At 58.2% G+C, this 201,930-nt stretch carries 221 protein-coding genes and 2 riboswitches (1 of these 223 only partly in view); of the genes, 111 read left to right on the forward strand and 110 right to left on the reverse strand.

The annotated features are described in order from the left end of the window. Nucleotides 1-1,122 carry the 3' portion of a nicotinate phosphoribosyltransferase gene (gene pncB / locus L0664_RS11245; RefSeq protein ID WP_235225943.1) on the forward strand. The gene continues 171 nt to the left of window position 1, outside the view, so the window shows 1,122 of its 1,293 coding nt (coding positions 172-1,293); the start codon falls outside the window, past its left edge; it ends in the stop codon at nucleotides 1,120-1,122. A gap of 139 nt (nucleotides 1,123-1,261) precedes the next feature. Further along, a complete protein-coding gene (locus L0664_RS11250; protein ID WP_235225944.1) occupies nucleotides 1,262-2,404 on the forward strand; it encodes a DUF2793 domain-containing protein in 1,143 nt (380 codons plus the stop codon). Nucleotides 2,405-2,422: 18 nt separating this feature from the next. Here L0664_RS11250 and arfB read toward each other — a convergent pair whose 3' ends face one another. The 5 genes from arfB to L0664_RS11275 form a co-directional block, all read right to left on the reverse strand. Beyond that, nucleotides 2,423-2,842 (reverse strand): alternative ribosome rescue aminoacyl-tRNA hydrolase ArfB, encoded by a 420-nt coding sequence (arfB, locus tag L0664_RS11255; RefSeq protein WP_235225945.1) that lies wholly within the window; start codon nucleotides 2,840-2,842, stop codon nucleotides 2,423-2,425. Nucleotides 2,843-3,122: 280 nt separating this feature from the next. Then, nucleotides 3,123-3,758 (reverse strand): queuosine precursor transporter, encoded by a 636-nt coding sequence (locus L0664_RS11260; protein ID WP_235225946.1) that lies wholly within the window; start codon nucleotides 3,756-3,758, stop codon nucleotides 3,123-3,125. A 103-nt stretch (nucleotides 3,759-3,861) separates the two neighbouring features. Then, entirely contained in the window at nucleotides 3,862-4,803 is a 942-nt protein-coding gene (gene mepA, locus L0664_RS11265; protein ID WP_235225947.1) for a penicillin-insensitive murein endopeptidase, read from the reverse strand. After that, nucleotides 4,791-6,170, reverse strand: a complete 1,380-nt coding sequence (locus L0664_RS11270; protein WP_235225948.1) for an MFS transporter — start codon at nucleotides 6,168-6,170, stop codon at nucleotides 4,791-4,793. Before L0664_RS11270 ends, mepA begins: the two co-directional genes overlap by 13 nt. Nucleotides 6,171-6,229: 59 nt before the next feature. Next, complete coding sequence (locus L0664_RS11275; RefSeq protein ID WP_235225949.1) at nucleotides 6,230-6,772, reverse strand: acyl-CoA thioesterase; 543 nt, start codon at nucleotides 6,770-6,772, stop codon at nucleotides 6,230-6,232. 112 nt (nucleotides 6,773-6,884) lie between these two features. On the opposite strand from L0664_RS11275, the gene L0664_RS11280 reads away from it, so the two are divergent. The 3 genes from L0664_RS11280 (at nucleotide 6,885) to yaaA (ending at nucleotide 10,205) form a co-directional block, all read left to right on the forward strand. Beyond that, nucleotides 6,885-7,172, forward strand: coding sequence for a YggT family protein (locus L0664_RS11280; RefSeq protein ID WP_235225950.1), 288 nt, complete (start codon nucleotides 6,885-6,887; stop codon nucleotides 7,170-7,172). Between the two features lie 70 nt (nucleotides 7,173-7,242). Then, nucleotides 7,243-9,276, forward strand: coding sequence for a DNA helicase RecQ (recQ, locus tag L0664_RS11285; RefSeq protein ID WP_235225951.1), 2,034 nt, complete (start codon nucleotides 7,243-7,245; stop codon nucleotides 9,274-9,276). 155 nt (nucleotides 9,277-9,431) lie between these two features. Beyond that, the gene (yaaA, locus tag L0664_RS11290) at nucleotides 9,432-10,205 is read left to right on the forward strand and encodes a peroxide stress protein YaaA (protein WP_235225952.1); all 774 of its coding nucleotides are present in this window, start codon (nucleotides 9,432-9,434) and stop codon (nucleotides 10,203-10,205) included. Here the strand turns inward: yaaA and L0664_RS11295 are convergent. Beyond that, nucleotides 10,202-11,377: an acetyl-CoA C-acyltransferase family protein gene (locus L0664_RS11295; RefSeq protein WP_235225953.1), complete on the reverse strand. Its 1,176-nt coding sequence runs from the start codon at nucleotides 11,375-11,377 to the stop codon at nucleotides 10,202-10,204. The genes yaaA and L0664_RS11295 overlap by 4 nt on opposite strands. 166 nt (nucleotides 11,378-11,543) lie before the next feature. On the opposite strand from L0664_RS11295, the gene L0664_RS11300 reads away from it, so the two are divergent. The 4 genes from L0664_RS11300 (at nucleotide 11,544) to selD (ending at nucleotide 17,790) form a co-directional block, all read left to right on the forward strand. Further along, nucleotides 11,544-12,200, forward strand: coding sequence for an ABC transporter ATP-binding protein (locus tag L0664_RS11300; RefSeq protein ID WP_235225954.1), 657 nt, complete (start codon nucleotides 11,544-11,546; stop codon nucleotides 12,198-12,200). Next, nucleotides 12,197-14,581 carry an ABC transporter permease gene (locus tag L0664_RS11305; RefSeq protein ID WP_235225955.1) on the forward strand — a complete coding sequence of 795 codons (2,385 nt, stop codon included), beginning with the start codon at nucleotides 12,197-12,199 and terminating at the stop codon, nucleotides 14,579-14,581. The genes L0664_RS11300 and L0664_RS11305 overlap by 4 nt, the downstream gene beginning before the upstream one ends. Next, nucleotides 14,571-15,605, forward strand: a complete 1,035-nt coding sequence (locus tag L0664_RS11310; protein WP_235225956.1) for a lipocalin-like domain-containing protein — start codon at nucleotides 14,571-14,573, stop codon at nucleotides 15,603-15,605. Before L0664_RS11305 ends, L0664_RS11310 begins: the two co-directional genes overlap by 11 nt. Nucleotides 15,606-15,666: 61 nt before the next feature. After that, nucleotides 15,667-17,790: a selenide, water dikinase SelD gene (selD, locus tag L0664_RS11315; RefSeq protein ID WP_235225957.1), complete on the forward strand. Its 2,124-nt coding sequence runs from the start codon at nucleotides 15,667-15,669 to the stop codon at nucleotides 17,788-17,790. Here the strand turns inward: selD and mnmH are convergent. Next, nucleotides 17,783-18,835 carry a tRNA 2-selenouridine(34) synthase MnmH gene (mnmH, locus tag L0664_RS11320; protein ID WP_235225958.1) on the reverse strand — a complete coding sequence of 351 codons (1,053 nt, stop codon included), beginning with the start codon at nucleotides 18,833-18,835 and terminating at the stop codon, nucleotides 17,783-17,785. The genes selD and mnmH overlap by 8 nt on opposite strands. A 75-nt stretch (nucleotides 18,836-18,910) precedes the next feature. Between mnmH and L0664_RS11325 the strand changes: the two genes are divergently transcribed. Then, a complete protein-coding gene (locus tag L0664_RS11325) occupies nucleotides 18,911-19,393 on the forward strand; it encodes a GNAT family N-acetyltransferase (RefSeq protein WP_235225959.1) in 483 nt (160 codons plus the stop codon). Here L0664_RS11325 and L0664_RS11330 read toward each other — a convergent pair. The 3 genes from L0664_RS11330 to L0664_RS11340 form a co-directional block, all read right to left on the reverse strand. Next, entirely contained in the window at nucleotides 19,390-20,172 is a 783-nt protein-coding gene (locus tag L0664_RS11330; RefSeq protein WP_235225960.1) for a metallophosphoesterase, read from the reverse strand. The genes L0664_RS11325 and L0664_RS11330 overlap by 4 nt on opposite strands. Nucleotides 20,173-20,237: 65 nt before the next feature. Further along, complete coding sequence (serA, locus tag L0664_RS11335) at nucleotides 20,238-21,833, reverse strand: phosphoglycerate dehydrogenase (RefSeq protein ID WP_235225961.1); 1,596 nt, start codon at nucleotides 21,831-21,833, stop codon at nucleotides 20,238-20,240. A gap of 46 nt (nucleotides 21,834-21,879) precedes the next feature. Beyond that, entirely contained in the window at nucleotides 21,880-23,040 is a 1,161-nt protein-coding gene (locus L0664_RS11340; protein ID WP_235225962.1) for a phosphoserine transaminase, read from the reverse strand. Nucleotides 23,041-23,270: 230 nt separating this feature from the next. Between L0664_RS11340 and serB the strand changes: the two genes are divergently transcribed. Continuing rightward, nucleotides 23,271-24,137, forward strand: a complete 867-nt coding sequence (gene serB, locus L0664_RS11345; protein ID WP_235225963.1) for a phosphoserine phosphatase SerB — start codon at nucleotides 23,271-23,273, stop codon at nucleotides 24,135-24,137. Here the strand turns inward: serB and L0664_RS11350 are convergent. After that, a complete protein-coding gene (locus L0664_RS11350) occupies nucleotides 24,134-24,571 on the reverse strand; it encodes a 6,7-dimethyl-8-ribityllumazine synthase (protein ID WP_235225964.1) in 438 nt (145 codons plus the stop codon). The genes serB and L0664_RS11350 overlap by 4 nt on opposite strands. Nucleotides 24,572-24,661: 90 nt before the next feature. Continuing rightward, nucleotides 24,662-24,806: riboswitch (FMN riboswitch) on the reverse strand. A 23-nt stretch (nucleotides 24,807-24,829) separates the two neighbouring features. After that, complete coding sequence (locus tag L0664_RS11355) at nucleotides 24,830-25,819, reverse strand: asparaginase (protein ID WP_235225965.1); 990 nt, start codon at nucleotides 25,817-25,819, stop codon at nucleotides 24,830-24,832. Nucleotides 25,820-26,005: 186 nt separating this feature from the next. Between L0664_RS11355 and L0664_RS11360 the strand changes: the two genes are divergently transcribed. Both L0664_RS11360 and rlmN read left to right on the forward strand, forming a co-directional pair. Further along, complete coding sequence (locus L0664_RS11360; protein ID WP_235225966.1) at nucleotides 26,006-26,530, forward strand: invasion associated locus B family protein; 525 nt, start codon at nucleotides 26,006-26,008, stop codon at nucleotides 26,528-26,530. Between the two features lie 93 nt (nucleotides 26,531-26,623). Further along, on the forward strand, nucleotides 26,624-27,811 hold the full coding sequence (gene rlmN, locus L0664_RS11365; protein WP_235225967.1) for a dual-specificity RNA methyltransferase RlmN: 1,188 nt from the start codon (nucleotides 26,624-26,626) through the stop codon (nucleotides 27,809-27,811). Nucleotides 27,812-27,813: 2 nt separating this feature from the next. On the opposite strand, the gene L0664_RS11370 is transcribed toward rlmN, so the two are convergent. After that, nucleotides 27,814-28,302, reverse strand: coding sequence for a gluconokinase (locus L0664_RS11370; protein ID WP_235225968.1), 489 nt, complete (start codon nucleotides 28,300-28,302; stop codon nucleotides 27,814-27,816). Then, nucleotides 28,303-29,142, reverse strand: a complete 840-nt coding sequence (locus L0664_RS11375; protein ID WP_235225969.1) for an LOG family protein — start codon at nucleotides 29,140-29,142, stop codon at nucleotides 28,303-28,305. A gap of 84 nt (nucleotides 29,143-29,226) precedes the next feature. Between L0664_RS11375 and L0664_RS11380 the strand changes: the two genes are divergently transcribed. From L0664_RS11380 to L0664_RS11395, 4 genes are all read left to right on the forward strand, one after another. Then, nucleotides 29,227-30,138, forward strand: a complete 912-nt coding sequence (locus L0664_RS11380; RefSeq protein WP_235225970.1) for a serine/threonine dehydratase — start codon at nucleotides 29,227-29,229, stop codon at nucleotides 30,136-30,138. Nucleotides 30,139-30,201: 63 nt separating this feature from the next. Beyond that, nucleotides 30,202-31,029, forward strand: a complete 828-nt coding sequence (gene dapD / locus L0664_RS11385; RefSeq protein ID WP_235225971.1) for a 2,3,4,5-tetrahydropyridine-2,6-dicarboxylate N-succinyltransferase — start codon at nucleotides 30,202-30,204, stop codon at nucleotides 31,027-31,029. Next, a complete protein-coding gene (locus tag L0664_RS11390) occupies nucleotides 31,029-31,313 on the forward strand; it encodes a hypothetical protein (protein WP_235225972.1) in 285 nt (94 codons plus the stop codon). Before dapD ends, L0664_RS11390 begins: the two co-directional genes overlap by 1 nt. Further along, nucleotides 31,310-31,675 carry a hypothetical protein gene (locus L0664_RS11395; RefSeq protein ID WP_235225973.1) on the forward strand — a complete coding sequence of 122 codons (366 nt, stop codon included), beginning with the start codon at nucleotides 31,310-31,312 and terminating at the stop codon, nucleotides 31,673-31,675. The genes L0664_RS11390 and L0664_RS11395 overlap by 4 nt, the downstream gene beginning before the upstream one ends. On the opposite strand, the gene L0664_RS11400 is transcribed toward L0664_RS11395, so the two are convergent. Beyond that, nucleotides 31,672-32,763 carry a Hint domain-containing protein gene (locus L0664_RS11400; RefSeq protein ID WP_235225974.1) on the reverse strand — a complete coding sequence of 364 codons (1,092 nt, stop codon included), beginning with the start codon at nucleotides 32,761-32,763 and terminating at the stop codon, nucleotides 31,672-31,674. The two genes, L0664_RS11395 and L0664_RS11400, sit on opposite strands and share 4 nt — an antisense overlap. 4 nt (nucleotides 32,764-32,767) lie before the next feature. Further along, nucleotides 32,768-34,360 (reverse strand): Hint domain-containing protein, encoded by a 1,593-nt coding sequence (locus L0664_RS11405; protein WP_235225975.1) that lies wholly within the window; start codon nucleotides 34,358-34,360, stop codon nucleotides 32,768-32,770. A gap of 300 nt (nucleotides 34,361-34,660) precedes the next feature. Between L0664_RS11405 and dapE the strand changes: the two genes are divergently transcribed. The 3 genes from dapE to L0664_RS11420 all read left to right on the forward strand — a co-directional run bounded on the left by dapE (nucleotide 34,661) and on the right by L0664_RS11420 (nucleotide 39,544). After that, the gene (gene dapE / locus L0664_RS11410; protein WP_235225976.1) at nucleotides 34,661-35,812 is read left to right on the forward strand and encodes a succinyl-diaminopimelate desuccinylase; all 1,152 of its coding nucleotides are present in this window, start codon (nucleotides 34,661-34,663) and stop codon (nucleotides 35,810-35,812) included. Nucleotides 35,813-35,963: 151 nt separating this feature from the next. Continuing rightward, nucleotides 35,964-38,207 (forward strand): ribonuclease R, encoded by a 2,244-nt coding sequence (rnr, locus tag L0664_RS11415; RefSeq protein ID WP_235225977.1) that lies wholly within the window; start codon nucleotides 35,964-35,966, stop codon nucleotides 38,205-38,207. Between the two features lie 98 nt (nucleotides 38,208-38,305). Next, nucleotides 38,306-39,544 carry a lytic murein transglycosylase gene (locus tag L0664_RS11420; RefSeq protein ID WP_235225978.1) on the forward strand — a complete coding sequence of 413 codons (1,239 nt, stop codon included), beginning with the start codon at nucleotides 38,306-38,308 and terminating at the stop codon, nucleotides 39,542-39,544. Here L0664_RS11420 and L0664_RS11425 read toward each other — a convergent pair. The 8 genes from L0664_RS11425 to L0664_RS11460 form a co-directional block, all read right to left on the reverse strand. Beyond that, the gene (locus tag L0664_RS11425) at nucleotides 39,541-40,032 is read right to left on the reverse strand and encodes a hypothetical protein (RefSeq protein WP_235225979.1); all 492 of its coding nucleotides are present in this window, start codon (nucleotides 40,030-40,032) and stop codon (nucleotides 39,541-39,543) included. The genes L0664_RS11420 and L0664_RS11425 overlap by 4 nt on opposite strands. 166 nt (nucleotides 40,033-40,198) lie before the next feature. Beyond that, nucleotides 40,199-40,681, reverse strand: coding sequence for an RNA pyrophosphohydrolase (locus L0664_RS11430; RefSeq protein WP_235225980.1), 483 nt, complete (start codon nucleotides 40,679-40,681; stop codon nucleotides 40,199-40,201). Nucleotides 40,682-40,750: 69 nt separating this feature from the next. After that, on the reverse strand, nucleotides 40,751-42,088 hold the full coding sequence (locus L0664_RS11435) for a S41 family peptidase (protein WP_235225981.1): 1,338 nt from the start codon (nucleotides 42,086-42,088) through the stop codon (nucleotides 40,751-40,753). Between the two features lie 37 nt (nucleotides 42,089-42,125). Beyond that, nucleotides 42,126-43,229: a murein hydrolase activator EnvC family protein gene (locus L0664_RS11440; RefSeq protein WP_235225982.1), complete on the reverse strand. Its 1,104-nt coding sequence runs from the start codon at nucleotides 43,227-43,229 to the stop codon at nucleotides 42,126-42,128. Continuing rightward, on the reverse strand, nucleotides 43,226-44,737 hold the full coding sequence (gene gpmI / locus L0664_RS11445) for a 2,3-bisphosphoglycerate-independent phosphoglycerate mutase (RefSeq protein WP_235225983.1): 1,512 nt from the start codon (nucleotides 44,735-44,737) through the stop codon (nucleotides 43,226-43,228). Before gpmI ends, L0664_RS11440 begins: the two co-directional genes overlap by 4 nt. A gap of 89 nt (nucleotides 44,738-44,826) precedes the next feature. Further along, nucleotides 44,827-45,297, reverse strand: a complete 471-nt coding sequence (gene rlmH, locus L0664_RS11450) for a 23S rRNA (pseudouridine(1915)-N(3))-methyltransferase RlmH (RefSeq protein WP_235225984.1) — start codon at nucleotides 45,295-45,297, stop codon at nucleotides 44,827-44,829. Next, complete coding sequence (rsfS, locus tag L0664_RS11455; protein WP_336247105.1) at nucleotides 45,297-45,707, reverse strand: ribosome silencing factor; 411 nt, start codon at nucleotides 45,705-45,707, stop codon at nucleotides 45,297-45,299. Before rsfS ends, rlmH begins: the two co-directional genes overlap by 1 nt. 93 nt (nucleotides 45,708-45,800) lie before the next feature. Beyond that, on the reverse strand, nucleotides 45,801-46,337 hold the full coding sequence (locus tag L0664_RS11460; protein ID WP_235225986.1) for a hypothetical protein: 537 nt from the start codon (nucleotides 46,335-46,337) through the stop codon (nucleotides 45,801-45,803). A gap of 73 nt (nucleotides 46,338-46,410) precedes the next feature. Here L0664_RS11460 and L0664_RS11465 point away from each other — a divergent pair, with 73 nt between their 5' ends. Beyond that, entirely contained in the window at nucleotides 46,411-46,935 is a 525-nt protein-coding gene (locus L0664_RS11465) for a hypothetical protein (RefSeq protein WP_235225987.1), read from the forward strand. Then, a complete protein-coding gene (locus L0664_RS11470; RefSeq protein WP_235225988.1) occupies nucleotides 46,935-47,135 on the forward strand; it encodes a helix-turn-helix domain-containing protein in 201 nt (66 codons plus the stop codon). The genes L0664_RS11465 and L0664_RS11470 overlap by 1 nt, the downstream gene beginning before the upstream one ends. Here L0664_RS11470 and L0664_RS11475 read toward each other — a convergent pair. Together L0664_RS11475 and L0664_RS11480 are read right to left on the reverse strand one after the other, a co-directional pair. Then, nucleotides 47,132-48,478 (reverse strand): mechanosensitive ion channel family protein, encoded by a 1,347-nt coding sequence (locus L0664_RS11475; RefSeq protein ID WP_235225989.1) that lies wholly within the window; start codon nucleotides 48,476-48,478, stop codon nucleotides 47,132-47,134. The genes L0664_RS11470 and L0664_RS11475 overlap by 4 nt on opposite strands. A 117-nt stretch (nucleotides 48,479-48,595) precedes the next feature. After that, entirely contained in the window at nucleotides 48,596-50,044 is a 1,449-nt protein-coding gene (locus L0664_RS11480) for a hypothetical protein (RefSeq protein WP_235225990.1), read from the reverse strand. Nucleotides 50,045-50,523: 479 nt separating this feature from the next. Here L0664_RS11480 and leuC point away from each other — a divergent pair, with 479 nt between their 5' ends. The 7 genes from leuC (at nucleotide 50,524) to leuB (ending at nucleotide 56,884) form a co-directional block, all read left to right on the forward strand. Beyond that, on the forward strand, nucleotides 50,524-51,930 hold the full coding sequence (gene leuC, locus L0664_RS11485) for a 3-isopropylmalate dehydratase large subunit (protein WP_235225991.1): 1,407 nt from the start codon (nucleotides 50,524-50,526) through the stop codon (nucleotides 51,928-51,930). After that, nucleotides 51,930-52,181, forward strand: coding sequence for a hypothetical protein (locus L0664_RS11490; protein WP_235225992.1), 252 nt, complete (start codon nucleotides 51,930-51,932; stop codon nucleotides 52,179-52,181). Before leuC ends, L0664_RS11490 begins: the two co-directional genes overlap by 1 nt. A gap of 26 nt (nucleotides 52,182-52,207) precedes the next feature. Beyond that, entirely contained in the window at nucleotides 52,208-52,690 is a 483-nt protein-coding gene (locus tag L0664_RS11495) for a hypothetical protein (RefSeq protein WP_235225993.1), read from the forward strand. A gap of 128 nt (nucleotides 52,691-52,818) precedes the next feature. After that, nucleotides 52,819-53,424, forward strand: coding sequence for a 3-isopropylmalate dehydratase small subunit (gene leuD / locus L0664_RS11500; RefSeq protein WP_235225994.1), 606 nt, complete (start codon nucleotides 52,819-52,821; stop codon nucleotides 53,422-53,424). A gap of 401 nt (nucleotides 53,425-53,825) precedes the next feature. Continuing rightward, nucleotides 53,826-54,614 carry a hypothetical protein gene (locus L0664_RS11505; RefSeq protein ID WP_235226188.1) on the forward strand — a complete coding sequence of 263 codons (789 nt, stop codon included), beginning with the start codon at nucleotides 53,826-53,828 and terminating at the stop codon, nucleotides 54,612-54,614. Between the two features lie 26 nt (nucleotides 54,615-54,640). Further along, complete coding sequence (locus L0664_RS11510; protein WP_235225995.1) at nucleotides 54,641-55,696, forward strand: endonuclease/exonuclease/phosphatase family protein; 1,056 nt, start codon at nucleotides 54,641-54,643, stop codon at nucleotides 55,694-55,696. A gap of 84 nt (nucleotides 55,697-55,780) precedes the next feature. Beyond that, nucleotides 55,781-56,884, forward strand: coding sequence for a 3-isopropylmalate dehydrogenase (gene leuB / locus L0664_RS11515; RefSeq protein WP_235225996.1), 1,104 nt, complete (start codon nucleotides 55,781-55,783; stop codon nucleotides 56,882-56,884). On the opposite strand, the gene L0664_RS11520 is transcribed toward leuB, so the two are convergent. After that, complete coding sequence (locus L0664_RS11520; protein WP_235225997.1) at nucleotides 56,881-57,825, reverse strand: NAD(P)H-binding protein; 945 nt, start codon at nucleotides 57,823-57,825, stop codon at nucleotides 56,881-56,883. The genes leuB and L0664_RS11520 overlap by 4 nt on opposite strands. Before the next feature lie 101 nt (nucleotides 57,826-57,926). On the opposite strand from L0664_RS11520, the gene L0664_RS11525 reads away from it, so the two are divergent. Beyond that, a complete protein-coding gene (locus tag L0664_RS11525) occupies nucleotides 57,927-58,886 on the forward strand; it encodes a DMT family transporter (RefSeq protein ID WP_235225998.1) in 960 nt (319 codons plus the stop codon). Here L0664_RS11525 and L0664_RS11530 read toward each other — a convergent pair. Beyond that, nucleotides 58,883-60,100: an NAD(P)/FAD-dependent oxidoreductase gene (locus L0664_RS11530; RefSeq protein WP_235225999.1), complete on the reverse strand. Its 1,218-nt coding sequence runs from the start codon at nucleotides 60,098-60,100 to the stop codon at nucleotides 58,883-58,885. The two genes, L0664_RS11525 and L0664_RS11530, sit on opposite strands and share 4 nt — an antisense overlap. A gap of 156 nt (nucleotides 60,101-60,256) precedes the next feature. Between L0664_RS11530 and L0664_RS11535 the strand changes: the two genes are divergently transcribed. Continuing rightward, nucleotides 60,257-61,267: an extracellular solute-binding protein gene (locus L0664_RS11535; RefSeq protein ID WP_235226000.1), complete on the forward strand. Its 1,011-nt coding sequence runs from the start codon at nucleotides 60,257-60,259 to the stop codon at nucleotides 61,265-61,267. Nucleotides 61,268-61,320: 53 nt separating this feature from the next. Here L0664_RS11535 and L0664_RS11540 read toward each other — a convergent pair whose 3' ends face one another. Further along, nucleotides 61,321-62,991, reverse strand: a complete 1,671-nt coding sequence (locus tag L0664_RS11540; protein ID WP_418888030.1) for an ABC transporter permease — start codon at nucleotides 62,989-62,991, stop codon at nucleotides 61,321-61,323. Between the two features lie 129 nt (nucleotides 62,992-63,120). Between L0664_RS11540 and L0664_RS11545 the strand changes: the two genes are divergently transcribed. Next, nucleotides 63,121-64,296, forward strand: a complete 1,176-nt coding sequence (locus L0664_RS11545) for an MFS transporter (RefSeq protein ID WP_235226001.1) — start codon at nucleotides 63,121-63,123, stop codon at nucleotides 64,294-64,296. 82 nt (nucleotides 64,297-64,378) lie between these two features. After that, complete coding sequence (locus L0664_RS11550) at nucleotides 64,379-65,401, forward strand: aspartate-semialdehyde dehydrogenase (RefSeq protein ID WP_235226002.1); 1,023 nt, start codon at nucleotides 64,379-64,381, stop codon at nucleotides 65,399-65,401. 60 nt (nucleotides 65,402-65,461) lie between these two features. On the opposite strand, the gene L0664_RS11555 is transcribed toward L0664_RS11550, so the two are convergent. The 4 genes from L0664_RS11555 to L0664_RS11570 all read right to left on the reverse strand — a co-directional run bounded on the left by L0664_RS11555 (nucleotide 65,462) and on the right by L0664_RS11570 (nucleotide 68,633). After that, the gene (locus L0664_RS11555; protein ID WP_235226003.1) at nucleotides 65,462-66,385 is read right to left on the reverse strand and encodes a hypothetical protein; all 924 of its coding nucleotides are present in this window, start codon (nucleotides 66,383-66,385) and stop codon (nucleotides 65,462-65,464) included. Nucleotides 66,386-66,631: 246 nt separating this feature from the next. Then, entirely contained in the window at nucleotides 66,632-66,943 is a 312-nt protein-coding gene (locus L0664_RS11560) for a P-II family nitrogen regulator (RefSeq protein ID WP_235226004.1), read from the reverse strand. Between the two features lies 1 nt (nucleotide 66,944). Continuing rightward, the gene (locus L0664_RS11565; protein WP_235226005.1) at nucleotides 66,945-67,922 is read right to left on the reverse strand and encodes a sodium-dependent bicarbonate transport family permease; all 978 of its coding nucleotides are present in this window, start codon (nucleotides 67,920-67,922) and stop codon (nucleotides 66,945-66,947) included. A 63-nt stretch (nucleotides 67,923-67,985) separates the two neighbouring features. Beyond that, complete coding sequence (locus L0664_RS11570) at nucleotides 67,986-68,633, reverse strand: carbonic anhydrase (RefSeq protein WP_235226006.1); 648 nt, start codon at nucleotides 68,631-68,633, stop codon at nucleotides 67,986-67,988. A gap of 141 nt (nucleotides 68,634-68,774) precedes the next feature. On the opposite strand from L0664_RS11570, the gene L0664_RS11575 reads away from it, so the two are divergent. From L0664_RS11575 to L0664_RS11585, 3 genes are read left to right on the forward strand one after another with little or no spacing between them, the layout of a single operon-like run. Beyond that, a complete protein-coding gene (locus L0664_RS11575; RefSeq protein ID WP_235226007.1) occupies nucleotides 68,775-69,176 on the forward strand; it encodes a hypothetical protein in 402 nt (133 codons plus the stop codon). 54 nt (nucleotides 69,177-69,230) lie between these two features. Next, nucleotides 69,231-70,610, forward strand: coding sequence for a leucyl aminopeptidase family protein (locus L0664_RS11580; protein ID WP_235226008.1), 1,380 nt, complete (start codon nucleotides 69,231-69,233; stop codon nucleotides 70,608-70,610). After that, on the forward strand, nucleotides 70,607-71,434 hold the full coding sequence (locus L0664_RS11585) for a C40 family peptidase (protein ID WP_235226009.1): 828 nt from the start codon (nucleotides 70,607-70,609) through the stop codon (nucleotides 71,432-71,434). The genes L0664_RS11580 and L0664_RS11585 overlap by 4 nt, the downstream gene beginning before the upstream one ends. Here L0664_RS11585 and L0664_RS11590 read toward each other — a convergent pair. Together L0664_RS11590 and L0664_RS11595 are read right to left on the reverse strand one after the other, a co-directional pair. Next, the gene (locus tag L0664_RS11590; protein ID WP_235226190.1) at nucleotides 71,431-71,766 is read right to left on the reverse strand and encodes a DUF2794 domain-containing protein; all 336 of its coding nucleotides are present in this window, start codon (nucleotides 71,764-71,766) and stop codon (nucleotides 71,431-71,433) included. The two genes, L0664_RS11585 and L0664_RS11590, sit on opposite strands and share 4 nt — an antisense overlap. Before the next feature lie 182 nt (nucleotides 71,767-71,948). Then, nucleotides 71,949-72,245, reverse strand: a complete 297-nt coding sequence (locus tag L0664_RS11595; protein ID WP_235226010.1) for an I78 family peptidase inhibitor — start codon at nucleotides 72,243-72,245, stop codon at nucleotides 71,949-71,951. 100 nt (nucleotides 72,246-72,345) lie between these two features. On the opposite strand from L0664_RS11595, the gene L0664_RS11600 reads away from it, so the two are divergent. Further along, nucleotides 72,346-73,458: an S-(hydroxymethyl)glutathione dehydrogenase/class III alcohol dehydrogenase gene (locus L0664_RS11600; protein WP_235226011.1), complete on the forward strand. Its 1,113-nt coding sequence runs from the start codon at nucleotides 72,346-72,348 to the stop codon at nucleotides 73,456-73,458. Between the two features lie 56 nt (nucleotides 73,459-73,514). Here L0664_RS11600 and L0664_RS11605 read toward each other — a convergent pair whose 3' ends face one another. Together L0664_RS11605 and L0664_RS11610 are read right to left on the reverse strand one after the other, a co-directional pair. After that, entirely contained in the window at nucleotides 73,515-74,132 is a 618-nt protein-coding gene (locus L0664_RS11605) for a TetR/AcrR family transcriptional regulator (RefSeq protein WP_235226012.1), read from the reverse strand. Between the two features lie 63 nt (nucleotides 74,133-74,195). After that, nucleotides 74,196-74,372, reverse strand: coding sequence for a hypothetical protein (locus L0664_RS11610; RefSeq protein ID WP_235226013.1), 177 nt, complete (start codon nucleotides 74,370-74,372; stop codon nucleotides 74,196-74,198). 154 nt (nucleotides 74,373-74,526) lie between these two features. Between L0664_RS11610 and mbfA the strand changes: the two genes are divergently transcribed. The 8 genes from mbfA to L0664_RS11650 are packed head-to-tail and all read left to right on the forward strand — an operon-like array spanning nucleotide 74,527 to nucleotide 80,965. After that, nucleotides 74,527-75,504 carry an iron exporter MbfA gene (gene mbfA, locus L0664_RS11615; RefSeq protein WP_235226014.1) on the forward strand — a complete coding sequence of 326 codons (978 nt, stop codon included), beginning with the start codon at nucleotides 74,527-74,529 and terminating at the stop codon, nucleotides 75,502-75,504. 39 nt (nucleotides 75,505-75,543) lie between these two features. Next, nucleotides 75,544-76,476 (forward strand): AEC family transporter, encoded by a 933-nt coding sequence (locus tag L0664_RS11620; RefSeq protein ID WP_235226015.1) that lies wholly within the window; start codon nucleotides 75,544-75,546, stop codon nucleotides 76,474-76,476. Then, nucleotides 76,473-77,171: a nitroreductase family protein gene (locus L0664_RS11625; protein WP_235226016.1), complete on the forward strand. Its 699-nt coding sequence runs from the start codon at nucleotides 76,473-76,475 to the stop codon at nucleotides 77,169-77,171. Before L0664_RS11620 ends, L0664_RS11625 begins: the two co-directional genes overlap by 4 nt. Then, nucleotides 77,171-77,998 carry an S-formylglutathione hydrolase gene (gene fghA, locus L0664_RS11630; RefSeq protein ID WP_235226017.1) on the forward strand — a complete coding sequence of 276 codons (828 nt, stop codon included), beginning with the start codon at nucleotides 77,171-77,173 and terminating at the stop codon, nucleotides 77,996-77,998. The genes L0664_RS11625 and fghA overlap by 1 nt, the downstream gene beginning before the upstream one ends. After that, entirely contained in the window at nucleotides 77,995-78,444 is a 450-nt protein-coding gene (locus tag L0664_RS11635; RefSeq protein WP_235226018.1) for a YaiI/YqxD family protein, read from the forward strand. Before fghA ends, L0664_RS11635 begins: the two co-directional genes overlap by 4 nt. A gap of 57 nt (nucleotides 78,445-78,501) precedes the next feature. After that, entirely contained in the window at nucleotides 78,502-79,122 is a 621-nt protein-coding gene (locus L0664_RS11640; RefSeq protein ID WP_235226019.1) for an HAD family hydrolase, read from the forward strand. Beyond that, nucleotides 79,119-80,036: an ornithine cyclodeaminase family protein gene (locus L0664_RS11645; protein ID WP_235226020.1), complete on the forward strand. Its 918-nt coding sequence runs from the start codon at nucleotides 79,119-79,121 to the stop codon at nucleotides 80,034-80,036. The genes L0664_RS11640 and L0664_RS11645 overlap by 4 nt, the downstream gene beginning before the upstream one ends. Beyond that, nucleotides 80,036-80,965 (forward strand): alpha/beta fold hydrolase, encoded by a 930-nt coding sequence (locus L0664_RS11650; protein ID WP_235226021.1) that lies wholly within the window; start codon nucleotides 80,036-80,038, stop codon nucleotides 80,963-80,965. Before L0664_RS11645 ends, L0664_RS11650 begins: the two co-directional genes overlap by 1 nt. Here L0664_RS11650 and L0664_RS11655 read toward each other — a convergent pair. Further along, nucleotides 80,962-82,200, reverse strand: coding sequence for an MFS transporter (locus L0664_RS11655; protein ID WP_235226022.1), 1,239 nt, complete (start codon nucleotides 82,198-82,200; stop codon nucleotides 80,962-80,964). The two genes, L0664_RS11650 and L0664_RS11655, sit on opposite strands and share 4 nt — an antisense overlap. 112 nt (nucleotides 82,201-82,312) lie before the next feature. On the opposite strand from L0664_RS11655, the gene zapE reads away from it, so the two are divergent. After that, on the forward strand, nucleotides 82,313-83,386 hold the full coding sequence (zapE, locus tag L0664_RS11660; RefSeq protein WP_235226191.1) for a cell division protein ZapE: 1,074 nt from the start codon (nucleotides 82,313-82,315) through the stop codon (nucleotides 83,384-83,386). 6 nt (nucleotides 83,387-83,392) lie between these two features. Here zapE and L0664_RS11665 read toward each other — a convergent pair whose 3' ends face one another. From L0664_RS11665 to L0664_RS11705, 9 genes are all read right to left on the reverse strand, one after another. Further along, nucleotides 83,393-84,277, reverse strand: coding sequence for a LysM peptidoglycan-binding domain-containing protein (locus L0664_RS11665; protein ID WP_235226023.1), 885 nt, complete (start codon nucleotides 84,275-84,277; stop codon nucleotides 83,393-83,395). A 37-nt stretch (nucleotides 84,278-84,314) separates the two neighbouring features. Further along, on the reverse strand, nucleotides 84,315-84,938 hold the full coding sequence (locus tag L0664_RS11670) for a rhodanese-like domain-containing protein (RefSeq protein ID WP_235226024.1): 624 nt from the start codon (nucleotides 84,936-84,938) through the stop codon (nucleotides 84,315-84,317). A 208-nt stretch (nucleotides 84,939-85,146) separates the two neighbouring features. After that, entirely contained in the window at nucleotides 85,147-85,761 is a 615-nt protein-coding gene (locus tag L0664_RS11675) for a rhodanese-like domain-containing protein (RefSeq protein WP_235226025.1), read from the reverse strand. Nucleotides 85,762-85,913: 152 nt separating this feature from the next. After that, on the reverse strand, nucleotides 85,914-86,453 hold the full coding sequence (locus L0664_RS11680) for a hypothetical protein (RefSeq protein WP_235226026.1): 540 nt from the start codon (nucleotides 86,451-86,453) through the stop codon (nucleotides 85,914-85,916). Further along, on the reverse strand, nucleotides 86,450-87,712 hold the full coding sequence (locus L0664_RS11685) for a bifunctional folylpolyglutamate synthase/dihydrofolate synthase (RefSeq protein ID WP_235226027.1): 1,263 nt from the start codon (nucleotides 87,710-87,712) through the stop codon (nucleotides 86,450-86,452). Before L0664_RS11685 ends, L0664_RS11680 begins: the two co-directional genes overlap by 4 nt. Next, nucleotides 87,709-88,107, reverse strand: a complete 399-nt coding sequence (locus L0664_RS11690; RefSeq protein ID WP_235226028.1) for a hypothetical protein — start codon at nucleotides 88,105-88,107, stop codon at nucleotides 87,709-87,711. Before L0664_RS11690 ends, L0664_RS11685 begins: the two co-directional genes overlap by 4 nt. After that, nucleotides 88,104-89,039, reverse strand: a complete 936-nt coding sequence (accD, locus tag L0664_RS11695) for an acetyl-CoA carboxylase, carboxyltransferase subunit beta (protein WP_235226029.1) — start codon at nucleotides 89,037-89,039, stop codon at nucleotides 88,104-88,106. The genes L0664_RS11690 and accD overlap by 4 nt, the downstream gene beginning before the upstream one ends. Before the next feature lie 55 nt (nucleotides 89,040-89,094). Continuing rightward, nucleotides 89,095-89,976: a CPBP family intramembrane glutamic endopeptidase gene (locus L0664_RS11700; protein WP_235226030.1), complete on the reverse strand. Its 882-nt coding sequence runs from the start codon at nucleotides 89,974-89,976 to the stop codon at nucleotides 89,095-89,097. After that, complete coding sequence (locus L0664_RS11705) at nucleotides 89,969-90,340, reverse strand: ACT domain-containing protein (protein ID WP_235226031.1); 372 nt, start codon at nucleotides 90,338-90,340, stop codon at nucleotides 89,969-89,971. The genes L0664_RS11700 and L0664_RS11705 overlap by 8 nt, the downstream gene beginning before the upstream one ends. A 106-nt stretch (nucleotides 90,341-90,446) precedes the next feature. Here L0664_RS11705 and ilvD point away from each other — a divergent pair, with 106 nt between their 5' ends. The 6 genes from ilvD to L0664_RS11735 all read left to right on the forward strand — a co-directional run bounded on the left by ilvD (nucleotide 90,447) and on the right by L0664_RS11735 (nucleotide 96,528). Next, on the forward strand, nucleotides 90,447-92,210 hold the full coding sequence (gene ilvD / locus L0664_RS11710) for a dihydroxy-acid dehydratase (protein ID WP_235226032.1): 1,764 nt from the start codon (nucleotides 90,447-90,449) through the stop codon (nucleotides 92,208-92,210). A 64-nt stretch (nucleotides 92,211-92,274) separates the two neighbouring features. Continuing rightward, on the forward strand, nucleotides 92,275-92,877 hold the full coding sequence (locus L0664_RS11715; RefSeq protein WP_235226033.1) for a hypothetical protein: 603 nt from the start codon (nucleotides 92,275-92,277) through the stop codon (nucleotides 92,875-92,877). 96 nt (nucleotides 92,878-92,973) lie between these two features. Then, entirely contained in the window at nucleotides 92,974-93,747 is a 774-nt protein-coding gene (locus L0664_RS11720) for a DUF6478 family protein (protein WP_235226034.1), read from the forward strand. A 9-nt stretch (nucleotides 93,748-93,756) separates the two neighbouring features. Further along, nucleotides 93,757-94,146 (forward strand): hypothetical protein, encoded by a 390-nt coding sequence (locus tag L0664_RS11725; RefSeq protein WP_235226035.1) that lies wholly within the window; start codon nucleotides 93,757-93,759, stop codon nucleotides 94,144-94,146. A 169-nt stretch (nucleotides 94,147-94,315) separates the two neighbouring features. Further along, nucleotides 94,316-96,334, forward strand: a complete 2,019-nt coding sequence (locus L0664_RS11730) for an oxidoreductase (protein ID WP_235226036.1) — start codon at nucleotides 94,316-94,318, stop codon at nucleotides 96,332-96,334. Then, entirely contained in the window at nucleotides 96,331-96,528 is a 198-nt protein-coding gene (locus L0664_RS11735) for a TIGR03643 family protein (RefSeq protein ID WP_235226037.1), read from the forward strand. The genes L0664_RS11730 and L0664_RS11735 overlap by 4 nt, the downstream gene beginning before the upstream one ends. A 4-nt stretch (nucleotides 96,529-96,532) precedes the next feature. Here L0664_RS11735 and L0664_RS11740 read toward each other — a convergent pair whose 3' ends face one another. Continuing rightward, nucleotides 96,533-97,153 carry a GNAT family N-acetyltransferase gene (locus L0664_RS11740; protein WP_235226038.1) on the reverse strand — a complete coding sequence of 207 codons (621 nt, stop codon included), beginning with the start codon at nucleotides 97,151-97,153 and terminating at the stop codon, nucleotides 96,533-96,535. 240 nt (nucleotides 97,154-97,393) lie between these two features. On the opposite strand from L0664_RS11740, the gene L0664_RS11745 reads away from it, so the two are divergent. Further along, nucleotides 97,394-98,299 carry a LysR family transcriptional regulator gene (locus L0664_RS11745; protein WP_235226039.1) on the forward strand — a complete coding sequence of 302 codons (906 nt, stop codon included), beginning with the start codon at nucleotides 97,394-97,396 and terminating at the stop codon, nucleotides 98,297-98,299. A 77-nt stretch (nucleotides 98,300-98,376) separates the two neighbouring features. Here L0664_RS11745 and L0664_RS11750 read toward each other — a convergent pair whose 3' ends face one another. From L0664_RS11750 to L0664_RS11765, 4 genes are read right to left on the reverse strand one after another with little or no spacing between them, the layout of a single operon-like run. Beyond that, complete coding sequence (locus L0664_RS11750) at nucleotides 98,377-99,300, reverse strand: OmpA family protein (RefSeq protein WP_235226040.1); 924 nt, start codon at nucleotides 99,298-99,300, stop codon at nucleotides 98,377-98,379. Beyond that, nucleotides 99,297-99,863 (reverse strand): peroxidase-related enzyme, encoded by a 567-nt coding sequence (locus L0664_RS11755; RefSeq protein WP_235226041.1) that lies wholly within the window; start codon nucleotides 99,861-99,863, stop codon nucleotides 99,297-99,299. The genes L0664_RS11750 and L0664_RS11755 overlap by 4 nt, the downstream gene beginning before the upstream one ends. Continuing rightward, nucleotides 99,860-100,576 carry a GNAT family N-acetyltransferase gene (locus L0664_RS11760; protein WP_235226042.1) on the reverse strand — a complete coding sequence of 239 codons (717 nt, stop codon included), beginning with the start codon at nucleotides 100,574-100,576 and terminating at the stop codon, nucleotides 99,860-99,862. The genes L0664_RS11755 and L0664_RS11760 overlap by 4 nt, the downstream gene beginning before the upstream one ends. Beyond that, nucleotides 100,573-101,295, reverse strand: a complete 723-nt coding sequence (locus L0664_RS11765; RefSeq protein ID WP_235226043.1) for a competence/damage-inducible protein A — start codon at nucleotides 101,293-101,295, stop codon at nucleotides 100,573-100,575. Before L0664_RS11765 ends, L0664_RS11760 begins: the two co-directional genes overlap by 4 nt. Nucleotides 101,296-101,335: 40 nt before the next feature. Between L0664_RS11765 and sfsA the strand changes: the two genes are divergently transcribed. Together sfsA and map are read left to right on the forward strand one after the other, a co-directional pair. After that, nucleotides 101,336-102,055: a DNA/RNA nuclease SfsA gene (gene sfsA, locus L0664_RS11770; RefSeq protein WP_235226192.1), complete on the forward strand. Its 720-nt coding sequence runs from the start codon at nucleotides 101,336-101,338 to the stop codon at nucleotides 102,053-102,055. 50 nt (nucleotides 102,056-102,105) lie between these two features. Further along, nucleotides 102,106-102,915 (forward strand): type I methionyl aminopeptidase, encoded by an 810-nt coding sequence (map, locus tag L0664_RS11775; RefSeq protein ID WP_235226044.1) that lies wholly within the window; start codon nucleotides 102,106-102,108, stop codon nucleotides 102,913-102,915. Here the strand turns inward: map and L0664_RS11780 are convergent. From L0664_RS11780 to L0664_RS11795, 4 genes are read right to left on the reverse strand one after another with little or no spacing between them, the layout of a single operon-like run. Continuing rightward, a complete protein-coding gene (locus L0664_RS11780; protein ID WP_235226045.1) occupies nucleotides 102,909-103,082 on the reverse strand; it encodes a hypothetical protein in 174 nt (57 codons plus the stop codon). The two genes, map and L0664_RS11780, sit on opposite strands and share 7 nt — an antisense overlap. A gap of 36 nt (nucleotides 103,083-103,118) precedes the next feature. Next, nucleotides 103,119-103,760: an HAD family hydrolase gene (locus L0664_RS11785; protein WP_235226046.1), complete on the reverse strand. Its 642-nt coding sequence runs from the start codon at nucleotides 103,758-103,760 to the stop codon at nucleotides 103,119-103,121. After that, on the reverse strand, nucleotides 103,757-104,305 hold the full coding sequence (gene rsmD / locus L0664_RS11790) for a 16S rRNA (guanine(966)-N(2))-methyltransferase RsmD (RefSeq protein ID WP_235226047.1): 549 nt from the start codon (nucleotides 104,303-104,305) through the stop codon (nucleotides 103,757-103,759). The genes L0664_RS11785 and rsmD overlap by 4 nt, the downstream gene beginning before the upstream one ends. Further along, on the reverse strand, nucleotides 104,302-105,510 hold the full coding sequence (locus L0664_RS11795; RefSeq protein ID WP_235226048.1) for an NAD(P)/FAD-dependent oxidoreductase: 1,209 nt from the start codon (nucleotides 105,508-105,510) through the stop codon (nucleotides 104,302-104,304). The genes rsmD and L0664_RS11795 overlap by 4 nt, the downstream gene beginning before the upstream one ends. Before the next feature lie 83 nt (nucleotides 105,511-105,593). Between L0664_RS11795 and L0664_RS11800 the strand changes: the two genes are divergently transcribed. After that, nucleotides 105,594-106,082: a peroxiredoxin gene (locus L0664_RS11800; protein ID WP_235226049.1), complete on the forward strand. Its 489-nt coding sequence runs from the start codon at nucleotides 105,594-105,596 to the stop codon at nucleotides 106,080-106,082. A gap of 17 nt (nucleotides 106,083-106,099) precedes the next feature. Here the strand turns inward: L0664_RS11800 and L0664_RS11805 are convergent, their stop codons facing one another. Genes L0664_RS11805 through L0664_RS11830 form a run of 6 tightly spaced genes read right to left on the reverse strand, consistent with a single transcriptional unit; the run spans nucleotide 106,100 to nucleotide 111,868 of the window. Further along, complete coding sequence (locus L0664_RS11805; protein ID WP_235226050.1) at nucleotides 106,100-106,378, reverse strand: 4a-hydroxytetrahydrobiopterin dehydratase; 279 nt, start codon at nucleotides 106,376-106,378, stop codon at nucleotides 106,100-106,102. Next, complete coding sequence (locus L0664_RS11810; protein ID WP_235226051.1) at nucleotides 106,375-107,559, reverse strand: GNAT family N-acetyltransferase; 1,185 nt, start codon at nucleotides 107,557-107,559, stop codon at nucleotides 106,375-106,377. Before L0664_RS11810 ends, L0664_RS11805 begins: the two co-directional genes overlap by 4 nt. A gap of 30 nt (nucleotides 107,560-107,589) precedes the next feature. Beyond that, nucleotides 107,590-108,336 (reverse strand): glycerophosphodiester phosphodiesterase family protein, encoded by a 747-nt coding sequence (locus L0664_RS11815; protein ID WP_235226193.1) that lies wholly within the window; start codon nucleotides 108,334-108,336, stop codon nucleotides 107,590-107,592. Next, complete coding sequence (locus L0664_RS11820) at nucleotides 108,336-108,794, reverse strand: RidA family protein (RefSeq protein WP_235226052.1); 459 nt, start codon at nucleotides 108,792-108,794, stop codon at nucleotides 108,336-108,338. Before L0664_RS11820 ends, L0664_RS11815 begins: the two co-directional genes overlap by 1 nt. 30 nt (nucleotides 108,795-108,824) lie before the next feature. Continuing rightward, the gene (locus tag L0664_RS11825) at nucleotides 108,825-110,117 is read right to left on the reverse strand and encodes an HlyD family type I secretion periplasmic adaptor subunit (protein ID WP_235226053.1); all 1,293 of its coding nucleotides are present in this window, start codon (nucleotides 110,115-110,117) and stop codon (nucleotides 108,825-108,827) included. Then, a complete protein-coding gene (locus L0664_RS11830) occupies nucleotides 110,114-111,868 on the reverse strand; it encodes a type I secretion system permease/ATPase (RefSeq protein ID WP_235226054.1) in 1,755 nt (584 codons plus the stop codon). Before L0664_RS11830 ends, L0664_RS11825 begins: the two co-directional genes overlap by 4 nt. A 180-nt stretch (nucleotides 111,869-112,048) precedes the next feature. Between L0664_RS11830 and L0664_RS11835 the strand changes: the two genes are divergently transcribed. Genes L0664_RS11835 through L0664_RS11845 form a run of 3 tightly spaced genes read left to right on the forward strand, consistent with a single transcriptional unit; the run spans nucleotide 112,049 to nucleotide 113,741 of the window. Then, nucleotides 112,049-112,795 carry an MlaA family lipoprotein gene (locus tag L0664_RS11835; RefSeq protein ID WP_235226055.1) on the forward strand — a complete coding sequence of 249 codons (747 nt, stop codon included), beginning with the start codon at nucleotides 112,049-112,051 and terminating at the stop codon, nucleotides 112,793-112,795. Beyond that, the gene (locus L0664_RS11840; RefSeq protein WP_235226056.1) at nucleotides 112,795-113,394 is read left to right on the forward strand and encodes an MlaC/ttg2D family ABC transporter substrate-binding protein; all 600 of its coding nucleotides are present in this window, start codon (nucleotides 112,795-112,797) and stop codon (nucleotides 113,392-113,394) included. Before L0664_RS11835 ends, L0664_RS11840 begins: the two co-directional genes overlap by 1 nt. Beyond that, nucleotides 113,394-113,741: a hypothetical protein gene (locus L0664_RS11845; protein ID WP_235226057.1), complete on the forward strand. Its 348-nt coding sequence runs from the start codon at nucleotides 113,394-113,396 to the stop codon at nucleotides 113,739-113,741. The genes L0664_RS11840 and L0664_RS11845 overlap by 1 nt, the downstream gene beginning before the upstream one ends. Here L0664_RS11845 and L0664_RS11850 read toward each other — a convergent pair whose 3' ends face one another. Beyond that, nucleotides 113,742-115,889 (reverse strand): transglycosylase domain-containing protein, encoded by a 2,148-nt coding sequence (locus L0664_RS11850; RefSeq protein ID WP_235226058.1) that lies wholly within the window; start codon nucleotides 115,887-115,889, stop codon nucleotides 113,742-113,744. It lies immediately after the preceding gene. Between the two features lie 274 nt (nucleotides 115,890-116,163). On the opposite strand from L0664_RS11850, the gene L0664_RS11855 reads away from it, so the two are divergent. Both L0664_RS11855 and amt read left to right on the forward strand, forming a co-directional pair. Continuing rightward, nucleotides 116,164-116,502 carry a P-II family nitrogen regulator gene (locus tag L0664_RS11855; RefSeq protein WP_235226059.1) on the forward strand — a complete coding sequence of 113 codons (339 nt, stop codon included), beginning with the start codon at nucleotides 116,164-116,166 and terminating at the stop codon, nucleotides 116,500-116,502. Between the two features lie 21 nt (nucleotides 116,503-116,523). Beyond that, nucleotides 116,524-117,834, forward strand: a complete 1,311-nt coding sequence (gene amt / locus L0664_RS11860; RefSeq protein ID WP_235226060.1) for an ammonium transporter — start codon at nucleotides 116,524-116,526, stop codon at nucleotides 117,832-117,834. Nucleotides 117,835-117,906: 72 nt separating this feature from the next. Here amt and L0664_RS11865 read toward each other — a convergent pair whose 3' ends face one another. From L0664_RS11865 to smpB, 5 genes are all read right to left on the reverse strand, one after another. Further along, on the reverse strand, nucleotides 117,907-118,680 hold the full coding sequence (locus L0664_RS11865; RefSeq protein WP_235226061.1) for an SDR family NAD(P)-dependent oxidoreductase: 774 nt from the start codon (nucleotides 118,678-118,680) through the stop codon (nucleotides 117,907-117,909). A 78-nt stretch (nucleotides 118,681-118,758) separates the two neighbouring features. Further along, the gene (locus tag L0664_RS11870; RefSeq protein WP_235226062.1) at nucleotides 118,759-119,943 is read right to left on the reverse strand and encodes an amino acid aminotransferase; all 1,185 of its coding nucleotides are present in this window, start codon (nucleotides 119,941-119,943) and stop codon (nucleotides 118,759-118,761) included. Next, complete coding sequence (gene sseA, locus L0664_RS11875) at nucleotides 119,943-120,800, reverse strand: 3-mercaptopyruvate sulfurtransferase (protein WP_235226063.1); 858 nt, start codon at nucleotides 120,798-120,800, stop codon at nucleotides 119,943-119,945. Before sseA ends, L0664_RS11870 begins: the two co-directional genes overlap by 1 nt. 122 nt (nucleotides 120,801-120,922) lie before the next feature. Next, complete coding sequence (locus L0664_RS11880) at nucleotides 120,923-121,234, reverse strand: hypothetical protein (RefSeq protein WP_235226195.1); 312 nt, start codon at nucleotides 121,232-121,234, stop codon at nucleotides 120,923-120,925. Nucleotides 121,235-121,378: 144 nt separating this feature from the next. Beyond that, nucleotides 121,379-121,855 carry an SsrA-binding protein SmpB gene (smpB, locus tag L0664_RS11885; protein ID WP_235226064.1) on the reverse strand — a complete coding sequence of 159 codons (477 nt, stop codon included), beginning with the start codon at nucleotides 121,853-121,855 and terminating at the stop codon, nucleotides 121,379-121,381. Between the two features lie 72 nt (nucleotides 121,856-121,927). On the opposite strand from smpB, the gene L0664_RS11890 reads away from it, so the two are divergent. From L0664_RS11890 to L0664_RS18565, 3 genes are read left to right on the forward strand one after another with little or no spacing between them, the layout of a single operon-like run. Next, entirely contained in the window at nucleotides 121,928-123,121 is a 1,194-nt protein-coding gene (locus L0664_RS11890; protein ID WP_235226065.1) for a winged helix-turn-helix domain-containing protein, read from the forward strand. A gap of 57 nt (nucleotides 123,122-123,178) precedes the next feature. Then, nucleotides 123,179-124,252, forward strand: a complete 1,074-nt coding sequence (locus tag L0664_RS11895; protein ID WP_235226066.1) for a DUF2157 domain-containing protein — start codon at nucleotides 123,179-123,181, stop codon at nucleotides 124,250-124,252. A 6-nt stretch (nucleotides 124,253-124,258) separates the two neighbouring features. Further along, nucleotides 124,259-124,384 (forward strand): hypothetical protein, encoded by a 126-nt coding sequence (locus L0664_RS18565; protein WP_268821649.1) that lies wholly within the window; start codon nucleotides 124,259-124,261, stop codon nucleotides 124,382-124,384. A 56-nt stretch (nucleotides 124,385-124,440) separates the two neighbouring features. On the opposite strand, the gene dapA is transcribed toward L0664_RS18565, so the two are convergent. Further along, complete coding sequence (gene dapA, locus L0664_RS11900; RefSeq protein ID WP_235226067.1) at nucleotides 124,441-125,313, reverse strand: 4-hydroxy-tetrahydrodipicolinate synthase; 873 nt, start codon at nucleotides 125,311-125,313, stop codon at nucleotides 124,441-124,443. Nucleotides 125,314-125,466: 153 nt separating this feature from the next. Between dapA and L0664_RS11905 the strand changes: the two genes are divergently transcribed. Beyond that, complete coding sequence (locus tag L0664_RS11905; protein WP_235226068.1) at nucleotides 125,467-127,572, forward strand: lytic transglycosylase domain-containing protein; 2,106 nt, start codon at nucleotides 125,467-125,469, stop codon at nucleotides 127,570-127,572. On the opposite strand, the gene L0664_RS11910 is transcribed toward L0664_RS11905, so the two are convergent. Both L0664_RS11910 and mnmC2 read right to left on the reverse strand, forming a co-directional pair. Next, nucleotides 127,569-128,435 (reverse strand): DMT family transporter, encoded by an 867-nt coding sequence (locus L0664_RS11910; RefSeq protein WP_235226069.1) that lies wholly within the window; start codon nucleotides 128,433-128,435, stop codon nucleotides 127,569-127,571. The two genes, L0664_RS11905 and L0664_RS11910, sit on opposite strands and share 4 nt — an antisense overlap. Next, entirely contained in the window at nucleotides 128,432-129,085 is a 654-nt protein-coding gene (gene mnmC2, locus L0664_RS11915; protein WP_235226070.1) for a tRNA (5-methylaminomethyl-2-thiouridine)(34)-methyltransferase MnmC2, read from the reverse strand. Before mnmC2 ends, L0664_RS11910 begins: the two co-directional genes overlap by 4 nt. A gap of 49 nt (nucleotides 129,086-129,134) precedes the next feature. Here mnmC2 and L0664_RS11920 point away from each other — a divergent pair, with 49 nt between their 5' ends. Beyond that, nucleotides 129,135-130,169 (forward strand): NAD(P)/FAD-dependent oxidoreductase, encoded by a 1,035-nt coding sequence (locus tag L0664_RS11920; RefSeq protein ID WP_235226071.1) that lies wholly within the window; start codon nucleotides 129,135-129,137, stop codon nucleotides 130,167-130,169. On the opposite strand, the gene L0664_RS11925 is transcribed toward L0664_RS11920, so the two are convergent. Further along, entirely contained in the window at nucleotides 130,166-130,960 is a 795-nt protein-coding gene (locus tag L0664_RS11925) for an HTD2 family dehydratase (RefSeq protein WP_235226072.1), read from the reverse strand. The genes L0664_RS11920 and L0664_RS11925 overlap by 4 nt on opposite strands. Before the next feature lie 36 nt (nucleotides 130,961-130,996). Between L0664_RS11925 and L0664_RS11930 the strand changes: the two genes are divergently transcribed. Further along, nucleotides 130,997-131,392: a VOC family protein gene (locus tag L0664_RS11930; RefSeq protein WP_235226073.1), complete on the forward strand. Its 396-nt coding sequence runs from the start codon at nucleotides 130,997-130,999 to the stop codon at nucleotides 131,390-131,392. Here L0664_RS11930 and L0664_RS11935 read toward each other — a convergent pair. Beyond that, nucleotides 131,389-131,913 carry an NADPH-dependent FMN reductase gene (locus L0664_RS11935; protein WP_235226074.1) on the reverse strand — a complete coding sequence of 175 codons (525 nt, stop codon included), beginning with the start codon at nucleotides 131,911-131,913 and terminating at the stop codon, nucleotides 131,389-131,391. The two genes, L0664_RS11930 and L0664_RS11935, sit on opposite strands and share 4 nt — an antisense overlap. 97 nt (nucleotides 131,914-132,010) lie before the next feature. Here L0664_RS11935 and L0664_RS11940 point away from each other — a divergent pair, with 97 nt between their 5' ends. Continuing rightward, nucleotides 132,011-133,654, forward strand: a complete 1,644-nt coding sequence (locus L0664_RS11940) for a thiamine pyrophosphate-binding protein (protein ID WP_235226075.1) — start codon at nucleotides 132,011-132,013, stop codon at nucleotides 133,652-133,654. Nucleotides 133,655-133,694: 40 nt separating this feature from the next. On the opposite strand, the gene aptA is transcribed toward L0664_RS11940, so the two are convergent. The 5 genes from aptA to cobO all read right to left on the reverse strand — a co-directional run bounded on the left by aptA (nucleotide 133,695) and on the right by cobO (nucleotide 137,331). Then, nucleotides 133,695-135,020, reverse strand: a complete 1,326-nt coding sequence (aptA, locus tag L0664_RS11945) for an omega-aminotransferase AptA (RefSeq protein WP_235226076.1) — start codon at nucleotides 135,018-135,020, stop codon at nucleotides 133,695-133,697. A 63-nt stretch (nucleotides 135,021-135,083) separates the two neighbouring features. Continuing rightward, nucleotides 135,084-135,428 carry a Lin0512 family protein gene (locus tag L0664_RS11950; protein ID WP_235226077.1) on the reverse strand — a complete coding sequence of 115 codons (345 nt, stop codon included), beginning with the start codon at nucleotides 135,426-135,428 and terminating at the stop codon, nucleotides 135,084-135,086. Continuing rightward, nucleotides 135,425-135,760 (reverse strand): Lin0512 family protein, encoded by a 336-nt coding sequence (locus tag L0664_RS11955; protein WP_235226078.1) that lies wholly within the window; start codon nucleotides 135,758-135,760, stop codon nucleotides 135,425-135,427. The genes L0664_RS11950 and L0664_RS11955 overlap by 4 nt, the downstream gene beginning before the upstream one ends. Before the next feature lie 12 nt (nucleotides 135,761-135,772). Further along, nucleotides 135,773-136,720, reverse strand: a complete 948-nt coding sequence (locus L0664_RS11960) for a zinc transporter ZntB (RefSeq protein ID WP_235226079.1) — start codon at nucleotides 136,718-136,720, stop codon at nucleotides 135,773-135,775. Nucleotides 136,721-136,722: 2 nt separating this feature from the next. Next, nucleotides 136,723-137,331, reverse strand: a complete 609-nt coding sequence (gene cobO / locus L0664_RS11965) for a cob(I)yrinic acid a,c-diamide adenosyltransferase (RefSeq protein ID WP_235226080.1) — start codon at nucleotides 137,329-137,331, stop codon at nucleotides 136,723-136,725. Between the two features lie 77 nt (nucleotides 137,332-137,408). On the opposite strand from cobO, the gene L0664_RS11970 reads away from it, so the two are divergent. Next, nucleotides 137,409-137,717, forward strand: coding sequence for a hypothetical protein (locus L0664_RS11970; protein ID WP_235226081.1), 309 nt, complete (start codon nucleotides 137,409-137,411; stop codon nucleotides 137,715-137,717). Here the strand turns inward: L0664_RS11970 and L0664_RS11975 are convergent, their stop codons facing one another. Continuing rightward, on the reverse strand, nucleotides 137,718-138,257 hold the full coding sequence (locus L0664_RS11975; RefSeq protein WP_235226082.1) for a hypothetical protein: 540 nt from the start codon (nucleotides 138,255-138,257) through the stop codon (nucleotides 137,718-137,720). It lies immediately after the preceding gene. A 193-nt stretch (nucleotides 138,258-138,450) separates the two neighbouring features. Between L0664_RS11975 and L0664_RS11980 the strand changes: the two genes are divergently transcribed. Then, nucleotides 138,451-139,101 (forward strand): tellurite resistance TerB family protein, encoded by a 651-nt coding sequence (locus tag L0664_RS11980; protein WP_235226083.1) that lies wholly within the window; start codon nucleotides 138,451-138,453, stop codon nucleotides 139,099-139,101. Between the two features lie 188 nt (nucleotides 139,102-139,289). On the opposite strand, the gene L0664_RS11985 is transcribed toward L0664_RS11980, so the two are convergent. Together L0664_RS11985 and cobN are read right to left on the reverse strand one after the other, a co-directional pair. Then, on the reverse strand, nucleotides 139,290-139,712 hold the full coding sequence (locus L0664_RS11985; RefSeq protein ID WP_235226084.1) for a GFA family protein: 423 nt from the start codon (nucleotides 139,710-139,712) through the stop codon (nucleotides 139,290-139,292). Beyond that, nucleotides 139,709-143,431, reverse strand: coding sequence for a cobaltochelatase subunit CobN (cobN, locus tag L0664_RS11990; RefSeq protein ID WP_235226085.1), 3,723 nt, complete (start codon nucleotides 143,429-143,431; stop codon nucleotides 139,709-139,711). The genes L0664_RS11985 and cobN overlap by 4 nt, the downstream gene beginning before the upstream one ends. Nucleotides 143,432-143,463: 32 nt before the next feature. Between cobN and L0664_RS11995 the strand changes: the two genes are divergently transcribed. Then, complete coding sequence (locus tag L0664_RS11995) at nucleotides 143,464-143,622, forward strand: hypothetical protein (RefSeq protein ID WP_235226086.1); 159 nt, start codon at nucleotides 143,464-143,466, stop codon at nucleotides 143,620-143,622. Between the two features lie 2 nt (nucleotides 143,623-143,624). Here the strand turns inward: L0664_RS11995 and L0664_RS12000 are convergent, their stop codons facing one another. Both L0664_RS12000 and cobW read right to left on the reverse strand, forming a co-directional pair. Continuing rightward, a complete protein-coding gene (locus tag L0664_RS12000; RefSeq protein WP_235226087.1) occupies nucleotides 143,625-144,074 on the reverse strand; it encodes a GNAT family N-acetyltransferase in 450 nt (149 codons plus the stop codon). Next, a complete protein-coding gene (gene cobW / locus L0664_RS12005; RefSeq protein ID WP_235226088.1) occupies nucleotides 144,071-145,153 on the reverse strand; it encodes a cobalamin biosynthesis protein CobW in 1,083 nt (360 codons plus the stop codon). The genes L0664_RS12000 and cobW overlap by 4 nt, the downstream gene beginning before the upstream one ends. Nucleotides 145,154-145,195: 42 nt before the next feature. Here cobW and L0664_RS12010 point away from each other — a divergent pair, with 42 nt between their 5' ends. Continuing rightward, nucleotides 145,196-145,516 (forward strand): DUF1636 family protein, encoded by a 321-nt coding sequence (locus tag L0664_RS12010; protein WP_235226089.1) that lies wholly within the window; start codon nucleotides 145,196-145,198, stop codon nucleotides 145,514-145,516. On the opposite strand, the gene L0664_RS12015 is transcribed toward L0664_RS12010, so the two are convergent. Together L0664_RS12015 and L0664_RS12020 are read right to left on the reverse strand one after the other, a co-directional pair. Further along, entirely contained in the window at nucleotides 145,513-146,190 is a 678-nt protein-coding gene (locus L0664_RS12015; RefSeq protein ID WP_235226090.1) for a CbtA family protein, read from the reverse strand. The two genes, L0664_RS12010 and L0664_RS12015, sit on opposite strands and share 4 nt — an antisense overlap. 18 nt (nucleotides 146,191-146,208) lie before the next feature. Next, nucleotides 146,209-146,376 carry a CbtB domain-containing protein gene (locus L0664_RS12020; protein ID WP_235226091.1) on the reverse strand — a complete coding sequence of 56 codons (168 nt, stop codon included), beginning with the start codon at nucleotides 146,374-146,376 and terminating at the stop codon, nucleotides 146,209-146,211. A 35-nt stretch (nucleotides 146,377-146,411) separates the two neighbouring features. Then, nucleotides 146,412-146,636, reverse strand: a riboswitch (cobalamin riboswitch). Nucleotides 146,637-146,867: 231 nt separating this feature from the next. On the opposite strand from L0664_RS12020, the gene smc reads away from it, so the two are divergent. Both smc and L0664_RS12030 read left to right on the forward strand, forming a co-directional pair. Further along, nucleotides 146,868-150,323, forward strand: coding sequence for a chromosome segregation protein SMC (gene smc / locus L0664_RS12025; protein ID WP_235226092.1), 3,456 nt, complete (start codon nucleotides 146,868-146,870; stop codon nucleotides 150,321-150,323). Nucleotides 150,324-150,370: 47 nt separating this feature from the next. Continuing rightward, on the forward strand, nucleotides 150,371-150,733 hold the full coding sequence (locus L0664_RS12030; protein WP_235226093.1) for a hypothetical protein: 363 nt from the start codon (nucleotides 150,371-150,373) through the stop codon (nucleotides 150,731-150,733). An 8-nt stretch (nucleotides 150,734-150,741) separates the two neighbouring features. On the opposite strand, the gene L0664_RS12035 is transcribed toward L0664_RS12030, so the two are convergent. From L0664_RS12035 to L0664_RS12060, 6 genes are all read right to left on the reverse strand, one after another. After that, complete coding sequence (locus tag L0664_RS12035) at nucleotides 150,742-151,647, reverse strand: glycosyltransferase family 2 protein (protein WP_235226094.1); 906 nt, start codon at nucleotides 151,645-151,647, stop codon at nucleotides 150,742-150,744. Then, nucleotides 151,648-152,811 carry a lytic murein transglycosylase gene (locus L0664_RS12040; RefSeq protein WP_235226095.1) on the reverse strand — a complete coding sequence of 388 codons (1,164 nt, stop codon included), beginning with the start codon at nucleotides 152,809-152,811 and terminating at the stop codon, nucleotides 151,648-151,650. 21 nt (nucleotides 152,812-152,832) lie between these two features. Then, nucleotides 152,833-153,723, reverse strand: a complete 891-nt coding sequence (gene cbiB, locus L0664_RS12045) for an adenosylcobinamide-phosphate synthase CbiB (protein ID WP_235226096.1) — start codon at nucleotides 153,721-153,723, stop codon at nucleotides 152,833-152,835. Next, the gene (locus L0664_RS12050) at nucleotides 153,723-154,718 is read right to left on the reverse strand and encodes a threonine-phosphate decarboxylase (RefSeq protein ID WP_235226097.1); all 996 of its coding nucleotides are present in this window, start codon (nucleotides 154,716-154,718) and stop codon (nucleotides 153,723-153,725) included. The genes cbiB and L0664_RS12050 overlap by 1 nt, the downstream gene beginning before the upstream one ends. Continuing rightward, complete coding sequence (locus tag L0664_RS12055) at nucleotides 154,661-155,029, reverse strand: DUF1636 family protein (protein ID WP_235226098.1); 369 nt, start codon at nucleotides 155,027-155,029, stop codon at nucleotides 154,661-154,663. Before L0664_RS12055 ends, L0664_RS12050 begins: the two co-directional genes overlap by 58 nt. Nucleotides 155,030-155,175: 146 nt before the next feature. Beyond that, complete coding sequence (locus L0664_RS12060) at nucleotides 155,176-156,150, reverse strand: glutathione S-transferase family protein (protein ID WP_235226099.1); 975 nt, start codon at nucleotides 156,148-156,150, stop codon at nucleotides 155,176-155,178. A gap of 304 nt (nucleotides 156,151-156,454) precedes the next feature. On the opposite strand from L0664_RS12060, the gene L0664_RS12065 reads away from it, so the two are divergent. The 8 genes from L0664_RS12065 (at nucleotide 156,455) to L0664_RS12100 (ending at nucleotide 163,584) form a co-directional block, all read left to right on the forward strand. Then, complete coding sequence (locus tag L0664_RS12065) at nucleotides 156,455-156,673, forward strand: DUF6732 family protein (protein ID WP_235226100.1); 219 nt, start codon at nucleotides 156,455-156,457, stop codon at nucleotides 156,671-156,673. Continuing rightward, complete coding sequence (locus L0664_RS12070) at nucleotides 156,670-157,875, forward strand: sirohydrochlorin chelatase (protein ID WP_235226101.1); 1,206 nt, start codon at nucleotides 156,670-156,672, stop codon at nucleotides 157,873-157,875. The genes L0664_RS12065 and L0664_RS12070 overlap by 4 nt, the downstream gene beginning before the upstream one ends. Then, the gene (locus L0664_RS12075) at nucleotides 157,875-158,516 is read left to right on the forward strand and encodes a precorrin-8X methylmutase (RefSeq protein WP_235226102.1); all 642 of its coding nucleotides are present in this window, start codon (nucleotides 157,875-157,877) and stop codon (nucleotides 158,514-158,516) included. The genes L0664_RS12070 and L0664_RS12075 overlap by 1 nt, the downstream gene beginning before the upstream one ends. 83 nt (nucleotides 158,517-158,599) lie before the next feature. Then, a complete protein-coding gene (gene cbiE, locus L0664_RS12080; protein ID WP_235226103.1) occupies nucleotides 158,600-159,805 on the forward strand; it encodes a precorrin-6y C5,15-methyltransferase (decarboxylating) subunit CbiE in 1,206 nt (401 codons plus the stop codon). Beyond that, nucleotides 159,802-160,503, forward strand: coding sequence for a precorrin-2 C(20)-methyltransferase (gene cobI / locus L0664_RS12085; protein WP_235226104.1), 702 nt, complete (start codon nucleotides 159,802-159,804; stop codon nucleotides 160,501-160,503). Before cbiE ends, cobI begins: the two co-directional genes overlap by 4 nt. Next, a complete protein-coding gene (gene cobJ / locus L0664_RS12090; protein ID WP_235226105.1) occupies nucleotides 160,494-162,365 on the forward strand; it encodes a precorrin-3B C(17)-methyltransferase in 1,872 nt (623 codons plus the stop codon). Before cobI ends, cobJ begins: the two co-directional genes overlap by 10 nt. Next, nucleotides 162,365-163,132 (forward strand): precorrin-4 C(11)-methyltransferase, encoded by a 768-nt coding sequence (gene cobM / locus L0664_RS12095; protein WP_235226106.1) that lies wholly within the window; start codon nucleotides 162,365-162,367, stop codon nucleotides 163,130-163,132. The genes cobJ and cobM overlap by 1 nt, the downstream gene beginning before the upstream one ends. Before the next feature lie 104 nt (nucleotides 163,133-163,236). After that, nucleotides 163,237-163,584: a hypothetical protein gene (locus tag L0664_RS12100; protein WP_235226107.1), complete on the forward strand. Its 348-nt coding sequence runs from the start codon at nucleotides 163,237-163,239 to the stop codon at nucleotides 163,582-163,584. Nucleotide 163,585: 1 nt separating this feature from the next. Here L0664_RS12100 and L0664_RS12105 read toward each other — a convergent pair whose 3' ends face one another. Continuing rightward, a complete protein-coding gene (locus tag L0664_RS12105) occupies nucleotides 163,586-164,755 on the reverse strand; it encodes a MalY/PatB family protein (RefSeq protein WP_235226108.1) in 1,170 nt (389 codons plus the stop codon). Between the two features lie 89 nt (nucleotides 164,756-164,844). Here L0664_RS12105 and def (L0664_RS12110) point away from each other — a divergent pair, with 89 nt between their 5' ends. Genes def (L0664_RS12110) through fmt form a run of 4 tightly spaced genes read left to right on the forward strand, consistent with a single transcriptional unit; the run spans nucleotide 164,845 to nucleotide 167,319 of the window. Further along, nucleotides 164,845-165,369: a peptide deformylase gene (def, locus tag L0664_RS12110; RefSeq protein ID WP_235226109.1), complete on the forward strand. Its 525-nt coding sequence runs from the start codon at nucleotides 164,845-164,847 to the stop codon at nucleotides 165,367-165,369. A 1-nt stretch (nucleotide 165,370) separates the two neighbouring features. Beyond that, nucleotides 165,371-165,865: a peptide deformylase gene (gene def / locus L0664_RS12115; protein WP_235226110.1), complete on the forward strand. Its 495-nt coding sequence runs from the start codon at nucleotides 165,371-165,373 to the stop codon at nucleotides 165,863-165,865. Then, a complete protein-coding gene (gene def, locus L0664_RS12120) occupies nucleotides 165,855-166,352 on the forward strand; it encodes a peptide deformylase (protein ID WP_235226111.1) in 498 nt (165 codons plus the stop codon). Before def (L0664_RS12115) ends, def (L0664_RS12120) begins: the two co-directional genes overlap by 11 nt. Before the next feature lie 58 nt (nucleotides 166,353-166,410). After that, nucleotides 166,411-167,319, forward strand: coding sequence for a methionyl-tRNA formyltransferase (gene fmt / locus L0664_RS12125; RefSeq protein WP_235226112.1), 909 nt, complete (start codon nucleotides 166,411-166,413; stop codon nucleotides 167,317-167,319). Here fmt and L0664_RS12130 read toward each other — a convergent pair. The 7 genes from L0664_RS12130 to L0664_RS12160 form a co-directional block, all read right to left on the reverse strand. Then, entirely contained in the window at nucleotides 167,316-167,936 is a 621-nt protein-coding gene (locus L0664_RS12130; RefSeq protein WP_235226113.1) for a trimeric intracellular cation channel family protein, read from the reverse strand. The two genes, fmt and L0664_RS12130, sit on opposite strands and share 4 nt — an antisense overlap. Continuing rightward, entirely contained in the window at nucleotides 167,933-168,388 is a 456-nt protein-coding gene (gene rnhA, locus L0664_RS12135) for a ribonuclease HI (RefSeq protein WP_235226114.1), read from the reverse strand. The genes L0664_RS12130 and rnhA overlap by 4 nt, the downstream gene beginning before the upstream one ends. Continuing rightward, nucleotides 168,381-168,986 (reverse strand): class I SAM-dependent DNA methyltransferase, encoded by a 606-nt coding sequence (locus tag L0664_RS12140; protein ID WP_235226115.1) that lies wholly within the window; start codon nucleotides 168,984-168,986, stop codon nucleotides 168,381-168,383. The genes rnhA and L0664_RS12140 overlap by 8 nt, the downstream gene beginning before the upstream one ends. After that, nucleotides 168,983-169,432 carry a DUF3429 domain-containing protein gene (locus tag L0664_RS12145; RefSeq protein ID WP_235226194.1) on the reverse strand — a complete coding sequence of 150 codons (450 nt, stop codon included), beginning with the start codon at nucleotides 169,430-169,432 and terminating at the stop codon, nucleotides 168,983-168,985. The genes L0664_RS12140 and L0664_RS12145 overlap by 4 nt, the downstream gene beginning before the upstream one ends. Further along, entirely contained in the window at nucleotides 169,432-170,046 is a 615-nt protein-coding gene (locus L0664_RS12150; protein WP_235226116.1) for a LysE family translocator, read from the reverse strand. Before L0664_RS12150 ends, L0664_RS12145 begins: the two co-directional genes overlap by 1 nt. Continuing rightward, nucleotides 170,043-170,993, reverse strand: coding sequence for a 4-hydroxy-3-methylbut-2-enyl diphosphate reductase (ispH, locus tag L0664_RS12155; protein ID WP_235226117.1), 951 nt, complete (start codon nucleotides 170,991-170,993; stop codon nucleotides 170,043-170,045). The genes L0664_RS12150 and ispH overlap by 4 nt, the downstream gene beginning before the upstream one ends. Before the next feature lie 93 nt (nucleotides 170,994-171,086). Beyond that, the gene (locus L0664_RS12160) at nucleotides 171,087-171,674 is read right to left on the reverse strand and encodes a LabA-like NYN domain-containing protein (protein WP_235226118.1); all 588 of its coding nucleotides are present in this window, start codon (nucleotides 171,672-171,674) and stop codon (nucleotides 171,087-171,089) included. A gap of 91 nt (nucleotides 171,675-171,765) precedes the next feature. Here L0664_RS12160 and folK point away from each other — a divergent pair, with 91 nt between their 5' ends. The 14 genes from folK (at nucleotide 171,766) to recO (ending at nucleotide 181,815) form a co-directional block, all read left to right on the forward strand. Further along, nucleotides 171,766-172,347, forward strand: coding sequence for a 2-amino-4-hydroxy-6-hydroxymethyldihydropteridine diphosphokinase (folK, locus tag L0664_RS12165; RefSeq protein WP_235226119.1), 582 nt, complete (start codon nucleotides 171,766-171,768; stop codon nucleotides 172,345-172,347). A gap of 86 nt (nucleotides 172,348-172,433) precedes the next feature. Beyond that, a complete protein-coding gene (rpoZ, locus tag L0664_RS12170; RefSeq protein WP_049833230.1) occupies nucleotides 172,434-172,796 on the forward strand; it encodes a DNA-directed RNA polymerase subunit omega in 363 nt (120 codons plus the stop codon). An 18-nt stretch (nucleotides 172,797-172,814) separates the two neighbouring features. After that, nucleotides 172,815-174,953, forward strand: a complete 2,139-nt coding sequence (locus tag L0664_RS12175; RefSeq protein ID WP_235226120.1) for a RelA/SpoT family protein — start codon at nucleotides 172,815-172,817, stop codon at nucleotides 174,951-174,953. 42 nt (nucleotides 174,954-174,995) lie between these two features. Beyond that, nucleotides 174,996-175,652 (forward strand): DUF2062 domain-containing protein, encoded by a 657-nt coding sequence (locus tag L0664_RS12180; protein WP_235226121.1) that lies wholly within the window; start codon nucleotides 174,996-174,998, stop codon nucleotides 175,650-175,652. A gap of 39 nt (nucleotides 175,653-175,691) precedes the next feature. Continuing rightward, on the forward strand, nucleotides 175,692-176,453 hold the full coding sequence (locus tag L0664_RS12185; protein ID WP_235226122.1) for a pyridoxine 5'-phosphate synthase: 762 nt from the start codon (nucleotides 175,692-175,694) through the stop codon (nucleotides 176,451-176,453). 20 nt (nucleotides 176,454-176,473) lie between these two features. Next, nucleotides 176,474-176,791: a Dabb family protein gene (locus L0664_RS12190; protein ID WP_235226123.1), complete on the forward strand. Its 318-nt coding sequence runs from the start codon at nucleotides 176,474-176,476 to the stop codon at nucleotides 176,789-176,791. Beyond that, nucleotides 176,791-177,246, forward strand: a complete 456-nt coding sequence (locus tag L0664_RS12195; RefSeq protein ID WP_235226124.1) for a hypothetical protein — start codon at nucleotides 176,791-176,793, stop codon at nucleotides 177,244-177,246. Before L0664_RS12190 ends, L0664_RS12195 begins: the two co-directional genes overlap by 1 nt. Beyond that, nucleotides 177,239-177,862: a LysE family transporter gene (locus L0664_RS12200; RefSeq protein WP_235226125.1), complete on the forward strand. Its 624-nt coding sequence runs from the start codon at nucleotides 177,239-177,241 to the stop codon at nucleotides 177,860-177,862. The genes L0664_RS12195 and L0664_RS12200 overlap by 8 nt, the downstream gene beginning before the upstream one ends. Further along, entirely contained in the window at nucleotides 177,859-178,263 is a 405-nt protein-coding gene (acpS, locus tag L0664_RS12205; protein ID WP_235226126.1) for a holo-ACP synthase, read from the forward strand. Before L0664_RS12200 ends, acpS begins: the two co-directional genes overlap by 4 nt. Nucleotides 178,264-178,329: 66 nt before the next feature. Continuing rightward, complete coding sequence (lepB, locus tag L0664_RS12210) at nucleotides 178,330-179,148, forward strand: signal peptidase I (RefSeq protein ID WP_235226127.1); 819 nt, start codon at nucleotides 178,330-178,332, stop codon at nucleotides 179,146-179,148. Then, on the forward strand, nucleotides 179,145-179,834 hold the full coding sequence (gene rnc / locus L0664_RS12215) for a ribonuclease III (protein ID WP_235226128.1): 690 nt from the start codon (nucleotides 179,145-179,147) through the stop codon (nucleotides 179,832-179,834). The genes lepB and rnc overlap by 4 nt, the downstream gene beginning before the upstream one ends. Further along, nucleotides 179,831-180,748 carry a GTPase Era gene (gene era / locus L0664_RS12220; RefSeq protein WP_235226129.1) on the forward strand — a complete coding sequence of 306 codons (918 nt, stop codon included), beginning with the start codon at nucleotides 179,831-179,833 and terminating at the stop codon, nucleotides 180,746-180,748. Before rnc ends, era begins: the two co-directional genes overlap by 4 nt. After that, nucleotides 180,745-181,077 carry a DUF1491 family protein gene (locus L0664_RS12225; protein WP_235226130.1) on the forward strand — a complete coding sequence of 111 codons (333 nt, stop codon included), beginning with the start codon at nucleotides 180,745-180,747 and terminating at the stop codon, nucleotides 181,075-181,077. Before era ends, L0664_RS12225 begins: the two co-directional genes overlap by 4 nt. A 9-nt stretch (nucleotides 181,078-181,086) precedes the next feature. Beyond that, complete coding sequence (recO, locus tag L0664_RS12230; protein WP_235226131.1) at nucleotides 181,087-181,815, forward strand: DNA repair protein RecO; 729 nt, start codon at nucleotides 181,087-181,089, stop codon at nucleotides 181,813-181,815. Here recO and L0664_RS12235 read toward each other — a convergent pair. Further along, on the reverse strand, nucleotides 181,812-182,204 hold the full coding sequence (locus L0664_RS12235; RefSeq protein ID WP_235226132.1) for an META domain-containing protein: 393 nt from the start codon (nucleotides 182,202-182,204) through the stop codon (nucleotides 181,812-181,814). The two genes, recO and L0664_RS12235, sit on opposite strands and share 4 nt — an antisense overlap. Nucleotides 182,205-182,301: 97 nt before the next feature. Here L0664_RS12235 and L0664_RS12240 point away from each other — a divergent pair, with 97 nt between their 5' ends. Further along, nucleotides 182,302-182,898: a DUF4189 domain-containing protein gene (locus L0664_RS12240; protein WP_235226133.1), complete on the forward strand. Its 597-nt coding sequence runs from the start codon at nucleotides 182,302-182,304 to the stop codon at nucleotides 182,896-182,898. Between the two features lies 1 nt (nucleotide 182,899). Here L0664_RS12240 and L0664_RS12245 read toward each other — a convergent pair whose 3' ends face one another. From L0664_RS12245 to L0664_RS12255, 3 genes are all read right to left on the reverse strand, one after another. Continuing rightward, the gene (locus L0664_RS12245; protein WP_235226134.1) at nucleotides 182,900-184,582 is read right to left on the reverse strand and encodes an acyl-CoA dehydrogenase family protein; all 1,683 of its coding nucleotides are present in this window, start codon (nucleotides 184,580-184,582) and stop codon (nucleotides 182,900-182,902) included. 120 nt (nucleotides 184,583-184,702) lie between these two features. Further along, complete coding sequence (locus L0664_RS12250) at nucleotides 184,703-185,254, reverse strand: DUF3859 domain-containing protein (RefSeq protein WP_235226135.1); 552 nt, start codon at nucleotides 185,252-185,254, stop codon at nucleotides 184,703-184,705. A gap of 9 nt (nucleotides 185,255-185,263) precedes the next feature. Next, a complete protein-coding gene (locus tag L0664_RS12255) occupies nucleotides 185,264-186,862 on the reverse strand; it encodes a phosphoenolpyruvate carboxykinase (RefSeq protein WP_235226136.1) in 1,599 nt (532 codons plus the stop codon). Between the two features lie 307 nt (nucleotides 186,863-187,169). Here L0664_RS12255 and L0664_RS12260 point away from each other — a divergent pair, with 307 nt between their 5' ends. From L0664_RS12260 to L0664_RS12290, 7 genes are read left to right on the forward strand one after another with little or no spacing between them, the layout of a single operon-like run. Continuing rightward, nucleotides 187,170-187,871 (forward strand): response regulator transcription factor, encoded by a 702-nt coding sequence (locus tag L0664_RS12260; protein WP_235226137.1) that lies wholly within the window; start codon nucleotides 187,170-187,172, stop codon nucleotides 187,869-187,871. Nucleotides 187,872-187,886: 15 nt separating this feature from the next. Then, nucleotides 187,887-189,638 (forward strand): sensor histidine kinase, encoded by a 1,752-nt coding sequence (locus L0664_RS12265; RefSeq protein WP_235226138.1) that lies wholly within the window; start codon nucleotides 187,887-187,889, stop codon nucleotides 189,636-189,638. Continuing rightward, on the forward strand, nucleotides 189,639-190,094 hold the full coding sequence (locus L0664_RS12270) for an HPr kinase/phosphorylase (protein ID WP_235226139.1): 456 nt from the start codon (nucleotides 189,639-189,641) through the stop codon (nucleotides 190,092-190,094). 7 nt (nucleotides 190,095-190,101) lie between these two features. After that, nucleotides 190,102-191,001, forward strand: a complete 900-nt coding sequence (gene rapZ, locus L0664_RS12275; RefSeq protein WP_235226140.1) for an RNase adapter RapZ — start codon at nucleotides 190,102-190,104, stop codon at nucleotides 190,999-191,001. Between the two features lie 10 nt (nucleotides 191,002-191,011). Further along, complete coding sequence (locus L0664_RS12280; RefSeq protein WP_235226141.1) at nucleotides 191,012-191,413, forward strand: PTS sugar transporter subunit IIA; 402 nt, start codon at nucleotides 191,012-191,014, stop codon at nucleotides 191,411-191,413. Nucleotides 191,414-191,416: 3 nt separating this feature from the next. Beyond that, complete coding sequence (locus L0664_RS12285) at nucleotides 191,417-191,686, forward strand: HPr family phosphocarrier protein (protein WP_235226142.1); 270 nt, start codon at nucleotides 191,417-191,419, stop codon at nucleotides 191,684-191,686. Between the two features lie 29 nt (nucleotides 191,687-191,715). Beyond that, a complete protein-coding gene (locus L0664_RS12290; RefSeq protein WP_235226143.1) occupies nucleotides 191,716-192,597 on the forward strand; it encodes a lysophospholipid acyltransferase family protein in 882 nt (293 codons plus the stop codon). Nucleotides 192,598-192,600: 3 nt separating this feature from the next. Here the strand turns inward: L0664_RS12290 and L0664_RS12295 are convergent, their stop codons facing one another. Beyond that, nucleotides 192,601-193,476: a 3-hydroxybutyryl-CoA dehydrogenase gene (locus tag L0664_RS12295; protein WP_235226144.1), complete on the reverse strand. Its 876-nt coding sequence runs from the start codon at nucleotides 193,474-193,476 to the stop codon at nucleotides 192,601-192,603. 151 nt (nucleotides 193,477-193,627) lie between these two features. Between L0664_RS12295 and L0664_RS12300 the strand changes: the two genes are divergently transcribed. Beyond that, the gene (locus L0664_RS12300; protein WP_235226145.1) at nucleotides 193,628-194,434 is read left to right on the forward strand and encodes a DUF6473 family protein; all 807 of its coding nucleotides are present in this window, start codon (nucleotides 193,628-193,630) and stop codon (nucleotides 194,432-194,434) included. Nucleotides 194,435-194,488: 54 nt separating this feature from the next. Here L0664_RS12300 and L0664_RS12305 read toward each other — a convergent pair whose 3' ends face one another. The 6 genes from L0664_RS12305 to L0664_RS12330 all read right to left on the reverse strand — a co-directional run bounded on the left by L0664_RS12305 (nucleotide 194,489) and on the right by L0664_RS12330 (nucleotide 198,547). Further along, nucleotides 194,489-195,418: an electron transfer flavoprotein subunit alpha/FixB family protein gene (locus tag L0664_RS12305; protein WP_235226146.1), complete on the reverse strand. Its 930-nt coding sequence runs from the start codon at nucleotides 195,416-195,418 to the stop codon at nucleotides 194,489-194,491. Then, nucleotides 195,418-196,176, reverse strand: a complete 759-nt coding sequence (locus L0664_RS12310; RefSeq protein WP_235226147.1) for an electron transfer flavoprotein subunit beta/FixA family protein — start codon at nucleotides 196,174-196,176, stop codon at nucleotides 195,418-195,420. Before L0664_RS12310 ends, L0664_RS12305 begins: the two co-directional genes overlap by 1 nt. A gap of 194 nt (nucleotides 196,177-196,370) precedes the next feature. Next, entirely contained in the window at nucleotides 196,371-196,943 is a 573-nt protein-coding gene (locus tag L0664_RS12315; RefSeq protein WP_235226148.1) for a cob(I)yrinic acid a,c-diamide adenosyltransferase, read from the reverse strand. After that, on the reverse strand, nucleotides 196,943-197,146 hold the full coding sequence (locus L0664_RS12320) for a twin transmembrane helix small protein (protein ID WP_235226149.1): 204 nt from the start codon (nucleotides 197,144-197,146) through the stop codon (nucleotides 196,943-196,945). Before L0664_RS12320 ends, L0664_RS12315 begins: the two co-directional genes overlap by 1 nt. A 59-nt stretch (nucleotides 197,147-197,205) precedes the next feature. Beyond that, nucleotides 197,206-198,033: an SDR family NAD(P)-dependent oxidoreductase gene (locus tag L0664_RS12325; protein WP_235226150.1), complete on the reverse strand. Its 828-nt coding sequence runs from the start codon at nucleotides 198,031-198,033 to the stop codon at nucleotides 197,206-197,208. A gap of 34 nt (nucleotides 198,034-198,067) precedes the next feature. After that, nucleotides 198,068-198,547 carry an SH3 domain-containing protein gene (locus L0664_RS12330; RefSeq protein ID WP_235226151.1) on the reverse strand — a complete coding sequence of 160 codons (480 nt, stop codon included), beginning with the start codon at nucleotides 198,545-198,547 and terminating at the stop codon, nucleotides 198,068-198,070. 163 nt (nucleotides 198,548-198,710) lie between these two features. Between L0664_RS12330 and L0664_RS12335 the strand changes: the two genes are divergently transcribed. Beyond that, the gene (locus tag L0664_RS12335) at nucleotides 198,711-201,008 is read left to right on the forward strand and encodes a DNA topoisomerase IV subunit A (RefSeq protein WP_235226152.1); all 2,298 of its coding nucleotides are present in this window, start codon (nucleotides 198,711-198,713) and stop codon (nucleotides 201,006-201,008) included. 72 nt (nucleotides 201,009-201,080) lie between these two features. Then, entirely contained in the window at nucleotides 201,081-201,758 is a 678-nt protein-coding gene (locus L0664_RS12340) for a hypothetical protein (RefSeq protein ID WP_235226153.1), read from the forward strand. Nucleotides 201,759-201,930 lie beyond the last annotated feature (172 nt).

Raw genomic sequence — 201,930 nt, forward strand, 5'->3', positions numbered from 1 at the left:
TTGGCAAACCTGATCGACGAAGGTGAATTGCGCGAACAGCTCGATCATGTGCGATCCTTGTCGCTGTCACGCGGCGAATCCACATGGATGCGCGGCAACACGTTTTACGGCAAGCGATCCATGTTCAGCTCCGAATTCATGGACTGGTTCGAAAATTTGCGCCTGCCGCCCTACCACCTCGAAAAACGCGACGGGCAATATGAACTGACGTTCGAAGGGTCTTGGCCCGAAGTCATGCTGTGGGAAATCCCCGCGCTGTCGATCCTGATGGAACTGCGCGGCCGTGCCGTATTGGGTACAATGGGCCGTTTCGAACTACAGGTGCTGTATGCCCGCGCGATGACAAAACTCTGGGAAAAGGTCGAACTTTTGCGCCCTCTCGAAGGTCTGCGCGTCGCGGATTTCGGCACCCGCCGCCGCCACAGCTTTTTGTGGCAGGACTGGGCCGTTCAGGCGATGCGCGAAGGCTTGGGCGACAATTTCCTCGGCACATCCAACTGCCTCATCGCCAAAAACCGCGACCTTGAAGCGATCGGAACAAATGCCCACGAACTGCCAATGGTCTATTCCGCCTTGGCCGAAACCGACGAAGCACTGGCCCAAGCGCCCTACGACGTCCTGTCTGACTGGCACGACGAACACGACGGCAACCTGCGTATCATCCTGCCCGACACCTACGGCACCCAAGGCTTCCTTGATAACGCGCCTGATTGGCTCGCCGGTTGGACAGGTATCCGCGTGGATTCAGGCGATCCCGCAACGGCGGCCGAGGTCGCGATCAACTGGTGGAAATCCCGTGGCGAAGACCCAAAGGACAAGCTGGTGATCTTCAGCGACGGCCTCGATGTTGAAAAAATCGTGCAGCTTCACAAACAATTCGAAGGCCGCACACGCGTGTCATTCGGGTGGGGCACGATGCTCACCAATGATTTCAAGGGCCTGTCAAAGAACGATGCACTCGCCCCGTTTTCCATGGTCTGTAAAGCGGTCTCCGCAAACGGAAACCCCACCGTCAAACTCAGCGATAATCCCAAAAAGGCCATGGGCCCCGCGTCAGAAATCGAACGCTACAAGCGCGTCTTCGGTGTCGGCGATCAGGATGAAATAGACGTCGTCGTCTGATAAAACCGCACAGGGGTGTTGCGCGAAACGGCACCCCTGCGAACGCTGGCTTCAACACTTGATAACGGCTGCTTCCTAGGGTCGGACGCGACACACGTCCCCCGCCCAGCGGAGTTTCCCGTTTTCCCCAGGAGCCATCATGTCCCAGTCGTCCCACATCCTCGGCCTTCCCTATATTCAGCCCGCCCAAGCCCAAAAACACGTCACCCACAACGAAGCAATCCGCGTCCTTGATGCGCTGGTGCAGCTGTCGGTCGTGGATCGTGACCAGACAACGCCCCCAGCAACCGCCGTCACAGGGGATCGCCATATCGTTCCCGCTGGTGCGACTGGTGAATGGGCGGGGCAAGACGGTTCCATCGCTGTGTTCGAAGACGCGGCATGGGCGTTCTACCCACCCCAAGATGGCTGGCAATCCGTTGTGCGCAGCGAAGGCATCACATTGATCTGGAACGGATCAGATTGGGTCGCGCCGACCATCGATGCCACCGCGTTTCAGAACCTCGACAGCGTCGGCGTGAACACAACCGCAGACGCGACGAACCGTCTGGCAGTGGCGTCCGACGCAACGCTTCTGTCCCACGCGGGCACAGATCACCGCGTCGTTGTGAATAAAAACGCGCCCACCGACACGGCCAGCCTTCTGTTTCAAACGGGCTATTCGGGCCGCGCCGAAATGGGCACCGCCGGGTCTGATGATTTCGCCGTCAAAGTCAGCGCGGACGCCGCAACGTGGAACACCGGCGTGTCGTTTGACGCCACAACAGGGCGCGCCGAATTCCCGTCGGGCGCTAAAATCTCAAACCGGCTTGATGTGGGGGGGCGCGTGTATTGCTACACGGATGGGCGTTGGGTCACGCACAACAACTACCACGGCACGAAGACGCCCAATATCTCTGCAACGGCGGGCACAGGCGCCGATCCGACCCTGAATTGGGACGACGTCGGGGTCTTCGTCGAACAGGGCTATGAATTTACCAATCTGGTGAACGCCGTGCGCAGTAACAACGCGCAACTGACAAATTTCGACCTGCGTGTGTATTTTCAAACCGGCCCTTGGGATGTCGGGTTTTCAGCGGATGCCGACGTCACGCGCACCCTGATCGGGTCCGCAGATAGCGCGCAGGCGGGCACGGGGTTTGATCGTGTGACAGTGGACTTGGGCGGTTTTGTTGCACCTGCCGACGGGTTCTTGCTGTTTTACTGGCGCCCGATCGGCACCCTGACATCCACGCGGTATCTGTATTCCAGCATGATCGTGAACTACCTCACACCCGCTTAAATCGTTTGCGGGGGCGGGTCAGTCCGATACTTTCCCCCGCAGGCTTTTGACCTCACCGCGCTTCTTTTTCTCGTCCACGCGCTTGCGTTTCTGGTTCTGGGATACCCGCGTTTTCACACGGCGTTTCGGCGCGACCAGTGCGGCGCGGATCATCTCCGCCAGTCGTTCACGGGCCAATTCACGGTTGCGCGCCTGTGATCGCGTGTCTTGCACAAACATCACAATCGCTCCGTCGCCTGTCCATTTGCGCCCCGCCAACCTGCGCAGCCGCGTTTTCACAGGCCCAGTCAGGGCCGGGGATCGCGCCGCTTCAAACCGCAGCTCAACGGCGGTGCTGACTTTGTTGACGTTCTGCCCACCCGGGCCGGACGCGCGCACAAAGCTCTCCACAAGCTCCCAATCGGCAATTTCGATCTGGTCTGTGATACGAAGTCCCATAGCGCGTTTCTGTCACGTTCGCCTGATGGCGTCAAAACCCACTAAAAAGGGCCGCCCAGAAACAGGACGGCCCTTCGAAAGTTCAGGAGGTGGGGCGGTTAGAGCGCGCTCACCTGCGGTGTTAATCCTCTAGGGGATGCCCTAGATTTTCGCCCCCACAGTTGTCCCGACACACTTCTCCAATATCTTTCTAGACACTAGATCACCTCCTTTTCATTTGTTTCTGATGCCCTCAGTCAAACACAACTTCTGGGGATCACCAAACAAAAAATACCCACATCTATGTGATAGGTTGCAACCGCCCAATGATCAGGCGGAACGGGATCAGCGCGATCAATGCAATCGCGATCTTCACACCCCAGTCGGCCACGGCCAACGTCACCCACAACGGTGCTTCGGGGCCGGACAACAAGAATGGCACAGCCTCCCACGCCCAAGACACTTCGCCGTCCGCCGCCGCGCCGAACGACACGGTCGCGCTGAACGCGATTGTGAAAAACAGCGCTGTGTCGATGGTGGATCCGATGAATGTGGATGTCAGCGGGGCCTTCCACCATGCGCCATCACGCAAGCGCTGGAAAATGGCCACGTCGATCAATTGCGCCACAAGGAACGCCGTTGCCGATCCAATTGCCACACGCAACGCAACAGCGGGGAATTCATAACCATCCCCCTGGATCATGATCTGGCTGCCGATCAGCGAACAAATCACACCAACGGCAAAGCCGATGAAAACCACACGCCGCGCCGCAGACACGCCGTAAACGCGGTTCATCACGTCGGTCACAAGAAACGCCAGCGGATACGTAAACGCACCCCACGTCAGCAATCCGTCAAGGATCAGAAACTGCACAAGGATGTTAGAAGCCACCACAACGATGGCCATGGCGATAACGCCAGGAAGAATTCGGGTCATAATATCAATCCGTTTTGACAAGGTAGTCGGACACTTGGCCCTTCAGGATAAAGGACGCCGCTCTATTGCGCAGGCGTCCTTCCCTGTCAATCGATTGTGACGCCTAGTTACTTTGCGCGACCGACAAACATTGCGTGGGCAAACGCGCCATTGTCAGCGGCCCGCGCGGTGTGCGCGGCGTTGCGTTCGGGTCTGGCGGGGGCGGGTTCAGAATGTTGTTCACCCATGTTTGCGCATCCGCACAGCCGTCACCCGCAGGCGGTGGCGCTTGGTTTTCGCAGCCCGCCGCCCCGTCAGGGCAGGTCAGACGCACGTGGAAATGATAATGGTGCCCATACCAAGGCCGGATTTTATTCAACCATGATCGATCACCGGTCGCCCATTCACACATCGCAACCTTTGCGCCGGGAAACACAAAAATCCGCGCCGTGCGATCATCACTAGCCGCAGCGCGCAACAATTGCATGTGCTGTTCGGTCCAACGCGAATTGGTAAACGCCCCCCGTTCGCGCCGCATGGAAATAGACGACAAATCTTCGCGTTCTTGACGCGACAGGTTCAACCGATCCGGCGGCAGCATCCATATATCAATATCCAAACCAGATTGATGGCTTGCGTGGCCGGTCAACATCGGGCCACCGCGCGGCTGGCTCATGTCGCCGACGTACAGGCCCTCCCAACCGGGCAACGTCGCGGCAAAGCGGCTTAGGTCTTGGACATAATCAACCGTATCAGGCTGCGCCCAATTGCGGTTCCGGCTCAGACGCATCGCTTGCCATGTCGGGCCTGTTTCGGGCAGCTGAACCGCCCCCGCCTGACAGCCGCGTGCATAGCCGCCAAAACTTTCGGATCGTTGCTCCGACGCCGTGGGCAAATACCCGAACACGTCTTTCGCGACACGATTGTCATTGGCGTTCTGCGTCGACATCACAGCAGCGGGTGCCGAAGAATTGCCCGGCACAGACCGGCTCACGTCGCTGTTACGACAGCTCGCCGTGAAGGCTAGCGCTGCGATCAGAATTCCGGTTTTGACTAAGCGTCCCATGCGTCGCGGTCTCCCTCTGGGTTGACCCACCATAACAAAATTAGCCCCGCAAGGAAAAGAAAGATCACTGGCAAAAACCCAAGCTGCGTATTTCCGGTGAGGTAGGTGAAAAACGTAATGCCCGCAGGCGCCAGAAATGCCGTGGCTTTACCGGACAGCGCAAACAGCCCAAACGCTTCGGCAGGGCGTTCAGGATGGGTATGACGCACCATCATGGACCGGCTGGCAGAATACACAGCACCCCCCGCACCACCAATCACCGCACCACAAATGTAAAAAATCGTGTCCGGCAGGGTCGATCCGATCGGCAAGGCGATCCAGTACACCTGTTCGCGCGACATAAACACAATCGTCAGGCTAACGAAGATCAAGCACCAAACAGCAACGCGGATCACAGGTTTCGGCCCGAACCGTTTATCCGCCAATCCGGCGATCCACGTTGTCACCGCAGCGGCAATCGCGGCCACCACACCAAAGACACCAATCGCTGTGACGTTCCAATCCAGCACCAACGCCGCATAGACCCCGCCAAACGCATAAAGCGCATTCAACGCATCGCGGTAAAACATCGACCCGATCAGAAAGTTCAAAAGACTTTTGCGCTGGGCCACAGATTTCAGCGTGCCCCACAAATCTCCCGCCACCGCGCCAAGGTTGGTGGGTTTGCCACCGGCCTTTGGGTCATCACGCACAAACAAAAAGAACGGCACCATGAAAATCATGAACCAGATCGCGATGAACGGTCCGACAAACCGCGTGCCTTCCTTTTGGGTGGCATCCAACCCGAACGCCGGTTCAAGGTTCACAAAGATCGTGCGCCCGTTGTCTTGTTCCACGAACAACAACAGCATGATGGCCAACGCGACAACGCCGCCCCAATATCCAAATGCCGCCGCTGATCCCGATATCCGCCCGACTTCGTCCTTGGAACCAAGGCTCGGCAGGATCGAATTGACGAAATTCAGGATCGATTCAGACGCAATGAAACCGATGTAGAACAGCGTCAGAACCAAGAACAAATTGCCCCCGTCCGGTGCCAAAAGCCAAAGCGATGCGGTGGCCAACACGTAAATGACCGAAAAGAACGAAATCCAAGGCATCTTGCGCCCCGAATTGTCCGCAAACGCGCCAAGGAACGGCGCGGTAAAGGCGATGATCAAACCCGATATCGTTTGCCCGGCAGACCAAAGGCCCTGCGCCTGCGCTTTCGCGGCCCCTTCCTCAAGGCCGGTGCCCAAGAAATGTTCGGCTGCGACAACCGCAAAATAGGGACCAAAAACAAACGTCAGGCCCAACGTATAAAACGGTTGGGATGCCCAATCAAAAGCCATCCAACCCCAGATACGTTTCTTAGATACAGTCGCCATGCGTAATCCCCTTACCCTTGGTGGGGATAAGACAGGCAAAGGCGGGGTCTGGCAATGGTTTAGGTCTTGTCCAGCGTCGGTGGCCACGTCCGCGTGGCTTCCGCATCAATCCAGTTTTGGACCCATTCCGCCGGCTCGGGCCGTGGCTGTGTGATGCCCATGGCCTCAATCAACACATCCGTTGGCACCGCGCGGCCCTTTTCAACGACAGCCGTGCGCAGCAACACATGGCTCGCGCAGTCGCCATTCAGCTTGTACATGCCCTGTTCGATATAGACGAAACGGGCGTCCCACGTCGCAATCCGCGTGCGGGTCTCGTATTTCTCGAACGGTAAAATCCGCTTGCGATACCGGATCGACGTGCCCGCCACAGTCAGCCCCCAGCGCTTCTTTTGCAAAAGCGCCCAAAGCCCCATGCGCACAGCCGCCTGAAATCGCCCCATTTCATACAGCGTCAAAATCCGCCCGTTGTTCATCTCACCGAAGATATCGCAATCGACCAAACGGCACCGATGTCGGGACACATGCATGTCCAGCGGGTCCATAGACGGCAACTTGCGCGCGGCAAACAGGTTCAGACCAAGGCGTAAAAATGGATACATGCAACCTACAGACGACTAAGTGACGTTAACGTCAAGTGGTGACGCCACGGAAAGCCATTGCCCTTTAACCTCTCCATGCTTACCTCTTGCCAAACGCGGAAAAGGACGTCCCATGGTTTCGATACTTCAAATTCTCCTCATGATCATCGGCGTGGCGCGGGTTTTCATCATCGCCCACTTCATCATGTCTTGGCTGATCCAGTTTCAGGTTCTCAACATTCGCCAGCCGTTTGTCGCACAAATCTGGCACGGGCTGTCGCGTTTGCTTGAACCCATTTATGGTCCGATCCGTCGGATACTGCCCCAGATGGGCGGCATCGATCTGGCCCCGCTGATCGCGCTTCTCGGGCTCGAGGCAATTCGAATTGTCCTGACAAACCAGCTCTACGCCATCGCGTAACCCTTGCCCCTGACTCCTCCCTGTGATTCTTTGCGCCCAATCGGGACAAATCACATCACAGGGAACGGTCATGGGCGCTGCCACGCTTCTATCTGACGTCTTCGGCTTTGACGGGTTCCGTCCGGGCCAACAAGAGATCGTAGAAGCTGTCACAGACGGTAAAAATACCCTCGCCATCATGCCCACGGGTGGCGGTAAATCCCTGTGTTTCCAACTGCCTGCATTGGTGCGCGACGGTGTAACTGTTGTCATTTCCCCGCTCATCGCCCTGATGCGCGATCAGGTCCGCGGCCTGAAAGAAGCAGGCGTCGTCGCAGGCGCTCTGACCTCCGGCAACACCGAAGAAGAAACCGATGAGGTGTGGCGCAATCTTGAAAACGGCACGCTGAAACTGCTCTACATCGCGCCCGAACGCCTTGCGTCGAATGGTGCCCTACGCATGTTGCGCCAATCCGGCGTGTCGATGATCGCCGTGGACGAAGCGCATTGTGTGTCCCAATGGGGCCACGATTTTCGCCCCGACTACCTGCGCATCGGCGAATTGCGAAAGGCGCTGGGCGTGCCATTGGCCGCCTTCACCGCCACTGCGGATGAAGAAACCCGAATCGAAATCATCGAAAAACTGTTCGACGGGGAAGACCCCGAAATCTTCCTGCACGGGTTTGATCGCCCCAACATCCACCTCGCCTTTGCCGCCAAAGACAGCCCGCGCAAACAAATCCTGTCCTTCGCCGCCGCCCGCAAAGAACAGGCCGGAATTGTGTACTGCGGCACCCGCGCCAAAACCGAAACCCTCGCCAAGGCGCTGCGCGACGATGGCCACACCGCCTGCCATTACCACGGCGGGATGGAGGCCGACGACCGCCGCCATGTCGAACGCCGTTTTCAACAAGAAGACGGGCTGATCGTCTGTGCCACAATCGCGTTCGGCATGGGCATCGACAAACCCGATATCCGCTGGGTCGCCCACGCCGACCTCCCCAAATCTATCGAAAGCTACTATCAGGAAATTGGCCGTGCTGGCCGCGATGGCGCCCCCGCCGAAACCCTGACTTTGTTTGGCCAAGACGACATCCGCTACCGCCGCCAACAAATCGACGAAGGCTTGGCCCCACCCGAACGGCGCGCCGCGGACCATGGCCGCCTCAACGCGCTGCTTGGCTTGGCAGAAGCCCTCAAATGCCGCCGCCAGAACCTGCTAAAATATTTCGGCGAAGATCCCGCGCCCTGCGGCCACTGCGATCTGTGCGACAAACCCGCTGAAGTTTTCGACGGCACCACCCCCGTGCGCATGGCGCTATCTGCCGCTTTGCGGACCGACGAACGCTTTGGCGCGGGCCATTTGATCGACATCGTGCTCGGCAATATGACCGACAAAGTCAAACAGTGGAACCACGATCAATTGCCGACTTTTGGCGTCGGCAAAGATTACTCCCGCGTTCAGTGGCAGGCGATTTTCCGGCAGATGATGGGCCATGACCTTATGCGTCCGGACGCCGAACGCCACGGTGCCCTGCGCATGACCCAAAAGGCCCGCCCGATCCTGCGGGACGAAGAAACAATCCAACTGCGCCGCGACACGATCAAGGCCGCGCGCACGGGCCCTGTCGTCAAACAGATGGTCAAAGAAGAAGACGCGCCGCTTCTCTCTGCGCTCAAGGCGAAACGCCGCTTTTTCGCCGAACAGATCGGCGGCCCTGCCTACATCATCTTCAACGATCGCACGCTGATCGAAATGGCCGAAAAACGCCCCACCGATCTGGATGACATGGCCCGCATCGGCGGTGTTGGCGCCAAAAAGCTCGACAAATACGGCGCGGCATTTCTTGAGGTCATCAACGGCGAGGCCGAGGCCCTGCACCCGCAACGCCAAAAGCTCGCCGGACGCACCGAAGGCACAATCTACGACCGCCTGTTGGAAGTGCAGGCAGACCTGTCGCGCGGGCCGGACGGTGCGGACAAACCCATGTCGTGTTCCGCGTCCCAGCTTGCCAAGGTGGCGTCGCAAAAACCACGCGACGAACAGGCCATCACGCGCATCATCGGGGATCGCCACGCAGACCGGTTTGGCGCAGCATTCCTCGACATCCTGCGCGAGGCATGAGGCCCGTTAACCATTCCCGATATGGCACCCGACCCATACTGGACCCATACCCGACCCATACCAAACCCATACGCCTGTTTTCGCATTAACATTCCCGGACTCGCCCTCGCCCCGGACTGCATTATATAGAAATCGAACCAACCAAAGGCCCGCCCATGTTGACCGTCATATCGCCCGCAAAATCCCTCGACATGGAACCAGTCTCCGTGGACGTGACGCAGCCCGATTTTCAGGCAGAGGCCGTGAGCCTCGCGAAAACATCGCGCAACCTGACGCTGGGCGCGTTGAAGAATCTCATGTCGATTTCCGATGACCTCGCGCGGCTCAACCGTGACCGGTTTAAAGCCTTCGAAGAAACCCCCGCGCCAGATGTGACCAAAGCTGCGGCGCTGATGTTCAATGGTGATACTTATCAAGGGCTTGAGGCAAAAACACTGTCCGATGCAGATATGGCCTATGCGCAAAATCACCTGCGGATTCTGTCTGGCCTCTATGGTCTTTTGCGCCCCCTCGACGCGATCCAGGCCTACCGTCTTGAAATGGGCAGCCGCCTGAAAACACGGCGCGGAAAGACCCTTTATGATTACTGGGGCACCACAATTTCCAAGGCGCTGAACGATCTTGGCGAAGATCAAAACACCGACACATTGGTCAATTGCGCATCGCAAGAATACTTTGGCGCGGCCGATACTAAGGCATTGAAACTAAACGTAATCACGCCCGTTTTCATGGAAGTCAAAGACGACCGCCCCCGCATCGTCAGCTTTTTCGCCAAACGCGCACGCGGCGCCATGGCCCGCCACATTGTCGAAAACCGCGTCACCGATCTGGACGGCCTGCGCGATTTCGCATCCGGCGGATACGCCTATGACGCAGACCTTAGTGAAGGCAACAAAATGGTGTTCCTGCGCGACTACCCAAAGACTTAGATCCGCTCAATCGCCAGCGCGATTCCCTGTCCGCCACCTATGCACATGGTGATCAGCGCGCGTTTTTGTTGAGTTCTTTCAAGCTCATACATGGCCTTCACGGTGATGATCGCCCCCGTCGCCCCCACCGGATGCCCCAACGCAATCGCGCCGCCATTCGGGTTCACACGGGCCGGATCAAACCCCAGTTCTTTGCTGACAGCCAAGGCCTGCGACGCAAACGCCTCGTTGCTCTCAATCACATCAAAATTGCCCGCGCTTAGGCCCGTTTTTTCCAAAAGCTTGCGAACGGCTGGCACGGGGCCAATTCCCATCACCTCGGGTCGCACACCCGCATGGGCATACCCCAGAACACGGAATTTTGGTGTTAATCCAGCGGCTTGCGCGGCATCTGCCGTCGCTAAAACAATCGCCGCCGCCCCGTCATTGATCCCCGATGCATTGCCCGCCGTGACGGTTCCATCCTTTTGAAACACCGCCCGCAGGCCCGCCAATGCATCCAAAGTTGTCGCCTTGGGGTGTTCGTCGCACGCAAAAGAAACAACTTCGCGGCGGACTTTTACATCAACAGGAACGATCTGTTCGTCGAAATATCCGGCCTCAATCGCCGTCGCTGCACGATCTTGCGACACCAGCGCAAAAGCATCCTGATCCGCACGCGTGACCCCATGTTCAGCCGCAACATTTTCCGCCGTAACGCCCATGTGCCCGGTCCCGAACGGGCAGTTCAACGCGCCCAACATCATGTCTTGGCCGGCCACATCCCCCATCTTCGCGCCCCATCGGGCATCCGGTAAAATGAACGGGGACCTGCTCATATTTTCAGCACCGCCCGCCAGACCAAACTCAGCGTCCCCCAGCATAAGCGATTGAATAATTGATATAATCGCCTGTACGCCTGACCCGCACAAGCGGTTCACATTCATCGCAGGCACGCTGTCTGGAACGCCCGCACCCATGGCCGCCACGCGGCTTAAATACATATCGCGTGGCTCTGTGTTGATGACGTGCCCGAACGCGACATGGCCGATCTGGTCAGCCTTTACGCCGCCCCGATCCAACGCCGCCTTGGTGACGGTTGTGCCCAGATCAATGGGCGAAACCCGCGCAAGACTGCCACCAAATGCACCAATGGCTGTCCGTGCACCGGATAAAATTACGATCTCAGACATCTCGCGGCCCTCCCGGTTTTATTTGGCCCCAGACTACCGTGCGGGCAGGCTTCGCCAAGCCTGACGTTGCGGCCAAAACACGAAACATCGCCGCGACACCCTTTCCAATTCCTCTCACCTGCTAGGTCTAATAGGTAGAAACAGACCTTTCAGAAAAGACCCGCATATGTTGTTGAACGTGACCAATCTGTACAAATCTTACGCGGGGCCGGACGGCGCGTTGCCGATCCTTCAAGGCATCGACATGGCGCTGGAACGCGGTGAAACACTGGCGCTTACCGGGGAATCGGGTAGCGGCAAAAGCACGCTGTTGCATCTTGTCGGCGGCCTTGATCAGCCGGACAGCGGCGTGGTTGAAGTCGACGGCGTGGACATTGGCGCGCTGGATGATGCGGGTCGCGCAGCGGTGCGCCGTGACAAAGTCGGCGTTGTGTTTCAACAGTTTAACCTGATCCCGTCACTGACTGTGGGTTCCAACATTGCGTTTCAGGCACGTCTTGCCGGGCGCGATGACACGGTATGGATCAAAAAATTGGCCGCCCGCATGGGATTGTCCAATCAGATGGAAAAATACCCCGAACAACTGTCAGGCGGGCAGCAACAACGGGTGGCGATTGCCCGCACCCTCGCGGCGAAACCCGCGCTTGTTCTTGCGGATGAACCCACCGGAAATCTGGATGAGGCGACGGCGGACACCGTCATGGACCTCATGCTTGATCTGGTGGCCGAAACCGAAGCCGCGCTTTTGATGGTGACCCATTCGGAACGTCTTGCGGCGCGCATGGGCCGTCGTTTGCACCTGCGCGCAGGGCGTGTCGCATGACGAAGGCGGGCCTACAGGCGCTGTTGTCCCACTGGCTGCGCAATCCCGTGCAGCTGTTCACGCTTGTGGTCGGGCTGTCCTTGGCGACGGCGCTTTGGTCGGGCGTTCAGGCTGTCAACGCCGAAGCACGGGCGTCTTACGATGCGGCGGCAGAAACCTTGGGCGAAGGTCAGTTTGCACAAATCACCGCGACGACGGGGACCATCCCGCAGGCCGATTACATCAAACTGCGGCGTGCCGGTTGGCGTGTTAGCCCCGTGGTCGAAGGCCGGTTGGACGGTGTACGGCTGATTGGGATTGATGCCCTGACCTCACCCGGTGGCATCGCGCCCGTCGGCTTGAACGAGGGGGATTTGACCGTCGATATGATCACCTCTGGCATTCTGTTCGCCACGCAAGACACGCTTGATCAGATCGAAGATTACGGCGTCCAGACCCTGCCAAACCCGGACGTTGCCCCCGGCGTGATCCTGACAGATGTGGGCACAGCGCAACGGTTGCTGGACATGGATGGCATGCTGTCACGCCTCATCGTGGCGCCTGCGCAACCTGTCATCCAACCGCCGCTGGCAGATGTCGTGTCCGGCCTGTCTGTGCGTCCGCCGCAAGGCGGATCAGACGTCGCGCGTCTGACGGACAGCTTCCATTTGAACCTGACAGCATTTGGCCTTTTGTCCTTCGCCGTGGGCATTTTCATCGTCCATGGCGCAATCGGATTGGCGTTTGAACAACGCCGTCCGGTCATCCGCACCCTGCGCGCGCTGGGCTTTCCGCTGGGTCGCCTTGTCGGGCTGATCGCGGTTGAATTGTTGGTGATTTCGCTGATCGCGGGGGCAATCGGTGTGGGGCTCGGTTACATCGTGGCCGCAGCACTTTTGCCAGACGTCGCAGCGACGATTTCAGGCCTTTACGGGGCATCGGTGTCCGGCACGTTACAGCTGCGCCCCGAATGGTGGTTGTCCGGTTTGCTGATCGCCGTCGGCGGCACCGCGATGGCCGCTGCTGCATCGTTGTGGCAACTGGCGCGCATGCCGCTTTTGGCCTCTGCGCGCCCGCGTGCCTGGGCGATGCAAGCCGGACGTGGACGTTTGACACAAGGCGCGCTGGCGTTGGGTTTACTTGTCACTGCTATGCTACTCGGGTGGCTGGGCAGCGGGTTGGCAGCGGGGTTCGGGATGCTCGCCGCGTTGCTGATCGGTGCTGCCTTGGCGTTGCCCGTTGTATTGGATCGTGTCCTTGCCTTTGGGGCGTCGCGGGCGAAATCGGTCATGGCGGAATGGTTCTGGGCGGACACGCGCCAGCAATTGCCGGGCCTGTCGCTGGCTCTTATGGCGTTGCTGCTGGCGATGGCCGCAAACGTCGGCGTGTCGACAATGGTCAGCAGTTTCCGCCTGACGTTTACCGGGTTTCTTGATCAGCGTCTTGCGTCTGAATTTTATGTTTACGCCGATGACGCCGAACAGGCTGCGGCGTTGCGCACCTACCTTGAACCGCGTGTCGATAAGGTGCTGCCGATCCAATCCGCAGACCAAGGCGTGCGCGGCCTTCCATCCGAAATTTATGGCCCCACAGCCCACGCAACCTACCGCGACAATTGGCTGTTCCTGAACGCGGCACCCGATGCTTGGGCGCGGATCGAAGCGGGTGAGGGCGCGGCGATCAACGAACAACTTGCACGGCGCGCAGACATCGCGATTGGTGATGAAATCACGCTCGCGGGGCGGCAATTCGCCGTGCTTGGCATCTATGGCGATTACGGCAACCCGATCGGCCAAGTCATCGTGACCGAAACCACATTCGAAACGCTTTTCCCCAATGTTTCACCGCTCCGGTTCGGCCTGCGGATGACCCCAGGTGATGTGCCCGCCCTTGCGGTGGAATTGCGCGACACCTTCGGTCTGGCTGAGGCGAACATGGTCAATCAGGCGGGTATCAAGGCGTTCTCGCTTGATGTGTTTGACCGCACGTTCACCGTGACGGGTGCGCTGAATGTCCTGACCCTCGCCGTGGCAGGTTTCGCCATTTTGATGAGCCTTCTGACACTTGCCACAATGCGCCTCCCCCAATTGGCACCTGTCTGGGCACAGGGTTTGACCCGCGCGCGATTGGGGCGCATCGAAATCATCCGCGCGGTTCTTCTGGCGCTGCTGACGGCGGCCCTCGCGCTGCCGTTGGGGCTGGCCTTGGCATGGACGCTTTTGGCGGTGGTCAACGTCGAAGCCTTCGGGTGGCGGCTTCCGATGTTTTTATTCCCGCTGGATTACGCACGCCTTGCCGTGTTTGCGGTGGTTGCGGCGGTGCTGGCCGCACTGTGGCCCGCCCGAAAACTCGCCCGCACGCGCCCCGCCGATTTGCTGAAAGTCTTTTCCAATGAACGCTAGAATATTGCTTCTTCTTCTGTGGCCCTTCGCCGTCAGCGCGCAGGGCTTTGCCGGTCTGGGTACAGGCACCGACGGGTTTTCCACCCCGCAACAACCTGCCATTTTTGATTTCCCCGCAGATCACGGCCCCCACGATGATTACCGGATTGAGTGGTGGTATCTGACAGCAAACCTAACGGCGGAAGATGGCACACCCTATGGTTTGCAATGGACGCTGTTTCGCTCTGCCCTCACGCCGGATGGCGGCGAAGGTTGGTCGTCTCCGCAACTCTGGATGGGTCACGCGGCGGTCACGACGCCTGATGCGCATTTTGTCACTGAACGGCTGGCGCGTGGCGGGATCGGGCAGGCGGGCGTCACCGCTGACCCGTTTGAGGCATGGATCGATGATTGGCAGCTTGTCGGCGATGATTTCGACACGCTCAGAATGACAGCCAGCGGCCCGGATTTCGCCTATGATATGGGGCTGCGCGCCCAAGGTCCGTTGGTGTTTCACGGCGATGCTGGCTATTCCGTCAAATCCGCACAAGGGCAGGCGTCCTATTATTATTCGCAACCTTTCTATGACATCGAAGGTACCCTGACGTTGCCGGACGGGGATGTCGTGGTCAGCGGTCAGGCTTGGCTGGATCGCGAATGGTCGTCACAACCCCTATCTGACAATCAAACCGGATGGGATTGGTTTTCCCTGTCGTTCGAGGACGCCAAATTGATGGGCTTTCAATTGCGCCAGACCGACGGCACCGCCTACACGTCCGCCACGTGGATTGACGCAGACGGCACCACCACGCCCTACACCGATGGCGCATTTTCCGCGCAGCCCTTATCCGTGTCATCCGTTGCGGGCCGTGAAATTCCAACCCTTTGGCGCGTCTTGCTGCCTGACCGCGATCTGGACGTGATCGTTCAGGCGATCAACGATCAGGCATGGATGGACACATCGATCCCGTATTGGGAAGGTCCGGTGACCGTAACGGGCACCCACGCCGGCGTTGGTTATCTGGAAATGACGGGGTACGAGTGAGTGACGCACGCGTGATCACACGCCTCTGGGCCAACTGCCCTGCCCACGTTAGAACGATCTGATGAAACAAACGATCCCCTTCACCCGTGACCTTGTGTTAATCGGCGGCGGCCACACCCATGCGCTGATCCTGCGAAAATGGGGGATGAATCCGCTGCCGGGCGCGCGCCTGACGGTGATCAACCCCGGCCCGACGGCCCCCTATTCCGGCATGTTGCCGGGGTTTGTTGCCGGGCATTACACACGCGATGAACTGGACATCGATTTGGTCAAGCTTGCACGGTTCGCAGGCGCGCGTTTGATCGCGGGCAAGGCTGTCGCGATAGATCCGGTGACCAAGACAATTACCGTGCCCGGCCGCCCACCCGTCGCCTATGATGTGGCCGCGATTGATGTGGGGATCACGTCCGAGATGCCCAAACTTGCGGGCTTTTCGGACAATGGCATTCCCGCCAAACCCTTGGGCGTTTTTGCATCCCGTTGGGACGACTACCGCAACACCGCCAAGGCACCAAAGGTCGCCGTCATCGGGGGCGGCGTTGCAGGTGCGGAACTGGCCATGGCGATGGCTTATGCCCTGCGTGACAAATCCCCACAGGTGTCCCTGATCGACCGCGGCTTGGTGCTGGACGGGTTTAACACCCCCGCCCGCAGCCGCCTGTTGGCCGCCTTGTCCGATCTGAATGTGACCTTGGTTGAAAACGCCGATGTCATCGAAGTTCTGCCCGATGCCGTGCGTCTGTCTGATGGCACCCTCATCGAGTCCGATTTCACAACAGGGGCCGCAGGTGCGCGCCCGCACGATTGGATCAGCGACATCGGGCTAGACACGCATGACGGTTTTCTAACTGTCGGGCCGACCCTGCAAACTTCAGACCCAGATGTTTTTGCCGTGGGCGATTGCGCGCATCTGTCCCACGATCCGCGCCCCAAGGCGGGTGTCTTTGCTGTGCGCGAAGCGCCCTATCTTTTCGACAATCTGCGCGCTGCATTGTCGGGCGGCACGATGCGCAAATTCCACCCCCAAAAAGACTACCTCAAACTCATTTCGCTTGGCGGCAAAACAGCACTGGCCGAGAAATTCGGCACCGCGCGGCGCGGCACATTGCTGTGGCGTTGGAAGGATCAGATCGACCGTAAATTCATGACCCAGTTTGACGGTTTGGCGATGCCAGCTGACCCGCTGCCCTTGCGCGTGGCAGACGGTGTGCATGAAACACTGGGCGATGCGCCCCTGTGCGGTGGATGCGGAGCCAAAGTGGGGCGTGGTGCGCTGCAAGACGCGCTTTCAGATCTACCAAAATCCACCCGCGATGATGTGATTTCCCTGCCCGGTGATGATGCGGCGTTGCTGAAAACCGGCGGCGCGACCCAAGTGTTGACGACAGACCACCTCAGCGCGGTGACGCAAGATCCCGTGTTGATGGCGAACATCGCGACAACCCATGCGCTGGGCGACATCTGGGCGATGGGTGCCGCCCCGCAAGCAGCTGTTTTATCCCTGACCCTGCCGCGCATGTCCGCTGTTTTGCAACGCCGTACCGTGGCTGAAATCACATCCACCGTCGCGGCTATTTTGCATCGTCTCGGGGCTGCATTGGTGGGTGGCCACACGACGCTGGGCGACGCCATGACCATCGGGCTGTCCATCACTGGCCTGTGCGACGCTGCACCTATCACCCTTGCGGGTGCAAAAGCGGGCGATGTTCTGGTGCTGACCAAACCCATCGGATCGGGCACCATTCTAGCGGCAGACATGCGCGGGCTGGCGCGGGGACACGATGTTTTGGCCTGCTACCAACACATGATCACACACCCAAACCCCGCCGACATGCACGCGGCCCACGCGATGACGGATGTCACGGGGTTCGGCCTTGCGGGGCATCTTGCAGGGATGTGTGATGCGTCCGGCGTGGGCGCGCATGTGCGGCTGGATCATGTGCCGTTGATGAATGGCGCGCTTGATCTGGCCAGTGCAGGCGTGCGGTCGTCGTTGTTTGCAGACAACCGAAACGACGCGCGCATTACGGCCCCTGACACAGCGCAATCTGCTTTGATGTTTGATCCTCAAACTGGCGGTGGGTTGCTTGCCGCCATGCCCAGAGACGCAGCTGAAAACATCGTCGATGATCGTATCAAAATCATCGGGGAAATCACGGCAGGCGCGGGCGTGACGTTCAGCTAACCGATGTGACCCAATCAGCAATGCGGTGGGCCAGCCCGTCACGGTCGTCCGCTGTCAATCCGGCGACGTCAAAGCGTTGCAAAACATCCGCGTCATGGCGCCTGCGCCCTGATCGATAGGTCGGGTCATAATGATCATCCATCAAGGCCCGCGCGAGGGCTTCGAACTCTCCGGCGTCCAGCAAGGCCAGCCAACCATCAACACGGCTGCCACGGTGACGGCGCAAGATGTCCAATTTTGTGCGCAATTTGTCGCCGTCCGCGCTCACATCTGCATAGGCGTCGGCCAGATAGGCGGCGCGGGCATCCAGTGGCGCGTCAATTTCAATACGCGGCGCGGCCTTCATCGCAGCCCAAAGCATCGGCGGCACGATCCTGTCACCGACTTTGCTGCTCTCGGCCTCAACGATCACCGGGCGGGCCGGATCAAGCCGCGTCAGGGCCAAAGCCAGCGCCGTTTCAAACCCCTTTTGCGCAGGCTGCCCACCGTCCATTTCGCCCAGCAAAGACCCGCGATGATTGGCAAGCCCTTCAAGGTCCAACACCTGCACGCCAAGCGCATCCAAACGATGTAAAATGTCGGTCTTTGCGGTGCCTGTATTGCCGTCCAAAAGGATCAAACGGTGCGGCACGGGATCATGATACAAGACATCATGCACAAGGTTTCGAAAGCTCTGATATCCGCCCTCAATCACGTCGGCGCGCCATCCGATTTGCGTCAGGATCGATGCGAACGACCCTGATCGTTGACCACCCCGCCAGCAATAGACCAAGGGCCGCCACGATCCGAGGTGGTCTTTCAACGGCCCTTCAAGATGCGCGGCCACATTGCGCGCAACCAATGCCGCCCCCATTTTGCGCGCCTTAAAGGGCGACACTTGCACATAGATCGTCCCTACCTCGGCGCGTTCGTCGTTCGACAACGCAGGCAGGTTGATCGCACCGGGCACGTGGTCTTCAGCAAATTCGGCAGGGGATCGCACATCTATCACGGCGTCGAACCCATGGTTCAACAGATCGCGTAGGGTGGTGAACGTGGTTTTCATACCGTCGTCCTATCCGACCCTCAGGCGCGCCGAAAGGGACTTGTCGCACGGTGCCGCGGGGCGCTATCCAAGGCCATGACCCTTCGCGCGCTCGACAGTATCAATGATCGCCACATTGTCGCGTCGTTCTTCGCGGCGGCTGCGGATTACGTGACATTGGAAACAGGCGCACCGCCTAAGGCTGCCACAACGCAGGACTTCTTTGACGACCGCCCGCCAAATGTCGCGCCCGATGATGTGCAACGCTTAGGGCTGTTTGAACACGAACATCTTGTCGGGCTACTGGCGTTCAGTTTCGGATACCCTGAACCGACAGATTGCTACATCGGTCTGCTTTTGTTGTCGCCGGGATTGCGCGGGCAGGGCAACGGCCCGCGTGCACTGGCCCACGCCACCAGTCTGGCACGTGCGCGCGGCATGCGCCGCCAATTGGTTGCGGTGCTGGATGCCAACCCCAAGGCGCGGGCATTTTGGGAACGTGAAGGATTTGTTTGGGAACAAACTTTTGCGCCCAGCGACGATGCGCACAGCCGCCACCGTTTGATCCGCGAAATTTAGGGGCGCAGTGGCGCGCGCCCGGCCTCGTCCAAGGTAAACCAACCCGTGCCATCATAAACGGCGGGCACAAGGGGGCGGCCATATCCGGCGCCACCATCCAGATTGATCCGGTTGCCATGGTGCTGGGGGAAATCAAGCGCCGTGTGGCCGTGCACATACATCGCATCCAGATCGGCGGTGTAATCGAGCCAGCCGTCCCTGATCCAAATCAGATCGCTGCGCGTCTGGTCCGCCATGGCGACGTTCGGCCGAATGCCCGCATGAACAAATCTGTGCCCGTCCGGCGCATCCAGATACAGCGGCAGATTCGCGATCCAGTTCAGGTGATCCGCCGGAACCGCCATTTTGGCTGCATCGGAAAACGCAGCAATCAATTCGGGCGAGGCAGGGTCTAACCCGTGCTCGTTGGCGTGATCCCAACTGATCCATTCGGGGTGATCAATGTCGATGCCGCCCATATAGGACGCCAACGTGCGGCACCCGCCAAGACGGTGATGCAACCACGATTTACGCGACAGAATTTCAGGATGAACAACATTTCCGGCCGTCACAAACTGGTGCAACATCAGGTCGTGATTGCCCAGAATGCAGTGCCACGGTTTGCCCGCCGCCTGCCCATCCATAATTGTCTGAATGACCCACGCACTGTCCCACCCGCGATCTACCAGATCCCCGACGAAATACAGCGGCGCATCCGCCCCGCCATCCGCATCGATCAGTGCAAAAGCCCGTTCCAACTGCGCCTTTTGCCCGTGGATATCGCCAATCGCATAGAACATAAAACGGGTCTTTCAGGCTGGTTTCGTGTCTGGTGTGCGCCCGGATCATGCCGGGCGCAACCTAATTATGCGACGTCAAAGCTCAGCGGTTTGACCTGCGTGAACATGCCGGCACCCTCAAGTTCCTTCAGCGCCTCGGCTGGTACGGGTTCATCGACATACAGCAGCGCAATCGCCTCACCCTTTGCCTCGGACCGGCCCAAGGTAAAGTTCGCGATGTTGACGTCATGTTTACCCATGGTTTGCCCCAACAGGCCGATGATGCCCGGCACGTCTTCGTTGGTTGTGTAAACCATATGCGCACCGATTTCGGCATCAATGTTGATACCTTTGATCTGGATAAAGCGCGGCTTGCCATCGCTGAACACCGTGCCCGCAACGCTGCGTTCGCGCTTGGACGTCACGACCGTGACTTTCATGTAACCGTCAAACGCACCCGTCTTGTCCTGCTTTGTCGTGCTGATCTTGATGCCACGTTCTTTGGCGATCACAGGGGCGGATACCATGTTGGTATCGGGGTTCGCCTTTTTCATGATGCCCGCGATGGTGGATGCGGTCAGCGCCTCAAGGTTCATATCCGACACAGTACCGTCAAACAGGATGTTGATCGCCGTGATCGGTTCATCCGTCATTTGCCCGATAAAGTTGCCAAGGTGTCCGGACAGCGAAATCCAAGGCGTCATCACCTTGGCTTCTTCGGCTGTCACAGATGGCATGTTCAGCGCATTGGTCACGGCACCCGTCATCAGATAATCTGACATCTGTTCGGCCACTTGCAGCGCCACGTTTTCCTGCGCCTCGGTCGTTGCCGCACCAAGGTGAGGCGTCACGACGACGTTGGGCAGGTTGAACAAGGGGCTGTCTGTGGCGGGTTCGGTTTTGAACACATCAAACGCAGCACCCGCGACGTGGCCGGATTTCAACGCATCCGCCAGCGCATCTTCGTCGACCAATCCACCACGCGCACAGTTCACAATCCGCACGCCTTTCTTCAGCTTAGCGATGTTTTCGCGGCTCAGGATGTTCGCAGTCTGATCGGTGAACGGCACGTGCAGCGTGATGAAATCGGCGCGCGCCAGAAGATCATCCAGCTCGACCTTTTCAACGCCCATCTTGTCGGCCTTTTCTTCGCCAAGGTAGGGATCAAACGCGATCACCTTCATCTTCAACGCACGGGCGCGGTCACACACGATCCCGCCAATGTTACCCGCGCCGATAACGCCAAGGGTCTTACCCGTCAGCTCAACCCCCATAAATTTGGATTTTTCCCACTTACCAGCGTGGGTAGACGCGGACGCCTCGGGGATTTGGCGCGCCACGGCGAACATCATCGCGATGGCATGTTCAGCCGTGGTGATCATGTTGCCGAACGGCGTGTTCATCACGATGATACCAGCCTTTGATGCGGCTTCTTTGTCGACATTGTCGGTGCCGATGCCCGCGCGGCCAATGACCTTCAGGTTGGTGGCGCGCGACAACAGCTTTTCCGTCGCCTTCGTGGCGGACCGGATCGCAAGACCGTCATATTGATCAATCACAGCGGCCAGCGCGTCTTTGTCTTTGCCAAGGTCGGGCATGAAATCCACATCAACCCCACGGTCGCGGAAAATCTGAACGGCAGTTTCGGAAAGCTTGTCGGAGACGAGTACTTTGGGAGCCATTTTTAGCGTCCTTCAATGAATTGTGTCGGCGCGAACGCCAGAAAGATTAGGAATTGATTTCGGTCTGAAACGCCCAGTCGAGCCATGGCAACATCGCTTCGATATCGCTCGTCTCGATTGTGGCACCGCACCAGATACGAAGGCCCGCAGGCGCATCGCGGTAGGCACCCACGTCCAGCGCAACGCCCTCAGCCTCAAGCCGTTTGGCAACCGCTTTGGCAAAGGCCGCACCATCGGTAATGCGCGGGTCGGTGAATTTCAGACAGACAGACGTGTTGGACCGTGTGGCATTGTCGACAGCCAGATTGTCGATCCAGTCGCGCGTTGCACAGAAATTCCAGATCGCCGATGCATTGGCATCCGCACGCATCCGCAAGGCAGGCAAACCACCAATGGATTTCGCCCAGTTCAACGCAAAAAGATAATCCTCAACGCACAACATCGACGGGGTGTTGATGGTCGCACCCGTAAAGATACCCTCGATCAGCTTGCCACCTTTGGTGAGGCGGAAAATCTTGGGCAGGGGCCACGCAGGGGTGTAGTTTTCAAGACGTTCAACAGCGCGCGGGGACAGAACAATCATCCCGTGCGCCGCTTCGCCGCCCATGACTTTTTGCCAGCTGAACGTGGTGACATCCAGTTTGTCCCAGGGCAAATCCTGCGCAAAGGCGGCTGAAGTGGCGTCGCAAATCGTCAGGCCGATCCGGTTCGCAGGGATCGGATCACCCGCCACACGCACGCCAGATGTCGTACCATTCCATGTGAACACGACGTCTTGGTCATAATCCAGCGCCGCCATATCAACGATATGCCCGTAATCCGCGATGTGTTCCGAGGCTTCGATTTTCAGCTGCTTAACAACATCGCTGACCCAGCCCGCGCCAAAACTTTCCCACGCAACCATCTGCACGGGGCGTTCGCCCAGCAGGGACCACATGGCCATTTCAACCGCGCCCGTGTCGGACGCAGGAACGATGCCAATGCGGTAATCCGCAGGAATTCCCAGCACATCACGTGTGCCTTCAATTGCTGCTTTTAATTTGTCTTTGCCCACGGCGGCGCGGTGCGAACGACCAAGGGATGCGTCCTGCAATGCGTCAAGCGACCATGTGGGGGGTTTGGCACAAGGGCCAGATGAAAAACGCGGGTTCGCCGGAACGGCGACAGGTTTTGTGGCCGGCCGCGCTGCCGGTGTCTTGATAGCCATTGATCGTATCCTCACAGATATATGCCCTTCGTTGGGGAAGGGTGTCCCACGGATGCGTTTAAGGGGCGTTCGCGGACCCCACAACCGCGAAAACGATCTATTTGCGACCCATCGGGCGGGATGCGCGCCACAGGAGGAGCGTATCGGAAACTTCGCGCATCTCGGGGGCAGCGGGGTTGCGCTTTGGCGATCAACAGGGTTTTTGGGCGATAACCTTCGGAGGATTGCCTATGTTCGTCATCACCCTGATCGCCAAAGCCCGTGGATTAGACCCTGCTTTGGTCGAATCCCTGCGCAATGCGTGGGGTGGACAATCGGCCCAGTGGCTGGCCGCGGACGAGGCGGCAGAATTCGCCTTGAACACAAAGCCCGACAACCTGTGGGACGTCTGGGCAGACGTACAAAAGATGGGCGTTGATCTGGTTTGTCAGCCCTTGGACGGGCGGCGCAAAAAGATGCTGCTGGCCGATATGGACAGCACGATGATCCAGCAGGAATGTATTGACGAACTGGCAGACGAAGCAGGCGTTGGCGCACACGTCGCCGACATCACCGCCCGCGCCATGAACGGAGAGCTCGATTTCGAGGCCGCGCTGATCGAACGGGTCGGGCTGCTTAAGGGATTGGATGAAACCGTCATCGCCAAAGTGTTGGCACAGAGGATCACCTACATGCCCGGTGGCGCCGCGTTGGTGCGAACGATGGCGGCTGATGGTGGTCATGCGGCGCTCGTCTCGGGTGGGTTCACGGCCTTCACGGCGCAGGTCTCAGCTGAACTGGGGTTTAACGAAAATCGCGCGAACACGCTTTTGGTTGAGGATGGAAAGCTGACCGGCGATGTCGGCCGCCCGATCCTTGGCAAAGCGGCAAAGGTTCAAGCGCTCAACGAAATCACCGCACGGATCGGGATCAGCCCCGCCGATGTGATTGCCGTTGGCGATGGGGCCAATGACCTTGGCATGTTGCACGCCGCAGGCACGGGCGTCGCCTTGCACGCCAAACCATCCGTCGCCGCGCAGTGCGATGTGCGCATCAACCACGGTGACCTGACGGCGTTGTTATACGTGCAAGGCTACGTCAAAACCGAATTCGCCTAGGCCGCCAACGCCGCCCGCGTTTTCCCGATCATCAACGCCGCCTTCGCCGCCTCACGCCCCTTTTCCACGAAATGGTCGCGGTAGATGGCGTTGTGGTGCTCAGTTTCCTGATATTGGTGCGGGGTCAGCGATACGGACAGCACAGGCACGCCCGTTTCCAGACCAACGCGCATCAGTCCGTCGACCACCGCAGCGGCGACAAAATCATGCCTGTATATCCCGCCGTCCACGACGAACGCGGCACAGGCGATGGCCGCGTATTGGCCCGATTTGGCAAGGTCCTGCGCCACAAGCGGCATTTCAAACGCACCGGGCACGTCGAACACATCGACCTGGGATGCGGGGATCCGTTCAACAAATCCGTCGTAGGCACGATCAACGATATCGGCGTGCCAATTCGCCTTGATAAAGGCGTAGCGTGAAGTGGATGTCATTTGGGGCTCCTTTCCCTAAACCACGCAAATGCGCGGGTGACACATCACCTCGGGGCAAAGGATCAGCGCGCGCGCAATCTGCCCGCACACCGATGCTCTCTCTCATCCGGACTATGACCGTCGGCTCTGGAATTTCACCAGTATCTGCTGACCAAGGGGCCTCCTGAAAGGAAACCCCTTGCGCTCGCGGGCTATAACCGCCGGTGGGGAATTCCGCCCCGCCCTGAGAACATGATTTAGATGTAGGATTCGCGCAGGTTAGGCAAGCACTACGCTGGGTCGCATATCGCCCGTAATCAGCCCCGCGAAATTCTTGAGGTCAGGATTGCGATAGGCCTTAACCGCCGGGTCATTGGCATCCAGTACACCCAGCTTGCACAGGATCGCCGCCATCGCACATTCAGACGCCCGCGTGGTGCCATCGACGATCTTCAACGCGACGCCCATCTTCAGTTCTGGCAGAATGGCGATAAAGAACCCCTCGGCCCCTGTCTTTACAGCCGCCTTTCCCTTGGCGGCACGCATCAAATGGGTGCAGGCGCGGTCGTCGTTGGCGACCAGTTCGGGGTGCGCCATCATCGCGTTGCGCAGACGCACCATGGCGGCCCCGCGTGTGTCATCACCCGCACTGGCAAACGCTGCCATCGCGCGGGCCATGCCGACAATGGTGCAGGCGTGGTTGGGCGCACTGCACCCGTCAATGCCCCAACCGGGCGACGTTTCCTGCGTCAATTCTTCGAACACCTGTTTGATGCCGACCTGCAAAGGGTGATCGATTGCCACGTAGTCCGGCCCCCATCCGTTTGCCTTGCCCATGGTCAGGAACCCGCAATGTTTGCCGCTGCAATTGTTGTGATAGCGGCACGGCGTCGCATCGCCCTTCACCAACCCGTTGCGCGCGGCAATATCGGCGGGCCACTGCTGCCCGCAGGCAAACACATCATCCCCCAATTCCAGATCGGCCAACCACCGCTGCACGCGGTCTGTGTGGATCGCCGCGCCCGAATGGGACGCACACGACAGCGCCAATTGTTCGCCCGTTAAACCGAACCGGTCCGCCACACCCGATTCCACCATCGGCAACGCCTGAAGCATCTTGGCCGACGACCGTGGATAAGTCACCGCGCTCGGATCACCCCACGCATGGACGATTTCGCCCGCCTCATCGACCACAACTGCGTGACCACGATGGACGCTTTCCAGCATCCCGCCACGCCAAAGTTCAACAAAATCGACTGGATCAGCCATCTTTTCCCCCTGTTGCGCGGCAATCCGCGCAAATATAAGTACCCAAAGGGCTTTCCCATTTGGGCAAAAACTTGCTAATGCTATGGGTATCGAGTTGAAACCGCTCAATCTAGCGCAAAAGGTGCCCACAAGAGGTGCTGGCTAAGTAGAGCAACCAGAGGCACGGACAGCTTGGAGGCTGTATTTATGATTTCAAAGATTACGCACGCGCTTGGCGCACTTGCATTGATGACGACATCCGTCGCGGCACAAGAGGCCAGTTCAAATCGCGTTGCTGCAAATACGGATTGGTCCGTGTTCGTCGAAAGCGACCCCACCGAATGCTGGGCCGTGTCCGCGCCCAAAGAAACCGTGAATTCACGTGACGGGCAGGTTGTATCTGTGCGCCGCGGTGAAATTCTGTTGTTCGTGTTCTACCGCCCCAATGCGGGCGTGCAGGGCCAGGTGACGTTCACGGGCGGTTATCCGTTCGCGGGCGGTTCTACGGCTGAACTCGACATCGGCGGCACAACGTATGAATTGTTCACCGAAGGCGAATGGGCGTGGCCCGCAACACCCGAGGACGACGCCCGCATCGTGGCGGCCATGAAACGCGGATCAGCCGCGACAGTTTCGGCCCGTTCCGGCCGTGGCACAGTCACCCGCGATACGTTTTCCCTGCTCGGCTTTACTGCCGGTGTAGAAGAAGCCGCAAACCGCTGTTCCGGCTAAACACGCCGTAATTCAAATTAGTGAAGGCCGGAATCCTAGGATTCCGGCCTTTCGCATTATATAGGGCCTGAAACCCTCACCGGAGTCGATTCCATGGATGCCCCGCAAGCCCCCATCACCCAAGACGTCATGACGATCAAACGTGTGCTGCCCGAAGGCGGCCCCGTGAACATCGTCGGCCTCACGCGCGATCAACTGCGCGCGGCATTGATTGGCGTCGGTGCGAAAGAAAAGCAGGCCAAAATGCGGGTCAATCAGATCTGGCAATGGCTGTACCACTGGGGTGTGCGCGATTTTGACGCGATGACGAACCTGTCCAAAGATTTCCGCGCGACGCTGGCCGAACATTTCAAAATCGAACTGCCCGAGGTCGTGACCAAAGAAGTGTCCACAGATGGCACCCGTAAATACCTCGTGCGGATTGCAGGCGGTCACGAGGTTGAGGTGGTTTACATCCCCGAAACGGATCGCGGCACGCTGTGTGTATCGTCGCAGGTGGGTTGCACGCTGACCTGTAGCTTTTGCCATACGGGCACCCAGAAACTTGTGCGCAACCTGACGGCGGGTGAAATCATCGGCCAAGTCATGCTGGCGCGCGATGATCTGAACGAATGGCCCGAACCCGGCCAAGGCACGGGCGCCAATGGCCCGCGTCTGGTGTCCAACATCGTGCTGATGGGCATGGGCGAACCGTTGTACAATTTTGAAAACGTGCGCGACGCGATGAAGATCGCGATGGATCCCGAGGGCATTCAGCTGTCGCGCCGCCGCATCACGCTGTCCACCTCTGGCGTTGTCCCTGAAATCGCCCGCACCGCCGAAGAAATCGGCTGTCAGTTGGCGATCAGTTTCCACGCGACGACAGACGAAGTGCGCGACAAGCTCGTGCCGATCAACAAGAAATGGAACATCGAAGAACTGGTTGCAGCGCTTGCTGCTTATCCAAAGGTTTCCAATTCTGAACGCATCACATTCGAATACGTGATGCTTAAGGATGTGAACGACAGCGACGAAGACGCGCGCCGCCTGATCAAGTTGATCGAAGGCATCCCCGCCAAGATCAACCTGATCCCGTTCAACGAATGGCCCGGCGCGCCGTACCAACGATCAGATGCGGACCGCATCAAATCATTTGCGCATATCATCTACAAAGCAGGCTATGCATCGCCGATCCGTAAACCACGCGGCGAAGATATCATGGCGGCCTGTGGTCAGCTCAAATCGGCGACAGAACGCGCCCGTAAATCCCGCAAACAGATAGACGCCGACGCAGGCCTGTAATCCTATCGCCCGTTCAACACACGCGCAGCCAGTTTTGCTGCGCGCCAGACGGGCAGGATGCTGGGGATCAGGATGTGTTGTTCGTCCGTCTCGGGTGGTTCAAGCGTTTCAAACTGTGATTTGATCAAACTGTTCGGCATGAAATGCCCGTGCCGCTGCGCCATGCGCGTGCGCACAGTGGCTTCTGACACTCGCGGATAAACCAACCGCAAATCCGGAACCATGGCGCGCAGATAAGCACGGTAAGACCGCCGCAGCGCCGAACACGCCAGAACAACGTCCGTTTCGTCATTCATCGCGGCACCGCACCGGTCCAGCCAGGGCCACCGCATGGCATCCGTAAGGGGTTTTCCCGCTGACATATGCGTAATGCTGTCCTCTGAATGCAGATCATCCGCATCCACGAACGCCGCACCCAGTTCTTCGGCCAACGCTGCACCAAGGGTTGATTTCCCCGATCCAGCAACCCCCATCACAACGACTCTGACCATTCAGCGCCCTGGAATAACGCCGCGCTTTTCGCCGGCACCTTCCCAGGTCTCTAGTGCCTCAACGGCTTCTTCTGCGGTTTCGACAAACTTGAACAGCGCCAGATCATCCGCCGAAATCGTCCCTGCCTCTGACAGGGCATCCCAGTTGATGATGCTTTCCCAGAACGCACGCCCGAACAGCAGGAACGGCACCTTTTCCATGCGCCCCGTCTGGATCAGCGTCAGCGCTTCGAATGTTTCATCCAACGTACCAAATCCGCCGGGGAATACAGTGATCGCCTTGGCGCGCATCAGGAAATGCATCTTGCGGATGGCAAAATAATGGAAATTGAAACACAGCTCTGGCGTGACATATTCGTTCGGCGCTTGTTCATGGGGCAGCACGATGTTCAGCCCGATAGACCGTCCGCCCGCATCAATGGCACCACGGTTGCCCGCTTCCATCACACCGGGGCCGCCGCCGGTGACAATGACGTTCTCGGACGCCTCGCCCTTTTCCGTCATAAGCCGGGCAAACTTGCGCGCTTCATCGTAGTACTTGGACAAATCGGCCAGCGTTTTCGTCCGCGCCGTGTCCTTTTTCGAAGGCTCGGGAATCCGCGCACCGCCAAACATCACAACCGTTGAATCAATGCCTTCTTCGTCCAGCATCAATTCCGGCTTAAGCAATTCCAACTGCAAACGCACAGGGCGCAATTCATCGCGGCACAAGAAATCGGGATCAGCAAACGCCAATGCGTAGGCAGGCGATCGCGTCTGCGGGGTGTCTGGCACATGGCTGGCTTCTTCGCGGTCCTGCGATGAACGTCGGAACGGATGGCGGCGGTTGTCGTCTTTCATGTGGACTGCTCCCAATCGGTTATTGTTGGTCTTTGTATTTTAGTGGCAGGGTTGCACCGTATTGTCCAACAACAGGAAGCCGAGATGACCATTACCCGCGCCGATATTGATGCTGCTGCAACACGTATTGCAGGCCACGTTCATGTGACGCCCGTGATGCGATCAGATGCGTTCGGGCTGCCGTTGCAGTTCAAACTGGAACACACCCAAGTCACCGGTAGCTTCAAGACGCGCGGTGCATTCAACTCTGTCATGACGGCCGATGTCCCCGCCGCCGGGATCGTGGCGGCATCGGGGGGCAACCACGGGGCGGCTGCGGCGCATGCCGCAAAGTCCCTTGGCCATGATGCGCATATCTTTGTTCCCGAATTGGCCGGACCGGCAAAGATCGATGTGATCCGGCAGACCGGCGCGACGCTTCATATCGTTGAGGGGGCCTATGCCGACGCTGCTGCGGCCGCCAAAGCGCACCAAACGGCAACTGGCGCGCTTAATATTCACCCGTTTGACGCACCTGCCACGGTTGCAGGGCAGGGCACCTGTTTCAAGGAATGGGACAGCCAAGGGCTGGACGCTGATACCCTCCTGATTGCAATCGGTGGCGGTGGTTTGATCAGCGGTGCGCTGTCGTGGTTTCAGGGGCGCAAAATCGTCGGTGTGGAAACGACAACGACCAACACAATGCACGCCGCCCTTGCCCATGGCCCAGAGACGGACATCAGTGTCTCTGGCATCTGCGCCAATGCGCTGGGCGCAAAGCGGATCGGGCGGCTGCCCTATGCCATCGCCACGGCCAATGATTTGCACAGCGTCCTTGTCACCGACGACGACGTGGTCACCGCGCAAAAACAAATCTGGCGGCACCTGCGCCAGCTTGTCGAACCCGCAGGGGCCGCCGGCCTCGCCGCGCTTTTGTCAGGGGCCTACGTTCCGGCCAAGGGCGAAAAGGTGGCAATCTTGTTGTGCGGCGCAAACCCCGCACCCATTCCGATTTGATTGCCCCGACGGGACCGACACGCTATGTCGCCCCAAAGGTAACACATCAATCAGGGGGCCATTATGTCCAACGCACAACTCGAAACCGCCATTGAGGCCGCGTGGGATGCCCGCGACACAATCACCGTCGACACACAGGGCGAAGTCCGCGACGCGATCACCGACACGATGAACGCGCTCGACAGTGGTAAACTGCGCGTCGCCGAACGTCAGGACAATGGCGACTGGCATGTGAACCAATGGGCGAAAAAGGCTGTGCTTTTGTCGTTCCGCCTGAACGATATGGAACAGATCGAAGGATCAAACGGCGGCGCAAGCTGGTGGGACAAAGTTCCGTCCAAATGGCAGGGCTGGGGCGACAACGAATGGAAAGCCGCAGGTTTTCGCGCCGTGCCCGGTTCTATTGTGCGCCGTTCGGCCTATATCGCGCCCGGCGTGGTGTTGATGCCATCCTTTGTAAACCTCGGCGCCTATGTCGACGAAGGTTCTATGGTTGACGGCTGGGCGACTGTGGGCAGCTGCGCACAGATCGGCAAAAACGTGCACCTGTCCGGTGGCGTCGGCATCGGCGGGGTCCTTGAACCCATGCAGGCCGGCCCGACCATCATCGAAGACAACTGCTTTATCGGCGCGCGGTCCGAAGTCGTCGAAGGCTGCATCATCCGCGAAGGTTCGGTGCTGGGCATGGGCGTGTTCATCGGCCAATCCACCAAAATCGTGGATCGTGAAACCGGCGAAGTCATGTACGGCGAAGTGCCTCCCTATTCCGTCGTCGTCGCGGGCTCTATGCCCTCCAAGAACGGCATTAACCTTTACTGCGCGGTTATCGTGAAACGTGTCGACGCCAAGACCCGTTCCAAAACCGGCATCAACGACCTTCTGCGGGACTGATGATTCTCAGCCGCTCCCTCGCCAAAGCCCGCATCGCGCGTGGCGAACGCCCCGGTTGGGGCGCGGCGTGGGGGCCTGTGATGTTCGATGCGGCCTGTTTGGTTTTCGCGTTCGTGATCCTGTATCGCCCGTTCCAATCTCTGGTCGAAACATTCAATTTCCCCGCTTGGGCAACGGCAGCGGCGCTTTTGGCGCTCGGGTTTATCCCTATTCAGGCCGTGCTGATCTTTTCCTCGCTTTGGGCCAGCAAATCCCGTTGGCTCGATAAGGATTCCACCGAATGACCGACAAACCCAAAAAGAAATCCCGCCAGCAGGTCTATACATTGCTCGTGGAAATTGGCCGCAAAGACGGCGACGGCCTGCCCAAAGACAGCACAGGCGCGGCCCTGATGATTTATGCGTCCGGCATCGATGAGGCAGAAGCCGTGCGTGAAACTGTCGCCATCCTCAAACAGGCAGACACCGCACCGCTTGATGTGTCCGGCTACGGCACGCTTGATGAACGCCTCCAAGAAGGCCACGACATTGCGGACGAAGAACGCGCCCTGATGCAGCGTGCGCTTGATGAAAACAGCGTGATCGTCGCCCAAATGACCCCGTTTTTTGACGGCGATACCCTCAACACCGACGCGACTGAACACTAGCCAATCGTCACGCCCGTCAGCGTCAACGCCTCATAGCCCTGCAACACCGGCGCGGCGAGCCCGATGTTACGCGGGCGCAGGGCAGCGGGAATATCGGCCAGCACAGACGTCTTCAAAAACGCCGGATTATCCAGCACGGCAGACCCGTCGAAACTTTCGACGGTGGCGCCGTTCACCGTGATGATCTCATGGGTGTCCAACAGGATTTGATGGTAGGTCATGACGGGCGGTTTGGGGCGTGTGGGTTCTGCGCAATTGCGCACCTCAAGATGGCGAATGGCCGTTGTCACACGTTCTTCGCCAAACAGATATTCCACCTCTGATCCGGATAAACAGGCCCGTTGATCGCGCGCGGCCACCAGATCATCCCACAGGCCCATGTAGGGGCGGCGCAATGTCATTGGCGCAAACCGCCCCAGCGCGGGAACCGTCGCTTGCCCCGCCCACAACACCCGAACCGGCGCGCCATGTTGCACAGACACATAATCGCCCGCCACAATATCGCGGATCGCACGTGGGCCGTTCGGTGTATCCACCGCAGCGGACCCCGAAAGACCGGGGATCGGGCCCAGCGGGCAGGGGGCATCGGCAATGGCGGCAAAGTTCACGGTGTCGTCCAGCGAACAGGCGTTCGTATCTTTCATGATCCGCCGTGCATCGCGCAACGACAGCGGGAACGGCGCCAAAACCTCGGTCTGCCACAACACCCCGTGATCAGGAATATGCGCGCTCAGAAATCCTTTGCGGTTCGGCGCGTCCCAGACGTAGGTGATATGAACAGTCTGCACCTTTTGGCCCAGCGTCGTCTTCAACGCGGTCGACAGGTGGCGCGACCCTTGGCGCATCAACAACCGCACCGTGCCATCCGGTTCCAGACAAATCGTGATCCCCGATGGCCAAGGGTCAAGCGCGCCGAACCGCACCAAATTCACCGGGTGCGACTGCGGGCGCACTGTGGCTTCAACCATCAAACTGCCGCGGGTCAACAGATCAAGCCCGACAGGATCGCCCCCATGCCCACAGCCAAGGCCCGCAGGGTTGAAAACCCCGTCCTCGTGTGTGCGTGTGCCGATCCAGTTCAATGTCATATGATCAGGCGACCCGTCTGCGCAGGGCTTCGGCTTCGTACCGCTTTAACAGTGGACGCGCGGCAGGCCCGTACCCTTCACCGGTGTTCACATTCAGCTCGGGGAAGATTGTGGTGATTTCTTCGATGATCTCGGCCTCGAATGATTTTGTGGTCTGCGGACCGGGCAGGAAACTTTCGGACGCAAGGCCCTCTGCATAGATAACCTGATGGCGATCAAACATCAGATGCACGTATTCCACATCGCCCCCTTCAACGGATCGAATAGATTTATCATTGACCAGATCTTTGGCCGCGATCAGCACCTCGTCCTCGCCAAACATCAGCTCTGCCAGCACGTCTTTGACCAACACACGGTGCAGCGGCGAAACCATCACCTCACCATGCTGCCCCAGCGCGTTCTTACCGATGCAGATCGGGGCCATCTTGCCTGTCGCAGGAACAGACCGCTTGCCGATCCAGCGCAGCGGCTGTGGGCCGTCATCGCGCGTCATAACCATGTCTCCGGCGGTCAAACCTTCAACGGCACGTGGCCCGTCGACAGTGTCGATCATCGATCCGGCCACAAAGCACGGGATCGTTTCAACGGTGACAAACCCAACGTCCGTTTCCAGAACATTGCCGGCCCCGTCCTTGCTTTCGACCTCATAGGTAAAGCTGGTCGTCTCAAAATCACTGTCAGTGGTAATGTCGAACGTACCATCCGCCAACAGCTTGACCGACTGGCCCGTCGCCAGCGTAATCGTATCCCCCGCAAAAACGGCATTGCCGTTGATATGCGTCACTTGCAACGTGCCGGTTGTGTTGTTGATGTCATTGCCGACGACATCGACGTTCTTGGTGACGCTGTCTTGCATCGTCACATAATCTTGTTCGGCAACCAGCTCTGTCTGGATCGAATTTGCGGCGATCAGCAGGTTGGAATCATAGTTGCTGTCGGCCACATCAGCGATGCCGATCTTGATCGTGTTCGTCTCACCGGCATTGACCGGAATGGTCAGCGTCATGGTAACGGTGAAGCCGTCCATCTCAGTGTTGAACTGGTCGCTGGTGTTGTCGTTATAAAGGTTGATGTTGTCCGTCTGGTTGACCGAATTGATCGTCGTGCCACTGGCCGCAATCGACAACGGCACGTGCGACCCGTTGATCCAGACACCTACCATGTCGTTGTAAACCGAGTTCGTGTATTCGGGATATTCATCCGAACTGAAAACGAACTGCATGGTCATCGTGTCCATGCCTTCGTCGGGCACAAAATCCACGACCATGTAAGACGCGTCATAGGTGCTGGCGCCTGCAATCGCATTGAAATCGGAATCGTTGTTGGCGCCGCCACTGTTAACAGACGTCTGGGTGCTCAGGTTGGATTGATTGGAATTGTTGGTGAACCGCGTCGCGCTGCCGGTGGACAGGATAACGCCTGTGTCGCTGGGCGTCACATTGCCTGCAATCGCATCCCCGTTGGAATAAATACCAGACGAATAGCCCGACCCGGAATAGGTCGCGCCCGTGACAGATACACCATCGCCAAAGATGGTGTTTGCCATCTGAATGGCCGATGCGTTGGTGTTATACGTAAGCTCGTTACCTGCAACCATGCCGCCCACCCTTTCCAAAGGTGAGACAAGCCAGACGGCACCCGCAGTGATTTGCTGGTCAAAGTGCCTATATCTAGTGGTCGACGTTGCGACCTATGGACCATGTTGGGTCCGCTCGATGTCTGCCCTGCCTCGGGTCAATATTATTGTGTTAACTATATGTTAATGGCCGGAATTTTTGGTGGCTTTTTAGATGCTTACGTTCACGTCACGTGAAATATGTGTCGGCAATGACACAACCACAGGCGTTTGCATCACGTCGTGTTCCTCGGTAACGCTAGGGCAACGAGGAGAGTTTTCATGCCCGCCAATCCAATTGATCCCATCGCCCTGTCCGCAGACCTGATCCGCTGCCCCAGCGTCACACCCGTCGAAGGCGGTGCGCTGCAACTGCTGGACAAACTGCTGTCAGACGCGGGATTTGAAACCTGGCGCGTGGATCGCGGCGACACCCCGAACCTTTATGCGCGGTGGGGCCAGCGCGGTGCCAATAAATCCTTTGGCTTTAACGGCCACACCGATGTTGTGCCCGTGGGTGACGAAGCCGCCTGGACGGTTGATCCGTTTGGCGGCGAAATCCGCGACGGTATTTTGTACGGGCGCGGCGCGACAGATATGAAATCAGGCGTGGCCGCCTTTGCCGCCGCCGCCGTTGATTTCGTGCAAGACACACCACCGGACGGCGCGGTTATTCTGGCCATCACAGGCGACGAAGAAGGCCCGTCCACGGACGGTACAATCGCCCTTTTGGACTGGATGCAAACACAAGGCGAAGCGATGACCGCCTGCATCGTTGGCGAACCGACCTGCCCTGAATTTATGGGTGAAATGATCAAAGTCGGGCGGCGCGGGTCGTTGACGGCGCATTTCACCGTGACGGGTAAGCAAGGCCATTCCGCCTATCCGCACCGCGCCAACAATCCGCTGCCCGCCATGGCACGCCTGATGGACCGCCTCGCGTCGCACGAGATGGATCAAGGATCTGATCACTTTGATGCCTCGACCCTCGCGGTGGTGACGATCGACACCGGAAATCCCGCAACCAACGTCATCCCCGCATCCTGCAAATCCAGCGCAAATGTGCGGTTCAATGATCTGCACACCAGCGCGTCGGTGATCGCCTGGATGCAAAGCGAAGTGGATGCCGTCGCGGCGGAATTCGGTGTGCAAATCGACATGCCTGTGCGCGTGTCGGGTGAAAGTTTCCTGACCCCGCCGGGCGCGTTGTCCGACCTCGTCAGCGCGGCGGTTGTGGCCGAAACGGGTGTGACGCCGACACTGTCCACGACGGGCGGAACATCGGACGCACGGTTTGTTAAAGACCATTGCCCCGTCGTCGAATTCGGCCTGGTTGGCAAGACAATGCACCAAGTGGACGAATGCGTCCCTGTTGAACAGATCACCCAACTGAAAGCCGTGTATGCGCGGATATTGCGGGACTACTTCGCCTGACGGCGAAGGCGCTTGCTGCGGGCGGGGGCGCACGCTGCGCGCGCGCAAGACAGGTGGGGCGCTGCCCCCGGCCTGCGGCCTCCCCCGGAATATTTTAGAACCAAAGAAGAATGGGTCTGACGTGCAAGCCTGTGCGTGTTAGGCAAGCGGCATGATACGTATACCTGCAAAAACCGAGATCCTTGATTGGATCGCCGAAAACCCCACCAAGACCGCAAAGCGCGACATCGCAAAGGCGTTTGGCATCAAAGGTGCGGCGCGCATTGATCTGAAACGTCTGCTGCGCGAGCTGGAGGACGAGGGCAAGCTGTCAAAGCGCAAATCGTCCTATCGCGATGCCAACAAGCTGCCACCAGTTTCGGTGCTTGAGGTAACGGGCGCGGACGATGACGGTGATCTGTTTGCGCGCCCGCTGGAATGGGGCGGTGAGGGCGATGCGCCCCGCATTTTGATGGTTCTCAAACACGGTGATCCGGCGCTGGGCGCGGGGGAGCGTATTTTGGGCCGCTTGAGCGAGGTCAGTGGTGAAGACCACGCCTATCAAGGCCGCCTGATCCGCCGGATCGGCACCAATCCGTTGCGTATTCTGGGCGTGTACCGCGCGGGATCGGACGGGGGGCGTATTTTGCCCGTCGATAAGGGATCACAAAAAGAATGGACGGTGGCCGCAGGCGCCACGGATGGCGCCAAAGACGGTGAACTGGTTGAAGCGGAACAGGCCGGACCAAAGGGGCGCATGGGATTGCCATCGGCCCGCATCGTTGCGCGTCTTGGTGACCCGACGCAGCCCCGTGCCGTCAGCCTGATTGCGATCCATCAACATGGTATCCCTGATCATTTTCCCGACGCTGTCATCGCCGAGGCCGATCGCGCAATCCCGGCGGACCTGAGCGGGCGCACAGACCTGCGCCATCTGCCCCTGATTACAATCGATCCGTGGGATGCGCGTGATCACGATGATGCCTGTTGCGCAATTCCCGACGGGCAAGGTGGTTTCGCGTTGTGGGTCGCGATTGCGGACGTTGCCCATTACGTCACGCCCGGGTCTGATCTGGACCGCGAGGCGCGCAAGCGTGGCAATTCAACCTACTTCCCCGACCGCGTTGTGCCGATGCTGCCGGACCGGTTGTCGGGTGATCTGTGTTCGCTGCATGAAGGGGTCGAACGCGCCTGTATCGCCGTTGAAATGCAGGTGGACAGCGCGGGCAATAAGACATCGCACCGCTTTGTGCGTGGTCTTATGACATCGCCCGCATCGCTGAATTACGAAGAAGTGCAGGCCGCGATGGACGGCGAAATCAACGACAAAGTCGCGCCGTTGTTGGAGGACGTGATCCGCCCGCTTTATGCCTGCTACACCGCGTTGACGCTGGCGCGCGCAGATCGCCAACCGCTTGAACTGGACCTGCCGGAACGCAAAATCATCCTCAACGACGACGGCAAAGTCACCGATGTCGCCTTCAAGGATCGCCTTGATGCGCACCGTCTGATCGAAGAATTCATGGTGTTGGCCAATGTCGCCGCCGCCGAAACGCTGGTCGCCAAAAAGACGCCGCTTTTGTTCCGGGTCCACGAAGAACCGAGCACCGAAAAGATGGAGGCCCTGCGCGAAACGGCGGGGGCGGCGGGGCTGACGCTCGCCAAAGGCCAGGTCCTCAAGACCGCGCACCTCAATCGTCTGTTAAGCCAGGCGGCGGGCACGGATGATGCGGAACTGATCAACATTGCCACCCTGCGATCCATGACGCAGGCCTACTACAACCCCGAAAATTTCGGGCATTTCGGCCTCGCGTTGCAGTCTTACGCGCATTTTACATCGCCCATCCGCCGCTATTCGGACCTGATCGTGCACCGCGCGCTGGTCGCGGCCCATGGTTGGGGCAAGGATGGCCTCACGCCCGAGGATGAGGCCATGCTGGCAGACACGGCCAAAGCCATCAGCGACACCGAACGCCGCTCTATGGTGGCTGAACGCGACACCACGGATCGCTACCTTGCCGCGTTTCTGAATGAACGCGTTGGGGCCGTCATGGGCGGGCGCATCAGCGGCATCGCCAAATTCGGCGTGTTTGTAAAACTTGATGAAACGGGCGCAGACGGGATGATCCCGATCCGCAACCTCGGGTCCGAATATTTCCACTACGACGCCGACAGCCAGACATTGATGGGGTCCAACACGGGCGTCGTGATCGGCCTTGGCCTGCGCGTAACCGTAAAACTGGTTGAGGCAGCACCCGTCACCGGCGGGCTTATCGTTGATCTGGTCGAAATTGATGGCAAAGCGATGCCCCAAAGCAGTGGCGGTGCGCGGGGCAAACCACCACGCCGCAAATTCGGCAGCGCCAAGAAAAAGGCCGCAAAAACAGCACGCAAGGTGAAACGCACGCGCAAGTAATCGGGCGGAAACATGCCTTGTGCCCATCTGATTGGTTCCGAAATGGAAACACTCGCGTTAGGCTCACGTGCAAAGATGTTCTTTGGTTTAGGTGAGTAATGTTGAATTTGCGCGTCATTCTGTTGGGTGCCCTGTGCGCCGCGTCCCCTGTTTTCGCGGGGCCGATCCCGCTGGAACAACCCGTTCAGATCAATCCCTACACGCAGGTCCAGACGTCGAATGTGCGCTTCAACCGTTGGATTTCCGGCTTTCGTGACCGCGCCTTGCGGCAGGGGATTTCTGGCGCAACATTTGACGCCGCCTTTGCCAATATTTCCTATAATGACACCGTGGTTAACCGCGACCGCAACCAATCCGAATTCAGCAAAGCGCTGTGGGATTACCTTGATACCGCCGTATCGGATGCCCGCGTTCGCAACGGGCGCGCGGCCCTCGCGAACAATCTGCAATTCCTGACACAGCTTGAGGCGACCTATGGCGTGCGCAAAGAAATCATCGTCGCCATTTGGGGGCTTGAATCGGCCTATGGTGCCGTGCGCGGCAGCACCCCAACCATCGAAGCCATGGCAACGCTTGCCTATGACGCCCGTCGCGCCGACTTTTTCGAAGGTCAACTGATCGCCGCGCTGAAAATCCTTCAGGCGGGTGATACCGCGGCGCGCAACATGGTGGGGTCATGGGCGGGGGCCATGGGGCACACGCAATTCATGCCAACCTCGTTTCTGGATCATGCGGTGGATGGCAACGGCGACGGGCGGCGCGATATCTGGGGCAATGATCCCACCGATGCGCTGGCCAGCACGGCCAATTATCTGCGCGCGTTCGGGTGGTCCACGGGCCTGCCTTGGGGGGTCGAGGTCCGGCTTCCGTCAGATTTTCCCCACATCGCGGCGCGGCGTGATAATTTCCGATCCCCCAGCGAATGGGCCATCGAAGGGGTGGTGGATACGAACGGCCAACCCGTGCCCGATTATGGCCCCGCCACCATCCTTTTGCCCGGCGGCCACGAAGGCGCGGCCTTTATGGTGTTCACAAATTTCGAAGTGCTTGAGGCCTATAACACCGCCGACGCCTATGTGATCGCCGTTGGCCATCTGGCAGATCGCATCGCGGGGGGTACTGCCATTCAGGCGACGTGGCCGCGCAGCGACGGCGCCCTCAGCGGGCCGGACCGGCGTGAATTGCAGCAGCGTCTGCGCGATGCAGGGTTTGATCCCGAAGCCATCGACGGGCGCATCGGCCCGCTGACAATCGACGCGATCCGCAGGTATCAGCAGGCGAACGGATTGGTGCCCGACGGCTATGCCTCTCCGCAGCTGTTGAACCGCCTGCGTTAACGCATCAGCGCGCCTTCTTCACAGCCCTCACCGCGCATACAGGATTCGACCTGCTGCATCGCACCTGCGCGCGGGTTCGAAAATGTGTTGCCGTAACAGGGGCCGATCTCAAGAACGTATCCACTGTCGGCTTGCTGCACAAAGGCGATCATTTCCTCACCATTGGGCTCTAGCGATCCGCACCATGGGCCAGCGCATGTAAATGTGATCATCAGGTCCAGCGCCGCACCGCCGACAAACCCGTCCGCGCCAAGGTAACTGCCCGCAAACCGCGCCGGAACGCTGATTTCTTGCGGGTTGTTCATGTCCGACCCGTCCGCATTCGGCGCATCAAAGGCAAATTCGCCCATCAAGACGACATAGCTTTCTTCGGCATCTGATGCCCATTGAAACGTGCGCGCCGCGTCGGGGCGCATGCACGACAGGGCCGAAACCTGGCTGGCGCATAAAATGGCTGCGGTGGTCAGGCTCATCACGCGTTTCATCATGGTTTGGATACTCCATTTCGCCCCAACAGGGCCATCGGGCGTGTCGCGGGGCAACGCCAATATGCCGCCCCGATCACAACCATAGCCGCAGTCGCCGTTGGCACACCATGTAAGGGTCCCGTTGGCCCGGGCGATGGGCAACCTTTCGCCATCAAGTCCGCCGTTTTCATATCTTGCCTCCAAATGCCTCCAACACGGATGCGTAAACATCCCGCTTGAATGGGACGATATTGGCCAGCAATTCCTTGGGAGAAATCCACATCCACGTGGAAAATTCTTGATGGGGCTGCACGATATCAATCTGGTCATCCGTGCCCGTGAACCGCAGCAGCACCCATTTCTGTTCCTGTCCGCGATACCGGCCTTTCCAGATTTTCGGCACAATATCGTGCGGCAAATCATAGGGCAGCCATTCGGGCGTTTCGGCCTCAATCGTCACCAGATCAGGCGTGATCCCCGTTTCCTCGCCCAGTTCACGCAGCGCGGCCTCGGCCACGGTCTCACCTTCATCGATCCCGCCTTGGGGCATCTGCCACGCGTCTTTAAACCGATCCGCGCGCTGGCCGACAAACACTTTGCCGTCCGCGTTCACGATCATCAGCCCGACGCAGGGGCGATAGGGCAGCTTTGCAATTTCATCGGGGGTCATCTGTCATTCCTTCAAACAAAAACGCCGCCGAGTGTTACCCCGGCGGCGTCAATTCCCGAAAGGGGAAATTTACTGGTCGTCGGGCCCAAGTGCCGACAATCCCTTAAGAATGTCGATCGCATAGGCCAGCTGGTAATCTTCTTCGCGAAGGGCTGCGGCGTCTTCTGCACGCATCCGGTCCGCTTGGATCTGCTCGATCTCGTCCTCGGTCAGACTGTCGTTTGACAGCGATCCGCGCAGGTCCGATTCGTTGCGGATCGGGCGATCATCTTCTTCGACAACCTCGGCCGTTGGGTCAATGCGGGGCTGTTCCACGATGATGTCAGGCGAAATACCCAGCGCCTGAATGGATCGACCCGACGGCGTGTAATAGCGCGCTGTCGTCAAACGCATCGCACTGTCACCACGCAGCGGCATGACCGTTTGCACAGACCCTTTGCCGAACGAATTGGTGCCAATCACGATCGCACGGCGATGATCCTGCAACGCCCCCGCGACGATCTCGGACGCGGATGCAGACCCGCCGTTGATCAACACGACAATCGGCAGCCCTTCGGCCAAATCACCCTCGCGGGCGTTCCAGCGCTGGCCATCATCGGGGTCACGACCACGGGTCGATGTGATTTCACCAGCGTCCAAAAACGCATCCGACACCGCAATCGCCTGGTTCAGCAAACCACCAGGATTGTTGCGCAGATCAATGACAAATCCGTTGACGTTGCCGATGCCACCGGCCTCGGCCACTTGTTCGGCCAGTTGTTCTTCAAGGCTCGGGTATGTCTGATCGCTGAACGTCACAACACGCAGCACTACAGTTTCACCCTCAACACGGCTGCGCACTGCCGTCAGTTTGATCGTGTCGCGGATAATCGACACATCAAACGGCTGATCCACACCGTCGCGCACCACAGAGATGATGATCTCGGATCCAACAGGCCCGCGCATCAGCTCAACCGCTTCGTCCAGCGTCAGCCCCAGCAGGTTTTCACCGTCAACAGCGGTGATGAAATCACCCGATGCAATACCCGCTTCGGCGGCTGGCGTGCCATCGATGGGCGACACAACCTTGATGAAACCTTCTTCCTGCGTGACCTCGATCCCAAGCCCGCCAAATTCACCGCGCGTCGCTTCGCGCATTTCCGCGGCGTCCTCGGGCGACAGATAGCTTGAATGCGGATCAAGGGATGTCAGCATCCCGTCAATCGCGGCCTCGATCAGTGCGGCCTCGTCCACGTCCTCAACATATTGGGCGCGGATACGCTCAAAAATGTCACCAAACAGGTCAAGCTGCTCATACACGGATGCATTGTTTTCGGCTTCCTGCGCGATCAGCGGGCCTGCGACTTGCGTGGTGGCAATCGCTCCCAACAAAATCCCGCCCGTGGCGGCCATTGCAAATTTTTTCATCTACTCAATTCCCATTTATGTCTTACGCGCGTGGCCTTCACTGAAAAGCAAACCAGTCGGCGGGGTTCACGGCACTCTGCCTGTCTCTGACCTCAAGATAAAGCGTTTCGGTGCGCTGTCCGGCGGAACCCTGCGCGCTTTCGTTCAAAATCGCTTGAGCTTGCGTGATATTCCCGCCCATCAGCCCGATCGGCGTCCCATCTGGGACAATCTGCCCCACCTCTCCAAATGCTTCGGCCATGCCCGCAATCACCCACAACGTGTCCGCTGCGGGTTCCAGAATAACCACTGTGCCATAGTCCAACAAAGGCCCCGCATAGCGGATCGTGGCGGAAACAGGCGTTGTGACCAGCGCGCGCGGGCGGGTGGCGATCAGAATGCCGGGGCGGATAATGCCCGCTGCATCCGGTTCTTGGAACTGGCGGATAACCTGCCCCCCCACAGGCAGCGGAATTGCGCCTTTGACGGTGCTGGCATCCGGCCCGACGCTGGCCTCACTGTCCACCAACCCGGTCGCAAACGCCTCAAGCGTTTCTGAACTGGCCAGCAACAATGCCGTCTGCACCGCATCTTCGGCAAAGCGTTGGGGCAGGTCGGTGCGGTCTGAAATCGCTGCACTCAGCGCGGCGCGCGCCGATTGCGCGCCCTCCAGCCCGTCTTCCAAAATCGTAAGGGCATCGGTCTGCAAATCCCGCAGGATCGCGACCTCTTCAAGCTGCACACGCAACGCAGTGACTTGGTCCTGCAACGCGGGCGTGACCTCGGCCAGCATCATGCCGGACCGCGCCGTGCCCGTCGGCCCGCTGGGATGCAGCAGCAAAATCGGCGCGGGCGCGCGCCCCATGGTTTGCAACACGCCCAACAGGCGCGCCACATCTTCAGATCGCGCATTCAAATCCGTTTCCAATGTCCGTTGGCGAATGGCCGCGCGGCGCAATCCATCGCGCAGGGCCGCCAATCCGCTCTCGTAGGCTTGTACCGTTTCGGTCAGCGCCTCGACCCGATCAGACCGCCCCGATGCTGCATCCAATGCGGCCTGCGCGTCTTGCAAACGCACCGCCGCGTCTTGGGCTGCATCGGCAGGCGATTGCGCCCAGACAGGCCCGGCCAACAGGGCGCATATGAACGCCAGTACCCTCACCTGATCAGGCTCTGACCCGTCATTTCAGGCGGCAATTCCAGCCCCATCAGGCCCAGCAACGTCGGTGCCAAATCGGCCAAACGTCCATTTTGCAACGTCGCGCCCGCAGGCCCACCAACCAGCGCGACAGGCACCGGATTGGTCGTATGCGCCGTGTGCGGCCCGCCTGTTTCGGGATCAATCATCGTTTCGCAATTGCCGTGATCCGCGGTGACGATCATGGCCCCGCCCGCCGCCTCAAGCGCATTCAACACACGGCCCAATCCCGCGTCCACCGCCTCACAGGCTTTCACCGCCGCACCGATATCACCGGTATGTCCGACCATGTCGGGGTTCGCGTAATTACACACGATCAGATCGTACCCGTCCTTGATCGCACCCACAAAGGCCTCCGTGACCTCAGCAGCGGACATTTCCGGCTGTAAATCATAGGTCGCGACCTTGGGGGACGGCGCCATATAACGATCCTCACCGTCCTCTGGCACCTCGATCCCACCATTCAGGAAAAACGTCACATGGGGGTACTTTTCGGTCTCCGCCACACGAAACTGGCGCAACCCGTGCTGCGCAACCCACGCCCCCAGCGTGTTCTTGATCTCCTGTTTCGGATAGCACGTTGTCATATACGCATTGTGGCTGTCCGAATAATTCACCATCCCCAGCAGGGCCAAATCGGGCCGCTTTCCAGCGTCAAATCCATCAAACTCAGGGGCACCCATCGCCGCCAAAATCTCGCGCGCACGGTCGGCGCGGAAATTCAAACAGAACACCCCGTCGCCGTCCGTCATGCCCGCATAATCACCCAGCACCGTCGCGGGGATAAACTCGTCCGTGATGCCTTCGCCGTAGGCTGCCTCAATCACCTCAACCGCATCGCCACCTTTCGGGCCACTGCCATCAACCATCGCACGGTACGCGGTTTCCACCCGCTCCCACCGGTTGTCACGATCCATGGCATAGTAGCGCCCCGTCACCGTACCAATCCGCACACCGTCCGGCATCCCGCCGATCAATTCACGCAGGAAATCCGCACCCGACTTCGGCGCAACGTCGCGCCCATCAGTGATCGCGTGCAGCACAACGTCCAACCCACGATCCGCCAACGCCCTTAGCGCCGCCTGAATATGCACGATATGCCCATGCACGCCGCCGTCACTGACAAGCCCCATAACATGCGCCACACCGCCCGATGCCTTCAGCCCCTCCGCCCAAGCCACCAACGCACCATTGTCAAAAAACGATCCATCCTCGATCGCCAGATCAATCGCACCAAGGTCCATCGCCACAACGCGACCCGCACCGATATTGGTGTGCCCGACCTCCGAATTGCCCATCTGCCCGCGTGGCAATCCCACGTCCGGCCCATGGGTGATCAGCTCGGCCACAGGCCCGCCCATCACACGATCATAATTGGGGGTATCGGCCAACAATGGCGCATTGCCCGCCGTTTCGGCGCGCTTGCCCCAACCATCAAGAATACAAAGAACGACAGGTTTCGGAACGCTCATTTTGATCCCCTTTAAGCTCGGGCTCTTCTAACCCACCTTGACGAAGACGCAAACCGCCCCGTCTTCATCTAGGCCAAAAAACTCAGATCCTACACGCGATGATAGGGCGCCCCCGCCAGAATGCTGGCTGCGCGATACAGCTGTTCGGCCAACATCACCCGCACCAACATATGCGGCCAGACCATTTTGCCAAAACTCAGCGCCCCGTCACACCGCGCCCGCAACGCAGGGTCAATCCCGTCCGCACCGCCAATGATAAATGCTAAATCACTGCGCCCGTCGTCGCGCCACTTTGCCAAATCCTGGGAAAAATCCGGTGATGTCTTCACCTTACCGCGCTCGTCCAGCGCAATCACCGCGGCCCCGCTCGGCAATGCCTTTTCCAACAACGCCGCCTCTGCGGCCATGCCGCCGCCCTTGCGGTCCTCGACTTCGCGCACGTCAACAGGGCCAAGCCCAAGGGCCCGACCCGTCCGGTCAAATCGCGTTAGATAATCGTCAATCAGGTCGCGTTCCGGGCCAGCCCGCAGGCGGCCCACGACGCACAGCGTAACCCGCATCAGGTTGCCTCGGCGGCCTCACCGGGGTTCAACCACATCTTTTCAAGCTGATAGAATTCACGCACTTCGGGGCGGAACACGTGGACGATAACATCGCCCGTGTCGATCAAAACCCAATCGCCGGATGCCTTGCCTTCGACCTTCGACAAAATGCCGAATGTCTGCTTCAGGGTATCCGTCAGCTTTTCGGCCAACGCGCCAACCTGACGTGTTGATCGGCCAGACGCGATCACCATGTAATCGCCCATTTCCGATTTGCCGCGCAGATCGATCTGCACGATGTCTTCGGCTTTGTTTTCATCTAAAGATTTGAGTACAGCCGCCAATGTGCTGTCAGCATTCGGGGCTTGCACGCTCATTGCGCGGATCCCGGAATTGGCAGGGGTGCCTGCCGTTGAAGTAAGAGACAGATCATTGTCCTCCTAAGGAATCGCCGTCAAAACCCCGGCGCTGGGAATATCTCAATCTAACAAGCGGTCCGTCAGAGTTCAATCGATCCCATGTCACGGGTCCGCACACATATCCAGTTCATTCAAGGCCTCTGCTTCAATCACCTCTGTGACGCGGCTATTGCGCACCAATGGCAGCAACGGGGCGTCCTGTGCCAGCCTTATAAATATGGAAAACCGCAGGTCGTCAGGCAGCGGGTCCTGCGTGGTGCGGCAGAAGTCCAGATTGACCCCGACAGACAGCGCATTGTCGCCCGTTGCCTGCCATGTTGCGGCGTCTTTCTGAATGGCGCGGATGTCCTCGACTGCGTTTTGCGGGATGCGGTACACCCTGTGCCCGTCCGGCGTTGTGGTTTCCAGCAGCGTGTATTCGCCGCCCGACACATCGCCGGTTTCACCACGTGTGGCAGTAAACTGAAATTCGGTGCTGTTTTTGACCAATCCCAACGGGTCCGGAATATCCAGCGCGACCTCGAAACCAGCGGGGTCGGCGGTCATCGGGTCCAGATCATCAAGCGCGACAACCGTCGACATCACAAGGCTGGTACACCCCATCAAAGGGGCAAAGATAAACAAAGGTAGCATACGCATGTCGATTCTCCATTGACGAACATTGTTTAATGTAAAACAATAAACATTACAGAATAGCAAGAAGGAAAATCAGATGTCCGAAACCCGTCTCCCCAAAATCGCGACCGCCTTGCACGCCCTATCGATTGTGGCCTTGGCGTTGTTCCCCGCTCTCTTTTTGCTGGCGCTAAGTCTTCCGGCGCTCGGGATGCTCGATATATCCGACTTCACCGACATACCCCGCGATGAATGGCCCGTGATGACGTGGATCGGCCTGTTTGTGGGGTTGATTCCGGCGGTGTTCTTGTGGCTGGCCGTCAACGCCATGCGCCGCCTGTTCGCGCTGTATCAAAAGGGTGATCCACTGGCCCCGCAGGCTGGCCCGTTGATCAAATCCATCGGATCAAACCTGTTCATCTCGGCCCTCGCCGCGATTGCTGTGGTGCCGGTTCAATCCGGGCTCATGTCATTGGCCAATCCGGTGGGCGAACGCCAAATTTCGGTTTCCCTGAACAGCAGCACCTTGGGTTTTGTTCTTGTGTCGGGCTTGTTGCTTTTGATCGGGTGGTCCATGTCAGAAGCCACCAGACTGGCCGCCGAGAACAAGGAATTCATCTGATGGAAATTATCGTCCGCCTTGATGTGATGATGGCACGGCGCAAGGTCAGGGGGCGTGATCTGGCCGCGCAAATTGGAATCACCGAACAGAACCTCAGCTTGTTGAAGTCCGGTAAGGTCAAAGGCATCCGTTTTGAAACACTGGCAAAAATCTGCGCCGCGCTCGATTGTCAGCCCGCCGACCTGCTTGAGGCGGTCTAGTCCAGCGCCTTGGTGCCCAGCTGTGATCCCTCGATCATCTTCACCTCGCGTTGCGGGAACGGAATGCTGATCCCGTTTTCCGCGAATGCATCCCACAACGCCAGATACACATTGCCGCGAATGTTGGTCAGTCCGCCGGTCGGATCCTTGATCCAGAACCGCAGGATGTAATCGACCGAACTGTCCCCGAACCCGACGATGTGGCACACAGGCGGGCGGAATTCCAAAACGCGGTCCACACTGGCCGCCGCCGCAATCGCCAGCTTGCGCACCTCGTGGGGATTGTCGCCATACGCCGTGCCAAAATAAATATCGAGCCGCACAAAATCGTTGGAATGGGACCAGTTCACCACCTGCGTCGTGATCAGGTCTTCGTTGGGAATCAGATATTCCCGCCCGTCGCGCGTGGTGATGCTCACGTACCGCGCGCCCAGTGAATTGATCCAACCGAACGTCTCACCAACGGTAATCACATCGCCGGGTTTAATCGATTTATCCAGCAGGATGATGATGCCCGACACAAGGTTCGACACGACCTTTTGCAAACCAAAACCAAGGCCGACACCAATCGCACCCGACAGCACCGCAAGCCCCGTCAGATCAAACCCGACGGCCCGCAACCCGATAAAGAACGCGGCACCATACAGCACAACTTGCAGGAACTTGACGACAAGAACCCGCATCGACGGGCTGATATCTTCGTTGGCTTGCACCCGCACCGCCGTTTGATGGGACACAAACCGCGCCGCCATAAAGAACACCGACAGGATAAACGCACCCTGCACCACGACCCATAACGACAGCCGGAAACTGCCCATCTCGAACGCGGCGGCGTCCAGCACTTCAACGGTTTGATCCGTCAGGCCAAGAATGCGCAGCGTGATCCACGCCCAGGCCCCGTACCGCACAATCGTGCGTACAAACGGGTTGCCGATCAGGCGGGTGGCGAACGTCACAATCAGCCACGCCAGCGCAAGGTTGGCAACAATGCCAATCAGATAAGACCGCGACCCCCAGGTGATTTCGCGCATCACCATCAGCACAAGCCAGATCAGCGTGACAAACATGATCCCGCGCAGGCGTTTGTGAATGACCAAAAGCCATCGCAACCGCCACTTTGGCCACCCTTCGCGGGTGCGCATCCAACCGTGAAGCCGCGGCGCAAGGATCTTCGCGATCACATGCGACGTCACCCCGATCGCAAGGATAATTGCCAGCTGGTACGCGCTCCAGGGGCGCATCAACCCTTCAAGAAAAGAAAGAATCTGCACCCAAATGCCAAACGCCATATCAGCCAGCGCCGTTGCCTGTTCTGTCAGATCCGGGGTGGGTTCGGTTTCCATGATGCTCCTGCTTTGGATCAATCATGGGGCGGATGGCGGCTTAGGGCAAGTCGATGCAAAAGCGCGGGTTCGGTTTGTTCGGGCCAACCGCAGGGGGCTGGCCCGAACAGGATTGTTTTACTGGCTCGGCAGCAGCGCACCACGGCTGATCGGGGCATCACCTGTCGCGCTCCAGTATTGCAGCGCGTACAGACCGGATTCAACCTGACCCCGATATTGGATGTAGTTTTCAATGCCTTTGGTCATCTGCATCGAAAAATCCATGCTGACGGCAAGGCCCGCGTCAAACGCTTCGCCATCTTCAAAGTTACGGAACCAGTGCATCCATTCATCCGACGCCATATCGCCGTTCGCAGGGATCGGCAGGCTGTTGGGCGGCAACCATGGCATGATCGCACTGACGCTTGGCACCTGACCCGTGGCATGGCACGACATGCAGCTTGATGTCGGATTGTCCGCCGGCCCGTTCAGGCGGGAATTAAACCCAAGGTGCATCGCGGGCAGGGCGGCATCAGGGTTGATCCACGTTTCCTCCAACGCGGCGTTGATCACCGTTTCCGTCGGCGTCATGTTGATGAACGTCTCGGCGTTTTCAGGATCATTGCCCCACATCACGCCAACAGGCATCAGGTTGCACCAGTTTTCACCGCCACCGGTAATGCCGTCGCAGGCCGCGCTATATTGCGGTCCGTACTCAGGCGAAGACGCCGCAGCGCCGTTGTAGGTGAATGTGCCAAACACCCAGCCGCCAGCCTCATCGGCGCGGCTGTCTTTAACCATGATATCCATCTGCAACAGGTTCATCGCGGTTGTCACGCGCGGTGCTGTCATCATGTCGCTACCCTTCGGGCAATCAACCGATGGGTCGGCGTCGCATTCATACATGTATGAATTCCACTGCAACGGATTGGCCAGCCATGGCACCTGCGCATCGTCCAACGAAGTGAACAGGAACTTGCCGACAACCGTCCCTTCGGGGAAAGCAAAACCAGTCTCCATCGCGTCGATCATATGCGCAAGGTCGGGCCCGCCGTTCGGGTCATTCCAAACCTGCCCGATGGTGTAACCACCCGGCCCGTTATAAAACCCGACAGCATAGGCATAGGACGCATCGGTTTGTTCAGGCGCAAGAACCTGAACACCCAGCGGCCCTTCGCGGGTCAGGCCGTGATACCCCTCGCGCCCCGTGCTGCCCCAATGCTGCCACGGCATATGATACCAACCGATCCCGTCGGAATTGTTTTGCAGGATAAAATCATCGGCAACATTGCCACCGTGGATGTTGCCTTTGAAAATGTAGTCCCGCACGGCCAGCACATAGCCCATCGGATCGTTCTCAAAATCCATCTCAAGGATCGCTGAAACCTCAGGGTCCAGCGCGGGCAGCGTCTGCGGGAAATCATCGGCAAGCGCGAAAACAGGGCCGTTATAGGTGCCCGGAGGTTCCATAAAGCCGAAATCAGGAAATCCGATTTCTGTTTCGAAATTGAAATTCTGGCTCAACGCGGGCGTCGCGCCCACGGCCAAGGTCAGCGTCAATACACGCAAAGGGTGAATGAATGACATAAAGTGATAGCTCCTTCTTCAAGTGTCTTAGGGCAGGTTTGCACGATTTAGCGCAGGCCACGCCGCGCAGATTTCACATCGCGCCAGAACAATGGGTACCGTATAAATAAAGGCCAAAATCCTGCCTTCCCCCTCATTAACGAGAGGACACAACGCGAAGTCAACAAAATTGACGTAAGGGTAACCCTGCACGGTATCCCAACAGGTGGCACCACACCGACCCACACCGCGTGTTTCTACCTAAAGGCGATACCGCGTCGGGCGACATTCCAACGCCCACACCGCGCCGTGACCCTTGCGATAAACGGGTGGGGCGTATAAATGCACCCTATGACACAAGTTTTTGACATGGATGATCGCGCGCGCCTGCCTTGGCGTTTCTATGGTGCCACCCGCACCATTCTCGCTCACCTATAATGTCGTCGCGCATCCGTGCGCCCCAAACCCAATTCCACAACCAACAGAACGGGAGAGGACACATGTCCCCCAAAACGCTTTATGATAAAATCTGGGATGCCCACGTAGCCCACGAAGCCGACGACGGCACCTGCCTGCTGTATATTGACCGCCACTTGGTGCACGAGGTCACGTCCCCGCAGGCGTTCGAAGGCCTGCGCATGACGAACCGCACCGTGCGCGCACCCGATAAAACCATCGCCGTGCCCGATCACAACGTGCCCACCACGCTGGACCGCGCCAACGCCGAAACCATGACCGAAGACAGCCGTATTCAGGTCGAAGCGCTCGATACCAACGCCAAGGAATTCGGCATCCACTATTATCCCGTGTCCGACGTGCGCCAAGGCATCGTGCACATCGTCGGCCCCGAACAGGGCTGGACGCTTCCGGGTATGACAGTCGTGTGCGGCGACAGCCACACCGCCACCCATGGCGCGTTCGGCGCGCTGGCCCACGGCATCGGCACATCCGAGGTCGAACACGTTCTGGCCACGCAAACGCTGATCCAGAAGAAATCCAAAAACATGAAGGTCGAAATCACCGGCCACCTCAAACCGGGTGTCACGGCCAAAGACATCACCATGTCCGTGATCGGCAAAACCGGTACGGCAGGCGGCACCGGCTACGTCATCGAATATTGCGGCACCGCGATTGAAGACCTTTCGATGGAAGGCCGCATGACCGTCTGCAACATGGCGATTGAGGGCGGCGCACGCGCGGGCCTGATCGCGCCAGACGCCAAAACCTATGCCTATTGCAAAGGCCGCCCCCAAGCCCCGACAGGCGACGATTGGGACAAGGCGCAGGCTTGGTGGGAAACGCTCTATTCCGATGACGACGCGCATTGGGACATGGTCGTGACCCTCAAAGGCGAAGACATCGCGCCGTCGGTCACATGGGGCACCTCCCCGGAAGACGTGCTGCCGATTGACGCTGTCGTGCCCGATCCATCCTCCTTCACAGGTGGCAAAATCGACGCGGCCGCGCGCTCCATCGATTACATGGGCCTCAAGCCCGGTCAGAAACTGACAGACATCGAAATCGACACCGTGTTCATCGGGTCTTGCACAAATGGCCGCATCGAAGATCTGCGCGCCGCGGCTGCAATCCTCAAGGGCAAGAAAATCAAAGACGGCCTGCGCGCGATGATCGTGCCCGGGTCCGGCCTTGTGCGCGCTCAAGCCGAAGAAGAAGGCCTTGCCGATATCTTCAAGGACGCGGGTTTTGAATGGCGCATGGCGGGCTGTTCCATGTGCCTCGCGATGAACCCCGATCAGCTGGCCGAAGGCGAACGTTGCGCCTCTACGTCCAACCGCAACTTTGAGGGCCGTCAGGGCTACAAAGGCCGCACGCACCTCGTGTCTCCGGGCATGGCGGCGGCGGCTGCGATCACCGGCCGCCTCACTGACGTTCGGGAGATGATGTGATGAAGCCAGTCTTCTTGTTAATCGCAACCTTGGGCCTCACGGCGTGTGGCGACATCGCCAACAAAAACCCCCAAGCCTTTTCCTCTAATGTTCGGGACGGACAGATCACCGGCACATATAACCCTGAGGGCTGGACGTCTGATGAAATCCAGACATTCAGCCGCAGTAATTGCGCCAGCGGCACAATCGCCAGCTATTCCGAAGCCCCGCAGGCAAATGGTCTGATCGCTTTCGTGATCGATTGTGCCTGATCGAAGATGATGCAGAAGGATTTCCAATGACCATGAAACGACGCGGGTTCCTGCAACTACTCGGGGGTGCGCTCGCCGCACCTTTGATGCCATCCGCATCACTGGGTGCAGCGTCAAAGGCGGCTTACCCCGCCAGCGCGCTGCACGCCGCGATCTATCACGCGCAGTCCCGTGTAAATTTCTCGGTCTTCGCACTGGCGCAGAAGCTTGGCCTCGATCTTGGTCAGGCAGAACAGCTCATGTCGGATATGTCCACACGTGGCATCCTCGGCCCGATGCAGGGATCGACACAGGCAGGGCGCTGGGCCCGCAGCAAGGTCTGGACCCACCCGATAGTGAACGCCCAAACCGCGCGCGAAGCGACCAAAGCCAAACGCGACACACCCCAAACGCGGACCGATGTGCGCACCTATAAAGAACCCGATCTTGGTGCGTTTCTTATACATCTGCGAAAAATCGCTGTGGATCAGGGGTTTACCCTCCATCCGCGCTGTTTTGAGGCTGCATAACCTTATGGGACCCATACCGGACCCATACCAAACCCATACCGGACCCATACGGGTCTGATTTATGACCAAAGCGTTCACCGAAGTTAACGCACACCGTGAAACCGGTTAACGCTCGCAAAGGAAATACGATGCAAAAATTCGATAAACTCTCAGGCATCGCGGCCCCCATGCCGCTGGTAAACATCGATACGGACATGATTATCCCGAAGGTGTTTTTGAAAACGATCAAACGCTCCGGCCTCGGCGTGAACCTGTTTGATGAAATGCGGTTTGACCGCCAAGGCAATGAAATCGCTGACTTTGTTTTGAATCAGCCCGCCTACCGCGAAGCCTCTGTGCTGGTCGCAGGCGACAATTTCGGTTGCGGATCATCGCGTGAACACGCCCCATGGGCCATCGCGGATTTCGGTATTCGCTGCGTGATTTCCACCAGCTTTGCCGATATTTTCTATAATAACTGCTTTAAAAACGGCATCTTACCCATCGTGCTGCCAGAAGAAGAACGCGACGCGCTGATGAAAGACGCCGAAAAAGGCGCCAACGCCCGCATCGAAATCGACCTTGAGGCGCAGACAGTCACGTCCTCGGACGGGGATGTATATTCGTTCGACGTCGACAGCTTCAAGAAGCACTGCCTTATGAACGGTTTGGACGACATCGGCCTGACCATGGAAAAAGCTGCCTCAATTGACGCATTCGAGGCGCAGCATTCCGCCGATCGTCCGTGGGTCTGACCAAAACCGGCGAATTACGGCACTGATTTTAAAGGGGCGTCCAACCGGGCGCCCCTTTTTTGCGACACAGGCCCTAACAGGACGTGAACGGAAACTTGTGTCCCAAGCCCGCATTAACCCCACATTTAGACATCTTCGGTCTAATGCTTTGGAATGGTTGCAATCTCGCACCAGTGTTGCCGCAAATCGGCCCTGATTTATTTGCAAGTTCAATCAACGACTTGAAGCGATAACTGAATGTGGGCAACATTATGGCGAAGATGAGGCAACCTGCCGATAATGAGCAGGATCAAAACGGGACAAGGCCGCGGCATCGTATCGCGTCCGACCGAAATGAGGGTAGAACAGCAGTGTTTTCACGGCTTTCAGGTGCTGTCTTTAGGGCGGCCTTAGTGATTTTGATGATCGCGACTCCGTCGATGATGCTGACAGGCACAACGATGGACACCGCACAGATTGTGGCACTTGTCTGCATTGTGTCGGGGGTTTTCACCTTCGTTGAATACAATTCCGTGTCCCCCAGCCTGATCGAATTCCGCGACGCGCCGCCCTTTAACCGCGTGCGGTATTTCGGCCTCGCCGCGACCATCCTCGCGTTAACAGTTATTGCCAAAGGCGCGACCGAGCCCACCACACTGACGGTCCTTTTCAACATGATCGGCGGTTCCCTAGCCGAAGCCATGGACTTCCCCTATTCCCCCGTCCGGCTGGTTGTCTTGATGCTCCCCGCAGAGGCGGATGGCGCGTTAATCAATAGCGTCCGCACCGCTGCCGCGCTCAGCTATCTGGTGTCGCTCTTGTCGCTCGCGTTCTTTGTTTTGGCCCTGCGTTTGAACAATTGGCCGAACCAGCGGGGCGGTTTCAACGTCTGGATCAACCTGCCCACATTCGATGCCACGGCAGGTGGTGACGTCGTTGAACGGCTCGAACGGGACGGTCAGCTTAACCTTATATTAGGGTTTTTGCTGCCATTCTTGATCCCAGCATTCGTGAAACTGGCGTCCGACATGTTCAACCCGATCCAGTTGCAGGATGCGCATACGTTGATTTGGACAATGACCGCATGGGCCTTTATCCCCGCCAGTCTGATCATGCGCGGCATTGCAATGCTGCGTGTCGGTCAGATGATCGCGCTGCAACGCGAGCGCGCCTATCTGCATGCCAAAGACGAAGACGCCATAGCCGTCTGATCGCAGTAGTTCTTTCACTGGTTTTTGTGCCGACTTTTGTGTTGGCGCAATCCGGTGAAACTGTCCGCATTGCGACCTTCGCGGCGCCCCTCAGCCGGGACGGGCCGGGGCTTTTGCTGCGCGACATCGTAAAAGGCGAAGATACGCAGATTGCTGCCATTGTAGGGGTGATTGACCATGTTGCGCCTGACATTCTGGTGCTGACTGACTTTGACTTTGATGCAGGTGGTGCGGCGATGGCCGCGTTTTCAAACACCCTCGCGATACCCTATCCCTACAGCTATTCGGCCTTGCCCAACGCGGGCCAGCAAACGGGCCTTGATCTGGATGGGGACGGGTTCACAGGCGATGCGCGCGATGCCTTTGGGTACGGCCGTTTCTTGGGCGATGGGGGCATGGCCATTCTGTCCCGCCTGCCGATCAACGAAACCGATGTGATCGACCTGAGCGGAACGTTGTGGCGCGACGTGCCGAACGCAAAATTGCCGATGGTCGACGGTCGCGCGTTCCCGTCCGAGCAGGTTCACGAGGCATTGCGGGTCTCGTCCACGGGGCATTGGATGGTGCCAATTTCCATCGGCGATCAGACCATTACGCTCCTCGCATATTCGGCCACGGCCCCTGTTTTCGACGGGCCGGAGGATTTCAACGGATTGCGCAATCGCGATGAGCTGAAGTTATGGGAGGCTGTCTTGGACGGTGCCTTGGGCGCGCCACCAACCATGCCGGTGTTGATCGGGAACGTAAACGCGGACCCGTCCGATGGCCAAGGGTTGCGGGGTGGAATCGCTGATGTCGTGACCCGCGGCGATCTACAGGATCCGATGCCGCGCAGCGCCGGCGGGGTCATGGTGGCCGATCCCACGCACACTGGTGATCCGGCCCTCGACACCGCAGACTGGTCAGACGGCGGGCCAGGTAATTTGCGCGTGTCCTACATTTTACCCTCCGCAAAAATTGCCATCAGTGGTGCAGGCGTTTTCTGGCCCGCAGCTGACGATCCTATGGCTGCGCTTTTGGGGGAAGACGGGTTTGCCGCCGGACCGCACCGATTGGTTTGGGTCGATATTGCCGTGCCCTAACAGCCCCCTTTCTTGACCCTTGCGCGTGGACGGGCTAGGCGGTTTGCAATCGTTTCAGACCCACACCACACAAGGACGCACCACATGTCGAACCCTTCCCTTTTGATCCTGCCAGGCGACGGCATTGGCCAAGAAGTCATGGCCGAAGTGCGCCGCGTCATCGACTGGTTCGGCGCAAAGCGCGACATGCAATTTGACGTGTCCGAAGACCTTGTTGGCGGCGCGGCCTACGACAAACACGGCGTTCCGTTGCACGACGATACGATGGCCAAAGCGCAAGAGGTGGACGCGGTTCTTCTTGGCGCAGTTGGCGGCCCTGCCTACGACGACCTCGATTTTTCTGTGAAACCCGAACGTGGCCTTTTGCGCCTGCGCAAGGAAATGGACCTGTTTGCAAACCTGCGCCCCGCCCAGTGTTTTGATGCGCTGTCTGATTTTTCGTCCCTAAAAAAAGAACTGGTCGCAGGCCTCGATATCATGATCGTGCGCGAACTGACGTCCGGTGTGTATTTCGGTGAACCGCGCGGCATCCACATGGAAGACAACATGCGCGTCGGCATCAACACCCAGCGCTACACCGAGGCCGAGATTGAACGTGGCGCACGTGCCGCATTTGAAATGGCGATGAAGCGCGACAAGAAATTGTGCTCCATGGAAAAGGCCAACGTCATGGAAAGCGGTATCCTGTGGCGCGATGTTGTGACCGAAGTGCACGCCGACTACCCAGAGGTCGAACTGTCCCACATGTACGCCGACAACGGCGCGATGCAGTTGGTGCGCGCGCCCAAACAGTTCGACGTAATCTACACCGACAACCTGTTCGGCGACATCTTGTCTGACTGCGCTGCGATGCTGACAGGGTCCCTTGGTATGTTGCCGTCTGCGTCCCTTGGTGCGCCGATGGAAAATGGCCGCCCGAAGGCGATGTACGAACCTGTCCACGGGTCCGCGCCTGACATTATGGGACAGGGCAAGGCGAACCCGATTGCCTGTATCCTAAGCTTTGCGATGGCGCTGCGGTATTCGTTCGACGAAGGTGCAGATGCCACACGTCTTGAAGCGGCGATTGAAAAAGTACTCGCGGATGGTGTTCGTACCGGTGATCTTCTGTCGGATGAAAACAGCACTGCCGTTTCCACATCTGGCATGACCGACGCGATCCTCGAAGCTCTCGACGCGTCCCTTTAGAAAACTGCGTGGTCGCCCAAATCGGCGGCCACGTTTCCGTCTATCATCGCAGCGTAGTGATCGCGTAGCGTGTCTTGTCCGAACGATGGCGTGGCGTCCGCGTCATAGCGCGCACCGTCCCACACCAGCATCGACTCGCTTGCGTAATAGCGCCCGATCCTGGCGAACTGGGCCTTTCGTTTCAGCGCAGGAACAACGGCCCCGCCGATCGACAACCCCTTAATGATCGCATCCATTACACCCAACGGCACTGATTTGAATTTCGGGTCCTTCCCCAACAGATCAAATATCATCTGCCCTTGCGCGCGCGGGGTGATGGCATCACCGGGTCCACCAACCGGCAAAATGCGGTTCTGCAGGGCGGGGTCGGTCAGGCACAGTGTCAGATAGCGGCCTAAGTCACGGTCGCTAATAGGTTTGCAGGCCGTCATCTTTCCGTCGCCAAATAGCAAGAAAGGCTTGCCCGATTTCACTCGTTCAATCTGCCCCGACAAGGATTTGAAAAATGCGGTGGGGCGCACGATGGAATAGGTCAGCTCGCTGTTTGTCAGTGCGTCTTCGAACGCCAGCTTTGCCTTTTGAAATTCCAACAGCGGTTTTTGTACACAGATCGCGGACAGCAGCACAAATTGGCCGACCCCTGCCGCCTTTGCAGCGTTCAGGATCGACACATGCGCGCCGTGATCAATCGCCCAAGCGTCCGCAGGATCACCCGTACGCGACGCGAGGCAGGACACAATGGCATCCGCCGCGGGCATCGCTCCTAACGCCGTCACATCCGCATGCCAGATCTTGACCGTATCGGGCAGCAACGTCGCATCGGCGGAGGGGCGCACGACGCATGTCACATGATGCCCGGCCTGTGTGAGCGCCAGTGCCGTCGCACGGCCAATCGTGCCAGTGGCCCCGAACAACAGAACCGATTTCGATGCAGTTTTCATAAGCGAACCCTAGGCGAGCGATACAATAGTTCCAATCACCACCTTGAGACTTTATGCGGGGGTGTTAACGGTAACGAAACCAAACCACGAAAAGAAGACCCATGTCTGCAAACGCAAAAGGTGCCCTGCTGGCGCTGCTCGCCTTCGGAATTTTCGCGACTCACGATGTCTTTGTGAAGACGTTGGGCGCGGTCTATTCGCCCGTTCAAATCGTGTTCTTTTCGGTTTTGTTCAGCTTTCCACTGGCGACAGTGATGTTGATGCGGGATTCGACGCCCGGCACATTGTTGCCGCGCCATCCATGGTGGATGGCATTGCGCACTGCCGCATCTGTGGCGACAGCGGTGTCTGCATTCTACGCGTTTACGGTGCTACCTCTGGCGCAGACCTACGCCATTTTGTTTGCCTCGCCTTTGTTGATCACGATCCTCGCGATTCCGGTCTTGGGGGAAACGGTTCGCATTCGCAGATGGCTGGCGGTGATCGTGGGTTTGACGGGTGTGATGGTCGTGTTGCGGCCCGGATCAACCGACCTGACGCTGGGCCATGCAGCGGCGTTAACGGCGGCGGTTGGCGGTTCAATCGCGTCCATTATCGTGCGCCGGATCGGGGCGGACGAACGCCCCGTTGTGATGCTGCTTTATCCGATGGTCGCGAACTTTATCCTCATGGGGATCGCACTTGCGTTTGTTTATAAGCCGATGCCGATTGAACATATTGGCCTCGTGGCGTTGGTGGCGGCATTCGCTTGGACGGCGGGGCGCTGTATTATCGCAGCCTATCAAGCGGGCGAAGCGGCGATTATTGCGCCAATGCAATATTCCCAGATTGTTTGGGCGACAATCTATGGCGCGGTGTTCTTCAGTGAAACGATAGACCGCCCGACCATCATCGGCTCGTCCATCATCATTGCATCAGGCCTATACATCGTTCTGCGCGAAAGCCGTTCTGATGTGTCGTCCACGACGCCTGTGTTGCGCACGCGGTCACGCCATGAAACCGGCACCTACATGCGCGCAGGGCCTTTGTTGCGTCTGCTTGGCCGTCACCCCGACAGTTAGATCACGGCATCTTCGACGAACTTCTGCCCTGCTGCGATGCGTTCATATCCGAAGGGCGACAGATCAAGAGTGCGGTATTCGCCGTAGATCAACATTTCCGATGTGCCGCGCCCCATCGCAGGGGATTGCTGCAATCCGTGGCCTGAAAACCCGTTGAGGAAGAAGAAATTTTCGACCTCGGGGTGGGGGCCCAATATCGCGTTATGATCCATTGTGTTCGTGTCGTAATGCCCCGCCCATTCTGCTGTCACTTTAATGGACTCAAATTGTGGAATCCGTGTCGCGATGACGGGCCAGATGTGGTCTTGCCACAGGGCGTGGTCCATCGTGAAATCGTCAAAATCGACCGCCGGATCATAATCTGAATGGCCACCTGCAAGGTATGTGGTTGGTCCGTCCTGGCGAAAGTGCACGCCGGACGGGTCAATCGTAAGGGGTAGGTCGCGATCCAGCGGCTGTTCGGCTGTGAAAATCCAAGTAAAACGTTTGCGCGGTTCAACAGGGATATCGATACCGGCCATTTTTGCTGTCTTTGCACCGCGTGGGCCTGTGGCGTTCACGATTTTGCCGCAGCCGATCACATCACCGGATGCCAGCGTCACGCTTTGCACGCGTGAACCGCTCACGCTCATCGAAACGACTTCACCTGCAAGGAATTCGGCACCCCGTTCACGGGCTGACCTGCGCCACCATTCGAACACTGTGCCCCCGTCCCAGTAACCTTCGTCGACCAGATTGATACTGCCGAGCTTGATGTCATCCACGTTATAAAACGGATAGGCGGCCTTGATCTGTTCGGGCGTCATCAATTGGGTCGCGGCACCTTGATCCAGTTGCACCTTTTGGGCGGTGCGCAGCTGGTCGGCGAATTCATCAGTGTCCGCGAGGTACATGTAGCCGTAGCTTTGGATTGAGAGTTCGGGCACGCGCGGGTCATTGCCCATGGCGCCTTTGAACCCCTTGATGAACTCTGCCCCGAATTGGGAGATCTGAACATTCAGCGGGTTGGAAAACTGTTGGCGAATGCAGGAGTTCGTGTGGGCCGTGGCAGAGTTTTCATAACTTGGGTCGCGTTCAATCACGAGGATCGAGCCATCAAAGTCAGGATTGTCTGATAAAAACCAAGCGACCGCAGACCCGTAGATCGCCCCGCCGATGATCACCACATCGTAGGTTTTGCGCGATGGTGTGGTGTTAAATTGTGCTGATGCCATGGTTAATCCTCTCGGTTGGTACAGGGCGCGAAAAATCTGTTTTGGTCAAGCGCTGTGCGTCGTACGCTAAAGTTGATAATTTTAGTCGGAAAAGCTTGACCAGCGCGGGGTGGTTTTGTAGTTGAGTAAAAAAGTCAGATATAAAGGACAGACTTTATGACACCGAAAACCCTCACTCTCGCGGCACTTTTGCTTGGCACGGCTGCCCCAGTCTTTGCTGAAGGTGACCTGAACCTTTATTCGTCGCGCCACTATGACACCGACGAAAGACTATATTCGGATTTCGAAGAGTTGACGGGAATCACCATCAATCGCCTCGAAGGTAACGCAGATGAACTCGCCGCGCGGATGCTGGCGGAGGGCGTAAATTCACCCGCCGACGTTCTGATCACCGTTGATACGTCGCGTCTGGAACGCGCTAAGGATCTGGGCATTTTGCAAGCGATCGACAGCGCGGTCCTTGAGGACAGCATCCCAGAAAACCTGCAAGACAGCGATAATTACTGGTTCGGGTTTTCCCAGCGCGCGCGCGTTATTTTCTATGACAAAGCCGACGTCACCCCGCCCACAAGCTACCTTGATCTTGCCGACCCGAGCTATGAGGGCTTGGTTTGCATCCGGTCGTCGACCAACACCTATAACCAGACGCTTCTTGCCTCCATCATCGAAAACCACGGCGAAGAGGTTGCCCGCGAATGGGCGCAAGGCATCGTGAACAACATGGCCCGTGATCCGCAGGGTGGTGATACCGACCAACTGCGCGGAATTGTGTCGGGCGAATGTGAAATCTCGGTGTCCAACACCTATTACTTTGCCCGTGCGATCCGCACAGAAGTTGATGGCCTGTCAGACGGCATCGACATGATCGGGCTTCAGTGGCCATCCCAAGACGCCGAAGGCGCGCACATGAATTTGTCAGGTGCGGGCGTGGCTGCGAATGCGCCGAACCGCGACAATGCGATTGCGTTTCTTGAATACCTCGCGTCGGATCAGGCGCAGCAGTATTTCTCGGCGGGGAATGATGAATTCCCGGTTGTCGAAGGTGTCGCCCTCAGCCCCGAAGTCGAATCCTTGGGCACGTTTATCGCAGATGACGTGAACCTAAGCGCTGTGGCAAAGCAACTGCCGCTTGCGCTGGAAATCTTCAACGATGTGGGTTGGAAATAATCAACCCCATAGGGCCAACTGAAAGGGGCGTGGCGAAAGCTACGCCCTTTTTATTATGCCTGATGTCGCGCGACGCGGCGGCACAACAATATGACGGGCAACAAACCGATTGCCCCGATCATCAGGCTGGGCACCGCAGCGCCATTCAGCCGTTCATCGGACGCCAACCGAAACGCCTGCACCGCCAGCGTGTCAAAATTGAACGGTCGCATGATCAATGTTGCGGGTAGTTCTTTCATCACATCAACAAAGACGATCAGGGCGGCGGTTAACAGGCTGGGCGTGAGGATCGGCACATGGATACGCCGTACCGTTCCAATCGAGTTCTGCCCCAAGACCCGCGATGCCGCATCTATATTGCGACTGACAGAGGCGATCCCGCCTTCATATGCGCCAAGCGCTGCGGCCAGAAACCGGATCATGTAGGCACCGATCAACAACCAGATGGATCCCGTGAACAGCAAACCGGTTGATACATCAAACGTCGCGCGCATCCATGCGTCCAGCGCGTTGTCAAAGGCGGCGAAGGGCACCAGAAGGCCCACGGCAATCACACCACCCGGCACGGCGTATCCGATCCGCGCGATGTAAAGTGCCGCCGCCGCCGCGCGGGTTTCGCGCAGACGATTCAGACTGCCAAGCAACGTCGCAGCGGCCACCGTCACGAGGGCCGCAATCCCCGCCAATGTCAGTGAGTTCGTGATGAAGCGGATGTAGCGGGGGCTGAATACATCCTGTTCTGATCCGGTGGCCATCACCGAAAGCGCGATAACGGGGATGATCACGCCAAACAACACAGGCAAACCGCACAGCAGGGTCGCGGCCCAACGGGCGGTTCCCGTTAATGGGATGCGGGCAATGACCTCTTGGCGTTTGCCGTTTGCAAAACGTGCGCGACCCCTGTTGGATCGTTCCAACACGGCCAGCAGAAGGGCGAACGTCAGCAATCCTAGTGACAATTGCGCCGCGGCCCCGCGATCCACCATGCCGAACCATGAATTATAAATGCCCGTCGCAAAGGTCTGAACGCCGAAATAGGACACGGTGCCAAAATCTGCAACGGTTTCCATCATGGCCAGCAAAACACCTGCCGCGATGGCGGGGCGTGCCAATGGAAGCGACACGGATAAAAACGCGCGCAGGGGCGATTTCCCCAAGGACCGCGCGGCCAGGAATGTCGTCGCGCTTTGCCCCAGAAACGCCGCCCGTGCGAGCAGGTAAACATAGGGGTATAACACCAACGTCAGCATCGCCGCCGCGCCGCCAAGGCTGCGAATTTCAGGGAACCAGTAATCGCGCGGGCCCCATCCCGTCATGTCGCGCAGCAGTGTTTGCACGATGCCAGGATGATCCAGCACGTGGGTATAGGCATAGGCCAAAACGTAGGCCGGAAATGCCAACGGAATGACCAATGCAATTTCCAGCCAACGCCGCCCTGCGAAATCTGTCATCGTCACCAGCCATGCGGACCCCGTGCCAATCGCAAATGTCGCGACCCCAACGATAACAACCAACGCCAAAGTATTGCGTGCGTAATCGTCCAGCACGGACCCCGCCAAATGGCGCAACGTATCGGTATCACCGAGCAGCGACGCCAAAATCACAGATAGATGCGGCAGAAGACAAAACAGCGCGATCAAGAACGCAAGCGCCGCGATGGCTTTGTCGGCCATGAACCACGATGTTTTGGGGGCACTTTGTGCCTGTTGCGTGCTGTCTGTCATGGCGCTTTGCTAACCGATCGCCGTCGGGGCGTCTATATAATCCTATGGTTTTAGTCGGGATTGGGACGCGTGTTTGGCTTGCCAAGGATAGCGCTGTCGTGTGACGTGGCGCACGAAGAGGAACAGCGCATGCGGATTGGTTTGATATGTTTGGTGTTGGGATATGTCCTCAGCCAGTTTTATCGCGCATTTTTGGCGGTTCTCACCCCCGCGCTTGAGACAGATTTAGGCGCGACCTCGGCCGATTTATCCTATGCATCCGGATTGTGGTTTATCATCTTTGCACTGATGCAAATCCCCGTGGGCGAGGCGCTGGATCGCATTGGGCCAAAAATTACGACCATCGTGTTGTTCGCGCTGGGCGGGGCAGGCGGTGCGCTGTTGTTTGCAGTGGCACAGACGCCCGCCCATATTGCATGGGCCATGGCGCTGATTGGCATCGGCTGTTCGCCTGTGCTGATGGCGTCCTATTACATCTTTGCCAAAATGTATCCGGCTGCGATGTTTTCGACCCTCGCAGGGTCCGTCATCGGGTTTGGCAGCCTTGGAAACCTCGCCAGTTCCGCACCGATGGCTTACGCGGTTGAGGCGTTTGGCTGGCGTGAAACCATGGTGGGCCTTGCCGTAGTAACCTTGATCGTTTCGGCGGCCTTGTGGCTTTTTGTAAAAGACCCGCCCAGAACCTCCCACGACGGGCCAAAAGGGTCAGTCCTTGATCTGCTGAAAATCAAAGCGCTCTGGTTCATCCTGCCGATGATGTTGGTCAACTACGCGCCGGCAGCCGGCATTCGTGGCCTTTGGATCGGGCCATATGGCGCAGATGTGTTTGGGGCTGACACACAATTGATTGGCACGATGACGCTAGTCATGGGCCTTGCGATGATTGTGGGCAGCTTTGTCTATGGCCCACTTGAACGTATCGTGGGCAGCCGCAAATGGGTGGTGTTCGCGGGCAGTCTGATTGGGGCACTCACCTGTTTTGTCCTCTATTTCACGACCCCTTCTATCTGGGCTGCCACTGCATTGCTTGCGTTGATCGGCCTTACAGGTGCGGCGTTTCCTGTTCTTATCGCCCATGCCCGCCCGTTTTTCCCGGACCACCTGACAGGGCGCGGCGTGACATTGCTCAATTTGTTTGGAATTGGAGGTGTCGGCATCTTGCAATTTGTCACCGGTCGGATCTCGACATCTTATGACGGCGCAGCCGATCCGACCCTCGCCTACCCTGCGATTTTCCTGACCTACGGCGTGCTGATCTGTTGCGGGCTTGCGATATACGCGTTCAGCAGTGATCCCGCCGACTGACGGCCCTTTTGTTCAAGGCACATTGCGTCTAAGACGCGAGCGTCCCGTCAGGGGCGAATCTTATACACAAAGGACATCGCAAATGGGCTACAGAGTCGTCGTAGTCGGCGCCACGGGTAACGTGGGCCGCGAAATGCTTAACATTCTGGCTGAACGCCAGTTCCCAGCGGATGAGGTTGTCGTTCTGGCATCCCGAAAATCCATGGGCACAGAAGTAAGCTTTGGCGATACGACACTCACGACGAAAGACTTGGATACCTTTGATTTCACGGGCTACGACATCGCGTTCTTCGCGGTCGGGTCCGACGCGACGAAGAAATACGCGCCAGTTGCCGCCAAGCAGGGTTGCGTGGTTATCGATAACTCGTCGTTGTATCGCTATGATCCCGACGTGCCGCTGGTTGTTCCAGAAGTGAACCCCGAAGCGGTTGAGGGTTATACAAAGAAGAACATCATCGCGAACCCCAACTGTTCGACCGCACAAATGGTCGTCGCGCTTAAGCCGCTGCATGATCGCGCGAAAATCAAACGCGTTGTTGTGTCGACGTATCAATCCGTGTCCGGTTCCGGCAAAGACGCGATCGATGAGCTGTGGAACCAGACCAAAGGCGTTTATGTGCCCGGTCAGGAAGTCGCGCCAAAGGCCTATCCAAAGCAGATCGCGTTCAACGTGATCCCGCACATCGATGTGTTCATGGATTCAGGCGACACCAAAGAAGAATGGAAAATGGTCGCTGAGACGAAGAAAATCGTCGACCCGAGCATCAAGGTCACAGCGACTTGTGTGCGTGTGCCCGTTTTCGTCGGCCATTCGGAATCGATCAACGTCGAATTCGAAGATTTCCTCGACGAAGACGAAGCCCGCGACATCCTGCGCGAAGCACCGGGCTGTATGGTCATCGATAAACGCGAAGATGGCGGCTACGTCACGCCGATTGAGTGTGTCGGCGACTTCGCAACATTTATCAGCCGCATCCGTCAGGACAGCACGATTGATAACGGGCTGAACATGTGGGTGGTCTCTGACAACTTGCGCAAAGGTGCGGCGTTGAATGCTGTTCAGATCGCAGAAACCCTTGGCGCGCGGTGCCTGAAAAAGGGCTAAGACGCCTTCGGTAGAAAAATAAGAAACCCGCCGCACGACGTATCGTGCGGCGGGTTTTTCTTATCCGGTTCGGTTGCTGATCACGGCCGCACTGCGCACGACTGAGCCGAGCGCTGCAATCGCTTGCTGGGCTTGTGGCCATGCGGGATCAATGTCGATCACACGCCCCAGCGACAATTGCGAGCGAACGCGCAGGGCGGCGGCCTCTTCGTCGCTGCCGTGGTCTTTCAACAATTGGTTGGCCGTTGCGATCAGGTTGTTTGCGGCCTCCGCCAAAGGCGCTGCATCATCCGCATCGTTTTGCGATTGAAGAGACTGTGCAGCGGCGCGCAAGGCAGTGGCGAGGGTTTCAACCGCCGCGACATGCGCTTCGATTGGTTCTTGGGGGTTCAAATCAGTTGCTTTGGCGTCCAAGTTCAACGTGTTTTGTGGCATCTGGCCCGACGTGACCGCAGCAACAGCACGTGGATCAGCCCAAGGCGTGCCCCCCATCGGTTTCAGCGTGACGCCATTCTTGAATGCCGGTGTCCAGAACTGGAAAAAGTATTGCGTACCACCGCCGACAAGCCACCAGTCCTTGATCGCATCATTCTGATTATCCAGCGCTGGTTGGGATTCAATTTCGCCCATCCAAGTCTGAACATGTTGGCCTGCGTTGACTGTCATTTCGACGACGTGGGTGCCCGCGTTCCATTGTGGTTCAACCGCGTTCGATCCACGCCAATCGCCTTCGGATTCGTTTGCGCCCGGGGCGCTGGGTGCCCAAAATCCACCCGCTGCTTTGGCTGGCCCGCCATAGACGCGGTACAGTTTCTGACCTGCCGTTAATGTTGTCGGGGTTACCTTTTGCGCTGCGGAATAGGTGACAGTTTGGTCCGGCGTGAGGTCAAAATAGCTTGGTGCCTTTAGCGCGATATGCGGCATTCCGATCAACAGCATCGGGTTCTTTTTGGCACCTGGAAACGGCATTAAATCGTTGGTCATTATGTACTCCCTTAAAAAATGTACGGCACTGAAATCCGCGCAGCGCAATTGTGGGTTTCATCCAAAGCTATGGAAACACGGATGCAAAGCCCCAGCAGCGCCGGTTAGATCAACCAGTTCGGTCACGCCAAAAAGACGCAGACCAAGCGTAGGCTGCATGCGCAATTTCGGCAAGCTTGGGTTGTTTTTCGGTATCAGATAACAGCCCAAAGGCGTGTCAGGCTTGAGCTGGAGTTGGGAGCAACATTAGAACCGTTCTGCGCGCACGACTTCTACGTCAGCGATTGTCACAACGCCGATGTGCTTGTCCACGACCTCGAAAGCGGCCTCAAGCAGTCCATCAAGACGTTCGGGTTTGATGATGCAAATGACCTGAACCATCCCGCTGGCGCGGCTGACTTGACCTTCGCGGGTCCATGCCCCTGATCGCCCGGAACCGCCCAATACAGGCAGGATCGAATACCCCGTAACCCCGGCGCCTTCCAACGTATCTGTCAGGCGTTTCTGCATGATCGCTTCGATGGTGATGACGACGCGCTTGGCGTGATGCGTTTGCATGTCAGCCTCCTGTTACAGCTTGGGACACCGCAACATAAAGTGGAATGCCGATGGTGAGGTTAAAGGGAAACGTAACGCCCAAGGACAGCGTCAAGTAGACCGATGGATTTGCCTCGGGCAGGGCGACACGCATTGCGGCGGGCACGGCGATGTAGCTGGCAGAGGCTGACAGCACCATCAACAACGCGACGCCGCCGGGTGATAGGCCAACAAGCAATGCGGCGCCAAGGCCCAAAAGACTGCCGACCACAGGCATCGCGATGCCGAATGCGACAGCGCCCATATTCAGCACGCCACGGGATTCCCGCAACCCGCGGCCTGCGACCAAACCCATATCCAGAAGGAACAAACACAAGACACCTGTGAACGGCGCAACGATGAAATTGGACACTTTATCAAGGCCGTCTTGCCCTGTGACCGCACCAATTATGAACGCCCCCACCAGCAAAACGATGGACCCGTTCAGCATGATTTCACGCATCAATTCGCTGTCCATCCGGCGGCCTGATCCGCCCGTTGATACAAGCCAGAGGGCGGACAGGATTGCGGGGGCTTCCATGACGGCGGCAACCGCGACCATATATCCTTCGGATGAAATCGCGCGTCCTTCTAGAACCGAGGTCGCGGCGACGAACGTCACGATTGAGATCGATCCGTAGTGACCCGCGACGGCGGCAGCATCAATGCGGCTGAGGTTCGTCATGACGCGCAGCATGCCAAAGGCGATGAATGGCAAGACTGCCGATAAGACAAATCCGGCGACCAGTGTCGCGACCAAAGTCGCGTCCAACCCGTTGTCAGCGACAGCCGCCCCGCCCTTAAACCCGATGGCAAACAGCAGATAAATCGACATCGCTTTGGCCGCCGCTTCGGGCACCGACAAATCGGATCGTCCAAGGGCAGCAAGAAGCCCGAGGACAAAAGATAAAATGACGGGAGACAGGAGGTTCGTTGCCGCTAAGTCCAGAATTTCGCTCATGGAAACCTCCTGTTGAATTGGGCTTGTGTCGTACACAGCCGTCTTGTCGGCAAGGTCATTCGCTTAGACAGTGGTGAAGTTGCGCGTTTCAGGGTGAAATTGCAGCAAATCACCGCTGGAAATATCGACCCACAAACCGTGCAATGACAACCGTTCGCTGTCCATGGCGTCCTTCACATAGGGAAAGGTCATCAGGTTGCGCATGGACGTCACGACCGAATTTTGTTCAAGCAGGCGAACGCGTTCCGCGTCTTCGCCCTCGGGGAGGTCTTCGAAGCTGGGGCGCAGAATATCCATCCAGCGGCCTACGAAACTGCTCTCTTCCTCGAGTTCGGGCGCGCGGCCGGAACACATATCGTAACACCCTTGAACACCGCCGCAGCCTGAATGGCCCAGAACAATAAGCTGGCTGATTTTCAGCGCCTTAATGGCATATTCCACAGCTGCCGAAGTGCCATGGTGGTGCCCGTCAGGGGTGTGCGGGGGCACTAGGTTTGCGATATTGCGGTGGATAAAGAATTCGCCCTGATCCGCACCAAAAATCGACGTCACGTGGACACGGCTGTCACAGCACGAAATGACCATGCAACGCGGGTGTTGTCCGTCTTCGGCAAGATGCCGGTACCAGCCTTTGTTGTCTTCATAGGTCGTCGCCTTCCAGCCATGATAGCGGCGTACCAGATAGTCAGGCAAAAGGCGGGCAGTGGGCATAGCGGTGTCCTTGTCGTCGTAAGTTTCACCCCTCTTATGGCGAATTTTAGAGAATTTCGAGCAATTAATGCGCAGCGTCAGCAACCTCTTGGAAACTATGCGCCGCTTATCAGGGCGTCGGGTGAATGAGAGTGGACGATTATGGAACAACACAACGAAACCAATTCGCAGGCCGTAGCACGTCTTGTGCCGCGTGAACCGTTCGGGCCAGATGTGCGGGCCTTGTCGCCCTATGCGCTGGCGGACGATGATATGGATCATGGCGACGTCATGTGCGCGACGCTTGAAGAATTGTCACGCCACCTCAAATGGCTTGATGATGATTATCAATCTGGGCAATTTGACCGCCTTGAGGCGCGGGCGCGCAGTATTGTCATGCTGGCGGATCAACTGGGATTGCGACGTGTCGGGCAGGTGGCCGCTGATGTGGTTTATTGTCTTGATGGGCCGGATGAAGTGGCGTTGGCATCAACTTTGTCCCGATTGATGAGGCTGATGACACAAGCGCTTGATCATGCAGCTGGTCCGATGTCCGCTTTCTAATGGATGGGGCCACGGGGTTGCGCTAGGCTGCACGGAACACTGACGAGAGGTCCCATGCCGCTGACATTTTCCGCCCCGACGCCCGATGCGATTCCATTGATTGCCGTTCATTCGGACACCGTGGACGCCACATTGGCGAACCTGCCCAACGCCGCTGCCGACTGGTTGCGCACGATGGGGTTCAAAGCGGGAATTGGCGCCTGTGCAGTGTTGCCCAATCCTGACGGGTCAATCAAAGCGGCCTACGTCGGTCTTGGCGAAAAAGGGCAAAAGCGCGTGCGTTTCGCTGTGGCGGCGGGGGCGGCGAAGTTACCCGCAGGAACCTACGCGTTAGACACGGTTCAAACAGGTGCGGCGCTGGACGAAGCTGCGTTAGGGCTGTTGTTGTCTGGCTATCGGTTTGATCGCTACAAAGCTGCGGCCGCCGCGAAACAAGCCTTTGTTGCACCACCGGGTGTAGACGCCGCGCGGATCGAAGCAATGGTCGCTGGCGAATGCCTGAGCCGCGATTTGATCAACACGCCCGCGTCCGACATGGGACCGGACGAATTGGAAAAGGCGGCACAGTCTTTGGCACAGGCCCACGGAGCGGCCTGTTCTGTGATCCTTGGTGATGACCTTCTTGAACAGAACTTTCCATTGATCCACACGGTTGGGCGTGCATCACCGCGCACACCGCGTTTGATTGATATGACATGGGGCAACACGGGCCCTGCGCTGACGCTTGTTGGTAAGGGTGTGTGTTTTGATACCGGTGGCTTGAACCTCAAACCCGGCGCGTCGATGGGGTTGATGAAAAAGGACATGGGCGGTGCGGCGACTGTTTTGGGGCTGGCGCACATGATCATGGCGTTGAAGCTGGATTTGCGGTTGCGGGTGCTGATCCCCGCCGTCGAAAATTCAGTCGACGGGTCCGCGTTTCGCCCCGGCGATGTGTTGAACAGCCGCAAAGGGCTGACGGTTGAGGTCAATAACACCGATGCCGAAGGGCGATTGGTGCTGGCAGATGCCTTGGCGCTGGCGGACGAAGATAAGCCCGATTGCATTATTTCAATGGCGACGCTGACGGGTGCTGCGCGGGTTGCTGTCGGTCCCGATCTTTCGCCATTTTATACAACCGATGATGCGATGGCGCGGGTGTTGCCGCAGGCCGCATCTGAAATGGCTGATCCGGTCTGGCAGATGCCGTTTCACGATGCCTATGAAAGCATGATCGAACCGCAAATCGCGGACCTCGATAATGCGCCGTCTGGCGGGTTTGCGGGGTCTATTACCGCCGCGCTTTTCCTGCGCCGTTTTGTAACTGAAACGCCCTATACGCATTTTGACATTTACGGCTGGAACCCTGTTGCCGCCCCGGCACGGCCCAAAGGTGGTGCGGGTATGGGCGCGCGCGCTGTGCTGGCCGCACTGCCTGAAGTCTTGGGATTATGAGCGATCGCCGCCTTACCCCGGCCAACGGCTTTGTCGCGGCCAGTCATCTGAAGGGTCAAGTGGAAGCTGAGGTTTTCACAGATGGCATGCCTGCGTCCATCGGCCAGGTTATTGTGGATTTGTGTGCTGCACCGTCCGGAAAACGAGACCGGCAATTGCTGCTCGGGGCGGTTGTTACCGTTTATGATCGGCGCGATGGCTGGGCCTTTATCCAGTCCAAACGCGATGGATATGTTGGCTATGTCAAAGAAGCATCGCTGACTGAACCTGCCGTTACGACCCACCGTGTCAGCACCCCTGCGACCCATGCTTATGCCACCGAAAGTTTCAAGGCGCCGAACCTTTTGCACCTGCCATTTGGCGCGGAAGTTGTGGTAATTGATGAACGTCACAAGTTTTTTGAAACCCCCCACGGATTTATCCCCAAAAAGCATCTGCGCCCCTTGGCTCAGATGTTTACGGATCCCGCCACCGTCGCGCAGCTGTTCTTTGGTGTTCCGTATTTGTGGGGCGGAAATTCCGGTCTTGGCATTGATTGTTCCGGGCTGGTTCAGGCGGCATATCATGCCTGTGGACATATCTGCCCCGGCGATAGTGACATGCAATGCGATAGCTTTGGCATGCTATTGCCCGAGGATGCGGCGTTGCATCGCGGTGATCTGATTTTTTGGAAAGGGCATGTTGGCATGATGGTGGACGGCGAAACGATGATCCACGCAAACGCGCATCACATGGCTGTCGTCTACGAAGGCCTTACGCAGGCAACGTTGCGCATTAAGGCGCAGGGCGACGGTGAAATTTTGGCGCGTCGTCGCGTGCCTTAGTCGATTGCGCGGATCAGTTTTCTTTCTAAGACCCGCAACACCTGACGCAGATCGTTCCCGCGTTTGAGGATCTGCCCCTCCATCCCGATGACGACATACTGTCCTTGCTTCATCCGCAGGCTTGGGCGTTTTTCGATGCGGTACATCGGATGTTCCGCAGTGCGACGAAACACGGAAAATACCGCGACGTCCTTAAGGTGCGAAATCCCGTAATCGCGCCATTCACCTGCCGCAACGAACCGTCCGTACAGGGACAAGATCATATTCAATTCGGTGCGGTGAAATGCGGTTTGCGCGGGCGCTGGGCCGGGGAAAGGCGTGGGTGCGTTCATGCCAACAGATTTGCGCTGATTGCCGGGCAAATCAACCCCAACGATCGACGCCGCTAAATCACCGCGGGGTGCGCGTACTCTGGCCACAATCAACCGTCATTGCATCCTTATCGACAGTCACCCCGAAGGCGCATCTTTAGCCCCCACCCAGTGTGCGCCTTTGGGGTGACGTCGTAATTCCCCTAAGAACAGTTAATTGATGTGATCCGGCTGTCTTGACCGATGTTGAAATTGATACGTTCCGGTCTGAAATCCATTGTCACGGCCTGCCCCGGGCGGATCACGCGCACCTGATCAAGGATCATGACGCGTTCCAACGCTGTCACATCTTGGCCGACCAGCGATGCGTATTGGTTCGCGTTGCAGGTATCTTCGGCGATCGAAGGCAATACCGGGTCGCTGGACGTATCGGAGGATGGAAAGGCACCCCCGCACGCGGCGAGGAACACAAACGGGGCAATCGCGAACAGTTTTCTCATGGTAAGACTATCGGGCGGTGTGACGTGTGTTGCAACACTAGGGATTGCATGGGGCCATCGCTTGTCGCAGTTTGGCGGTGAAATTTGCAGGAGACTATCCATGAGAACGCGCGCCGCAGTTGCCATTCAAGCAGGCAAACCCCTTGAAGTGATGGAGGTCAATCTGGATGGCCCGCGTGAGGGTGAAGTTTTGGTTGAGATGAAAGCCACAGGCATTTGCCATACAGACGAATTTACGCTGTCGGGTGCTGATCCCGAAGGGCTGTTCCCCGCCATCCTTGGCCATGAGGGCGCAGGCGTGGTTGTTGATGTCGGCCCCGGTGTGACAAGTCTAAAAAAAGGGGATCACGTGATCCCGCTTTACACGCCGGAATGTCGCGAGTGCGAATACTGCCTGAACCCGAAAACAAACCTGTGCCAGTCCATCCGCAGCACCCAAGGCGCGGGCCTGATGCCTGATGGCACATCACGTTTTTCCACGTTGGATGGTGATCCGATCCTGCACTACATGGGCTGTTCGACCTTCGCCAATCACACGGTCTTGCCCGAAATCGCGCTGGCCAAAGTTCGCGAAGACGCGCCGTTCGATAAAATTTGCTACATCGGCTGTGGTGTCACGACGGGTATTGGCGCGGTGATCAACACGGCCAAGGTTGAAATTGGCAGCACCGCGATTGTCTTTGGTTTGGGTGGCATTGGCTTGAACGTCATCCAAGGGCTTCGCCTTGCGGGGGCCGACCAGATTGTTGGCGTGGATATCAACCCGTCCAAAGTCGAAATGGCGACGCGGTTCGGCATGACCGATTTCGTGAACCCCAAAGAAGTTGACGGTGATTTGGTGGCATACCTTGTTGCGCTGACAGGTGGTGGTGCGGATTACACGTTTGACGCTACTGGCAACACAGATGTGATGCGCACCGCGTTGGAATCGGCGCACAAAGGTTGGGGCGAAAGCATTATCATTGGTGTCGCTGCGGCGGGTGCCGAAATTTCCACCCGTCCGTTTCAGCTTGTCACGGGGCGCAGCTGGCGTGGTACGGCCTTTGGCGGCGCACGCGGGCGCACCGACGTTCCCCAGATTGTCGATTGGTACATGGATGGCAAGATTGAGATCGACCCGATGATCACCCACACAATGGGCCTTGATGACATCAACAAAGGGTTCGATCTGATGCACGCGGGCGAAAGCATCCGCTCGGTCGTGCTGTACTAATCACGGTTCCACGAACAGGCCCAGTCTGACGCGCAAGCGTAGGCTGGGCTTTTTCGTTAAGCTGCGTAGCGCGCTAGAAATGTCTCAACGGCGCCGGTGACGATCCGCTTTTTCTGCGCCTCGTCAAAAGATTTATCCATGCTGAAGACCATACGCGGGAACAGGTCGGCCTTGCATAACTCGCTGAACTGATCCGCGGCGAGCTTGATGTCGTCAATCGCAAGCTCGCCGCGCGACATCGCGCATTCAAGAAACGCGATCAATTTGGCCTGAACCAAGGCTGGGCCGCTTTCGTAAAATTCACGGCCCAATTCAGGGAAACGATCGCTTTCTGCGACGCACAGCCGGAACACGCGCTGGCCAAAATCCGATGTGAAAAAGTTCACCATCTGCCATGCGGCTTCAGTCAGAATGTCCCGAACTGGACCTGCATCATCAATGGTTTCCACGGCGGATTCCGCCTGCCGGATACATTCGGCCTTCGCGACTTCCATGAACAAAAAACGTTTGTCTGGAAAGTAGCTATAGAGAGTGGCCTTGGAGACACCCGCGGCGCGAGCAATGTCATCAACGCTCGCGCCTTCAAAGCCGTCGGACATAAAGATATCGCGCGCACCTGCCAACACCTGGTCGAACTTGCGCCCGCGCTTCACGCCTTGTTGTTCATCAGCCATTCATGTTTCTCCCTGTCCGTATTCATAAACTGATCTGTTTAGTACGGGCAAGGACGGGTGTGGTTATCCCTGCGGAAGGCAGGTCGCAGGGGTGGCCGTTTGGGGCAAGCAATCTTTGCCAACTGTTACGTCGCTGGTCGGCGGAAATGTCAGGTTCGGGATGGAGAACGTGATGCTGCCCGCATGTGCGGCAGACCCGAGGGCGACAGTTGTAAGCGCGGCAAGAAAGAGGTTTTTCATCTGTTTGATCCTTCAAGTTTGGTATTACAAACGCTTAACTAAACTGTACAGTTTAGTTTGCAAGTAAAAAGTGAACAGACGAGTTCAGTTTTTTGGCCTTGATATGTCAGGCAGCCTTTCTAGATTAGAACTATTCTAAGAAAGAGGTTCGACCATGATCCCGGGAATTTCAAATCGTCGCCGTTTCAAAGACCTGTCAGAGCAAGAAGTCCTCGCGCTTGCGATTTCGTCGGAAGAAGACGATGCGCGCATTTATCGATCCTACGCCGAAAGGTTGCGCGATGATTTTCCAGCGTCCGCCGCGATTTTTGATGGTATGGCCGTTGAGGAAGACGGGCATCGCGTCCGCCTTATTGATCTGCACCGCGCCCGTTTTGGTGAAACGATCCCGCTGATCCGCCGTGAACATGTTGCGGGCTTTTATGCCCGCCGTCCGGTTTGGTTGGTCGAAAACCTCAGCCTTGACCGTATCCGCGACGAAGCCCGCCAGATGGAACGGGATGCGCAGTCGTTTTATGAAACCGCGGCCAAATCAACGGGCGATGCTGCAACCCGCCAACTTCTGGGGGATTTGGCTGCGGCTGAGGCAGGGCATTCGGACAAGGCGGGGCAGCTTGTTGAAGAACACATCGGGGCGGATGCTGACGCGGCAGAAAAAGACGCAGCACATCGCCAGTTTGTTTTGACATGGGTGCAACCCGGATTGGCCGGGTTGATGGATGGATCGGTTTCGACGCTCGCGCCGATCTTTGCTGTGGCTTTTGCCACGCAGGACACATGGACGACGTTTCTTGTCGGTCTGGCCGCTAGTATCGGCGCCGGAATTTCCATGGGGTTCACAGAAGCCGCAAGCGACGATGGCCAAATCTCTGGCCGTGGGTCCCCGATTAAGCGCGGGTTTGCATCGGGGGTCATGACGACAGTTGGCGGGCTTGGCCATGCGCTGCCCTATCTGATCACCGATTTTTGGACAGCAACGACCATCGCGATTGCAGTGGTGTTTGTTGAACTTTGGGCCATCGCGTGGATTCAGAACAAGTATATGGAAACTCCTTTCTTTCGCGCTGCATTGCAGGTCGTCGTCGGGGGTGCGCTTGTGTTGGGGGCAGGGATACTAATCGGCAGCGGCTAGAGGCTGTTGCGCCAGCAAACAGGGTGCTAAGCCTGTGCAATGTTGGATATCTTTCTTCAAACGCTGCCGTTCTTTGCGCTGATCGGGCTGGGCTACGGTGCGGGGCGCACGGGCTTTTTCACACCCGAAGCGACGGCGTATCTGACGAAGTTCGTGTTCTATTTTGCCTTGTCTGCGATGTTGTTCCGTTTTTCGGCTAATTTGGCGATTGCCGATATCCTCGATTGGCCGTTCGTGTTCGCCTATCTTTGGGGCACGCTGTTTGTCTATCTGATCGCGACAGGTGTGGCATTGTTGCGCAAACGTGGCATTGAAGAAGCCGCAGTCGAAGCGCAGTGTGCTGTCATCGGCAACGTCGGGTTCCTCGGTATTCCGATGTTGGTTTTGTTGTTGGGCGAACGCGCCATCGGGCCGGTGATGCTGGTCCTGGCCGTTGATCTGATTGTGTTCGGGTCGCTGATCGTGATTCTGATTACGGGGTCGCGTGACGGGCGAATGTCGATTGGCGTCTTGCGCACCGTCGGGATTGGCCTGTTGAAAAACCCGATGATCGTATCAATTTCGCTGGGTTTGATCGTGTCTGGCTTTGGTGTGCCGATCCCGAAACCTGCCAACGAATTTCTATCGATCCTCGGGGCTGCTGCTACGCCGGGGGCCTTGTTTGCGATTGGTGCATCTCTTGCCACCAAATCGGCGGAAAAGATCGCCGTTGCCGGATGGCTGTCGTTTGCCAAACTGGTATTGCACCCTGCCGCCGTCGCCTTCGCGGCCCTCGTTATGCTGCCCGTTGATCCCTATGCAGCGGGTGTGATGATTGCCGCTGCTGCCTTGCCTGTCGCTGGAAATGTCTACATTCTCGCGCAACATTACGGGGTGGCGCCCGCGCGCGTTTCAGCCTCCATTCTTATCTCAACAGCTGTAAGCGTCTTTACCGTTTCTGCCGTCATCGCCCTGATTGAAAGTTTGACATGACCGACCAGACCCCACCCGAATATCAAGCCTTGGCCCTGCCGGATCGTGCTGATTATGACGATGCCCACATGCTGCGCGAGGCCGAAGAATTCTACGCACACATCAAAACCCGTCATTCGATCCGCGACTACAGTACGCGCGCTGTCCCCAAAGAGGTGATCGAGGCTTGTATTCACGCCGCCGGAACAGCACCCAGTGGCGCAAACCAGCAGCCGTGGCATTTCGTGGCCATTCGCAATCCAAAGATGAAATCCCAGGTCCGCGCTGCGGCTGAGGAAGAAGAAGAAAAATTCTATGATGGTGGCGGTGGGGATGCGTGGCTAAAGGCGCTTGAACCGATTGGAACGGATGCGTCAAAGCCCCATTTGGACATCGCGCCGTGGCTGATCGTCGTGTTTGCACAACGTTGGGGCTATCGCGACGGTGAACGGATCAAACATTACTACGTCCCCGAAAGTGTCGGGATCGCGACGGGCATGTTGATCACGGCGCTGCACACCGCTGGCCTGTCTTGTTTGACGCACACACCCAACCCGATGAAATTTTTGAATGAACTATGCCGCCGCCCCGAAAACGAAAAACCGATTATGATCCTTGCCGTGGGCCATCCGGCCGAAACAGCGACGGTGCCTGCAGTGGCGAAGAAAAAGAAACCGTTGGATGAAATCCTGACGATCTATGACGGAGACATGTGATGGAAACATTATCTGAAAACCGCTGCTTTGGCGGCGTGCAAGGTGTGTACAAACATGCCTCAACTGCGACGGGCACCGACATGACGTTCGCCGTGTTTCTACCCGCCGAGGCTGAACACGGCCCCGTGCCTGTTTTGTGGTTTTTGTCAGGGCTGACGTGCACCCATGAGAACGCGATGACCAAGGCAGGCGCCCAAGGCTGGGCCGCCGAACAGGGCATTGCATTGGTGTTTCCCGACACGTCGCCGCGCGGTGACAATGTGCCCAATGACGATGCTTATGATCTGGGGCAGGGCGCGGGGTTTTATATCGACGCGACAGAGGCGCCCTGGTCCGAACATTTCAAAATGTGGACCTACACCGCAGAAGAACTACCGGCGCTTTTGGCTGATAAGTTCCCTCTCGATATGTCGCGCCAATCGATCACGGGCCATTCCATGGGTGGTCACGGCGCGCTGACCTTGGCGATGGCACTGCCCGGGCGGTTTCGGTCTGTTTCGGCCTTCGCGCCGATCTGCAATCCGACGAACAGCGACTGGGGCCGCAAACAGTTTGCGGCCTATTGGGGTGATGAATCCAATTGGGGCCCGCACGATGCGACTGTTTTGATGCAAGGCAACGGGTTTGACGGCCCTATCCTGATCGACACCGGAACAGACGATCAGTTTGGCGAAAAATTGGGCACAGAAGCCTTTGCCGCAGCCATGGCCGCCAAACGCCAAGAAGGCCAGATTCGGCTGCAGAAGGGATATGATCACAGCTATTTCTTCATCTCGACCTTCATGGAAGATCACGTCGCGTTTCACGCAGAGGCTCTCTGGTCGTGAGCATTTATGTCGATGCGGATGCCTGCCCCGTAAAGGCAGAAGTCGAAAAGGTTGGCACGCGCCACGGTGTGAAAATGTTCATCGTGTCCAATGGCGGGTTGCGCCCGTCGCAAAATCCGCTTGTTGAAACGGTGATCGTACCGGATGGCCCGGACATCGCGGATATGTGGATCGCGGATCGCGCCACGACGGGTGATGTGGTGATCACAGGTGACATCCCGTTGGCCGCCAAATGCGTTGAAGCGGGTGCGCGGGTTCTCAAACACAATGGTGAGGCGCTGACGCAGGCCAACATCGGCAATATCCTCGCCACGCGCGATCTGATGGCCGACATTCGTGCAGCTGACCCGTTTCGCCAAGGCGGGGGCAAGGCATTTTCCAAGTCCGACAAGTCGCGTTTTCTGGATGCCCTAGAGAGAGAGCTGCGCGCCACCAAACGTGCGTAAACGCTTTGCGAAGGGGTAAAACCTGCTAGGATGAGGCAAACTTTGGGGGCGGATCGCATGGTTGTTCAAGCTGTTATTTTTGACATCGGGAATGTGCTGATCGGCTGGCAGCCCGAACAATTCTTTGACCGTGTCATAGGGCAGGAACGCCGCATGGCGTTCTTTGACGCTGTCCCTATTCTTGAGATGAACGACCGTGTTGATACGGGCGAGAATTTCCATGATGCGATTGCCGAGATGATCACATTGTACCCCAATTGGGCGGACGAACTGGCCATTTGGCGCGACCGCTGGATTGAAATCGCGTCACCCGCGATTGATCATTCTGTCCGGCTTTTGCGCGCGCTGCGACGCGGCGAACATACGGTTCTTGCGTTGTCGAATTTCGGGAACGAGACTTTGGAAATGGCTGAACGCGAATACCCGTTTCTTGAAGAATTCGATCAGCGTTTCATTTCGGGCGAAATGGGCGTGATCAAACCGGACGCTGCGATTTACGAACGTCTTGAAACCGCCTGCGGGGTGCAACCTGCGGCGTTGCTGTTCACGGATGACCGGCCCGAAAACATTACCGCGGCGCAAGCACGCGGCTGGCAGACGCATTTGTTTGACGGGCCGGAAGGCTGGGCCGCGCGCCTTGTCGCGGATGGATTATTGACCGAGGAGGCCGCCCAATGACCGTGATGATCCCCTTTGATGAAGGCCAAATTGGTCTGGACTGGCTAGAGCTGACGGATGCATTGGCGCAGGGGCATGCGCGGCCAAAGGCGACGGTCGAAGATGTGTTTTTGTACCGTGATCCTGATACACTGCTAAACCGTTCAGCGTGGATCGACGGGATGGGTTTGGCGATCAAATGCGCCACAATTTTCCCCAAAAACAAAAACACAGACACGCCAATGATACATGGCGCGGTGAACCTGTTTTCAGACACCGATGGCCAACTTGAGGCGATCCTTGATTTTCACCTTGTGACAAAGTGGAAGACGGCCGGCGACAGTCTTTTGGCGGCGCGGCGTTTGGCGCGGCCTGATAGCCGCAAAATCCTGATCGTGGGGGCGGGCACCGTTGGCAAAACGCTGTGGCAGGCATACGGCGCGGCGTTTCCTGATGCTGAGTTCATGATCTGGAACAGATCGCCCGAAGGCGCGAAACGTTTTGCACAGGAATGCGATGGCGTCAGCATCGCGCCCAACCTTGAGGCGGCAGTGAAAGCGGCAGACATCATTACCTCTGCCACCATGACAACCGAGCCGATCCTTAAGGGAGAGTGGTTTCAGCCAGGGCAGCACATTGACCTGATCGGCGCGTATCGGCCCGACATGCGCGAAGTTGATGATAAAACATTGCAACGCGCGCGTATCTTCGTGGACAGCTACGCCACAACGATGGGCCATATCGGAGAGCTGAAGATTCCGCTGGCTGAAGGGGCGATATCACAGGACGATGTTCTTGCGGATTACTACGAGCTTGATGCGTTCCAACGGCAGTCCCGCGACGACATTACATTGTTCAAAAATGGTGGGGGCGCGCATCTGGATCTGATGACAAGCCGTTACATTCTGGATGTCTGGAAAGGGCGGTCATCGTAATGGGGTGGATCGTTGTCTTGGCCATCATTGCTGGTGTGGCTTCAATTCCGTGGTTGGCCGAAAGCAGGCGTTACAGTGCCGATGAATTTCGCAAAAAGGCACCGGGACGCTTTGCCAAGCTGAGCCAAGGCGTGACGCACTATCAATGGTTGGGGCGCGCACGCGGCCCCGTTGTCGTCTGCATTCACGGCCTTACAACGCCGAGCCCTGTTTGGTACGCCATCGCCGAAGGCTTGGCTGATTTGGGCTACCGTGTGCTGGTCTATGATCTGTACGGGCGCGGGTTTTCTGATGCGCCGCGTGGTCCTCAAACCGGTGATTTTTTCGCCCGCCAATTGTCTGACCTTCTGGATCATCAGGACCTTGCCGAAGATGTTACGCTGATGGGCTATTCCATGGGCGGATCCATCGGAACCCATTTTACCGCGAAGCACCCCAGCCGCGTGCGGCGCCTGATCTTGCTTGCATCTGGCGGTGCATGGCTGCGCGAAGATAAACTGACAGAGATTTGCCGCAAGACGCCGATCATCGGTGACTGGCTTCATGCAGTGATCGTCGCGCGTCGTGATCGTCGTGCGCTGCGCACACGGCTAGGCCGGATATTTGACATTCGCGGGATCGTTGAACTTCAACTCGCTGAATATGAAAGCCGCGGTTTCCTGCGGTCCGTTTTGTCCAGCCGTCGGCACATGCTGTCGGACATGCAAGAAGACGCGCACCGCGCAATCGGGCGCGAAGGCGTGCCCGTCGTCGGAATTTGGGCCGAAAAAGACGAAATGATCCCGCTTAAATCCCTAGGGACGACAACGCAGTGGAACCGCAGCCTGCGTCAAGAAGTGATCCAGGATGCAGATCACGACGTTGGCTTTACCCATTCCAAGGACGTCATCGATGTATTGCGGGACGTTCTGCGCGAAGACGTCGACTAGGCCGCCATGGGCACGCGTTTGTCTTCGCGGATCGGCAAATGCACAATCGCCGAAAATGCACCAACAGCCACACCGACCCACCAGACGGCGGTGTAAGATCCATACGCATCATACAGCCGCCCACCAAGCCACACGCCAAGGAAAGATCCCAGTTGGTGTGAGAAGAACACGATGCCATACAGCGTACCCATGTAGCGCAGCCCGTAAATATGCGCGACCAACCCGCTGGTCAGTGGCACTGTCGCCAACCATAGCGACCCCATAACGACCGAAAAAACGATCACAGACATCGGCGTGATTGGCATCAAGATAAAGACCGCCGCCGCGATGGTGCGGCCCGTGTAAATTCCGGCAAGCAGGTATTTCTTGGAATAGCGTTTGCCGGCCCACCCCGCGAGCAACGTGCCCGCAATATTTGCCAACCCGATCAGCGAAATTGCAATCGCGCCAAGCGCCGACGTGGTCGTGATGCCGATATTGTGCAGCGCGCCGCCCGGCAAGATCGGGCCACACATTTCAGTTATCATCGCCGGAAAGTGGGCTGTAATAAACGCAAGCTGATAGCCGCATGAAAAGAAGCCCAAAAAGATCAATGTATAGGATGGGTCTTTGAAGGCGCGGGTGATGACTTGGCCGATCGATTCCTCAAGCTCTTGTTTGCCTGCGGTTGGGGGTGCCTTCATCAAGGGCAGTGTGAACAGCGATGCCATGACGAGGCCCGCAAACACGAGGAACACGGACTGCCACGGGATGTAGTTCAGCAGAAATTCCGCAAGCGGCGCGCCGAAGACTTGTCCTGCGGACCCCGCAGCGGTTGCAATGGCCAGTGACATTGAGCGGTTCTCATCCGACGCGGCGCGCCCGACCACGGCCAAAATGACACCAAAACCCGTGCCCGCGATGCCGAAACCCACGAGCCAAGCGTAAGTTTGGTGCGCGATGGGTGACACTGCCTGCGATGATAGGATCAGACCTGCCGCATAGATGATCGCGCCCAGAATAATTGCTTTGCGGTCTGTCAGGCGTTCGGCAAGCGCGCCAAAGATTGGCTGACCGATCCCCCAAGCAAGGTTCTGGAACGCAATCGCGAGGGAAAATTCAGACCTCGCCCATGCAAATTCTTCGGCAATCGGGATTTGAAAGACGCCAAAGGATGCGCGCACGGCAAAGCTGACCATGATGATAATACAACCCGCGACAAGGACGGGCGTGACAAGGTTTGATTGGCGTTCCATCACGCGACATTGGGCGCGAAAATCGCCCGGGTCAATTTGGAAGATGTGGTCTGTGTAATCATGGATCGTGATGGCAATTGCTGACGGGCTGTCAGCGCGCTATGCCAGTGTAATGAAAACCGTTCAGGCAGAATACGAAGCACGGATTGCATCGGGCGCACTACGCGACGATCCGGTACAGCGCGCGGCCCTCCCATCGCTCGAAAGGGTGCGCGCAGATGTCTTGCAGGCCCCCGCCGCGCCCAAAAAAGGGCTGTTTCGAAAGGCCGTGCCCGTCGTTGGCCCAAAGGGTCTATATCTGTGGGGCGGTGTTGGACGCGGCAAATCGATGCTGATGGATTTGTTGTATGACACCGTTGAGGTCCCCAAACAGCGCAGCCATTTTCATGCGTTTATGCAGTGGGTTCACGGTGCGATTGCACAGGCCCGAAAGGATGGCGTGGATGATGCGATTGCCCCCGTCGCCGCCGAGCTGGCGGGGCGTGTGCGGTTTCTGGCGTTTGATGAAATGCAGATCAGTGACATCACCGACGCGATGATCGTCGGGCGTTTGTTCGAGGCCTTGTTTGAGGCCGGCGTTGTAGTTGTGACCACATCAAATCGCGTGCCCGATGATCTGTACAAAGACGGGTTGAACCGCCAGCTGTTTCTGCCGTTTATTGCACTTCTTAAAGACCGGATGGAGGTTCATGAACTCGCAAGCGATGTGGATTACCGCCAGTCCGTTCTAGAAGGCACGCCAAGCTTCTTTACCCCCAACAACGCCGCCGCCCGAGCCGAGATCGATGCGATCTGGACCCAACTCAGCAAAGGTGGGGCAGAACCGCTGACATTGCGTGTCAAAGGGCGTGATCTGGAAATCCCGGCTTTCGCGAACGGTGTCGCGCGGGCGAAGTTCTATGATCTTTGCGGCAAACCATTGGGTGCCGCGGATTATCTGGCGTTGGTCGATGCGGTGCGGGTTCTTGTTCTCGAAGATATCCCGCCCCTGAACCGGTCAAACTACAACGAGGCCAAGCGGTTCGTGACGTTGATCGACACGCTTTATGAAGGCCAGGTGCGCCTTATCGCATCTGCCGCCGCACCGCCTGAAATGCTGTATCTTGAGGGCGAGGGCGTGTTCGAATTTGAACGCACCGCCAGCCGCTTGCGCGAAATGCAGGGTGATGGCTGGGGGCAGAATTAAGCTGTCTTAGGCGTCGATGCGGGGGATAACCAAACGCTGACCAACGCGAATGCGGTCAGGGCTGGACAACAGCCCTTTGTTGGCTTCGAAAATGACGTCGTAATAGGCGCTGGACCCGAAGAACGTGATCGCAATCGCACCAAGGCTGTCACCGCTTTGCACGGTGTAGAACCGCGCCTGAACTGCGTCTGTTGCACGCTGCACGACGCGCACTTCCATGCCTTGTGTGTTCTCGGGCGTTGCGTCCGGAATGGTGGGTGCCGTCCCACCTGCCGCGATTTGCGCCTGTGATACGATGTTGTTCAAAAGAACATGTGTGTCCACGCGTCCGTCAGATGTCACCAGAATTTGCGGCACCGCCACGTTGCCTGCTGCGGCGGCGTCATTGATGATTGTGTCGATGTCTTCATCTGTTTCACCCGCACGCAATGCCGCAATCACGATTGCCTCAAGCGTGTCGCGTTCTTCTAGAATGGATTGCTGCCCTGTTGCCGCTTCGATCCCCGCAAGGATTTCTGACGTTGATTGGCGCTGGGCCTGGCTGTTCGTTGTGACAGGTTTGACGCCCGCAAACCCGAGTTCGGCCAACACGTTGTTTGTCATATCCGAAAGACGCGTGTCGTCCGTGTTGGGGCGGAGCACGTCGATCCGGCGCGGCGCCTCAACCAACCCGGTGGCGGGTTCGATCGTCAGAGGGGCCGCTGCGGATACTGCTGCCTGCGCGAGGGAACTGATGTCAGGCGTCGCGGCGCGGGTGACGTCCGCGGTGTCTTCAATCGGCACGCCAAGGGGGTCTTGCACGACGACGTCGTCTTCGGCGAAGGGACGGAAAATGATCAACCCGCAGATAAATAGGGCGAAAACAAACAGAGCGACTGTGGTGCGGATCATAACGATAGGCCTCTTTTGGCGTGAGCCGGTTTACGGGTTATTGGACGGTCAGGCCGACGTGAAGCCACGCCTGCATTCCGCCTCGATAATAGGAAAGTTTGCGCGCTGGGTATCCCGCGGACAAAAGATTGTTGATGGCCGTGATCGCATCGCTGGACCAAACGCCACCACTGAAAACGGTTAGGGACATCGCATTGGTAAAATCCAGTGTGTCGCCAGCAGCATCGACGGCGCCCAAGGCCCGCAGGATATCTTTGCGAAACCGGTTTTCGTCGGTCAACGTCATGAACGGGACATTCACAGCACCGGGGATCGACGACGTCGCGAACGCATCAGGGTTGCGCACATCAAGCAACAGCCCCGCGCCGTCAGTGACTTTTGTTTCCATGAACCCGAGAACCTCAAGCTCTCCGTAGGTTGCGACGCCCGTGGCGGCGATCATGGGTTGGATACAATTGGGCGGGCAGGCGCGTGATGTCCGTGCGAAATCACCCTGCAACGTCGCGGCCGTGTTTTGGTCGCGCGTTACGGTAAAGGTCCGCCCGTTCAGGGTGAACGTGCTGTCATCTTTGAATGTCGTTATGCGCACGTCTTGTGCCGCCGCACTGGTCGCCAAAAGCAAGGCACACATAAGGCCCGCCATGCGTTGAAAAAGGATCATCTGTTGTGCCTCGCGGTCTTGCCCCATGCGGGGGAATGATGTCGTGGGGCGCACCCTTTTGTCGCTCCGGTGAAGTGGGTGCACCCCAAGACGCCTCACCGGTTTCGCCTGCTTGAAACAAGAGAACGAGCCAAAGGCTCGCTCCCTCGCCCTGCCAAGATCGTGCCGGCGCCTTTGGCCTAGGTCACCGGAATGTATTGTTGCGCGGTCATTGCGCTGACGTTTTGGTGGACAGCCCGAGCGTTGCCCAGACCTGCATCCCACCGCGGTAATAAGAAATCTTGTCTGTCGGATAACCGACCGAAATCAGGTCTGTGATCAATGTCTGTGCGTCTGCCGTTGCAGGCCCCGCATCAAACACGACCAAGCTGATGGCATCGGTGAAATTGAAAATGCCCTGAAAGCTTTCTGCGCCCAAAGCCATGAGTATTTCGTTGCGAAACGGATTGGTGGGGGCCAATGTCGCAGCGGGAATGTTGACGGATGCGGGTATGAAGCCCAGCGCACGTTGGTCTGGCACACGGGCGTCAATCAACAACCCGTCACCGGATTCAACGGCTGTTGATAGAAATTCGATCACTTCCATCTCACCCATCGTCACGACGCCATCGGCGACGATCATGGGGGATAGGCATGGGGCAACGCAGGTGCCTGACACCGAGGCAAGCGCCGTCAGAGTGGTCGGATCAACCGTGCTTGCACGTGAGATCACTATTTCTTCGCCGTTAAAGTTGAAAACTGCATTTGCAGTGACGGGCAGCGTTTCAGCTGCGCAAACGGTCGAAAGCCCTATCAGTGTGCACGCTAATACGGTGCGGTTCATCCCTCGTCCCCCAACGACTTGAGCGCTAAATATAGTGGGCTAGCTGGCAGGCCCGCACTCAAAATAGAATTAAGTGCCAGATATAGAGGTAAGGCGAATCGCTCGTCAAAGGAAAAACGAATCGGCGATTCGTTTTTTCCAGAGGGTGAGTCTTATTCGCTTGCTGATTGTGCGGATTGGGGCAGCCCGCCGAGCAATGCGACGCCCCCGCAATCAAGGTTCGCCGTACCCAGAGGGAAGACCGGAAAGCGTGTGTAGCGGTTGATCATGCTGTCCGTATGCCAGACGTTGTTAACGCAGAGGTCTTGCGCGTTCGTGCCAGAGTTGAACCCAAAACCGGGGTTGCCACAGTCATCCGCCCGCCCGCCTGCATTCCACGCCTGACCTTTGTCACTGTCGTGCATTCCGCCTGTGGGGAAGACCATACCGCGTGGATCAAACGACAGGTTCCAGCTTGTTTCGGGTGTCACTTGGCTCATGTCCCAGGCACCCAGCGGCACGTCGTCCTTAAAGCCCTGGATGAAGAATGCCGAAACGTCGTCATGTGTCAAAAGCGAACGATTGAGCAGCGCGTCGTCAATCCGCATAGACCCTTCCATGCGGTAACCATTTGCGCCCTCCCAACAGAATTCAAAATCCGCAGCGGCGACGGGCGACGTTAGGCAAGCGATAAGAACAGCGGCGCGGATCATTGGTTTTCCCGCATCACATGGCCCGCGAAATAGAGAGAGCCGCAAATCAGAATACGCGCGCTAGGTGACGTCGCAGTAATGGCATCGAGGGCCATGTAAATGTCCGGCGCGGTTTGGGCCGCAATCCCTGCTGATGTCGCGGCGTCGGCGGTTGTTTCAGCGGGTAGCGTGTTGGTTTCATCGGGGATCGCGACGCCGGTCAGCGATTGTGTAAATGGCGCAAGCGGGCGCATGAAGCCGGCAACATCTTTGGTGTTCAGCATACCACAAATCAGGTGTGTTTCGCGTTTGGGCAGCGTTTCGAGGGTGGCGGCGATCGCCTTTCCGGCGGCTGGATTGTGCCCTCCGTCCAACCACAGTTCGGCGGGGGCCGCGCGATCAACCAACGCACCTTGTTTCAGGCGCTCCATACGCGCGGGCCATCGGGCGCTTGTCATGGCTGCGGCGCAGGCATCTTCGTCGGCACCCAAGTGGCGCAGTGCCGCAAGAACGGCACCGGCGTTCTGGATTTGGTGTGGGCCGGGCAAGGCGGGCAGGGGCAGATCCAGCAATCCGGTTTCGTCCTCAAACACCAGCCGTCCGCGTTCTTCGTTGACGTGAAAGTGCTGACCATAGGCCAAAATTGGGGCACCAAGCCGCTGGGCGGTCGCCTCAATCACGTCCAACGCATCATCGTGCTGTGGGCCGACAACACACGGCACGCCACGTTTGATGATCCCAGCTTTTTCGGCGGCAATCTGGCGCAGCGTATCGCCTAAAAACTGCTGATGATCGAGGTCCACAGGCGTGATGATGCTCAACACCGGATCAATCACATTGGTCGCATCAAGACGCCCACCCAGACCGACCTCAAGGAGCGTGTAATCTGCCGGAGTTTCAGAAAATGCAAGGATCGCGGCACAGGTCGTGATCTCAAAATAGGTGATGTTTTCGCCGTTGTTGGCAGCGTAGCACCGATCAAGCGCCTCGGTCAGCGCATCCTCGGAAATCAGTCCCCCTGCCAATCGGATACGTTCGTGAAACCGCGCGAGGTGGGGTGAAGTATAGGCATGAACGCGCTTTCCCTGCGCCTCGAGACCGGCACGGATCATGGCCTGTGTTGATCCTTTGCCGTTCGTACCTGCAATGTGGATCACAGGAGGCAGGCGGCGTTCGGGATTGCCGAGCGCATCCAGCAACCGCCACATCCGATCAAGGGTTAGATCGATAATCTTCGGGTGCAACGCCATCATACGGGCAAGGATCACATCTGAGTTCATGGTGTTTGCGGCTTTCGAAAAAGGGAGAACAAGATCACTGCGCCCAATGCGACGTCATAACCTGCACAAAAGGCGGGCCACCACACAGGGCCGGGATGGGATGTTGTGAACAATGCCGCATCTAGAACCCCGTGTGCGACCAACACCAACGCCAAACCTGCTAGGCCTAAGCGGTGCGAATACACCGCGGCCACAGCAAAGGTCGCGAACAATGCGAGGTGAAACACGAGCTGCCCGTCATGCCCCGACGCTACAGCAAAAAGGGGCCAGAACCCGGCGATTGCGATCACAATCAACCCGATAATGCCAGGACGATGCAGCAGATGGAGACGCCATAACGCGCCGCCCGTCGCGACCGCCAGCACACCCCCGATGAGGGCAGGCCACAGGATCATGCTGGGTCTGCGTCCGTTTTCGGGGCTTCAGCAGGTTCGGCCTCTGGCGCGTCGGGTGCGGGCAGGTCCGCCAAGACCATGGGGCCAAGACCCAGCAGCATGCGGGTGATGCCAATTAGTTCATCGCGCATTTTGCCGCGCGGTGTAACGCGATCCAGCATGCCGTGATCCAAGAGGTATTCAGCCCGCTGGAATCCTTCGGGGAGCTTTTCGCGGATCGTCTGTTCAATCACGCGCGGCCCCGCAAAGCAGATCAATGCGTTGGGTTCCGCGATATGGACATCACCCAGCATCGCATATGATGCCGTCACGCCACCTGTCGTTGGGTGTGTCAAAACCACGATATAAGGCAGGTTCGCTTCTTTGAGCATTTCCACGGCAACGGTCGTGCGCGGCATCTGCATCAGGGACAAAATCCCTTCTTGCATACGTGCGCCACCGGCAGCGGAAAACAGGATCAGCGGGCGCTTCGTGTCAACGGCGCGCTGGGCGGCGGCGATGATCGCGTTGCCGACATACATGCCCATGGATCCCGCCATAAAGCTGAAGTCCTGACAGGCGGCAACAATCGGCGTGCGGCCAATCTCGCCCTCCGCCACCAGCATTGCCTCTTTTTCATTGGTCGTCTTCTGGGCTGCCTTCATGCGATCGGGATATTTCTTCTGATCGCGAAAATGCAGCGGATCGACAGTGGGTGCTGGAACGTCGACCTCCGTGAAGATGCCGCCATCAAACAAAGATGCAAACCGGTCGCGTGCGGTGATCGCCATGTGGTGACCGCAGGACGTACAGACATTCAGGTTTTCGGCCAATTCACGGTGAAACAGCATGGTGCCGCATTCATCACATTTGGACCACAAATTCTCGGGCACTTCGCGGCGCGAGAAGATGGAGTTGATGCGGGGGCGGACGTAGTTGGAAATCCAGTTCATCGGGGACCTCAAATGATGTTGGGATTGAGATAAGCTGCGCGCGGGCGAAATGCAATCAACGCCGCAATGCCAAACGCGCGGCAAGCCAGACAGAAAACAAGAACAGTGCCTCGAACGGAATCCACGGCACCCATGGTTCACCGTACGTTGGCCAAACGTACAGCGCCGCACCATAGAGCCAATCGTCCGCCGCCAATATGAACATTGCGCCGATGTTATTGATGAAATGCACCGCCAGCGCCGGGCCAAGTGTGCCGGACCGCGCTGTCAGGTCGGCGCAAACAAGTCCAAGGCACGTGGCCCAAATCACGTAGGTCCAGGCTGAATAGGCGGGGCTGGTCGGGTCAAAATGAATTAGTCCGAACAGGAATGACGGGATGCCCATCCAGATGATCGGGTTGGATGTCAGCGCGGCGAAATGGCTTTGCAGATATCCACGAAAGACGAATTCTTCGGCACTGATTTGCACGAACAGCAACGGTAACATCATGGGAAGCAACGACAGCCATGTTGTAATGTCATACTGGCGTTCGGCCTCTGGCAGGAACACCGACGGCAGAGTAAGAAACCCGTAAAGGGGCGACAGGTAGATGGAAACCCTGATGAATTCCCGGCACGCTGTTGGCGCGTGTCCGATCAACGTGCGCAGCCCAAGGCGGTGAAATACACGCATCATCAAAAGCAAAATTGCGGTGTAAATGGCGAACGTCGCGAGGGTCCAGCGCACCGCTGACGGGGTTGAGCCAAGGAAAAATGCATCTTCAAGTAGCGGGTTATCCGCAACCCAAGATGATTGCGCCCAGACAACATAAATCGCACTGAAAATGATCGTGAAACCAAACCACAAGGCAGCCAGCACAATTCCCGCGTAGGCCCAATTGGCGGTGTTGGTGTAAGGCGCAGCCCGCGTGCGCATGGCGCGATAGCGATCAATCAATTGTATGGCCTGCCGCCGTGAGGGCTGCGTGGACCCGTTCCAATTCGGCCGTACGCACCAGTAGATAGTCGCGCAAGTGGGTGGATATTACGAACACGCCCAATCCAGCGGTTGAAATTGGCGTGACAGCGGCCAAAACCACCCCCGGTTCATCCAGTGCCGCCAGCATATCAACGCGCAAGGCGCTCCATCCGCGATCTGCTGTATCCGGCGCGCGATCCGCACGGCACACAATCGAAAGCTCGTCTTGCGCGCGGGTCATGCTGACCAGCCCCTCACCGTCGACCCAATCGGGTGTCGCGGTGGCGGCGGGCAGTCGGGTAATTGCGTATTCACCTATCAAGGGCGTGAAAGACAGTTTCATTGCGCCACAGTGCCGCCAGATCGCGCAAGTTCCAACCCACTTGCACCTTGTAGACCGCCGCAGCGCAATTTAGACCGTTTCCAACAGATTTTCGGAGGATATCGCCATGACCAAAGCCCGTATGGACAAGACCAACCTGCCAAGCCGCCACGTAACCGTCGGCCCGGCCCGCGCGCCGCACCGTTCCTATTATTATGCGATGGGCATGACCGAAGACGAGATTTATCAACCACTGGTTGGTGTTGCGACCTGCTGGAACGAAGCGGCGCCTTGCAACATCTCGCTGAACCGTCAGGCGCAGGCCGTTAAGCTGGGCGTCAAAAGCGCCGAAGGCACACCGCGTGAATTCACGACCATCACTGTCACCGACGGCATCGCGATGGGCCATGAAGGTATGCGATCTTCGCTGGCGTCACGCGAAGCGATTGCCGACACCGTTGAACTGACGATGCGCGGCCACTGCTATGACGCGATTGTCGGCCTTGCGGGCTGTGACAAATCCTTGCCAGGTATGATGATGGCAATGGTGCGTTTGAACACGCCATCTGTGTTCATCTACGGTGGCTCGATCCTTCCGGGTCGCGCACCTGCTGGCGCCGATGTGCCGAGCGAATACGCGAACCGTGATTTGACCGTACAAGACATGTTTGAGGCCGTGGGCCGCCACCAAGCGGGTGATTTGTCTGACAGTGCGCTCGAAGTTCTTGAACGCGTGGCCTGCCCGTCGGCAGGTGCCTGTGGCGGTCAGTTCACAGCCAACACGATGGCTTGCGTATCCGAGGCCATTGGCCTCGCGTTGCCGCAATCCTCCGGTGCGCCCGCGCCATATGAATCGCGCGATCAGTATTCTGTGGCGTCGGGTGAGGCGGTGATGAACCTTCTTGCCAAGAACATCCGCGCGCGCGATGTCGTGACGCTGGAATCCTTGCAAAATGCGGCGCGCGTTGTGGCCTGTACAGGCGGGTCGACCAACGCCGGTCTGCACCTGCCCGCGATTGCGCATGAGGCCGGTATCAAATTCACCCTTGAAGATGTCTGCGAAATTTTCCGCGACACGCCCTATTTCGTCGACCTTAAGCCAGGCGGGCAATACGTTGCCAAAGACCTGTATGAGGCGGGCGGCGTGATGATGGTGATGAAAGAATTGCGCAAGGCCAAATTGATCCACGAAGACTGCATGACAGCGACCGGGTATTCCATCGGTGAGGAAATCGACCGTATCGAAGGTGACGCAGATGGTCGCGTGATCTATCCAATTGATGCACCACTGACACCGACAGGCGGTGTTGTCGGCCTGAAAGGCAACCTTGCCCCGGAAGGCGCAATCGTAAAAGTCGCCGGCATGGCGACGCAGGAACAATCGTTCATTGGTCCGGCCCGTTGCTTTGAATCCGAAGAAGACGCTTTTGCCGCCGTCAAAGCCCGCAACTACAAAGAAGGCGAAGTGCTTGTGATCCGGAACGAAGGCCCTGCTGGTGGTCCGGGTATGCGCGAAATGTTGGCGACAACAGCTGCATTATCTGGCCAAGGTATGGGCAAAAAGGTCGCGCTGATCACGGATGGCCGTTTTTCCGGTGCGACACGCGGTTTCTGCGTTGGACACGTCGGACCAGAGGCCGCGCATGGTGGCCCAATCGGTTTGCTGAAAGACGGTGACATGATCACAATGAACGCGGTCACGGGCGAATTGTCAGTTGATGTGTCAGACGAAGACATGGCGGCCCGCCGCGCGGACTGGAAAGGCGCAAAAGAAACGATCTACGCCTCTGGCGCATTGTGGAAATACGCCCAACTTGTTGGTGGTGCCAAAGACGGCGCTGTCACGCATCCAGGTGCCAAAGACGAACGCCACATCTACATGGATCTTTAATTCCATGTGGGTGAAAGGGTGTGTCTTGGCGCTTGTTTGCGCTGGCTTGGTCGGTTGTTCACAAGTGTCTGACGGTATTGCCGATGGCTTGGCGAGCATTGGTGCGCCAAGCAACGCGACCGGTGAAGGTATCCGCACGTTATCACTGCTGGGTGGGGACGTGCGGGCGCGCGGTCCTGAAGGGTACTGCATCGATCAAGGTGCCAGCAATGCGCGCCGCGGCTTTGCTGTCATGGCGGGATGCGCATTGCTGTCAGATGATGCGGCGGTTATGCCAAACCTTGATGGTTTGATTATGATCCAGTTTGGCGCCGTAGATACGGCAAGCGTCGTGGGCAACGAAGACGCCTTTGCCGCGTTCCTTCAAAGCGATGCAGGGCGTGCGCTTTTGTCCTCTGATGGTGATCTTGCCAACATGTCCGAGGTCGCGACGATCACCGATCGGGCAGGCGTGCTGGCACGGTTTGAGGATACCGCTGATGTGCCGTTCGCCGGAACGGGCGGCCCCCAATGGCGCGGGTTTCTGGACGTGCGCGGACGGCTGGTCACGATTTCAGTGCTGAGCTTTGAGCGCGACGCCTTAAGCCGCAGCGAAGGTGAGCGTTTGCTGGTGGTCGCGATGGCCGAATTGGCCGAAGTGAACGCACCCGAGGCCGAAGCCGAATAAATTTGATAGAAACGCTGGGGAAAATCCTGCTAATTGTTTCCTTTCCCGAAACAATTTGGCAGGTATGGTGCCTGAAAAGGAATCTCTCGGAACGTCATGGGACAGCATAGATCAGGTCTTTTGGAAAAGGTGCTCTTGCGGCGGGCGCGGGCATTTTGGTCTCGTGCGGCGATGTCTGCGGGAACAACCGATTTGTCTTTGCTGCGTGGCCAACGCAACGAAGCACGTATTCTTCGCCATAAACTTGATGAATTGACCCATCAGGCTGACAGCCGCCTCGCGCTTCCGCGCATCGGATCAATGTCGTTCCCGAAACCCGCCGGAACAGATTGGTCATGGCGCCCGCAACTGTGGCGCGGTGCGTTGCCGTTCAAAGGGCTAAGCGCGGTTGAGAGCAAAACAATGCTCGGCGATGAGGTCACGATCTTTCACGATTGCCAGATTTCGGAGCTGACTTTGCGCCAGCTGCGCAACACGCGCGAGGCAGATTTGGCACCCTTCGGGTTGCGCATGGATGTGTTCCGCTTTGATGGATCGTTTCTGTCGCTCGTTCTGAACATGCCACAGTCGGCCTGCGACGGGTTGATGCGCCGCCACCTTGTGCGGATGGAAGCCATCGTCGAGGTCGAAAAACCGCTCGAGATTTTTGCACGCTTGAACGTGCGCCATGGCCCGAACACCGAACAGATTGTGCGTGAACTGCCGCTATCTGACGACAAGATCATGGTGGAGTTTGACCTCGCCTATACCAAGCTGAACGAAAAGCGGGTGGAAGCGATGTGGATCGATCTGATCTTTGAGGGGCCTGAGATGAACCAAGTGACACTGCGTGACGTCACATTGTCACGTAACCCACGCGCAGAGCTTTAGAGGCCCCGGATGTCCGATATGATTGAAATGACAAAACTGCGGATGGTCGAGGGCGTGTGGCACGGGGCGATTAAGCATCGTGGAAACAGCGACTGGCAACCGACAATTGAGGTGACACACCTTGATTATGCGGTGGATGGTGTAACGATTGAAGAAGATCGCGTCGAAGAACATTGGCGCATTTCAGTGCCAATTCCGGTGGACCGGATTGCGGATGGCGTTCAGACATTTGTGATCCGCGATCGCAAAGAAGACGCCGTATTGGGCAGTTTTTCCATCGTTGCAGGGGATGCTTTGGCGGAAGATATTCGCGCAGAGATGACATTGCTGCGTGCCGAGCTGGATATGCTGAAAAAGGCGTTCCGGCGCCACTGCGTTGAAACGGCTGACGGCGATTGACAGACATGGTTTCGAATTGGCTGCGCCAATCCGACAAAGCGGGGGCCAGCCCCCGTCGCTGCGCGACTCCCCCGGAATATTTAAGAAGCAAAGACGGGGTGACGCGGCGTTTGGGGTGACGTGGGCGTAAAGCGCGACCATGCTAACTAAAATATTTATGAGGGTTCACATGGCCGACTATCCAAATCTTTTGGCACCGCTTGATCTGGGTTTCACGACGTTGAAAAACCGCGTTCTCATGGGATCCATGCATACCGGTTTGGAAGAAACGCGCGATTGGAACCGTGTCGCAGAATTTTACGCAGAACGCGCGCGGGGTGGTGTCGCGCTTATGGTGACAGGTGGCATGGCACCTAATGCCGAAGGTGGTGTGTTCCCCGGTGCGGCTGGATTGTTTTCAGATGCCGACATTGCCAACCATAAGATCGTGACGGATCGCGTCCATGATGCAGGTGGTAAAATCGCGATGCAGATTTTGCATGCCGGGCGTTATGCCTATTCGAAGGCTTGTGTCGCGCCCTCTGCAGTGAAATCGCCAATTTCGCCGTTTCCGCCCAAGGAACTGGACGAGGACGGGATCGAAAAGCAGATCAGCGATATGGTGACAGCCGCGTCCCGCGCCAAAGAGGCTGGATATGACGGGGTCGAGGTGATGGGGTCTGAGGGGTATTTCTTGAACCAGTTCCTTGTGACGCATACGAATAAGCGCGAAGACAGGTGGGGCGGAAACTACGAAAACCGTATGCGCCTGCCGGTTGAGGTCGTGCGCCGTGTGCGCGCTGCCGTTGGTGACGACTTCATCGTGATCTACCGCCTCAGCATGATTGACCTTATCCCGAACGGATCGACATGGGATGAAGTCGTGATGCTCGCCAAAGCGATCGAGGCAGCGGGGGCCACCATCCTCAATACCGGAATTGGCTGGCACGAAGCGCGTATTCCGACCATCGCGACATCCGTGCCGCGCCGTGCGTTTACGTGGGTGACCAAAAAGTTGATGGGCGAAGTCAATATTCCGATCATCACGTCCAACCGGATCAACACCCCGCAGGTCGGTGAAGATGTGCTGTCTGATGGTTGTGCGGACATGGTCAGCATGGCGCGCCCTTTCCTTGCAGATCCACATTTTGTGACCAAAGCGGCGGCGGGTCAGGCAGACCTTATTGCGCCGTGCATTGCGTGTAATCAGGCCTGTTTAGATCACACGTTTTCCATGAAAATCGCATCCTGTCTGGTGAACCCCAAAGCCGCCCATGAAACTGAGTTGGTGTTGTCACCATCGTCCAAGTCTGTCGGCGTCGTGGGGGCGGGCCCGGCCGGGTTGGCATCGGCATTGGCGGCCGCAGAACGCGGCATGGCCGTGACGGTGTTTGACCGCGCTGATGAAATTGGCGGGCAGCTGAACATGGCCAAACAGGTTCCCGGCAAAGAGGAGTTTTGGGGCCTCGTGGATTACTACCGCGCTGCGGTGGCGCAGGCCGGCATTACGTTGAAGTTAGGGCAGGACGCGTCAGCGGATGATCTGCGCGATTTTGATGAAGTTATCATTGCGACAGGTGTTGCCCCGCGCGATCCGCGGATCGAAGGCCAAGACGGCCCCAATGTCCTGAGCTATATTGACGTTTTGCGCGGCAAAGCAGAGGTCGGAAAGCGGGTGGCGATCATTGGTGCGGGCGGTATCGGATTTGACGTCGCAGAATTTTTGGTGACTGATGACAGCCCGACAGAGAATCTTGATGAATGGCTTGAGGAATGGGGCGTCGGTGATCCGGCTGAGACCCGTGGCGGTCTGCGGGCAGACGGTGCAAAGCCCGATGCCGCCGTGCGTCACGTGACCCTGCTTCAACGTAAGGCGCAAAAGCTGGGCAAGGGTTTGGGCAAAACAACCGGATGGATTCACCGTGCTGCCTTGAAGATGAAAGAGGTCGAGATGATCGGCGGTGTGAATTATGAACGTATCGACGCCGATGGCCTGCACGTCAGCTTTGGTGAAGCACGTGAACGCCCCACGCTGATCGCTGTTGACACAATTGTCTTATGTGCAGGGCAAGTGCCTGAGCGGTCGCTGGCCGATACTCTTGAGGCTGAAGGCATCGCTTGCCATGTGATCGGGGGCGCAGATGTGGCCGCTGAACTTGATGCAAAGCGCGCGATTGACCAGGGCACGCGTTTGGTCGCATCCCTATGAACGAGGCGGACAAAAGCGCCGTTATCGAAATGGCGCTGAGCGATCATGTGCCATTTACCACCATCAAGGCGGAATACGGGCTTGGCGAAAAAGAGGTCGTGAAACTGATGCGCGACAGCCTGAAACCCGGAAGTTATCGCGCATGGCGTAAAAGGGTGCATGATTTTGGAACGCGGCGCGCAACTTATAAGTGACGCGTTAATCGTGCCTTAGGGCGCTGCGTTGTTGCCCCGCGTCGTCAAAGTTTTCAGCCCTAAGCCATTCGGAAAGTGCCGTCCGACGTCCGGGCCATTCCGATTTGAGAATCGAAAACCAGGCCACACCCCGCTGCCAACCCTTAACCACAGCTGCGTTGCGCCATGTTCCCTCGTGCCGGAAACCGAGGTTCTGTGCGGCACGCATGGATTTCGCGTTTTCGGCCTGACACCGCCAGACAAGGCGTTCATACCCAAGATCGTCCATACAGTGACACATCGCCATAAAAATCGCTTCTCGGGCGGCGCGGGTGCCTTGAAGGGTGGGCGAAAACCAGATGCTACCAATTTCGATACTGCCGTTTGCCGTATCAATATCGCAGATGGACAGCCATCCAAGGGTCGGGCCAGACTCTAGGCGCACGGCCCAGAACGGTTGATCGGCGCGCGAAGATAGATCGGATACCACATCGTGCAGCGCATTTTTGTTCGCAAAGGGTCCGTAGCGTAAATAATTGAAACTGTCTGGATGCGCAGACGCCTGTTCCCAAAGTGCATCGCAGTGGTGCAGGCCCAACGGTTCTAACACCGCGGATTGCCCTTGCATGACGGCACGCTTGGGCATTGGCCACGCGGTTTGCGATATCGGTGTTCCGTGCTGTGTCATCTGGTTCTCTGTTGCGGGTGTGCGTTTGGTTTGCCCCTACATTAGTGCAACGTTGAACCCTAGAAACCCAGTGTTTCCGTGTTTCCTGCCCCGCAACAGTCCTGCCATTACCCCGCAATTGTCAGGCCCGTGCCCCAGTGCTGCCCCTTTTGACTCCGATACCTGATCCTCGAACAAAGTTGCAAACCGAGGATCAGTATGGATCGCCTTACGGAAATGGAAGCCTTCGCCACGGTCGTGGATCAAGGTGGATTTACGGACGCTGCCAAGAAAATGGGGATTAGCAAATCCGCAGTTTCAAAGCACGTGTCATCGCTTGAGGCCCGCCTTGGTGCGCGTCTGCTGAACCGCACAACGCGTCGTGTCAGCCCGACTGAAATTGGCCTTGCCTATTATGACCGCGCCCGCCGCGTTCTGAATGATGCAGGCGAAGCCGACGCCTTGGTGACGTCCATGCAAAGCGCGCCATCAGGCCTATTGCGCATTAGCGTGGCAACGGATTTCGGTGTGAACCACCTGTCCCCTGTCTTGGGCGATTTTCTGGGTGAATTCCCTGATATCACGGTCAACATGGTCCTTAACAACCGCTACGTTGAGCTGATTTCCGAAGGTTTCGATATGGCGATCCGCATTGGTGAGCTGGAAGACAGCACATTGCGGGCCCGCAAACTGACGGACACATCCCGCCGCATGGTTGCCGCTCCCGGTTACTTTGAACAATACGGTCGCCCGCAGAAAATTGACGATCTGAATGATCATAAACTGCTGCATTATTCCAATCAGGCAAACTCTGCCGTCTGGAAACTGACAGCGCCATCCGGTGAAAAACGCCAAGTGCGCACAGCTGGCTGGTTGACGGTCAATGATGGTCAGTCCTTGTTGAACGCCGCGATCTCTGGCCTTGGCATCGCTTACCTCCCGTCGTTCCTTTATGCGGATGCGATGGAAAAGGGTCTCGTCGAAGAAGCGATCCCTGATCTTCCGGTCGAAACCCAAGGCATCTATGCGGTGTACCCTCCGGGCCGCTTTACACAGCCAAAGGTCCGCGCCTTTATCGATTTCCTCGTGCATTCATTTGCCGAAAAGGGCCCAGACGCCTGGTAACCCGACACAGTTCCCCATGGGTGCAACGCCCGAACTTAAACGCAGCCTACCGTTCGCTCGGGGGCTGCGTTTTTTTGTTATTCCGTTGATGTGACGATCACTTCGACGCGGCGGTTTGCTGTGCGGCCCTCTTCGGTGAGGTTTGAATCTACGGGCGCCAAATACCCCATGCCCTCTGCCTCAAGTTGGCGGCGGGGGATACCGTAATTGGACACCAGCCGTTCCAGAACGGACCCCGCGCGCCGTTTTGATAGCGCGATGTTTCCGTCAAGCGATCCGACTGAATCTGTATGCCCGACCAACGCCACGGTGCGTGCAGGATTCGCGATCAGATAATCCGCGAGGTCCTGAAGCGATCCAAACGTCGCATCGCCAAGCTGGGCCGACCCTGTTTGAAAGGCCAGATCCGACATCACAAATCGCCCCCGCGCCTCTAGTTCCTGGGCAAGGTCCCCTGTGACGGCTGCGGACACAGCGCGAACCGCTGGCGCATCCGCGGCTGCGATTGGCCCACTGTCAGCCACACCCGCGCGCGTCACCTGAACAAACCCTGCAGCGGACGATCTGCTGGCAAACAAACTGACCAGTTCGGGGCCATCGTCGCCCACACGTTGCGCCGCGACAAAGCGATAATCACCAAGATCAACGTGTATCGCCGGGGCAGGCAAAATCGGCGTCGCGAACCGGAAATCGAACCCGCCGCACGCATCATCCGTGCAGGTGAACAATACCTCGAATCCCGCGTTCGTCAGTTGGTCCTGAAGCGGTTGCAGCAGTTGCAGCGTCGTCACCCCCGGCGCGTCGATCCGCCATGCCTGCATTTGCACATCGCCCGCCACCGTCAAGATCGGCATGCCCCCAGCGGACCAAGCACCGACAGGCATGTCGTAACTTGTGGGCGTCGACAAGTCTTCGGCTGTCAGGGTCGCGTTGCTCGGCATGTCGAGCGTCACCGCTGCGGCCTGAAGTGGCAACAAAATAAGGGCGAGACTGCGGATCATCTGTTTTGCGCGTGGTAGTCATCATTGGGGCGCATATCCGTGGCCGATGCCATTCGGTTCGTCATGTTAAAAAACCCTGTGACTGACGCGATGTCCCAAATATCGCGATCGCTGAACCCTACATCACGCAACGCGTCACGGTCGCCTTGCGTCACTTCTGCACTGGCTTTGGTTGTTTTTTCTACAAACGTCAGCATCGCTGTCTGGCGATCATCCAGATCGGCGACACGCCAGTTCATCACCAGCATTTCGCCCAGCTTCGGATCCCCCGACAACGCGCGCACGGCTTGGCCATGGGCCGTCAGGCAATAGAAGCATTTGTTGATTGACGACACGACAACCGCGATCATCTCGCGCTCCAATTTGCTGAGACCTGACTCAGCCAGCATCAGATCGTTGTACATCGCGGAAAACGCGTCAAACTTTGCCTCATCGAACGCGTAGGCGCGCAGGACGTTGGGCACATACCCCAGCTTGTCTTCGCACACGCCAAAATACTTAGCGATATGATCGGGCAGTGGATCGATTGGCGGTAGGTCAAGGGCGGTGGGTGTTTTGGTCATGTGGCCTCCGGATGGATGCGGTATTGGTATCCTCCCACAGCCGAGAAGCCCATGGAAGTATAGAGAGCATTGGCACCCACATTGGCCTTGGTCACCAGCAATGTGACTGTGTCTGCGCCACGGACTTGTGCCCAGAATGCCAGCGCGCGGATCATGTGGCGTCCAATCCCTTGGCGGCGAAACGCGGCCGCCGTTTCGATGGCGTGCAACATGGCCGTTCCATCGTGAATAGCGGCAAAAGCTGTGCCCGCGGGTGTATCATGAAGGCGGCCAAGCACAGTCGTCTTTGGGCCCACCGCGCGGTCCATGATAGCCAAGCGCGCAGCGTCTATTCCGCCCGCCGCCCAGATTTCTACTTGGGTGGCCAGCGGGGGCCAGACCTCAAAACAGGTGGCTGCGGGTGGGCGCTGCGTCGCAAGGCTGCTTGTCGGGCATGTGTAAAATGTCACCGGATCTTTGATGTGATACCCACGATCCTGCAGGTCACGATCCAGCATATCCTCGCCATGCCGCACCATGAACAGCGGCGTTTGGTTTACGGTGCGCATGGCCGCTTCTGCATCTTCGATTTTCGCATCTTGTGTTATACGAGACGCGCAACTCACCCGGCTTCCGCCACCCGCCCCCGTCCGGATCGTCCACCCGTCCGTCACGTCAATCGCCCGTGCCGGCCACGTGGCATCAATTAGCGCGGTGAGGCTTTCAGGTGTCATGCGGAAAATTCAGCCTTGAGCCGTGTCATCGCGGCGTCAATGCGGGCCGCGTCTTGTCCTCGGATCACGATATTCGCGCCATACTTTCCGTCTTTCTGGAACGGATAAGACCCGATCGATAGATCATCAAAATCAGTTGCCAAGACGCCGAGCGGCCCGGCGATGTCACCTTCACCACGATCAATACGCAGGGTTTCAGACAGCAGCGGCGCGCCACCTGTCAGGGTTGGCAGCACACTTGCGACCATTGCCTCAAACACGCGCGGGACACCCGCCATCACATGGACATTTTGTACAGTAAACCCCGGTGCGATGCTGACGGGATTTTCGATCAACGTCGCGGTGTCGGGGATGCGGGCCATGCGCAGGCGGGCCTCGTTCAGCTCTTGTCCGTTGCGGTCATAATGGGCTTGCAGCAACGCGCGGGCATCTGCGCGCACATCGATATGGTCATCAAACGCGGCGGCGATGCAATCTGCGGTGATATCATCATGGGTCGGGCCAATCCCGCCGGACGTAAATACAGTGTCAAACGCCGCCGAAAGGGCCTTTACCGCAGCGACGATTGCGTCTGCGTCATCGCTCACAACGCGGACCTCTTTCAGATCGATGCCATGTTCGGTCAGCTGCCCTGCAAGGTGGTGCATGTTGGCGTCGCGGGTGCGGCCTGATAAAATTTCGTCTCCGATAACAAGCATCGCGGCGGTCGGGTTTGGCATGTGGCTTCCTGTCTGTTTCCCAATGGTATAATTGGCCGATATGCGCTTTGCCACTCCTCTTGTTTCGGGCCGCCTGATCCGCCGCTACATGCGGTTTTTGTCGGACGTCGAATTGGACGACGAGACAATCGTAAAGGCGCACTGTCCAAACCCCGGATCAATGATGGGATTGAAAGACGCAGGCATGCGCGTTTGGCTAGAAGGCAACGATGACCCCAAGAAAAAGCTCGATTGGGGGTGGCGGCTGGCCGAAACGGGCGGTGCCTTTGTCGGCATCGATACGGGTGCGGCGAATGGTGTGGTCGCCGAAGCGTTAGCCAAGGGCATCGAGGGGCTGGACGGTTACGACACCATCCGCCCCGAAGTGAAGTACCGAGAGAAAAGCCGCGTTGATTTCCTGCTGTCGGCTTCGGATCGCCCCGACTGCTACCTTGAAGTCAAAAGCGTGACCCTGATGCGCGATGCGGGCCACGCCGAATTTCCTGATAGTGTTACTGCGCGGGGTGCCAAACATCTTGGTGATCTGGCAGCGATGGTTCAGCAAGGCCACCGCGCAGTTCTGTTGTTTCTTGTGCAGCGCACAGATTGCACCCATGTCTCAGTCGCGGCGGATCTGGACCCGACCTATGCGGCGGCGTTCACGGCGGCGATGGACGCGGGCGTTGAGGTCATGTGTTTTGACTGCGAAATTTCGCCAGATGGCATCACAATGGCGGTGCGCCTGCCATTTAATCGCCCCGAAGGCGCCAGTGGGGTTTAGAATCGCGCCCGAGTGTCCTATCTGAAGGGCAAGCGAGAAGGAAAAGCGACGTGGACAGATCAAAAGCAGTGCTGACAAAAGAAGGAATCCGGCTGTATGAGGCCAGTGATTTCGAAGGCATGCGCAAGGCGGGCCGTCTTGCCGCCGAAATTCTGGACCGCATCGCAGAATACGTGACACCCGGCCAGACAACTGGCGTGCTTGACCAGATGATCACAGATTGGGTGAACGAAGCGGGCGCCGTGTCTGCCACGATTGGCTACAAAGGCTACAAACACGCCAGCTGTATTTCCGTGAACCACGTCGTGTGCCACGGCATCCCCGGTGATAAGACGTTGAAGTCCGGCGATATCTTGAACATCGATGTCACGGTGATTGTGGACGGTTGGTACGGCGACACAAGCCGGATGTATGTTGCAGGCGGAAAGCCCAGCATCAAATCAGCCCGTTTGATCCAAGTCACACATGACGCACTGATGCTGGGGATTGAGGCCGCGAAACCGGGCAATACGTTTGGTGATATCGGCCACGCAATCCAAACCTATGTTGAGGCGCAGCGCATGTCTGTTGTGCGTGATTTTTGTGGCCACGGGTTGGGTGTGGTGTTCCACGCGCCGCCGAATGTTTTGCATTACGGGCGTGCAGGAACGGGCCCAGTTCTCGAAGAAGGTATGTTCTTCACCATCGAACCAATGGTAAATTTGGGACGCCCCGAAACCAAAATCCTCGCGGATGACTGGACGGCGGTAACACGCGACAAATCCCTATCAGCGCAGTTTGAACATTCGATTGGCATCGCCGCAGACGGTGCGGATATCTTCACGCTGTCGCCAAACGGTACGTTCCACCCGACCTATTGATTGCCGCGATCCAGACGTTTCCAGATCAGGGATAGCACCGTTTCGCCCGCCAAAGGGCTGACGCAATCCCCGATCAGGACAGGCGCGCTGAACGGTTGCGGTTTGGGTAGGGGCACGTCTTGTGCGGTGTCGCGCGTGCGCGGTGCATCTGTCCAAACGGTTGTCATGCGATCAGGATACCACAGGGCAGCGCATCGTCCAAATCAGTCCAATATGATGCGCTGCACGTCCGCCATTGAATTGGCGACAGTCGCCCCGATTTCCGCCAACTTGGCGTCCTGCCCCTCGGTGGCGAATCCGATGGTATGCACGCCCGCATTCAGACCTGCGCGACACCCCGTTACGGAATCATCAATCATAAAAGTCTTATCCGCAGCAGCGCCTATCCGTCCGATTGCGTGGCGGATCATCGCAGGATCAGGCTTAGGCGCATAATTTTCGCGGCTCAAAATACGGTCCCCGAACCGATCCCAAAGACCCGAAGGCGTCAGAGAACTGCGCATCTTCTTCATCGGCCCGTTTGAGGCGATGAAATGGGGGATGCCACGGGCGTCCAGCGCATCCAAAAGCGTGAAAACGCCGTCAAACACATCAATGCCCTCATCAAACCGCGCGAAGAATTCTGAGTAAATCTCATCCTGCCAATCGACAGGAAAGGCGGCCCCGCGTTTGCGGCCCTCGGCCTCAACCCCTTCCATCGTGCCCCCGACAAACAGAATGTCGACCTCATGGGCGGTCATCGGCACGCCGTATTTGGTAAAGCTGTTTGCGATAATGATGGATGTCGGGCCTTCGGTATCAACAAGCACGCCGTCACAGTCAAAAACAACAAGATCGGGGATCATGGGGCTTCCAGTATTGTGATGTGGGTGGTGCCATAGCGGCGTTGATCAAGCATCGTAAAGCCCGGCAACGGTGGTTGTGGCGCGGATTCTTCCCAGACGATGATCGCCTTATCAGCGATCCAACCCGCGCCGCGTGCCGCGGCAATCGCCTTTTGCCCAAGGCCCTGACCATAAGGCGGATCAAGAAAAATCAGGTCGGCTTGATGCGGGGCTCCTGTTAGGCGTGTGGCATCGGTTTCCAGCAGAACGACGTCAGCCTGTCTTTTGGCCTTGGCGATGTTTTCGGTGATCAAGCGCTGCCCGACGCGCCCGTTTTCAACGAATGTGACATGGGTGGCACCGCGCGAAAGCGCCTCGAGCCCCAGCGCGCCGGTTCCTGCAAACAAATCCAGAACCCGCGCACCATGCGGCAGACCACGCCCCATCAACACATTAAAAAGGCTTTCGCGAACGCGGTCAGGTGTTGGGCGCAGATGTGCTGCGGCGTCGCCATCGCCGACATTGGCAAGGGTCAGGCCACGATGCTGCCCGGCGATGATCCTCATGCTTTCAGCAGCGCCTTCATGTCGGTGTCCGGGTTGGCAATGACATCTGGCGCGGGGGATTTCCCCGCCTCAATCAGGCGTTTGCCGATCATATAGCTGCGCGGATCGTTCATCGCGTCCACGGCCAGCAGGGTTTCGCCGTCATAATACCAATGGGATTGCGCATCGCCGGTCCGCCGCGTGACGACGTGATCATACCCGATGTTCAGACCCGCGATTTGCAATTTGCAATCATATTGGTCCGACCAGAACCAAGGTTTAGGTGCGTAGTCCGTATTTGCACCCAGCATATTGCGCGCCACAGTTTCGGCCTGATCAATGGCGTTGCCCACACTTTCAAGGCGGATTTGCGCGCCTTTCCAGGCCAGTGTCGCACAATCGCCAGCGGCCCAAATGTGCGGATCAGACGTGCGCCCCTGCGCGTTTGTCAGGATGCCATTGTCATAGGCCACCCCCGCACTTTCGGCCAGCGCAGTCGCCGGGTAAATCCCGACCCCGACAATCACGAAATCTACATCAAGCTCCATCCCGTCCGACAAAACAGCGCCGCGCACGCGGTCTTCGCCGACCAATCGTTCAAGCCCCACACCTTCACGGATATCCACGCCATGCACCGTGTGAAGATCGCGGAAATAGTCGGATGTTTCGGGCGCGGCCACCCGTTGCAAAATACGGTCAGCCATTTCGACCAGCACGACATGCAGCCCCAGTTTGGCCGCCACCGCTGCCGCCTCAAGCCCGATGTAGCCGCCGCCGATAATCAACAAACGCCGCCCCTTAACGAATTCGGGCGTCATCGCGTCCGCATCGGCCAAATCACGCACGGTATAAACGCCGTCCAGATCACCGCCAATCGCGGCGGGCAGCGTGCGCGGATGTGACCCCGTGGTAAACGCGAGGTGGTCGTAGACCAGCACCTCGTCGCCCTCAAGTGTCACGGTTTTGTTCGTCGCATCAACAGCCACGGCGCGGGTGCCGGTGCGCAGGTTGATGTCATTGCCATCATACCAATCACGCGGGCGCAGAAACAAACGTTCGCGCTCCATCTCGCCCAGCAAATAGGCCTTGGACAATGCGGGGCGCTGATAAGGGGGGCCGTCTTCCGCACCCAACAGCGTAATTTCCCCTTCGAACCCTTCAGATCGAAGTTTTCCAACCAAGGATGCGCCTGCCTGGCCCGCGCCGATCACCACAATATGGCTCATTCGTCTTATCCTGTCTGGTTGCTGCCAAAACAGACCCTATATTGTGGGCAACGATCAACGCAATTCCCAAAGAAGGACGCGACATGACAATTTCAGTAGGTGACAGACTTCCCGATGCAATGCTGGTGAAAATGGGCGAAGAAGGACCGGAGCAGGTTTCTGTGTCCACATTGACCGAAGGACGCACTGTCGTGATTTTCGCCGTCCCTGGTGCCTATACGGGCGTCTGCACAACCGCCCACGTCCCGAGCTTTATCCGCACCAAGGACACGTTCAAAGAACGCGGCGTCGAAGAAATTATCTGTATTTCCGTCAATGACCCGTTTGTCATGGCCAATTGGGGTGAAACGACCGGCGCCGCCGAGGCTGGGATCGCAATGTTGGGCGACGCAGAAGGCACGTTTACGAAAGCCATCGGAATGGAGTTTTCCGCCCCGCCCGCGGGTCTGATCGGGCGATCCAAACGCTACGCGATGTTGGTGATGGACGGCGAAGTCAAAGTCCTGAAACAAGAAGATAGCCCCGGCGAATGCGGAATTTCCGCGGGCGAAGGTCTGCTGGACGACATGTAATTGGTCGCGCTGGTGGGTTACCCTGCCAGCGCATCCATCCGCTTGGCCAGTTTCAGGTCAAGATCTGACAATCCGCCTGTGTCGTGGGTCGTCAGCGTCACTTTCACAGTTTTGTAAACATTGAACCATTCGGGATGGTGGTTCAGTTTTTCTGCGGTAATCGCGACTGATGTCATCCAGCCGAACGCTTCAATGAAATTCTTAAACTGGAACGTTTTGTCGGCAGTTGCGTCACCAACGTCCCATCCCGAAGCGGTCAATGCATCACGGCCCGCTTGATCCAAAGGTTCGCTCATTCCTGTTCCTCCACATTCGCTTTTTTGAACGGTCCGTACGATGTCAGGACCTCAATTTCTTCATCCACCGCCTTGCGCTCGGCCTCCAGATAATCGGCGACCGCGCTACGAAATCCTGCGTCTTTGAACCAATGCAGTGAATGTGTCGTCACGGGCAAATACCCGCGGGCGAGCTTGTGTTCACCTTGCGCGCCCGCCTCGACGGATGCCATGTCATGCGCCAATGCATAATCAATCGCCTGATAATAACAGATTTCAAAGTGTAGGCAGGGGTGGTTTTCCGCGCAGCCCCAATAGCGCCCATAAAGCGTGTCCCGCCCGATAAAGTTCAACGCCCCTGCAATCGGCACGCCGTCCTTCATGGCAAAGACCAGCAACATATCATCGCGCAAGGTTTCGTGGGCAATGTCGAAAAACTTGCGCGTCAGATACGGTTGGCCCCACTTTCGTGCGCCTGTGTCTTGATAAAATTCCCAAAACGCATCCCAGTGGTGCGGTTCAATCTGATCGCCCGTCAGCTGGATGATATCGCCGCCGAAATCCTGCGCGACGCGCCGTTCCTTGCGCAGCGTTTTGCGTTTGCGCGATGAAAGTGCGGCCAAAAACGCATCCCAATCCGCATACCTGTCATTGGCCCAGTGATACTGCTGGGACGTGCGGTGTAGCAGGCCCATTTCGGCCCCCGCCAACGCCTCGCCCTCGGTGCAAAATGTCGTATGAAGCGACGACAGATCATTGTCAGACGCGATCTGAACAGCGCCTTGGATAAGGGCAGACATACCCTGAACTTCGTACCCTTCGCGGGTCAAAAACCGCCGCCCCGTGGCGGGCGTAAATGGCACCGCAATCTGCAGTTTGGGGTAGTACCGCCCGCCGGATCGTTCATAGGCATGGGCGAAATTGTGGTCGAACATGTATTCGCCCTGGCTGTGGTTCTTGCCATAAAGAGGGGCCACTGCGATCAATGTCCCATCCTGACGTGCGGCCAGATAATGCGGATCCCACCCCGTACCAGCCCCGACACTGCCGCTGTCCTGCAACGCCTTCAGAAAACGGTGTGTGGTAAACGGATCAATCGGGCGTCCATCGGTGGCTTCGGGGCAGGCACAGGCATCCCACTCGGCCGGATCAAACCCGCCAAGGTTCAGGTGTGTGGTGATTTCGATTGTGCTGCCGTCCATTACAAACAAGTGGCGCGGCGCGCGGCGCAATCAAGCACGGTAACCTTCAAAGGTGATGTTATCGGCGATTTTGCGGGCGCGGGCCTCAATTTCAGGGCTGCGCACGGTCCAACATAAAATCGGCACGCCGCGGTCTTGCAGCGCAATCACATGGGGGGATGCCAGATCATCCTGCTGGTGGCTGATGAAACAGGCACCCACACGGTCAAAATCAGGGATGCGCGCCTGCGCGTATCGCACGGCTTTCGGGACCATCGGCCAGTCTTTCGCGGGGTAGGAACAGGTTGTAATTCCGCGCGGAATGTCGGGCGCGAATTGCTGGCAGGCGGCGACCGAATTAGGATTGAACGACATCAGCGCGACATCGCCTTCATACCCCTTCAAATCCTGCGCGACGGCGTTTTCCAGCGGGCCTACGTTCGGGCCAAGGGCGCCGTCTTGGTCCTTAATTTCGATCAACAACGGCACACGCCCCGCCACAACCTTTAGTACCGCTGCAAGGGTCGGGATTGTGCCACCCCCGCCAGACAGTGCGATTGCACCCAATCCTGCCGAACTGGCCTGTGCGATGGGCCCGGACACCCCGGTAAGACGCGCAAGATCGTAGTCATGAAACACCATCGGCACCCCGTCCTTTGACGGTTGAATATCGATCTCAATCCCGTAGCCCGCATCGACGGCGGCTCGCACAGCCGCAAGCGAATTTTCAGCCATCGTGTCATCATGCAAAGCACGGTGGGCCAACGGGCGGTTCAAGAATGTTTTGGGAAGCGACATCATGCGATTTCGAAAATGGCTTCGATTTCGACGGCCACGCCAAACGGCAATGACGCGGCGGATACGGCACTGCGCGCGTGACGCCCTTTGTCGCCCAGTGCTTCGACCATGAAATCTGATGCGCCGTTGATGACTTTCGGCTGATCGCCAAAATCAGCAGTAGAATTGACGAAGCCGACCAGTTTCACAACCCGCACAAGGCGATCAATATCGCCGCCGCACCCGGCCTTAAGCTGCGCCAAAAGCGAAATCGCACAGGTTCGGGCGGCGGCTGCACCGTCTTCGGCGGTCATATCCGCGCCCAGCTTTCCGGTGATAAAACCGTCTGCGTCGGCTGAAATTTGGCCTGACACAAACAACTGGTTTCCGCTCAGAACCCAGGGCACGTAATTGGCTGCGGGGGCAGGGGCGTCCGGCAGGGTAACGCCGAGTTCTGCAAGACGGGCTTCGATAGACATGGGCGGTCCTCCTGAAAAGTTACGGGCACGCTATCCGTCCCTGAAAGTCCGCGCAATGTAATCCATGAGGGGCCGCGTCAGGTAGTTAAGCGGCGTGCGATCTGCGGTGCGGATGAATGTTTCGACAGGCATGCCCGGAAGCAACGTCGCACCCTCTGGCAAACGCGTAATTTCGCCCTCGTTCAGCACGATTTCTGCGCGGTAATAGGATGCGCTTGTGGCGGTGTCGGTGAAAGCATCCGCAGAGACCAGGGCCACGGTGCCATAAAGCTCCGGTGTGGTGCGTTGATCCAACGCCGAGAACCGAATGCTGACATCCTGCCCAATCGTGAGAACATCGATGTCCGTCGGGGCCACCTGCGCTGCGATCACAAGGGGGCGATCCTGCGGGACAATAAACAGCAGCGGATCAGCGGCGCGGATGACCGCACGCGATCCAAACACCTGAAGCCCGTAAACGATCCCGCCGACAGGGGCGCGAATATCCAGGCGGTCCAATTTACGCACAAGGGTCGTGCGTTGTTCACGCAGTTCCAATTCGTTGAACTGAAGGTCGCGCAGGCGTGTAATCGCCTCTTCTCTGCGGGTGTCTTCCAGCCCGAGAATCTCGATCTCGATCTCGATGATGCGTTCGCCGGCACCGCCAACCGATGCCGTCAATTCGCCCACCTGACCGCGTAAACGAGCCTGTTCGCGTTGTAAATTCAGCACAACGGACGCTTGCGCCAAACCGCGATCCAGGAGCGCCTGTTGATTGGTCAGCTCTTCGTCGATCAGGCCCATTTGCGTTTCCAACGCGTCCTGTTGGGCCGTTATACCGCGCACTTGTGACGCGATCTGGTTCTTGCGGTTCATCAACTGTTCAATGCGCCGCGCTTCGGAATCCAGCCGCGCTGAAAATAGGTTGATCTGACCGTTTTTCAGCCCTTCCACAGTGTCTGGGTTGGCTTCGTCCAGCAGCGGATCAAATGTCAGGGTATCGGCATTGTCACGCTCTGCCTCAAATCGGGCGCGCCGCGCGAGGACTTCGAACAACTGACCTTCGATAACGGAAAGACTGGCCCGTAGATCTTGTGCGTCAAGGCGCACCAGAACGTCGCCGGACGCCACAACGTCCCCCTCATCCACGAAAATTTCCGTGACGATACCGCCATCCAAATGCTGTACAACTTGGCGATTTTGATCAACTTCGATCAAGCCGCTGGCAATGACGGCACCTGTGATCTGCGCCGTTACGGCCCAACCACCAAAACCGCCCACCAGAACCACCAGCGCCAGAATACCAAGCGTCAAAGGACGCCGTGCGGACCATTCCGTTTTCATGTCACGCCCCCGCCCTGGCCTTTGCCACGATCAATTTGTGCCCTGTTCGCAAGAATTTGCGCCTTAACTTCGTCCGTCGGGCCAAAGGCTTTGATGACGCCACCATCAACATACATCAGCTTATCGCACTGCTCGATTGCGGCGGGGCGGTGGGCCATGACAAAAACGCAGCGGCCTTCTTGGCGCATCATGCGGATCGCGTTGTTCACGGCGATAGACCCTTCATTGTCGAGGTTCGAATTAGGTTCATCCAACACCAGATACACAGGGTCACCATACATCGCACGGGCCAGCCCAACGCGCTGCACCTGACCACCGGACAAACGCCCGCCACTTGGATCAAGGATGGTATCATATCCGTCGGGCAGCTTCAAAATCATCTCGTGGGCGGCGGCCCGTTTGGCAGCCTTGATGACAGCCGCATCATCAGGATCGGAAGACATCCGCGCAATATTGTCACGGATTGTACCCGCCAGAAGGGTCACCGTTTGGGGCAAATACCCGATGTAGCTGCCCAGAATATCGGGGTCATATTGATCCAGCGCCGCCCCATCGAGCCGTATGGTGCCGCCCGCAGGTGCCCAAAGCCCGGACAGCGCGCGCGCGAGGGTAGATTTACCTGCGCCAGATGGCCCAATTACCCCCACAGCCTCACCCGGGTTTACCGTAAATGATATCATGCGCAGCGATGCCTTTGTTTCACCGGGGGGCAAAACCGTCACCTGATCGGCGACAAGCAGGGCCTTTGGTCGTGGCAATTCTGTGCGCGCCTTTGTTGGGGGCACAGCGCCTAACAGACGCGCAAGGTTTATCCAGCCTGTGTGGCCACGATGCAGAACGGGCCATTGCCCGACAAGCATTTCAATCGGGGCAAGGGCGCGCCCCAGCAAGATAGACCCCGCAATCATTGCGCCCGGTGTCAGCTCTCCCTCAAGAACGAGGTAGGCACCCACGCCAAGCATCGCCGATTGCAAGAACAGACGAAAAGATTTCGACACACTGCCAAAACCGCCCCCCAGATCGCCGGCTTTAATGCCCGCGCGCAACGATTTGTTGCGCAGGTCAATCCAACGCTGAAACGCTGCTTTGCGCATGCCAAGCGCTTGAATGGTATCCGCCCCAGTGCGCAGTTGTTCGCCCATGTTTTCGGCGCGGTGCGTTGCTTCGTTGGCGTCTTGCAGGGGGCGTTTGCTGGTCAACTGGTTTATGATCGCAACCATGATCAAAAGCAGCCCGCCCGTAATGGCAAGGTAGCCCAAGTAGGGGTGAAACACGAAAATGCCGAGCATGAAAATAAGCGTCCAAGGCAAATCGAACAACGCCATGGCCACGGGGGACGTAATTGCACGTTGCAAGGATTGCAGATCGCGTTGGCCTGTCGCGGCCTCGGCGGTGGCGCGGCCCTTTGCGCGCGCGGTCATGGCGGCATTGAACACCCTCTCGTCCAGATCCGTCTGCAACTGCGCGCCGATCCGCCCCATAATCCGGCCGCGGGCGTAATCCAGAATACCCATCATCAGGTACATAAACCCAACGAGAACCGACAACGCGACCAAGGTTTCAAACGACCGTGACCCAAGAACGCGATCATACACATTGAGCATGTAAAGCGGCCCGGTCAGCATCAGCGCATTGACGAAACTGCTGAAAATCGCGACGAACCAATACAATCCGCGCGACCGCTTGCGAATATCGACAAGTTCGGCGCGGCCCTCACGGATCTCGGCGCGGGTCGGTTCTTTCAGCATCATGGGCGCTTTTTCGCCTTCCTTGGTGTTTTGCCTGCGGTTATGCGGACTTAGTGTTAAAACTTTGTCGCATATGCATCACGCCCGGCCACATTGTCATTACTGCCTCTGGCTATCCGAAACCAAAGTATTACTTCCCTCCTATTAACAACCTCTGTTCGGAATTCGCCATTGTCACGCTCTTTGCCTATCCACTTTCGCGCCATCTGCGTCCTATCCGCCATAGCGGTTCTTTCGGCCTGCACGGCCCCGACGCCGGGCGCCCAGTTCAACGATCCGTACGAAGATACAAACCGCAGTGTTCACGCCTTCAACAAAGGCTTGGATCGCAACGTGTTGCGCCCCGCAGGTCAGGTTGCATCCGTCGTGCCGGAAGAATTCACAACGCCGGTCGCGAATTTTGCAGATAACATCGCCTTACCGGGCATGGTAGCCAACGGATTGCTGCAGGCGGATATCGGCGGGGCCGTGACAAATACCATGCGGTTTATCATCAATTCCACAGTTGGAATTGGCGGCCTGTTTGACCCGGCCGGCGGTATCGGCATCGACGAAGACTCCACCGATTTCGGTGAAACCCTCTCTGTGTGGGGCGCGCCTGAGGGTGCCTATGTTGAATTGCCGGTGTTTGGTCCATCCACGGAACGCGATGCCGTGGGAACGTTTGTTGACCTGATTTTCGATCCGCTCCAAAGCGTTGGCACAGCGACCCAAGTGAAATACAGCACAGGGTCACGCATCGCGAGCCTCGCGATTTCACGCGGCACATTCATGGATACATTCGACAGCGTGCTCTATGACAGTGCCGACAGCTACGCACAGGCCCGTCTTGTGTACTTGCAGAATCGGCGCTTTGAATTGGGCGAGGCCCCACCCGCGGCCTCCGAAATCGACCCGTTCGCAAGTGATCTGAGTATTGAAGGATTTTAATGATGCCGAACCTTAGTTTTTCCCGCCGCAATGTGTTGGCAATCGGCGGCGCAAGCCTTCTGGCAACCGCGCCGCTTCCTGGCTTTGCGCTGACCGGAAGCGAAGCGGAGCGTTTGGTGAATTCTGCCGTGACCGACATCAACAGCGTGATTTCCTCGGGTGCGTCCGTCAATTCGATGGTCAACAGCTTCAAGGGGATTTTTGATCGCTACGCCGATACCAGCTATCTGGCGGCTTATGCGTTGGGCAATGATGGGCGTTCTGCGTCTAACGCCCAGAAAAGCGCATTTTCCAATGCGTTCGGCATCTACCTCGCCAACAAATATGGTCGCCGCTTTAATGAATTCGCGGGCGGCCAAATTCAGGTGCAGGGCGCGCAGCCCGTGAACAACTACATGGAAGTCCAGACGCTTGCCGTGTTGCCGGGCCAATCGCCGTTCCGCGTTGATTTCCACGTGTCTGACCGCCCGGGTCGCCCCGTGTTCTTCAATCTGATCATTGAAGGCATCAATATGCTGCTGTCCGAGCGCGCTGAAATCGGTGCGATGCTGGATGCGCGCGGCGGTGACATCGATGCACTGATCCGCGACCTAAGCTGATGCGCCTCGCAACCGCTCTTATCCTCGCGCCGGTCCTTGCGACGGCCACGCCCTATGATGGCACATACCGCCAAAACGCCAATGCCGAATGCGCGCTGGTCGGGGTAGATGGTGGCGCGTTGAAAATCGAAGACGGCATCTTTTATGGTGTCGAAATGGAATGCCGCATGACGCGCCCTGTTCAGGTCGTGGACATGGATGCAACCTTGTACACGATGAACTGTTCTGGCGATGGTCAGATTTGGACAGAACGCGCGATGGTCATGAATGACGCCCAAGATGATGGCGGGATCATCATGTTGTGGGACGGCTACGCCTTTCGCTATTCGCGCTGCGAAGCCGAATAATCACCCACCATTGTTCTGCAATTCCCGCAACAGATCGTTGATGATGTTGTCTGCTTCTTGCGGTGTGAAACCCAATCCGTCGCCGCCTTCGCCGGGTTGTGCCAAAGGCGTTTGCGCCTGTGCGGGCACTTGCATGGGTAGTGATGTCGGGGTCAGCCCGCCCAGAACGCGGACCATCGTTTCGTGCCAGATGTCGGCTGGCAGGCCAGACCCGGTCACGCCTGTCAGCGGCGTGTTATTGTCATACCCCATCCAGACACCGGCCACATAGTCACCTGAAAATCCGATAAACCATGCATCGCGCGCGCCTTGGGTCGTGCCGGTCTTGCCTGCGATTTCCCAACCGTCAATCGCGGCGCGTCGCCCTGATCCGCCTTCAACAACCTGATACATCATCCACGTCAGCTGACGTGCCGCATCTTCCTGGATCACCCGTTCACGGATGCCACCCGTCGCGGTCAACAGCGGTTCTGCGTCGCCAATCAGGCGCAATTCAACGAGGCCATAGGGTTTAACAGCCGACCCACCATTCAGGATACCCGCATAGGCACCGGTCATTTCAACCAACGTGCTTTCGGACGCACCAAGGGCCAGCGCCGGACCTTGCGCAAGGTCGCTTACAATCCCGAAATTTTCAGCAACCGTGCGCACGTTTTCACGGCCCACAAGTTCAGACAACGCGACAGCCGGAATATTGAGGGACCGTTGCAATGCCTCAACCATCGTGACTTCGCCCTGAAAGTCGTTGGTATAATTGCGTGGGCACCATTCCCCGGATCCCGGCGTTGTCCAGCACGTTGGCGCATCCAACAAGATATCAAACGGCGACATCCCAAGGTCGAGAGCCGTGCCATAGACGAACGGCTTGAACGCCGATCCGGTCTGGCGCAACGCTTGCGTGGCACGGTTAAAGGCACCGGAAACGGTCAAATCGCGCCCGCCAACCATGGCCCGCACTGCACCGTCTGCGGACATCACGACGATTGCGGCCTGGGCCTCTGATCCTTCACGCACCCGTTCTTCGAAGATAAATGTCAGCGCCTCTTCTGCGGCTGTCTGGATACGTGGATCAAGCGTGGTGGCGATAATCACGTCCTCAGTCGTGCCGTCGGTGAAAAAGTTCGGCCCGCTGTCCATAACCCAATCGGCAAAATACCCGCCCGCCCGCGCGCGCGCCGCTTCGGAAAGGGTGGCAGGGTTGGCTTGTGCATTGGCGGCCTCTGCCTCGCTCAGATAGCCGTTCTCTTGCATTAGGCGTATAACTGTCGCGCCGCGATCCTGCGACACCTGCAAATTGCGCGTTGGTGCAAAGCTCGACGGGGCCTTAAGAAGTCCGGCAAGCATCGCCGCCTGTGGCACGTTCACCTGTGCAGCCGATACACCGAAATAGCGTTGCGATGCGGCTTCGAACCCGCGTGATCCCGCACCCAGATAGGCACGGTTCAAATAAATCGTAAGGATTTCCGACTTGGTATAACGGGCTTCCATCGCGAAGGCATAGACCGCCTCTTGCACTTTGCGCCAAAGGGTCGTGCGGCGGCAGTCAGCCTCATAGGCAGCCTCGTCTTCCCACGTATCGGGATCAAACGGACGACCAAAGCACAAAAGCTTCGCGGTCTGCTGCGTGATCGATGACCCGCCCGCACCCGACAGCGGATTTCCGCCATTGCGGAAATTGCGCACCATCGCGGCGGCTGTCGCGTAAAAATCGACGCCAAAATGCCAATAGAACCGTTTGTCTTCTGTCGCGACGACCGCATCGTGAAGGTTTTCACTGACCGCATCGGCAGAAATCATCCCGCCAAACTGGTCACCACGCCATGCAAATGTGTCGCCGTAGGCGTCCTGTAACGTCACCGAACCACGCGTGCGCCCATCAACAAGTTCGTCAATCTGCGGCAAGGTTGCAGCATAGAAAAACACACCCACCGCAATCAACAACGTCACGACAACCGCACCGCGCCAGAAAATACGCCAGAACAGAATCAGCAGCCATTTGAAGGGCCAAATGATCGTGCCAAGCAAACCACGCCGCTTCGGGGCGGCCTTCTTGCGGCGCGTGGGCTTTGTCGATTTACGTTTTGCGGGCGCAGCTTTGGTGCGCTTTTCGGCCACCAATGGTGGCTTTGGTCCTCGTCTACCGGTCATATCTGCTCAACTTCACTCTGCGCGCCATTTTGGCGTTCGTTCGGTACACAGTATCGCCCCCGATTCCAAAAGTCAGGGACGTTGTCCCACCCATGAGCATTTTTCTGCCTGCCTAAAAATTAATCTCTGTGCTGAAATTGTGCAATTTTTGGGCGAAATGCCGCATGTGCATAAGAATGCCGCACCCCCTTATCTTGAGGTAAGTCAGCGATCGCGACCTTTTAAGGCCAGCCGGGCCGTGGGGTCTGCCGTTCGAAAACCGAAAGGGATACGCGTGAAACTTATTATTGCAACAATCAAACCGTTCAAGTTGGAGGAGGTCCGCGAGGCCCTCACCTCCATCGGAGTGCGCGGCATGATGGTGACTGAAATCAAGGGCTTCGGGTCCCAATCAGGTCACACAGAGATCTATCGCGGTGCCGAATACGCCGTGAACTTCGTGCCGAAAGTGAAACTAGAGATCGTGGTGAACGCCGCCATGGCCGACGAAGTTGTCGCCACAATCGCCTCCACCGCCAAGACCGATAAAATCGGCGACGGCAAAATTTTCGTTCTCGATGTGGAAAGCGCCCTGCGTGTCCGCACCGGTGAAACCAACGACGACGCGATTTAAGCGCGCAAGAGGGGAAAACAGATGAAATTTATGAAAACACTCTCGGTTGCAGGCGCGCTTACAGCGCTTCCGACCTTGGCGCTGGCGCAAGACGCCGCACCGACGTTCGATGAAATCGGACCTTATCTTATGACCACGCTGCTGTTCCTTGTGGGCGGCTTCCTGGTGTTCTGGATGGCGGCAGGTTTCGCCATGCTCGAGGCCGGTCTCGTGCGATCCAAAAACGTAGCAATGCAGCTGACAAAGAACATCGCATTGTTCTCAATCGCGGGCATCATGTACTGGCTGGTTGGTTTCAACCTGATGTACCCGGGCGACTTTAACGGCTTCTTCGCCTTCAATTTCGTGCCAACTGTGCTTGAACCTGTCGGCTTGTCCGCAGCGGACGCCGCACTGGATTACGCATCTGTCGCGTCCGACTTCTTCTTTCAGTTGATGTTTGTAGCCGCAACAGCGTCCATCGTATCGGGTGCTTTGGCTGAACGCATCAAACTGTGGCCCTTCCTGATCTTCGTGGTCGTTCTGACTGGTATTCTGTACCCGATCACTGGGTCCTGGCAGTGGGGTGGCGGCTGGTTGTCCGAGCTCGGCTTCTCTGACTTCGCGGGTTCCACAGTTGTGCACTCTGTCGGTGGCTGGGCTGCTTTGGCTGGTGCGATCGTCCTTGGCCCACGTTTGGGTAAATACAAAGACGGCCGCACAAACCCGATGCCGGGTTCCAACCTTGCGCTTGCGACTTTGGGTACATTCATCCTGTGGCTGGGTTGGTTCGGCTTTAACGGTGGTTCGCAGTTGGCTGCTGGCACCGTAGGCGACATCACAGACGTGGGCCGCATCTTTGCCAACACAAACATGGCCGCGTCTGCCGGTGCTGTCGCCGCGCTGATCCTGACGCAGGTTGTGTACGGCAAGGTCGACCTTACCATGGTTCTGAACGGCGCGCTTGCCGGTCTGGTGTCCATCACAGCTGAGCCGCTTGCGCCTTCCCTGTTCGGATCGCTTCTGATCGGTGGTGTTGGTGGTGTGATCGTGGTCTTCACGGTTCCAATGCTGGACAAGTTCAAGATCGACGATGTTGTTGGTGCCATTCCGGTCCACTTGATCGCAGGTATCTGGGGCACAATCGCTGTTGTCTTCTCTGGCAGCGCGACACTGACAGCCCAGCTGACAGGTATCGTGGCTTACGGTGTGTTTACCTTCGTTGCTTCCCTGATCCTGTGGCTCATCCTCAAGGCCGTCATGGGCATCCGCGTCTCCGAAGAGGCAGAGATCAACGGCCTCGACAAAGAAGAACTGGGCATGGAAGCCTACCCAGACTTCACAAAGGGCTAAATTTGCCCTCCCGAATTGAAAAGGCCCCGCTGGTGACAGCGGGGCCTTTTTACGTTTGCGGCGCAGGGATGCCTACTTGCTTTGCATCTTCTCGATCATGTTCAACACCATACGGCGCGGCAAAAACGGGATGATCCACTGTGTCAGAATGCCAAGTTGGGTTTCGTTGACCGTCACCAGCTTGCCTGCCACCATCGCGTCGTAGCCATGTTTGGCGACGCTTTGCGGGGTCTTGCCGGACTTCACCAAATCCGTACCGCCAAGATCTGCGCGCTCTGCAAAATCTGTTTCAACATAGCCCGGTGCAAGAACGGTGGATGTCACGCCGTGGTCGCGCAATTCATGATCCAGCGCTTGGCTGAACGATTGCACAAACGCCTTTGTCGCGAAATACACCGCCTGCAAAGGGCCCGGCATCATCCCAGCGGTTGACCCGACTTGTAGAATTTTGCCGCCGCCCTTAGCCGCCATTCTGCCGCCAAATGCATGGGACAGCGTCACCAACGCCTTTACGTTCAGATCAATCATCGCCTGTTCATCGCCAAGGTCACGATCGATATGGCGCCCATGCCCACCAAACCCTGCGTTGTTGATCAAGATGTCGACATCCAGCCCCAGCGCGTCAACGGCCGCAACCAACGCATCCGCCCCGCCGTCCACCCCAAGGTCTTGGGCAATCGTGTGGACGGTGATCTCGTGCGCGGCCTCAAGTTCGGCCTTCAGTGCGTCCAGTTTATCAAGGCGGCGCGCCACAAGGATCAGATCGCCCTTTTGGGAGGCATGATAACGCGCAAATTCGGCACCAATGCCTGCGGATGCGCCGGTAATAAGGGCTGTGTTGGGCATGAAATAGTCCTTCGTTGATAAGAAAATGGCGTGACCAGTCACCTGGTCACGCCGTTCGAAATTACATTGTCGTCGCGGTTAGATCCCCGCGTCAATGATCGCCTTGGCCAGCACCGGAATGGTGTCTTCGTTCAGACCCGCGATGTTCATGCGGCTGTCGCCTGCCATATAAATCCCGTAATCCGCGCGCAGCTTTTCGACGTTCTCGGGTGATGTGCCCAGACGTGAAAACATCCCACGGTGTTCGGCCAGAAAATCAAACCGGTCTGAATTGGACAGGCGGCGCAGTTCAGACGCCAGCTGTTTGCGCAGCCCCAACATGCCGATACGGATTTCTTCAAGCTCGGCTTCCCAATCGGCGCGCAATTCGGGGTCCGTCAGGATCATGGTCACAACCCGCGCACCGTGATCGGGCGGAAAGCTGTAGTTCTGGCGGTTCAGGTAGTTGAGGTTTTGCTGCGCGATATCGCGTTCCGCCTCGTCCTTGGCGACGGCCATCAGGATGCCAGTACGTTCTCGGTAGACGCCAAAGTTTTTGGAACAACTCGCCGCGATCAATACGTTGTCAAACGCCGACGCAATTGCACGTGTCGCGGCGCCGTCCGCGTCAAGGCCATCCCCGAAACCTTGGTATGCGATGTCGACAAACGGCATCCCGCCTTGCGCTTTGATCACTTCAATCGCTTGCGCCATCTGGTCTGCCGTCAGGTTCGCGCCCGTTGGATTGTGGCAGCAACCGTGCAGCAAAACCGCATCGCCAGCTTTGATATTCTTTAGATCAGCCAACATGCCATCAAAGTTCACGCCGCGCGTGGCCTCATCGAAATAGCGGTATTTTCCCATCGGCATATGCAGGTATTTGATGATGGATTCGTGGTTCGGCCATGTGGGGTCAGACACCCAAACTGTCGCGTCTGGCGCTGCCAATTTGATCAGCTCAAGCCCCTGACGGATCGCGCCAGTGCCGCCCGGTGTGGCTGCTGCCGCAACACGTTCGCGCGCAACCGCACCATTCAAAACCAGATCAACCATTGCATCGCCAAACGCCGGATCACCCGCAAGATTGACGTAAGACTTGGTTGTTTGTTCACCGACCAAACGCCGTTCGGCCGCCTTCACCGAACGCATAACGGGCGTGTGGCCGGATGCGTCTTTGTACACACCTACGCCAAGGTCGACTTTCGTGTCGCGCGGGTCGGCCTTGAATGCCCCCATCAGGGCAAGGATTTTATCTTTGGGTTGGGCGTTTAGCTGCGCAAACATCAGGTGTCTCCAGTTGCGATTGGTAGGTCATGGAAGGTGCCCCATTCGGACCAGCTTCCGTCGTAAACTGCGTGATCGGTTTTCCCCAGTCGTTCCATCGCAAGCGCAAGGATGCAGGCGGTCACACCGGACCCGCAGGACAGAATGGCAGGCTTTGCCAGATCAACACCGGCCTTGCGGAAAATCTCGCTCATGACGTCGGGTGATTTCATGGTGCCATCGGGGTTCAAAAGGTCGCGGTAAAACACGTTGCGCGCGTTCGGGATATGGCCGGATCGCATGCCTTCGCGGGGTTCCGGCGCGGTGCCTGCAAAACGGTCCGGCGCGCGGGCATCGACAATCACATAATCGCCAAGCTTTGACGCGGACGCGACCTGCGTGACGTCCTTCACCATCTGATTCTGGCGCGTCACTGTCATATGGCGGTCGCGCACCATCGGGGCCATGTCTTCGACGGCGCGGCCCTCTGCCTGCCATTTGGGAAAACCGCCATCCAGAACGGCAATGTCGGTTTTGCCCATCAGGCGGAACATCCACCAAACACGCGCTGCACTGAATATTCCGGCCCCGTCATATACAACAATCTGGTGGCCATCGCCGACACCCATCTTGCGCATCCGCGACATGAATTTTTCCACAGTCGGCACCATATGCGGCAGCTCTGATCGTTGGTCGCTGATCTCGTCGATGTCGAAATATCGCGCACCTGGAATGTGGGCGGCTTTGTATTCTGCACGGGCGTCGCGCGCCGCGTCTGGCAAATACCACGACGCATCAATCACCCGCAGGTCGGGGTCTTTGATGTGATCAGCCAGCCATTGCGTCGAAACAAGTGTTTTGGGGTCATCAAGTGCCATGTCAAACCTGCGCGTTAGGATCACTTTGTCCCTAAACCTGCCCCTGTGTTTACGCAAGGTTTGCTACAAAAAAGGAGCGCCACAGCAACGCCGGACGCTCCTTCAAATCATTTCAGGCCGATTTAGCCCTTGGACATCATGTTCTTGATGATGCCACCGATACCGCCAAGTGCCGCACCACCAGCGCCACCGCCGATAACGCCGGAAATCAGCGTGCCGATGTCAAAGTTGGATACAGCCGCTGCCGCATCGGCACCGCTTGCCGTATCAACGCCGATTGAGCCAAGGATAGATCCCGCACCCAAACCGCCAACGGCACCAAGAATTGTGTTCAACGTGCCGCCGCCGTTCAGCGCGCCAGCAACTTTGCCGATGATGTTACCACCCGCCGCACCAGACAGTGCAGGGATCAGCAATCCAAGAATCATTTCCATAGTCGTATTCCTTATATTCACGGTGCGCATATTCAAAACCGCACACCTCAGCCCACCAAGGGTTGTACCGTGCGCAGATTAACAGAAGTTAATATTCGATCAACAGTGGGAGGATCGGGGCGTTTTTCCCCTCAAGCCAGATACTTAGTCGCCGTGGCGCAGCAACCGGGCCTTGCTGCGGCCCCAATCGCGGGCGGCCTCGGTGGCGCGTTTGTCTTGTTTTTGCTTACCCTTGGCGATCGCGATTTTGATCTTCACGCGGCCTTTGTGGTTGAAATACATAACCAGCGGCACAAGAGTCATGCCGTCGCGCTGGGTCGCTTTCCACATCCGCGCAAGTTCACGTTTTGACACCAGCAACTTGCGCCGCGTGCGTTCCTCATGGGGGAACATCGCTTGTTTGTAGGGCGCAATATAGCTGTTCACCAACCATAGTTCACCGTTGTCCACGGTGGCGTAACTGTCGGCGATATTGGATTGTCCCGTGCGCAGGGATTTCACTTCGGACCCCGCCAGCACGATCCCGCACTCAACGTCGCTCTCGATTGCGAAATCGTAGCGGGCACGCCGGTTTTCGGCGATGACTTTGTAGTTTGGATCGGTCGCGGGTTTCTTTGCCATAACGCCTTGCAGATAGGGGATGGCAGGCGCGACGACAAGACGTAGGGTGATGCAAACACAGTAAGGCCCGCTATGACACGCCCCATTCTTAAAAACCAAACCGCACGGCGGATGTTTCTGGATCGCCATTTATTGCTCGGGTCGCGCAGCGGGGCGGGCAAGGGCGCTGACCTGCAATCGGTGATTGATCACCTTGGTTTCGTGCAGGTCGACAGCGTGAACACACTCGCGCGGGCCCATGATTTGATATTGTGGTCACGCCGCCAGCAATACCGCGCCCCCCATCTGCCTGCGCTGATGAAAACCCGCGGGGCGTTTGAACACTGGACCCATGATGCGTCGGTCATTTCGATGAACCACTTTGCGATGTGGCGGCACAAGTTCGCCAAAGACAAAGCGTTCATGGACAAGCGCTGGGGCGCGTGGCGGCGCGACGGGTTTCGCGAACAGCTTGATGCGGTGCTAAAACAGATCACGGATGAAGGCCGCTGCACGTCCATGGATGTCGGCAAAGACGAGGCCAAAGGATCAGGCGGTTGGTGGGATTGGCATCCGTCCAAGACCGCGCTCGAATATCTGTGGCGGTCCGGCGATTTGTCCGTCTGTCACCGCACCGGATTTCGCAAGGTCTATGATCTGACAGAACGGGTCATCCCGCCTGAACACCTGAACGCCCATGTCGCGGAACACGACATGATCGATTGGGCCTGTACTTCGGCGCTGGATCGGCTCGGGTTCGCCACATCGGGTGAGCTCGCGGCGTTTTATGACATCATCACACCCGCCCAAGCCAAGATATGGTGCACATCGGCCCTTAAATCCCAGCGCCTGACCGAGGTTGATATTGAGGCCACAGACGGCAGCCTGCGCCGGTCTTTCATGTGGCCCAACGCAATCGATACCACACCGCCGGACCCGAACGCACGTGTGCGGCTGCTGTCACCGTTTGATCCGGCCTTGCGTGACCGCAAGCGCGCGGAACGTCTGTTCGGGTTCCATTACCGCATCGAAATTTTCGTGCCCGCCCCCAAACGCACCTATGGCTACTATGTGTTTCCCGTCATGCAGGGGGACCGGATGATCGGACGCATCGACACCAAACGCGACGGTGACGCGACACTTGTCACCGCGTTCTGGCCCGAAAAAGGAGTGCGTATGGGCAAGGCCCGCATCAAAGCGCTTGAGGCTGAAATCGACCGCGTCGCGACGTTTGTTGGCAGCACATCCGTGAACTGGGCGCAGGGTTGGCTCAAAGAAAATACTTGAACAATGTTCATAAATGTGAAAATTGAACATTGTTCACTTTGATTCTGGAGGTACGCCATGACCCACGTCATCCAAACCCAAGCCCTGATTGCCGAAGGGGTCATCACCCCTGATCAGGGCGCGACCATCGCCAGTCGGTCCCGAAAAGTAATGGTATCCCTCGTGATTAATGCCGTTCTTTGCTTGGGCATCATCGCCGCCGCCATCGGTTTTGTCTTCCTGCTGGCTGATGCGCTGGCCGTGTCCATCGTTGGGGGGCTGTTTCTTGCGGCGGGGGCTTTCGTTCTTTTGCGGGCAGGGGATATCTACCGCATGTTCGGCAATGCCGCCGCCCTGATTGGCGCGGGCATGTTAACCTTTGGCGCCATGTTCGATCTTGTCGATAAACTGGGCGAACAATCGGGCGGTTTGGTCCTGATCATTATCGGCGCAATCGCCGCCGCGTTCTGTACGGTTATCTTTCAACGCAGTCCGCCGCACGCACGGTTCCTCACAGGCAGCCTTACGCTTATGGGCGCGGCGATGCACATTGCGGGCCTTTATATCTGGGGTGACGCGATTGATCTGTCGGGTGTGCCTGTGCCGATGATTCATCTGTATGTGACACTGCTTCTGATCGGCCTTGGCGTGTTGGTTGATGTGCGTCTGGTCACGGCGCTGGCCATCGTGCCCTTCGCGCAAATGCTTGAGACGGGCACGTTCTATTGGCACGCGATGTATGCGTTTTATAGCCCTGAAAGCACCCTTTCGATCCTGCAACTTGGCGTCGCAATGGCAATCTGCGTGGCTTTGGCGGGCGTGTTGACAGACCGCCACCGCCGCCACTCCCATATGTTTGGGATCATGGCGTTTATCGTTGCCAATATGTGCTTCCTCGTGGGGTCGCTTTGGGGCGATGTCGTGGGCAGCCACATCTGGGGGCCGGGCCATTCCAGCTGGCGCTACGATGGCACTTTTGAAGAATTCCGCGCTGCGAAAGACGCGTTCGAGGCATCGACCCTCGTGATTTCGGAACACGTGTATTCGATCGTGTGGGCCATCCTGCTGATCGCCGCGGCCTTCTGGGCGGCCACCACCAGCCGTCGCGGTATCTTCAATGCGGCCATGACATTTGGCGGCATCCACGCCTAAACCCAGATGTTTGAAACGTTCTATGACGAACCGCTGGCCTATGTGGTCGGTGGTTTGGCCGCAATCCCGCTGGCATGGGGGCTGTGGCGCCTCAACAACGTGTTTGAGGACCGCCACGCCATCGCATCCTGAAAACGAAAACGGGCGGGGATCATCACCCCGCCCGTTAAAATTCAAACGCCAGAAATTTAGTTCAACAACCCCGCGTGAACCATCGCCGCACGTACTTTTTCTTTGGTGCTGTCTTCCAACCCTGTCAGGGGTGAACGCACCTCATCCGAACACAGCCCCAACAGCGACATGCCGTATTTCGCGCCGACCAAACCGGGCTCGGTAAAGATCGCCTGATGCAGCGGCATCAAACGGTCCTGATATTCAAGGGCGGTTGCGAAATCGCCATCGCTCATGGCGTTCTGGAACTCTGCGCACAGTTTCGGCGCAACATTGGCCGTCACAGAAATGCATCCCATGCCGCCCATGGCGCGGTGACCAAGGGCCTGCGCATCTTCACCCGACACTTGGATGAAATCCGTACCGCAGGTGATGCGCTGTGCCAGAACGCGGCCCACATCGCCTGTGCTGTCTTTGACGCCTGCGATCATCTCGTGCTTGGCCAGCTCACCCATGGTTTCGGGCGTCATGTCCACGATGGACCGGCCGGGGATGTTGTAGATGATGATCGGCAAACCGCAGTCCGCCGCTTGGGTGTAATGTTCGATCAACCCGCGCTGGATCGGCTTGTTGTAGTACGGTGTCACAACCAACGCAGCCGTCGCACCAGCGGCTTTGGCGGCCTTCACCAATCGCACGGTTTCAGCGGTGTTGTTGGACCCGGCACCAGCCACAACAGGCAAACGCCCGGCAGATGCTTCAATAACCGTCGCGACGACCAAATCATGCTCAGAATGGCTCAGCGTGGGGGATTCGCCAGTCGTGCCAACGGGCACAAAACCGTGCGTGCCTTGATCCACATGCCACTCGACAAGTTTTTTCAACGTATCGAGATCCAGCTGGCCGTTCGTGAACGGCGTGACAAGAGCAGGGAGAGACCCTTTGATCATGATACGCATCCTTAAATTAGGGGGACCGGAATTGGTCCGTTAATATCGTGGTCTCTAGTGGGGTTTTTCGCCTTTGCCAAGTTTGTGAGTTGCGCGAAGCTGCACAAAGCATACCTATGTGACGCGAACACGTCGGGAAGGATCATTTTGGGAATGAAGTCGCTCATTGCGTCTCTTTTGGTTGGCATGGTGTGGATGACATCCGCCCAGGCGCAGAATGTGCGCGTCGATGCGACGTTTGCACAGGCCAATGACGCGCGCGAAAACGGCGATATCGACACAGCATTGCAGCTGATCCAAACGACGGATGCGTTGCACCGCGATCTGTTCACATGGATGCGCCTGCGCAGTGACGATGGCACGTTCCCCGAAATGATCGATTTTCTTACGACGCGATCGGATTGGCCCGGTTTGTCCCGCATCCGCGCCCGTGTTGAACGGCGCATGGCCGAAGAAATGACACCGGATGAAATTCTGATCTTTCTTGAACAACAGGACGTTGAAACAGGCGAAGGGGCCGTGGCCTACGCCAATGCCCTGATCGCAAAGGGCCGTCAGAACGACGCAGAGGCGATGCTGATCGATATCTGGCTGAATGACACGCTGTCAGACGAAGACCACCAATCCATCCTTGATGCTTTTCCCGATGTGGTCGCACCGCACCACGCCGCCCGTGCCGATATGTTGCTGTGGCGCTGGCGCACGTCTGATGCGTCCAATGTCATCCCGTTGGTGGACGAAGGCCGACAAGCCCTGTTTCGCGCACGCAGCGCGATCATCAACCGCGACAGCGATGTCATCGCCCGCGAAGACCTCGTGCCGGATCGCCTCGCTGATGATGCGGGCCTGCATTATGATCGCTTTAACTGGTTCGCCGATCGCGGGGACTGGACCCAAGCCACCGCAATCTTAAGCGACCGTTCGCAAAATGCTGAAACGCTGGGTGAACCGTGGCGCTGGGGTTCTTGGCGGCGCATTCTTGCGCGCTGGCAGATGCGCGAAGGCAACATCGCGGTCGCCTATCGCCTCGCGGCGCTGCACTTCATCGAACCCGATCAAAACAACTACAGCGATCTGGAATGGCTCGCGGGTTATATCGCGCTGACCTACCTCAAAGAATACGACGCGGCGTTGGTGCACTTCAGCCGCTTTGACGCCTCTGTCACCTCCCCCATTTCCAAAGGGCGGGCAGGCTATTGGCTGGGCCGCACCTATGAAGGTCTGGGCAATGCCGCCGCCGCGGTTGAGGCCTTTGCCGCTGGCGCAGATCATCAAACGTCATTCTACGGACTGCTCAGCGCGGAAAAGCTGGGCCTGACGATGGACCCAGACATCTCGGGGGGCGAATCCTTTGGTGACTGGCGCACCAGTTCCGTTCTGGAAAATGACCTCGTGCGTGCGGGCCTCGCGTTGCTGGACGCTGGCGAACGCGGCCTTGCCGTTCTGTTCTTCGCGCAAGCGGCTGAAACCATGTCACGCCAGCAAATCGGGCAGCTTGGCCAGTTGTTCATGGATATCGAAGAACCGTTCTATGCGGTCCTGATCGCCAAAACTGCGGTGCGAACGGGCGAATTGGTGCAGGATGTTTACTTTCCGATCCACCCCATGGCCGAACTGGATTTGCCGGTCGAACCCGCGCTCGCCCTCGCGATTGCGCGTCAGGAATCCGAATTTCGCACAGACGCAGGCAGCAGCGTTGGTGCGCTGGGCTTGATGCAACTGATGCCCGCAACCGCACAAGATGTGGCGCGCTGGCTGGACCGTCCCTACAGCCGTGGGCGCCTGACCTCCGATTGGGAATATAACGCGGCCCTCGGGTCCGAATACCTCGCGTATCTGACACGTGAATTTGGCGACAGCCCTGTGATGATCGCCGCTGGATATAACGCGGGGCCCAGCCGTCCGAAATCCTGGATGACGGATCGCGGCGATCCGCGCCGCAGCTTTACCAATCCAGATCCCGTCGACGTCGTGGATTGGATCGAACACATCCCGTTTCGTGAAACCCGCAACTACGTCATGCGCGTCACCGAAGGCATCCCCGTCTATCGCGCACGCCTGACGGGCCGGATCGCACCCGTTAACTTCACCGATATCCTGATCGGCGCGGCCCCTGTGGTGCGCCCCGTCGCGCGCCCTGATCGCGTCCAGCAGGCGGTGATAAACGCCACGCCGCCCGTGCGCCGCGCCAACGAACTCGCGCCATCTGCGCCCAGCGGCCCGCAACCCACCCGCCCTGTGGCCCGCGCAGGCGACTAGCCGTTGCGCCGTGCGCGCCACAACGTGAATATCCCCGCCGCCACGACAAGACCCGCCCCGATGGCGACATTCAGTTCCAGCGTTTCGCGGAAAACCAGAAGACCAATCACACTCGCGAAGACCAGCTGAAGATAGGCGAACGGCTGCACCGCGCTGGCTTCGGCCACTTCGTAGGTCTTGATCAGCAACCAATGCCCCGACGCGCCCGTAATGCACAGCGCGCCCATCCAGACCCAATCGTTGCCGATCATCGGTTCCCAATGCCACAAACCCAGCGGCGTCATCGCGACAGCCCCCACGACGCCTGTCCAGAAAAACGACGTCGCGGTGGTGTCACGGCGCGCGGCATACCGCGTCAGCAATCCATAAAGCGCGAACATAAACGCGGCGAGCAGCGGAATCGCTGCCGCAGGGCTGAACACCGCCACACCGGGTTGCAAAATAATCAACACCCCGATGAACCCCACGCCAATCGCGCTCCATCGTCGCCAACCGACCTGTTCGCCCAAAACAGGGCCGGACAGCGCTGCGACAAGCAGCGGATAACACGTAAAAATCGCATGGCTTTCAATCAGCCCAAGATAAACGAACGCGGCCACCATGACGCAAATTTCAGCCGCCAAAAGTAGCCCGCGAAAGATTTGCAGCAGTGGCTGTGACGTCGCCGCGGCATTGCGCACTGATCCCGCCTGCCGTCGTGCAATCGCGATAACGAAAGCCGCGAAAAACCAATAGCGGATCGTCACAATCATCATGACGTTATATTCAGAGGCCAGATGCGTGCTGATCCCGTCCTGCACGGCAAACACAAACGTCGTCGCGATCATTAACCCAATGCCAAGCCGTGTGTTCTCAGCGGTCATAGCGTGCCCCGCGTCATGTGGCGCTTGCGCCCAAAGCCTGCGACCCGTTCCACCCCAAATCCCGCCGCCTCAAGCCCTCGCCGCACGAATCCGGCTGCCGTATACGTCGCGACAGTGCCGCCCTTGGCCGTGTGTGCCGCAATCGCCCCCATAAGGTCAGCGCCCCATAATTCGGGGTTCTTGGCGGGCGAAAACCCGTCCAGAAACCACGCATCCGCGTGCCCGCCCCAGTCCGGCAAGGTGGCCCGCGCATCACCAATCACGACACGCAATTCAAAATCCGGCCCGTCAAGGCGCGTGGGAAATTCAGCCCCGAAAACCGCAGTTGGCAGATCTTCAAATACCGACAACGCGCGGTGCATTTCGTCGATGTCCATCGGGAAGGCCTCAAAGCTGGTGAATTTCAAAACACCTTGCGCACCGCTGGCCCGCCACGCGGCCAGCGTCACCAGAAAATTCAACCCCGTGCCGAACCCCAGTTCCGCCACATGAAACCCGTCACGAAACCGCGCGGGAAGGTCATTTCCCTCCAAGAACACATGGCGCGTTTCGGCAACGCCGTCGTCCAATGAATAGTACGGATCATCAAATCGCACAGACACAGGCACGCCCGTTTCGCGCCATTCCAATTCCGCCCGCTGGTCTGTCATGCTCAGGTGTCCTATCTGGTCAGGGGGACACTGAAAGAAGGCGGCAGCGATGGCAACGGTAGACGTCACAGTACGGGGGGCAGGGGCGTTTGGCCTAAGCGTCGCGTGGGCTTGTATTCAGGCGGGCGCGACCGTGCGCGTGATTGATCCGAACGGCGTGGCATCTGGTGCATCCGGCGGGATCGTCGGCGCGCTGGCACCCCACGTGCCCGAACAATGGAACCCCAAAAAGGCGTTTCAATTGGAAAGCCTCTTGATGGCGGAAAGCTGGTGGGCACAGGTTGAGGACGCAGGCGGCGCCGCGTCCGGTTATGCCCGCACGGGCCGTTTGCAACCTATCGTGGATGACGCAGCGCTTGCCTTGGCCAAGGACCGGGGGCAAGGGGCCAGAACCCTCTGGCAGGGCCGCGCAATCTGGGAAGTCGTGACAGCATCGAGCGATTTCGCACCTGCATCCCCCACCGGGCTTCTAATCCACGACACACTGTCCGCACGCCTGCATCCCGCCCAAGCCTGTGCTGCCTTAGCTGCCGCCATCACCGCACGCGGCGGGCAGATCGCAACAGACGGACCCGACGAAGGCCACGTTGTCTGGGCAACAGGATGGGAAGGATTGAACGCGCTGACAGCGGATCACACCCGCATGGTCGGCGCTGGCATCAAAGGACAGGCTGTTCTGCTTGAATATGACGCCAGAACCGCCCCGCAATTGTTTGTCGATGGACTGCACATCATCCCCCACGCAGATGGAACAACCGCCATCGGGTCCACCACCGAACGGGACTTCGATGACCCGACCAGCACCGACAATCAATGCGACGCGCTGCTGGAAAAAGCCCGCACCGCCATTCCGGTGCTCGCAGACGCGCCAGAGATCAAACGCTGGGCGGGTGTGCGCCCAAGATCGCGCACCCGCGCGCCGATGTTGGGCAAGCATCCGTTTCGGACAGGTGAATTCATCGCCAATGGCGGGTTCAAAATCGGCTTTGGCATGGCCCCGCTGGCGGCTGAACAACTGTCCCGCCTGATCCTGACGGGGGAAAACCTCATCCCGCCGGACTTTGATCCCAGCGCCAGCCTTTAGCGCATCACCGCTTCCATGCATTGTTCGCCATTCGGGCCGCGCACCCAGGCGGTGCCGTCGTTCCAGCACAACGTCGCATCGTGGGGCAGGGTCAATGGCGCCGTTGCGCGGTAGCTGACTTCGGTCAACGGTTTGCCCAACTGGCGCGCGCCCATCAGCATCAGGTGTTGGGCCAACAACGGGCCGTGCACGACAAGGTCTTCGTATTTTTCCACCCGTTTCGCGTAGGGACGATCATAATGAATACGGTGCCCGTTCATGCTCAGCGCGGAATAGCGAAACAGCAATGTGTTGTTAAACGACACAGTTTTGGCGTGGGTTTCATCGGTTCGCGCCACTGGGCGTTCGGGCTTTGGGCCGCCTTCGCTGCGGTACACCAAATCCTGCCATTCGCTCAGCACGCCCGTGCCGCGTTGGCGAATATCATGGCGAATGCGCACGAACGCCAAAGGGCCGGATCGCCCGTCTTTGCGCGTCACGCTTTCGATCACGGATGTCTTTTCCGCCTTCACCCCGGCCAGCAACGGGCCATGAAACAAAACGCGCCCGGCGGCCCACATCCGCCGCGGCAACCCCATGTCAGGCACGAACCCGCCAAGGGTTGGGTGCCCGTCCCGTCCAAGGTTTTCGGGCGGCTGTGGATCCCAAAAATAGATGTGATGAAAGAACGGCGGCAACGGGCTGCCTGCCTCAACGCTCACGTTCAATCCCAACGCCGCTTGCAATGCAGTCGCGCGGGCCGGATCCATCACATCGTTCAGGATTTGAGATTGGGAGTGTGTTTGTGTCATGGTCGCAATGCTGAACCATGCCACCGGAGCCCGCAAGTGCCACGCCTCACATCTCTCGATCATATCGTGCTTACCGTTGCGTCGATTGAGGCCACAACGCAATTCTACGGCACCGTCCTTGGGATGATTGTCGAAACCTTCACCCCGTTCGATGGCACGTGTCGCACCGCGCTGAAATTCGGGGTCCAAAAAATCAACCTGCACCGCGCGGGTGCGGAATTCGAACCAAAGGCACGAACCGCAACACCGGGCAGCGCCGACCTTTGCTTTCTCAGTGACACGTCCTTGAACGATTGGACCAAACATCTGGCAGCCCAAAACATCGACATCGAAGACGGCCCCATCGCCCGCACAGGGGCCACGGGGCCGATCCATTCGATTTATATTCGCGACCCCGACGGGAACCTCATCGAAATCGCAAACCTGACTTAGGCCGCCTTCAGCGCCGCCATCAATTCATCGACATTCTTTTGATTATGGGGGCTGACCAACATACCTTCATCGTCAAACGCCTCATAGCTCGCCGCGACCAGCACCTCGGGCCCTTGCAAGATCAACGGGCGGAACGGCATCATGCAATGGCGCAGTGCAAATTGTGTGCGTTCCCCGCCTGCACGCCCCGCCGTGGCTGACATGATCGCGACAGGCTTGCCCGCCCACGGCGCGCCTTCTGTGCGGCTGACCCAATCCAGCGCGTTCTTCAACACGCCCGAGATCGATTTGTTGTACTCCGGCGTTGAAATCACAACGGCCTGCGCACCGGCAATCTGATCGGCCAATGCCTGCACGTCCGCAGGAATGCCGCTTTCGGCCTCAAGGTCACCATCATACAGCGGCAGGCGCAAATTCCCGATCTGAAAATCCCCCCCGAAAGACGCAGCCGCCGCGCGGATCAGTTTTGTGTTCGTGGCTTCGCGGCGCAATGACCCGGACAGGCCCAGCAAATAAGACATGTAATTTCTCCATATATGTTCGCATCTTAAATAGAGGCTTTGCACCGCGTGACCAGTCGCGCATGGTGACTGTGCGAAAATACATAGGAGCATCCAAATGCAGCGGCACGGTGGGAAAATCTTGGTGGATCAGCTTGTGGCGCTCGGTGTGCGCCGCGTGTTCTCGGTTCCGGGGGAAAGCTTTCTTGCCGCACTGGACGGCCTTTATGACGTGGGCATCGACAATATTATCTGCCGCCAAGAAGGCGGTGTTGCGATGATGGCCGAAGCCTACGGCAAAATGACAGGCCAGCCCGGCGTTGCCTTCGTCACCCGCGGCCCCGGTGCAACGAACGCCAGCGCAGGCATTCACATCGCGATGCAGGACAGCACGCCGATGGTGTTGTTCGTTGGTCAAATTCGCGCGCAAGACCGCGACCGCGAAGCGTTCCAAGAAGTCGATTATAAGGCCATGTTCGGCGGCCTTGCCAAATGGGTGACCGAAGTAAACCAAACCGAACGTCTGCCCGAATACATCGCCCGTGCGTTCAATGTCGCGACCTCCGGCAGGCCCGGCCCCGTTGTCCTCGCATTACCAGAAGACATGCTATCGGCAATGGCCGACGTGGCCGATACCCCGGGCCCCCTCATCGAATTGGCACCGACGTTTTCCAGCGTCGCACAAGACGCGCTGCACTGGCTGTCGGGGTTTGATCGCCCCCTTGTCGTGGTGGGTGGTCCGCACTGGTCAGCGCAGGCCGCCACCGACCTCGCGGCGTTTGCACAAACCCAAAACCTGCCCGTCGCGCTGGGCTTTCGCCGTCAGGATTACCTCGACAATCGCCACCTCAATTACGTCGGTGATTTGAATGTCGGCATAAACCCGAAGCTGGCCCAACGTGTGCGTGATGCTGATGCGTTGCTGGTGATCGGGTCGCGACTGGGTGACATCGAAACCCAAGGCTACACGCTGGTCGATCCCGCCGATCCCCATTGCGCCATCCTGCATGTTCATGCCGACCCGGGCGAACATGGCCACGTCTACCACCCCGATGTTGCCGTCACTGCAGATGCGGTGTCGTTCACGCGCGCACTATCGCGTCTGCCCGCTTGTGGCACCGATTGGGCGGACTGGACCAAAGCCGCCCGCGCTGATTATGACGCTTGGAAAACACCCCAAGACACCCCCGGCGATGTGAAGCTTGAACAGGTCATTGCGTGGTTGTCCGATAACCTGCCCGATGATGCAATTCTGACAAATGGCGCGGGCAACTACGCCGCCTTCCTGCACCGCTATTTCGTGTTCAAAGGGCACGGCACACAACTCGCCCCGACGTCTGGCTCTATGGGCTACGGATTTCCCGCCGCGATTTCGGCCAGCCTTGAACACCCTGATCAAACGGTTGTCTGCCTCGCGGGGGATGGGTGTTTCCAGATGACATTGAATGAAATGTCCACCGCCGCCCAACACGGCGCGACCCCGATCACCATCGTCGTCAACAATGGCCGCTATGGCACGATCCGCATGCATCAGGAAAAACACTACCCCGGGCGGGTGTCAGGCACACAGCTGACCAACCCCGATTTTGCAGCCCTCGCCCTTGCCTACGGAGGCCACGGCGAAACCGTGACGAAAACCGCTGATTTCCCGGCCGCCTTCAACCGCGCCCAAAACAGCGGCAAACACGCGGTGATCGAATTGCTGGTCAGCGAAGATGCCCTATCAACAAGCCTCACCCTCAGCGGATTGGCAGGTCCATAGGCTTCATCTAGGCCAAAAAACTCTCCCCGAAGGGCCGGTTTCAACCAGACAATTGCGCCCGCAGTCTCGCGCCAATCTCGTCAACAACCTCTTGCGTAATCGTAAGGGGCGGCGACATGCACAGCGCGTCCCCCACGGGGCGCACGATCACACCTGCGTCCCACAAACCGGCATAGGCGGCGCGGCCCGCAGTGCCGACATCCCCCTCGGCATGCAAATGCACCGCCCCGATAATCCCGCAATTGCGCACGTCCATCACCGCCGGCAAATCGGTCAGACTGTGCAACATGTCTTCCCAAGGTCCCGCCATCGTCGCGGCATTTTCAAAGATCTTACCGTCACGGTAGGCATCCAGCGTCGCAATACACGCCGCAGACGCCAGCGGATGGCCGGAATAGGTGTAACCGTGGAACAAATCCGGCATGGCCTTGGGGCCATCACGAAACGCATCACGCACCGCCGCCGTGGCCAACACGCCGCCCATCGGCACCGTCGCGTTGGTCATACCCTTGGCGCAGGTCACAAGGTCTGGCATCACGCCGAACGCCTCATATGCGAACGGGGTGCCCATCCGCCCGAACCCTGAAATCACCTCATCAAAAATCAGCAAAATCCCGTGCGTGTCGCAAATTTCGCGCAACCGCTGCAAATAGCCGACGGGCGGTGGATATACTCCGCCAGCCCCGGAAATCGGCTCAACGATACAGGCCGCAATCGTGTGTCCGCCGTGCAAATTGCACAACCGTTGCAGATCATCCGCCAGCGCGGCTCCGTGTTGCGGCAACCCGCGTGAATTCACATTCTCGGGCAACGATGTGTGCCGCAGATGCGCGACAGACGGATAAAGCGTACCAAACTGCCCCTTGTTCAGCCCCAGCCCGCCAACCGACAGCCCGCCAAAATTGATCCCGTGATAGGCCTTTTCACGCCCCACAAGCATCCGCCGCTGCCCCTCGCCACGCGCATGATGATAGGCCAGCGCGATTTTCAGCGCGGTATCCACGGCCTCGGACCCTGAATTGGTGAAAAATACATGATCAAACCCGGGCGCAAGGTCGACAACACGCGCCGCCGCCTCAAACGCAATCGGATGGCCCTGACCGAACGCATGGGCAAAATCCAACGTCGCGGCCTGTTTCTGAATGGCCGCCGTGATGCCCGGGTGATTGTGCCCCGCGTTGCAACACCACAAACCGCCGGTCCCATCAATCAACCGATGCCCGTCAACGGTGGTGTAATGAACCCCCTGCGCGCCAGCAATCAGCCGCGGGTTTTCCTTGAACATCTCGGCGGACGTGAACGGCATCCAAAAGCTATCAAGGTCATTGGGGATACGCCCCTGCGCAAGAGGCAAATCATCAGGCATGTCAGGTCTCCTTTTGAAGAACCCTACACGCCTAAAACTTTCTGCCAAGCCCAGTGTTGTGCGTTAGTGTTGGGGCGGCAAAAACGCCTCGACTGCGGCGGATGCGATCACGATGACATTGCCGTTGTCCGGGTTGGTCACATTCAACCCGCCCAGCACCGCCGTCACCGTTGCGCGCCCCCGTGGCAGTGTCGCGGCCAGCGCGTCACAATCCACTGCGTCAGGATCTTGCACACCGACGGTCACCTGCACGCGCATGGCGTCATGGCTCAGCCCCGTGGCCTCAAACAATGGAATGCTCGAATGGCGCAGCGCGTCTTCAATCGCACGGGTCGCGGCCTTGGTGTAGTCTTGGCCGTACAGATCATTGCCCATGCCCATTTCGATGATAAATCTCTGATCGCTCATGCGGGCAACTCCAACGCGACAGACAAGGCAACATTGGCGATAACCGTGGGCAAACCGTCAGGGCGCGGCACATCCAGCCCGCCTTTGACCACCGAAAATTCCAACTGCCCGTAGGGAAAAATATCCGCCAAAGCCGCAGTGTCCACGCGGTCAGGTTCCTGCACGCCAATCTCAACCGTAATCTGCATCGCCTCTTTGGGTTGGCCATAAAGCTCTGCCAGATTGATGGAATTGTGCCACAACGCATCCTGCAACGCGCGCCGCGCGGCTTGCGTATAATCCTGACGGCGCAGCGACGTGCCCATCCCGAATTCAGTCAACAGCCGTGTCATATCGATCCCTTTTCATAACCATTTTAACGCGCGCAACAGCAGGTATAACACCAGACCCAGCACCGCAGACGCAAGGCAAAGTGCTGCAAAAGCCCATTCCGCCTCAACCCCCGGCATGCCCGCGACATTGACGCCAAACAATCCTGTCAAAAACCCGAGCGGCAAGAAAATTGCAGCAATGATGCTCAGGACGTATCCGTTGCGGCCCAGCGTCGCCGCCGCCTTCGCGTCCAGATGTTCCTGCAAGGCGGCCATGCGATCCCGCTCGGCCTCCAACGCCTCCACCGTGCGTGCGGCGCGGTTGGCAGTTTCCAAAACATGTGGGGCCGTTGCGGCATCAACCAGCCTGCCCGTCGCACGGGCAAGATCAAACAACGCGTCCTTCTGTGGCCCGATAAACCGCTTCAGCTTGATCAGCGTCTGGCGCAGATCAAGAACATCTTCGCGGTCAATGACCTCATCCGCCAGAATGGCATCTTCAAGCAGATCAACGCGGTCTTCTAGGCCCAGTGACACAGTTTCAATCCGAAGCGTCAGCCCCTCGGCCACTTTGGCAAGGAACGCAGCAGGCGATGCAGGCGCTGTGCCCGAATCCGCCTGCGTGCGAATATCATCGACGGCCATGATACGGCGCCGGCGCAGGGTAATAACCCGCGTTGGCGTGGCCCAGATGCGCAAGGCAACCATGTCTTCTGGATCAGCCCCATCATTGAGATTTACGCCGCGCAGGTTAATGAGCGCACCTTCGGCAAGCTCATCGAAACGGGGCCGTGTTTCGGGCAATTGCAGCGCCACCGCGACAGCATCAGGCACCTCATTGCCCAACCAATCGGCAAGATCAACGTCCGCCAAATCCAGATGCAGCCAACGCCAGCCCGCGCCCGGCGGGTCCTGGATCGCGCAGGGTGTCGCCGTGCCATCAGCGGCAATATCGAATGCGCAAATGGGGGTTGGCCCCACGTTTAGAATTCCACGCCAATCTGCGCCTTGATCCCGCTGCGGAACGGGTGTTTGACCAGCTCCATCTCTGTGACAAGATCAGCAATCTCGATCAGGTCGGCATGGGCGTTGCGCCCCGTCAGCACGACGTGTGTCATCTCGGGCTTTTCCTCAACCAGAAATTCGACGACGTCGGCAATCGGCACGTAATCATAGCGGATCGCGATGTTGATTTCGTCCAGCAGCACCATGGAATTGCTTTCATCGCGGATCAGCTCTTTCGCCTTTTCCCACGCGGCCAGCGCCATTTCCGTGTCGCGCGTTTTGTCTTGCGTTTCCCAGGTAAACCCTTCGCCCATGGTGTGGAACGCACATTCATCCGCAAACTTATCAAGGATCAAATCCCGTTCACCCGTGGACATCCCGCCCTTGATGAACTGCACAACACCGCATTTCATCCCATGCGCGATATGGCGGAAAATCATCCCGAACGCGGCGGATGATTTGCCCTTTCCCTTGCCGGTATGAACAATCACCAGACCCTTTTTGTCGGTCTTGGTCGCCATGATCTTATCGCGCGCGGCCTTCTTCTTGGCCATTTTCATTGCGTGGCGGTCTGCATCTTCGCTCATCTCGTGGCCTCTTTCGTATAAAGGAATTGTTAACTCTGATCTGAAAGGAAGGTTAACAGACCCTTAGGAGTGTTGGAATGAAATTTAGGACGGCATCAGCCCTTATCTGCGCCGTGACAGTGGCCGCATGCGACACCCCGTCACCAGAATTTCGCAACGTTCCCGCGCAGGTCGTCACCGTCGGGCAAAGCGTGTTCGAAGTCCGCCGCAAGGGCACAACGGTCGAACTTTTGCGCACCAACGCTGAATACGCGCCAACCTTCGCCAGCATTATCCCCCGCGCCGCGCAGGCCGTTCAAATGGCCACAGGCTGCACCGCCCGCCCGCAATCTTGGACGGGCGAACAGACGTTGATGCAGGTCGAAGTCGACTGCCCCGATACCTGATCAGCGCAGTTGGACAATGATCTGGTTGTAGCCGAAATCATCGTTCAGATTGTCGCGGTTCGCCTCATTGACGGCACCAATGATGATCGCACCCAGCAAACCCGTTCCAGCGGCAGACGCATTGCGCTGTTGCGCGGTCATATTCACGACGCTGGACGTAACGGACCCGGACGTTTCCGGTGTCGTGCAGCGCACAAACAACGCAGGCGAATTCGGCCCGTAATCAGGCACGATCAGGTTCGCAGGTGTCGTGAACGATGCCTTGTACACGCCAGAATCCAGCGAACACGGAACGCCCGAAATCTCGCCGCGGCCACCTTCGCTTAGCGGTCCAAACGTGCGGATCGCGACTGTATTTTGTCCACGAAACGCCGGCACCGGATTCCCGCGTGCCCGCTGGCGCGCATAGACATCAAGACCAACAGCATTGCTGGCGACGTTCGGCGTGACCGTAATTGGTGGTTGAGTGATTTCCGCTTGCGCACAGCCCAGCAATGTACCGGCCAAGACGGCAAGCCCCAAGAATTTCTGAATTTTCATAAATAGTTACCTTCTACTTCCCAAGTCAGACCGTAGCGGACACCACCCCAGATTCGCAACCTTGAGGGGAGTCTAATTGCTTTGGCGCAGATCCAGCCCGCCCTCTTAGAAATCAAAACGGTTAACGATTGCTTCCCAGACGCGATCCTTCCTGCAAAGATGGCCCAAGCCAACAGCACAAAAGGGGCGTATTATGTTTTTTCTCGTTTGGGGATCACGCGGTCGCAACAAAGAAATCGGCGCGGGGGAATTCTATTGTCCCGATTGCGATGATCACCGCGGTTACAAAAAGATCGCCGTGACCCGTTGGTTCACCTTGTACTGGATTCCGATTTTCCCGATGGGCAAACCGGTTGGCGAATACGTTGAATGCGGCACTTGCAAATCCACCTTCAACGAACGCGTTTTGTCTATGGACCCCAAAGCCGCCGCCGAAAAATTCGAAGCCGCGTTTTCAATTGCAGCCAAGCGGGTGATGTTCAAAATGGCGCTGGCCGACGGCGAAATCGACCAATCCGAAATCGATACAATCACCCAAGCCTTCGCCAATATCGCCAAGCGTGAAATTGACCCCGCCGACATCGCCGCCGAACTCGAGGCCGCCAAGGATGATCCGCGCCCCGTGGCCGATTACCTGCGCGAAGTGGCCCCCGGCATGAACGACACGGGCAAAGAACTCGTGCTGCGCTCCGCCATTGCCGTGGCCAAAGCAGACGGCCACATCGACGACAGCGAAATTGCGGAAATGCACGACCTCGCCTTCGCGCTTGATCTGCCCAAGGCCTATGCAAACGGCATCTTCATGGAAGAAGGCGTCACCCAGATCACCAAACGCGCGGCATAGTCAGTGAAGGTAGGTGAACGCGCCGCCCATGACTGCCGTTAAGGTTGAGGGGGAAATTATCGGTTTTTCCCCCTATTGATCCGGCCCTGAATTGACGACCCTGTCATCGAGGGGGGCCGGGCAATGCGTGTATTTTCATTAGTGCTTTTGTTGTTGTACCTCGGCGTTGCTGCATTGGCAGCCGGGTTTTAGGTTTCTTGGCCCCCTTCGCCCCCCAAGGCAGAAATCGTACCTGTATGCTTGGGTAAATCATCGCTCGGCGCGGCCCAGTCCAGCCGTTCTTCCCAGTGGTAATGCTCATTGGGTTTGAACGTATGGGGGTCATCCAGCAGCGCGGCGTAAAAATGGATCTCATCGGGCCAGCGCGCTGATGTGTAGGCCACGGGCGCACCGCAGGTCCCGCAAAAATAGCGCGCCTGACCGGGGGAGCTTTCGAACACTTTGGGCGCATCGCCGGTCCACCGCCAAGTGCCATTCGCAACGCCGATAAACGTGGTGAACGGGCTGGCCGTCTGGCGGCGACAACTGTCGCAATGACAATGGCCCGCAAACAAAGTGTCGCCATCGTATTCAAATGCGATGCCACCGCACAAACAATGTCCTGTCTTCATTTTATCAGCCCTCCAATACGCGCCCGCGCCGAATTGCTGCGTGGCGTCCAAAGCCCACGATCAATCGCTTCCTGTAATCGTAACGCAATTTCATGCAGTGCAGGAGCATTATGTTCCTCGATAAAGTCCCGCGTGTCCTCATCTGCCAAAAACGCTTCTTCCACGAGGTCGAAGTGGTGATTGCGCACAACCCCCGTCGTGGCCGCAAACGCGAACAGGTAATCCACCGTCGCCGCCATCTCGAACGCGCCTTTGTATCCGTGGCGCTTTACCCCGTCGATCCATTTGGGGTTTACGACACGGCTGCGCACAACCCGCCCGATTTCGTCCTCTAATGTGCGGATGACAGGGCGTTCGGGGCGCGAATGGTCGTTGTGATAGATCGGGCGATCCTGCCCCTGTAGGCTGGCCACCGCCGCTGCCGCACCGCCCTCGAACTGGTAGTAATCATCGCTGTCCAGAACGTCGTGTTCGCGGTTGTCCTGGTTTTGAACAATCGCTTCAACCTGACCAAGCCGCGCCTCAAACCCTTTACGGTCCCGCGTGCCCTCGGCGCCCGCACCGTAGGCATAGCCGCCCCATTCAAGGTAGGCATCGGCGAGGTCTGCGCGATCCGTCCACAGCCTTTCATCAATCATCGCCTGAAGCCCCGCGCCATAGGCACCGGGCTTGGATCCATAAACCCGCGCGTGCGCCTCGCCGCTGCGGGTGCGCGCCGCCGCCGGGTTCTGATCATCGGATTCGTCCAACGCCTGCACGGCCTTCGCGGCACTATCAAACAGCGCAATCAACTGCGGGAATGCATCACGGAAAAACCCGCTGATCCGCAACGTCACATCGACCCGCGGCCGCCCCAACACGCCCTCAGGTAGAACCTCGAAGCCTGTGACACGACGGTTGGCGGCATCCCATTTCGGCTTCACGCCCATCAACGCCATGGCCTGCGCAATATCGTCCCCACCGGTGCGCATATTCGCCGTGCCCCACGCGGTCACGAGCATGGCACGCGGCCAATCGCCATGATCCTGCAAATGCTTTTCAATCAACAGGTTCGCGGATTTCCACCCCAACGCCCAAGCGGTCGGCGTCGGAACCGCACGGGCGTCTACGGAATAAAAATTCCCCCCCGTCGGCAACACATCCAACCGTCCGCGGGTTGGCGCGCCGGATGGCGCCGGGGCGACGAAGTGTCCTGCAAGGCCGCTGAGAAGCCCCGCCCCTTCACGCGGCCCACAGGCCTCAACGGTTGGCAAAATGGTGTCAAAGATACCTTTCACGACCTCTTGCGATCTTGGGCCGGGGCACGTGCTGCCCCCATCAAGGATATCCTGCGACAGCAGTTCAAGCCTCTCCACGGTGTCGCCTAACGTCCGCCACGTATCAGTGGTCAGATGGGCAAGCGCATCCGGTTTCTGCGCCGCCACAGCCGCCATGTCACAATCCAGCGGATCAATTCCAAGCCCCAGATCATCCGCCAGTGCGCGCAACAAAGACGCATCCGGCCCCGTGCCATCCCCGCGCGGCACCCGTGCCAGCGCAATCGCCAGATCGCGCTGCAATGTCCCCTCGGGGGATTGCCCGAACACATGCAATCCATCGCGAATTTGCGCTTCTTTCAGCTCACACAGATAGGCATCGAGCTTGGCCAGATCACCGTCCTCGTCACCCGCAAACCCCGCGTCCTGTCCGAGGCCCGTCACTTCGGACAGTGACAAAATCTCACGGCGCAAATGTTCAATCCGGCGGGGATCAACGCCCGCCGCCTCGTAGTATTCGTCCACCAAGGCTTCCAGATCACGCAGCGGCCCGTAGCTTTCGGCGCGCGTCAGGGGCGGCGTCAAATGGTCGATAATTACCGCCGCCGCGCGCCGTTTGGCCTGCGTCCCCTCACCAGGGTCATTGACGATAAACGGATACAAGTGCGGTGTCGGTCCCAGCACGACCTCTGGCCAGCAGGTTTCGCTCAGGGCGGTCGCCTTGCCGGGCAGCCATTCAAGATTTCCGTGTTTGCCCATATGCACAATCGCATCCGCGCCCCAATGGTGGCGCAGCCAGAAATAGAACGCGAGGTAGTTGTGCGGCGGGACCAGATCGGGCGAATGATAGGTGTCTGTCGGGTCAATGTTATAGCCCCGGGCAGGCTGCAATCCGACAATGGCATTGCCAAAGCGGTGGATCGAAAGAGCGAAGCCCGCGTTTGGCTGACCCTCCGGGGGGAGTTTTTTGGCCAAGATGCAGTTGGAGGAAAAGAATGGGTCCTGTTCGGGGCTGCCCCATCTGGTGTTGATCTGTTCTTTGACGGCCCAAGGCAGGGCGTCGAAATAGTCCTGATACACCTCAAGCGGCAGGACCTCGCCGCCGTCGCGGTCCGCGCGATCAGTCAGCCAGTTCGTTGGCCCCGCCATCATCACGTCCATCAATGCCTTGGCGTCATCGGGCGGTGTCACATCATATCCTGCATCGCCCAAAAGCGCCAACGCATGCACCGTTGCGGCGGGCGTATCCAGCCCCACCCCATTGGCCAATCGCCCGTCCTTGTTGGGATAATTTGCCAGCACCAGCGCAACCTTTTTGTCGCCCGCCGCAGTGGCGCGCAGCCGTGCCCAATTAGCCGCCAAATCGGTGACCCACTGCACACGGTCCCCCACAGCGCGGTAGGTCGCGATGGGGCATTCGGTTGCGTCGTCAAAATACGCCTCGCCTTTGAAACTGATCGCGCGCGATAACACCCGCCCGTCGACTTCTGGCAAGGCCACGTTCATCGCAATATCGCGCGATGACAGGCCTGTCAGCCCTTCTGCCCATGCCTCTTCTGATGACGCGGCAAGCACCACTTGAAACACCACGGCCTTGTTTGCGTAATCGGCCGCCAACGGGTTCATTGTTGCCCCGTCCCCTGCATGGGGCGATCCCACGGCGAAGCTCGTGCAGTTCAAGATCACGCTCGGTGGGGCGGCGGTGAACAGGCTTTCCAATGTGGCCTGCGACAGCGGATCCTTCAGGGAGGCCACAAAAACCGGCAGCGGGTTCAGCCCCGCACGTACCAGGGATTTCACAAGCCGGTTGATGGGGTTCAATCCCGCGCCTTGCACCAAAGCACGGTAAAACACGATGGGCACCACGGGCGCCCCGTTGGTCCAATCCGCGCGCGCCGTATCCAGATCAGAAATGCCGGACCCCGGCCAATACACACCCGCCTTTAACAAAGGGCGCGCAGGTTCGGGGGCATCCCCGCCGTCCAGAATCATTTTGGCATAGCTTAGGAAGTTGGTTGAGTTTTGCGGCCCACCTTCCACAAGGTAGGACCACAGCGCATCGTAGTCATCCTCGGCCACGGTCGACAGGGCGCGCAATTCGGCGTCCGGTTTGTCGTCCCCGGGCAAAAGCGCCAAAGGCACACCCGCCGCGCGAAGGCGTGCGGCGTATTGTTCAACCCCGTATTTCCAATACCCGACCCCACCAAGGCAGCGCGCAATGACCAGCCGCGATTTGCCCGCGCATTGATCTAGGTGCAAATCCACCGACAACGGGTGGATCAGATGCATCATGCTGGCCAGCCGCAACGTCGGCGCATCCGCCATTTCACCGCGCGCGGCAGACAGCGCCGCAAGTTCGGTATCAGCGGCAGAAATCACCACCACATCCGCAGGGCTTTGGCCCAGATCGACGGGTTCCTTTCCGTCATCAATCGCGCCGGGGGTGGCCGCCAGCAGATGCATCAGCTAAAGCCCTTCTGAACAGGAGTATCCCCATGGACTACAAAGCATCCGGCGCGCCGAAAGGCCCCAAAGGCCAGCCCCGCCACCAAGAACACAACGCCTTTGGTGGCAAAAAGGTCGCCAACAAACGCCCGACCAAAGAAGAATTGTTGGCAAAAATGAAGGCGAACGCCGAAAAGGCGAAGAAGTAGGCTCACAGCGATTTCTCCATGAACAGGGAAAATTCGCCAACCTCATAGTCGCCAAACGAACCGCAGGGTGTGAAGCCGTGGCGCGCATAAACCTTGTGGGCGGCGTGCAATAATGTGCCAGTTTCCAGCTTTAGCTCGGTCAACCCCAAGCCCCGCGCGTGGTCTTCCAATTGGCGCATGATTGCGTCGATCACGCCTTGGCCGCGCGATGCTTCTTCGACAAACATTGATTTCAGTTCGCCGTAGCCATCCCGCACGGCCAAGGCCCCCACACCGACAATCACGTCGCCGCGCCGTGCGGTAAGGAAATGCACGTGTTCTGCCGTCAGCGCCTCAAGGCTGAGGTAATGGTTCGCTTCGGACGGGAACAATTCCCCCATCAACGCATGGCTCGCCTCAAGCAAGGCACGCGCTTGTGGGTGAAACGGGTCGCCCAGTTGAACGGCGATCATGCCCGCAAAGCGGCATCAATCTCCGCGTGGTTCAGGCCCGCTTGTCCGATCACAACCAACCGCGTGGTGCGCGGCGCTGTGCCAAACGGGCGATCAAAATACGTATCCACACGCGGCCCGACGGCCTGCAACGTCAACCGCATCGGTTTGCCCGCAATTGCGGCGAACCCCTTAAGGCGCAGAATGTCATGGGCACGGATCACGTCGGCGACCTTTTCAGCAAACGCATTGGCGTCCGCGACCTCACCCAGCTCAACCACAAAGCTTTCGAACTCGTCATGCCCATGGGCGTGTTCGTGATCGTGGTGATGATCGCCGTGATCATCGTGATGGTCATCGTCGTGGTCATGGTGGTGGTGATGCACCTCGTGGCGTGCCTCCAGATCACCCTCAGCGCCTACGCCTTGCCCTAACAAAACATCCACCGGCAGCGCACCCATCGTCGCGGTGACAACCTGCACGCCCTTGCGCGCCTCGGCCTTCAGCACGGCGCGCAGATGGTCGGCCTCGCCCTCGGCCAGCAAATCCGCCTTGTTCACAACAATCATATCCGCGCAGGCAATCTGATCTTCGAACAACTCGGACAGCGGTGTTTCATGATCCAGATTTTCATCCAACTTGCGCTGGGCATCCACGGCAGCAACGTTGTGGGCAAACTGGCCCGCTGTCACGGCCTTACCATCCACAACCGTCACCACACCATCAACCGTCACCTTTGTCGAAATCCCCGGCCAGTTGAACGCACGCACTAACGGCTGCGGCAATGCCAGACCGGACGTTTCAATCACGATATGATCGGGCGGGTTATCACGCCCCAACAGCATTTCCATCGTCGGGATGAAATCATCGGCCACGGTGCAGCAGATGCAGCCATTGGAAAGTTCAACCACATCATCCTCGGTGCAGGTCTCAATCCCGCAGCCTTTCAAAATATCGCCGTCCACGCCCAGATCACCGAATTCGTTGATGATTAGCGCAATGCGCTTGCCCTTCGCGTTCTCCAGCATGTGACGGATCAGCGTGGTTTTGCCCGCGCCCAGAAAACCGGTGACAACGGTGGCAGGAATCTTGGCAGCCATGGAACGTATCCTTATGTAGGTCCCGTAAAAGGGGAATTTCTGATGACCACCACGACCAAAAATCGCGGCGACCGTTTTATCGTATGCACCGGCTGTTCAGGCGGCGCGGATTTGGCCAAAGCCCTTGAGGGCCGCGTGCCGGTGGAAACCACCGACTGTATGAACGTCTGCGACACACCCATCAGCCTCGCCGTGCGGGCCGAAGGGAAAGCCGCCTATCTTTTTACCGGCGTTGACCCCGATGCGCCCGAAGACGTCGAAGCCTTTGCCAAACTTTACGCCGACAGCGAAGACGGGCAAATCATGGATGCCCGCCCCGCTGGCAATCTGCGGTTCTGCCTCGTCGGTCGCATCCCCGCTTAATCGCGGGTCCAGAACCAGGACAGCAAAAACCCGAGAATGGTCCACCCCGCCGCCGCAGTGCCAAGGCTCAGCGTGGCAAATTCAGCGGACAATTCAGGCGGCGATACCCCCCAATACGTGTCGAGATGCGGCGCGCCGATCAGATGGGGCGCCAGTAACAACACCACGCCAGACAACGCGATCACGCCCCGGCCAAACGCAATCACCCAAAGCCCCAGTGCCGAGGCAACAAGCGTGCCAAGCCACCACATCTGGCGCGGTCCGATTTCCGCAGCGGGCGTGCCGGGCAATTCCGGTGGCAGACCAAACGCAGGCGCCAACTGGATCGCGATGAACCCGGCCAGCCCCCAGATAAGGCCCTGACGTGCCGTGATCTTGGTCAGCCCGCGCAGTTCTGCAAACACCATCGCGGCGAGCAGCAAAAAGCCAAAGCCGACATAGGTCACGATATTAAAACCGACGGTCATCAAATGGCGGCCCCATTCACCGCCCAATCCTGGCGCGCCACGTTCGCTTTCGGGGGATCCGTTGGCCCCGAAATGAATGCGCGCGCCTGTTTCAAATAATTCGCCTTCCAGCAATGCCGGAATGACAAATACGAATTGCAACAGGGCGGCAATCAGCCCCGCAGCAACGCCAGCGAACACCGCGCTGGTCAACACTTTCTGGTTCATGATGTGATCGCGTCTGCCTTAGTGGCAGGGAAACGCCATCGCGTGACGCTGATCGTGCGCTGCATCATGCAGCACGGACGCCTGCGCGTAACCGGATGCAAACAAAAGCATCAGGCCGGCAAGGGCGGCGAATGCGATTGGCAAAAGGGATACATCTGCGCGTGTTTGTGTGGTCGCTGTATTCATGTCGTAGACTCCTTTGTCCCGTCATCCCCGACGGGTCGGTTTCATTACGCATGGCAGGTCTCCTGGCTTGCGGGTCATCGTGATTTTCGTCCTCCTTCCCAAGGTTTCCCTCAGTGGATTTGGACGAACACTCACCGCTTACAGTCGCGGGGGCGGCTGTGGTTTTGTGCCTCCTGATTGGATCGGCGCGCACCACATTCCCATTTGATCCACGGTTTGGCTTAGCCGTACCGCAATGAACCATGCTCATACGTTGTGCGCGCCCATGTCGCACCGGTCAAGGCTGATTCCGGCACATTTAACGCGAAACCGACCGCGCGTTGTCAAAAGCGGACCCTCCGGGGGGAGTTTTTTGGCCTAGATGAAGGGGGAGAACGCGCATATCTTGTGGGTAAGTCGCCTGTTTTGGCCATATCAGGTGTGGATCCGTTGACTCACACGCGGCGCATTGGCGACACTCCCCAGCATAAGAATCAATACGAGCAGTCCACATGCGGTTTTCCCGCCTTCGCCTCAATGGCTTCAAAAGCTTCGTCGACCCGACCGATCTGATCATTCAGGACGGGCTGACAGGTGTTGTCGGGCCAAACGGCTGTGGCAAATCCAACCTGCTTGAAGCGCTGCGCTGGGTCATGGGCGAAAACCGCCCCACAGCCATGCGTGGCGGCGGCATGGAAGACGTGATTTTCGCAGGCGCTGCCACACGTCCGGCGCGCAATTTTGCCGAAGTATCGCTGGTGATCGACAACGCAGAACGCCTCGCGCCTGCTGCGTTCAACGATTCAGATAACCTCGAAATCGTGCGCCGCATCACCCGCGATGTGGGATCGGCCTATAAGGTTGGCGTCAAAGACGTGCGCGCGCGCGATGTTCAAATGCTGTTCGCGGATGCATCCACCGGTGCGCATTCCCCTGCGTTGGTCCGCCAGGGCCAAATCGCCGAACTCATCAATTCCAAACCCAAGGCCCGCCGCCGTATTCTGGAAGAGGCCGCAGGCATTTCTGGCCTGTACCAACGTCGTCACGAAGCGGAGCTAAAACTCAAAGGGTCCGAACAGAACCTTGCCCGTGTGGATGACGTGATCGAACAGCTTGCGTCGCAACTCGGCGCATTGGCCCGTCAGGCGCGACAGGCCGCGCGGTATCGTGCCATCGGGGATGAGTTGCGCCAATCCGAGGGCCTGCTGCTCTATCGTCGCTGGAAAGAAGCGGACGAGGCCCGCGCTGCGGCCGCCGATCAATTGCGCACCCGCACCACGGACGCTGCCGCATCTGAAACCGCCGCACGCCAATCCGCAAAGGCGCGCCAAGCGGCGGAGGATGCCCTGCCGCCCCTGCGCGAAGAAGAGGCAATCGCCGCCGCCGTCCTGCAACGTCTGAACGTGCAGCGCGACACCCTGACCGATCAGGAAGCCCGCGCAAAACAGACCATCGACACCCTGACCAACCGCATCGAACAGCTTGCCCGCGACATGGCGCGCGAGGCGGAATTGAACAAAGACGCGGGCGAAACCATCGACCGTCTGGATTGGGAAGCCCGCGAAATCGCCAAAGCCTCTGAAGGGCATGATGCCCGGCTTGAAGAAGCCCGCGCGGCCTCAACCGACGGTGCGCAAATCCTTGCGGATCGCGAAGCAGACCTGTCCCAGATGACAGAAGATGTGGCGCGCCTTGCCGCCCGCCACCAATCCGCCCAACGCCTGATTGATGACTACCGCAAGACGCTGGAAAAGAACGAAAACGAAGCCGCCCGCGCCATCGCCGCCAAGGCCGATGCGACCGCCGCACTGGCCCGCGCCGCGCAAGACTTCGAAGCTGCAAAAACCGCTGAAAGCCTTGCTCGCGCCACCGCTGACAAAGCCGAAGACGTACTGGCGGAAGCCGAAGCCGCCCGCGCTGACACCCAATCCCGTGAGGCCGACGCCCGCGCCTTGCGATCCGAAGCCGAAGGTGAGGCCAACGCCCTGCGCGCCGAAACCGCGGCCCTGTCCAAACTGGTGGATCGTGACAGCTCCGAAGGGTCCCAGATCCTTGATCAGCTCCGCGTTCAAGGTGGGTATGAAAAGGCCCTTGGCGCCGCGCTGTCGGATGATCTCAAGGCACCTGCTGTCACGCCCGATATGGGGTCTGGCTGGGTCGCGCTTCCGGGGTATCCGCAGCCCCAATCGCTGCCCGCAGGCGTCAAAGCGCTGACCAACTACGTGTCCGTCCCCGAAGTCCTCGTGCGGCGCATGGGGCAGGTCGGTCTGGTGGATGCGGACCAAGGCGCGAAACTGCAAAAAGACCTCGCGCCGGGGCAACGCCTTGTGTCGATGGACGGCGATTTATGGCGCTGGGACGGTTTTCGCGCCGCGTCCGAAGATGCGCCAAGCGCCGCCGCACTGCGCCTGCAACAGCTCAACCGTCTTGAGGGTCTGAAAAAAGACCTCAACGATGCGACGGCCAAGGCAGATGGCATGCGCCAAGCCCACGAAATGCTGACCGCGCGCATGGCCAAACTGTCACAAGCCGACAAAGCCGCCCGCGATGCGCGCCGCGCCGCGGACGGTGCTGTGGCCGACGCCAACCGCGCCCTGTCCCGCGCTGAGGCCGACCGTAACCTTGCCGATGGCAAACTGGAATCAAGCGGCCTCGCCGTGACTCGCCACGAAGAAGAGGCGATGTCCGCGCGCAAAGCACTGAGCGAGGCGGAACAGACCCTCAAATCCCTTGGCAATCTGGACGAGGCCCGCGCGTCCGTCGAAGACGTCAAAATGACGGTCGAAGCCGCACGCATGACCATGATGTCAAAACGCTCCAGCTATGATGAGGTCCGCCGCGAAGGCGAGGCGCGCACAAAACGCAGCCAGGAAATCACCAAGGAAATCAGCGGCTGGAAACACCGCCTTGAGACTGCGAACAAACGGTCTGAGGAATTGCAGGACCGCAAAGTCACGTCCGAGGATGAGCTAAAGGACGCGATGACCGCGCCCGATGAAATCGCCGCAAAACGCGCCGAATTGGCCGATGCGATCGATGAGGCCGAAGAGCGCCGCAAAGACGCCGCCGACAAACTCGCCACAGCTGAAACCGCCCTGCGCGATGCCACGATGGCCGAACGGGACGCAGAACGCGCCGCATCAGAAGCCCGCGAAGCCCGCGCACGATCAGAAGCCCGCGCCGATGCCGCCCGCGAAACCGTGGAATACGCCGCCGAACGCATCCAAGAAGCGCAAGAAACCACGCCGGACAAGCTCCTTGAACAGCTGGACGTTGATCCCGACAAAATGCCCGCGTCAGACGCGATCGAAAACGATGTGAACCGCCTGAAACGCCAACGCGACGCGCTGGGTGCAGTGAACCTGCGCGCCGAAGAAGACGCCAAAGAAGTTCAGGAAGAACACGATCTGCTGGTCAACGAAAAGACCGACCTAGAAGACGCGATCAAAGCCCTGCGCACCGGCATCGCGTCCCTGAACAAAGAAGGCCGCGAACGTCTTTTGACAGCGTTCGAACAGGTGAACGATTCCTTCGGCACCCTGTTCAAACACCTCTTTGGCGGTGGTGAGGCCAAGCTGGTTCTGGTCGAATCCGATGACCCGCTTGAGGCGGGATTGGAAATCATGTGCCAACCGCCGGGCAAAAAACTCAGCACCCTGTCGCTGCTGTCAGGTGGTGAACAAACCCTCACGGCTATGGCGCTGATTTTCGCGGTCTTCCTCGCCAACCCCGCGCCGATCTGTGTGCTGGACGAGGTCGATGCGCCCTTGGATGATGCCAACGTCACGCGCTTTTGTGACCTTCTGGATGAAATGTGCCGCCGCACCGACACGCGGTTCCTCATCATCACGCACCACGCCGTCACGATGTCGCGGATGAACCGCCTGTTCGGTGTGACCATGGGCGAACAGGGCGTCAGCCAACTGGTCTCTGTTGATCTGAAGGCAGCTGAAACGCTGGTCGCATAACGCACACGTGACGCGACAACGCCCGCGCCCCGTGCCACGCTGCCACCATGAAAATTGCATCCCTTCTTATCGTCCTCGCGGTGCCCGCCATGGCCCAAGATTACGCCATTCGCGACAGCGATAGCGTGCCCACCCTCGCGTCCCTGTCCGACACGATCCTTGATCGTGATCTGGAATATTTCGACGGCGGCATCAGCCGGTACAACACGGGCGGGGACTACGCGTGGACCTACGCGCAAAACAACGGTGGCGGGGTGCACACCGGAACGCACGATATACAAGACAACGGCATCGTCTGCGTCACCTATGATGCGGGTCCGCAGCGTTGCGATATGTTCGTGATGGCTGGGGATCGTCTTGTGTTGCTGACGGACGATGGCCAACGCTACCCGCTGCGCGATATCCGCTGAAACAGGCGCTAGAACTCCAGCGCGTCAATCTTGTCGCGCAGGCCCAGTTTCGCCTCAACCAGCAACCCGTTGTCAGATAACGCATCAACCAATTCAGGGCGCGCCACTTGGGTCGCGTTGTAAAACGTCTCCACCTCCTGCTGGCTGGCGCTTGCCAGAAATTCCGCCAGTGGTTCGTTGAACCGATACGCCCCGTTGATCGTGCGGTGCGGCAGGGCATCCAACCACGCCGCCTTATCCTGTGCATGGAAATGCAGCACCACAATATCGCGCGTGACTGGTACACTCAGCGGGCGCGGCCCCCCGAACGATCCCGCGTGGATTTTGGGCACGAACCCGTCCAACCCGGTGCGAAAGAAACTTTTTCCGACGCGGTGGCTCAGCATGTTGGTCCCCAAAAGCGGGGCGTAGTCTCCCAAAATCGATGCCTTCTTTTTCGCCGTCATCTTGGCGGGAAAGGGCAGGCGAAACTGACGGGCCGTAAAGATATCATCGTCCAACGCCGGGTCATGCAGCGCCTCAGCGGGGGCCACACGAACGAACGGATGTTCATCGCCGTGGCGGCCCAGATATGCCCCGATAGGCTCGTCTGAATACAGATATTCATCGACGTCCACATGGGCGATCACCGGCAATTCAGCCAACCCGTAAACCCGCTGCATATTGTAACTTTGCCGCGGTTCCTGACGTTTCGGGCGCGCGCCGCGCACAGCCCAATAGGCATCATCACACAGGATCGCGGTGACCCCGCCCAGCTGGTTCAACACCGCGCCAGACACCGCATCGGCATCATCCAGATGCACCCAGATATGCGCCGCGCCGAGATGTTTATGCCACGCCACAAACGCCAAAAGCTGGGGCAGGGGTGCCTTTGCCGTCGTGCAAACGCCCCATTGTATCGCGTCCTTGGCCATCTACAGCGCGTTCAACAACGCAGGCGTCGGCCAGGCATCTGCAGGCATCCCCAAACGGTTTTGTTCGGCCTGCACGGCGATGCGCGTGCGAGCCCCCAAAATACCATCCGCACCGCCCACATCATGCCCACGCGCCTGCAATTTCTGCTGCAAAACTTGTATTTGATCGCCCGATAAACCGGCGTCAGGCGACCCCGCATTGTAAACCGATGCACCTTCCAATCGCGTACCGAAATACGCCGCCGTCAGCACATAGACAAACGACTGGTTCCATTCGAAATAGACATCAAAATTCGGATAGGCGAGGAACGCAGGCCCCTTGCGCCCCATCGGTAAAATCAGCGATGCGGGCAGGTCGGGCAATTCCCCGGATCGGGGCCGCACGCCCATCCCTTCCCATTCGGCCACGGGCAACTTCACATGGGTTCCCGCGAACGTCCATTCCATCTGATCGGGCACGGTGACTTCTTGCAGCCACGGCTGGTTCGGCGCCCATCCCAGCGATGACAAAACGCTCGCGCCCGATAACAACGCATCCTGCGGCGACGTCTTTAACGACACTTGCCCGTCGCCGTCCCCATCGCGCCCGTTTTCCAAAATATCGCCGGGCAGCATCTGTACCATGCCGATTTCACCGGCCCATGCTCCTGTCGTCGTGGCGGGTTCAAAATCGCCGCGCACAAACAATTCCAAGGCCGCAAAGACCTGCGGGCGGAACAGCTCTGGTCGCCGGCAATCATGGGCCAATGTCACCAGCGCGTTCAGCGTGTTGAAATCGCCCTGCACTGCGCCAAAATCCGTCTCGAACGCCCAAAACGCCAACAACACACCGCGCGGAATACCGAACTCCGCCTCGATCCGATCAAAAATCGCGTCCTGCCGCTGTCCTTGTGCGCGCCCGTTGTCGATCCGGTTTTGCGAAATCAGACGCCGCGAAAAATCAATGAAATCACGTTGGAAAAACCCTTGGCTGCGATCTGCGGTCAGAACAGCCTGATCCAATGCAACACCGTCAAAGAACGCCCGCACAGTCGTTGCGCTGTACCCCATTTCGACGGCTTCACTGCTCAATCCGCCGATAAATCCGTCAAACGACCCGCCACATTCCTGCGCGGCCAAAGGGTTTGCCAATAACGAAAGGGCGGCGGCAAATGGTTTGAACATGAAAACTCCTGTTGGCTGCGGTCAGACTAACGCGATCACAGCGGCCAGCGCCAGCCCGAGCACCCAGGCCTTCCACAACATCGCGACGCTCGCATCAATGTCATCCGCGCCCGCATCTTTGCGCCCGTCCGGATGCACCCAATCGAAATCCTCAATCACGCCATCATAGCTGCGCGGCCCCGACAGCGACACATCCAGCGCCGGTGCCATCGCCGCCTCTGGCCAGCCCGCGTTGGGGGATCGGTGCAGGTTGGCATCGCGCGCGATTGCGCCCCATGTGCCGCGCCGTGTCACCGCCCAAATCAAAACAGCCGTCAGCCGTGCGGGCAGCCAATTCAACACATCATCCAAGCGCGCTGCCGCCCAGCCGAAGTTTTCGTATTTTTCTGTGCGATAGCCGATCATGCTGTCGGCGGTGTTGACCACTTTATAGATCAACAGCCCCGGCAGACCTGCAACCGCAAACCAGAACGCAGGCGCGATCACTCCGTCGCTGAAATTTTCTGCAGCACTCTCAATCGCACCACGTGCCACTGCTGGCCCGTCCATATCGCGCACATCGCGGCCCACGATCATCGCCACGGCACGGCGCGCATCACCCACAGACAGGCGCAACGCATCCGCCACGCGCTGCACATGCTGCACCAATGATTTTTGCGCCAACAACATGGCACCAACAATCACCTCGGCCCAAATGCCGGGCAGGGCCATCAAAACGAAACCCAACGCAATGGCGCCCACGACCAAAATAGCCACGGCCAAAACGCCGCCCCCACGCGTGTCGTCGTTCAATCGTGTGTCCAGAAATCCAACGGCGCGGCCCATCAAAACGGCGGGATGGGGCAGGCGGCCCCACAGCCACTTCGGCTCCCCCAGCAGCGCGTCCAAAAGCATCGCCAAAATCAGCGCCATCAAAGCGCCGCTTCCAACTGGGCCCAAGCGTCAGGCGCAGGCAATCCCAACCTGATCCACGTCTTTGAATAGGGGAATATCCGCGACCAAACATGGCCCTGCGCCAGCTTGTCCTGCATCGCGGCTGCATCGGGCACGGCGTAGGTGCGAAACAAATCCGTCCCACCGACCAGTTCCCAGCCGACCATTTGATCCAGCCGTGCCGCATCCGCCGCCAACCGCGTCCGCGTCGCGTCGGCCCACGCCACGTCCTCCAATGCTTGCGCGCCGATCTCTAATGCGGGGCCTGACACCGCCCACGGGCCCAAGCCGTCCCGCAACACCTGCGCCGCATCGGGCGCACAGATCGCAAATCCAAGCCGCGCCCCCGCAAGCCCCCAGAATTTCCCGAAACTCTTAAGGACAATCACGCCGTCTTGCGCCGCACTTTTGACGTGGCTTTCGTCAGGCATCACATCGCAAAAGCTTTCATCGATGATGTTCAGGCGTCTGCTGGTGACGGCCTCAATGGGTTTGATCGCGCCCGTCGGGTTGTTGGGATGCACGAACACTTGCACACGTTCTTCGTCCTCGGGGCGCTCCATGATGTGAAAGCCCGCTGCACGAAACGCCGCTGCATGCTCATTATAAGTCGGCCCCGGAATATACACACTGTCGTCGGTTTCATCAGCCAGCCGTGGCATCTGCGCAATCAACGCCGACGCCCCGTTCGCCGCCACAATCTGCGCCCCGTCCGGCACATTCCAGAACGCGCGCGCCGCCGCCAGCAATCGATCCATCGCGCCCTGATCGGGCAGGGCCGTCCATGCGTCCGCTGACATTTCACCCACCGGATAGGGCACCGGATTGATCCCCGTGCTCAGGTCCAGCCAATCCGCGCGCGTGCCGCCGTAATGCGCCACGGCAGCGTCCAGACCGCCCCCATGATCGCGCTTGCTCACTCCGGCAACGGTTGGTGGCGTGACACGAAATGCCCCTTCACCCCTTGCGGCCATTCGCGGTAGGGCACTTGTCCTGTTTCGCTCGCCGCGTGTTTGCCCGCGTATTCGACAATGGCTTCGGCGTCCGCCGTGGCCGCCTCAAACGTGCCGAGGGAATAGTTGATCTTGCCGCTGGACTGCACCGTAATGTTGCACGCGCGATCACAGCCCATCGTGCAGGACACGCGGCGTGTTTTCACATCGGACGCATCAACCGCCGCCGCCTCGACCATCTCTGCCAGCACTTCGCCGTCGGTTTTTTCCATGCCGGTGTCTTCCCAGCCGGTGCGCTTACAGGTGTCGCAAATCGTGATCCAAGTCGTCATGGCAGCCTCGCAATTGTTCGACCGTGACTAGAACCGGATTTGCGATTGCGCCGCAAGATGCAAAGGGCAGCCCGCGACCCAGGGTGGGGGTGTAGCCCCCTCCCGTGGGGAGGGTCGGGGGCTGCCCGTGGTGCCCACGGGCGCTATTATTGCCGCCCGTGCGCCTCCATAAAGTCCAGATCAGGGTTCACCGGAATGATCCGGTTGGGGTTAATCGTTTCGTGGCTGTAATGATAATGGCGCACGATGTGGTTCATATTCACGGTCTCTGCCACGCCCGCCACCTGATACAGATCCCGCGTAAAGCCCCATAGGTTCGGATAATCCACGATCCGCTTTTTGTTGCACTTGAAATGCAGATGATACACCGCGTCAAACCGCACCAGCGTGGTCCACAACCGCCAGTCTGCCTCGGTCAGATGGTCGCCCATCAGATACCGCCCTTCGCCCAAACGGGCCTCAAGCCAGTCCAGCGATTCGAACAGCGGCACAACCGCCGCATCATAGGCGTCCTGCGTTGTCGCAAAGCCGGATTTATAAACGCCGTTGTTCACCGTGTCATAAATCCGCGCGTTCACCTCTTCGATGGCGTCGCGCATGTCTGCGGGCCAGTAATCATCGGTGTTGCCCGTAATCCCGTCAAACGCGGAATTGAACATGCGGATGATCTCTGAACTTTCGTTGCTGACAATCGTCTCGCGCTGCTTGTCCCACAGGATCGGCACCGTCACGCGGCCTGAAATCTCCGGGTCGGCCTTCAGATAAATATCACGCGCAAACGGCAGCCCGAACAAATCATCCCCCGTCGCCCCGTGATCGTCGGTTTCAAACGTCCACCCATCGCCCAGCATATCCGGATGCACGGCGGAAATCGAAATATGGTCCTCTAACCCTTTGAGTTTACGGAAAACCAGCGCGCGGTGCGCCCAAGGACAAGCATACGAAACATACAAATGATAACGCCCTGACGCGGCTTCAAATCCACCCTCACCGGATGGTCCCGCAGATCCGTCCGCGGTGATCCAATTGCGAAACGCTGCCGTGGATCGTTTGAACGCCCCGCCGGTTGATTTCGTGTCATACCAAACGTCGTGCCATTTTCCGTCGACCAACTGGCCCATATCTTTCTCCTTCAAACTGTTACCCCTCACTTAGCGCTCGCGCACCGATCCACCAACTCCCGTCCCAGCGCAGCGATGGTGCGCATTCGCACAGGTCGCAATCACCCCGCGCTGCGCCGCATACCTGATTGCGCCGCCTCCTTTGGCGCGATACCAACACAGTGACGACGCCCAACTCAGGGCCAGAGAGGTTGTTGCCATCCGGTTGACCCAAAACGGGGACCAAACGGCAAATCGTCCAACGCCGCGCCCCTCCTCGGGTCTCGCGGGTCTCTGGTCTTGGCAACGACACAGGAGACCGACCATGCGCCTACCCCTCGCCCTTCTTTTCGCCGCTTTGGCCAACCCCGCACTGGCCCACATTGGCCACATTGGCGACGTCGCTGGACACGGTCATTGGATCGCGCTCGGCGGTATCGCCATCGCAGGTGCCATCGCTTTGCTGGGTGCGCGCAAGAAACCCAAAGACGATCAAGTCGAAGACGACGCCGAAGACACCGATCAAGAGGAAGCCCCCGCATGAGCACCCCAAAAACAGGCGTCATGATCTGCGGCCACGGCTCGCGCTCCCAATCTGCCGTTGATGAATTTGCCACGCTGGCCGACAAATTACCCGCCTATCTGCCTGACGATTGGCAAACCGAATACGGCTACCTCGAATTCGCGAACCCCGTGATCCGCGACGGATTGGACGAATTGCGCGAAAGCGGGTGTGACCGTATCCTCGCCGTGCCGGGCATGTTGTTCGCGGCGATGCATTCCAAAAATGACATCCCCACGGTGCTGAACACCTACGCCGCCAAACACGGTATGCAAATCAGCTATGGTCGCGAACTCGGCGTTGATCCCAAAATGATCGCCGCCGCCGCTGGCCGCATCCAAGACGCCGTCGCGGCCGCCAATTCCAAACACGGCGACGTGCATCTGCACGACACCTGCCTCGTCGTCATCGGGCGCGGCGCATCTGATCCCGACGCCAACGGCAATGTCGCCAAAATCGCACGGATGCTGCACGAAGGCATCGGCTTTGGCTGGCATGAGGTCGGCTATTCCGGCGTCACATTCCCGCTGGTTGAACCCTGCCTGACCCACGCGGCCAAGCTCGGTTACAAACGCATCATCGTGTTTCCCTACTTCTTGTTTTCCGGCATCCTGATCGACCGCATCTATGGCTTCACCGATCAAGTCGCGGCGCAAAACCCCGACATCCAGTTCGTCAAGGCAGGCTACCTCGGCGACCACCCCAAAGTGCTGGAAACCTTCGCCGAACGCATCATCGAACAGACGGGTAAAAACCCGCCCCCGAACTGCGGCACCTGCGCCTATCGCACCCAAGTCCTCGCGACGGACGATGGCAGCCACGTCGAAATCAAAGCCGAAGATCGCCAAAACCACCCCGTGTTTTCTGACACACCACCACCGACCTGCGTGCTGTGCAAATACCGCGTGCAAGTTCTTGGCTTTGAATCCGAAGTCGGCGCAATCCAGGAATCGCACCACCACCACGTCGAAGGCCAAGGCGCCTCCGCACCGGGGTCAAACGTGTCAGATTGCAAATTGTGCGACACCTTCTGCACCGGCATGTGCCGCCTCGAAGCCCAGCATGCCCATGATCACGCCCACGCGCATGGCCATGATCACCACCACGATCACGACCACCATCACGCGGTCTATCCCCACGCCAAACACCCCCACGGCCCCGAATCCGCGCGCAAAAAAACCTGATGCGCCCCTATGAAACCAACCCCTCGGCCATCTATGCGCAGTCCTTCGCGACAGTGCAGGCAGAGGCGCGTCTGGAGCGTTTCCCAACATCCCTCCACCCGATCATCACCCGTCTGATCCATTCCTGCGGCATGGTCGAAATCGCGGACCGTCTGGCGTTTTCGCCCGATGTGGCCTTCGCGGGGCACCACGCGCTGCAAAACGGCGCGCCGATCCTGTGTGATTGCGAAATGGTCGGCGCGGGCATCATCCGCCGCTACCTGCCTGCGGGCAATGACGTCATCGTCACGCTCAACGATTCCCGCACGCCCGATCACGCGGCCAAGATCGAAAACACCCGTTCCGCCGCCGCCGTCGAATTCTGGGAACCCCATATCAAAGACGCGGTCGTCGCCATCGGCAACGCGCCCACGGCCCTGTTCCACCTGCTTGACCTGATTGATCAAGGTTTCCCGAAACCCGCCGCGATCCTCGGTTTTCCGGTGGGGTTTGTCGGGGCGGCAGAATCCAAGGCCGAACTTGCAGCGAACCCGCGCGATGTGGATTTCATCACGCTGCGCGGGCGCAAAGGCGGCTCTGCGATGGCGTCGGCTGCGGTGAACGCCCTGTCCGCTGGTTTACCCGAGGTTTCAAATGCTTAACGCCGCGCCCCAGATGCACAGCCATACCAGACCCATACCCGACCCATACCAAACCCATACGCCGGTTTCGCGGGGTGCGCACAATGGTTAACGCCCCGTGGCTGCACATCGTCGGCATCGGCGAAGACGGAATGGACGGGCTGACCCCTGTGACCCGCGCCGTGGTCGAAGCCGCCGAAGTCATCGTTGGTGGCGACCGCCATCACACCCTATCCGTCAACCCTGACGCTGAACGCATCGCATGGCCATCGCCCTTTGATGCGATGATTACCACCTTGGAATCATTGAAAAATCGCCGCGCGGTGGTGCTCGTGACAGGCGATCCGCTGTGGTTTTCTGTCGGTGCCCGCATTGGCCGCGCCATCCCAGCCGATCAACTTGTGTACCACCCGCAACTTAGCGCGTTTCAGCTCGCCTCTGCGCGCATGGGCTGGTCGCTGGCCGATGTTGAAACCCTGACGGTGCATGGCCGCCCGGTTGAACAAATGATCGCGTTTATCCAGCCAGATCAACGCCTTATCGTCCTGACCACGGGCGCCGAAACCCCCGCCCAGATCGCTAAATTCCTGACAGATCGCGGCTTTGGCAACTCAAAACTAACCGTCCTCGCCGCGATGGGTGGTGAACGCGAACAACGCTTTGATGGCACCGCGAACGACTGGTCCCACACCGTTCCCGCCTTCAACACGCTGTGCATTGACTGCATCGCTGCCCCTGATGCTGCCCTTCTCCCCCGCGTGCCCGGCCTCGCCGATGCGCTGTTCATCTCTGACGGCACCATGACCAAACAAGAGGTCCGCGCCGCCACCGTCGCCAAACTCATGCCCATGCGTGGCGCGCTGCTCTGGGACATCGGAACAGGCTGTGGGTCAGTGGCCATCGAATGGATGCGCGCCGCCCGTTATGCCCGTGCCATCGGCATTGAACCGCGCGCAGACCGCCGCGCCATGGCGGCACAAAATGCCCTCGCCCTTGGTGCGCCTAAGCTGGAATTGATCGACGGAACAGTGCCTTACGCCCTTGAAAACCTCGACGCGCCTGATGCGGTTTTCATCGGCGGCGGCCTGTCGCGTGATACGTTTAACGCCGCCTTCGCCGCCCTGCGCCCGCTTGGCCGTCTGGTCGCCAACGCGGTGACACTGGAATCCGAGGCCGAACTGATCGCCCTGCACCGCGATCACGGCGGCGACCTTGTGAAAATCCAAACCCACCGCGCCGAACCCGTCGGCCGCCTTACAGGATGGCGCCCCTCGATGCCCGTCACACAATGGAGCGTGATCAAGCGATGACCGGAACCCTCTACGGCGTCGGCCTCGGCCCCGGCGATCCTGAATTAATCACATTGAAAGCCGCACGGCTTATACAGGGCGCGACGACCATCGCCTATCCGACCCTTGCTGGCGGCGACAGCTTTGCACGCGCCATCGCCGCCGATCTGATCCGTGACACCGCGCACGAGATCAAGATGGACGTCCCCATGACGACCGACCGCGCCCCCGCGCAAGCCGCATACGATCAAGGCGCTGAAAACATTGCAAAAACCCTTGATGCAGGCGAAGACGTGGTCTGCCTGTGCGAAGGTGATCCATTCTTTTACGGATCGTTCATGTATCTTAACGCACGGTTAACGTCCCGCTACACCGTCAAAGTGATCCCCGGCGTGACTTCTGTCACCGCCTGCGCCGCTGAGGCGGGCCGCCCGCTGGTCGCACGCAACGAACGCCTCACCGTTTTGCCCGGCCCCATGGACGAGGCTGAATTGCGCGATCGCATCGCTGGCGCAGAGGCCGTGGCCATCATGAAGGTCGGGCGGCATCTGCCCAAAATCCGCGCCGTCATCGACGACCTCGGCCTGACCGATTGCGCATCTTATATCGAACGCGCAACGCTGCCCGAACAGGTGGTGGTTCCGCTGTCACAAGCGCCTGAAAAGGCGCCCTATTTTTCAATGATCCTTCTCACGAAAGGGGCCGATCCATGGCTCTAAATCCAGTTGTCCTCGCCCTGTCCAAATCGGGCGAATCCACCGCGCACGCCATCGCAAAGGCGCTCAATTGCGCGGTGCATGGCCGCAAGGATCGCGTCGTCGCGGCCGATGCCTTCTTTGACAACGCCCTTGATCATACCCGCGATCTTTTCGCCGCTGGCACGCCCATTATCGGCGTTTGTGCCTCCGGTATTTTGATCCGTGGGGTTGCATCGCTGCTCAACGATAAAACCACGGAACCCCCTGTTATTTCTGTCTCTGATGATGGTGCGGTCGTTGTTCCGCTGCTCGGCGGGCACCGCGGCGCGAACCGCCTTTCCAAACAGATCGCGGACGCGCTGAACGGCACCGCAGCTGTTACAACCGCAGGCGATATCGCCCTTGGCGTGGCCTTGGATGAACCGCCCCTTGGCTACCGTGTGTCGGCGCCAGAAAACGCCAAATCCGTGATGGCGGGGCTGTTGAACGGCGATGCCTATACCTTGACGGGTGACGCCCCGTGGCTCGCCCATATGGCAGACCTTCCCAACGTCACCACGGCCCCTGCACGCGATGCGCCAACGCTTGGATCATTGCCCTGCCAGTTGTCGGCGAATGACGGTGATGCCGTCCTTGGATTTCACCGCCAAGACATCGCGCTGGGCGTTGGCTGCGCACGCGACACGAACCCCGAAGACCTTTGGGCGTTGGTCAAAGACACCCTCGCCAGCGCTAACATCTTGGCCGAAAGCATCGCCTGCGTTGCGTCGCTTGATCTGAAGGCCGACGAAGTCGCGATGAACGTGGTCGCCGCCCGCCTCGGCGTGCCCTACCGCGTGTTCACCGCCGCTGAGCTTGAGGCAGAGGCACCGCGCCTGAAAACCCCGTCCGACGTGGTCTTCGCTGAGGTCGGGTGCCATGGCGTATCCGAAGGCGCAGCCCTTGCCGCCGCTGGCCCCGAAAGCCGCCTGATCGTTGCCAAACAAAAGACCGCCAATGCGACCTGCGCCATCGCGCTGTCACCAAACCCGATCACGCAGCAGCGTGGCCGCCCCCGCGGCCGTTTGTCCGTTGTTGGCATCGGACCGGGCCAAGCCGCATGGCGCACACCAGAAGTATCGCGCCTTGTTGCAGACGCCGAAGAACTGGTCGGATACGGTTTGTATATTGATCTCCTCGGCCCGCTGGCCGCAGGCAAGATCCGCAGCGATTTCCCGTTGGGCGGCGAAGAAGCGCGCTGTCGCTACGCACTGGAACAGGCCGCGTTGGGCAAGAACGTCGCGCTGGTGTGTTCGGGTGATGCGGGCATCTACGCCATGGGCGCGCTTGTGTTCGAACTGCTGGATCGCGGCCCTGACGAAGAAGGCGTCAGCGATGCTGCGCGCCGTGTTGACGTTGTCTGCTCCCCCGGTGTGTCGGCGTTGCAAGGGGCCGCCGCCCGCGCTGGCGCACCCTTGGGCCATGATTTTTGCACCATCAGCCTTTCGGATTTGTTGACCCCACGCGACGATATCATCCGCCGCCTGAACGCTGCCGCGCAGGGCGATTTTGTCATTGCGTTCTACAATCCCGTGTCCAAAACCCGCCGCACCCTGCTGGCCGAGGCACGTGACATCCTGCTGCAACATCGCCCCGCAGACACGCCCGTTATGCTGGCGTCCAATCTGGGCCGCCCGACAGAACTGGTCCGCTATCGTCGCCTTGACGAACTTGAGGTGGACGAGGTCGACATGCTGACCGTCGTCCTTATCGGCTCGTCCAACAGCCGCCTTGCCCAACTTGGCAGCGGTCCGCGCATGTTCACCCCACGCGGGTACGCCCGCAAGATTGACGGCGATTTGACTGACAAACGCCACGACCCCTACGAACCGGAGACCGCATAATGACCGTCTATTTCATCGGCGCAGGGCCGGGCGATCCTGAACTTCTCACGCTCAAGGCCGCGCGCCTGATTAAGGCCTGCCCAGTGTGTTTATATGCAGGCAGCTTGGTGCCCGAACAGGTCGTCGCCATCGCGCCCGAGGGTGCAAAGGTCATGGACACGGCGCCGATGAACCTTGATGAAACCCACGCCGAAATCGTGGCCGCCCACGCCAAAGGGCAAGACGTCGCGCGGGTGCATTCCGGTGATCCGTCGCTTTACGGGGCCATCGCAGAACAAATCCGCCGCCTTAAGGGCGAAGACATCCCCTACGAAATTATTCCCGGCGTGCCCGCCTATACCGCCGCCGCCGCTGCGCTGGGGCAGGAATTGACGGTGCCAGAAGTTGCGCAGTCTATCGTGCTGACTCGCATGTCGATGAAATCGACGGGCATGCCTGCGGGTGAAACGCTGGACAATTTTGGGCGTACGGGCACGACGCTGGCCATTCACCTTGGCATTCGTGCCCTGCGTGAAATCGAACGCCAATTGATCCCCCATTACGGGGCTGATTGTCCTGTCGCCGTGATCTACCGTGTCGGTTGGCCCGACCAGTTGATTATTCGCGGCACGCTGTCCGATATTCGCGCCAAGGTGCGGGATGCCAAAATCACCAGAACAGCACTGATTCTATTGGGGCCGGCCCTGTCGGATGATCACGGGTTTCCGGATTCCGCGCTTTATGATGCCGCAAAGCCGCACGTCCTGCGCCCCAAAGTCAAAGCATAGTTGATCCGCCGCAGTGCAGCAGCCCTGATGCCGCATCGCGGCGGATTTGTTAACTTGACCGTAACCAGCTTTGCGCCATTCTTTGACGTGGATGGAGACTTAAAATGCTGGAATCACTGCCACAATCGATCTGGAATGAACTGCACGCCGCCCAATCAAAGGCCGCAGCGAAAAAGACACGTCTTCGGGTCGAAGCGAATGGCGAAAGCTACCGCATTGAACGTCTAACATCCGAAGGTTTCGCGCTTGATGTGGTTGATGCGCCAAAGCTGCGCGGGCTTGTCGATATTTTCGACGGTGGTCGCCACCTTAGCCAGTGCCTTATCGTGGCCGCGTCCCAAGACGGCGATCAGATGGTATATGATTTCAAACGCAACACCGCCGCGGGGGACGGTGCTCCGCTCGATTTTGCGCGCGCTGACGATGCGCCGATCGCTTTGTTGGGCCGTTAAACTACTGCAAATCACCAAAGGCGCGTGTCAGGCGGTCAACCGCCTCTTGGACCTGCGCGCGCGGGGCTGCGAAGTTGAACCGCAGGAATGTATCGCCACCTGATCCGAACGTCGGGCCATGGTTCGCGGCGATCTTGGCATCCTGTTCAACGCGCGCTGTGAAATCTTGCCGCGTCATGCCCGTGCCCGCAAAATCCACCCACGCCAGATAGGTTGATTCCAAATTCATCGACGCCAGACCCGGAATGGCATTAACCCCCGCATCAAACAGCTGCCGGTTGCCATCCAGATAGGTGCGTAAATCGTCAACCCAAACAGCGCCTTCGGGTGAATAGGCGGCCTCTGCCATGAACAGTCCGAACGAATTGGGCGACAGCCCCATCGCGGCCATCCGCGCCCCGAACTGCGCGCGCAAATCAGGATCTTCGACAATCACATTGCCACTGTGCGACCCTGCAATGTTGAACGTCTTGGTGGTGGCCGTCATCATCACCAAACGGTCCTCGATCCCTTCGATATGGGCCATCGGGATGTGCTTGTTGGCACCAAACGTCAGATCGTGGTGGATTTCATCGGACACCAGAATCAGGCTGTGGCGTTTGGCAAATGCGGCAACCGCCTGCAATTCGCCCCGCGTCCAGACACGCCCACCGGGGTTGTGGGGCGAACACAGGATCACCATGCGTTCATTGCCCGTCATCTGCGCATCGTAGGCGTCAAAATCAAATTCGTAACGCCCGTTGTCGTTGACCAGCGGACATTCAACAACCTTGCGACCAGCGGCGTTAATCACCTTTGCAAAGGCGTGATAAACGGGCGTGAACAACACCACACCGTCATCCGGCTTTGTGAAGGCATCCACACACATCGCGGTGCCATTCACCAAACCATGGGTCGTGAAAATCCAGGACGGGTCAATTTTCCAGCCATGGCGCGTGTCCATCCACCACTGGATCGCTGCCAGATATTTGCTCTCGTCGCCAAAATACCCGTAAACACCGTGGTCATACATCGCCTTGACCGCGTCCTGAACACATTGGGGCGGTTTGAATTCCATATCCGCCACCCACATCGCGATACCCTCTTTGGCATCCACGCCGTAAATCGGCTCCATCCCGTCCCATTTCACACAATGGGTGCCGCGGCGGTTGATCGGGGTGTCGAAACTCATAAGCATTCTCCTTTGGGATACGCTACCGCGTAGGACACTGGGTGCAAGCCAATGTTGCACCGCTGCAAACTTCGTCCTACATGACCCCCATGACCAAACGATCTATCCTCCTTCACCCCGATCCGCGCCTTAAGGCGACGTGCGATCCTGTGGCAACTTTCGACAAAGACTTGCGGGTCTTGGCCGATGATATGCTTGAAACCATGTATGACGCGCCGGGCATCGGTCTGGCCGCACCGCAGGTCGGTGTGATGCACCAGATGCTGGTGATGGATTGCGTCAAGGATGACATGGCAACGCCCGAACCGATGGTGCTGATCAACCCGCGCGTCATTGAAACGTCCGAGGAACGCAGCATCTACGACGAGGGCTGCCTGTCGATCCCCGAGATTTACGCAGAGGTTGAACGCCCCGCACGGGTCAAGGTTGAATGGCTCGATCTGGACGGCAAAACCATCCAAGAAGAATTCGACGGCCTTTGGGCAACCTGCGTACAGCACGAAATCGACCACCTGAACGGCAAGCTGTTTATCGACTACCTCAAACCGCTGAAACGTCAGATGATCACGCGCAAAATGCAAAAGCTCAAGCGCGAGATCGCCAGAGGATTATAGCGTGGCAACACGTTCCATCCGTCTTTGGCCCGATCCTGTTTTGACGCAGCCTTGCGCGCGGATTGATCTTGATGATCCCGCCTTGCCCGATCTTGTCCAAGACTTGTTTGACACGATGTACGCCGCCAAGGGCCGTGGCCTTGCCGCGCCTCAAATCGGGGTTTTGAAAAACGTCTTTGTTGTCGATGTGACGTGGAAAGAAGGCACGCCAGACCCGCGCGCCTTCATCAATCCACGCGCGTTTGCCGTCATGGGGGATGACCTCACTTTGGATGAGCAATGCCTGTCGATCCCCGGTCTTCCAATGCAAGTGACGCGCTTGGATCTGGTCGAACTCGGGTGGGATAATCTGGACGGATCATACAGCCATGCCCCCTTTGACGGGATGTTTGCCCGATGCATCCAGCATGAATTTGATCACCTGAACGGCACCGTCATTTTCGACCATCAAACGCCAGATGCCCGCGCCCAATTGGAAGCCCAATATGCCCCATAGACCCTTCGTGCCTTATCCGGCAAAAGTCCTGCGCACCAAAGCAGCAGACGTTGGCGCGATCACCGACGACATCCGCGCGTTGTGGGATGAAATGATCGAAGCGATGGACGCGATGCCCGGTGTCGGCCTTGCCGCGCCGCAACTTGGCGTGTCTTTGCGCCTTGCGGTGGTGGATGCATCAGACAAACGTGGGCAGGCGATCCGCATGGCGAACCCGACCATTCTGCACGCGTCTCAAGAACTGCGCCTGCATGAAGAAGCCTCGCCTAATTTGCCAGGTGTCGCGGCCGGATTGGAACGCCCCCGCGCTGTGACGGTGCGGTTCATGAATGAAGCGGGTGTTTATGATCGCCGTGATTTTGTCGGGCTTTGGGCGACCAGCGTGCAGCACCAGATCGATCATCTGGATGGCAAAATGTATTTTGACCGCCTAAGCCGCACCAAGCGCGATATGTTGATCAAGAAGGCGCAAAAAATAAGGGCCTGAGCCCGCCGTTGATTGGCCCTTCGGGGAGAGTTTATTGGCCTAGATGAAGGAGCAAGACATGCGCATCGTTTTTATGGGGACACCTGATTTTTCAGTGCCTGTTCTGGATGCCTTGGTCGATGCAGGCCATGATATTTGCGCCGTCTATTCCCAGCCACCCCGCCCGGCGGGCCGCGGAAAGAAAGACCGCGCAAGCCCGGTGCAGTCGCGGGCGGAAGCATTGGGGTTATCGGTGCGCCATCCCGTATCCCTCAAGACTGAAGACGCGCTGGCGGATTTTCAAAACCTGAACGCCGACATCGCAGTTGTGGTCGCCTACGGGTTGATCCTGCCCCGATCGATCCTTGATGCGCCCACCCACGGCTGTCTGAATATTCATGCATCCCTGTTGCCACGCTGGCGCGGTGCGGCCCCGATCCACCGCGCGATCATGGCGGGGGATGCGCAAACGGGTGTGTGCATCATGCAGATGGAGGCGGGGCTGGACACCGGACCCGTTCTTTTGCGCAAAGACACGGAGATCAATGCAGGTGAAACAACGGGCGAATTGCACGACCGGTTGAGCGATATGGGTGCGGCGGCCATTGTTGAGGCCATCGCCAATCTGGCTAATTTAATCCCGACGCCCCAGCCAGAGGACGGCGTGACCTACGCCAGCAAGATCGACAAAGCCGAGGCCCGTGTGGATTGGTCTAAGTCTGCGGTAGAGGTCGCGAATTTGATCAACGGATTGTCCCCGTTTCCGGGCGCATGGTCAGACGCAGAGGGTGAGCGAATCAAATTCCTGCAAGCCAGCCCCGTCGCGAAAGATATCCCCGCAGGTCAGATCAGGGCCACATCAGAGGGGCTATGTGTCGGGACGGGGGACGGGGCGGTTAACATCCGCGACCTTCAGCGCGCAGGCAAAAAACCGGCAAATGCGCGCGATGTTCTGCTGGGGTGGACACCGCCGGAAACCTTTACCTAAACGCGGGGTGGGCGGCTTTTGTAGACGGGCAACCGCCACCCGAACGCCAAAGCACCGCCGCGCAGAACGAACGTCACGACAGCGCAGGCGATCAACGCCAAGCCGAGAGGTTCGCCCAAAGTCAGCACGATCAACGCCGCGCCCGCACCTGCCAGCGCGCAGGTCACATAGGGTTCGCCCTGCTTCAAAACCAGCGGGACTTCGTTGCACACCACATCGCGCATCAATCCGCCAAAACAGCCCGTCGCGACGCCCATGATCAGTACAATCGGCCATGCGACCCCAACGCTGAGCGCGGCGCCCACACCAGCGGGTACTGCAACCGCCAGCGCCACGGCATCAAGCCAAAAAATAGCCTTTTGACGCGATTCCAACACGTGGGCCGTGAAGAACACGAACATCGCCGCACCACTGGCCACGACCACAAAAGACGGCTCCGTCACCCAAAACACCCCGCGATCTAGGATCACATCGCGCACCGTGCCCCCGCCAACAGCCGTCAGGCAGGCGACAAAAACAAAGCCGACAATATCAAGCTGTGAACGGCTCGCGACCAAGGCGCCCGTCAGTGCAAAGATGAACACAGACGCATAATCAAGGACGAGAACCCAGCTCATTTTGTGGGTTTGAACGGGGCCATGCCCGCGCGTGCCAGCTCGTCTGCGCGCTCGTTCTCGGGGTGGCCTGCGTGCCCTTTGACCCATTCCCACGTTACGTCATGGCGCGTGCGGGCTTCATCCAGACGTTGCCAAAGATCGATGTTCTTGATCTCTCCGCCTTTCTTTTTCCAGCCCTTTGCTTTCCAGCTGTAAATCCATTTGGTGATCCCGTCCTTGACGTAGGAACTGTCTGTTACGACGGTCACGGTGGACGGCGCGGATAGGGCTTCCAGCGCGTTGATCGCGGCCAGCAATTCCATGCGGTTGTTGGTCGTGTGGGCCTCTCCGCCCTTCAAATCGCGTTCTTTCACAACGACATCGCCGTCGCGCGCGATCAGCACCGCGCCCCATCCGCCGGGGCCGGGGTTTCCGCTACAGGCACCGTCTGTGTAGGCGTATAAATCAGGCATTGGCGACCTTCGATAAAATCACAATCCAGGGGTCATCCGTCCCCGCGAGGCCGACTTCGTGACCTGTCATGATGGTCTGAATGTCAAACCCTGCGCCATTCAATAATGCGCTCAACTCATCCTGTGTCACAAAGGTATACTTGCGGTTTATGTGGTCCCGTGTGGTGCCTGTGCCGGTCTTCATTCCGATGTGAAACGTGCCGTTCGGGCGCAGCGCAGTGGCAATCGCGGCCAGATAGTCAGGCAGTTTATCGCGAGGGGCATGCAGCAGCGAAAAGTTCGCCCAGATGCCATCGTAATCCGCCTTCGCGTTCAGATCATCAAACGTACCCAGCCGTGCAGTGACGCCGTTTACGTGTGCGGCAACGCGGATCATTTCGGGGGATGCGTCCATGGCGTCCACGTCCAGCCCAGCGGCCAGCATATGGCGCGATGCACCCGCCGTACCGCAGCCCAGATCCAGAACGCGGCCGCCTGTTGGCACAGCCTCGATAAAGCGGCGCACATGCGCACCGGGCTTTGAGTCCGTGTCGAAATGCTTGGCGTATTCAGCGGCCTTTTCGTTGTAGACGGCAATGGTTTTGTGATCGACCGTCATAACACCACCGGAAGCAAACACATGATCACAACTCCTGTTAAAAGCACCCGCAGTGTCATCCACCAGCGTGGGGCCAATCCCCACGTCCAAAACGCAAAATCAAGAACCAGTAAAGCAACAAACCCCGCGATGAGGTTCATTCCCGCCGAAACGGGCCCGCCGCCAATCATGAAAAACGCCCAAAGGGCAGGGAGGACAGACAACGCATATCCCGTTGCCGCCTGACCGCCGTCCGCCCTGGTGGCAAACCCCCACAACACGCCGGACATAAACGACAAGATCACAGTGCCATAAGCCAGACCGACATAGGGCCCCAAAAACCGGGGGCCGATCATGTTTAGCGTCAGGTCAGCCGCGGCAACGCTGTAGATCGTCACTACGCCCCAGACGAACGGCAGCAATCCGGCAAGGCCAAGGATCAAGGCCGATTTAGGAATATCACGGATCATGCCCGTTCAAACGCCAGTTTCAGTGCCAATGCGCCAAATACGGCGGCGAATGTCCGGCTCATCCATGCCATTGCCCGTTCGCTCGCCAGTAGCCAGTCGCGGACCAAAGCAGCGAACAACCCGTAAAGGCAAAACACACCAAACGTCATGGCCATGAAAACACCCCCCATCATCACCATTTCCTGTGTCGCGGTTGCGGTTTCACCGCTTAGAAACGGGGGCAACAGCGCCAGAAAGAAGATCGACAATTTGGGGTTCAGAATGTTGATCAGTGCGCCGCGTTTGGCGATCCTCAGGCCTGCTTCGCGGGTTCTGTTCGGATCAACCGCCAGCGCCCCGCCAGCGCGCAACGCCCCATAGGCGAGCCATATCAAATACGCCACGCCGGCGAACTTCACGATATTGAACAGCACCGCCGACGTGTGCAGAACCGCCGCCAAGCCAAGGGTTGCGGCCAGCAAGTGCGGCACAATCCCGATGGTGCACCCCAATGCGGCCCAAAGTGCGGCACGCGGGCCTTGCCCCAAACCCAACGCGAGCGTGTAAACAACGCCTGTTCCGGGCACCAGAACGACGACCAGCGCCGTCAACAAAAACTGTGCTGTGATCACGCCGTTTCCCTCAGCACCCGTGGTACTTTGAATTCCACGTTCTCCACGGCGGTTTCGACCTGTTCGACGGTCACATCATAGCGGTTTTTGAACGCATCAATCACTTCGTTGATCAACACCTCGGGCGCGCTTGCCCCGGCGGTGATGCCGATGGACGTGATCCCGTCCAGCGCGCGCCAATCGATATCGGCCCCGCGCATCACCAGTTGCGAATAGTCACAGCCCGCTTTGCGCCCGACCTCGACCAGACGTTGCGAATTGGATGAATTTGGCGCGCCCACGACCAGCATGGCGTCTGCCTTCGGGGCCATCGCCTTTACCGCTTCTTGACGGTTCGTGGTGGCATAACAAATGTCTTCTTTGTGCGGGCCCACGATTGCGGGGAACCGCCCGTTCAGCGCGGCCACGATGTCGACAGTATCATCCACCGAAAGCGTTGTTTGCGTGACAAATGCCAGCTTGGACGGATCGCGCACCTCAACCGTTGCGACGTCTTCAACTGTTTCCACCAGTACAACCTCACCCTCGGGCAATTGCCCCATTGTGCCGACCGTTTCGGGGTGGCCTTCGTGTCCGATCATAATCATCTGCAACCCGTTGTCCGCGTGGCGCTGGGCCTCAATGTGGACCTTGGACACAAGCGGGCAGGTGGCATCGACAAACACCATTTCACGCTTGGCGGCGGCGGCTGGAACAGCCTTGGGGACACCGTGGGCGGAAAAGATCACGGGGCGGTCATTGGGGCATTCGTCCAGTTCTTCGACAAACACGGCACCCTTCGCCTTCAGGTCATCAACGACGTATTTGTTGTGCACAATCTCATGGCGCACAAAAACCGGCGCGCCCCATTTTTCCAAGGCCAGCTCAACGATCTTGATGGCGCGGTCCACACCGGCGCAAAACCCGCGCGGGGCAGCCAGATACAGCGTGAGGGGGGGCTTGGTCATGTGCAAATCTCCGTTGGTGCGAACTTAATCGCGCGGCGCTGCCACGTCCAGAGCATGAAAGAAAAACGGGCGCCTGTTAAGGCGCCCGATTGTTTATTCTTCTTCGTCCGACATGGCCGGTTCACCGCCAACGGCAGGGGCTTCGCGCGGTTCACGCGGGGGGCGGCCAATGACGTCACGCAATTCATCGAGTTCGATAAAGTTGTCGCACTGGCGGCGCAGTTCGTCTGCGATCATGGGCGGCTGGCTACGGATCGTGCTGACGACAGACACCCGCACGCCTTTGCGTTGCAGGGCTTCGATCAACGGGCGGAAATCGCCATCACCGGAAAAGATCACGATGTGATCCACGTGCGGCGCAAGTTCCATCGCATCCACGGCCAATTCGATGTCCATGTTGCCTTTGATTTTACGGCGCCCCATAGAATCCGTGAATTCTTTGGCGGGCTTTGTGACCATCGTGAAACCGTTGTAGTGCAGCCAATCAACCAACGGGCGGATCGGTGAATACTCGTCGTTTTCCAAAAGCGCCGTGTAATAAAACGCCCGCAGCATTTTTCCTCGGCGCATGAATTCGGCGCGCAGTAGCTTGTAGTCGACATCAAACCCGAGCGACTTTGCGGCCGCGTACAGATTCGAACCATCGATGAAGAGAGCAAGCCTCTCATCACGATAAAACATGAAATAAAGTCCTTTCAAATATGCAAGACCGATGGGAACGTGTGTGAGTGGTTATTCCGATCGAGCAATTTCAATTTAGGGGATTTACTTTATGTCGCAAGGCCCGCAACCCCGAAACGGCGATATCGCGCTTGTCGCGGTCGGAAGCAACGCAACGTCGGATGCAGGTGACCCGCGCGCCACGGTGCTGTCGGCACTGGCCCGGTTGCGGGACACGTTCGGCAATGTCCTGACGAGCAACCTATATCAAACGCCCGCTTTTCCAGTGGATTCCGGCCCTGATTTCGTCAACGCGGCTTGCGCGTTTCGCAGCGAAGTTGGGCCCCGCGACCTTCTTGAAACCCTCCATCAGATCGAAGCGTCCTTTGGCCGTACGCGAACCCTGCGATGGGGCCAACGCACGCTTGATCTTGATTTAATCGCCTGTGGCGACCGGATTGAACCGGATATCGCTGGGTTTGATCACTGGAAATCCCTGCCGATCGAAGCCCAGAAAACCCGAACGCCCGACCGGTTGATTTTGCCTCATCCACGGCTTCAGGACCGCCCGTTTGTGCTGGTGCCCCTGGCAGATGTCGCGCCGGATTGGTGCCATCCGGTGTTGAACCTGACCGTTACCCAAATGATCGCCACCTTTACGTCTGGCGACGTCGCGCAAATCCGCAGCATATAAGGGCGGGAATCGCTTGTCTTATACGTGTCAAGGGACTAAGTACGCGTTTCAGACAGACCCTTACCGACTGATTTTAGGAGTGCCCCATGGCCCGCGTGACCGTTGAAGACTGCGTTGACAAGGTTCCGAACCGCTTTGAACTGGTGATGCTTGCCGCACACCGGGCACGTGAAATTTCTGCCGGTGGCGCGCTGACAGTCAGCCGCGACAACGACAAGAACCCTGTTGTTTCCCTGCGCGAAATCGCGGAAGAAACCCAGACAGCGGACGATCTGCGCGAACGTATGATCGAAGCAAACCAGACCCAAATCGAAGTGGACGAGCCTGAAGAAGACTCAATGGCGCTTTTGATGGGCGGCGGTTCCCCCGAGGCAGACAAACCTGCCGAGGACGACCTGTCCGAGGAAAAGTTGCTGCGCGCTTTGATGGAAGCCCAAGGGCAAAAGTAATAGGATGGCATCAGCCGTATGATCACGTCCGACGATCTGATCGCGCTGGTTCGCTCCTATAATCCTAAAACCAATGCTAAAATGCTGGCGGATGCCTTTGTCTATGGCGCCGCCATGCACGAAGGCCAATTCCGCCATTCCGGTGAACCCTATTTCACCCACCCTGTTGCTGTGGCCTATATTCTGGCTGAACAGCAGATGGACGACGCCACGCTGATTACGGCGCTGCTGCACGACACCATTGAAGACACCGGCACCACCTATGCCGAAGTCGAAAAACGGTTCAGCAAAGAAATCGCCGAACTGGTCGACGGCGTGACAAAGCTGACGAACCTGCAACTCAACTCGTCCGAAACCAAGCAGGCCGAAAATTTCCGCAAACTGTTCATGGCGACGTCCCGCGATTTGCGTGTGACTTTGGTCAAGCTCGCCGACCGTCTGCACAACATGCGCACGATCAAATCCATGCGCGAAGAAAAGCAGGCCCAAAAAGCGCGTGAAACCATGGATATCTATGCCCCGCTGGCGGGCCGTATGGGTATGCAGTGGATGCGTGAAGAACTCGAAGACCTCGCGTTTCGTGTGCTAAATCCCGAAGGGCGCAATTCCATCATCCGCCGTTTCATCACGCTGCAACGGGAAACCGGCGACGTCGTGGAAAAGATCCAGACCGATATGGAACACGAGATGGACAAGGCGGGCCTTGCCGTGGACATCTACGGGCGGGCGAAAAAACCCTATTCGATCTGGCGCAAGATGCAGGAAAAGGAACAGGGGTTTTCCCGCCTGTCCGACATCTACGGCTTTCGCATCATCACCCAGACCGAAGCTGAATGTTACGCCGCGCTGGGCGCGATCCACCAACGCTGGTTCGCCGTACCGGGCCGATTTAAGGATTACATCAGCCAACCGAAATCCAACGGATATCGCAGCCTGCACACCACTGTTTCAGGCCGTGATGGCAAACGCGTCGAAGTGCAAATCAGAACCGTCGAAATGCACGAAGTCGCCGAAGCCGGCGTCGCAGCACATTGGTCCTACCGCGAAGGTGTGCGGGTTGAAAACCGCTTTGCCGTTGACCCAGCCCGTTGGATTGCGCAGCTTACCGAACGCCTTGATGAGGATCACGACCACGGCGAATTCCTCGATATGGTCAAACTGGAAATGTATCAGGACCAAGTGTTCTGCTTCACGCCCAAGGGTGACGTCATCAAGTTGCCCCGTGGCGCGACCCCGATTGATTTCGCCTATGCGATCCACACCCGTATTGGCGCCGCCTGCGTCGGGGCAAAGATCGACGGGCTGCGCGTACCGCTCTGGACCCGGGTGAAAAACGGCCAGTCGGTCGAAGTCATCACCGCAGAAGGCCAAACGCCGCAAGCGACATGGATCGACATTGCCGTGACGGGCCGCGCCAAAACTGCCATCCGCAAAGCCCTGCGCGAAGAAGACCGTGAACGGTTCATCCGGTTGGGCCGTGAACTTGTCCGCGTGTCGTTTGAAAACGTCGGCAAGAACCCGACTGACAAGGCGCTAAAAACTGCGGGAAAATCCCTCGGCCTTGGTAATGTGGACGACCTGCTTGAACGTGTCGGTGCTGCTGAAATCACATCCCGCGAAGTCGTGACAGCCGTTTACCCCGGCCTCGCGAAATCCGCTGGAAACGAAATTGATGCACGCCGCGCCGTCATCGGGCTTGCCGCGGATCAAACCCACCGCCGCGCCCAATGCTGCCAACCGATCCCCGGCGAACGCATTGTTGGCATCACATATCGCGGCCAAGGTGTTGTTGTGCACGCGATTGATTGTGATGTGCTGGCCACGCTTGAAGATCAGCCCGAACGCTGGATTGATCTGAACTGGCAAGAAGGCACACACTCGGCTGACAACACGATTACGCTGGAAATGACGATCACGAATGACGCGGGCGTCTTGGGCCGCATCTGCACGATGATTGGCGAAAATGACGCCAATATTTCCGATCTGCAATTTATTGATCGCAAACCGGATTACTACAGACTGCTGATCGAGGTTGACCTGCGCGACATAGAACATATGCACATCATAATGACCGCGCTTGAGGCCGACAGTAACGTCGCCTCGATCCAGCGGCACCGTGATCCGGATCGCGCCGGACAGGTCCAACGACAAAGCTAACAGCCGAATTTTTCAATTCGGCGGCAAAGGGTGGAAGAACAGGTGGTTTTCCGACGCAGAGACAGACGGCCCCTATGGCGCGTCCTGCTGGAATTGCTTTGGCCGCGCGGCGGTTGGGGCCGTGCCGCGCAATACGTCCGCCACCGTGTGCGCCGCCTACCCGACACGCCCGAAAAAATTTCGCGCGGGATTTGGGCTGGCGTGTTTACCACCTTTTGCCCGTTTTACGGCCTGCATTTTTTTATCGCCGCCGGCATCGCGATGATTATGCGTGGCAATATCCTTGCGGCGTTGATGGCCACGTTCTTTGGCAATCCGCTGACCTATGTCCCAATCGCATGGGCATCTTTGACAACGGGGCACTGGCTGCTGGGCACCCGCATGGACAGCGCTTTGCTGGATGCCCCGAGGGGCCGCGACTTTTGCGGCATCGGATGCCAGTTTAACAACGCGTTCAACGACTTATGGCATAACTTCATGGCCATCTTTACGGATGAACGCATGGATTGGCACGGCCTGGCTGATTTCTACCGAGAGGTATTTTACCCCTACCTGATCGGCGGAATCCTTCCCGGTATCTTCACTGCGACGATTGCTTATTATCTGTCCGTGCCAGTGATCAAGGCCTATCAGAACCGCCGCCGCAAACGTCTGCGCGACAAACTTGCGCAGCTAAAGAATCCGGCTGACGGCGGATAATCCTTCGGCTAGACTTAAGTCCAACGATAGGGGGTTCTTATGTCCAAACTACGACTCGGCGTAAACATCGACCACGTGGCAACCGTGCGAAATGCGCGCGGCGGCAACACGCCTGATCCCACGCGCGCGGCCATTTTGGCGCAAGATGCGGGCGCGGATGGCATCACCGCGCACCTGCGCGAAGACCGCCGCCACATTGGCGATGCTGACATCGAATCGCTGATGGACGCGCTGACTGTGCCTTTGAATTTCGAAATGGCCGCCACTGACGAAATGCAAAAGATCGCCCTGCGCCACAAACCTCACGCCGTCTGCATCGTTCCTGAAAAACGCGAAGAACGCACGACCGAAGGCGGCCTTGAGGTCGCGCGCGAAGAAAACCAGCTGGCCCATTTCATCGCGCCCCTGCGGGATGCGGGGTGCCGCGTGTCGATCTTTATCGCCGCTGACCAGCGCCAGATCGAAGCCGCCCATCGCATCGGCGCGCAAGTGATTGAGCTGCACACCGGCGCCTACTGTGATGCCCACGCGGAGGGTGATTTCGAAAAACGAGACGTCGAACTTGAAAAAATGCGCGCCATGTCGACATTCGCCTATGACCTCGGGCTTGAAGTCCACGCAGGCCACGGACTGACCTATGATTGCGTCAAACCCGTCGCGGCCTTTCCAGAGGTGATGGAGCTCAACATCGGGCATTTTCTTATTGGCGAATCCATTTTCCGTGGCCTCGCGCCTGCAATGGCCGAAATGCGCCGTCTGATGGACGAGGCCCGCGCCCATCAGGTTCAACAAAGCCAATAGAACCACCCCGAAAGGTCGCCATGATTTATCACGCCGTTTACCTATCGCTGACTGAAACAGCTGACCGGCATGAACTGGCATCGGTGATGTCGGGCCTCGAAAATCTTTTGGGGCAGATCGATGGATTTGTCGCCTTCCATCACGGACCCAACATCGACGCCGAAGGAAAATCACCCGAGGCGCACTACGGGTTTCACGGCCTATATGACGACCGCGCAGCGCTCGATCTTTATGCCGCTGATCCGCGCCATCAGGCATTGGGCGCGCGACTTGTGGCCTTGTGCGGCGGCGCAGATGGGATCAAGGTCTACGACATAGAAACCGCGAAAGACCCCTGATGCGCTTTGTTTTGATGGCCCTGATCACGCTTTTGGCTTCGCCTGCATTGGCGCAGGTCGCGATGCCGTGCGATTGGCAAGCCCGCGCGGATGCTATCGTTGAACCATGGGAAGACAACTCTGCCAGCTTCGCGAATGGCGCTGTGCGCGTCGCGCTGTTGGACACCATCGAACCCGCAGCGGGGGCGGCCTATCTGCTTTTCCTGCATCCCCCCATGGATGAGGTCGGCGGGCGCACGTGCACGGTGGTCGGGCTTGATGAAAGTCTTGGCTATGCGGCCATATTTTTTGAAGAACTTAAGGCCGACTACAACGCAGCCACGGGCCTGACGTTCACCGTTCCGACAATCATTTACCTCCCTGAACAAAACTTCCAGAATTCGGCCCTTTTGTCGATTTCAGTGAACCAGTCCAGCGGTGACGTCACCGTAAATCAGGCCCTCGGAAATGAGTGATTTTTTGTTCCCATTGCCCCTGATCCTGCTGGGTTGGGCCATCGGCGGCGGCAGCCCTGGCCCTGCGACGTTGGCGATTTCCGGCACATCCATGGCGCACGGGCGCAGCATGGGGTTGCGGTTGGCATTTGGCGTCGTCATTGGATCGGCGACATGGGGTATCGCAGCCGCCCTCGGGTTTTCGGCCATCATGATAAGTAACGTCTGGCTGTTCGAAACCGTGCGATATGCTGGCGCGGCCTATCTTCTTTATCTTGCGGTGAAATCTTTGCACGCCGCATGGGTTGGACAGGCCGCAAAAGCCCCGCAAGCCACCCGAATTGGTGCATTTGGCAAGGGTCTGACATTGCATTTAACCAACCCCAAGGCCGTCCTTGGATGGGGGGCGATCTATGCCGTTGTGATGACACCGGACGCGCAACCTATGTCTGTGGCGCTGCTGTTTTGCGCGCTAATCTCAACCTCCGCTGTCGTATTCCTCGGCTATGCTGTGCTGTTTTCATCCGCCCCCATCGCGCGCGGATACGCACGGTTAAGCCGCTGGTTCAACTTGGCGTTTGGCATCTTGTTTGGCGCGGCTTCGCTCAAACTTCTAACGACAAAGCTGACCCCATGATCCTTGGCATTGGGACCGACCTTGCGAATATCGAACGCATCCAAGGCACCTTGGATCGATTTGGCGACAGATTTCGCAACCGTGTGTTCACCGATGTCGAACAGCGCAAGGCGGAAAACCGCAAGGACATCGCAGGCACCTATGCCAAACGCTGGGCCGCGAAAGAGGCCTGTTCAAAAGCGCTCGGTACGGGGCTGCGCATGGGGATTTCGTGGAAAGACATGGCCGTCAGCAACCTGCGCACGGGCCAACCTGTGATGGTGGTAACAGGCTGGGCGGCGGAACGGCTCGCTTCGATGACACCACCGGATCATGAAGCGATCATTCACGTCACCCTGACCGACGATCATCCATGGGCGCAGGCCTTTGTTGTGATCGAGGCACGCCCCCAATCGGGTTGACTTGGCCCCGCCACACGCGCACATAACCCCAACTTTTGTTGGCGAAATAGACGTGAGGGCGACCCTGTGTGGGCATCCATTAAAGAAACAGTAAAAACAGTGGTTTACGCACTGCTCATCGCAGGCGTGTTTCGCACACTGCTGTTTCAACCGTTTTGGATTCCGTCGGGATCGATGAAGGAAACGCTGTTGATCGGCGATTTCCTGTTCGTCAACAAAATGGCCTACGGATATTCTTATGCGTCTTGCCCGTCGATTATCATCCCGCGTGCCGGCATCAATGTCGACGCTGAGGACTTCTGCGGCGTGTTCAAAGGCGGCAATGATCGTCTGTTCGGATCCGAACCTGAGCGCGGCGATGTCGTCGTGTTCCGCCATCCCGTGACGGGCAGCGATTTCATCAAACGTGTGATCGGCCTGCCGGGTGACACAATCCAGATGCAGGACGGCGTGATCATCCTCAATGGCACCCCCGTTCCGCAGGTCGATGCGGGCCTGTTTTCCGAAACCATGGAACATCAAGGCGGGCAGGGAAATTTGCCTCGTTGCACCAACGGTGCGGTTGGCCTTGGGGCGGAATGCCTGAAACAGCGCGCTGTTGAAACGCTGCCCAACGGTGTCGAATACACGGTGCTGAACATCGGCAATCGTGACCTCGACAACACGGGCATCTTCACCGTTCCCGACGGCCAGTTTTTCTTTATGGGCGACAACCGCGATAATTCTTCTGACAGTCGTGTGCCGCAAATTTCGCGCGGTGTTGGCTTTGTGCCTTACGAAGACATTGTCGGGCGGGCAGATCGCATCATGTTCTCATCCGCTGGTCGTTCGCTCCTGTGGTTCTGGGAATGGCGCTCGGATCGTTATTTCAAGGCGATCGAGTGAAACTTTCGTCCCAACTCAACGCGTTCCAGGACAGGCTTGGCCATACCTTTGACAAACCCGAACACCTGATCCGTTCGGTTACCCATTCGTCCATGTCCACGCCCCATCGTGACGACAACCAACGCCTTGAATTCCTTGGGGATCGGGTGCTTGGGCTGGTCATGTCCGAGGCCTTGTTGAACGCTGATCCAAACGCCGCCGAAGGTCTGTTGGCCCCGCGATTTAATGCACTCGTGCGCAAAGAAACCTGCGCCGATGTGGCCCGCCAAATTGATCTTGGCGCGGTGCTGAAATTGGGCCGTTCCGAAATGCTGACAGGTGGGCGGCGCAAAGAAGCCCTGCTTGCCGACGCAATGGAAGCCGTGATCGCCGCCGTATACCTCGACGCGGGATTTGACGCTGCGCGTAAGTTGATCGTTACCCTTTGGGGCGCACGGATTACAGACGTCGAAGCGGACGCCCGTGACGCCAAGACCGCCCTACAAGAATGGGCGCAAGGGCAGGGCGAACCGCCCCCTAAATACACCGAAATCGCACGGTCCGGTCCCGACCACGCCCCGATATTTACCATTCAAGCGCAGTTGCAATCGGGGGCGTCTGAACAGGCGCAAGCCCCCAGCAAACGCCAAGCTGAACAAGCCGCCGCCAAGGCCCTATTGGCCCGCGTGCAAGGAGAGACGTCATGACTGACACACCACAACGCGCCGGATTTGTCGCCCTCATCGGGGAACCGAACGCAGGTAAATCAACCCTGCTGAACCGTATGGTTGGCGCGAAAGTGTCCATCGTGACGCATAAAGTGCAAACAACCCGCGCCCGTATCCGTGGCGTCGCGATTGAGGGCCAAAGCCAGATCGTTTTCGTCGACACGCCCGGCCTGTTCGCCCCCAAACGCCGGCTAGATCGCGCGATGGTCGCCGCCGCGTGGGGCGGGGTGTCTGATGCCGATGTTGTCGTGCTAATGATCGAAGCGCACCGTGGAATCACCAAGGGTGTTGAAGCAATTTTGGAACGTCTCAGCGACGTCGCAAAAGGGCGCACCGTCGCGCTGGCCATCAATAAAATCGACCGCGTTGAAGCCCCCGTACTGCTTGGCCTGACCCAAGAGATGAACGAACGCTTCCCGTTCGTTGAAACCTTCCTGATCTCAGCCGAAAAGGGCCACGGCGCGAACACTTTGCGCAAATGGCTGGCAGATCGGATGCCCGAAGAACCGTGGCTTTACCCAGAAGACCAGATCGCCGATTTGCCCATGCGCATGATCGCCGCAGAAATCACCCGCGAAAAGCTGACCCTGCGTTTGCATCAGGAACTGCCCTACCAGCTGACGGTTGAAACCGAAAACTGGGAAGAACGCAAAGACGGATCCTGCAAAGTGGACCAGATCGTTTATGTCATGCGCGACGGGCACAAAGGCATCGTGCTGGGCAACCGCGGTGAAACGATCAAAGCCGTCGGCAAAGCCGCGCGCGAAGAATTGGTCGAATTTCTAGGGCGCAAGGTTCATTTGTTTATCCAAGTCAAAGTCCGCCCCGGCTGGCTTGAAGAATCCGAACGGTATTCTGAAATGGGCCTCAACTTCAAAGACGGAAACGAATGACCCCGCGCCTGACATCCGAAGTTTGGGTGTCAGCCTATTTGACGCGGCTCCGGCTTGTGGAAATTCCCGCGTTTGTTGTCCGAAAGGGCGACGCAACGGCGGGATCTGTGATCGTAAAGCTCAACACGCTCGACGGTCAGGCCTGCGCGTTTCAGCGCCAGTTCGATCTGATGTCAGGGGCGCGGGAATGGGCCGTTCTGTCCGAAGGGCCAGAGGATGATGTGGACGCGTCCCTCGCCAAACAATCCAGCTTTGACCCCGACCTTTGGGTGATCGAGGTTGAGGACCGACAGGGCCGTCATTTGCTAGATGATCCGTCTTTGGCCTAGTGTCGCAGCATGATTGAATGGCGCGACGAAGGGGCTTTGCTGAAGGTCCGCAAACACGGCGAAAATTCCGCGATAATTGAGGTGTTTACCGAAACCCACGGTAAGGCCGCTGGCGTTGTGCGCGGCGGTACCAGCCGCAAAATTGCGCCCATGTTGCAGCCCGGTGCGCAGTTGGACGTCACGTGGAAAGCGCGTCTCGACAGTCATTTGGGCAGTTTCACGATCGAACCTGTGCGCAGTCGTGCCGCGCAGGTGATGCAGGATCGATTGGCGCTTGCGGGGCTGAACGCGGTGACAGGGTTGTTGTCTTTTGTGTTGCCCGAACGTGAAACGCATCCGCCGCTTTATGCCCGCACGATCGCGTTGTTGGATCTGTTGGGCCAAACCGACATCTGGCCGCTCGCCTATCTGCAATGGGAAGTCGCGCTGCTGGAAGAAATGGGCTTTGCGCTCGATCTGTCTGCCTGCGCCGTGTCTGGGTTGAACGATGATTTGTTTTACGTATCACCGCGCACGGGCCGCGCAGTGTCGCGCATGGCGGCGGGCGATTGGGCCGACAGGCTGTTACCCTTGCCCCACGTGCTGCTTGGCAAAGGTGATGCCGATGTCGAACAGATTGTGATTGCTCTCAAGACGACGGGGCACTTTTTGCACAACCACCTTGCCAAATCATTGGGGGACCGCACCTTGCCAGAAGCGCGCCATCGATTGATTGAGGTCTTGAACCGGATCGCTTAGCGCGCCGCGAACACCATCTTTTGGCCCACCGAATTGGACAGGATCAACGTCGTTCCCGATGCTTCGGACAACGTCATCCCCTCAAGCGCGTTAAAGAATGCGGTTTCCAGCGCAAGGTCCGGACAGGCCATGCGCGTGGCGCCGATCCCCTCAAGGGCGAACCATGGATAGGGCACCGTCTGGGTGGCAAAATAGCTGTTGCACGGCGCACGCCCAACGACGCGGCCTTCTTCCGGGAACGCGATTGTGGCGGCAGCGGTGAACGGAATACCGTTCATTTCGATCAGGTGAAATTCGCTTAGCGGATCGACGAATTTCGAAATGCTCTCGTCGCGCGCACAGGCTGACAACGCGGTGGCCATAATAAGAAAGGGTATGATTTTGAACATGATGCTTACGTATCTCGCATGGTGCGTTGAAAGTAGGGGAGAATCTTTACCAAAACGTCATCCCGTGGTTTTCTGTCTCTGATATTAGGAGAACACTATGATTGTTGAATTTGCATTAACCCTAACCTTTTCCCTGCCCAATTCTGCGCCGCCTGTTGTCCACGTCGAATTCACACAACCTGTTCGGCAGGTCGTAACCTATCCGCCAGAAGGTGTGCTGAACCAGTTGAGCGGCCTGACCTTGCCCGAACGCCCGTTTCAGGAATTTCAGGAAAATTTCGTTGCTGGCCAACCTTATTTTGGGGCTTTCGCGATTACCAAGGATTTCGGGTATGGCTACGTGACGGGCGCAAATTCGCTTGAGGCAGCCCGCGAAATCGCGCTTGAGGAATGCCTAAAGCAGGGCCCACGGTGTCTGATCTACGCTGAAATTTTGCCGCAGGGCTACGTCCCGTTGGAAGACGGTCAAATCAGCCTCGCACCCGAAGCGGGGAATTACTACAACAACCCCGATCCCACATGGGGCAATTACCGCGCCATGGCGATCAGCGAAGACGGGGCATATTCGGTCGTGTGGAACTACGGATCACCGCGCGAAGCATCTGACGCAGCCCTGTCCGACTGCGCGGATTACGTCATCACCGATCTGCCGGAACTGCGCCCGATGCCGTGTATGCTGATCCCGTTCAAATAGGTTACAGAATGCGGCGCGCGATGACCTGTGCCTGAATTTCGCCGGCCCCTTCAAAGATGTTCAGGATGCGGGCATCACACAGGATGCGGCTGATTTTGTATTCCAGCGCAAAGCCGTTGCCGCCGTGGATTTGCAACCCGTTGTCCGCAGCCGCCCAGGCAACACGCGCGCCCAGCAGCTTGGCCATACCTGCCTCAACGTCGCAGCGCCGCCCTTGGTCTTTTTCAAACGCGCTGAAATAGGTCAGCTGGCGTGTGATCATAATTTCAACCGCCATCATCGCGAGTTTGGACGCAACTCGGGGGAATTCGATCAGGGATTTGCCGAATTGTTTGCGGTCTTGGGCGTATTGCATCGCCACGTCCAGCGCTGAACAGGCAACACCAACAGCACGCGCGGCCGTCTGGATGCGCGCGGATTCAAACGTCTCCATAAGTTGTTTGAACCCCTTGCCTTCTTCGCCGCCCAGCAGGTTCGCCCCGTCCACGTGGAAGTTATCGAACGCCAGTTCATATTCCTTCATCCCGCGATAGCCCAGCACCTCAATCTCGCCGCCGGTCATGCCGTCTGTCGGGAACGGGTGTTCGCAATCGCCCGGTGTCTTTTCCGCGAGGAACATGGACAGACCTTTGTAATCAGTGCTGTCGGGGTCCGTGCGTGCAAGCATCGTCATCACGTGGGTGCGCGACGCATGGGTGATCCATGTCTTGTTGCCCGTGACCTTATAATCATCGCCGTCCTTCACTGCCCGCGTGCGCAACGCACCCAGATCAGAACCGGTGTTTGGTTCGGTGAACACCGCTGTCGGCAACTTTTCCGCGGACGCAAGGGCAGGCAGCCACTTTTGCTTCTGCTCCTCAGTGCCCCCCGCAAGGATCAGTTCGGCGGCAATTTCGCTGCGCGTCCCCAAAGACCCCACGCCAATGTATCCGCGCGACAATTCCTCGGACACCACGCACATGGAGGCCTTGGACAGCCCAAAGCCGCCGTATTCCTCGGGGATGGTCAGGCCGAACACACCCATTTCTGCCAGCTCGTCGATGATCTCCATCGGGATCAATTCGTCCTTCAGGTGCCATTCATGGGCGAACGGTTCGACCTTTTCGACAGCATAGCGGCGGAACTGGTCGCGGATCATCTCAAGCTCTTCATCAAGGCCTGTTGCCCCGACAGTTACCTCAGCGCTGCGTTCCTGCATCAACGCCACAAGACGCAGACGGGCGGCTTGGGTGTTGCCACCTTGCGTCAGAGTCTGCACGGCAGGTTCCATCAATCCGCGCATCTGGTCTTGCGTCAGCCCGATGTCTTGAAGGCGCAGAACCTCGCCCTGGTTCATCGGGATGCCGCCGTAAATCTGCCAAAGGTATTCGCCGAACGCGATCTGGTGGATCAGCTGTTCAATGTCCCCGAACTTGCCCTCAGCGTTGATCTTTTCCGCCCAAACCTGCATCTGTGCCAGCGCTTCGACGTAGGTCGCAAGCCATGCCAACCCGTGCGATGCGGTTTGTTCCGCTTCCACCTTGGCGCCGGACACGCGGCCATCCACGACAACCAAATCCCGCACACAGTCTTTGGCGGTGTCGAGCAACGCACGCAGTGGCGTAATCGTAGCCCCTGTCAACGCCAGCAAATCGGGCAGAATGACATTGGTTTCGCTGGTCTGGTCTGTCGCGTCGCGGGGCATAGCCGACTCCTTTTTGTGCAGATGCAGCAATATCGCCTTCGCATTTGCAGCGCAATAATAATTCGTTCGAAACTTGGCGCGCGAACTAAAATGACGCACTCAATTCCTGAATCTGTTCCGTCAGCTCAATAAATCAAGGTAACCACAGGCGCCCGCCAGCTGAGGCAGGGCTTGGGGCGGGACAACGGTAAATGTCGTTTCATACAAGGTGACGCCGCCAAGGCTGGCCGTCATCGTCCAATCGCCCAAGGCCAATTCATAGCCGTGATCGAATTGATAAAACGTGATGCCGGGGGTGGTCTTGCCCCCAACCGCCGTCACGAAACTTTGCTGGGTTGCGCCGTTTCCGGTCAGTGCCGGGTGCGTCACCGTCATGGTGACCCCGTTCTGGCCGACAGGCGCATCCATCCCTGCGCGCACACCAAACCCGATGCCAAGAACCGCAGGAACAAGGCGCGCTTTGCTGACGAACGGCGGCGCGTCCTCAACGACATTGGTGGTGCCCGCGACGGTATCGGGGGCCGCGCGGGTGGTCACGGCGTCCGGCGCGCAAATCACTCCGGCCTCGTAAAATCCGATCAGTGGGGATACGAAGTCGTCGCTTTGGGCCCAAACGGCAACGCCCCCGCACAGGGCGAGGGCGCTTGTTAGAAAGGTGACTCGCATCATCATGGAGACAGTTTAGCCAATCGCGGCGGCTTTGACATCCTCATCGATGAACGGGACATATTGCGCAAAATTTTCCGCAAACATGTTGACCAGTTTGTTGGCTTGCGCGTCATAGGCGGCCCCGTCTTCCCACGTGTCGCGCGGGTTCAACAGCGCATCATCCACACCGTTACACATGACAGGCACGTCAAAGCCGAAATTCGCATCTTTGCGGAACTCGCCCTCAACCAATGTGCCATTCAGCGCGGATGTCAGCAGGGCGCGGGTTGCTTTGATCGGCATGCGCGATCCGGTGCCATAGGCCCCGCCCGTCCAGCCGGTGTTGACCAACCAGCAAGTCGCGCCGTGGCTCGCGATTTTGGATCGCAGCAGGTTGCCGTACACCTCAGGGCGGCGCGGCATGAATGGTGCGCCAAAGCATGTGGAAAACGTCGGCTGTGGTTCTGTCACACCGCGTTCTGTGCCTGCGACTTTGGCGGTGAAACCCGACAAGAAGTGATACATCGCCTGTGCAGGTGTCAGTCGCGCAATCGGGGGCAGCACGCCGAACGCATCACAGGTTAGCATGATGATGTTCTTGGGATGCCCACCAAGTGCCGTTTCAGATGCATTGCTGATGTAATTCAACGGATACGCACAGCGCATATTTGCCGTCAGGCTGTCGTCCTCAAAATCGAGCTCCAGCGTTTCCGGATCAAACACCATGTTTTCAATGACCGTGCCGGGCATCTGGGTCGTGGCGTAAATCTCTGGCTCGGCTTCGGGGTTCAGACCAATGGTCTTGGCGTAACAGCCACCCTCAAAGTTAAAGATACCGCGATCCGACCAACCATGTTCATCATCGCCGATCAGGGTGCGGTTGGGGTCAGCGGACAGCGTGGTTTTGCCCGTACCAGACAGCCCAAAGAACACCGCACTGTCGACAGGGTTGTCCTTGGCGTGGTTGGCGCTGCAATGCATCGGCATGATGTTCTTTTCAGGCAGCAGGTAGTTCAACAGCGTAAACACCGACTTCTTGTTTTCGCCCGCATATTCCGTGCCTGCGATAAGGATCATCTTGCGATCAAAATTCATCGTGATGACGGTTTCGCTGCGGCAATCGTGGCGCGCCGGATCGGCGAGAAAGCTCGGGCAGTTGATGACGGTCCAATCGGGGGTAAAGCCTTCCAGCTCGGACGCTTCGGGGCGGCGCATCATGTGGCGGATGAACAATCCGTGCCATGCCAGTTCCGTGACAAACCGCACATCAAGGCGGTGCGCCGGATCAGCGCCACCAAACAAATCCTGAACGAAATAGTCCTTGCCGCCCATATGCGCGACCATGTCGTCATAAAGGGCGTCAAACCCCTCGGGCGACATGGCAGCGTTAGAATCCCACCAAATTGTGTCTTCGGTCAGCGGGGTGCGCACGACATGTTTGTCTTTCGGGGACCGGCCGGTGAATTTTCCGGTGGTCACAAGAAACGTGCCGCCCTTGCCAACCTGACCTTCGCCGCGTTCAACCGCCAGCGCCATGATGTCGGCTTCCGAAGAGTTATAATAGACCTGACCCAGCCCATTGATGCCTTGATCGGGCAGCTTCATGGATGGGTTGACCGTGCCGTGGTCCATTGTCTCTCTCCTGAAATGAGGGGGCGGTGTGCCCCTATACTGCTGACCTAACATGACGGTTTTGCGCGTGAACAGCCGCCTTTGCGTCCGTTAGCGCAACCAATTTACAGTTAGCGCCACCAACGCGGCCGTCCGCCAACCCGAAACCCCTAAGTGAGACATTTTAGTCATTGGTTACCCTTTTTGAGTGCAAAACAGGGGGGTGATTGCACTGGTTTTCTAGATTTAGATTGATTCGCTTGGGCTAAGTGGGGCAAAACTAAGAAAAAACAGGCAATAAAAACACGAGCAGTAGAGGGGCAGTAGTATGTCACGAATCGCACTTGTCGATGACGACCGGAATATTTTGACGTCCGTACAGATCACGTTAGAGGCCGAAGGCTTTGATGTGGAAACTTATAATGATGGCCAGCAAGCATTGGATGCGTTCAACAAACGCCTTCCGGACATGGCCGTTCTCGATATCAAGATGCCGCGCATGGACGGAATGGATCTGTTGCAGCGCTTGCGCCAGAAAACCACGATGCCAGTGATCTTCCTGACATCCAAAGACGATGAAATCGACGAAGTCCTGGGCCTGCGCATGGGCGCGGACGACTACGTCAAAAAACCCTTCAGCCAGCGTTTGCTGGTGGAACGTATCCGCGCGCTGCTGCGCCGTCAGGATGCGATTTCAGGCGAAGAGATTGAAGAAACCGAAGAAACCAAAATCCTGATCCGTGGCGAATTGACCATGGATCCCCTGCGCCACGCGGTGAAATGGAAGGGCAACGATGTGTCCCTGACAGTCACCGAATTCCTGCTGTTGCAGGCGCTGGCGCAACGTCCCGGTTTCGTGAAATCGCGCGATCAGTTGATGGATGTCGCCTATGACGATCAGGTCTACGTGGACGACCGCACCATTGACAGCCACATCAAACGTTTGCGCAAAAAGATGCGTACAGCGGATGATGAATTTTCGGCGATCGAAACGCTGTACGGTATCGGTTACCGTTACAACGAAGAGTAAAGTAGAAGGCCCGCTATGACGGTTGCCCCAAAGATTGACACCAAGATCGACGTGCGTGATCTGAAGTCCGTGCGCGACGCTGCGCAGGCTTCGGGTGGCGTCGTTCTTGGTGATGACTTTGTGGCACCGCGGGCTGATGATGCGATGACGCAACGCCGCAAACGGCGCGGCATCTTCCATCTGCGTAAATCCCCTCTCGCCCGTAAAATCATCACGTTCAACCTGTTCGGGTTGATCGTGCTTGTTGCGGGCGTGCTTTACCTCAATCCGGCGCGCGACAACCTCGCCTATCAACGCGGTAGTGCGCTGGTGAACGAGGTTGAATTGATCGCCGACGTGTTTGAGGCCCAATTGCCCGTCAACGCCCCCGTCAACCTCATGAGCGGGGACGGAATGGATGCGCAGATGACGCTCGAAAACCTCGATCTGCGCGGCGGTGTGGATGTGTATCTGCTTGATACCAGCGGTGTTGTTGTCCAGAAATATTCCGATCCCACGCCGCAAGACGCGCCCGTTCCGGGCCTTGAATTGCAGGACCGTGGTGTATTTCTGACAAACGCCCTCAGCGCGTTCCTGCAAAAGATGGCAGGGCTGTTTGGCGCAAGCGATGCGGCGATCACAACGCCCGACATATCCGAACAGTTGCAGGGGTCTGTTGCAGCAACCCTTGAAACGGGCACGTGGATCGACACCCAGAAAGACCCGCAAGGGCGGTCATTTTTCACAGCGCTAACGCCCGTCGTCCAGCAGGGCGGCACGCCGGTCGGTGTTATCGCGCTGGTTTCCGCGCCCGGTGAATTGGACGCGCTCGTCACGCGGGATCGCGAACAGCTTTTGCAGATGTTCCTGATCGGGATCGTGGTGTCGATTGTCATGAGCCTCGCACTCGCCTCGACCATTGCTCACCCGCTGTCGGATTTGGCCAAGGCGGCTGAATTGGGCCGCGATCGCAACGCGCGCAAAATGTCGCCCCACAGCATCCGCATCCCTGATCTTACGGGCCGTCCCGATGAAATTGGCCGCCTGTCCGGCGCGCTGCGTGGCATGGTCTCAGCGTTGTTTGAACGCATCGAAGGCAACGAACAATTCGCCGCTGACGTCGCGCACGAGATTAAGAACCCGCTGGCGTCGCTGCGCTCTGCTGTGGGGACGCTGCGCAATGTGAAACGCGAAGATCACCGCGACAAAATGCTCGACGTGATTGACCACGATGTGCAGCGCCTCGACCGTTTGGTCAGCGATATTTCCAACGCCTCGCGTCTGGATTCCGAGCTGGTCAAAGAAGAGGAAGAGCCGTTCAACCTCATCAAAACGCTGACCCATCTGACCGAATTTCTTGGCAACGAAGCCAAACAAAAGGGCGTCGATTTCATCTCTGACCTGCCCAAAGATCCGATTGAAATCATGGGCCTCGAAGGGCGTCTTGCGCAGGTTTTCGTCAACCTGATTTCCAACGCCACGTCGTTTTGCGAAGACGGCGACGCGATCCGCGTTTGGGTGCGCAAACGTGAAAACCGCGTGCTCGTGGTCGTCGAAGACACAGGGCCCGGCATCCCCGACGGCGCGCTGCAAAAAGTGTTCCAGCGGTTTTACTCCGAACGCCCTGAACAGCAATTCGGTGACAATTCCGGCCTTGGACTCGCGATTTCCAAACAGATCGTCGAAGCGCACGGCGGCGTCATCTGGGCCGAAAACATCCGCCCCACCGATGCCGACATCGGGTCTGAACCCCTGGGCGCGCGGTTTGTCGTGGGTTTGCCTGTCTGAATGCTGTCCGTCGCGCCCAAAAATGGGCCGGACGGCCACCTGCAACTGCATGCCAGTACCGTCGTCATCAATGGAAAGGCCGTTGCCTTTACCGGCCCGTCAGGTTCGGGCAAATCCGGCCACGCTTTTGCCTGCATGGCGCGGGGGGCGCAGCTTTTGGCAGATGACATCACGTGGCTTGAACATACGCCAGACGCGCTGATCGCCCATTGCCCCGCCGCGATAGACGGCCAAATAGAAGCACGCGGCATAGGTCTGCTGAACGCCCCTTCGTATGGGCCCGCGCCCCTGCATCTGATTGTTGATCTGGGGCGGCAGGAAACGGCCCGCTTGCCCGAAAAGAAATCAGTCACGCTTTTGGGGCATGACATCCACGTTCTTCACAACCCCGACACCACCTATTTCGTTGACGCCGTCCTGCACTATATGCTGCATGGCAGCATGAATGGACAATAGGTACAGAATGCAATCTGAAAACCATCTTCCCCAGAAACTCATCGTGGTCAGCGGCCCGTCCGGCGCAGGGCGTTCAACGGCGATCAATATTCTCGAAGATCTCGGGTTTGAGGGGATCGACAACGTGCCACTGTCCCTGATCACCCGCCTGACGGGTGGTGAAATGCCGCGCCCGATGGCCATCGGCATAGATGTGCGCAACCGTGATTTTTCCGCGAATGGCGTCAATGATGTTCTGAACCAGCTGCGCCTGCGAACCGAAATCGACGCGCAAATGCTGTATCTGGAAGCCAATGAAGACACGCTGGTGCGCCGTTATTCCGAAACGCGCCGCCGCCACCCCCTTGCGCCCAAAGAACCTGCCATTCAGGGCATCCGCCGCGAAGCAGACTTGCTGACGCCGATCCGCAATCAGGCCGAATTTCTCCTCGATACATCCGAACTTTCGCCCCACGATCTAAAGGCACGCCTGACAGACTGGTTCGGCCATGAAGGCAGCGCACTGTTTGGCGTTACGCTGCAATCGTTTTCCTACAAACGCGGATTGCCCAAAGGCATCGACATGGCGTTCGATTGCCGCTTTTTGAAAAACCCGTATTGGGATGCATCCTTGCGCGCGCTGACCGGCGAAGACGCGCGGGTCGGCGACTATATCGAAACCGACGCGCGCCTTGCAGCGTTCAAGGCCAAAGTCACGGACTTGATCGTCATGTTGCTGCCAGCGTTTCGCGAAGAAGGTAAATCACACCTCAGCATCGGATTTGGCTGTACCGGTGGGCAACACCGTTCGGTCTACGTGGCAGAACAGGTCGCCTTGGCCCTTGCGCAACAGGGGTGGCAAGTGTCTAAACGTCACCGAGAATTGGACCGACACGCAGTGAGTCTGTCGGGCAAAACTGGATCGTAGGATTGCGGATTTGATCGGTATTGTGATTGTGGCACATGGCGGGTTGGCGGCGGAATATCTGTCCGCTGTTGAACATGTTGTCGGCCAGCAAACCGGAATTCTGGCCATTACGATCACCCCAGACCATGATCGTGCCGCCAAACAGGCCGAAATTTGTGACGCCGCTGACAGTGTCGATACAGGCGATGGCGTTGTGATCGTGACGGATATGTTTGGCGGATCACCGTCCAATTTGTCGTTGCGGGCCTGTAGTCCTCAAAACCGCCGGATCATGTATGGGGCAAATCTGCCAATGTTGGTCAAACTTGCCAAGTCGCGCAGCAAAACGGTGCCGGATGCTGTAAACGCTGCGCTTGATGCGGGTAGAAAATACATCGACAGCCACTCTGTTGATCTGGATACAGGACATTAATGTATGGCTGTGCAGACGCTGAACATCGTCAACATCAAGGGGCTGCACGCCCGGGCCTCGGCCAAGTTTGTCGAAGTCGTTGAAAAGTTTGATGCGACCGCCGAAGTGTCCAAAGACGGGATGTCCGCCGATGGGGACAGCATTATGGGGCTTTTGATGTTGGCAGCTTCTAACGGAACCTCTATTGAGGTTGAAACCAAGGGCCATCAGGCTGACGCGCTTATGGAAGCGCTTGCAGAACTCGTCGCAGATAAATTTGGTGAAGGGGACTAAGCCGTCCCGCCCATTCTAGGAAATCGCGTTTGACCGATCAGACCAACAGTTCGCAGACCGAAGCGGCAGATGCCGACGACGCGCCGCGCGTGTATGATCGCCGCAGCCTGACCTATTCCGAAACCTTCGACAGCAACACCAAACGCTGGTTCATCATGGCGATGGAATGGGTGACCGGTAAGATCAAAGTTATTCGTCGCGTGCGGCGGTTCGAAAAGATGGGCACACCCAAGGGACAGGCGTTCTGGCCTGCCACGATGAAGGCCATGGGGATCGAAATCCAGACCCCGCAGGACCAGTTGGATAACATCCCCGAAACCGGCCCTGTCATGTTTGTCGCCAATCACCCGCACGGTTTGGTGGATGGTATGATCCTTGCTGATCTGATCGGGCGGCGGCGCAACGATTACCGCATTCTGACGCGGTCTTTGCTGACCGGCATCGATGAATCTGCGTCCAACTACATGATACCCGTTCCGTTTTTGCACGAAGAAGACGCGCAGAAAAAGATGATCGAAATGCGCGCCAAAGCGATGGAACATCTGTCCAACGGCGGTTTGATTGCCTTGTTCCCATCCGGCGTTGTCGCGTCCTCTGACACGGCGTTTGGCCCCGCGATCGAACAGGAATGGAACGTCTTCACCGCCAAAATGATCAAACGATCCGGCGCGACAATCGTCCCGTGTTTCTTTCCGGGCCGCAATTCGCGGGCCTATCAGATCGCCAACCAGATCAACGCGACGCTGCGGCAGGGTCTGTTGATCCACGAAGTCGCCTATGCCTTCGACAAGCCACAAAAACCCGTCATCGGCAAGCCGATCACGCCTGATGAATGGGCAGACCGCAGCAAAGATCCACGCGCGTTTATGGCGTGGCTGCGCGAACGTACACTGGCGTTGAAAGAAGACTGAAAATCAGCGCGTCGGAACGGGTGTTTCACCGCGATAGTCATAAAACCCGCGTTTTGTTTTGCGGCCCAGCCATCCGGCTTCAACGTATTTCGTCAAAAGCGGGCAGGGGCGGTATTTGGTGTCTGACAATCCGTCGTGCAGCACCGTCATGATCGCCAAACACGTGTCCAACCCGATGAAATCCGCCAGCTCTAGCGGCCCCATGGGATGGTTTGCGCCCAGTTTCAGCGACACATCGATGGATTCCACATTCCCGACGCCCTCATACAGGGCATAAATCGCCTCGTTGATCATCGGCATCAGGATGCGGTTGACGATAAACGCGGGGAAATCTTCGGCCGTTGCCGATGTCTTTCCAAGGCGGTCCACGACACCCTTACAGGCATCGAATGTGGGCGCATCTGTGGCAATCCCGCGGATCAGTTCGACCAGCTGCATGATCGGCACGGGATTCATAAAGTGGAACCCCATGAATTTTTCAGGCCGATCCGTGCGCGCCGCAAGCCGCGTGATCGAAATAGATGATGTGTTCGATGTCAGGATCGTGTCCGGCGTCAGATGCGGCAACAGGTCTTCGAAAATCGCCTGTTTGACGGTCTCGCGCTCGGTCGCGGCTTCGATCACCAGATCGGTGGGCCCCAGGTCCGTCAGCGTCATCGTTGTTGCGATACGGCGCAACCCTTCGGCCTTTTCATCTTCGGTTATCAGACCCTTAGATACCTGCCGGTCCATATTTTTGCCAACGCTCACCATCGCAGCCGACAGGGCATCGTCAGAGATATCGGTCATCAAAACCTCATATCCCGCCAATGCGCACACATGGGCAATCCCGTTGCCCATTTGCCCTGCGCCCACGACGCCGATCCGTTCAATGCTCATGTCCGATGTCCTATCTGGTCGCGCCATCATAGGCGCGCCAACAGGCAGCCTCAAGCGGTGGGATTTAGTCAAATTGACCCATTAATGGATTGGCAATGGAATCGGCAGAATGTTGGCGGTGGTGAGTGTAAATTTAGCAAGGGTGGGACCTATGAAAACCGAAATAAGACCAAGGGGCGCATTGCGCCTGACACCGTGTAACTATGGCACGTCCAGAGTATCGTTTCGCGGGCCGATGCGCCCAATAAACGGGCGCTACATTGCCGTTTTAGGCGGATCAGAAACATTCGGGAAATACATCGCGCAACCGTTCCCCGACCTGATTGAAACAGCAATCGGTGAAGTCTGCGTGAACCTCGGCTGTCAATCCGGCGGGCCAGACGTGTTTTTGCAAGATGCTGCAATCCAGTCGCTGTGCCATGACGCAGCGGCGACGGTGATCCAGATTGTCGGCGCCGTGAACCAAAGCAATACATTTTACAAAGTGCATCCGCGCCGCAACGACCGCTTCATCGCGCCCAGCGAAAAGTTGAAAGCGCTTTATCCCGAAATCGATTTTTCTGAAATCGCCTTTACAGGTCATCTGATCGCAAGGCTGCGCGCCGTGGACGAAGACCGTTTCGCGCTTGTTCGCGATCAGTTGGAACAAACGTGGGTGCGCCGCATGAAGGCGCTCATCGGGCAGGCAAACGGGCCTGTGGTCTTGTTGTGGCTGGCCCCAAGCGCGCCGCGCAAGGTCGCCCAAGGGGGGGAACCTGCATTCGTGACGCGCGGCATGCTGAACCAATTGCGCCCCTACGTCGCCGATATCGTTGAGGTTATCGCTGAACCAGGATGCACCGACGGCATGCTTTTCGCCCCGTTAGAGGAACTGACCGCCCGCGAAGCAATGGGCCCCGACGCCCATATCGCCGCCGCCAAGGCCCTGCGCACGCCGCTGCGGCGCGGGTTGGACTAAAACGCAAAAGGCCCGCCACATCGGGCGGGCCTTTCACAAATCTGTAGCAGCGATTTAGCCCAGCTTTTCAACAAGCTCGGGCACGGCTTCAAACAAATCCGCAACCAGACCGAAATCGGCAACCTGAAAAATCGGTGCTTCTTCGTCTTTGTTGATCGCAACGATCACTTTGGAATCCTTCATACCAGCAAGGTGCTGGATCGCGCCGGAAATACCAACAGCAACGTACAGATCAGGGGCCACAACCTTACCCGTCTGGCCAACCTGCCAGTCGTTCGGTGCGTAACCGGAATCTACCGCCGCACGGGACGCGCCAACAGCCGCACCCAGTTTGTCAGCCAAACCTTCGATCAGTTTGAAGTCTTCTTCGGACCCGACACCGCGTCCACCGGACACAACCACGCCCGCAGACGTCAATTCAGGGCGATCAGACGTCGCAACCTTGTCTTCAACCCATTCGGACAGGCCGGGGTTTGCGACAGCAGCGATTTCTTCAACGGACGCAGACCCGCCTTCACCAGCGGCGTCAAACGTTGCGGTCCGGATGGTCATGACCTTGGTCGCATCCGCAGACTTCACAGTCTGCAACGCGTTGCCCGCATAGATCGGACGCTGGAACGTATCCGCGTCAACCACAGCGATCACTTCGGAAATGATCATCACGTCCAGCATCGCCGCCACGCGGGGCAGGATGTTTTTGGACGCCGCAGTAGAGGGTGCGCAGATGTGGGAAAAATCACCCGCCAGCGACACGATCAGATCGGCCATCGGTTCGGCCAGATCGTGGCCATAGGCATCGTCAGATGCGCACAAAACCTTGGAAACGCCCGCCAGCTTCGCAGCCTCAGCGGCAGCGCCCTGGCAGCCAGAACCCGCACACAACACGGTCACGTCTCCCATTTGTGTGGCAGCACTCAGCGCCTTCGCGGTCGCGTCCACGGACAGCTCACCATTCACGACTTCAGCAATCAGAAGAACAGCCATTACACAGCCCCCGCTTCTTTAAGTTTCTCGACCAGTTCATCAACAGAACCGACAATGATACCAGCGGCCCGTGTTTCAGGCTCCGCAGTGGTGACGACAGCAAGACGCGGCGCAACATCAACGCCGTAATCGGCGGGTGTCTTTTCATCCAACGGCTTTTTCTTGGCCTTCATGATGTTTGGCAAGGACGCGTAGCGCGGCTCGTTCAAACGAAGATCCACAGTCACAATCGCAGGCATCTTGATTTTGATGGTTTGCAAACCGCCATCGACTTCGCGGGTGATTGTCGCGCTGTCACCGTCCACATCCAGTTCGGATGCGAATGTGCCCTGCGCCCAACCTGTCAGCGCAGCCAGCATCTGGCCCGTCGCGTTCATGTCGTTGTCGATCGCCTGCTTGCCGGCCAAAACCAGACCGGGCTGTTCTTCGTCGATGATGCCTTTCAGGATCTTCGCAACGGCCAGCGGTTCGATGTCATTGTGCACATCATCCGTGGCCACGACCAAAATCGCGCGATCCGCACCCATCGCCAGCGCCGTGCGCAGCGTTTCCTGGGATTGCTTCACGCCGATTGAAACGGCGATGACCTCTTCGGCCTTGCCAGCTTCTTTCAGGCGGATCGCCTCTTCGACAGCAATCTCATCAAACGGGTTCATGGACATTTTGACATTGGCGAGATCAACACCGCTACCGTCCGCTTTCACACGAACTTTCACGTTATAATCAATCACGCGTTTGACGGGTACGAGGACCTTCATCAGCGGTTTCTCCCTAGAGGTTCAAATTCTTGTTTCGGATACCGCACGGGGCGGTCGAAAAATAGGTCAGAATCGACGCAGGGGTTCATCCTGACGTCGCGTTTGTGAAAAAACGCCCAAAAATTTCACCAAGTCAAGGAAGAACGCCAATCCAGAAGGATTGATTTTGATATTCTTAAGGAACTAGGCCGCCGTCAGCGGTTCGCGCCCGGAACCCACAATACGTCGTCATTGCCGTTGTCGTTGGCAATGCGGGACGCGTTAAAGAACCAGTCGGACAACCGGTTCAGGTATTTAACTCCCGATTGGTTCACCGATTCCACGCTGGCCAATTCCACCGACAACCGTTCAGCGCGGCGCGAAACCGTGCGGCACAAATGCAGATGGGCGGCCAAAGCAGACCCGCCGGGCAGGATAAAACTACGCAAGGGCGACAGCACATCATTCATCGCATCAATTTCATTTTCCAGCCGCGTCACTTGCGCATCCGTCATGCGCAGGGGCGGATATTCCGCATCGGCGTCCTTTTCCATATCGGGGCGGCACAGGTCGGCACCCAAATCAAACAGATCGTTCTGGATCATCGCCAGTTGGTCCGCCATCGGCCCTGTCGCGTGAAGGCGCGCCAGACCAACGGTTGCGTTGGTTTCATCCACCGTGCCGTAGGCGTTCACCCGCAATGAATGTTTTGCCACGCGGCTGCCATTGCCAAGCGCCGTTTCGCCGGCATCACCTGTCTTTGTATAAATCTTGTTGAGAACGACCATCAGTTGGCTCCTTGGCTACGGACGTATGCAAAGCCCACGATCAGCACAACAGCAACGAACTGTGCGACAATGCGCAGCTGCATGATTTTGTTGGATTTCTTGCTGTCACCACCGGCCTGAAATGTCGACAGGCCCCATGCCAGAATGGCAAGCACAACAAGGCATGCAACAAGAATGACATAGAAAAACGGATCGTCAGCCATGAATTTGGTCCTTTGTTATTCAGTCCGAAAGGTAGGCGGCATTGTACAGAAGGGAAGGGCTAACCTTTGCCCAAAACACGATCAAGCGCGCGGGTCGGCAAAATGCGGCGCAAAAAACCCATTAGATAGGTGGGCGTTGTGACGTAATAGCGCGGCTTGGGGTTGGAATGGGTGCAGGCCGTCAACAGCTTGGCCGTCACCGCTGACGCAGGCAATTCAAACCTGTCCGGCCCGCGATCTTCATAAAGCCGCTTGCGCAGGCGCTTTTCGTACAACGCGCGGCGCGGTGACCCTTCCCAATCAATCCATTTTTCAAAATGCGGAATCGATTTTTTGCGGATTTCAGACGTCACAGGCCCGGTGTTCATCGTCACGATCTTGATATTGGTGTCCGCCATTTCGAGGCGCAGCGTATCCGTCAGCCCCTCAAGCGCGAATTTCGTAGAACTATAGGCCGCGCGCCACGGCATCGTGACCATGCCCAGAACAGACGAATGTTGCACAATCCGCCCGTGGCCTTGGGCGCGCATCACGGGGATAACGCGCACCGTCAAATCATGGACACCAAACACATTGGTTTCAAAATTTGCGCGCAAAGCCTCGCGGGGTAAATCCTCGGCGGCACCCGGTGTGCCAAATCCGCCGTTGTTGAACAGCGCATCCAGCGTCCCGCCTGTGGCCGCCAACACCTCGGCCAGTCCGGTTTCCAGCGTCGCCGTGTCGTTGTAATCCAGCAGCGGGCTTTCAAACCCTTCGGCCTTCATGCGGTCGCAATCGGCCTGCGCGCGGCAGGATGCAAACACACGCCATCCTGCGTCCCGCATTCCATGGGCCGCGTCATAGCCAATTCCAGAAGAACAGCCTGTGATCAGAATTGATTTTTTCATGCCGCTTGATGCCCCGCAATCGCGGGCGCGGCAATCAGGTTTCCGGGTCGGTCAAAAGGCGTTCGGCCATCCAGCCTTCAAGGCCCCGTTCCGTGCTGACGTTCGCCCAACCTTGGGCGTCAATGCTGAGAACTTCCAGCTTGGTGCCACCTTCCAGCGTCGTGATCACATCAAATCCGGTGCCCGGCCCCATCCGCATGTTCACGCGGCTTCCAGCGACTGCGCGGATGTCCAATTTCGGCTCAACGGCGGGGGCGATGATTTCGATCACCTCTGGCGCAACCTCCGGCTCAACCGCGACGGTGATTTCAGGCTCGGCAAGTGCTGGCTGTGGTGTCACGTTGGATGACGACACGGACAGCAGCGTTGTCGTTTCCGCACGGGCGACGATTTCGGGCTCAACAACGGCGGCTTCAGCCACCTGTCGCTGCTCGGGCACGAAGTCCGCGCCGCCCGACATTTCGTAATAGCCCCAGCCCATAAAAGCAAAGGTCAGCCAAACATAGCTTTTCATGATGAGAACCCCCCAGAGATTCTATTTACTGTTTACGACCCCAACTTAACAAAGGCGTGATCGTTCCGTCAGGGTAAATATTAACTTTTTTGCGGGGAAAAATTAAACGCCCGCATCCGAATTCACCGTTGTCGCGCTTTTGCCACGCCGTTACACACAATCTATGAATGATGATACGCTAGACCCCAAGATGAACCCGACCGAACCCCTGCGCCGCGCGCTGGGTGATCGCTATCTGACCTATGCGTTATCGACAATTATGCACCGCGCGCTGCCGGATGCGCGGGACGGGCTGAAACCTGTTCACCGTCGAATCCTCTATGCGATGCGTGAATTGAAACTCGCCTCCAAGGGCGGCTTTCGTAAATCGGCCAAAATTTCCGGCGACGTGATGGGCAACTATCACCCCCACGGTGATGCCGCGATTTACGATGCCATGGCGCGATTGGCGCAGGATTTTAACGTCCGCTACCCGCTGGTGGATGGCCAAGGCAACTTTGGCAACATCGACGGCGACAACCCTGCGGCGGCCCGATACACCGAAGCGCGGATGACCGCCGCGGCTGAAGCCCTGTTGGAAGGGCTGAACGAAAACGCCGTTGATTACCGTGAAAACTACGATGGCACACTCGAAGAACCTGTTGTTCTTCCGGCCGCCTTCCCGAACCTTTTGGCGAACGGGTCCAGCGGCATCGCTGTGGGCATGGCCACCAACATCCCGCCTCATAACCTCGAAGAACTCATCAGCGCCTGCCTGCATTTGATCAAGGCCCCGAACGCGCGCGATGAAACCCTGCTTGAATATATCCCCGGCCCCGATTTCCCGACAGGCGGCGTGATTGTTGAACCCAAAGAAAACATCGCCGACGCCTACCGCACCGGCAAAGGCGGTTTCCGTCTGCGCTGCCGCTATGAGGTTGAGGATCTGGGCCGTGGCCAATGGCAGGTCATCGTCACCGAAATTCCCTATCAGGTCCAAAAGTCCAAGCTGATCGAAAAGCTCGCAGAGGTGATCCAGCTTAAGAAGGTCCCGATCCTCGCCGACGTGCGCGACGAAAGCGCCGATGACATCCGCATCGTACTAGAACCCAAATCCAAGAACGTCGATCCAGAAGTTCTGATGGGCATGCTCTACCGCAACTCCGATCTGGAAACGCGGTTCAGCCTGAACATGAACGTGCTGATTGACGGCCTGACGCCCAAGGTCTGTTCCCTCAAAGAAGTGCTGCGCGCCTTCCTTGACCACCGCCGCGATGTGTTGATCCGCCGTTCCCAGCACCGCATGGAAAAGATCGATCACCGTCTTGAGGTGCTCGAAGGCTTTATTATCGCCTTCCTCAACCTTGATCGCGTGATCGACATTATCCGCTACGACGACAGCCCCAAAACCGCCCTGATGGCCGAGGATTGGGGTAAAACCCACGTCCGCGCCATGGACGAAGCTGACTATGTGTCCCCCGTCGCGGGTGGCGAAATGGGCCTCACCGAAGTTCAGGCAGAGGCGATTTTGAACATGCGCCTGCGCTCTTTGCGCCGCCTCGAAGAAATCGAACTGGTCAAAGAACGCGACGCCCTGATGCTGGAACGCGCAGGCCTCGAAGACCTGTTGGACAGCGAAGATCTGCAATGGCAGACCATCGCCGACCAGTTGCGTGAAACCCGCAAAACGTTCGGCAAATCCTATGAAAACGGCGCGCGCCGCACGACATTCGCCGAAGCAGGCGTCGTCGAAGACGTCCCCCTTGAGGCGATGATCGACAAAGAACCTGTTACGGTCGTTTGTTCCAAAATGGGTTGGATCAGGGCGATGACAGGCCACATCGATCTGGCCCGTGAACTAAAATTCAAAGACGGCGACGAAGGGCGGTTTATCTTCCACGCCCAAACGACGGACCGATTGCTGGCCTTCGGCAGCAACGGGCGATTCTACACGATTGGCACATCAACCCTGCCCGGCGGGCGCGGCATGGGCGAACCCCTGCGCCTGATGGTGGACCTCCCCAACGAGGCCGAAATCGTCGCGCTGTTCATCCACAAACCGGGCAACAAACTTCTCGTGGCGTCCTCTGCGGGCGACGGATTTATCGTCCCCGAAGACGACGTGATTGCGCAGACCCGCGCGGGCAAACAAGTGCTGAACGTCAAAGGCGACGTGCGCGCCAAAGTCTGTAGCGACGTTGTGGGCGATCACATCGCCTGCGTCGGTGAAAACCGCAAAGTGCTGTTGTTCCCCATCGATGAATTGCCCGAAATGGGCCGCGGCAAAGGCGTGCGTCTGCAAAAATACAAAGACGGCGGATTGTCTGATGCAACGACCTTCACGATGGCGGATGGCCTGTCATGGCTCGATCCGGCGGGGCGCACCCGCACGGAAACCGAACTCGGCGAATGGGCGGCAAAACGTGCAGGCGCTGGGCGCATGGCCCCACGCGGATTCCCGCGCGACAACACCTTTACCTAAACTGTGATCATGGCGGCGATTGCGGGCTCGCGCCTCTTGGGCTAGGCATGGGGCGTTGATAAAGGGGCGGATATGCGAAATTTCTTGGCTTTGTTGGGCTTGATCGGCCTGACCGCGTGTGGCGGCATTCGGGATGATCTGGCCAATGCACCGGATGCAATCGGGGCGTTTCGCCTTGGCCATAACATCGCCGTCGTCAACGAACCCGTCCAAGGCCCGTTTTCACGCACTGTCAGTGATGATGCGTGGCAGGCCGCGATGGTCACCGCCGTCCAAGACCGCCTCGGCGAAGCGCGCTATTTCGGTGATAAATTCTTTCACGTCGGCGTCGCCGTCGAAGGCTACGTTCTGGCCTACCCCGGCGTCCCGCTGGTCTATTCCCCCAAATCCGTGCTGATTTTCACCGTGAATTTCTTTGAGGATTCGACGCAGGAAAAGCTCAACGATGAAGCGATCCAAATCACCGTCTTTGAACCCTGCTGCAACATCCCGCTGATCGGCACCGGTTTCACCCGCTCCGCCGAAGAACAGATGGAAGGGCTGTCGTTCACCGCCGCGCGCGCCATCGAACGCACAATGCGCCAAAACGCGGATTGGTTTGGCGGCACGCCTGAAATCCTCGAAGCAGACGACACGATCCTCGAAGGCAACGTGCTTGAGGACAATCCAGACCTGATCGCGCCGCCGCAAGAACCCCCCGCCGAACTGCTGGCCCAAACCAATCCGCCCGGCACGATCGGTCTGCCCTAGCCCACAACACCCTTGATCTTTGCGCCCATCCGCAATACATCGCCCGCGATGTTGAACAGGGCACACATATGGCCCCCGAATGACAAGGCGCCTCGATCATGGCTAAGGAAAAGTTTGAACGTAATAAACCGCACGTAAACATCGGCACGATTGGTCACGTTGACCATGGTAA

This window comes from Octadecabacter dasysiphoniae (assembly GCF_021532615.1).
GTDB lineage: Bacteria > Pseudomonadota > Alphaproteobacteria > Rhodobacterales > Rhodobacteraceae > Octadecabacter > Octadecabacter dasysiphoniae.

Coding starts and splice junctions, on each gene's coding strand:
- L0664_RS11250 (WP_235225944.1), top strand. CDS start 1,262: ATGTCCCAGTCGTCCCACATCCTCGGCCTTCCCTATATTCAGCCCGCC.
- arfB (WP_235225945.1), bottom strand. CDS start 2,842: ATGGGACTTCGTATCACAGACCAGATCGAAATTGCCGATTGGGAGCTT.
- L0664_RS11260 (WP_235225946.1), bottom strand. CDS start 3,758: ATGACCCGAATTCTTCCTGGCGTTATCGCCATGGCCATCGTTGTGGTG.
- mepA (WP_235225947.1), bottom strand. CDS start 4,803: ATGGGACGCTTAGTCAAAACCGGAATTCTGATCGCAGCGCTAGCCTTC.
- L0664_RS11270 (WP_235225948.1), bottom strand. CDS start 6,170: ATGGCGACTGTATCTAAGAAACGTATCTGGGGTTGGATGGCTTTTGAT.
- L0664_RS11275 (WP_235225949.1), bottom strand. CDS start 6,772: ATGTATCCATTTTTACGCCTTGGTCTGAACCTGTTTGCCGCGCGCAAG.
- L0664_RS11280 (WP_235225950.1), top strand. CDS start 6,885: ATGGTTTCGATACTTCAAATTCTCCTCATGATCATCGGCGTGGCGCGG.
- recQ (WP_235225951.1), top strand. CDS start 7,243: ATGGGCGCTGCCACGCTTCTATCTGACGTCTTCGGCTTTGACGGGTTC.
- yaaA (WP_235225952.1), top strand. CDS start 9,432: ATGTTGACCGTCATATCGCCCGCAAAATCCCTCGACATGGAACCAGTC.
- L0664_RS11295 (WP_235225953.1), bottom strand. CDS start 11,377: ATGTCTGAGATCGTAATTTTATCCGGTGCACGGACAGCCATTGGTGCA.
- L0664_RS11300 (WP_235225954.1), top strand. CDS start 11,544: ATGTTGTTGAACGTGACCAATCTGTACAAATCTTACGCGGGGCCGGAC.
- L0664_RS11305 (WP_235225955.1), top strand. CDS start 12,197: ATGACGAAGGCGGGCCTACAGGCGCTGTTGTCCCACTGGCTGCGCAAT.
- L0664_RS11310 (WP_235225956.1), top strand. CDS start 14,571: ATGAACGCTAGAATATTGCTTCTTCTTCTGTGGCCCTTCGCCGTCAGC.
- selD (WP_235225957.1), top strand. CDS start 15,667: ATGAAACAAACGATCCCCTTCACCCGTGACCTTGTGTTAATCGGCGGC.
- mnmH (WP_235225958.1), bottom strand. CDS start 18,835: ATGAAAACCACGTTCACCACCCTACGCGATCTGTTGAACCATGGGTTC.
- L0664_RS11325 (WP_235225959.1), top strand. CDS start 18,911: ATGACCCTTCGCGCGCTCGACAGTATCAATGATCGCCACATTGTCGCG.
- L0664_RS11330 (WP_235225960.1), bottom strand. CDS start 20,172: ATGTTCTATGCGATTGGCGATATCCACGGGCAAAAGGCGCAGTTGGAA.
- serA (WP_235225961.1), bottom strand. CDS start 21,833: ATGGCTCCCAAAGTACTCGTCTCCGACAAGCTTTCCGAAACTGCCGTT.
- L0664_RS11340 (WP_235225962.1), bottom strand. CDS start 23,040: ATGGCTATCAAGACACCGGCAGCGCGGCCGGCCACAAAACCTGTCGCC.
- serB (WP_235225963.1), top strand. CDS start 23,271: ATGTTCGTCATCACCCTGATCGCCAAAGCCCGTGGATTAGACCCTGCT.
- L0664_RS11350 (WP_235225964.1), bottom strand. CDS start 24,571: ATGACATCCACTTCACGCTACGCCTTTATCAAGGCGAATTGGCACGCC.
- L0664_RS11355 (WP_235225965.1), bottom strand. CDS start 25,819: ATGGCTGATCCAGTCGATTTTGTTGAACTTTGGCGTGGCGGGATGCTG.
- L0664_RS11360 (WP_235225966.1), top strand. CDS start 26,006: ATGATTTCAAAGATTACGCACGCGCTTGGCGCACTTGCATTGATGACG.
- rlmN (WP_235225967.1), top strand. CDS start 26,624: ATGGATGCCCCGCAAGCCCCCATCACCCAAGACGTCATGACGATCAAA.
- L0664_RS11370 (WP_235225968.1), bottom strand. CDS start 28,302: ATGGTCAGAGTCGTTGTGATGGGGGTTGCTGGATCGGGGAAATCAACC.
- L0664_RS11375 (WP_235225969.1), bottom strand. CDS start 29,142: ATGAAAGACGACAACCGCCGCCATCCGTTCCGACGTTCATCGCAGGAC.
- L0664_RS11380 (WP_235225970.1), top strand. CDS start 29,227: ATGACCATTACCCGCGCCGATATTGATGCTGCTGCAACACGTATTGCA.
- dapD (WP_235225971.1), top strand. CDS start 30,202: ATGTCCAACGCACAACTCGAAACCGCCATTGAGGCCGCGTGGGATGCC.
- L0664_RS11390 (WP_235225972.1), top strand. CDS start 31,029: ATGATTCTCAGCCGCTCCCTCGCCAAAGCCCGCATCGCGCGTGGCGAA.
- L0664_RS11395 (WP_235225973.1), top strand. CDS start 31,310: ATGACCGACAAACCCAAAAAGAAATCCCGCCAGCAGGTCTATACATTG.
- L0664_RS11400 (WP_235225974.1), bottom strand. CDS start 32,763: ATGACATTGAACTGGATCGGCACACGCACACACGAGGACGGGGTTTTC.
- L0664_RS11405 (WP_235225975.1), bottom strand. CDS start 34,360: ATGGTTGCAGGTAACGAGCTTACGTATAACACCAACGCATCGGCCATT.
- dapE (WP_235225976.1), top strand. CDS start 34,661: ATGCCCGCCAATCCAATTGATCCCATCGCCCTGTCCGCAGACCTGATC.
- rnr (WP_235225977.1), top strand. CDS start 35,964: ATGATACGTATACCTGCAAAAACCGAGATCCTTGATTGGATCGCCGAA.
- L0664_RS11420 (WP_235225978.1), top strand. CDS start 38,306: ATGTTGAATTTGCGCGTCATTCTGTTGGGTGCCCTGTGCGCCGCGTCC.
- L0664_RS11425 (WP_235225979.1), bottom strand. CDS start 40,032: ATGATGAAACGCGTGATGAGCCTGACCACCGCAGCCATTTTATGCGCC.
- L0664_RS11430 (WP_235225980.1), bottom strand. CDS start 40,681: ATGACCCCCGATGAAATTGCAAAGCTGCCCTATCGCCCCTGCGTCGGG.
- L0664_RS11435 (WP_235225981.1), bottom strand. CDS start 42,088: ATGAAAAAATTTGCAATGGCCGCCACGGGCGGGATTTTGTTGGGAGCG.
- gpmI (WP_235225983.1), bottom strand. CDS start 44,737: ATGAGCGTTCCGAAACCTGTCGTTCTTTGTATTCTTGATGGTTGGGGC.
- rlmH (WP_235225984.1), bottom strand. CDS start 45,297: ATGCGGGTTACGCTGTGCGTCGTGGGCCGCCTGCGGGCTGGCCCGGAA.
- L0664_RS11460 (WP_235225986.1), bottom strand. CDS start 46,337: ATGCGTATGCTACCTTTGTTTATCTTTGCCCCTTTGATGGGGTGTACC.
- L0664_RS11465 (WP_235225987.1), top strand. CDS start 46,411: ATGTCCGAAACCCGTCTCCCCAAAATCGCGACCGCCTTGCACGCCCTA.
- L0664_RS11470 (WP_235225988.1), top strand. CDS start 46,935: ATGGAAATTATCGTCCGCCTTGATGTGATGATGGCACGGCGCAAGGTC.
- L0664_RS11475 (WP_235225989.1), bottom strand. CDS start 48,478: ATGGAAACCGAACCCACCCCGGATCTGACAGAACAGGCAACGGCGCTG.
- L0664_RS11480 (WP_235225990.1), bottom strand. CDS start 50,044: ATGTCATTCATTCACCCTTTGCGTGTATTGACGCTGACCTTGGCCGTG.
- leuC (WP_235225991.1), top strand. CDS start 50,524: ATGTCCCCCAAAACGCTTTATGATAAAATCTGGGATGCCCACGTAGCC.
- L0664_RS11490 (WP_235225992.1), top strand. CDS start 51,930: ATGAAGCCAGTCTTCTTGTTAATCGCAACCTTGGGCCTCACGGCGTGT.
- L0664_RS11495 (WP_235225993.1), top strand. CDS start 52,208: ATGACCATGAAACGACGCGGGTTCCTGCAACTACTCGGGGGTGCGCTC.
- leuD (WP_235225994.1), top strand. CDS start 52,819: ATGCAAAAATTCGATAAACTCTCAGGCATCGCGGCCCCCATGCCGCTG.
- L0664_RS11505 (WP_235226188.1), top strand. CDS start 53,826: ATGATCGCGACTCCGTCGATGATGCTGACAGGCACAACGATGGACACC.
- leuB (WP_235225996.1), top strand. CDS start 55,781: ATGTCGAACCCTTCCCTTTTGATCCTGCCAGGCGACGGCATTGGCCAA.
- L0664_RS11520 (WP_235225997.1), bottom strand. CDS start 57,825: ATGAAAACTGCATCGAAATCGGTTCTGTTGTTCGGGGCCACTGGCACG.
- L0664_RS11525 (WP_235225998.1), top strand. CDS start 57,927: ATGTCTGCAAACGCAAAAGGTGCCCTGCTGGCGCTGCTCGCCTTCGGA.
- L0664_RS11530 (WP_235225999.1), bottom strand. CDS start 60,100: ATGGCATCAGCACAATTTAACACCACACCATCGCGCAAAACCTACGAT.
- L0664_RS11535 (WP_235226000.1), top strand. CDS start 60,257: ATGACACCGAAAACCCTCACTCTCGCGGCACTTTTGCTTGGCACGGCT.
- L0664_RS11540 (WP_418888030.1), bottom strand. CDS start 62,991: ATGACAGACAGCACGCAACAGGCACAAAGTGCCCCCAAAACATCGTGG.
- L0664_RS11545 (WP_235226001.1), top strand. CDS start 63,121: ATGCGGATTGGTTTGATATGTTTGGTGTTGGGATATGTCCTCAGCCAG.
- L0664_RS11550 (WP_235226002.1), top strand. CDS start 64,379: ATGGGCTACAGAGTCGTCGTAGTCGGCGCCACGGGTAACGTGGGCCGC.
- L0664_RS11555 (WP_235226003.1), bottom strand. CDS start 66,385: ATGACCAACGATTTAATGCCGTTTCCAGGTGCCAAAAAGAACCCGATG.
- L0664_RS11560 (WP_235226004.1), bottom strand. CDS start 66,943: ATGCAAACGCATCACGCCAAGCGCGTCGTCATCACCATCGAAGCGATC.
- L0664_RS11565 (WP_235226005.1), bottom strand. CDS start 67,922: ATGAGCGAAATTCTGGACTTAGCGGCAACGAACCTCCTGTCTCCCGTC.
- L0664_RS11570 (WP_235226006.1), bottom strand. CDS start 68,633: ATGCCCACTGCCCGCCTTTTGCCTGACTATCTGGTACGCCGCTATCAT.
- L0664_RS11575 (WP_235226007.1), top strand. CDS start 68,775: ATGGAACAACACAACGAAACCAATTCGCAGGCCGTAGCACGTCTTGTG.
- L0664_RS11580 (WP_235226008.1), top strand. CDS start 69,231: ATGCCGCTGACATTTTCCGCCCCGACGCCCGATGCGATTCCATTGATT.
- L0664_RS11585 (WP_235226009.1), top strand. CDS start 70,607: ATGAGCGATCGCCGCCTTACCCCGGCCAACGGCTTTGTCGCGGCCAGT.
- L0664_RS11590 (WP_235226190.1), bottom strand. CDS start 71,766: ATGAACGCACCCACGCCTTTCCCCGGCCCAGCGCCCGCGCAAACCGCA.
- L0664_RS11595 (WP_235226010.1), bottom strand. CDS start 72,245: ATGAGAAAACTGTTCGCGATTGCCCCGTTTGTGTTCCTCGCCGCGTGC.
- L0664_RS11600 (WP_235226011.1), top strand. CDS start 72,346: ATGAGAACGCGCGCCGCAGTTGCCATTCAAGCAGGCAAACCCCTTGAA.
- L0664_RS11605 (WP_235226012.1), bottom strand. CDS start 74,132: ATGGCTGATGAACAACAAGGCGTGAAGCGCGGGCGCAAGTTCGACCAG.
- L0664_RS11610 (WP_235226013.1), bottom strand. CDS start 74,372: ATGAAAAACCTCTTTCTTGCCGCGCTTACAACTGTCGCCCTCGGGTCT.
- mbfA (WP_235226014.1), top strand. CDS start 74,527: ATGATCCCGGGAATTTCAAATCGTCGCCGTTTCAAAGACCTGTCAGAG.
- L0664_RS11620 (WP_235226015.1), top strand. CDS start 75,544: ATGTTGGATATCTTTCTTCAAACGCTGCCGTTCTTTGCGCTGATCGGG.
- L0664_RS11625 (WP_235226016.1), top strand. CDS start 76,473: ATGACCGACCAGACCCCACCCGAATATCAAGCCTTGGCCCTGCCGGAT.
- fghA (WP_235226017.1), top strand. CDS start 77,171: ATGGAAACATTATCTGAAAACCGCTGCTTTGGCGGCGTGCAAGGTGTG.
- L0664_RS11640 (WP_235226019.1), top strand. CDS start 78,502: ATGGTTGTTCAAGCTGTTATTTTTGACATCGGGAATGTGCTGATCGGC.
- L0664_RS11645 (WP_235226020.1), top strand. CDS start 79,119: ATGACCGTGATGATCCCCTTTGATGAAGGCCAAATTGGTCTGGACTGG.
- L0664_RS11650 (WP_235226021.1), top strand. CDS start 80,036: ATGGGGTGGATCGTTGTCTTGGCCATCATTGCTGGTGTGGCTTCAATT.
- L0664_RS11655 (WP_235226022.1), bottom strand. CDS start 82,200: ATGGAACGCCAATCAAACCTTGTCACGCCCGTCCTTGTCGCGGGTTGT.
- zapE (WP_235226191.1), top strand. CDS start 82,313: ATGAAAACCGTTCAGGCAGAATACGAAGCACGGATTGCATCGGGCGCA.
- L0664_RS11665 (WP_235226023.1), bottom strand. CDS start 84,277: ATGATCCGCACCACAGTCGCTCTGTTTGTTTTCGCCCTATTTATCTGC.
- L0664_RS11670 (WP_235226024.1), bottom strand. CDS start 84,938: ATGATCCTTTTTCAACGCATGGCGGGCCTTATGTGTGCCTTGCTTTTG.
- L0664_RS11675 (WP_235226025.1), bottom strand. CDS start 85,761: ATGAACCGCACCGTATTAGCGTGCACACTGATAGGGCTTTCGACCGTT.
- L0664_RS11680 (WP_235226026.1), bottom strand. CDS start 86,453: ATGATCCGCGCCGCTGTTCTTATCGCTTGCCTAACGTCGCCCGTCGCC.
- L0664_RS11685 (WP_235226027.1), bottom strand. CDS start 87,712: ATGAACTCAGATGTGATCCTTGCCCGTATGATGGCGTTGCACCCGAAG.
- L0664_RS11690 (WP_235226028.1), bottom strand. CDS start 88,107: ATGATCCTGTGGCCTGCCCTCATCGGGGGTGTGCTGGCGGTCGCGACG.
- accD (WP_235226029.1), bottom strand. CDS start 89,039: ATGAACTGGATTTCCAACTACGTCCGCCCCCGCATCAACTCCATCTTC.
- L0664_RS11705 (WP_235226031.1), bottom strand. CDS start 90,340: ATGAAACTGTCTTTCACGCCCTTGATAGGTGAATACGCAATTACCCGA.
- ilvD (WP_235226032.1), top strand. CDS start 90,447: ATGACCAAAGCCCGTATGGACAAGACCAACCTGCCAAGCCGCCACGTA.
- L0664_RS11720 (WP_235226034.1), top strand. CDS start 92,974: ATGGGACAGCATAGATCAGGTCTTTTGGAAAAGGTGCTCTTGCGGCGG.
- L0664_RS11725 (WP_235226035.1), top strand. CDS start 93,757: ATGTCCGATATGATTGAAATGACAAAACTGCGGATGGTCGAGGGCGTG.
- L0664_RS11730 (WP_235226036.1), top strand. CDS start 94,316: ATGGCCGACTATCCAAATCTTTTGGCACCGCTTGATCTGGGTTTCACG.
- L0664_RS11735 (WP_235226037.1), top strand. CDS start 96,331: ATGAACGAGGCGGACAAAAGCGCCGTTATCGAAATGGCGCTGAGCGAT.
- L0664_RS11740 (WP_235226038.1), bottom strand. CDS start 97,153: ATGCCCAAGCGTGCCGTCATGCAAGGGCAATCCGCGGTGTTAGAACCG.
- L0664_RS11745 (WP_235226039.1), top strand. CDS start 97,394: ATGGATCGCCTTACGGAAATGGAAGCCTTCGCCACGGTCGTGGATCAA.
- L0664_RS11750 (WP_235226040.1), bottom strand. CDS start 99,300: ATGATCCGCAGTCTCGCCCTTATTTTGTTGCCACTTCAGGCCGCAGCG.
- L0664_RS11755 (WP_235226041.1), bottom strand. CDS start 99,863: ATGACCAAAACACCCACCGCCCTTGACCTACCGCCAATCGATCCACTG.
- L0664_RS11760 (WP_235226042.1), bottom strand. CDS start 100,576: ATGACACCTGAAAGCCTCACCGCGCTAATTGATGCCACGTGGCCGGCA.
- L0664_RS11765 (WP_235226043.1), bottom strand. CDS start 101,295: ATGCCAAACCCGACCGCCGCGATGCTTGTTATCGGAGACGAAATTTTA.
- sfsA (WP_235226192.1), top strand. CDS start 101,336: ATGCGCTTTGCCACTCCTCTTGTTTCGGGCCGCCTGATCCGCCGCTAC.
- L0664_RS11780 (WP_235226045.1), bottom strand. CDS start 103,082: ATGACAACCGTTTGGACAGATGCACCGCGCACGCGCGACACCGCACAA.
- L0664_RS11785 (WP_235226046.1), bottom strand. CDS start 103,760: ATGATCCCCGATCTTGTTGTTTTTGACTGTGACGGCGTGCTTGTTGAT.
- rsmD (WP_235226047.1), bottom strand. CDS start 104,305: ATGAGGATCATCGCCGGGCAGCATCGTGGCCTGACCCTTGCCAATGTC.
- L0664_RS11795 (WP_235226048.1), bottom strand. CDS start 105,510: ATGAGCCATATTGTGGTGATCGGCGCGGGCCAGGCAGGCGCATCCTTG.
- L0664_RS11800 (WP_235226049.1), top strand. CDS start 105,594: ATGACAATTTCAGTAGGTGACAGACTTCCCGATGCAATGCTGGTGAAA.
- L0664_RS11805 (WP_235226050.1), bottom strand. CDS start 106,378: ATGAGCGAACCTTTGGATCAAGCGGGCCGTGATGCATTGACCGCTTCG.
- L0664_RS11810 (WP_235226051.1), bottom strand. CDS start 107,559: ATGGACGGCAGCACAATCGAAATCACCACACACCTGAACCTTGGCGGG.
- L0664_RS11815 (WP_235226193.1), bottom strand. CDS start 108,336: ATGTCGCTTCCCAAAACATTCTTGAACCGCCCGTTGGCCCACCGTGCT.
- L0664_RS11820 (WP_235226052.1), bottom strand. CDS start 108,794: ATGTCTATCGAAGCCCGTCTTGCAGAACTCGGCGTTACCCTGCCGGAC.
- L0664_RS11825 (WP_235226053.1), bottom strand. CDS start 110,117: ATGAAAACGGAATGGTCCGCACGGCGTCCTTTGACGCTTGGTATTCTG.
- L0664_RS11830 (WP_235226054.1), bottom strand. CDS start 111,868: ATGATGCTGAAAGAACCGACCCGCGCCGAGATCCGTGAGGGCCGCGCC.
- L0664_RS11840 (WP_235226056.1), top strand. CDS start 112,795: ATGATGCCGAACCTTAGTTTTTCCCGCCGCAATGTGTTGGCAATCGGC.
- L0664_RS11845 (WP_235226057.1), top strand. CDS start 113,394: ATGCGCCTCGCAACCGCTCTTATCCTCGCGCCGGTCCTTGCGACGGCC.
- L0664_RS11850 (WP_235226058.1), bottom strand. CDS start 115,889: ATGACCGGTAGACGAGGACCAAAGCCACCATTGGTGGCCGAAAAGCGC.
- amt (WP_235226060.1), top strand. CDS start 116,524: ATGAAATTTATGAAAACACTCTCGGTTGCAGGCGCGCTTACAGCGCTT.
- L0664_RS11865 (WP_235226061.1), bottom strand. CDS start 118,680: ATGCCCAACACAGCCCTTATTACCGGCGCATCCGCAGGCATTGGTGCC.
- L0664_RS11870 (WP_235226062.1), bottom strand. CDS start 119,943: ATGTTTGCGCAGCTAAACGCCCAACCCAAAGATAAAATCCTTGCCCTG.
- sseA (WP_235226063.1), bottom strand. CDS start 120,800: ATGGCACTTGATGACCCCAAAACACTTGTTTCGACGCAATGGCTGGCT.
- L0664_RS11880 (WP_235226195.1), bottom strand. CDS start 121,234: ATGGAAATGATTCTTGGATTGCTGATCCCTGCACTGTCTGGTGCGGCG.
- smpB (WP_235226064.1), bottom strand. CDS start 121,855: ATGGCAAAGAAACCCGCGACCGATCCAAACTACAAAGTCATCGCCGAA.
- L0664_RS11890 (WP_235226065.1), top strand. CDS start 121,928: ATGACACGCCCCATTCTTAAAAACCAAACCGCACGGCGGATGTTTCTG.
- L0664_RS11895 (WP_235226066.1), top strand. CDS start 123,179: ATGACCCACGTCATCCAAACCCAAGCCCTGATTGCCGAAGGGGTCATC.
- L0664_RS18565 (WP_268821649.1), top strand. CDS start 124,259: ATGTTTGAAACGTTCTATGACGAACCGCTGGCCTATGTGGTCGGTGGT.
- dapA (WP_235226067.1), bottom strand. CDS start 125,313: ATGATCAAAGGGTCTCTCCCTGCTCTTGTCACGCCGTTCACGAACGGC.
- L0664_RS11905 (WP_235226068.1), top strand. CDS start 125,467: ATGAAGTCGCTCATTGCGTCTCTTTTGGTTGGCATGGTGTGGATGACA.
- L0664_RS11910 (WP_235226069.1), bottom strand. CDS start 128,435: ATGACCGCTGAGAACACACGGCTTGGCATTGGGTTAATGATCGCGACG.
- mnmC2 (WP_235226070.1), bottom strand. CDS start 129,085: ATGACAGACCAGCGGGCGGAATTGGAATGGCGCGAAACGGGCGTGCCT.
- L0664_RS11920 (WP_235226071.1), top strand. CDS start 129,135: ATGGCAACGGTAGACGTCACAGTACGGGGGGCAGGGGCGTTTGGCCTA.
- L0664_RS11925 (WP_235226072.1), bottom strand. CDS start 130,960: ATGACACAAACACACTCCCAATCTCAAATCCTGAACGATGTGATGGAT.
- L0664_RS11935 (WP_235226074.1), bottom strand. CDS start 131,913: ATGTCTTATTTGCTGGGCCTGTCCGGGTCATTGCGCCGCGAAGCCACG.
- L0664_RS11940 (WP_235226075.1), top strand. CDS start 132,011: ATGCAGCGGCACGGTGGGAAAATCTTGGTGGATCAGCTTGTGGCGCTC.
- aptA (WP_235226076.1), bottom strand. CDS start 135,020: ATGCCTGATGATTTGCCTCTTGCGCAGGGGCGTATCCCCAATGACCTT.
- L0664_RS11950 (WP_235226077.1), bottom strand. CDS start 135,428: ATGAGCGATCAGAGATTTATCATCGAAATGGGCATGGGCAATGATCTG.
- L0664_RS11955 (WP_235226078.1), bottom strand. CDS start 135,760: ATGACACGGCTGTTGACTGAATTCGGGATGGGCACGTCGCTGCGCCGT.
- cobO (WP_235226080.1), bottom strand. CDS start 137,331: ATGAGCGAAGATGCAGACCGCCACGCAATGAAAATGGCCAAGAAGAAG.
- L0664_RS11970 (WP_235226081.1), top strand. CDS start 137,409: ATGAAATTTAGGACGGCATCAGCCCTTATCTGCGCCGTGACAGTGGCC.
- L0664_RS11975 (WP_235226082.1), bottom strand. CDS start 138,257: ATGAAAATTCAGAAATTCTTGGGGCTTGCCGTCTTGGCCGGTACATTG.
- L0664_RS11980 (WP_235226083.1), top strand. CDS start 138,451: ATGTTTTTTCTCGTTTGGGGATCACGCGGTCGCAACAAAGAAATCGGC.
- L0664_RS11985 (WP_235226084.1), bottom strand. CDS start 139,712: ATGAAGACAGGACATTGTTTGTGCGGTGGCATCGCATTTGAATACGAT.
- cobN (WP_235226085.1), bottom strand. CDS start 143,431: ATGCATCTGCTGGCGGCCACCCCCGGCGCGATTGATGACGGAAAGGAA.
- L0664_RS11995 (WP_235226086.1), top strand. CDS start 143,464: ATGGACTACAAAGCATCCGGCGCGCCGAAAGGCCCCAAAGGCCAGCCC.
- L0664_RS12000 (WP_235226087.1), bottom strand. CDS start 144,074: ATGATCGCCGTTCAACTGGGCGACCCGTTTCACCCACAAGCGCGTGCC.
- cobW (WP_235226088.1), bottom strand. CDS start 145,153: ATGGCTGCCAAGATTCCTGCCACCGTTGTCACCGGTTTTCTGGGCGCG.
- L0664_RS12010 (WP_235226089.1), top strand. CDS start 145,196: ATGACCACCACGACCAAAAATCGCGGCGACCGTTTTATCGTATGCACC.
- L0664_RS12015 (WP_235226090.1), bottom strand. CDS start 146,190: ATGAACCAGAAAGTGTTGACCAGCGCGGTGTTCGCTGGCGTTGCTGCG.
- L0664_RS12020 (WP_235226091.1), bottom strand. CDS start 146,376: ATGAATACAGCGACCACACAAACACGCGCAGATGTATCCCTTTTGCCA.
- smc (WP_235226092.1), top strand. CDS start 146,868: ATGCGGTTTTCCCGCCTTCGCCTCAATGGCTTCAAAAGCTTCGTCGAC.
- L0664_RS12030 (WP_235226093.1), top strand. CDS start 150,371: ATGAAAATTGCATCCCTTCTTATCGTCCTCGCGGTGCCCGCCATGGCC.
- L0664_RS12035 (WP_235226094.1), bottom strand. CDS start 151,647: ATGGCCAAGGACGCGATACAATGGGGCGTTTGCACGACGGCAAAGGCA.
- L0664_RS12040 (WP_235226095.1), bottom strand. CDS start 152,811: ATGTTCAAACCATTTGCCGCCGCCCTTTCGTTATTGGCAAACCCTTTG.
- cbiB (WP_235226096.1), bottom strand. CDS start 153,723: ATGGCGCTGATTTTGGCGATGCTTTTGGACGCGCTGCTGGGGGAGCCG.
- L0664_RS12050 (WP_235226097.1), bottom strand. CDS start 154,718: ATGGCCGCAAGGGGTGAAGGGGCATTTCGTGTCACGCCACCAACCGTT.
- L0664_RS12055 (WP_235226098.1), bottom strand. CDS start 155,029: ATGACGACTTGGATCACGATTTGCGACACCTGTAAGCGCACCGGCTGG.
- L0664_RS12060 (WP_235226099.1), bottom strand. CDS start 156,150: ATGGGCCAGTTGGTCGACGGAAAATGGCACGACGTTTGGTATGACACG.
- L0664_RS12065 (WP_235226100.1), top strand. CDS start 156,455: ATGCGCCTACCCCTCGCCCTTCTTTTCGCCGCTTTGGCCAACCCCGCA.
- L0664_RS12070 (WP_235226101.1), top strand. CDS start 156,670: ATGAGCACCCCAAAAACAGGCGTCATGATCTGCGGCCACGGCTCGCGC.
- L0664_RS12075 (WP_235226102.1), top strand. CDS start 157,875: ATGCGCCCCTATGAAACCAACCCCTCGGCCATCTATGCGCAGTCCTTC.
- cbiE (WP_235226103.1), top strand. CDS start 158,600: ATGGTTAACGCCCCGTGGCTGCACATCGTCGGCATCGGCGAAGACGGA.
- cobI (WP_235226104.1), top strand. CDS start 159,802: ATGACCGGAACCCTCTACGGCGTCGGCCTCGGCCCCGGCGATCCTGAA.
- cobJ (WP_235226105.1), top strand. CDS start 160,494: ATGGCTCTAAATCCAGTTGTCCTCGCCCTGTCCAAATCGGGCGAATCC.
- cobM (WP_235226106.1), top strand. CDS start 162,365: ATGACCGTCTATTTCATCGGCGCAGGGCCGGGCGATCCTGAACTTCTC.
- L0664_RS12100 (WP_235226107.1), top strand. CDS start 163,237: ATGCTGGAATCACTGCCACAATCGATCTGGAATGAACTGCACGCCGCC.
- L0664_RS12105 (WP_235226108.1), bottom strand. CDS start 164,755: ATGAGTTTCGACACCCCGATCAACCGCCGCGGCACCCATTGTGTGAAA.
- def (WP_235226109.1), top strand. CDS start 164,845: ATGACCAAACGATCTATCCTCCTTCACCCCGATCCGCGCCTTAAGGCG.
- def (WP_235226111.1), top strand. CDS start 165,855: ATGCCCCATAGACCCTTCGTGCCTTATCCGGCAAAAGTCCTGCGCACC.
- fmt (WP_235226112.1), top strand. CDS start 166,411: ATGCGCATCGTTTTTATGGGGACACCTGATTTTTCAGTGCCTGTTCTG.
- L0664_RS12130 (WP_235226113.1), bottom strand. CDS start 167,936: ATGAGCTGGGTTCTCGTCCTTGATTATGCGTCTGTGTTCATCTTTGCA.
- rnhA (WP_235226114.1), bottom strand. CDS start 168,388: ATGCCTGATTTATACGCCTACACAGACGGTGCCTGTAGCGGAAACCCC.
- L0664_RS12140 (WP_235226115.1), bottom strand. CDS start 168,986: ATGACGGTCGATCACAAAACCATTGCCGTCTACAACGAAAAGGCCGCT.
- ispH (WP_235226117.1), bottom strand. CDS start 170,993: ATGACCAAGCCCCCCCTCACGCTGTATCTGGCTGCCCCGCGCGGGTTT.
- L0664_RS12160 (WP_235226118.1), bottom strand. CDS start 171,674: ATGTTTTATCGTGATGAGAGGCTTGCTCTCTTCATCGATGGTTCGAAT.
- folK (WP_235226119.1), top strand. CDS start 171,766: ATGTCGCAAGGCCCGCAACCCCGAAACGGCGATATCGCGCTTGTCGCG.
- rpoZ (WP_049833230.1), top strand. CDS start 172,434: ATGGCCCGCGTGACCGTTGAAGACTGCGTTGACAAGGTTCCGAACCGC.
- L0664_RS12175 (WP_235226120.1), top strand. CDS start 172,815: ATGATCACGTCCGACGATCTGATCGCGCTGGTTCGCTCCTATAATCCT.
- L0664_RS12185 (WP_235226122.1), top strand. CDS start 175,692: ATGTCCAAACTACGACTCGGCGTAAACATCGACCACGTGGCAACCGTG.
- L0664_RS12190 (WP_235226123.1), top strand. CDS start 176,474: ATGATTTATCACGCCGTTTACCTATCGCTGACTGAAACAGCTGACCGG.
- L0664_RS12195 (WP_235226124.1), top strand. CDS start 176,791: ATGCGCTTTGTTTTGATGGCCCTGATCACGCTTTTGGCTTCGCCTGCA.
- L0664_RS12200 (WP_235226125.1), top strand. CDS start 177,239: ATGAGTGATTTTTTGTTCCCATTGCCCCTGATCCTGCTGGGTTGGGCC.
- acpS (WP_235226126.1), top strand. CDS start 177,859: ATGATCCTTGGCATTGGGACCGACCTTGCGAATATCGAACGCATCCAA.
- era (WP_235226129.1), top strand. CDS start 179,831: ATGACTGACACACCACAACGCGCCGGATTTGTCGCCCTCATCGGGGAA.
- L0664_RS12225 (WP_235226130.1), top strand. CDS start 180,745: ATGACCCCGCGCCTGACATCCGAAGTTTGGGTGTCAGCCTATTTGACG.
- recO (WP_235226131.1), top strand. CDS start 181,087: ATGATTGAATGGCGCGACGAAGGGGCTTTGCTGAAGGTCCGCAAACAC.
- L0664_RS12235 (WP_235226132.1), bottom strand. CDS start 182,204: ATGTTCAAAATCATACCCTTTCTTATTATGGCCACCGCGTTGTCAGCC.
- L0664_RS12240 (WP_235226133.1), top strand. CDS start 182,302: ATGATTGTTGAATTTGCATTAACCCTAACCTTTTCCCTGCCCAATTCT.
- L0664_RS12245 (WP_235226134.1), bottom strand. CDS start 184,582: ATGCCCCGCGACGCGACAGACCAGACCAGCGAAACCAATGTCATTCTG.
- L0664_RS12250 (WP_235226135.1), bottom strand. CDS start 185,254: ATGATGATGCGAGTCACCTTTCTAACAAGCGCCCTCGCCCTGTGCGGG.
- L0664_RS12255 (WP_235226136.1), bottom strand. CDS start 186,862: ATGGACCACGGCACGGTCAACCCATCCATGAAGCTGCCCGATCAAGGC.
- L0664_RS12260 (WP_235226137.1), top strand. CDS start 187,170: ATGTCACGAATCGCACTTGTCGATGACGACCGGAATATTTTGACGTCC.
- L0664_RS12265 (WP_235226138.1), top strand. CDS start 187,887: ATGACGGTTGCCCCAAAGATTGACACCAAGATCGACGTGCGTGATCTG.
- L0664_RS12270 (WP_235226139.1), top strand. CDS start 189,639: ATGCTGTCCGTCGCGCCCAAAAATGGGCCGGACGGCCACCTGCAACTG.
- rapZ (WP_235226140.1), top strand. CDS start 190,102: ATGCAATCTGAAAACCATCTTCCCCAGAAACTCATCGTGGTCAGCGGC.
- L0664_RS12285 (WP_235226142.1), top strand. CDS start 191,417: ATGGCTGTGCAGACGCTGAACATCGTCAACATCAAGGGGCTGCACGCC.
- L0664_RS12295 (WP_235226144.1), bottom strand. CDS start 193,476: ATGAGCATTGAACGGATCGGCGTCGTGGGCGCAGGGCAAATGGGCAAC.
- L0664_RS12300 (WP_235226145.1), top strand. CDS start 193,628: ATGAAAACCGAAATAAGACCAAGGGGCGCATTGCGCCTGACACCGTGT.
- L0664_RS12305 (WP_235226146.1), bottom strand. CDS start 195,418: ATGGCTGTTCTTCTGATTGCTGAAGTCGTGAATGGTGAGCTGTCCGTG.
- L0664_RS12310 (WP_235226147.1), bottom strand. CDS start 196,176: ATGAAGGTCCTCGTACCCGTCAAACGCGTGATTGATTATAACGTGAAA.
- L0664_RS12315 (WP_235226148.1), bottom strand. CDS start 196,943: ATGGTCGTTCTCAACAAGATTTATACAAAGACAGGTGATGCCGGCGAA.
- L0664_RS12320 (WP_235226149.1), bottom strand. CDS start 197,146: ATGGCTGACGATCCGTTTTTCTATGTCATTCTTGTTGCATGCCTTGTT.
- L0664_RS12325 (WP_235226150.1), bottom strand. CDS start 198,033: ATGAAAAAATCAATTCTGATCACAGGCTGTTCTTCTGGAATTGGCTAT.
- L0664_RS12330 (WP_235226151.1), bottom strand. CDS start 198,547: ATGAAAAGCTATGTTTGGCTGACCTTTGCTTTTATGGGCTGGGGCTAT.
- L0664_RS12335 (WP_235226152.1), top strand. CDS start 198,711: ATGAATGATGATACGCTAGACCCCAAGATGAACCCGACCGAACCCCTG.
- L0664_RS12340 (WP_235226153.1), top strand. CDS start 201,081: ATGCGAAATTTCTTGGCTTTGTTGGGCTTGATCGGCCTGACCGCGTGT.